The 230,686-nt window shown below is 36.9% G+C and carries 185 protein-coding genes, 4 tRNA genes, 4 pseudogenes and 1 riboswitch (2 of these 194 only partly in view); of the genes and pseudogenes, 120 read left to right on the top strand and 73 right to left on the bottom strand.

The window, feature by feature from the left end; translation table 11 throughout:
- Nucleotides 1–923, bottom strand: the 5' portion of a protein-coding gene (locus ACFX5U_RS20070; protein WP_280571684.1) for a GDP-L-fucose synthase. Its footprint begins 25 nt before the window's first position; only the first 923 of its 948 coding nucleotides appear in the window; the start codon lies at nucleotides 921–923; its stop codon lies off the left edge, out of view.
- Between the two features lie 274 nt (nucleotides 924–1,197).
- Nucleotides 1,198–3,144 carry a nucleoside-diphosphate sugar epimerase/dehydratase gene (locus ACFX5U_RS20065; protein WP_280571685.1) on the bottom strand — a complete coding sequence of 649 codons (1,947 nt, stop codon included), beginning with the start codon at nucleotides 3,142–3,144 and terminating at the stop codon, nucleotides 1,198–1,200.
- A gap of 506 nt (nucleotides 3,145–3,650) precedes the next feature.
- Between ACFX5U_RS20065 and ACFX5U_RS20060 the strand changes: the two genes are divergently transcribed.
- Together ACFX5U_RS20060 and hmpA are read left to right on the top strand one after the other, a co-directional pair.
- Nucleotides 3,651–4,916 carry a chloride channel protein gene (locus tag ACFX5U_RS20060; RefSeq protein WP_400261857.1) on the top strand — a complete coding sequence of 422 codons (1,266 nt, stop codon included), beginning with the start codon at nucleotides 3,651–3,653 and terminating at the stop codon, nucleotides 4,914–4,916.
- Between the two features lie 375 nt (nucleotides 4,917–5,291).
- Nucleotides 5,292–6,497, top strand: a complete 1,206-nt coding sequence (gene hmpA, locus ACFX5U_RS20055) for an NO-inducible flavohemoprotein (protein WP_400261856.1) — start codon at nucleotides 5,292–5,294, stop codon at nucleotides 6,495–6,497.
- A gap of 173 nt (nucleotides 6,498–6,670) precedes the next feature.
- Here the strand turns inward: hmpA and ACFX5U_RS20050 are convergent, their stop codons facing one another.
- Complete coding sequence (locus ACFX5U_RS20050; protein WP_400261855.1) at nucleotides 6,671–7,507, bottom strand: urea transporter; 837 nt, start codon at nucleotides 7,505–7,507, stop codon at nucleotides 6,671–6,673.
- 302 nt (nucleotides 7,508–7,809) lie between these two features.
- Here ACFX5U_RS20050 and ACFX5U_RS20045 point away from each other — a divergent pair, with 302 nt between their 5' ends.
- Entirely contained in the window at nucleotides 7,810–9,057 is a 1,248-nt protein-coding gene (locus ACFX5U_RS20045; RefSeq protein ID WP_400261854.1) for a glycoside hydrolase family 88 protein, read from the top strand.
- Nucleotides 9,058–9,271: 214 nt separating this feature from the next.
- Here the strand turns inward: ACFX5U_RS20045 and ACFX5U_RS20040 are convergent, their stop codons facing one another.
- Complete coding sequence (locus tag ACFX5U_RS20040; RefSeq protein WP_021190047.1) at nucleotides 9,272–9,463, bottom strand: cold-shock protein; 192 nt, start codon at nucleotides 9,461–9,463, stop codon at nucleotides 9,272–9,274.
- A 254-nt stretch (nucleotides 9,464–9,717) separates the two neighbouring features.
- Between ACFX5U_RS20040 and ACFX5U_RS20035 the strand changes: the two genes are divergently transcribed.
- The 26 genes from ACFX5U_RS20035 to ACFX5U_RS19910 all read left to right on the top strand — a co-directional run bounded on the left by ACFX5U_RS20035 (nucleotide 9,718) and on the right by ACFX5U_RS19910 (nucleotide 48,833).
- On the top strand, nucleotides 9,718–12,036 hold the full coding sequence (locus ACFX5U_RS20035; RefSeq protein ID WP_280571697.1) for a GH92 family glycosyl hydrolase: 2,319 nt from the start codon (nucleotides 9,718–9,720) through the stop codon (nucleotides 12,034–12,036).
- Between the two features lie 205 nt (nucleotides 12,037–12,241).
- Nucleotides 12,242–12,964 carry a basic secretory protein-like protein gene (locus tag ACFX5U_RS20030; protein WP_400261853.1) on the top strand — a complete coding sequence of 241 codons (723 nt, stop codon included), beginning with the start codon at nucleotides 12,242–12,244 and terminating at the stop codon, nucleotides 12,962–12,964.
- 4 nt (nucleotides 12,965–12,968) lie between these two features.
- Nucleotides 12,969–15,263 carry a GH92 family glycosyl hydrolase gene (locus tag ACFX5U_RS20025; RefSeq protein ID WP_400261852.1) on the top strand — a complete coding sequence of 765 codons (2,295 nt, stop codon included), beginning with the start codon at nucleotides 12,969–12,971 and terminating at the stop codon, nucleotides 15,261–15,263.
- A gap of 19 nt (nucleotides 15,264–15,282) precedes the next feature.
- Entirely contained in the window at nucleotides 15,283–17,568 is a 2,286-nt protein-coding gene (locus ACFX5U_RS20020; RefSeq protein ID WP_400263620.1) for a GH92 family glycosyl hydrolase, read from the top strand.
- Nucleotides 17,569–17,889: 321 nt separating this feature from the next.
- Nucleotides 17,890–19,515 carry a DUF6377 domain-containing protein gene (locus ACFX5U_RS20015; RefSeq protein ID WP_400261851.1) on the top strand — a complete coding sequence of 542 codons (1,626 nt, stop codon included), beginning with the start codon at nucleotides 17,890–17,892 and terminating at the stop codon, nucleotides 19,513–19,515.
- 213 nt (nucleotides 19,516–19,728) lie between these two features.
- The gene (locus ACFX5U_RS20010; RefSeq protein ID WP_400261850.1) at nucleotides 19,729–22,707 is read left to right on the top strand and encodes a SusC/RagA family TonB-linked outer membrane protein; all 2,979 of its coding nucleotides are present in this window, start codon (nucleotides 19,729–19,731) and stop codon (nucleotides 22,705–22,707) included.
- A 10-nt stretch (nucleotides 22,708–22,717) separates the two neighbouring features.
- Nucleotides 22,718–24,076 carry a RagB/SusD family nutrient uptake outer membrane protein gene (locus ACFX5U_RS20005; protein WP_400261849.1) on the top strand — a complete coding sequence of 453 codons (1,359 nt, stop codon included), beginning with the start codon at nucleotides 22,718–22,720 and terminating at the stop codon, nucleotides 24,074–24,076.
- A 31-nt stretch (nucleotides 24,077–24,107) separates the two neighbouring features.
- A complete protein-coding gene (locus ACFX5U_RS20000) occupies nucleotides 24,108–24,242 on the top strand; it encodes a RagB/SusD family nutrient uptake outer membrane protein (RefSeq protein WP_400261848.1) in 135 nt (44 codons plus the stop codon).
- Between the two features lie 35 nt (nucleotides 24,243–24,277).
- Entirely contained in the window at nucleotides 24,278–25,750 is a 1,473-nt protein-coding gene (locus tag ACFX5U_RS19995) for a glycoside hydrolase family 30 beta sandwich domain-containing protein (RefSeq protein ID WP_400261847.1), read from the top strand.
- A 10-nt stretch (nucleotides 25,751–25,760) separates the two neighbouring features.
- On the top strand, nucleotides 25,761–27,098 hold the full coding sequence (locus ACFX5U_RS19990; protein ID WP_400261846.1) for a DUF5125 domain-containing protein: 1,338 nt from the start codon (nucleotides 25,761–25,763) through the stop codon (nucleotides 27,096–27,098).
- A 657-nt stretch (nucleotides 27,099–27,755) separates the two neighbouring features.
- The gene (locus ACFX5U_RS19985) at nucleotides 27,756–28,097 is read left to right on the top strand and encodes a hypothetical protein (RefSeq protein ID WP_400261845.1); all 342 of its coding nucleotides are present in this window, start codon (nucleotides 27,756–27,758) and stop codon (nucleotides 28,095–28,097) included.
- Nucleotides 28,054–30,696 (top strand): SusC/RagA family TonB-linked outer membrane protein, encoded by a 2,643-nt coding sequence (locus tag ACFX5U_RS19980; RefSeq protein ID WP_400261844.1) that lies wholly within the window; start codon nucleotides 28,054–28,056, stop codon nucleotides 30,694–30,696. The genes ACFX5U_RS19985 and ACFX5U_RS19980 overlap by 44 nt, the downstream gene beginning before the upstream one ends.
- An 11-nt stretch (nucleotides 30,697–30,707) precedes the next feature.
- Complete coding sequence (locus tag ACFX5U_RS19975; RefSeq protein ID WP_400261843.1) at nucleotides 30,708–32,222, top strand: RagB/SusD family nutrient uptake outer membrane protein; 1,515 nt, start codon at nucleotides 30,708–30,710, stop codon at nucleotides 32,220–32,222.
- A 12-nt stretch (nucleotides 32,223–32,234) separates the two neighbouring features.
- Entirely contained in the window at nucleotides 32,235–32,531 is a 297-nt protein-coding gene (locus ACFX5U_RS19970) for a hypothetical protein (RefSeq protein WP_400261842.1), read from the top strand.
- Nucleotides 32,491–33,342 carry an ATP/GTP-binding protein gene (locus ACFX5U_RS19965; RefSeq protein WP_400261841.1) on the top strand — a complete coding sequence of 284 codons (852 nt, stop codon included), beginning with the start codon at nucleotides 32,491–32,493 and terminating at the stop codon, nucleotides 33,340–33,342. The genes ACFX5U_RS19970 and ACFX5U_RS19965 overlap by 41 nt, the downstream gene beginning before the upstream one ends.
- A 21-nt stretch (nucleotides 33,343–33,363) precedes the next feature.
- Complete coding sequence (locus ACFX5U_RS19960) at nucleotides 33,364–34,473, top strand: DUF5007 domain-containing protein (protein ID WP_400261840.1); 1,110 nt, start codon at nucleotides 33,364–33,366, stop codon at nucleotides 34,471–34,473.
- 12 nt (nucleotides 34,474–34,485) lie between these two features.
- Nucleotides 34,486–37,632 (top strand): SusC/RagA family TonB-linked outer membrane protein, encoded by a 3,147-nt coding sequence (locus ACFX5U_RS19955; RefSeq protein WP_400261839.1) that lies wholly within the window; start codon nucleotides 34,486–34,488, stop codon nucleotides 37,630–37,632.
- A gap of 12 nt (nucleotides 37,633–37,644) precedes the next feature.
- Complete coding sequence (locus ACFX5U_RS19950) at nucleotides 37,645–39,189, top strand: RagB/SusD family nutrient uptake outer membrane protein (RefSeq protein ID WP_400263619.1); 1,545 nt, start codon at nucleotides 37,645–37,647, stop codon at nucleotides 39,187–39,189.
- 10 nt (nucleotides 39,190–39,199) lie between these two features.
- A complete protein-coding gene (locus ACFX5U_RS19945; protein WP_280565031.1) occupies nucleotides 39,200–39,949 on the top strand; it encodes a fasciclin domain-containing protein in 750 nt (249 codons plus the stop codon).
- Nucleotides 39,950–39,972: 23 nt separating this feature from the next.
- The gene (locus tag ACFX5U_RS19940; protein ID WP_038703105.1) at nucleotides 39,973–41,589 is read left to right on the top strand and encodes a DUF5008 domain-containing protein; all 1,617 of its coding nucleotides are present in this window, start codon (nucleotides 39,973–39,975) and stop codon (nucleotides 41,587–41,589) included.
- A 27-nt stretch (nucleotides 41,590–41,616) separates the two neighbouring features.
- Nucleotides 41,617–43,356 (top strand): alkaline phosphatase family protein, encoded by a 1,740-nt coding sequence (locus ACFX5U_RS19935; RefSeq protein WP_280565038.1) that lies wholly within the window; start codon nucleotides 41,617–41,619, stop codon nucleotides 43,354–43,356.
- 12 nt (nucleotides 43,357–43,368) lie between these two features.
- Entirely contained in the window at nucleotides 43,369–43,788 is a 420-nt protein-coding gene (locus tag ACFX5U_RS19930; protein WP_400261838.1) for a hypothetical protein, read from the top strand.
- Entirely contained in the window at nucleotides 43,727–44,740 is a 1,014-nt protein-coding gene (locus ACFX5U_RS19925; protein WP_400261837.1) for a hypothetical protein, read from the top strand. The genes ACFX5U_RS19930 and ACFX5U_RS19925 overlap by 62 nt, the downstream gene beginning before the upstream one ends.
- A gap of 46 nt (nucleotides 44,741–44,786) precedes the next feature.
- Nucleotides 44,787–45,812: a PKD domain-containing protein gene (locus ACFX5U_RS19920; protein WP_280565043.1), complete on the top strand. Its 1,026-nt coding sequence runs from the start codon at nucleotides 44,787–44,789 to the stop codon at nucleotides 45,810–45,812.
- Between the two features lie 490 nt (nucleotides 45,813–46,302).
- Complete coding sequence (gene truA, locus ACFX5U_RS19915) at nucleotides 46,303–47,064, top strand: tRNA pseudouridine(38-40) synthase TruA (RefSeq protein ID WP_280565045.1); 762 nt, start codon at nucleotides 46,303–46,305, stop codon at nucleotides 47,062–47,064.
- 5 nt (nucleotides 47,065–47,069) lie between these two features.
- Nucleotides 47,070–48,833 carry an ABC transporter ATP-binding protein gene (locus ACFX5U_RS19910; RefSeq protein ID WP_280565048.1) on the top strand — a complete coding sequence of 588 codons (1,764 nt, stop codon included), beginning with the start codon at nucleotides 47,070–47,072 and terminating at the stop codon, nucleotides 48,831–48,833.
- Between the two features lie 76 nt (nucleotides 48,834–48,909).
- On the opposite strand, the gene ACFX5U_RS19905 is transcribed toward ACFX5U_RS19910, so the two are convergent.
- Nucleotides 48,910–49,446 (bottom strand): hypothetical protein, encoded by a 537-nt coding sequence (locus ACFX5U_RS19905; protein WP_280565051.1) that lies wholly within the window; start codon nucleotides 49,444–49,446, stop codon nucleotides 48,910–48,912.
- 126 nt (nucleotides 49,447–49,572) lie between these two features.
- Here ACFX5U_RS19905 and ACFX5U_RS19900 point away from each other — a divergent pair, with 126 nt between their 5' ends.
- Complete coding sequence (locus tag ACFX5U_RS19900) at nucleotides 49,573–50,052, top strand: DUF4293 domain-containing protein (protein ID WP_038701305.1); 480 nt, start codon at nucleotides 49,573–49,575, stop codon at nucleotides 50,050–50,052.
- A gap of 65 nt (nucleotides 50,053–50,117) precedes the next feature.
- A complete protein-coding gene (locus tag ACFX5U_RS19895; RefSeq protein ID WP_280565058.1) occupies nucleotides 50,118–50,585 on the top strand; it encodes a hypothetical protein in 468 nt (155 codons plus the stop codon).
- A gap of 37 nt (nucleotides 50,586–50,622) precedes the next feature.
- Here ACFX5U_RS19895 and ACFX5U_RS19890 read toward each other — a convergent pair whose 3' ends face one another.
- On the bottom strand, nucleotides 50,623–51,162 hold the full coding sequence (locus ACFX5U_RS19890; protein WP_021192435.1) for a lipopolysaccharide assembly protein LapB: 540 nt from the start codon (nucleotides 51,160–51,162) through the stop codon (nucleotides 50,623–50,625).
- Between the two features lie 210 nt (nucleotides 51,163–51,372).
- On the opposite strand from ACFX5U_RS19890, the gene ung reads away from it, so the two are divergent.
- Nucleotides 51,373–52,047, top strand: a complete 675-nt coding sequence (gene ung, locus ACFX5U_RS19885; RefSeq protein ID WP_280565066.1) for a uracil-DNA glycosylase — start codon at nucleotides 51,373–51,375, stop codon at nucleotides 52,045–52,047.
- On the opposite strand, the gene ACFX5U_RS19880 is transcribed toward ung, so the two are convergent.
- Both ACFX5U_RS19880 and ACFX5U_RS19875 read right to left on the bottom strand, forming a co-directional pair.
- Nucleotides 52,044–53,123 carry a DUF6695 family protein gene (locus ACFX5U_RS19880; protein ID WP_038701297.1) on the bottom strand — a complete coding sequence of 360 codons (1,080 nt, stop codon included), beginning with the start codon at nucleotides 53,121–53,123 and terminating at the stop codon, nucleotides 52,044–52,046. The genes ung and ACFX5U_RS19880 overlap by 4 nt on opposite strands.
- Before the next feature lie 495 nt (nucleotides 53,124–53,618).
- Nucleotides 53,619–54,089: an Lrp/AsnC family transcriptional regulator gene (locus tag ACFX5U_RS19875; RefSeq protein ID WP_038701295.1), complete on the bottom strand. Its 471-nt coding sequence runs from the start codon at nucleotides 54,087–54,089 to the stop codon at nucleotides 53,619–53,621.
- Between the two features lie 342 nt (nucleotides 54,090–54,431).
- Between ACFX5U_RS19875 and sufB the strand changes: the two genes are divergently transcribed.
- The 9 genes from sufB (at nucleotide 54,432) to ACFX5U_RS19830 (ending at nucleotide 67,908) form a co-directional block, all read left to right on the top strand.
- Nucleotides 54,432–55,883, top strand: coding sequence for a Fe-S cluster assembly protein SufB (gene sufB / locus ACFX5U_RS19870; RefSeq protein WP_038701293.1), 1,452 nt, complete (start codon nucleotides 54,432–54,434; stop codon nucleotides 55,881–55,883).
- A 68-nt stretch (nucleotides 55,884–55,951) separates the two neighbouring features.
- Complete coding sequence (gene sufC, locus ACFX5U_RS19865) at nucleotides 55,952–56,710, top strand: Fe-S cluster assembly ATPase SufC (protein WP_038703097.1); 759 nt, start codon at nucleotides 55,952–55,954, stop codon at nucleotides 56,708–56,710.
- A 54-nt stretch (nucleotides 56,711–56,764) separates the two neighbouring features.
- The gene (sufD, locus tag ACFX5U_RS19860) at nucleotides 56,765–58,066 is read left to right on the top strand and encodes a Fe-S cluster assembly protein SufD (RefSeq protein ID WP_280565074.1); all 1,302 of its coding nucleotides are present in this window, start codon (nucleotides 56,765–56,767) and stop codon (nucleotides 58,064–58,066) included.
- A gap of 86 nt (nucleotides 58,067–58,152) precedes the next feature.
- Nucleotides 58,153–59,208, top strand: a complete 1,056-nt coding sequence (locus ACFX5U_RS19855) for a hypothetical protein (protein WP_400261836.1) — start codon at nucleotides 58,153–58,155, stop codon at nucleotides 59,206–59,208.
- A complete protein-coding gene (locus tag ACFX5U_RS19850) occupies nucleotides 59,189–59,635 on the top strand; it encodes a hypothetical protein (protein ID WP_400261835.1) in 447 nt (148 codons plus the stop codon). The genes ACFX5U_RS19855 and ACFX5U_RS19850 overlap by 20 nt, the downstream gene beginning before the upstream one ends.
- 158 nt (nucleotides 59,636–59,793) lie before the next feature.
- Nucleotides 59,794–62,409 carry a zinc-dependent metalloprotease gene (locus ACFX5U_RS19845; RefSeq protein WP_400261834.1) on the top strand — a complete coding sequence of 872 codons (2,616 nt, stop codon included), beginning with the start codon at nucleotides 59,794–59,796 and terminating at the stop codon, nucleotides 62,407–62,409.
- A gap of 24 nt (nucleotides 62,410–62,433) precedes the next feature.
- Nucleotides 62,434–65,778, top strand: a complete 3,345-nt coding sequence (locus tag ACFX5U_RS19840) for a SusC/RagA family TonB-linked outer membrane protein (protein WP_400261833.1) — start codon at nucleotides 62,434–62,436, stop codon at nucleotides 65,776–65,778.
- Nucleotides 65,779–65,789: 11 nt separating this feature from the next.
- Complete coding sequence (locus ACFX5U_RS19835; protein ID WP_400261832.1) at nucleotides 65,790–67,112, top strand: RagB/SusD family nutrient uptake outer membrane protein; 1,323 nt, start codon at nucleotides 65,790–65,792, stop codon at nucleotides 67,110–67,112.
- Between the two features lie 70 nt (nucleotides 67,113–67,182).
- Complete coding sequence (locus ACFX5U_RS19830; protein WP_280565084.1) at nucleotides 67,183–67,908, top strand: LytTR family DNA-binding domain-containing protein; 726 nt, start codon at nucleotides 67,183–67,185, stop codon at nucleotides 67,906–67,908.
- Here ACFX5U_RS19830 and ACFX5U_RS19825 read toward each other — a convergent pair whose 3' ends face one another.
- Complete coding sequence (locus ACFX5U_RS19825; RefSeq protein ID WP_280565086.1) at nucleotides 67,909–68,343, bottom strand: PH domain-containing protein; 435 nt, start codon at nucleotides 68,341–68,343, stop codon at nucleotides 67,909–67,911.
- 205 nt (nucleotides 68,344–68,548) lie between these two features.
- Here ACFX5U_RS19825 and ACFX5U_RS19820 point away from each other — a divergent pair, with 205 nt between their 5' ends.
- The gene (locus tag ACFX5U_RS19820; RefSeq protein WP_400261831.1) at nucleotides 68,549–69,763 is read left to right on the top strand and encodes an MFS transporter; all 1,215 of its coding nucleotides are present in this window, start codon (nucleotides 68,549–68,551) and stop codon (nucleotides 69,761–69,763) included.
- 56 nt (nucleotides 69,764–69,819) lie between these two features.
- Here ACFX5U_RS19820 and ACFX5U_RS19815 read toward each other — a convergent pair.
- From ACFX5U_RS19815 to ACFX5U_RS19805, 3 genes are all read right to left on the bottom strand, one after another.
- Nucleotides 69,820–69,892: transfer RNA gene (locus ACFX5U_RS19815), tRNA-Gly, on the bottom strand.
- A 64-nt stretch (nucleotides 69,893–69,956) separates the two neighbouring features.
- Entirely contained in the window at nucleotides 69,957–70,766 is an 810-nt protein-coding gene (locus ACFX5U_RS19810) for an NAD(P)/FAD-dependent oxidoreductase (protein WP_400261830.1), read from the bottom strand.
- Nucleotides 70,741–71,496: an NAD(P)/FAD-dependent oxidoreductase gene (locus tag ACFX5U_RS19805; RefSeq protein ID WP_400261829.1), complete on the bottom strand. Its 756-nt coding sequence runs from the start codon at nucleotides 71,494–71,496 to the stop codon at nucleotides 70,741–70,743. The genes ACFX5U_RS19810 and ACFX5U_RS19805 overlap by 26 nt, the downstream gene beginning before the upstream one ends.
- Nucleotides 71,497–71,673: 177 nt before the next feature.
- On the opposite strand from ACFX5U_RS19805, the gene ACFX5U_RS19800 reads away from it, so the two are divergent.
- The 5 genes from ACFX5U_RS19800 (at nucleotide 71,674) to ACFX5U_RS19780 (ending at nucleotide 75,288) form a co-directional block, all read left to right on the top strand.
- Complete coding sequence (locus tag ACFX5U_RS19800; RefSeq protein WP_038703091.1) at nucleotides 71,674–72,252, top strand: LemA family protein; 579 nt, start codon at nucleotides 71,674–71,676, stop codon at nucleotides 72,250–72,252.
- Nucleotides 72,253–72,341: 89 nt separating this feature from the next.
- Entirely contained in the window at nucleotides 72,342–72,773 is a 432-nt protein-coding gene (locus tag ACFX5U_RS19795) for a TPM domain-containing protein (RefSeq protein WP_280565099.1), read from the top strand.
- 2 nt (nucleotides 72,774–72,775) lie between these two features.
- Complete coding sequence (locus ACFX5U_RS19790) at nucleotides 72,776–73,540, top strand: TPM domain-containing protein (RefSeq protein ID WP_400261828.1); 765 nt, start codon at nucleotides 72,776–72,778, stop codon at nucleotides 73,538–73,540.
- 101 nt (nucleotides 73,541–73,641) lie between these two features.
- The gene (locus ACFX5U_RS19785) at nucleotides 73,642–74,772 is read left to right on the top strand and encodes a TlpA disulfide reductase family protein (RefSeq protein WP_038701273.1); all 1,131 of its coding nucleotides are present in this window, start codon (nucleotides 73,642–73,644) and stop codon (nucleotides 74,770–74,772) included.
- Nucleotides 74,773–74,844: 72 nt separating this feature from the next.
- The gene (locus ACFX5U_RS19780; protein ID WP_280565103.1) at nucleotides 74,845–75,288 is read left to right on the top strand and encodes a hypothetical protein; all 444 of its coding nucleotides are present in this window, start codon (nucleotides 74,845–74,847) and stop codon (nucleotides 75,286–75,288) included.
- Between the two features lie 63 nt (nucleotides 75,289–75,351).
- Here the strand turns inward: ACFX5U_RS19780 and ACFX5U_RS19775 are convergent, their stop codons facing one another.
- On the bottom strand, nucleotides 75,352–76,929 hold the full coding sequence (locus ACFX5U_RS19775; protein ID WP_400261827.1) for a glycoside hydrolase family 10 protein: 1,578 nt from the start codon (nucleotides 76,927–76,929) through the stop codon (nucleotides 75,352–75,354).
- 152 nt (nucleotides 76,930–77,081) lie between these two features.
- Here ACFX5U_RS19775 and ACFX5U_RS19770 point away from each other — a divergent pair, with 152 nt between their 5' ends.
- From ACFX5U_RS19770 to ACFX5U_RS19760, 3 genes are all read left to right on the top strand, one after another.
- On the top strand, nucleotides 77,082–78,509 hold the full coding sequence (locus tag ACFX5U_RS19770) for an L-serine ammonia-lyase (RefSeq protein WP_280565108.1): 1,428 nt from the start codon (nucleotides 77,082–77,084) through the stop codon (nucleotides 78,507–78,509).
- A gap of 155 nt (nucleotides 78,510–78,664) precedes the next feature.
- Nucleotides 78,665–79,459 (top strand): MBL fold metallo-hydrolase, encoded by a 795-nt coding sequence (locus ACFX5U_RS19765; protein ID WP_400261826.1) that lies wholly within the window; start codon nucleotides 78,665–78,667, stop codon nucleotides 79,457–79,459.
- A gap of 479 nt (nucleotides 79,460–79,938) precedes the next feature.
- Complete coding sequence (locus ACFX5U_RS19760; protein WP_400261825.1) at nucleotides 79,939–80,697, top strand: hypothetical protein; 759 nt, start codon at nucleotides 79,939–79,941, stop codon at nucleotides 80,695–80,697.
- Between the two features lie 218 nt (nucleotides 80,698–80,915).
- On the opposite strand, the gene ACFX5U_RS19755 is transcribed toward ACFX5U_RS19760, so the two are convergent.
- On the bottom strand, nucleotides 80,916–81,542 hold the full coding sequence (locus ACFX5U_RS19755; RefSeq protein WP_400261824.1) for a hypothetical protein: 627 nt from the start codon (nucleotides 81,540–81,542) through the stop codon (nucleotides 80,916–80,918).
- 100 nt (nucleotides 81,543–81,642) lie between these two features.
- Here ACFX5U_RS19755 and ACFX5U_RS19750 point away from each other — a divergent pair, with 100 nt between their 5' ends.
- The 3 genes from ACFX5U_RS19750 to ACFX5U_RS19740 all read left to right on the top strand — a co-directional run bounded on the left by ACFX5U_RS19750 (nucleotide 81,643) and on the right by ACFX5U_RS19740 (nucleotide 84,168).
- Complete coding sequence (locus ACFX5U_RS19750) at nucleotides 81,643–82,059, top strand: hypothetical protein (RefSeq protein ID WP_400261823.1); 417 nt, start codon at nucleotides 81,643–81,645, stop codon at nucleotides 82,057–82,059.
- Nucleotides 82,060–82,249: 190 nt separating this feature from the next.
- Nucleotides 82,250–82,642: a hypothetical protein gene (locus tag ACFX5U_RS19745; protein ID WP_038701261.1), complete on the top strand. Its 393-nt coding sequence runs from the start codon at nucleotides 82,250–82,252 to the stop codon at nucleotides 82,640–82,642.
- A gap of 305 nt (nucleotides 82,643–82,947) precedes the next feature.
- A complete protein-coding gene (locus ACFX5U_RS19740; RefSeq protein WP_400261822.1) occupies nucleotides 82,948–84,168 on the top strand; it encodes a hypothetical protein in 1,221 nt (406 codons plus the stop codon).
- A gap of 96 nt (nucleotides 84,169–84,264) precedes the next feature.
- Here the strand turns inward: ACFX5U_RS19740 and lipB are convergent, their stop codons facing one another.
- From lipB to ACFX5U_RS19695, 9 genes are all read right to left on the bottom strand, one after another.
- Nucleotides 84,265–84,981: a lipoyl(octanoyl) transferase LipB gene (lipB, locus tag ACFX5U_RS19735; RefSeq protein WP_400263618.1), complete on the bottom strand. Its 717-nt coding sequence runs from the start codon at nucleotides 84,979–84,981 to the stop codon at nucleotides 84,265–84,267.
- A 92-nt stretch (nucleotides 84,982–85,073) separates the two neighbouring features.
- A complete protein-coding gene (gene hflX / locus ACFX5U_RS19730; protein ID WP_038701255.1) occupies nucleotides 85,074–86,261 on the bottom strand; it encodes a GTPase HflX in 1,188 nt (395 codons plus the stop codon).
- Nucleotides 86,262–86,489: 228 nt separating this feature from the next.
- Nucleotides 86,490–88,595: an ATP-dependent DNA helicase RecG gene (gene recG, locus ACFX5U_RS19725; RefSeq protein WP_400261821.1), complete on the bottom strand. Its 2,106-nt coding sequence runs from the start codon at nucleotides 88,593–88,595 to the stop codon at nucleotides 86,490–86,492.
- Between the two features lie 195 nt (nucleotides 88,596–88,790).
- The gene (locus ACFX5U_RS19720; RefSeq protein WP_400261820.1) at nucleotides 88,791–90,461 is read right to left on the bottom strand and encodes a SusD/RagB family nutrient-binding outer membrane lipoprotein; all 1,671 of its coding nucleotides are present in this window, start codon (nucleotides 90,459–90,461) and stop codon (nucleotides 88,791–88,793) included.
- 10 nt (nucleotides 90,462–90,471) lie between these two features.
- Complete coding sequence (locus tag ACFX5U_RS19715) at nucleotides 90,472–93,531, bottom strand: SusC/RagA family TonB-linked outer membrane protein (RefSeq protein WP_400261819.1); 3,060 nt, start codon at nucleotides 93,529–93,531, stop codon at nucleotides 90,472–90,474.
- A gap of 499 nt (nucleotides 93,532–94,030) precedes the next feature.
- On the bottom strand, nucleotides 94,031–94,753 hold the full coding sequence (locus ACFX5U_RS19710) for a hypothetical protein (RefSeq protein ID WP_400261818.1): 723 nt from the start codon (nucleotides 94,751–94,753) through the stop codon (nucleotides 94,031–94,033).
- Nucleotides 94,754–94,829: 76 nt separating this feature from the next.
- Complete coding sequence (locus ACFX5U_RS19705) at nucleotides 94,830–95,744, bottom strand: EamA family transporter (protein ID WP_400261817.1); 915 nt, start codon at nucleotides 95,742–95,744, stop codon at nucleotides 94,830–94,832.
- Complete coding sequence (locus ACFX5U_RS19700; RefSeq protein WP_038701245.1) at nucleotides 95,744–96,130, bottom strand: RidA family protein; 387 nt, start codon at nucleotides 96,128–96,130, stop codon at nucleotides 95,744–95,746. The genes ACFX5U_RS19705 and ACFX5U_RS19700 overlap by 1 nt, the downstream gene beginning before the upstream one ends.
- Nucleotides 96,131–96,140: 10 nt before the next feature.
- Entirely contained in the window at nucleotides 96,141–96,272 is a 132-nt protein-coding gene (locus ACFX5U_RS19695; protein ID WP_349775108.1) for a DUF6728 family protein, read from the bottom strand.
- Between the two features lie 68 nt (nucleotides 96,273–96,340).
- Here ACFX5U_RS19695 and nagA point away from each other — a divergent pair, with 68 nt between their 5' ends.
- The 22 genes from nagA (at nucleotide 96,341) to ACFX5U_RS19585 (ending at nucleotide 126,070) form a co-directional block, all read left to right on the top strand.
- Nucleotides 96,341–97,450 (top strand): N-acetylglucosamine-6-phosphate deacetylase, encoded by a 1,110-nt coding sequence (gene nagA, locus ACFX5U_RS19690; RefSeq protein ID WP_400261816.1) that lies wholly within the window; start codon nucleotides 96,341–96,343, stop codon nucleotides 97,448–97,450.
- 172 nt (nucleotides 97,451–97,622) lie between these two features.
- Entirely contained in the window at nucleotides 97,623–98,801 is a 1,179-nt protein-coding gene (locus ACFX5U_RS19685) for a glycoside hydrolase family 10 protein (protein WP_400261815.1), read from the top strand.
- On the top strand, nucleotides 98,770–99,234 hold the full coding sequence (locus tag ACFX5U_RS19680; protein ID WP_400261814.1) for a hypothetical protein: 465 nt from the start codon (nucleotides 98,770–98,772) through the stop codon (nucleotides 99,232–99,234). The genes ACFX5U_RS19685 and ACFX5U_RS19680 overlap by 32 nt, the downstream gene beginning before the upstream one ends.
- 131 nt (nucleotides 99,235–99,365) lie before the next feature.
- Nucleotides 99,366–99,953, top strand: coding sequence for an acyl-CoA thioesterase (locus ACFX5U_RS19675; RefSeq protein ID WP_400261813.1), 588 nt, complete (start codon nucleotides 99,366–99,368; stop codon nucleotides 99,951–99,953).
- Between the two features lie 251 nt (nucleotides 99,954–100,204).
- Entirely contained in the window at nucleotides 100,205–103,366 is a 3,162-nt protein-coding gene (locus tag ACFX5U_RS19670; protein ID WP_280565144.1) for a SusC/RagA family TonB-linked outer membrane protein, read from the top strand.
- Between the two features lie 11 nt (nucleotides 103,367–103,377).
- Nucleotides 103,378–105,108 carry a SusD/RagB family nutrient-binding outer membrane lipoprotein gene (locus tag ACFX5U_RS19665; RefSeq protein ID WP_400261812.1) on the top strand — a complete coding sequence of 577 codons (1,731 nt, stop codon included), beginning with the start codon at nucleotides 103,378–103,380 and terminating at the stop codon, nucleotides 105,106–105,108.
- 110 nt (nucleotides 105,109–105,218) lie between these two features.
- Nucleotides 105,219–105,863: an N-acetylmuramoyl-L-alanine amidase gene (locus ACFX5U_RS19660; RefSeq protein ID WP_400261811.1), complete on the top strand. Its 645-nt coding sequence runs from the start codon at nucleotides 105,219–105,221 to the stop codon at nucleotides 105,861–105,863.
- Nucleotides 105,864–106,345: 482 nt separating this feature from the next.
- Entirely contained in the window at nucleotides 106,346–107,578 is a 1,233-nt protein-coding gene (locus tag ACFX5U_RS19655; protein ID WP_400261810.1) for an exo-beta-N-acetylmuramidase NamZ domain-containing protein, read from the top strand.
- A gap of 42 nt (nucleotides 107,579–107,620) precedes the next feature.
- Nucleotides 107,621–110,923: a SusC/RagA family TonB-linked outer membrane protein gene (locus ACFX5U_RS19650; protein ID WP_400261809.1), complete on the top strand. Its 3,303-nt coding sequence runs from the start codon at nucleotides 107,621–107,623 to the stop codon at nucleotides 110,921–110,923.
- A 4-nt stretch (nucleotides 110,924–110,927) separates the two neighbouring features.
- Nucleotides 110,928–112,667: a RagB/SusD family nutrient uptake outer membrane protein gene (locus tag ACFX5U_RS19645; RefSeq protein ID WP_038701229.1), complete on the top strand. Its 1,740-nt coding sequence runs from the start codon at nucleotides 110,928–110,930 to the stop codon at nucleotides 112,665–112,667.
- Between the two features lie 122 nt (nucleotides 112,668–112,789).
- Nucleotides 112,790–114,643: a PQQ-binding-like beta-propeller repeat protein gene (locus tag ACFX5U_RS19640; protein WP_280565157.1), complete on the top strand. Its 1,854-nt coding sequence runs from the start codon at nucleotides 112,790–112,792 to the stop codon at nucleotides 114,641–114,643.
- 20 nt (nucleotides 114,644–114,663) lie between these two features.
- Nucleotides 114,664–116,490 (top strand): glycoside hydrolase family 9 protein, encoded by a 1,827-nt coding sequence (locus tag ACFX5U_RS19635; protein WP_280565159.1) that lies wholly within the window; start codon nucleotides 114,664–114,666, stop codon nucleotides 116,488–116,490.
- 38 nt (nucleotides 116,491–116,528) lie between these two features.
- Entirely contained in the window at nucleotides 116,529–117,191 is a 663-nt protein-coding gene (locus tag ACFX5U_RS19630; protein WP_280565161.1) for a polysaccharide deacetylase family protein, read from the top strand.
- A 19-nt stretch (nucleotides 117,192–117,210) separates the two neighbouring features.
- Nucleotides 117,211–118,023 carry an N-acetylmuramic acid 6-phosphate etherase gene (gene murQ / locus ACFX5U_RS19625; RefSeq protein WP_038703079.1) on the top strand — a complete coding sequence of 271 codons (813 nt, stop codon included), beginning with the start codon at nucleotides 117,211–117,213 and terminating at the stop codon, nucleotides 118,021–118,023.
- A gap of 26 nt (nucleotides 118,024–118,049) precedes the next feature.
- Nucleotides 118,050–119,540 (top strand): sodium:solute symporter, encoded by a 1,491-nt coding sequence (locus ACFX5U_RS19620; protein WP_280565165.1) that lies wholly within the window; start codon nucleotides 118,050–118,052, stop codon nucleotides 119,538–119,540.
- Nucleotides 119,541–119,609: 69 nt separating this feature from the next.
- Nucleotides 119,610–120,425: a purine-nucleoside phosphorylase gene (locus ACFX5U_RS19615; RefSeq protein ID WP_280565168.1), complete on the top strand. Its 816-nt coding sequence runs from the start codon at nucleotides 119,610–119,612 to the stop codon at nucleotides 120,423–120,425.
- 28 nt (nucleotides 120,426–120,453) lie between these two features.
- Nucleotides 120,454–121,137, top strand: coding sequence for a putative porin (locus ACFX5U_RS19610; protein ID WP_400261808.1), 684 nt, complete (start codon nucleotides 120,454–120,456; stop codon nucleotides 121,135–121,137).
- Complete coding sequence (locus tag ACFX5U_RS19605) at nucleotides 121,103–122,443, top strand: putative porin (RefSeq protein ID WP_400261807.1); 1,341 nt, start codon at nucleotides 121,103–121,105, stop codon at nucleotides 122,441–122,443. The genes ACFX5U_RS19610 and ACFX5U_RS19605 overlap by 35 nt, the downstream gene beginning before the upstream one ends.
- 148 nt (nucleotides 122,444–122,591) lie before the next feature.
- A tRNA-Val gene (locus ACFX5U_RS19600) sits at nucleotides 122,592–122,666 on the top strand.
- A 33-nt stretch (nucleotides 122,667–122,699) separates the two neighbouring features.
- Nucleotides 122,700–122,774 (top strand) — tRNA-Val (locus tag ACFX5U_RS19595).
- Nucleotides 122,775–122,808: 34 nt separating this feature from the next.
- A tRNA-Val gene (locus ACFX5U_RS19590) sits at nucleotides 122,809–122,883 on the top strand.
- Nucleotides 122,884–123,136: 253 nt separating this feature from the next.
- Nucleotides 123,137–126,070 (top strand): insulinase family protein, encoded by a 2,934-nt coding sequence (locus tag ACFX5U_RS19585; protein WP_400261806.1) that lies wholly within the window; start codon nucleotides 123,137–123,139, stop codon nucleotides 126,068–126,070.
- Between the two features lie 42 nt (nucleotides 126,071–126,112).
- On the opposite strand, the gene ACFX5U_RS19580 is transcribed toward ACFX5U_RS19585, so the two are convergent.
- Both ACFX5U_RS19580 and ACFX5U_RS19575 read right to left on the bottom strand, forming a co-directional pair.
- Nucleotides 126,113–126,835: a DUF1080 domain-containing protein gene (locus ACFX5U_RS19580; protein ID WP_038701219.1), complete on the bottom strand. Its 723-nt coding sequence runs from the start codon at nucleotides 126,833–126,835 to the stop codon at nucleotides 126,113–126,115.
- Nucleotides 126,836–126,927: 92 nt separating this feature from the next.
- A complete protein-coding gene (locus tag ACFX5U_RS19575; protein WP_038701217.1) occupies nucleotides 126,928–127,449 on the bottom strand; it encodes an NADPH-dependent FMN reductase in 522 nt (173 codons plus the stop codon).
- Between the two features lie 227 nt (nucleotides 127,450–127,676).
- Here ACFX5U_RS19575 and ACFX5U_RS19570 point away from each other — a divergent pair, with 227 nt between their 5' ends.
- The 5 genes from ACFX5U_RS19570 (at nucleotide 127,677) to lepB (ending at nucleotide 132,479) form a co-directional block, all read left to right on the top strand.
- Entirely contained in the window at nucleotides 127,677–128,474 is a 798-nt protein-coding gene (locus ACFX5U_RS19570; RefSeq protein WP_038701215.1) for a ParA family protein, read from the top strand.
- A gap of 1 nt (nucleotide 128,475) precedes the next feature.
- Nucleotides 128,476–129,402, top strand: a complete 927-nt coding sequence (locus ACFX5U_RS19565) for a ParB/RepB/Spo0J family partition protein (protein ID WP_038701213.1) — start codon at nucleotides 128,476–128,478, stop codon at nucleotides 129,400–129,402.
- 1 nt (nucleotide 129,403) lies between these two features.
- Complete coding sequence (locus ACFX5U_RS19560; RefSeq protein WP_280565189.1) at nucleotides 129,404–130,126, top strand: DUF5683 domain-containing protein; 723 nt, start codon at nucleotides 129,404–129,406, stop codon at nucleotides 130,124–130,126.
- Between the two features lie 83 nt (nucleotides 130,127–130,209).
- Nucleotides 130,210–130,956: a 4-hydroxy-tetrahydrodipicolinate reductase gene (gene dapB, locus ACFX5U_RS19555; protein ID WP_038701211.1), complete on the top strand. Its 747-nt coding sequence runs from the start codon at nucleotides 130,210–130,212 to the stop codon at nucleotides 130,954–130,956.
- A gap of 98 nt (nucleotides 130,957–131,054) precedes the next feature.
- Complete coding sequence (lepB, locus tag ACFX5U_RS19550) at nucleotides 131,055–132,479, top strand: signal peptidase I (protein WP_038701209.1); 1,425 nt, start codon at nucleotides 131,055–131,057, stop codon at nucleotides 132,477–132,479.
- A gap of 49 nt (nucleotides 132,480–132,528) precedes the next feature.
- Here lepB and ACFX5U_RS19545 read toward each other — a convergent pair whose 3' ends face one another.
- Nucleotides 132,529–133,245, bottom strand: a complete 717-nt coding sequence (locus ACFX5U_RS19545; protein WP_038701207.1) for a pyridoxine 5'-phosphate synthase — start codon at nucleotides 133,243–133,245, stop codon at nucleotides 132,529–132,531.
- A gap of 117 nt (nucleotides 133,246–133,362) precedes the next feature.
- On the opposite strand from ACFX5U_RS19545, the gene cdaA reads away from it, so the two are divergent.
- A complete protein-coding gene (cdaA, locus tag ACFX5U_RS19540) occupies nucleotides 133,363–134,157 on the top strand; it encodes a diadenylate cyclase CdaA (RefSeq protein ID WP_038703075.1) in 795 nt (264 codons plus the stop codon).
- 48 nt (nucleotides 134,158–134,205) lie between these two features.
- Here cdaA and ACFX5U_RS19535 read toward each other — a convergent pair whose 3' ends face one another.
- From ACFX5U_RS19535 to ACFX5U_RS19505, 7 genes are all read right to left on the bottom strand, one after another.
- Entirely contained in the window at nucleotides 134,206–135,054 is an 849-nt protein-coding gene (locus tag ACFX5U_RS19535; RefSeq protein ID WP_038701205.1) for a DUF2911 domain-containing protein, read from the bottom strand.
- Nucleotides 135,055–135,166: 112 nt separating this feature from the next.
- Nucleotides 135,167–136,162: a DUF4091 domain-containing protein gene (locus tag ACFX5U_RS19530; protein ID WP_400261805.1), complete on the bottom strand. Its 996-nt coding sequence runs from the start codon at nucleotides 136,160–136,162 to the stop codon at nucleotides 135,167–135,169.
- Nucleotides 136,146–136,895 carry a glycoside hydrolase domain-containing protein gene (locus tag ACFX5U_RS19525; RefSeq protein ID WP_400261804.1) on the bottom strand — a complete coding sequence of 250 codons (750 nt, stop codon included), beginning with the start codon at nucleotides 136,893–136,895 and terminating at the stop codon, nucleotides 136,146–136,148. Before ACFX5U_RS19525 ends, ACFX5U_RS19530 begins: the two co-directional genes overlap by 17 nt.
- A gap of 68 nt (nucleotides 136,896–136,963) precedes the next feature.
- The gene (locus ACFX5U_RS19520; RefSeq protein ID WP_038701201.1) at nucleotides 136,964–138,238 is read right to left on the bottom strand and encodes a sugar MFS transporter; all 1,275 of its coding nucleotides are present in this window, start codon (nucleotides 138,236–138,238) and stop codon (nucleotides 136,964–136,966) included.
- Between the two features lie 236 nt (nucleotides 138,239–138,474).
- Nucleotides 138,475–138,894, bottom strand: coding sequence for a hotdog fold thioesterase (locus ACFX5U_RS19515; protein ID WP_400261803.1), 420 nt, complete (start codon nucleotides 138,892–138,894; stop codon nucleotides 138,475–138,477).
- Nucleotides 138,866–139,414 carry a DinB family protein gene (locus ACFX5U_RS19510; RefSeq protein ID WP_038701197.1) on the bottom strand — a complete coding sequence of 183 codons (549 nt, stop codon included), beginning with the start codon at nucleotides 139,412–139,414 and terminating at the stop codon, nucleotides 138,866–138,868. The genes ACFX5U_RS19515 and ACFX5U_RS19510 overlap by 29 nt, the downstream gene beginning before the upstream one ends.
- On the bottom strand, nucleotides 139,395–140,621 hold the full coding sequence (locus ACFX5U_RS19505) for a HAMP domain-containing sensor histidine kinase (RefSeq protein WP_038701195.1): 1,227 nt from the start codon (nucleotides 140,619–140,621) through the stop codon (nucleotides 139,395–139,397). The genes ACFX5U_RS19510 and ACFX5U_RS19505 overlap by 20 nt, the downstream gene beginning before the upstream one ends.
- A 162-nt stretch (nucleotides 140,622–140,783) precedes the next feature.
- Between ACFX5U_RS19505 and gltX the strand changes: the two genes are divergently transcribed.
- On the top strand, nucleotides 140,784–142,310 hold the full coding sequence (gene gltX / locus ACFX5U_RS19500; RefSeq protein ID WP_400261802.1) for a glutamate--tRNA ligase: 1,527 nt from the start codon (nucleotides 140,784–140,786) through the stop codon (nucleotides 142,308–142,310).
- Nucleotides 142,311–142,377: 67 nt separating this feature from the next.
- Here the strand turns inward: gltX and ACFX5U_RS19495 are convergent, their stop codons facing one another.
- The 3 genes from ACFX5U_RS19495 to dapF all read right to left on the bottom strand — a co-directional run bounded on the left by ACFX5U_RS19495 (nucleotide 142,378) and on the right by dapF (nucleotide 146,205).
- Nucleotides 142,378–143,391, bottom strand: a complete 1,014-nt coding sequence (locus ACFX5U_RS19495; RefSeq protein ID WP_400261801.1) for a DEAD/DEAH box helicase — start codon at nucleotides 143,389–143,391, stop codon at nucleotides 142,378–142,380.
- On the bottom strand, nucleotides 143,318–145,264 hold the full coding sequence (locus ACFX5U_RS19490; RefSeq protein WP_400261800.1) for a DEAD/DEAH box helicase: 1,947 nt from the start codon (nucleotides 145,262–145,264) through the stop codon (nucleotides 143,318–143,320). Before ACFX5U_RS19490 ends, ACFX5U_RS19495 begins: the two co-directional genes overlap by 74 nt.
- Nucleotides 145,265–145,422: 158 nt before the next feature.
- On the bottom strand, nucleotides 145,423–146,205 hold the full coding sequence (gene dapF, locus ACFX5U_RS19485) for a diaminopimelate epimerase (protein WP_280565220.1): 783 nt from the start codon (nucleotides 146,203–146,205) through the stop codon (nucleotides 145,423–145,425).
- 241 nt (nucleotides 146,206–146,446) lie between these two features.
- Here dapF and ACFX5U_RS19480 point away from each other — a divergent pair.
- The 6 genes and pseudogenes from ACFX5U_RS19480 (at nucleotide 146,447) to ACFX5U_RS19455 (ending at nucleotide 150,602) form a co-directional block, all read left to right on the top strand.
- Nucleotides 146,447–147,995: pseudogene (locus ACFX5U_RS19480) on the top strand (Do family serine endopeptidase).
- A 100-nt stretch (nucleotides 147,996–148,095) separates the two neighbouring features.
- The gene (locus tag ACFX5U_RS19475) at nucleotides 148,096–148,530 is read left to right on the top strand and encodes a low molecular weight protein-tyrosine-phosphatase (RefSeq protein ID WP_400261799.1); all 435 of its coding nucleotides are present in this window, start codon (nucleotides 148,096–148,098) and stop codon (nucleotides 148,528–148,530) included.
- 175 nt (nucleotides 148,531–148,705) lie between these two features.
- Nucleotides 148,706–149,053, top strand: a complete 348-nt coding sequence (locus tag ACFX5U_RS19470) for a hypothetical protein (RefSeq protein ID WP_038701185.1) — start codon at nucleotides 148,706–148,708, stop codon at nucleotides 149,051–149,053.
- Between the two features lie 9 nt (nucleotides 149,054–149,062).
- Nucleotides 149,063–149,593 carry a peptidylprolyl isomerase gene (locus tag ACFX5U_RS19465; protein WP_400261798.1) on the top strand — a complete coding sequence of 177 codons (531 nt, stop codon included), beginning with the start codon at nucleotides 149,063–149,065 and terminating at the stop codon, nucleotides 149,591–149,593.
- 7 nt (nucleotides 149,594–149,600) lie between these two features.
- Nucleotides 149,601–149,816: a hypothetical protein gene (locus tag ACFX5U_RS19460; protein ID WP_400261797.1), complete on the top strand. Its 216-nt coding sequence runs from the start codon at nucleotides 149,601–149,603 to the stop codon at nucleotides 149,814–149,816.
- A gap of 21 nt (nucleotides 149,817–149,837) precedes the next feature.
- Nucleotides 149,838–150,602 (top strand): exodeoxyribonuclease III, encoded by a 765-nt coding sequence (locus ACFX5U_RS19455; protein WP_400261796.1) that lies wholly within the window; start codon nucleotides 149,838–149,840, stop codon nucleotides 150,600–150,602.
- A 69-nt stretch (nucleotides 150,603–150,671) separates the two neighbouring features.
- Here ACFX5U_RS19455 and ACFX5U_RS19450 read toward each other — a convergent pair whose 3' ends face one another.
- Nucleotides 150,672–151,736, bottom strand: a complete 1,065-nt coding sequence (locus tag ACFX5U_RS19450) for an Mrp/NBP35 family ATP-binding protein (RefSeq protein WP_038701179.1) — start codon at nucleotides 151,734–151,736, stop codon at nucleotides 150,672–150,674.
- A gap of 144 nt (nucleotides 151,737–151,880) precedes the next feature.
- Here ACFX5U_RS19450 and ACFX5U_RS19445 point away from each other — a divergent pair, with 144 nt between their 5' ends.
- The gene (locus tag ACFX5U_RS19445; RefSeq protein WP_400261795.1) at nucleotides 151,881–153,959 is read left to right on the top strand and encodes a transglycosylase domain-containing protein; all 2,079 of its coding nucleotides are present in this window, start codon (nucleotides 151,881–151,883) and stop codon (nucleotides 153,957–153,959) included.
- Entirely contained in the window at nucleotides 153,959–154,498 is a 540-nt protein-coding gene (gene hpt, locus ACFX5U_RS19440) for a hypoxanthine phosphoribosyltransferase (RefSeq protein WP_038701175.1), read from the top strand. The genes ACFX5U_RS19445 and hpt overlap by 1 nt, the downstream gene beginning before the upstream one ends.
- On the opposite strand, the gene ACFX5U_RS19435 is transcribed toward hpt, so the two are convergent.
- Nucleotides 154,495–155,055, bottom strand: a complete 561-nt coding sequence (locus tag ACFX5U_RS19435) for a DNA-3-methyladenine glycosylase I (RefSeq protein ID WP_280565243.1) — start codon at nucleotides 155,053–155,055, stop codon at nucleotides 154,495–154,497. The two genes, hpt and ACFX5U_RS19435, sit on opposite strands and share 4 nt — an antisense overlap.
- Before the next feature lie 109 nt (nucleotides 155,056–155,164).
- On the opposite strand from ACFX5U_RS19435, the gene ACFX5U_RS19430 reads away from it, so the two are divergent.
- From ACFX5U_RS19430 to ACFX5U_RS19420, 3 genes are all read left to right on the top strand, one after another.
- Nucleotides 155,165–156,118, top strand: a complete 954-nt coding sequence (locus ACFX5U_RS19430) for a DUF4271 domain-containing protein (RefSeq protein ID WP_400261794.1) — start codon at nucleotides 155,165–155,167, stop codon at nucleotides 156,116–156,118.
- A 12-nt stretch (nucleotides 156,119–156,130) separates the two neighbouring features.
- Nucleotides 156,131–156,901 carry a uroporphyrinogen-III synthase gene (locus ACFX5U_RS19425; protein WP_038701171.1) on the top strand — a complete coding sequence of 257 codons (771 nt, stop codon included), beginning with the start codon at nucleotides 156,131–156,133 and terminating at the stop codon, nucleotides 156,899–156,901.
- A gap of 359 nt (nucleotides 156,902–157,260) precedes the next feature.
- Nucleotides 157,261–158,127, top strand: coding sequence for a cupin-like domain-containing protein (locus ACFX5U_RS19420; RefSeq protein WP_400261793.1), 867 nt, complete (start codon nucleotides 157,261–157,263; stop codon nucleotides 158,125–158,127).
- Between the two features lie 63 nt (nucleotides 158,128–158,190).
- Here the strand turns inward: ACFX5U_RS19420 and ACFX5U_RS19415 are convergent, their stop codons facing one another.
- Both ACFX5U_RS19415 and ACFX5U_RS19410 read right to left on the bottom strand, forming a co-directional pair.
- Complete coding sequence (locus ACFX5U_RS19415) at nucleotides 158,191–161,067, bottom strand: PD-(D/E)XK nuclease family protein (RefSeq protein ID WP_400261792.1); 2,877 nt, start codon at nucleotides 161,065–161,067, stop codon at nucleotides 158,191–158,193.
- A 3-nt stretch (nucleotides 161,068–161,070) separates the two neighbouring features.
- Nucleotides 161,071–164,442 (bottom strand): UvrD-helicase domain-containing protein, encoded by a 3,372-nt coding sequence (locus tag ACFX5U_RS19410; protein WP_400261791.1) that lies wholly within the window; start codon nucleotides 164,440–164,442, stop codon nucleotides 161,071–161,073.
- Nucleotides 164,443–164,759: 317 nt separating this feature from the next.
- Between ACFX5U_RS19410 and ACFX5U_RS19405 the strand changes: the two genes are divergently transcribed.
- The 5 genes from ACFX5U_RS19405 to ACFX5U_RS19385 all read left to right on the top strand — a co-directional run bounded on the left by ACFX5U_RS19405 (nucleotide 164,760) and on the right by ACFX5U_RS19385 (nucleotide 170,421).
- On the top strand, nucleotides 164,760–165,281 hold the full coding sequence (locus ACFX5U_RS19405) for a 30S ribosomal protein S16 (RefSeq protein WP_038701165.1): 522 nt from the start codon (nucleotides 164,760–164,762) through the stop codon (nucleotides 165,279–165,281).
- 134 nt (nucleotides 165,282–165,415) lie between these two features.
- Nucleotides 165,416–165,943: a ribosome maturation factor RimM gene (rimM, locus tag ACFX5U_RS19400; protein WP_038701163.1), complete on the top strand. Its 528-nt coding sequence runs from the start codon at nucleotides 165,416–165,418 to the stop codon at nucleotides 165,941–165,943.
- Between the two features lie 158 nt (nucleotides 165,944–166,101).
- Nucleotides 166,102–166,207: riboswitch (SAM riboswitch) on the top strand.
- A gap of 60 nt (nucleotides 166,208–166,267) precedes the next feature.
- Complete coding sequence (gene metF, locus ACFX5U_RS19395; RefSeq protein ID WP_038701161.1) at nucleotides 166,268–167,224, top strand: methylenetetrahydrofolate reductase [NAD(P)H]; 957 nt, start codon at nucleotides 166,268–166,270, stop codon at nucleotides 167,222–167,224.
- Nucleotides 167,225–167,405: 181 nt separating this feature from the next.
- A complete protein-coding gene (locus ACFX5U_RS19390; RefSeq protein ID WP_400261790.1) occupies nucleotides 167,406–168,458 on the top strand; it encodes a protein O-mannosyl-transferase family in 1,053 nt (350 codons plus the stop codon).
- Complete coding sequence (locus tag ACFX5U_RS19385; protein ID WP_400261789.1) at nucleotides 168,421–170,421, top strand: hypothetical protein; 2,001 nt, start codon at nucleotides 168,421–168,423, stop codon at nucleotides 170,419–170,421. The genes ACFX5U_RS19390 and ACFX5U_RS19385 overlap by 38 nt, the downstream gene beginning before the upstream one ends.
- Before the next feature lie 39 nt (nucleotides 170,422–170,460).
- Here the strand turns inward: ACFX5U_RS19385 and ACFX5U_RS19380 are convergent.
- The 4 genes and pseudogenes from ACFX5U_RS19380 to ACFX5U_RS19365 all read right to left on the bottom strand — a co-directional run bounded on the left by ACFX5U_RS19380 (nucleotide 170,461) and on the right by ACFX5U_RS19365 (nucleotide 174,949).
- Nucleotides 170,461–172,132: pseudogene (locus ACFX5U_RS19380) on the bottom strand (glutamine--tRNA ligase/YqeY domain fusion protein).
- A 173-nt stretch (nucleotides 172,133–172,305) separates the two neighbouring features.
- The gene (locus tag ACFX5U_RS19375) at nucleotides 172,306–172,950 is read right to left on the bottom strand and encodes a carbonic anhydrase (protein WP_038703063.1); all 645 of its coding nucleotides are present in this window, start codon (nucleotides 172,948–172,950) and stop codon (nucleotides 172,306–172,308) included.
- A 94-nt stretch (nucleotides 172,951–173,044) separates the two neighbouring features.
- Nucleotides 173,045–174,584, bottom strand: a pseudogene (locus tag ACFX5U_RS19370) (SulP family inorganic anion transporter).
- Nucleotides 174,585–174,679: 95 nt separating this feature from the next.
- The gene (locus tag ACFX5U_RS19365; RefSeq protein WP_038703061.1) at nucleotides 174,680–174,949 is read right to left on the bottom strand and encodes a hypothetical protein; all 270 of its coding nucleotides are present in this window, start codon (nucleotides 174,947–174,949) and stop codon (nucleotides 174,680–174,682) included.
- A 286-nt stretch (nucleotides 174,950–175,235) separates the two neighbouring features.
- Here ACFX5U_RS19365 and ACFX5U_RS19360 point away from each other — a divergent pair, with 286 nt between their 5' ends.
- The 3 genes from ACFX5U_RS19360 (at nucleotide 175,236) to ACFX5U_RS19350 (ending at nucleotide 178,529) form a co-directional block, all read left to right on the top strand.
- Nucleotides 175,236–176,777 (top strand): helicase HerA-like domain-containing protein, encoded by a 1,542-nt coding sequence (locus tag ACFX5U_RS19360; RefSeq protein ID WP_400261788.1) that lies wholly within the window; start codon nucleotides 175,236–175,238, stop codon nucleotides 176,775–176,777.
- A 55-nt stretch (nucleotides 176,778–176,832) separates the two neighbouring features.
- Nucleotides 176,833–177,744 carry a sugar phosphate nucleotidyltransferase gene (locus ACFX5U_RS19355; protein ID WP_038701153.1) on the top strand — a complete coding sequence of 304 codons (912 nt, stop codon included), beginning with the start codon at nucleotides 176,833–176,835 and terminating at the stop codon, nucleotides 177,742–177,744.
- A 104-nt stretch (nucleotides 177,745–177,848) separates the two neighbouring features.
- Nucleotides 177,849–178,529, top strand: coding sequence for a TIGR02117 family protein (locus ACFX5U_RS19350; protein WP_400261787.1), 681 nt, complete (start codon nucleotides 177,849–177,851; stop codon nucleotides 178,527–178,529).
- Nucleotides 178,530–178,708: 179 nt separating this feature from the next.
- Here the strand turns inward: ACFX5U_RS19350 and dnaK are convergent.
- A pseudogene (gene dnaK, locus ACFX5U_RS19345) lies at nucleotides 178,709–180,617 on the bottom strand (molecular chaperone DnaK).
- Nucleotides 180,618–180,840: 223 nt separating this feature from the next.
- On the opposite strand from dnaK, the gene ACFX5U_RS19340 reads away from it, so the two are divergent.
- A complete protein-coding gene (locus ACFX5U_RS19340) occupies nucleotides 180,841–181,395 on the top strand; it encodes a thioredoxin family protein (RefSeq protein ID WP_280565274.1) in 555 nt (184 codons plus the stop codon).
- Between the two features lie 17 nt (nucleotides 181,396–181,412).
- Here the strand turns inward: ACFX5U_RS19340 and ACFX5U_RS19335 are convergent, their stop codons facing one another.
- From ACFX5U_RS19335 to ACFX5U_RS19325, 3 genes are read right to left on the bottom strand one after another with little or no spacing between them, the layout of a single operon-like run.
- Nucleotides 181,413–182,291 carry a GLPGLI family protein gene (locus ACFX5U_RS19335; protein WP_400261786.1) on the bottom strand — a complete coding sequence of 293 codons (879 nt, stop codon included), beginning with the start codon at nucleotides 182,289–182,291 and terminating at the stop codon, nucleotides 181,413–181,415.
- On the bottom strand, nucleotides 182,284–184,503 hold the full coding sequence (locus tag ACFX5U_RS19330) for an outer membrane beta-barrel protein (protein WP_400261785.1): 2,220 nt from the start codon (nucleotides 184,501–184,503) through the stop codon (nucleotides 182,284–182,286). The genes ACFX5U_RS19335 and ACFX5U_RS19330 overlap by 8 nt, the downstream gene beginning before the upstream one ends.
- Nucleotides 184,478–184,972: a carboxypeptidase regulatory-like domain-containing protein gene (locus tag ACFX5U_RS19325; RefSeq protein WP_400261784.1), complete on the bottom strand. Its 495-nt coding sequence runs from the start codon at nucleotides 184,970–184,972 to the stop codon at nucleotides 184,478–184,480. The genes ACFX5U_RS19330 and ACFX5U_RS19325 overlap by 26 nt, the downstream gene beginning before the upstream one ends.
- 192 nt (nucleotides 184,973–185,164) lie before the next feature.
- Between ACFX5U_RS19325 and ACFX5U_RS19320 the strand changes: the two genes are divergently transcribed.
- From ACFX5U_RS19320 to ACFX5U_RS19305, 4 genes are all read left to right on the top strand, one after another.
- The gene (locus tag ACFX5U_RS19320; RefSeq protein WP_400261783.1) at nucleotides 185,165–185,518 is read left to right on the top strand and encodes an MmcQ/YjbR family DNA-binding protein; all 354 of its coding nucleotides are present in this window, start codon (nucleotides 185,165–185,167) and stop codon (nucleotides 185,516–185,518) included.
- 161 nt (nucleotides 185,519–185,679) lie between these two features.
- Nucleotides 185,680–186,393, top strand: a complete 714-nt coding sequence (locus ACFX5U_RS19315; protein ID WP_400261782.1) for a hypothetical protein — start codon at nucleotides 185,680–185,682, stop codon at nucleotides 186,391–186,393.
- Complete coding sequence (locus ACFX5U_RS19310) at nucleotides 186,344–186,880, top strand: PCMD domain-containing protein (protein WP_400261781.1); 537 nt, start codon at nucleotides 186,344–186,346, stop codon at nucleotides 186,878–186,880. Before ACFX5U_RS19315 ends, ACFX5U_RS19310 begins: the two co-directional genes overlap by 50 nt.
- A gap of 5 nt (nucleotides 186,881–186,885) precedes the next feature.
- Nucleotides 186,886–187,644, top strand: a complete 759-nt coding sequence (locus tag ACFX5U_RS19305; RefSeq protein WP_400261780.1) for a porin family protein — start codon at nucleotides 186,886–186,888, stop codon at nucleotides 187,642–187,644.
- A 104-nt stretch (nucleotides 187,645–187,748) separates the two neighbouring features.
- Here ACFX5U_RS19305 and ACFX5U_RS19300 read toward each other — a convergent pair whose 3' ends face one another.
- A complete protein-coding gene (locus tag ACFX5U_RS19300; RefSeq protein WP_038701138.1) occupies nucleotides 187,749–188,711 on the bottom strand; it encodes an isopenicillin N synthase family oxygenase in 963 nt (320 codons plus the stop codon).
- Nucleotides 188,712–189,001: 290 nt separating this feature from the next.
- Here ACFX5U_RS19300 and ACFX5U_RS19295 point away from each other — a divergent pair, with 290 nt between their 5' ends.
- From ACFX5U_RS19295 to ACFX5U_RS19265, 7 genes are all read left to right on the top strand, one after another.
- Nucleotides 189,002–189,451, top strand: coding sequence for a MarR family winged helix-turn-helix transcriptional regulator (locus ACFX5U_RS19295; RefSeq protein WP_038701136.1), 450 nt, complete (start codon nucleotides 189,002–189,004; stop codon nucleotides 189,449–189,451).
- 39 nt (nucleotides 189,452–189,490) lie between these two features.
- Nucleotides 189,491–191,917: a 3-hydroxyacyl-CoA dehydrogenase NAD-binding domain-containing protein gene (locus tag ACFX5U_RS19290; protein ID WP_400261779.1), complete on the top strand. Its 2,427-nt coding sequence runs from the start codon at nucleotides 189,491–189,493 to the stop codon at nucleotides 191,915–191,917.
- Nucleotides 191,918–191,979: 62 nt separating this feature from the next.
- The gene (locus ACFX5U_RS19285) at nucleotides 191,980–192,090 is read left to right on the top strand and encodes a four helix bundle protein (RefSeq protein ID WP_400263617.1); all 111 of its coding nucleotides are present in this window, start codon (nucleotides 191,980–191,982) and stop codon (nucleotides 192,088–192,090) included.
- A gap of 114 nt (nucleotides 192,091–192,204) precedes the next feature.
- The gene (locus ACFX5U_RS19280) at nucleotides 192,205–193,380 is read left to right on the top strand and encodes an acetyl-CoA C-acyltransferase (RefSeq protein WP_038701132.1); all 1,176 of its coding nucleotides are present in this window, start codon (nucleotides 192,205–192,207) and stop codon (nucleotides 193,378–193,380) included.
- A gap of 275 nt (nucleotides 193,381–193,655) precedes the next feature.
- Nucleotides 193,656–195,434, top strand: a complete 1,779-nt coding sequence (locus ACFX5U_RS19275; RefSeq protein WP_400261778.1) for an acyl-CoA dehydrogenase family protein — start codon at nucleotides 193,656–193,658, stop codon at nucleotides 195,432–195,434.
- Between the two features lie 138 nt (nucleotides 195,435–195,572).
- A complete protein-coding gene (locus tag ACFX5U_RS19270; RefSeq protein WP_400261777.1) occupies nucleotides 195,573–196,400 on the top strand; it encodes a YeiH family protein in 828 nt (275 codons plus the stop codon).
- A 1-nt stretch (nucleotide 196,401) separates the two neighbouring features.
- Nucleotides 196,402–196,830 carry a putative sulfate exporter family transporter gene (locus tag ACFX5U_RS19265; RefSeq protein ID WP_400261776.1) on the top strand — a complete coding sequence of 143 codons (429 nt, stop codon included), beginning with the start codon at nucleotides 196,402–196,404 and terminating at the stop codon, nucleotides 196,828–196,830.
- A gap of 152 nt (nucleotides 196,831–196,982) precedes the next feature.
- Here the strand turns inward: ACFX5U_RS19265 and putP are convergent, their stop codons facing one another.
- Complete coding sequence (gene putP, locus ACFX5U_RS19260; RefSeq protein ID WP_400261775.1) at nucleotides 196,983–198,479, bottom strand: sodium/proline symporter PutP; 1,497 nt, start codon at nucleotides 198,477–198,479, stop codon at nucleotides 196,983–196,985.
- 467 nt (nucleotides 198,480–198,946) lie between these two features.
- Between putP and ACFX5U_RS19255 the strand changes: the two genes are divergently transcribed.
- Together ACFX5U_RS19255 and ACFX5U_RS19250 are read left to right on the top strand one after the other, a co-directional pair.
- Nucleotides 198,947–199,483: a sigma-70 family RNA polymerase sigma factor gene (locus tag ACFX5U_RS19255; protein WP_280571717.1), complete on the top strand. Its 537-nt coding sequence runs from the start codon at nucleotides 198,947–198,949 to the stop codon at nucleotides 199,481–199,483.
- Between the two features lie 52 nt (nucleotides 199,484–199,535).
- The gene (locus tag ACFX5U_RS19250; protein ID WP_400261774.1) at nucleotides 199,536–200,180 is read left to right on the top strand and encodes a hypothetical protein; all 645 of its coding nucleotides are present in this window, start codon (nucleotides 199,536–199,538) and stop codon (nucleotides 200,178–200,180) included.
- 68 nt (nucleotides 200,181–200,248) lie between these two features.
- Here ACFX5U_RS19250 and ACFX5U_RS19245 read toward each other — a convergent pair whose 3' ends face one another.
- The 8 genes from ACFX5U_RS19245 to ACFX5U_RS19210 form a co-directional block, all read right to left on the bottom strand.
- On the bottom strand, nucleotides 200,249–200,815 hold the full coding sequence (locus ACFX5U_RS19245; protein WP_038701126.1) for a nitroreductase: 567 nt from the start codon (nucleotides 200,813–200,815) through the stop codon (nucleotides 200,249–200,251).
- A gap of 45 nt (nucleotides 200,816–200,860) precedes the next feature.
- Nucleotides 200,861–202,120, bottom strand: a complete 1,260-nt coding sequence (gene pepT / locus ACFX5U_RS19240) for a peptidase T (RefSeq protein ID WP_400261773.1) — start codon at nucleotides 202,118–202,120, stop codon at nucleotides 200,861–200,863.
- Between the two features lie 553 nt (nucleotides 202,121–202,673).
- Complete coding sequence (locus ACFX5U_RS19235; RefSeq protein WP_400261772.1) at nucleotides 202,674–203,096, bottom strand: DUF4197 domain-containing protein; 423 nt, start codon at nucleotides 203,094–203,096, stop codon at nucleotides 202,674–202,676.
- A gap of 16 nt (nucleotides 203,097–203,112) precedes the next feature.
- Complete coding sequence (locus ACFX5U_RS19230) at nucleotides 203,113–203,481, bottom strand: DUF4197 family protein (protein WP_400261771.1); 369 nt, start codon at nucleotides 203,479–203,481, stop codon at nucleotides 203,113–203,115.
- Nucleotides 203,482–203,655: 174 nt separating this feature from the next.
- On the bottom strand, nucleotides 203,656–204,492 hold the full coding sequence (locus ACFX5U_RS19225) for an endonuclease/exonuclease/phosphatase family protein (RefSeq protein ID WP_280565317.1): 837 nt from the start codon (nucleotides 204,490–204,492) through the stop codon (nucleotides 203,656–203,658).
- A gap of 148 nt (nucleotides 204,493–204,640) precedes the next feature.
- Nucleotides 204,641–205,405: a glycerophosphodiester phosphodiesterase family protein gene (locus tag ACFX5U_RS19220; protein WP_280565319.1), complete on the bottom strand. Its 765-nt coding sequence runs from the start codon at nucleotides 205,403–205,405 to the stop codon at nucleotides 204,641–204,643.
- A gap of 278 nt (nucleotides 205,406–205,683) precedes the next feature.
- The gene (locus ACFX5U_RS19215; RefSeq protein WP_280565322.1) at nucleotides 205,684–206,331 is read right to left on the bottom strand and encodes an HD domain-containing protein; all 648 of its coding nucleotides are present in this window, start codon (nucleotides 206,329–206,331) and stop codon (nucleotides 205,684–205,686) included.
- Nucleotides 206,324–207,505 carry a class I SAM-dependent RNA methyltransferase gene (locus ACFX5U_RS19210; RefSeq protein ID WP_038701114.1) on the bottom strand — a complete coding sequence of 394 codons (1,182 nt, stop codon included), beginning with the start codon at nucleotides 207,503–207,505 and terminating at the stop codon, nucleotides 206,324–206,326. Before ACFX5U_RS19210 ends, ACFX5U_RS19215 begins: the two co-directional genes overlap by 8 nt.
- 70 nt (nucleotides 207,506–207,575) lie before the next feature.
- Between ACFX5U_RS19210 and ACFX5U_RS19205 the strand changes: the two genes are divergently transcribed.
- Nucleotides 207,576–207,950: a DUF3127 domain-containing protein gene (locus ACFX5U_RS19205; protein ID WP_038701112.1), complete on the top strand. Its 375-nt coding sequence runs from the start codon at nucleotides 207,576–207,578 to the stop codon at nucleotides 207,948–207,950.
- Nucleotides 207,951–208,052: 102 nt separating this feature from the next.
- On the opposite strand, the gene ACFX5U_RS19200 is transcribed toward ACFX5U_RS19205, so the two are convergent.
- The 4 genes from ACFX5U_RS19200 to ACFX5U_RS19185 form a co-directional block, all read right to left on the bottom strand.
- The gene (locus ACFX5U_RS19200; RefSeq protein ID WP_038703047.1) at nucleotides 208,053–209,222 is read right to left on the bottom strand and encodes an MFS transporter; all 1,170 of its coding nucleotides are present in this window, start codon (nucleotides 209,220–209,222) and stop codon (nucleotides 208,053–208,055) included.
- Between the two features lie 85 nt (nucleotides 209,223–209,307).
- Nucleotides 209,308–209,838 (bottom strand): fumarate hydratase, encoded by a 531-nt coding sequence (locus ACFX5U_RS19195; RefSeq protein ID WP_400261770.1) that lies wholly within the window; start codon nucleotides 209,836–209,838, stop codon nucleotides 209,308–209,310.
- Between the two features lie 4 nt (nucleotides 209,839–209,842).
- Nucleotides 209,843–211,240 (bottom strand): class II fumarate hydratase, encoded by a 1,398-nt coding sequence (fumC, locus tag ACFX5U_RS19190; RefSeq protein ID WP_038701109.1) that lies wholly within the window; start codon nucleotides 211,238–211,240, stop codon nucleotides 209,843–209,845.
- 108 nt (nucleotides 211,241–211,348) lie between these two features.
- Complete coding sequence (locus ACFX5U_RS19185) at nucleotides 211,349–211,918, bottom strand: hypothetical protein (protein ID WP_280565331.1); 570 nt, start codon at nucleotides 211,916–211,918, stop codon at nucleotides 211,349–211,351.
- A gap of 152 nt (nucleotides 211,919–212,070) precedes the next feature.
- On the opposite strand from ACFX5U_RS19185, the gene ACFX5U_RS19180 reads away from it, so the two are divergent.
- Complete coding sequence (locus ACFX5U_RS19180) at nucleotides 212,071–213,672, top strand: S41 family peptidase (RefSeq protein ID WP_400261769.1); 1,602 nt, start codon at nucleotides 212,071–212,073, stop codon at nucleotides 213,670–213,672.
- Here ACFX5U_RS19180 and ACFX5U_RS19175 read toward each other — a convergent pair.
- The 5 genes from ACFX5U_RS19175 to uvrA form a co-directional block, all read right to left on the bottom strand.
- Nucleotides 213,669–214,787: an endonuclease/exonuclease/phosphatase family protein gene (locus ACFX5U_RS19175; RefSeq protein ID WP_400261768.1), complete on the bottom strand. Its 1,119-nt coding sequence runs from the start codon at nucleotides 214,785–214,787 to the stop codon at nucleotides 213,669–213,671. The genes ACFX5U_RS19180 and ACFX5U_RS19175 overlap by 4 nt on opposite strands.
- Nucleotides 214,780–215,565, bottom strand: a complete 786-nt coding sequence (locus ACFX5U_RS19170) for a rhomboid family intramembrane serine protease (RefSeq protein ID WP_400261767.1) — start codon at nucleotides 215,563–215,565, stop codon at nucleotides 214,780–214,782. Before ACFX5U_RS19170 ends, ACFX5U_RS19175 begins: the two co-directional genes overlap by 8 nt.
- A 110-nt stretch (nucleotides 215,566–215,675) precedes the next feature.
- Nucleotides 215,676–216,398, bottom strand: a complete 723-nt coding sequence (locus tag ACFX5U_RS19165; protein ID WP_280565339.1) for a rhomboid family intramembrane serine protease — start codon at nucleotides 216,396–216,398, stop codon at nucleotides 215,676–215,678.
- 9 nt (nucleotides 216,399–216,407) lie between these two features.
- Nucleotides 216,408–218,285 carry a DNA mismatch repair endonuclease MutL gene (gene mutL, locus ACFX5U_RS19160; protein ID WP_038701098.1) on the bottom strand — a complete coding sequence of 626 codons (1,878 nt, stop codon included), beginning with the start codon at nucleotides 218,283–218,285 and terminating at the stop codon, nucleotides 216,408–216,410.
- A gap of 134 nt (nucleotides 218,286–218,419) precedes the next feature.
- Nucleotides 218,420–221,260, bottom strand: a complete 2,841-nt coding sequence (gene uvrA / locus ACFX5U_RS19155; protein ID WP_280571719.1) for an excinuclease ABC subunit UvrA — start codon at nucleotides 221,258–221,260, stop codon at nucleotides 218,420–218,422.
- Nucleotides 221,261–221,424: 164 nt separating this feature from the next.
- On the opposite strand from uvrA, the gene ACFX5U_RS19150 reads away from it, so the two are divergent.
- A complete protein-coding gene (locus ACFX5U_RS19150) occupies nucleotides 221,425–222,480 on the top strand; it encodes a DUF2157 domain-containing protein (RefSeq protein ID WP_400261766.1) in 1,056 nt (351 codons plus the stop codon).
- Between the two features lie 89 nt (nucleotides 222,481–222,569).
- Here the strand turns inward: ACFX5U_RS19150 and ACFX5U_RS19145 are convergent, their stop codons facing one another.
- The 4 genes from ACFX5U_RS19145 to ACFX5U_RS19130 form a co-directional block, all read right to left on the bottom strand.
- A complete protein-coding gene (locus tag ACFX5U_RS19145) occupies nucleotides 222,570–222,986 on the bottom strand; it encodes an OsmC family protein (protein ID WP_280565345.1) in 417 nt (138 codons plus the stop codon).
- Between the two features lie 277 nt (nucleotides 222,987–223,263).
- Entirely contained in the window at nucleotides 223,264–224,124 is an 861-nt protein-coding gene (locus ACFX5U_RS19140; RefSeq protein WP_400261765.1) for a hypothetical protein, read from the bottom strand.
- A gap of 67 nt (nucleotides 224,125–224,191) precedes the next feature.
- Nucleotides 224,192–224,557, bottom strand: coding sequence for a hypothetical protein (locus ACFX5U_RS19135; RefSeq protein WP_400261764.1), 366 nt, complete (start codon nucleotides 224,555–224,557; stop codon nucleotides 224,192–224,194).
- 25 nt (nucleotides 224,558–224,582) lie between these two features.
- Nucleotides 224,583–225,800, bottom strand: a complete 1,218-nt coding sequence (locus tag ACFX5U_RS19130; RefSeq protein ID WP_038701090.1) for an OmpP1/FadL family transporter — start codon at nucleotides 225,798–225,800, stop codon at nucleotides 224,583–224,585.
- 185 nt (nucleotides 225,801–225,985) lie between these two features.
- Here ACFX5U_RS19130 and tpx point away from each other — a divergent pair, with 185 nt between their 5' ends.
- Nucleotides 225,986–226,486, top strand: coding sequence for a thiol peroxidase (gene tpx, locus ACFX5U_RS19125; protein WP_400261763.1), 501 nt, complete (start codon nucleotides 225,986–225,988; stop codon nucleotides 226,484–226,486).
- A 48-nt stretch (nucleotides 226,487–226,534) separates the two neighbouring features.
- Here tpx and ACFX5U_RS19120 read toward each other — a convergent pair whose 3' ends face one another.
- Complete coding sequence (locus tag ACFX5U_RS19120) at nucleotides 226,535–227,707, bottom strand: trans-sulfuration enzyme family protein (protein WP_400261762.1); 1,173 nt, start codon at nucleotides 227,705–227,707, stop codon at nucleotides 226,535–226,537.
- A gap of 250 nt (nucleotides 227,708–227,957) precedes the next feature.
- Nucleotides 227,958–229,457, bottom strand: coding sequence for a catalase (locus tag ACFX5U_RS19115; RefSeq protein WP_038701086.1), 1,500 nt, complete (start codon nucleotides 229,455–229,457; stop codon nucleotides 227,958–227,960).
- A gap of 223 nt (nucleotides 229,458–229,680) precedes the next feature.
- Here ACFX5U_RS19115 and ACFX5U_RS19110 point away from each other — a divergent pair, with 223 nt between their 5' ends.
- A protein-coding gene (locus tag ACFX5U_RS19110; protein WP_400261761.1) for an alpha-L-fucosidase crosses the window boundary here: on the top strand, nucleotides 229,681–230,686 show its 5' portion. It continues 890 nt past the right edge of the window; the window shows 1,006 of its 1,896 coding nt (coding positions 1–1,006); the start codon lies at nucleotides 229,681–229,683; its stop codon lies off the right edge, out of view.

Below are 230,686 nucleotides of genomic sequence, written 5' to 3'. Positions count from 1 at the left end.
TCTTGGTTTTCTAAAAACCATTGATATGTACGTTTGATTCCTTCTTCTAGTTGAACGAGATGCTTCCAACCTAATTGGTGCATTTTGCTTACATCCATTAATTTTCGCGGTGTACCATCGGGTTTGCTGCTATCCCAAATGATTTCGCCTTGATGGCCGACTACAGATTGAATCAGATTGGCTAAATCTTTAATGCTTAAATCTGTACCTGTGCCCACATTATATAGGTAATCGGGCAGTTTATTCTCTAAAGTAAAGGATACGGCAGCAGCTAGATCATCTACAAACAAAAACTCGCGTAATGGACTCCCCGTTCCCCATAGTGTCACAGCTGTGTTCCCTAGCAACTTAGCATCGTGAAATTTGCGTATCATCGCAGGTAAAACATGTGAACTTGTCAAGTCAAAATTGTCATGAGTACCATACAGATTGGTTGGCATTAAACTGACATAATCCTTTCCAAACTGATTGCGGATAGCTTGACATAATTTTACCCCTGTGATTTTAGCTAAAGCATACCATTCATTAGTGGGCTCGAGACTATCCGTTAATAAACTGGATTCTTGTAATGGTTGTGGTGCAAATTTAGGGTAAATACAGGAAGAACCTAAAAAGATAAATTTTTCTACATCATGTTGTAGGGATTCATGAATCAGATTGTTCTGGATCTGCATATTATCCATTAAAAATTGATAGGGGTAGTTATTATTGGCTAATATACCGCCTACTTTGGCGGCAGCATCAATCACAATGTCCGGTTTTTCTTGTTTGAAAAACTTTTGTACTTGAGACTGATTGCGGAGGTCCAATTCACTGGAAGTGCGTAAAATGAAATTTTGATAGCCTAAATCTTCCAATTTTCTTTTTACTGCAGAACCTACCATACCGCGGTGACCGGCTATGTAAATTTTCTTATTTTTCATATTTCTTGTTTTTCCGCCTTCCCGACCTAAAATACCTATCGTGATTTCTTTTAAACTGAAATGCAAATTACGAAAGAATTTCTGGTATTTTAAGTTAATTAATGCTGTAAAATGAACTGACTTGGCTTTTTGATCATCGATAAATTTATTCTATGGTAGAATAAAGAATAGAAATGATAAATATTGAAATTGTGCTGGTTTATAAAAGGACATAAAAAAGCCCGATATTGTTAAGTTATCGGGCTTTTATGCGCTTAGCTGTGTTTTTTAAAAACTACGCTTCAGCACTATTTTTTTCTGCTAGATGTTCGTCTAAATCTTGGAAAATAGAATTTTGTGATTTGAATTCGGGAACAATCCTTTTGAGTTGTAAAACCAACTGCATATCGTTGATTTCCTCTTTATCTATGGACGTGATATCACGACTGAGTTGTTCGATCAATTGACATTTTTCTTCGATATCTTCGCGATTGACTTGAGCAATCATAATTTTTGGATGATGGGTTTTTTGTGTATTCTCATCATTGGCCAAAAGCTCTTCAAATATTTTTTCTCCAGGTCTTAAGCCTACAATCTTAATGTCGATATCTTCAGGGTAGCGGTATCCTTTTAGTTTGATCATGCGCTTGGCAAGATCGATTATTTTGACTGATTTACCCATATCGAACACGAATATTTCGCCCCCATGGCCCATGACTCCCGCTTCTTGTACTAATAAACAAGCTTCTGGAATGGTCATGAAGTAGCGCGTTATATCTTCATGTGTGAGTGTCAATGGTCCACCTTGTTCCATTTGTTTCTCAAATAATGGTATAACAGATCCGTTAGAACCCAGCACATTTCCAAAACGGGTTACGATGAAATTTGTTTTCCCCAGCGAGCTACAACTGTTCACATAGATTTCTGCAGCGCGCTTGGTGGCGCCCATGACGTTTGTAGGGTTGACGGCTTTGTCGGTCGATACCATGACAAACTTTTGAATCCCATAAGCAACGGATAGATCAGCCATATTTTTACTACCTATCAGATTGGTCCAGATAGCTTCGTATGGATTTTGTTCCATAAGTGGGACATGTTTGTATGCAGCAGCATGGAAAATCATTTGTGGTCTGTAACGCTTAAATATCCGTTCTAAAAATAGTTTATCACGTACATCCCCGACTATACATTTGACTCGGTCTGGATGGGTTGCCTTTAATGATTGCTGTAAATCATAAAGGGGAGACTCTGCTTGGTCTAATAAGATGAGGTGACGATAATTGCGTTGCGAAATCTGACGGGCTAATTCCCCGCCGATAGACCCTGCTGCTCCCGTAATTAGGATAACCTTATTGTCTAGTTCACCATCAATGGCTGGGTTTTCAATCTTGATGGCTTTGCGGCCTAATAAATCTTCAATTTTTAAAGGACGTATCTCTCGTTTGGCTCCTGAATTTAACATAACACGAGAATTCGGCATGATTTTTAATTCAAGATCTAACTGATGAAAGTGATCGGTAACTTGAACTAAGCGCTCTGGATCATTGTTCTCGACAGCGATAATAACCTCTGAGATGTTGAATTGGTCAATGTAAGCCTGATCGATTTTTTCTAAATACAGAATACGTAGACCTGTGATGCGTTTTCCAACACGGGAAACTTTATCTTCGACAAAAGCAACCACGTTGTTTTTTACTCGACGATCTTCACGCAGTAAAGAGTAGGCTACTAACCCTGGTCGTGAAGCTCCAAAAATCAATATGTTTCGATTTTTACGATTTGGCAAAAAGAGCATTTCATAAATGCTTCTATAAGTTACACGAGCTGCAACTAACATAACCATCGTGAAGAAACTATGCATGAATAGGATGATATAGGAGAGTCTTAAAAAATCTCCACTGACACTTCCTTTAGGGATATAATAACGTATGGCAATGGTTGGAATGGCCAAAATCATGAAGGCTAACCATACAGTTTTGAATATTTTAGTAGCATCGTTAATCCCTGTTTGACGAATGATGCCTTTATAGGTACGCATTATTGCAAACGCAATACTATAAGCAAAAATAACGAGAAGACTTTTCTTGAGCATCATAGCTGTTGAATACTCTTCATGTATACTATTGAAAATAAAATTGGAAATTGCATAGCATGCAAAAACGATAAACAAATCAATCATGAGTATAACCCATCTTGGATTATCTTTTCGAAATTTTCGCTTTAACAATGTCAAATTAATCATGAATAGTATTTCAAACAGTGTGTGATTATTAAAATTAATGTCAATTAACAGATGACCCTGATCAGATATTCTCTTGATTGAAAATTATTTGCTTTTTCAATAGAAATGATGACCTAAATGTGCACCTTAAAGTAATAACCGTGCCAAGATGCTGGTAGTAGGTATTATTTGGCATAAGATAAATATACATTATTGTGGATTTAGTAAGAATTTTCTGTGCGAAAGTTCGAAGGTTGGACCATGATATGTACGCTTAGCATATTTAAATATTTTCCTTTCATCAATTGTTTTTTCACAATTGATTAGTTTTTCTAATAGTGGTTCTGTAACGGCAAATTTACGTTTTTTTATTTATTAGCGATAATCTTTTTAATGATTTAGTTGGCTTTTTTATTAGACTACTGATTTAGTAGTAATTGTGCCGTTGAAATCGGATTAATTCCTGAACATACTTGGCTAACTGCTGATTTTTATTGTACATTTGCGACAGAAATAGGAAATCAATCATGAAAGATAAAATACAGCTGTACAGTTATTTTAAGCTCATGATAGGCAGTATTATTGTCGCTGTACTATCCGGGTTATTGGCATATTCTTTAAAGCATTTAACGACTTTTTATCAGGAATACCTCTTCGAAAAGGTTGAATCAACTACTCCTTATTTTTTTATTATCTTTCCTTCTATTGGTATAACCATCATCTACTTTCTTCGAAAATATGCATTCAAGAATAGAAAGAATAAAGGAATTCGAGAGATTTATCGTTCGTTAGATACACGGCAAGATCATTTACCTGCTTATAAAATACCTTCACATTATCTCAATGGTTTTTTGACTGTTATTTTTGGCGGCTCGACAGGTATTGAAGTGTCTACTGTAGTGGCTACCGCAACTGTAGGTAACCAAATGAGCAAAAGAGGCTGGGCTCCGATGAAATTTAAACAGGAATTGATATGTGCCGGAGTGACCGCTGGCGTTGCAGTATTGTTTGGTACGGTATTGGGTGGTTGGTTCTTTGCTATTGAAGTGATTGCAAGAGGTTGGAAAAGGTCGGTGTTAATAAGTTGTACGATTGCTGGTGCGGTAGCGTTTGTAGGTATACATTATTTTGATAACGCCCCTCTACTAACATTTCCAGTAATAGATTGGTACTGGTATGGATTGCCTTTTATGCTTTTTCTGGCTGCTTTGTCTGCAGTATTAGCGATTTACTTTATGAAATTGGTATTGACAAGTAAACAGTTATTTGCTAGAATAAACAATAATTTTTTAAGGGTAAATAGTGGTGCGATAACAATCGGATGTCTTATTTTGCTTTTTCCAGCTTTATACGGAGATAGTTACCACGGTCTTCAAGAAATGCTTTCTCATGTCATTAGCTCTGGCACAATGATGATGGTTCCGATTTCTTTACTCTTGCTTATTGTATTGAAGCCATTCGTAGCGGCGCTAACTTTGGGTGCTGGTGGTGACGGTGGAGTGTTTGCGCCGAGTATAGTAGCGGGAGCTTTTTTAGGAATCGCTGTTGCACTTTTCTTTAATAGCATATTTGGTTTGGAATTATTGGTTTTAAACTTTGCCTTGATCGGTGCTGCCTCAACATTAGGGGCGGCTATCCATGGAAGATGGACCGCGATTTTTTTAATATGTAGTATGGCGCCTAATGCGTATACGTTGTTCATACCTGTTACGTTATCTGTTTGGATTGCCTATGCAATTGCTAAAAAAATCAGTCCTTATAATGTATACACGTACCCTGATATAGCGAAGTAAGTTTGGTGCCAATCAAGTTGCATTCATTTCCTAAGATTTTTTAAGGCTGTGAATTGAAAAATCTTAAGGAATCATCTATTATGCTGTTTGTAGCACATCATATCAACCTTTAGCGTTTATTTCTTTTGTTGATTTATTGTCATTTGTGTTCTTTGTACACATTATTCCTTAATAGAAGATGTAAAAGTCTTTTATTGTTTTTATATTTGTCTGTCTTCAATGGAGAGATTGTATAATGGCTACAGGCTGGTATGAAAATAAGAATGGGTAGTAGAAGGATGTATGCTGATCATAATCTGAACATAGTATAGATGAAACGTTTTTTTAACTAAATAAGAGATATAGATATCTTTTATTTTCAATAAGTATATGATAATGACAACAGATCAAAAACAATTAGTGAAGGCTACTGTGCCTATTTTAAGAGAGCATGGTGTGTTATTGACAACGCATTTCTACAAACGTATGTTTGAGCATAATCCCGAGTTGAAGCATGTGTTCAATATGGGCAATCAACAGAATAGTAAGCAACAAACTGCGTTAGCGATGGCGGTTTTGGCTTATGCAGAGCATATTGAAAATCCTGGTGTATTGATGCCTGTAGTGAATGGTATCGGTCATAAACATACGAGTTTGTCTATCCGACCTGAACATTATGTAATTGTTGGTAATCATCTAATTGCTTCTATTGGAGAGGTATTGGGAGATGGTGCTACTCCTGAACTATTAGAGGCATGGACAGTGGCGTACAACCAACTTGCCTCGTTGATGTCTGGACACGAACAAACAATCTATGATAAACAAACGGCAAAAGTAGGTGGTTGGTCGGGTTGGAGACCATTTGTAGTGAAGCAAAAGGTGAAAGAGTCGGAAGAAATTACCTCTTTTTACTTGTACGCGAGTGATGGCGGCCAAGTGGCTGATTTCTTACCTGGACAATACATCAGTCTACGTCTATTTTTACCAGAACTTAACTTATTACAACCCCGTCAATATAGTATATCGTGCGCACCTAATGGTCAATATTACCGTATCTCAGTTAAAAGAGAAGCTGGGACTAAACATCCTGATGGAATGATCAGTAATCGTTTGCATGATTTTATTGATGTGGATGATATGGTAGAGCTTTCTGCTCCTGCAGGTACATTTGTCCTTGATACGGCGAATGAAAAGCAAAAAGTATTCATCAGTGGAGGTGTAGGACAAACGCCATTGATGTCCATGTTGGAGGAATTGGTGAAAGGTAAATCGGAACGCAATATCCCAATTACTTGGGTGCATGGTTGTCGTAATGAATCGGTACATGCTTTTAAAGATAGACTTGCAGAAATTGCAGCAGCAAATCAAGTCGATCATCATATTTTTTACGATGATGTAGTCGAAACGGGGACTTCCGGATATAATGGTTGGGTAGAATTAGAACGCATAAAAGATGATGTGATTCATGCTGAAGCAGAATATTTCATTTGTGGTCCTGCTCCTTTCATTTCGAAACACTATCACTTTTTGTTGGAAAATGGGGTGGCAAAATCTGCTATTCATTTTGAAGAATTCGGCCCTGCATCGTTACAGTTGAACTAACCCAAAAGTTCATATGAAAAACACCTAACTGAGGACGCTGATAACATGTTGATTAAATAGAGCGTTATCGTACAGTGCTATAAAATATAGAAGCCCAGATTTGAACGAGTCTGGGCTTCATGTTATATTGAATTTCTTTTAATTACCAAAAGCTATTAAAATGTTGTATCTATTTATATTTTGACTTTTTTCATGAAGAATTTCTCTACCCAAGTCGTGATGACAAAAGAAGCTGTCAAAGGAATCACTCCCAGTAAACCAATGAATTCGAAAATGAATAAGCTTAAAAATACGGAAAGTATAATCCAAAGGGTCGCCATACGTTTACTATCTGAAAATGCGATAGCACATAGGATCGCGTTATAGCCAATTAGGCCAGTATAGATCTGTGAATCGGGAAGACTGACCAGTTTTGAAATAACGGTACTGAGCAGTACACTGACCAACGCGTACAATGCTGCCTTGGGTGAATTAATCAGGATTCCGATGAATATCAGGGTACCTGATATCCAATTTTCTTGTAAAAATACCTGTCCGAAACTATTGCCGATGGTCAAGAGTATAGGGGAAGTGTCGCCAGCTATTGAATTTATACTTACTAAAGGTTGTTTAAATAGGTAGTGTACAATAAATAAGAGTATCCATGTAACCAATATAAAAGGTGCTGTATAGGGGTTGATGATTCTTTTAATCTGAAATTGAAGGATGCTAGATAATGAAGATCCTACCACCAAGAGTGCAGTACTGAGGATGTTGAATCCAAAGAAATAATAAATAGCGATAGCCGTAAGAGCGCCATTGAATCCATATATCCCTTTTTCGATATCTTTTATATCGAATTTTAAAACATAGGCGGTCGCTGTACTGATGATACATCCCGCTATGGCTGCTAATGCTAAGAGCCATGAATTGTATAAAATACCTGCCAAAAATAATAATCCTGTATAGGGATTATTCTGTAGCATGATTTGTCCAAAGCCGCGGAGGATAAGGTTGGTTAGTTTGATCATCCGCCAAAGATAGAGAAATGTAGGGATAATCAAAATCTTGTTCCTAGCTAGGTTGGATGTACTTTTTTTTGGGTATTGGAACAGAGAATTCTGTAGAGAAGCCTCTGTTTTTTATTTTTTAGGAATTTATGACTCGAAATCGATTGCGATGATTTCAGCCTTTTGAATTTTAAAATACCTTAACTTCGTTATAATCTATTAAGATGCTGGAAAGATAGTAGGACTGTTGAGTTGTAATGATATATGCTAATGCTTTCTTGAGAGACTATGATGTGTTTACTAATTATATTATGAAGATTCTAATGAAAAGAAAAATGTTAATTCCTCTATTGGGATTGACGATAGCGGGATTAGCCCTAAGCTTTACACCAATTAAATTGCCTTTTATCAAGAAAAGCTTTGAAGCTTCAGAAAAGCAGTATGCTTACTTAGCAAAAGAAGCTGATAAATTGAACAACTTTCCACGTACGATCAATAAAAAAGGAGCGTTAGTGGTAACGAGTGAATGGGACTGGACTGGTGGATTTTTCCCTGGGTCCCTTTGGTATATCTACCATCAAACAGGCGATGAGGCAACAAAGAATGAGGCGATAAAATGGACAGAGGCCTTGGAAAAAGCTAAAAATCTGGATCAACATCATGATATCGGTTTTGTGATGTACTGTTCTTATGGAAATGCAATTAAATATTTAAAAGATTCAAAAAAGGTTGAAGCTTATAAAGAGATTATTATTCATTCGGCAAATACGGCCCTGAAAAGATATGACCCTAAAGTAGGTTTGATAAAGTCTTGGAATCAGAAAAAATCATGGGATGGCAAAACAACTTGGCAGTATCCTGTAATTATTGATAATATGCTGAATTTAGAGATGTTGTGTTATGTATCGGATATCACAGGGGATCCCAAATTTAGAGATGTTGCAATCAGTCATGCTACGAAAACCATGGAAAATCATTTCCGTCCGGATCACAGTACCTACCATGTGGTGGATTATGATGAAAATGGAAAGGCTATCCACAGACAAACGAATCAGGGCTATGCCGATAATTCCACTTGGGCCAGAGGCCAAGCCTGGGCAATCTATGGCTTTACGATGATGTACAAGGAAACCAAGAAAATAGAGTTTTTAGAAACAGCTAAAGCTGCTGCAAATTTTTATATCAATCATAAAAACCTGCCAAAGGATAAAATTCCATATTGGGATTTTAATGCGCTACAGGAAGGTTATCGCTCAGATCTTGACTTTGCATACTTGAAGCTTGATTATATACCGCGAGATGCCTCTGCTGCTGCGGTCGTTGCATCGGCATTAGTAGACCTGTCTACTTTTACGAAGGGAAAAGAGAGTAAAGCTTATTTGGATTTTGCGAAGACTACCTTGAAAACGTTATCTGGACCGGCTTATTTTGCTGATTATAGTACGAATGGTGGATTTTTATTGAAGCATAGCGTGGGAAGTATACCTCATAATTCAGAGATTGATGTGCCGTTGGTTTATGCAGACTATTATTATTTAGAAGGTATGACGCGATTGGCGGCTTTGAAATAAGAAAGATTTATCGTAGTATTTTCTGTTTTAACCCATTTTATTAAAATGTGCTCAAGGATTTAAGTATTCTTGAGCATGTTTTGTTAAGAAAGTATACAGCAATAAGTTTTATTAGGATGTTAGCCTATCATTTTTAATGGCATACCTGCTATTGGTAACAAAAAAAAAGCAGCTTCCGATGAGGAAGCTGCTTTGCAAGAAAATATAATAGTAATTAGTTTATTCTTACATTAACAGCATTTAAGCCTTTTTTTCCGTTTTCAATTTCGTAGCTAACGCTATCGCCTTCTCTAACTTGGTCTTTTAAGCCTGAAATGTGTACAAATACATCGTCTCCGCCATTTTCAGGGGTAATAAAACCAAATCCTTTAGTTTCATTGAAAAACTTTACAGTTCCTTTATTCATTTTATTTTAAAATTATATTAATGCAAGGATAGGGTAAATATGTTAATAATTTCCCAGCTGAAACTAAAAAAGACTTTCATATGACAATTCTTTTAGCCTATACTCCCTTTGTAATAAAGAAGATACGGAGGATTCTTAGTGAAAGTTTTATTTTCATTTATTGCTAAAAGGTTTTATCTTTATTCTCGTTAAATCAATTATTTCTTCTTTTTTTTGTAGGAATACCTAGTTTATGTCAATTTAATGTATCATATATGATTTTTAAAACCCTAAAATGGGGGATAGCATGTAGTTTGAGCCTATCCTTATTTTGTACGAGTATCGTATCTGCCCAGAAATTAAATGGGAAACACGTTGATCCGGTTGATTTGGTTAATCCTTTGATGGGTACTGATTCTAAACCATCATTATCCAATGGAAATACATATCCCGCTATTGGTTTGCCTTGGGGAATGAATATGTGGACACCCCAAACCGGTAAAAATGGAGATGGTTGGCAATATACTTATGCCGCTGATAAAATAAGAGGATTGAAGCAAACGCATCAACCTTCGCCTTGGATGAATGATTATGGTCAGTTCTCCTTGATGCCTGTTACAGGAAAGGCAGCTTTTGACCAAGAGGAAAGAGCAAGTTGGTTTTCTCATAAAGCGGAGAAGGCAACGCCTTATTATTATTCGGTTTATCTCGCAGATCATGACGTGACAGCAGAACTGACACCTACTGAGCGCGCAGCATTCTTTAAATTTTCTTTTAATAAAACCGATTCGGCATTTATCGTGTTGGATGCATTTGATAAAGGATCCGAAGTACAAATTATTCCAGAAAAAAATATGGTAATCGGTTATTCTACGCGTTATTCGCGTGGTAATTTGACCAATTTCAAGAATTATTTTGTATTGGTTTTTGATCAGCCCTTTGATAATTACTCTACATGGGAAGGTAAGGAACGCTTTAAAGGAAAATTGAAATCTACTGCTGATCAAACAGGAGCAATTTTGGGCTTTAAAGTGAAGGATAAAAATAAACCGGTTCAGGTTCGTGTGGCTTCTTCATTTATCAGTGCGGAGCAAGCTGAGCTTAATTTAAAGGAATTGGGAACGCGTAGCTTTGATGAGGTAAAAGCAGATGGTCGCAAGATCTGGAATGAAACCTTGGGACGCTTAGCGGTAGAAGGTGATAATGTCGATCAAATGAGAACTTTTTATTCGACGCTATACCGTACGCTATTCTTTCCGAATAAATTATATGAAATCAATGCTGCTGGCGAAAAGGTTCATTACAGCCCCTATAACGGAAAAATATTACCAGGCCATTTATTTGGTGGGACTGGTTTCTGGGATACTTTCAGAGCGCTATATCCATTCTTGAACTTAGTATATCCATCTATTAATGTTGAAATGCAGGAAGGGTTGAAAAATGCTTATCTAGAAGGTGGCTTTTTACCTGAATGGAGTAGCCCTGGTTTTGCTGATATCATGGTTGGAAATAATTCGGCTTCCGTGGTAGCTGATGCGTATATTAAGGGATTAAGAGGTTATGATATCAATACGCTTTATGAGGCATTGAAACATGGTGCCAACAATGAAGGTCCGATGACGGCGGTTGGTCGTAAGGGTGTTAACTATTATAATGATTTAGGCTATGTCCCTTACGATGTGGGTATTAATGAAAATGCGGCGCGTACGTTGGAATATGCTTATGATGATTTTACCATCTATCAGTTAGCTAAAGCATTGAATAAACCGCAAGCAGATATTGATCTGTATGCAAAAAGAGCACAAAATTATCGTCATCTTTTTGATCCTTCGACTAATTTGATGCGTGGTAAAAATAAGGATGGTAAATTTCAAAGTCCATTCAACCCATTGAAATGGGGTGATGCATTCACCGAAGGTAATAGCTGGCATTACTCCTGGAGTGTATTCCACGATGTGGAAGGTTTGATTGGTTTGATGGGCGGAGATCAGCAATTCAACTTGATGTTAGATAGCGTATTTGTGCAGCCTCCTGCTTTTGATGATAGTTATTATGGAGGTACGATACACGAAATTCGTGAAATGCAAATTGCTAATATGGGGCAATATGCTCATGGCAACCAACCTATCCAACATATGATTTATTTGTATAATTACAGTGAGCAACCTTGGAAAACGCAATATTGGGTACGTCAGGTCTTAGATCGTATGTATCAGGCGACTCCTGATGGTTACTGTGGGGACGAAGATAATGGTCAGACCTCGGCTTGGTATGTTTTCTCTTCTCTGGGTTTCTATCCAGTATGCCCTGCTACGGACGAATATGTATTAGGTGCTCCTCTTTTTTCTAAGGCAACATTGAAGTTGGAAAATGGTAAATCGTTGGAAATTATCGGTAATAAAGCAAGTGCAGAGAACTTTTATGTCAATGACCTGAAGGTAAATGGCAAATCGTACGCTAAAAACTGGTTGAGCCACAAAGAGTTGTTAAAAGGTGGAACCTTAACTTTTGATATGTCGGATAAACCAAACTATAAACGCGGTGCATCTAAAGCTGCAGCACCTTATTCTATGACAACGGAATTGAAGAAATAGTGAATAGGGTTAGTTAGTTAGTTAGTTAGTTAGTTAGTTAGTTAGTTAGTTAGTTAGTTAGTTAGTTAGTTAGTTAGTTAGTTAGTGGGAAGGGTTGGATGTTTATGATTCAACCCTTTTTGTTTTTTTAAGCATGTTTAATTTAAAAAGAAATTGTGTGTAGTATGCTCAAGTGTATCTTTTAATTCATATAATAAAAACTAGAATGATGAATTTTACTAAAATAGTCGGATGTGTATTAGGTTTGATTACTTGTCAAATAACCTTTGCACAAGATAATTGGCAACATACAGACCTTGACCGTAAGCTGGCTGTTGATACGGATAGTATGACAAGAAAAGGTTATACGCTGATCTGGATCAATAAGGATGAGAATTTTAACCCAGAACTGAAAGAGAGGTTAGTAAATACCTTCTTTGTAAATTATCCTAAATTGGCAAAAACATATAATAAAAACACCATGAAGAAAGTGTCTTTTGTTATCGATCCAGATTATAAAGGTGTTGCAGCTACTGCTGGAGGAATCGTGCGCTACAGTCCTGAGTGGTTTGCCAAAAATCCAGGTGACATTGATGTGGTCACACATGAAGTGATGCATATTGTGCAGGGCTATCCTAATGAATCGGGCCCGTGGTGGATTACGGAAGGAATTGCCGACTATGTTCGATTTGTCAATGGCATCGATAACGAAGGTGCTAATTGGAAATTGCCAGAATGGAATGATAACCAAAATTACACGGACTCTTACCGTGTCACTGCTCGCTTCTTTTTTTGGATTGAAAAAAACAATAAAAAGGGATTTGTTAAAAATCTAGATGCAGCAATGCGAAATAAAACTTATTCTGATGTATTTTGGAAAAATCAAACGGGTAAGACACTCGAAGAATTATGGGCTGATTATAGCCAACATCCGTCGCTTAAAATCTAAAGACATGTTCAGAAAACGACTTCTATATTTGGGATTATTACTTATCCCCGCTCTACTACAGGCGCAACAGTCCAATTTAATTCAATATGTGAAACCTTTGATTGGTACTGCCCGTATGGGACATACTTTTCCTGGTGCAACAGTCCCTTTTGGGGCAGTGCAATTGAGCCCGGATACGGATACCATTTCTTATGCTGTGAATGGTCAATATAATGGTGATGTTTATAAATATTGTGCCGGATATCAATATGATGACCCAACAATTGTTGGATTCAGTCATACACATTTTAGTGGCACAGGACATGCAGACCTTGGTGATATCTTGGTGATGCCTACGCAAGGGAAATTACAGTTGAATCCAGGTACTGCCAATCGGCCACAAGATGGATATCGATCTCCCTATTCACATACCAATGAGGTTGCTGAAGCAAACTACTACAGTGTAATGCTGGATAAGCATCAGATTAAAGCAGAAATGACAACCACTACCCGGGTGGGGATACATCGTTATACTTTTCCTAAGTCCGATGCCTCACATTTGATACTGGATCTGACAGCGGGAATCTATAACTACGAAGGAAAAAATGTATGGACCGTAGTGCGGGTATTGAATGATTCTACTCTAGTCGGCTATCGCCAAACAAATGGTTGGGCTCGTACACGTACAGTTTACTTCGCAATAAAAACGTCGAAGGCATTTAAAAATTATGGCGCTAAATATGAAGATGGAAAACAGGTCTACGGAGGCTTTTGGCGTAAGTTTGATCAAAAAGACAATTTCCCAGATCTAGCAGCACATCAAATTAAACTAAATCTAGATTTTGACACCAAGGAAGGCGAAGAGGTTATGATGAAAGTTGCTTTGAGTCCGGTTAGCATGAAAAATGCTCTTTTGAATATGGAGGAAGAAGCCAATGACTGGGATTTTGAAAAGTATGTGAAGGCAGGGCAACAATCTTGGGAAAAAGAGCTTAGTAAAATTCAGGTTGATATGTTGAACAAAGAAGATATGGTTAATTTTTACACTGCGATGTACCATGCCAGTCTGATGCCAACAGTATATATGGATGTGAATGGAGAATATAAGGGCTTAGATCAAGAAATACATCAGGCAAAAGGGTTTACAAACTATACCTCTTTTTCTCTTTGGGATACCTTTCGCGCTTTTCACCCACTTATGAATCTAATCGATCCTGCCCGTAATGCCGATATGGTCGCCTCGATGATGGCGCACTATGATCAAAGCGTGTTGCAAATGTTGCCAATATGGTCACATTATGCCAATGATAATTGGTGCATGAGCGGCTATCACTCCGTATCGGTAGTGGCAGATGCTATTTTGAAAGGAGTCTATAAAGGTGATGCGGAAGCCGCATTGGCTGCTTGTGTTCAAACGGCAAATACACGTCGCTATGAAGGTATCGGAGCATATATCGATATGGGCTATGTACCGGAAGGGATTTCTGGAACTTCGGTTTCGAATACGCTTGAGTATGCTTATGATGATTGGTGTATCGCACAGTTGGCTAAAAAATTAGGAAAAGAGGATATTTACCGAACCTTTATAAAAAGAGCAGAAAATTGGAAGAATGTCTATGATCCATCGATAGGCTTTATGCGTCCTAAAGATGAAAATGGAATATTTAGAGCAAAGTTTGATGTTTTGGAGACACATGGTCAGGGATTTATCGAAGGCAATACCTGGAATTATAGCTTATATGTGCCCCATCAGCCTCTGGAAATGATGAATATGATGGGAGGGATGAAGAAATTGGAAAATTATCTCGATTCTTTATTTACAATGGAACTACCTGATAAATATTTTGAGCATACCGAAGATATAACGCGAGATGGTATCATTGGTAATTATGTACATGGCAATGAACCATCGCACCATGTTGCCTACCTTTATAATTTGACAAAAAGCCCTTGGAAGGCTCAGGCTCGAGTTCGTCAGATCATCCGCAATCAATACCACAACGGACATGCTGGATTAGGTGGTAATGATGACTGCGGTCAGATGTCTGCTTGGTACTTGTTTACAGCTTTGGGTTTTTATCCAGTTGCACCGGGGGATGATGCCTATTGGATAGGGAGTCCATTGGTTAAATCGGCTAGGATTAACCTAGAAAATGGAAAAACAATTTCAATAGAAGTGAAGAATCAGTCAGAAAAGAATGTCTATGTTAAAAAAGTAAGTTTAAATGGTCAGTCTTTATCCGATTTGAAAATTTCTTATGAGGCGATTAAGAATGGTGCTGAACTGGTTTTTGAGATGTCAAATAAACCTGGTAAGTAGCTAAATAAATATTAAAATGATGAATTTTAAAAAAGTGATGGGGGGAATTGCTTTATTCTTTGTCTTACAAGGAGTCGAAGCACAACCCTTTAGTCCAGTGGATTATGTGAATCCACTGATTGGTACGCAATCTAAGTATGAGTTATCCAATGGCAATACATATCCTGCTATTGCAATGCCGTGGGGAATGAACTTTTGGACTCCTCAGACAGGAAATATGGGGGATGGTTGGGTATATACCTACACCGCTGATAAAATCAAAGGATTTAAACAGACTCACCAACCAAGCCCATGGAATAATGATTATGGTCAATTTTCCATTATGCCCACTACGGGTGAACCGGTATTTGATCAGGAGAAACGTGCCAGTTGGTTTTCGCATAAGGCAGAAATCGTGAAACCGTATTTTTATAGTGTTTATCTAGCTGACTATGATGTGACGACTGAGCTTACACCTACAGAGCGAGGAGCTGCCTTTCGTTTTACATTCCCTAGGACCGAGCAGGCAAATATTGTTATTGATGCTTTTGATAAAGGATCGTATATAAAAGTAATTCCAGGAGAAAATAAGATTATCGGTTACAATACACGAAATAGTGGTGGAGTGCCAGATAACTTTAAAAACTATTTTGTCATTGTTTTTGACCGTGCTTTTGATTTTAAATCTGCAGTAAAAAGTGGAGCGATAAACAGTAATCTACTTGAACTGGAGGATGATCATGCTGGGGCAATAGTGGGGTTTAAAAACTTAAAACGTGGTGAAGAAGTAATCGCGCGAGTGGCATCCTCTTTTATTAGTTTTGAGCAGGCAGAACTTAATCTTAAGGAAGTAAAAGGAAAAACGTTTGATGAGATTGCAGAGGCAGGGAAAGCAAAATGGAATGAGGTGCTAGGGCGTGTCGAGGTGAAAGATTCAGATGCCGATCGATTAAAGACCTTTTATTCGTGCTTATACCGATCTACGTTATTCCCACGTGACTTTTCAGAAATCGATGCACAGGGAAATCGTATACATTACAGCCCTTATAATGGAAAAGTACTTCCTGGCGAGATGTTTACCGATACGGGATTTTGGGATACATTTAGAAGCTTATTTCCTATGTTAAATTTGCTTTACCCAGAGATGAATGACCGTATGCAAGCAGGATTGGTAAATGCTTACAAAGAAAGCGGTTTTTTACCAGAATGGGCATCCCCAGGCCATCGTGAATCGATGATTGGCAATAACTCTGCAGCTGTTGTTGCTGATGCATTTATTACAGGTAGAAAGGGGTATGATGCGAATTTATTATGGGAGGCGGTACAGCATGGAGCGAACCAATCTCATCCGAAAATATCAGCTACGGGACGTTTTGGTTATAAGGTTTATAATCAATTGGGATATATACCTACAGATCAGAATATCAATCAAAATGTAGCACGAACTTTAGAATATAGTTACAATGATTGGAGTATCTATCAATTTGGAAAAGCGCTGGGTAGACCGGCGTCAGAAATTGAGGTGTATGCAAAGCGAGCTGTGAATTATAAACATCTATTTGATGCAGAAACAAAGTTGATGCGGGGTAAAAAATCGGATGGAACTTTTATTACTCCTTTTGCCCCAAGTGCGTGGTCGAAAGAATATACAGAAGGTAATGCTTGGCATTGGAGTTTCTGTGTCTTTCATGATCCACAGGGATTGATAGACCTCATGGGGGGAAAGCAGGCTTTTAACGCGATGCTGGATACTGTATTTGTGATTCCTAGCTACGAAGGGATGAAGAGTAGGAGCATGATCCATGAGATGCGTGAAATGCAAGTCATGAATATGGGACAATATGCACATGGTAATCAACCCATTCAGCATATGCCTTACTTGTATAATTATGCTGCTGAACCCTGGAAATCGCAATATTGGGTTCGTAAAATAATGGATAATCTATATTTACCAACACCTGATGGTTATTGTGGTGACGAAGATAATGGTCAAACTTCTGCATGGTATGTATTCTCAGCATTGGGTTTCTATCCTGTGGCCCCAGGTTCGGGAGAGTATGTACTGGGATCGCCTCAATTTGAGTCTGTCAAATTGAATCTGCAGAATGGTAATGTGGTGGAGATTGACGCGAAAAACCAATATAAAAATAATGTTTATGTCAATCAGGTGAAAGTAGATGGAAAAATCTATACGAAGAACTTTTTTCGATATAAAGACCTTATGAAAGGTGCGAAAATACAGTTTGATATGTCTGAGAAACCTAATAAAAATAGAGGAATTAAGGATGACGATGCGCCTTACTCATTCAGTAAGATGAAATTGTAATTTTAAGGTCCTATGCTATGAGGGGTCTATGTGATTCAATTTTATGCTGGATTATGTTGGGAAGTTAGTAGACTAGGATGTTATGGCGGCATGAAATTTTTCATTTATGTTAGCTATTTAATGAATGATATATGTTAATTAATAAGAGCGTGCGGCAATAGTTATTGTCCACGCTCTTTTGTTAGATTATCAGGGTACCAGCTATTTACTTCCCCTGTCCTCAATTACTAAAGATACCTACTATTTTTATCAACGTAATTGTATTGTGTATCTAAGTAAATTTATCTAAGTTTATCCTGGACTGTGGGAAAACCCTAAAGAATGATGAAACGCTTACCTATTCTATTTTTATTCTATTTTTTTATTTTAAGTGTGTCTGCTCAAGATTTGAGTGACAGTACGAGTGTATATAAAAAACTCGATTATGTCATGGAAAATCAAGGGCTCTATATTAAGAAAAGAGAAAATGATATTGCGAGGCTAAAGCAGGAGGCATTAACACTTCAAAATGATAAGGGTGCTTATCTAGAGAAGAGTTACGAAATATTCAATAGTTATAAAAAGTTTCAGTCAGATTCGGCACTACATTATATCATGCTTTGTAAGCAGTTGGCATTGCATGCTCCAGACTCTGTAGTTGTTTCGATTGACTTGGATATGGCGTGGATCTTTTCGACAATAGGTCGTTATATTGAAGCTGAAGACATATTGAAGCAATTGAATCCCGATAAACTATCTAAGACCATACTGCCAAAGTACTATGATAGTTATAGTGCTTTCTACAGCCACTATGGCCAAAGTAACAACCATGCAGCATATTATCAAGCGAGTGAGCGTTACCGAGATTCTTTATTGATGGTGCTTGACCCCAAATCTGCACTTTATAAAAGTACCATTGCAATTAAGACCTTGTTTCAGGGACAGCGCAAAAAGGCGAAAGGCTTATTCGAAGCGATGTGGATGGAGCATCAGGATAATTCCGAACAAAGGGCGTTCATTGCATATTTCATAGGTTTAATTTATAAGCAGGAAAAGAATATTACATATCAACGGTATTATTTTGCACTTTCAGCAATAGCTGATATTGAGATTGCGAATCGAGATAATGCATCCTTGCAAGATCTGGCATTGACATATTATGAACTGAGAGCGTTTGATCATGCCTTTAAATTTATAGAAAAGGCAATTGATGACGCTATGGAATGTAATGTTCGTTATCGTATTGTAGAAGGAACTTCTTTTTATCCAATTATTAACGCTGCGTATCAAAAAAAGATCAATACCCAAAATAAACAATTGCAAATGATGTTGGTAATTATCAGTTTCTTATCACTGATCTTAATCATGGGATTGGTTATTATTTTCAGACAGGTACAACGGTTGCGCAAAATCCGGGAGGAGCTTTCCGCAACAAATACTAATCTAAGGCAGCTGAATGATGATATCAACGATAAGAATACACAATTAGCAGAGTCCAATCATATAAAGGAAGAGTACATTGCTCAATTTTTTGACCTTTGTTCCAATTATATTGACAAGATGGAAGAAATTCGGAAAGCTCTTCTTAAGAAAGCAAGCAATCAACAATGGGATGCCATCAGAGATCAATTGAAATCGACCCAGATGGTAGAACGTGAAGTGCAACAATTATATGTTAATTTTGATCGTATTTTTTTAAACCTTTACCCAAATTTTGTTTCAGATTTTAATAATTTGATAACTCCAGATGAACAAATTTTACCAAAAAAAGGTGAGCTGTTGAATACCGAACTTCGTATTTTTGCACTGATTCGATTAGGAATTTCGGATAGTGTGAAGATTGCGAGTTTCTTGCGGTACTCCCTACGGACGGTCTATAATTACCGAACCAAAGTACGGAATAAAGCCATCGGAAATCGAGAGGATTTTGAAGATCGCGTGCGTCAAATTGCTGTTATTGATCGATAATAGTTGTTGATTCGGTACTTTTTAGACCTGATATATATTGTTAATTACCTGTAAATTAGTTATTTGTGTTTAATTTGTGGTACTTTTTAGTTTTCCCCCCTTTTATTCTATGTGGGCTTCCAGTAGCTTTGTTTCAGTAAGGGAGCGGGGGAACTCCTATACTATTTTGAGTAGTTCTCAAACTAAATTATAAAAACCATTTTATAAATACTTATGATTTTCTTTACTAAGAAAGCAACTCCTTTTATTTGGATATTTTTTTTCTTGGCGATAATCGGTTCGACATTCGCTCAAGAGAAAATACAGGTCAATGGGCGCGTACTGAACGCTCAAGATCAGAAGCCAATTGGAGGAGTTACAATTGTTCAAAAAGGAACAACTAATGGCGTATCATCTCAGGAGGATGGACGCTTTCAAATATCGGTTCCAACAGGCAGTACACTGTTACTGTCTTATGTTGGTTATGATAGAAAAGAAGTACCGGTTGTGCAAAATAACTTAACGGTTCTTTTAGACGCTTCAGAAAATGTATTGGATGATGTTGTGGTGATCGGTTATGGTACCGTTAAGCGGAAAGATGTAACTACTGCAATCTCATCGGTATCCACTAAAGATTTAGAAAAAAGACCTATTGTCAATGTTGGTCAGGCAATTCAAGGTAAAGCTGCAGGTGTTGCGGTCATTCAACCGAATGGTGCTCCCGGTGCTGAAATGAATATCCGTGTGCGAGGAACAACCTCTTTTAATGGTAGCAATGATCCATTGTATGTCGTAGATGGAGTACCAGTAGACAATATTAAATTTTTATCGCCCAATGATGTAACCGATATCCAAATTCTAAAAGATGCATCTTCTGCTGCAATTTATGGTTCTAGAGCTGCTAATGGAGTAGTCTTGATAACAACAAAAACGGGAAAAGTAGGAGAAGGGAAAATTACATTTGGAGCACAATTAACTTCCAATTTCGTAAACAATACGATAGATGTACTCAATACCGAACAATATCGTGAACTCCAAAATGAAATTGGGATGATAAGTTTGCCTGTCGGCTTGACAGATCAAACAGATTGGTTTAAGGAGACCTATAAAACGGGTATCCAACAAAATTATCAATTAACCATTTCCGATGGAACCGAAAAGTTAAGGTATTATTTATCGGGGGGCTACACAGATGATAAAGGGACATTAAAAGGCTCGTTTTTTAAACGGTATAATTTTAAGGCCAATATTGATAATCAGGTTCGAAAATGGTTAAAGGTGAATGCCAATATAACCTATTCGGATTATAATGATAACGGCATTACTGCGGGTTTAGGGTCCAATAGAGGAGGGGTAGTGACTTCAGTGATTACTACGCCAACATATGCGCCAATATGGGACAGTACCTTTCCTGATCGTTATTATAATAACTTCTACGGAATCAGTAATATTACTAGTCCTATTGAAAATCTGGCACGAACAAAGTATAATAATAATCGTGAAAATAGAATATTGGCATCAGGTAGTGCTTTGATTACTTTTATGCCCGATCTGAATTTTAAATCTTCTTTTACCTTGGATAGAAGAAATGGCCTAGCGACTACATTTTTAGACCCATTGACAACGACTTGGGGACGAAATCAATATGGAGAAGCGTCGGATAATCGAAATATGAACACGGTGTTGACTTGGGATAATGTACTTACTTATAATAAAAGTTTTGGTAAACATACACTTGAAGCGATGGCAGGTTCCTCTTGGACGGATTCTAAATATTCCAATAGCTATATCAATGGTTCTCATTATGCAAACGGTCTAATACAAACGTTGAACGCTGCTAATATGATTGCTTGGAATGGTACAGGCTCTGGTGCATCCAACTGGGGAATTATGTCCTATTTCGCACGTGCTATGTACAATTATGATGGTAAATATCTTTTGACTGCAAACATGCGCGGAGATGGCTCTTCGAAATTAAATCCAAATGATCGTTGGGGTTATTTTCCCTCAATCTCTGCAGCATGGAGGCTTTCGTCAGAAGATTTTTTAAAGGATGTGGAGTGGATCAATGACTTGAAGGTAAGAGGAGGATGGGGACAAACAGGTAACCAATCGGGCCTTGGAGATTACTCTTATTTAGCCTTTAATGGTATCGGAAGAATAGAATGGTTTAAAGTTGGACAGGAAAACGCTGTGCCAAATATTACGCAAGCTAATACATTGCGAACAAGAGATTTAACTTGGGAAACTACAACGCAATCAAATATAGGGGTCGATGTTGCGACTTTTCAAAATAGGTTGACATTAACGTTGGACTATTACTATAAAAAAACCACTAATATGTTGATGGAGGTTTCTTTACCTGCGGGTTCAGCAGCAGCTAGTGTAATTAAGCGGAATGAGGGAGAAATGACAAATAAGGGCCTTGAGATTGCACTTGGTTCAAAAAATCTAATCGGACAATTCACGTGGAACACCGATTTTAATATTTCATTTAATAAGAATCGCCTTGATAAGTTAGTGCTGAAAAAAATATATAACGATGCCATGACCAATGATAACGTACACGATTATGCGGTTAGAAATGAACCTGGACGTGCATTGGGTGGATTCTTTGGTTATATCAGTGACGGTGTCAATCCGGAGACAGGGGAGCTAATCTATCGTGATTTGAATGGTGATGATAAAATTTCATCATCTGATCGTACCTACATTGGAGATCCAAATCCCAAATTCACTTATGGGATGACCAATAGCTTTTCATGGAAAAATTTCGATTTAAGTATTTTCATTCAGGGAACCTATGGAAATGATGTCTTTAATGCGAGTCGTATGGAAACGGAGGGTATGTATGATGGTCGCAATCAGACCTCGGTTGTTTTAGATCGTTGGAGAGTCCCTGGTCAGATCACCGATGTGCCTAAAGCTGGATTTGATATGAAAAACTCTACTTATTTTATTGAGGATGGTAGTTATTTGAGATTGAAAAATATCTCACTCGGTTATGCTATTGCTCCTGAAAGGTTAAAACGTATTGGGATACAAAAAATACAACCATACTTATCTGCTAGTAATCTGCTGACATGGACGAAATATTCGGGTATGGACCCTGAGGTCAATCAGTATGGAAACTCTGGCCGGATACAGGGCATAGATTGGGGAACTTATCCACAAAGTAGATCGTTTGTAATTGGGGTAAATGTAGAATTTTAATTGAATTGTGATGAATAATATATATAGAAATCCATTCATGTTCTTATTGTCAATAGGAATATTAGTCTCTTCATGTTCTTTAAATCGTGACCCGCTTGATGGTTATTCGGATGAATCGCAAGGTAAAACCGAAACAGGATCTCAGATTGTTTTTAAGAATAAGAGTGAAGTTGATAACTTCTTAACGGGTATTTATCAACAAATGCGGGATCGACAAGAACATTGGTATATGGACTTGTTGCTCATCTCCGAGTCGCATGCAGATAACGCCTATGCAGGAACAACGGGGGCAGAGGTATTGCCTTTTGAAAATAACTCGATTGAGGGCTCAAATTCAGTTATAGATCGTGATTGGGCTAGATATTTAGAGGATATCGCTCGAGCCAATCGATTGATCATCAATATTGATAGTGTGGCGGATAAGTCGGTCAGTGATTCGCAGATCAAGTCGTATAAGGCACAAGCCAAAATATTCCGAGCTTTAGCGATGTTTGACATGGTTCGTCTTTTTGGGTCTATTCCTGTCATCACCACGCAGGCTGGTGATATTACATCAGAAAATATTGAAGAGGTTTACCCACAATATTTTCCTTTTCAAAATACAGAAGAGGAAGCATATCTGCAGATCGAAAAGGATTTATTGGAAGCATCGGTAGATGCTCCTAGTAATTCAGCATCCGATAAAACGAGATTTACAAAGTCAGTTGCCAAGGCGATGTTGGCGAAAATATATGCTGAAAAACCGATTCGTGACTATGCTAAAGTTATCCAGTATGTTGATGCTCTTGCTGCTGATGGGTTTGATCTTAATGCTGAATATTCGGACCTATATGCACTTAATGCCGCAAATTCAGATCTGGAACAGCGTAATACAAAAGAGTCAATCTTAGAAGTGCAATTTATGCCTGGGTCAGGTAACTGGGCCACTTGGATGTTTGGTCGTGACCTATCAAATTATGATAATAGTTTTACCTGGGCTAAATGGGTGACTCCCTCGCGCGACCTAATACAAACGTATCAAAATGAAGGTGATCAAATCCGAATGGATCAGTCCATCGTCTACTATGTGGCTACTTGGAGTAATTACTATCCCGCATCTCACTACCCATTTATGTTTAAGCTGCGCTCAGGAATGAGCAGTATTGTTAAGCTGCGCTATGCCGATCTATTATTGTTGAAAGCAGAGGCGCTGATTATGCAAGCAAGTCCCAATTTAATGGAAGCGGCAAGCATTATCGATCGTGTACGTAATCGCGTAAAACTTCCTGCACTGGACAATGCCACTCGTGTAAGCAAGGAACGCATGTTGGATGCTTTGTTAAAAGAACGTCGGTTGGAAACTGGCTTTCGAAGGCCAACGTTGGTTTGATCTAGTACGATTGGATAAAGTTGAATCTGTTATGAATGCTGTATTTGCAAAAGATAAAGGGCGCAAAGCACAGGTTTACCCTTTTAATCAATATTCTTATAGATTACCAGTGCCGCAAGCTAAAATTGACGAGAATCCCAACTTAGTGCAAAATCTAGGATATTAATTTGAAACTTTATGAAACTTATATATAACAGTACTATGATATATTCACTCTTGTTGTCTTGTTTAATCACCACAACATCATGTAACCACGATAGCTATACTCCTTCTTCAAATGAATCGATAAAAGATAAGGGGGATGTGACGATTTATACAACCACAAATACCCGTTCTCAGGATTTTAATAAAGGCTTTGTGGATTTCAGTACAAAGTTTAACATGTCTCCCAATACCATAACGATAGATCCGAAACAGAAATTCCAGACAATGGATGGTTTTGGTGCTGCGGTAACGGGATCTACTTGCTATAATCTGATGAAGATGAAACAAGAAGATCGTACAAAATTCTTGACAGAAACTTTCTCTGATCAAAATGGTATGGGTATGAACTATATACGAATTGCCATTGGTTGTTCGGATTTTTCATTAAGTGAGTATACCTGCTGGGATACGGAAGGTAAAGAAAATTTTGCTTTACAATCGGAAGAAAAGCAGTACATCCTACCAGTGCTAAAAGAAATATTAGCCATCAATCCATCGATTAAGATCATGGGATCTCCATGGACACCACCTAAATGGATGAAAGTAAATAATTTGACCGATCTAAAACCTTTTGACTCATGGACTAGTGGCCAGTTGAATCCTAAGTATTATCAAGATTATGGTTGGTATTTTGTACAATGGCTACAGGCAATGGAAAAGGAAGGAATCAATATTTCTTCCATAACGGTTCAAAATGAACCCTTAAATAGGGGGAATTCAGCTTCTTTATATATGACATGGGAAGAGCAACAAGCTTTTATCAAACAAGCATTGGGACCGCAATTGAAAGCATCTGATTTAAACACAAAGATTTATGCATTTGATCATAATTACAATTATGATAACATCGCTGATCAAAATGATTATCCTGTAAAAATCTATAATGATGCTGCCGCAGCAGCTTTTATAACTGGAGCAGCATTTCACAATTATGGTGGAGATAAAGCCGAATTGTTGGATATTCATAGTCAACGTCCTGATAAGGAACTTGTTTTTACAGAAACATCCATCGGTGAATGGAATGACGGTCGTAATCTCGAAAAAAGATTAATGGAAGATATGCGTGAGGTAGCGCTTGGGACGGTTAATAACTGGAGTAAAGCGGTTATTGTATGGAACTTAATGTTAGATACAGATAAAGGACCAAATCGCGATGGAGGCTGCCAGACTTGTTATGGTGCTGTGGATGTCAGTACATCTAATTTTAAATCCATCACACGTAATTCACATTACTACATTGTTGGTCATCTTTCATCGGTAGTGAAATCGGGGGCAGTACGTATTGGAGCAAGTGGTTATACCGCAGAGGGATTGGTCTACACCGCTTTCCAAAATCAGGATGGCTCTTATGCAATCGTGCTGCTGAATGATGCTGATGAGAATAGAAATATTACGATTAACGATGCCAAGAATCACTTTAGCTATGAAGTACCTGCTAAATCTGTGGTTTCTTATCGATGGGCCAATTAACACTAGAATTATGAAAAGACTTATTTTAAATATTCTCCTTGGTGCTGCAGCCATTTCGGTATTATATTCTTGTAAAAAGGATGAGAAATATTCCTATCAAGTCGGTCATCCGCAGCTCGAAGTGAAGTCAGCTGTTTCATCAGCTCACTTTGGAGACAGTTTATCCTTTCAGCTTCACGCTAAAGATCAAGAAATCGCTTTATCTACTGTAAAAGTCCAATTGTTCTATACAGATGACCAGGTTTCTGAAACGGTCATCCGTACAAAAAATAATGGGGATTATAGTGGAAAAATATTCATTCCATTTTATAAAAATATCCCAAATGGGAAAGCGACATTAAAATTTATCCTACAGAATATCAGTCAAAAAGTGACTGAACAATCTTTTGAGATTGATTTGAGTAGACCTGATTTTCCTTATTTGGATTTGGTGACAGAATCAAGATCTTACCGTATGGAAAAAATCGGTCCAAATGAATATGCTGCGACAGAAAACTTTCCAAATGCTGTAAAGGCATATATTCAAGCACCAAAGGTAGGCACGGAAGGTAATGTTATAAATTTTGGATGGGTTAATAATAGCGTAGATGAAGGTTCTACTGCAGAAATACCTTTTACAAATTTAACTTCTGGAGTCTATAGTATACAATTCAATACCCTTACGTATGCAGCTGCGCCATTTATCAATATCTATATGAATGGAATTTTATTCAGTCGTGTGGACGATGAGTACTTCAAAGGAGAATTGGAGTTGAAAAATGGGACAGCTGTTGAGATAGATGGGATCGAAGATTTAACGGACTGGTGGATCGATTCAGATTACTTCACTAAAAAAGCTGATGGAGCGATGAGTTTTAATGGTATAAATGGTAAGTATCGGGTGACAGCAGATTTTAAATTAAAATACTTCATTGTAGAAGCAATGGATGGCAATAATTTAGCAAAACTGAAGGATGATGGTACAGGGGCTATTTGGATCATTGGCGATGGAGTTGGCAAACCAAACGTGACAAACAATCAGGTAGGTTGGAATCCAGGTAAGGCTTTATGTATGCTGCCTATCGGAGGTCAGAAATATCAAATAACGGTCAAAGCGGGAGAGTCAATCCATACCGATAATATCAATTTTAAATTTTTTCATCAAAAAGATTGGGGAGGTGAGTTCGGCGCTGAAAATATCAGTACGGATAGTGATTTATTTTTTATAGGTAATGGGTCAAATGGCCGTGATAATGGTAATCTTGGGATTGTTGTAGGAAAAACACTTACGTTAAATGATACGTATATCTTGACCGTAGATTTAAGTCAAGGAAATAGTAAAGCAATTTTAAAGGTCGTAAAAAAATAGACTTAACAATATGACAGCATATAGAAGCCTTTACTCGAGAATCGAGTAAAGGCTTTTTTAATGATAATGGAATGATACCAAAAAAGTTATGGTATAAATTGTTATTTATTCTTAGCATTTTTTTAAAATTTTAGTGTGTATCGCACTTTTCTATAATTTTAATCGATTAAATTATCCCCCAAATGTGAATATTTTTACACGTTATCTTTTTACGTAATATATGCTAAATAGCAGTTAATTCCATTTTTTTCTCGAAAAGTGATTGTATAACTGCTGTTTTAAAGTAGGTAAACCAGTTTAGCATTTGAAAAATTATAAAAAAAAATGATCGATAATATTTTTTTTTATATATATTTACATATACTATTTTTTAAGGTAGTATAAACCAATTGTATAACTAACAACCAAATAACAGTTTTTGAAGATTTTGAGAAGGTCTTTCCTTGTTGCAATCTGCTAAAACGTTTTATAAACTAATGTATTAATTATGAAAATTCAAGTATTTAATTCGGTGTAGGCTACATTTTCTTTATTTTTGAAAGATTAATTAATGTTATGTTATATTATTTTTAATATGATGTAATATTCTTTCGGAATTGTTGTGACCATATACCATTGAAGTATCAATTACCTAAATTAACTAACATCAATATGTACATGATTTTAAGAAAGGATTTGAAGAAAATCATTTTTTTAGGATGGAATTGCATTTTTGGCTGCCTACATGTTGTGGCTCAAAATCAAGAAAATCAGCAAGTTGTGGACTCTTTGGGGGCGAGTTTGGCAGAAGTAAAGCTAGATTCAGTGTTTGGCATCCCAAGGTCAGAAATAAACGCTGTAAGCATATCTTCCGTATCCACATTACCGTTAACCTCATTGCAGCAATTCCTGAAGGCTAACAATACAGGATTGTTCATTAATGAATCTTCTGGCGAGCCAGGAAACCAAGCAACCGATGTTCTTCCGAGGAATTTCAAGACCATTGTTGTCCGAGTCTGATGTGTTTCAAAATCAGCCTCTTGTCGTTATAGATGGGGTGCCCATGATTGGTGAACATCCTTTTGCTTATGCGGTCCAGTCTTATGATCTCGAAAGGATCGGTCCAGCGACAAATTTATTGACCAATATCAATATTGATTTAATTGAGTCTATAGAAGTACTGAAAGATGTGGCCGCTACAGCACTCTATGGTCCTAATGCTGCGCATGGAGTGATTGTTGTCAAAACGAAAGCGTATAAGGCGGATAAAACGAATAGAATTGCGGTGAATATGTATACCGGTTTTGCACAAAAACCACAGGTAACAACTATTAATGGTGATTTTGAAAATAAATTCAGACAGCAATTTTATGATCTGTATAGCTCTAATGGTCAGTACGATGAAGGCGATTCTTACCCTTTGTATCTAAGTGATTCGTTGAACATAAATTATTTTGGTAAATCTGATTGGACAGATTCTTATTATAGTAACGCGCTTTTACATAATATCAATGCGAATCTTTCTGGAGGTGGTCCCCGGGCTAACTTTCAGTTTATGGCGGGTTCATCCCAAGATAAAGGGGTAGCTGATCATACAAAACTAAATAAGTATTACGCCTTATTTGGATTGAATATGAAACCATTAAAATGGATGACATTCACTACGCAAGCTAATATTAACCGTACAGACCGTAATCGAAACCGTAACCTTAGGGATCGATTTGCTCAAATGGCTTATTTTCCAGATTTATCGGCGCCACTGGCACCTAATAAATTAATCTATGATGATTATTTATCCTTATATAACAAAGGATTTGATAATAATAAAATAAATCTTGCTCAAGCCTTTGCTAATTTGCAATTAGACTTTGGAAATCTTCATTTTTTATCAACAGGAATGGTTGATTATAATGAAGGGTATCGAGATCAATTTTTTCACAGTAAATTGATGGAAAACAATAGTTTTGCTTCAAATTATAATGGATTTAATCAACGTGCTTTATTTGAAAATAAGATTTATTACGATTGGAAAATAAATGAAAAAAACAATTTAAACCTCCTAGTCGGAAATACGTTACAGTGGGATACCTATCGCTATAATTACGCTTATGCTTATAAAGGAGTTAATGATTTTATTAAAGTAAATCTATTGGAAGATGATTCAAATCTTGAAAATTATTTGAATCCCATAGCTTTTCCGAGGGAATTGGTGTTCAAGTTTATCGATCGTACGCGGCATAATATGGTGTCATTTTATGGAAAGGCGACTTACGACTATGATCAAAAACTGGAGACCTCTTTAGTGTTGCGAACAGATGGCTCTTCAAATGCGCAACCAGATTCTCGCTGGTTATTTACACCTTCATTGTCTTCGAAATGGAATCTGAAAAACAGCTATTTCCAATCTAGTGATCGCGTGAAAAATATGGCTGCTCGCTTGAGTCTAGGAAGAATAGGGTTACCGAATACCTTTGATGATGTTGCCCAAGGACCAAATTATGTTTCTCAAATAGGGTATACGGGTAATCAAATAGTGGCTGGGTATAATGGTATGGCGGCACTAGTACGACCATATGAATCAGGCTGGGTCGGGTATAATCTGCCTTGGGCATATACCGATCAAGGTAATCTAGGTTTTGATTTTGCAACCTACAAGAATAGTTTTTTTGTTTCGGTGGATTTTTATTTGAAACAAACGAAAAATCAGATGATAGGGATTCCCGCTTTTAGTGAATATGGCTATAAGTCGAACAATCAACCCGGAATGGATGTTCAAAATGCAGGGATTGATTTCACAATAGGTATTGATCCTGTGAAACGCGATAATTTTACCTGGTCGACAGTACTTAATATTTCGCACAATCAAAATAAGTTAAAAGCTCTGCCGAATGGATTGGATCAATTAATTCTTGGAAATAGCTTGCTCCAAGTCGGTAAGCCACTCGATCAATACTGGTTGCTGAACAATGAAGGTTTATATCAGTCAGATGCTGAAGTACCCTTAGGTATGACTTACAATGGTATTGCTATTAAAGCAGGTGACCCGATGTGGAAGGATCAGAATGGAGATAATCGCATCGATGATTTGGACCGTACACTTCAAGGACATAAACTACCCACTGTTTTTGGAAATTTAAGCAATCGATTGATTTATGGAAATTGGGACCTCAATTTTAATCTTTATTTTAATCTTGGTAGAAAAGTCATCAATCAAGAGATGGCCAATCGATTTGATTTTATTAATAATGAGGGTAGTCGAAACTTGGATGCAATCAAAGAGATTACTTTTTGGGAGAAAAGAGGAGACTACAGTAAATATCCTTTGTATAACCCATGGAGTACAGTTATGCCTTACCAACTTGATCAGGATTTATTTTTGGAGAACGCTTCTTTTATTAAACTTCGCTCCGTAACACTAGGCTATAATTTCACCGAATTGTTGAATGGAAATAAGGATAGGATAAAAAATGTATATGCTTACGTTTCGGCTAATAACCTGTTGACCCTGACGTCGTACTCTGGAGTTGATCCTGAAATCATTGATTATACAGGCTATGATAATGGAGCGACAATGCGAATCCCTCGCATGTATACGCTGGGTGTAAAATTTGACTTCTAAGATTATAAAATATGAAAAGATACCTTAGTTTTTATTGCTTCTTGTTGACCTTCTTGCTGCTTTTTTCGGGCTGTAAGAAAATGCTTGATGTAGATTCCACGCGATCAGTTAAAGAAGAGAATATGTGGAATTCGCTCGAAGATACTAGAGCCGCACTAATAGGCGTATATGGCTTAACAAAAGCTGCATTGAATGATCATAATGCCTATTGGCTTTATGGTGAGGTCCGGTCTGGAGATTATGAAAGTCCAAATCGACAAGATCTGAAAGCCATCATGAATCATGATCTTAAGGCTAATTATGAGTCGTTAAATGCATTGTCTAATTGGAGAAGATGGTTTGCCATTGTCAATGCAGCTAACTTGTTTTTAGAGCGTGCTCCTGACGTAAGGGAAAAAGATAAACGCTATACCGAAAATAATTTGGTTGTAGACATTGCACAAATTAGATTCCTGAGAGCTTATGCTTACTATAATATGGTTTTAATATGGGGAGATGTTCCTTTGATAACTTCATCGCATGATGGTAGCTTCGAAAATCAAGAAAAAGAAGATAAGTTGAAATTATATGCTTGGATAGAAAAAGAAATGTTTGAAGCAGCTCAAGATTTACCTTACTCCTACAGTACAGGAGATGAGCAACAGATCGGAAATTACTACAATGAAGGATCGGGTCGTTGGCAAGGGGCTTTAGCGAGAAAACTATCGGCTTATGCTTTGTTGACCCATCTTGCAGCATGGCAGGGAAATTATGCCGATGCTGCAGCGTATTCTCAATTTGTCATGACGAATTATAATAAAGCTGGATCATTCTATATATCAACATCTGCGTTGACAGATGGAAATGGATTTTTCTTTGAGAAAAGACCTGAACATATCTTTGGTTTCAGTTATATATGGTCTCATGTGGAAGCATCCTTTACCGGGCATATTGAAGAATTGACATTAGCAGCACCTGTTGTGAATAAAACGACGCCAGATCTGTATATGACTAAAGAAAATATCTTAAAAACTTTTATAGAAAAAAAAGATCAACGATTCAGTATTGATACTTTGGGTAATCCAAATACAGAGGTGTATTTCCGAAACTTTAATGGTAAATATCCCATTTTCAGTAAAATCAAATGTATTCAAGGAGGAAGCTCTGACCCGAGTTTTAGAATATTTACCAGCGCGACAGTCTTGACTCGTTTGGAAGATATCGCTTTATTGCGCGCAGAAGCATTGGCAGTTTTAGGAGAAACGAACAATGCGATCGATCTATTAAATGAAATTAGAGGCCGCCGGGGATTGAAAAATTATAGCGAAACAGCAAATGGTGATTTAGTTGATGCCATCTTCCTAGAACGTAAAAGGGAGCTGATGGGAGAAGGTCACCGTTGGTATGATATGATTCGTCGTGAAAAAATTAAACACGACAATCCAAAGCTAGCTCAACTCATTGAAAATGATGGTATATATTGGCCTATAGCCAAAGATGTGCTGGATCAGAATAAACTTATTACACAGAATGTTTACTGGAAATAAAAGAACTAACGTATGAAAAATAACAAATTGGAATATTGGTTTTTAATTTTGATTTCAGGAATCTTCTTTTTTTCCTGCTCAAAGGATAAGGGCTATTATGCTAAAACTCCAAATGAACCGATCTATAAGGGTAATATGTATGATTATCTTAAAAGCAAACCTGGAGTTTATGATTCGTTGATAAAAGTAATCGATCGTATAGAATTACAAGGGCTAATGCGCGATAGTTTCTGTTACACTATTTGCATTGACCAATGCGAATTTTCAGATGGCGTTACAAAACTTAAACAACACGTTAAGTTTATCTGATAAATCGCCACAATACCTAAATTCAGTCAAATTAACAGTACTGGACTCCCTATTGTGCCAATATATCTTGCGCGGTAGTATACCGAGTGATTCGATTACAAATCAAGATGGTAAAGAAGCATACGGTGTGCGCTATGGATACCCTATGCATATTGATTTAGCTAAACAAACCTCTTCAGGTTTTATTGATGGCGGACCTATGACGATGAATTTTTCTGATACGCGTAAATCTGTTTTTAAAAGAAATTGGATAACGACCGAAACAAGCTCCCTGAATGTAAAAACCGATAATGGTATTGTGCACGTACTTGCTGCAGATCATGTATTTGGTTTTAATAAGTTCGTTAGCCAAGTGATTTATGTACCACCACCAGAAAACTTATTTAAAACCATTGGCGGAACACCTAACGCATCCAAAGAAACAAGCGGTGGACCAAATGCGGTGGAAGCTTCTAAACATGTATTTGATGGCGACCCAGAAACTAAATTCTTCTTATCAAGTCCTGGACAGTTTTATATTGAATGGGAGTTCCCTGAGTTAGTGGCAGCAAATAGCTATACGTTGACCTCCGCCAATGATCTTGCAGATCGTGATCCTACGGATTGGACGTTGCAGGGCTGGAATGAAGAGTCTGAGAAATGGGATCTATTGGACAAACTGAGCGATCAAGAGTTTGAAGAAAGATTTCAGTTGAAAGTATTCTCATTCAAAAATACGAAAGGATATAAAACATATCGTTTGAATATCGCACGTATGTATAATGGAAATGATTTTCAATTGGCTGACTGGACTATGAATAGAAGCAAGTAAGCTTTATAAACGATAAAATGTATGAAAAGAATTAATGCCCATAAAATCATAAAGGGGCCAACTTGTCTAGCGGTAATACTTATGCTCTGTTTTGCTGCAACAAGTTGTAAAAAACTATATAATTTACCGGAGGAAAAGGAGTTTTTGAGTCCTAATATTAATTATGAAACAAAGTCCTTTTATCCAGTATTGGGTAGAACAACACGTTTTGGCTCGATTAACAATGACCATTCAACAACTCCTTTGCATTTTGAAATCGTTAATCCAAGGTATGGTGATGGGAAACCATATACGGATCTTTTTCAAGTGAAACCTACTTTTATTTGGAAAGTATTGTATGATGGAAAGGAAAGATCTCTTGAAGAAATAGAAGCTAAACGTGAATTGGTGATGAAACCTTTGATGGAAGTCGATTCTACTGGTCTATTTGTTTTATGGAATACGTCAACAGATGATCTGGTCACACCTCGTTCAGCAGATAGTATTGATTTGGTTCAAGATATCCGATATTTTGATGTTAAAATTTCCAATACTGGAGGAAGTACCATCATTAAGGATTTTCAAATTATTCCGTGGCGGGTTCGCGATTACGAACCTTCAACCGATATAAATCCTTACAATGGCCTTGAGGCCCCAGATCCAAGTGACCCTAAAAATCCTAAGAAAAGAGATTATATCAGGCCCTCTTTTATGGATAATATCGTAGGAGCAGGTTCTGATGAACAGTTGAAGACAGATGATGTGAATAAGGACCTAGTGGTTTATATCAGACGTTTTGAAGGTGGGAATGGACATAATTTACGCTTTGTTTTTTTGGATAAAGATAATAAACCCATTAACCCCGATAATTTTAATGAAACAAAATGGGATGAATTAGTACATGGATTTAATCGTGTCAGAACGAGTGAGTATGTGCAATATGACGTAGCATATCCGATCCCGTTGACAAATTATCCCACTCCTTATACAAGTTCTGATAATGCTAAGGTTGAATTTGGCTATTCTAGAATAGGCTTTGGTGGGTTTTTGTCGACTTCAAGATTTGGGTTAAACTTTAAAATTTTAACCCAAGGAGATTGGGAAGTGGTTTTCCACTTCAAGAGAGAGAATCCAAAATTTGATAACGAATAAATGAATATGGTTATGCGTTTAGAACGACTTTATAAATTAATACCATTTTTGATCTGTATGTTGCTGACGATTCAATTGTTTGCACAAACAGTAACAATAGATGGAAAGGTAGTGGATACCAGTGGTAAGCCAATAGCCGGTGTGACCATTCGGTACGGACAAAAAGTGACTTCCTCGAATGCGAGTGGTATCTTTAGTTTGACTGCCGCAACAGGGACCAATATTTCCTTTAGGATGATGGGATATGATAATGTGACAGTAACTATCCGAAATGATAAGAATTTGACTGTTAAACTAAAAGATCTTAATAATCAAATGGACGAGGTTGTTGTGCGGGGTTATGTGGCTAGAGCGCGTGAAACAGCTACTGGTGCATCCACAAAGATTAGTGGTAAAGATCTTCAAGATGTGCCGGCGGCAAATATCGAAAATTTATTGCAAGGCAAAGTACCAGGCTTAAATATCCAAGTCAACACTGGAGCGCCTGGTTTTAGAGGTTCCACACAGATTAGGGGCTTGTCGACCTTAAGTGTTTCGGGATCTGGAGACCAATCATTTTTATCGCCAACTTCACCACTATATGTCATTGATGGTGTACCGATGGATGCCGATCGTGCGAGCGAATTGGGGCTATCGCAACAGGGACCGGGTATCAGTCCGCTATCTTTGATTCCACCAGAGGATGTTGAAAGTATTGAGGTATTAAAAGATGCGCAAGCAACCTCTTTATATGGGTCTTTGGCGGCATATGGGGTTATCATTATAACAACTAAAAGAGGGAATTCGGAAGTGCCACGGGTTCGCTATACCGGGAACTTTACTTTAAAGACGCCTCCAAAGTTAAGAGAAACTTTAGGTGGGAATTTAGAGCGTAGACTTAAATTGCAACAAATCTATGGAAATGCGATGAGCCAATTCGACATCGATCGTATCTCGCAAACTTATTTTCTGTCGGACAGTTTAAATGCTTATTATAACAATTCAACCAATTGGCAAGACCTCTATTATGCATCGACTTATAATCAGACGCATAACGTTGCTATTGATGGAGGAAATCAAAAACTCAACTATAAAGCCAATTTAAATTATCTGACAGAGAATGGAATTATTAAGAATACAGGATTTGATCGGTATTTGGCCAACATGCGTTTTGAATATCATCCAAACGACCGATTCAAATTTATTGCCCAAATAAATGGTTCCTTAGGTACTAAAAGTAAAGGTGATGGACTTGGGATTTTGCAAACCGGTGTAGCGGATGGAGGGATGACTTCGACCTTATTACCTGGACCTTCTTTTTACCTAGCGTCTTCTAGTTTCAATTCAGCCTTAAACACGCGGAATAGTAACGCATCAAAATCTATTAAGCCATTTATTGAGGCCTCTTATGAGTTTCTTGCCGGATTGAGAGCGACAACTAGTTTTAGTTACGAGTCAACTACTGATAATGAAGATACCTTTACGCCTGCGGCGGCTAATAACCAATTTGCACAGGTGTATTCTTTCAATGGTCAATACAATAGCTTGTACAATCGGAATTCGATTACCTATAGTCATTCATTTAAAGAAAAACATAATATTTTCTTCAACTTATTCAATGAGATACGTACGCTAGAAAAACAATCTGGTGCCACTAGACAGGCTAGGACTCCCAATGATCAGTTTGAAGGGCCATTAGGTTTTGATGGATATTTCTCTAGAGGTGGTGGCATATTAAAACGCGGTTTTGGTAGAGAAAAAGCGATATCTTTTGCCCTATCAGGATCTTATGATTACATGAAAAAGTATGTAATCGATTTATCCTACCGGATGGATGGTTCCTCGCAAAATGGATTTGGCAATTTATTTACAAAAAATCCTGCAGTGGGTTTGCGTTGGAATGCCTTTCATGAAGAGTTTATTAAGGATATCGATTGGATCAACCTCTTGTCGATTAGGACGAGTTGGGGTATTAATGTCATGCCCAATAGCACGTTGGAACGGGTGTATGGTAAATATGATATCACAGGTCGCTATAATGACCAAATCGGAATTGGAATTAACTACGAACAAATTCCCAATCCCAACTTAAAGCCGACGACAACCTCACAGTATAACGTAGGATTGGATTTAGGCTTTTTCAAAAATAAACTTGAAGTGACATATGATACTTACTATAAAAAAGTGGATAATCTTCTGTTTGAAGAGAAACTCTCTACTTCGTTGGGATTTGATAAAATAAACAGTAATACCGCTGCAATTGCCAATTATGGTCATGAGCTATCTGTGATGGTTAGGCCCCTAACGCAGGGGCCATTGACGATGTCTGTGGGTTTTAATGGTGCCTATAATCAAGATGTTTTGTTGAAGCTACCGAATCATTATGGAGGGCAGTTCGTACGATGGGAGCCGTCTGGTAGGTATTTGCAAATGATGGTTTATCGTGTGGGAACGCCAACGATGTCAAATTATATGCTATTAAATAGAGGAGTCTATAGTACGGATGCTGATGTACCTGTTGATCCAGTGACGGGGCGCCGTTACCGTATGGGTAATGGGACCGAATTTCAGGCAGGCGATCCAATCTTTGCCGATCTGGATGGTAATTATATCTTAAATGATAATGATTTCGCTAGAACGGGTAACTCACAACCACTATTTACAGGAGGGATGCAGTTTAACCTGAATTATGCACATGAAACTATTGGAACTTTTGGATTTAATATGTATGGATCTTATACAGCTAAAAGAACAATCTTGAATAATGCTCTGGCAGAACGTTTAGGATTGATGGGAGATCCGTTTGGAACAAAAGCAACAGTTCCATTGGAAGATATCGATATGTGGAGAAAACCTGGTGATGTAGCGAAATATCCTTATGCTTTTGACTATGGAAGATTTGGAAATATTCGTCCTTTCCGATTTGATCAGGATCTATGGGCAGAGGATGGTAGCTACTTTAAAATCAATAATATTGCTGTGTCCTATATGGTTACCAAAAAAGTAGCACAACGCATGGGATTGGAAAGGTTAAGAGTTCACTTCTCAGCCAATAATATCATGACTTTTTCTAAATATAGTGGACCCAATCCAGAAAATGTGACTTCTGTGGGGCGTGATGCATCCGCTGGTTACCCTGTTCCGAGAGAATATACTGTGGGGGTGAATATTGATTTTTAATTGACTAATGTGATGAGACTAAAAAATAAAATGATTAAAATCGCTTTGTTAGTGGTTTTAATATCAAGCGTCAGTAGTTGTAAGAAATTTTTGACGGTTGAACCTATCGATCGTTTAACAGGTAATAATTTCTATCAATCGAAATCAGATGTAGAAGCAAATGTTGCAAGAATTTATAGCCAATTTTTTGAGAAAATAAATGAGTCATGGGTGATGGGTGGAGTGGGAGAAGCACGCTCTGGTGAGATTTTTCCCGCATTAACATCAGGTACAGATAGGCAGATACTCGCAGAATTGGGAAAGAATAACATGTTAAATGTCGTGAATTTTTCAAGAAGTGGCCCATATTCTGGTTATGCCATGTATAAAGTGACTGAATGGAATAACTATTATAAAGTTATCCAAAGTTGTAATATTTTAATTTCCAAATTAGAAGAGGGTATCCCAGGTGTGGAAGGAACTGATAAAAGCAGATATATAGCGGAAGCGACGTTTATGCGCAATTTTACCTATTTCTGGATGGTAAGACTATATGGAGATGTGGTGTATTATACAGAACCTTATTTTGCTGAAGAAATTCCTCGGGAAGATATGGTTTCCGTTATTACCAAATGTATTGCCGATCTAGAATCGGTTAAAGATTTGATGCCTTGGTCATTTGGAGATCCTGCACAAAGAGGCGCTCGCGCAAGTAAAGGGAGTATTATTGGTTTATTGATGCACATGAAAATGTGGAATGCCAACTTTGATAGGGCTAATTCAGCGCAGTATTATGAAGGTGTTGCTACATTGGGAAATGAGCTGAGAAAAAGTAATGTACATAGACTGTATCCGCTAAACCCTGAAAGTTGGGCGATGGTCACTAAAGGACGTACCGAAGAATCACTTTTTGAATTTTACAGATCAATTAACTATACGGATCAAAATAATGCTTATGCACCATTGTGGGATCATTTTTTGCGCTGGCCATATAAGTTTCCTCGATTTAATGCCCAATTTAGTATTGCCTATTACTCTTCTATATTTATGAATAGGATCTACCCTGTAAATGGAGGAGGAGATAAAAGAAAAGAACTTTGGTTCGAAGATATGTATGCCGATGATGGCCGTTTTGTTTTGAAAAAATATGCAGCAAACGTTTTCGCCTCTGGGAATGAAGATTCTAATCCAGATAATACGTTTATGATTTTCCGTTATGCCGATGCGCTGTTATTAGAGGCGGAGGCTTTAGCAGAATTGGGACCTGCGAGAGAATCTGAAGCTATTTCTGTGTTAAATTTAGTTAGAAATAGAGCTGAAGCGGCTATATATTCGGGGGCTGGAGGTCAAGAGCTTAAGAATTTTATTTTTGAAGAGCGATGCCGTGAATTGATAGGTGAAGGCATTCGTTATTTTGATTTAATTCGTACACGACGCATATTGAGTTCGCAGTGGACAATGAATCCCATGACTCTGGATCAGTATAATCGTAGGGCATGGACTTGGCCTCTTGATGCATCTGCAAAAAACTATAACCCAAAGATTGTTTTAAATGAATATTGGACAAGTATTAATTAATCGCTTTGTTATGAGAAATTTTTCTAAATATAAATTAGTACTGCCGGCACTTTTCTTTATGATTTTTGTAGGGTCTTGTAAACAAGATGATTACTATGTGGATGGTGGATTGGCAAATGCCAATTTCGAAGGGTCGATAATGGACTACTTAGATGCTAAACCCCGAGAATTTGATTCTATTGCCACCATAATTCGTTTGGCTGGTTTGGAAGAAGAGTTTAAAAATAAGGAATTTACATTTTTTGCCCCTCGAGACGAAAATATAAAAAAACTAATTGGATTGGCTCGTAAAGATATGAATTCCGATCCCTCAGGTGTGAATGAAGTATTGTACTTCTTAGGCCGTGATACCATATCGACTTTAGCAGATGTGGATAGCGTGATTTGGAGAAAATACCTGCAACGTTATATGTTCAATGACAAACGTAAATTGGCAGATTATCCGCAAATCGATTTCGACCTGTTAAACATATACAAAGGCCAGAATTATACATCCTTAGGAAATGCAGTCTGTAACATCGGAGTTAAATTTCACGATGCTGTCGATGGCGAGACGATATTAAAGTATATGGGTTATAGACAATTGTATATATCGTATATCAGAGATGTGTCTCAACCTAATAATTGGTTCTCGATACCCATTGCGTCTTCAGATATCCAACCTACAAATGGTGTCGTGCATGTCTTAGATTATACACGAGCACAGTTCGGCTATAGGCAAGATGAAATAATGAATGACATTTTAGAGAGTAAACGTTAAGAATCATTTTATTTATGTTAATTATGATGAAATACATAAGAAATTGCGGATTGTTTTTCTTTTTTATATGCTTGATAAGCGCTTGTAATAAAGATGATAAAGACTTCTCCGCACCGTATGAAGAAGGAATGCCTCCGTTAGATATTGAATTAAATCCAACTGATAAAATGAAACCCGAATTTGGTAAACCAGGTTCTGAGGCGACCATGAGAATTATTGGATTGGACCAATATAAAGATAAAGCCATTATTAAGTTCAATGGTGAAGTGGCCGAAATATTGGAAATGACAGCGGAGCATGTCAAGCTCAAAGTACCTCCATATGCAAGTACGGGAGTGGTATCGATCACCATTGATGACGTGGTATTCTTTGGTCCCAAATTTAGTGTCTTAGGAACTGTTAGTATAGATCCAACATTTCAAGTAGGAACTGGTGCAAATGGTACTGTCAGTGATATGCTGTTTTTAGAAGATGGGAAAATGATCTATATAGGTGGATTTACGGACTATAATAGAAAAGGTATTATTCGACCTATAAATCGTTTGGTTAGAACGTTTCCTGATGGCACTTATGATGCTAGTTTCCGGATTGGGACTGGAGCCAATAATTTTTTAAGTAGTATTATTCGCCTTGATAATTTTTACTATTTAGCAGGTTCATTTTCTGGATATGATCAGCGGAAAGAAAATATTAGTAATCTAACAAGAATCAATTTAACAGGCACGATTGATACGATGGGAATTAAGCCATTCCGCAGGCCAGATCAATTGGATACGACTAAATATTATCCAACTTTTAATGGTGGATTTGATGGCTTTGTGAGTAATATTTATGAGTCTGAAGATAAAGTACTAGCGACAGGTAACTTTAAATTCTACGTTCGAAGAACCTATGATAAGCCAAATAAATTGGAAACACGTGATACGGTTATTTTAGATAGTACCGAAATAAGGCATGTAGCCCGGTTAAATAAAAATGGAGAATTAGATAAAAGTTTTAGATTTAAGGCTGATGGTAAACCGTTTTCTGGGGCTAATGGTTCAGTAGGTTCACTATTTCATAAGACTGGCCCTTTAAAAGGTAAATTACTTGTCTATGGTTCTTTTTCAAAATTTGATGATCAAAGTAAGGGATATATCACGAGGTTAAATGCAGATGGAACTATTGATCCTACTTTTAATGCGTCGGGCGTTGGTGCAGATTATAACGTTATCTCAGTTACTTTTAATGAACAATTGAATAAATACCTAATTGTTGGTGCCTTTAAGAAATATAATGGCAAAGATGCGGTGCAGGTAGCGATGTTGAAGGCTGATGGTACATTAGATGATAGCTTTAAAGTAAAAACTTTTGAGGGGGGCAACCCTTACTTTGCAGCACAATTGAATGATGGCCTTATTGTGGTTTCGGGTGATTTCGTTAAATATGACCAGGTCACGCGCAGTGGTTTTATGATTTTGAACCCCGATGGTGCCCTCAATCCAGATTACAACACAACAGGATTATTCTATGGAGCTCTTAATAAGATCGTGGAAACAAAAACAGAAGATGGCAAACGAGCTTTGCTTCTCATGGGAAGTTTTGATCGCTTTAATAATGAAGAAGTAAAAAACCTGATTCGCATTAAACTTGAACAATAAACCTATTATAACCTAAATATAACCAATATGGAAAACCAATATAGAAAAAGAAAGAAAGGGTGGTGGGTATTGCTCCTACTGTGTATGATCACAATTTTTTCTTGTCAGGATGAATTTAATAGATTGATTCCAGAGTCTTCGGGAGTAACAGATTCGGTAGACTTAGTGTATGGTCAACCGAAAGTACTGCTCTTGATAGCTGACGGAGCTAGGGGAGAATCTGTTCGGACTGCTGAAATTCCGAATATGAACGCATTATTAGACCGTTCCATTTATTCATGGTCTTCTCTCAGTCAGGAACACGATGAATCTACCAGTACTGGTGCAGATTTAGCCGATATCATAACAGGAGTTAATCAGCAGAAGCATCTTGTCTCGGGAAATAATTTTAATGGGAATAATTTTAAAACTTTTCCACTCGTGTATAATAGAATTACCGAATTGAAGAAAGATGCGGTCATTAAAATATATGGAAGTTCCTCGCTATTTATAGAGAACCTAGCTCCTGAAAGTGATGCGAAGTTGGAGGTTAATGATGAAGGAGTCGTTAAAGGAGTGCTCGAAGGTTTAACGCAACCCGACATAACCATGGTAACGGGACATTTTACGGAAGTGGATAAAGCAGGGATGACTGGGGGATATGATAATAGTAATGTAAATTATAAAAATGCCATACAAACCTTTGACAAACAAGTTGGTGAAATGGTGCAGGCATTGGAAAAAAGACCTACATATAAGAAAGAAAACTGGTTAATAATTATCACCTCAAGTAAAGGTGGTGCTTTTGAAATACCTGATAATGAAAATGATAATACCGTTTTCAGTAATCCCAATGTCAATACATTTACCATATTTTATTCGCCGAAGTATTCTTCACGTTATGTCAATAAGCCATATTTGGGAAGCCGCTTTAATGGTAGCTTTGCCAGATTTAAAGATGGACTCGCTGCTGAAATTGCAGAAGGGGATAATCATCTATTTAATTTAGGTGATAAGGATGCTGAATTTACAATAGAATTAAAAGTAAAGAAAAACAAAGGCCCTCAGAATACATACAAATTCCCTGATTATCCATCATTTATTGGAAAGCGTGATGTCTGGGAGTCAGGGTCACCTGGCAATGGATGGGTCATGTTTTTCAAAGATGATTATTGGACGTTCAATGCAAAAGGTCCCAATGGAAGTGGGGAAGTAAATGGTTCGAAACTTAATAATGCAACTTGGAATAACATTACAGTTGTTGGTTATATTAATAACGATGGAAACAGAATGGTTAAGACCTATACGAATGGGATTCCGGGTAATGAGATGGATGTTACTTCTTGGGGTGCACTGGACAATCTTGCTAAATTTCGGTTGGGACTATTAAACGGAGGAAATAATTGGAACAGAGGTGATTTTTATATAGCCGATGTTCGCTTTTGGAAAACGGCTCTACCACAATCAGTTCTTACCCAATATAACTGTCAGATTGGGGTAGGTGAAGATCACCCTTATTTTTATTATATGGCTGCTAATTGGCCTGTGGAAGGAAGTGTCAACGATAATATGATTTACGATGTTGGCTTATTTGGGAACAACTTAAAATTAAGTAATACCAATTTTGAGATATCTAAATTAAATGACTTTCTGTGTGCTCCATCTGTAGAAATATTAGGAAGCTTGGTGCCGAAGAATACCGATATAACAGCTCAGATTTTTAGTTGGTTACAGATACCAAGACAAGAAAGTTGGCAGTTGGATGGTCGTGTTTGGGTGGATAAATAAAATTTAAAAAAAATGAAAAAGATACATTTATTTTTTATAATGATTTTGAGTAGTTTCTGTTTTTTGAAATGCTCAAAAGATAATCTTGATGTTTTCAAGCTTGTTGAAAACCGGGATGTTGAGGTTAATGCCGAAGGAGCAGGCACTGACCTTGTTAAAACCAATGATTACGTTAGAGTTCCGATGCGCGTGAAATTAAGTGCACCTGCCTCTAAAACGTTTGATGTAGAGATTCAGTTGAATACCGATACGGTTAATAGTTTAATTAAGGCGGGGGTACTAAAGGATGTTGTTGCTTTGCCGAATAATGCATTTACGTTTCCGAATGTGGTGAAGTTTCCAGTACGGGACAGATACAGCATCCTTCGAATTGACGATATCACGTACAGAAATAGAGCGCATATATGGGAAATCATTTGCACTCTCTTATAAATTGACAAATCCAGGAAAGGGAAATAATATTGGACCGAATAATAGTGTCATTGTAACATTAGATTCAAAAGATTTGTTGGACGATACAGATATTCATTACTTAAGTATTGTCAATACACCCGCTGATATAATTTTGGCTAGTAACCATGAAAACTATGACGCGAGTCCTTCCGGTATTGACATTCCTTTGGGTGTTACATTGGCCTCTTTTCCAAGTCGCGCTTTTGATGTTGAAATCCGGTCTACGACAGATTCAATTGCTAAATGGATACAAAATGGGAAATTACCCAAAAATACAATCGGACTAACGAGCTCTGAATTCTCATTAGGATCGCGAATTAGAGTATTGAGTAATAAGTCTACGGCTGATTTTGGTATTTCTATTCCATGGGATGTGATCTTAAAGCATAAAGATAAATATCTTGCTTTAACAATTTATTTAAAAGATCCAACTTTACATGTTATTAATTCTCAAAAGTCTTATACAACAATCTTGATCGATTGTCAGCGTGTTGCTGAGTTTGATGTCACCGGGGAAGCCATACTTACTGTTAATAAGGATAATAATGGTGGTCCAAGTGCGGGTGAGGGAAGTTTGAAATTTGTGGATGATGATGTGAGTACAAAATTTCTAGTGGGTAGTTTTGCTGGTGATTTACAATGTCAATTAACATTCCCTAGAGATGTGAAAATTGGATCTTATACGATAACATCTGGCAATGACGCTATTGAACGTGATCCTAAAAGTTGGGACTTACAAGCTTCTGTCGATGGTGAAAATTGGGTAACAATCGATTCGAGATCTGAGGAAAGTTTTCCAACACGTATTTTGACCCGAAGATTTAATATTCAGAAGGTCGGAATATACAAATATTACCGACTTGACATTACTGAAAATGTAGGAAGTGACTTGTTCCAGTGTTCAGAATGGCGTATGATAGAGTTTTTGTAAAAGAAAATATGAAAGTTGGATTTTATTATCTTAATAAAACAAAGAGATGAAAATAATAAATTTATTAATAGGCTGTGCTTTTTTATTAGGCATGTATGCTTGTAGTAAGGATGATGTAGTGGTAGAAGAAGTGATTCAATTGCCAAATCCACAAGCGTCTTTTAGTTTTAAGCAAGTGTCAGCAGATGATCCTTTTACATTTCAGTTTACCAATGAAGGTTTGGATTTTACTGAGACGAGATGGAGTTTTGGGGATGATAGTACTTCCGCGAATAACACGCCAGTACATACTTTTTTAAATACTGGAGCATTTACTATCAAGTTAATGGTATTGAATAAGAATGGCGATTGGGCACAACGAGAAGAAGTAATTAAAATTGAACCCGAAAAACTGCTGGAATTTGATGCAGTTTCAAGAGGAAACGGAAATCTTAATTTGAGTTTTAAAACTAAAGTGGCCATTGATAGCGTAAGATGGATAAAAGGTAAAATAGATGGAAGCCTCGTCTCAAAGGATAAATCTACTAATATTAATATTCCTATAGGTACATTTGCCGATTATACCCTATATGCGTATACGCCAAAAGGATCAAAAATGGTAGTTTATAAAATGCTTACGGATTTAGGAATCGTAAAGGATTGGACTAATATTGATAATACTTTCACCGTATCGCAGGATAATAGTTCGGGCGCAGATGCAAATGAAGGATCAAAAAAATTAATCGATAATGATGTATTAACTAAAATTTTTGTCGGTGAAGTAAGGATGCCTTATTTTGCGCAATTCGTGTTTTACCAACCTCGAATCATTAATGCTTATACACTAACATCTGGAAATGATGCAGACACCAGAGATCCTAAAAACTGGGAAATCCAAGGTTCTGATGATGGAGAAAAGTGGATTACTTTAGACTCGCAAGAAGATCAGTTATTTGATGCAAGAAACTTGTCCGTAACATATACCTTTAATAATGTAAGGGAATTTGTATACTATAGGTATTTGATAACATCTGTTAGAGATGGTGGTAACTACCAAATGTCGGAGTTGCGATTTTTAGAACTTCCGAGATAAATATAAAATAACAATTAAGCTTCTGTTCATCAATGGGAGCTTAATTGTTTTGACCTTTGGACAAAATGCTCAATTAGAAAATTGATTTTTTACAACATATTTAAAACAGCTGTTTATTAGGGTTTTAAATGTGTTGTTTATCCTTAGTATTGTTTTAAACCTGAGACTTTCACTATCTCCTCCAAAAAACATTCTTTTCATACCTTTGTAGACATTTTCTGTACAATTATAGCTAAAATTTCAAATATAGTTTTAGTAATTGAAGATGAAAAGGAACGGCAACATATTTGGGAGTAGTATGATTTCTGTACATAATAAAAACTTTAAAATTTCATATAAATTATTTTATTTTTTATTAAAGTGCTGATATTTAGCTAATAAATTGTTTTGTGAAATATATGCCCACTGTCATTTTATGAGTTTATTACGACAGTTATATACCTTCAGTATTCTTGTATCTTATTGCTAATTCATACCTTTGTCCTTGAAAATGGAGAAATGTAGATTTTTTATAGAGGTAGCTTATTTTGGGAAAAATTACCATGGTTGGCAGGTTCAAAATAATGCAATTTCTGTTCAAGAGCGATTGAATGATGCTCTAGCAATTCTATTGCGTGTACCGACTGAAACCATCGGGGCTGGAAGAACAGATGCGGGTGTACATGCTAAGCAATTGTTCGTTCATTTTGATGCGGATCCAACTGGGATTCTGGCTACACCTGAACGTTTTCTGTATGCTTTGAATGGTTTATTACCCTTCGATATAGCAGTGAAGTCCGTAATGGACGTACATGCGGATGCGCATGCACGTTTCGATGCAGTATGTCGCTCCTATGAATATCATCTTCATTTTGATAAAGATCCTTTTACATATGCTTATTCTTCATTTTTAAGGGATATACCTGATGTTGAAAAAATGAATAAGGCGGCAGCGTTCTTGTTAGGAACACAGGATTTTAGTTGTTTTAGTAAATCGAATACGCAAGTTTTTACCAATATTTGTACGATAACAAAGGCTGAATGGGTCTGGGAAGACACAGGTAAGCTCGTCTTTCACATCACAGCTGACCGATTCTTACGTAATATGGTCCGTGCTATCGTGGGGACATTATTAGAAATCGGAATAAAAGGTAAACCTATTTCATTTATGGAAGAAGTCATTGCGAGTCAAAATCGCTCTATGGCCGGGACATCAGTTCCTGCTCATGGTTTATATTTGACGGAAGTGGCCTATCCTTACCCTGTAAACTAAAAAAAGTGAGTCAAGAGAAAATAGTAGGAAAAACATATGATGTGAATTTGTTGCGTCGGATGGTCAAGTATATGAAGCCCTATGGGCGAATATTTTGGATATCCGTTGTATTGACCATCTTACTGGCGGCCGTAGCGCCAGCATTGCCTATATTAATCCAATATACTTTGGATAAATATATTTTACAATTCAATACATCAGGACTGAGTTATATGTTTATCCTGATGATTGTGTTGCTTATTGTACAGACCTCCGTACGATACTACCATACTTTAATGACGAATACGCTGGGACAATCGGTCATCCGCGATATTCGTATAGAGGTTTTTAATCACATCACACGCTTACGATTAAAGTACTTTGACCAGACTCCCTTAGGAAAATTGATTACACGGACCATTTCTGACTTGGAGACGATATCCAATATCTTTTCAGAAGGCTTGATTCAAATTATAGGCGATCTATTACAGTTGGTCGTTATCCTGGCAGTGATGTTTTATACCGATTGGAGATTGACTTTAATAGTCTTAATTCCAATGCCACTTATGGTCGCTGCAACTTATATCTTTAAGGAAGCTATGAAATCTGCCTTTCAAGATGTGCGTAAATGGGTTTCTAATTTGAATACCTTCCTTCAAGAACATATCTCTGGTATGGGGATTATCAAATACTTTGCCCGTGAAGAGCAGGAAATGGAAAAATTTAAAGAAATCAATGGGCACCATCGGAATGCACATATTCGTGCCAATTGGTATTTTTCTATCTTTTTCCCAGTGTTGGAAATCATCATGGCCATTTCATTAGGTTTATTGGTGTGGTATGGGTCTAAGCAGATTTTGGGAGATGTCATCTCACCAGGTGTGGTAGTGGCCTTTATCATGTATATCAATATGATTTTTCGACCAATTCGAGAACTGATTGATAAGTTCAATACGTTGCAGATGGGGATGGTGAGTGCAGAACGTATTTTTGAGGTACTAGATACCGATGAGCACACACCAGATGCTGGCACATTACAGCCTCATCATATTCGCGGTGAGATTGAATTTAAAAACGTTTGGTTTGCTTATAATGAGGAAAGCTGGGTATTACGTAATGTGAGCTTTAAAGTTGCTCCAGGAGAAACATTAGCCCTAGTAGGGGCTACTGGTGCGGGGAAATCTTCAACGATTAACATCTTGAGTCGCTTTTATGAAATCAATAAGGGACAAATCTTGTTAGACGGTATCGATATTCGAGAATATGATCTAAACTATCTTCGGAAAACAATAGCAACGGTGCTCCAAGATGTGTTTCTGTTCTCAGACTCTATCTTGCATAATATTGATCTTCATGATGAGCAGATTACTCGAGAATCCATTGTTGCTGCAGCTAAGCAAGTTGGTGCACACGATTTTATCATGCGATTACCAGGTGGATACGATTATCAGGTGCAGGAGCGAGGAGCTACTTTATCTTCAGGTCAGGCACAACTGATTTCATTTATACGTGCGTTAGTACACGATCCTCGTATTTTGGTTTTGGACGAAGCTACGTCTTCTGTTGATACTGAAACAGAAGAGCTTATACAGCATGCTATTGACAATTTGATGGTAGGCAGAACAGCCATCGTAATTGCTCATAGGCTATCGACTATTCAAAAAGCCAACAAGATCATTGTATTAGAAAAGGGAGAGATCATGGAGATAGGAACACATCATGAATTGCTCAATATCGATGGGTACTATAAAAAACTGTATGATTTGCAGTTTCACTCTGCCGGAATATAATAATAAATATAAGTTTGATTCATATCCTTAACAGCCATCTCTTATTAAAGGAGATGGCTGTTGTGATTATAGGATTTTATAAGGTAAAAGTTGCTTCGATAAAGCTATCTTTCATAATAGTTTCTTCCGCAGGTATGCAGATGTTCCCACTTATTTCAGAGCCTTTCCCGATCAACACATGACTTCCAATACTACTATTGGGCCCTATCGTGACGAAATCTTCAATGATTGTATTACTGGCAATAACAGCATTGCTGCTGATGATGCAGTGATTGCCAATCTGTACGTCTGGAGCTATTGAGGCACCGGGTAAGATAATGGTACCATGACCTATCTCTGCTCTTTTAGAAACATAGGCGTTTGGATGTATGAGCGAAATGTAATCCCAACTTTGATTATCCGACACGATGCGTTGACGTAAACCTGAATCGTGCACCGCAATAAAAAAAACTTCATTTTCATCTTTTGACTCATGATGAAGTGTAACCGGATAATCAAAAACGTCGGCGATTAGTAAGGATTTATCTATAAGTCCTGCAATCTCGATTTGAAGTTCTTCTGCAGTTTCGACAGCAACTTTAGCGTGTGCTGTAGCGCCATAAATATATAACATGTTGCAAAAGTAAAAATTCGGCAATCAAATGTTGGAATTAATTGTTAATTTGAGGAAAGCTTTAGGTAATCGTCAATTTGTCGGTTCTAAAATAATAGTATATTTGTAACTATCAATTTATAAAAAATGATTCAACGTATTCAAACTATTTATTTGCTCGTGGCCGGACTTGTTTTGTTTGGTTTGTTTTTATTCCCATATGTGCATTATAATGATTTAGTCGGTCTTGGAAAAGATGTTAAGGTAACCGGTGTTTATGGCACTTCAGCAGGCTTACCTACACATGAGACTGGTATTTCATACATTTTACAGATAATAGCAACGGTGGTTATTGGCTTATTGCCAATTTTTACAATTTTTAAGTTTAAGAATCGTAAGACTCAAATTAAATTGATTTTACTCAATGTTGTATTGATCATATTATTTGCGGTATGGTTATATTCAAGTGCTAGTGGTCACTTAGTGACAGTGAATCAGTTTTTAGGAGCAGCGACTATAGGTGTAGGCTTCTTCTTACTGCCTATTTCCATTATCTTTTTATCGTTAGCTTTAGGTGCTATTCGTAAAGATGAGAAATTAATAAAATCTGCCGATCGATTACGTTAATTAAAATAGATAATTTTATTTAAAAAGCTATGCCTATAGGACATAGCTTTTTTTAATTTTAAAAAATGAAAACTCTTATAAAATACTTCACCACAATTTGCATGTTGCTGTTCTTGGGACAATTTTCGTATGCACAGTCCGATAAAATAGAAAAGGAACCCTTAATTGTTGATGATATTCAAATTGATGTTAAAAGTGTGCAAGTCGATGCTAAAAAGAAAACAATTTCAATCGAATTATTTTTAACCTCTTATACAAAAGGTGGACGTGAATTGAAAATGAATACATACGGGATACAGGCTGTTGACACCAAGGGAGAAAAGCATTTTTTTGGAACAATAGGATTGGGAAATGTTTTGGTGAAATTGGAAGATAAACAAAATTACATGAATTACTTCATGAAAATGGATGAACCCGTTCTTATGAAGGTTGTTGTTTTTAATTGGGTAAAAGGAAAGCCAAAAGAATTGCTTGTTGTATTTGAAGATAGTGAAGAGGAAGGACATTATATAGAAACGGCTGTTCAATTGTAATTGAACAGCCGTTTAATACGCGTTACCAGTATGGTTATTATCTGCTATAACGAATCTGTTGACGATCCATCATGCCCATTTGATCTTTCATCATTTTGATTTGATCAGCCAACAATTTACTCTTATCTGCTTTTTTAGCTTCCTGCAAATATTTCTCTGCTTCTCGTTTGTTACGTTTTGCCATAGCGATACCCGCTAAGCTTAGTTTAGCTAGAGCGATGTTGTGGTCCATATGTAAACCTAAAGTTAACGCTTTTTTGAAATATTTTTCAGCCTGCATTGGAGCACGTTGCGATTCGATCAATCCAATCAGCATGTTGTAGTAACCATATTGTGCTGGAATCAATTGTTTTTCATAGTTAGTGATTTTATTTAACCATTTCTCTGCCTTTGGCATATCTTGCTTGCGCAGAAACCATTGTGCCAATAGCATATATTCATGGAAGAATACGGTGACAAATCCGATTATTGTCAAGAATATCCCTAAAATACCCCATCCCCATTGGCCAATCCAAAATAAGGCGACAGTTCCGATCAATAGCACACTGCTAATAATAATTCTTACAAGATTTGACATAAGTCTATATTTAATGTAAATGTATACCGAGTTTAATTTTGCAAATATCCGTTAAATTGTGCGCTAAAGCAACTTGTTTAGTTGTTATTTTGTAAAATTGTATATTTCCTCTAAAAATCATTTCTTGTTGCGAGAGGAGAGATAGAGAAATCTGTTTAATTATGGAACAAATAGAATTGTTAATAAAACAACTTTGTCTAAGTTTAAGATATGGAAAAACGTTTTGATAAATCTTGGGAGCCTATTTTGGAACCGCTTTTAGATCAGCCTGATATGGTTGAGCTTACTTTTTTTGTGCAGCAAGCAAGGGACAATGGACTTGTGTTTCCTCCTAAAGAAGATGTATTCAATGCTTTTAAATTCACCACCTTTGGCGCTTTGAAAGTAGTGATATTAGGCCAAGATCCCTATCATAATGACGGACAAGCGCATGGTTTATCATTTTCAGTTCCTAAAGGAATCCCCTTACCACCGTCGTTGAAAAATATATTCAAAGAATTGGAAACAGATATTCCAGATTTTAAGATACCGCCATCTGGCGATTTATCTTATTGGGCCAAGCAAGGCGTACTCTTGTTAAACGCGACCTTAACCGTTAATGCCCATTTGGCAGGCTCTCATCAGAAAAAAGGATGGGAGAAGTTTACCGATCAGGTTATTCAAAAGATTTCAGATGAAAAAGAAGCGCTTGTATTTATGTTGTGGGGAGCTTATGCGCAGAAAAAAGCAAACTTAATCGATTCCAATAAGCATCTAATTTTAAAGGCCGTACATCCTTCACCACTATCTGTTTATCGTGGTTTCTTTGGATCAAGACACTTTTCACAGGCTAATTATTTTTTAGAAAAACATGGAGAGAAGCCAATAGATTGGAAATTGGTTTAGGCAATCAGTTCTTCTTTGAGTAATGATTCTAATTCGGGCATAGAAATGTGTTGTAGATGTCTAATTTTTATCTTCTTTTCATTTTGTAAGATATGGGTGACTAAAAGGTGACTGTCGTAAGTGATTTTTATGTTTGCTGTAGACATTAACTTTTCTTCAGCTTCACCAATAATAGCATATTCAAGAATCCCGGTAATTGTAAATCTTTGAATCAATAGCTGATTGCTTTTAAGGAGGGTAAAGTCAAACCATGCACCTTCACCCACACCTCCCAAGTATTGTGCGCTTTCAGGTATATCGATTGGTTTATGCTTATGAAGCATACCGCCTATACTAATGTCTTCTGGTAGTAAAGCAGCTTGTTTGCTGTAGACATTCTCGCTTAGCTTTTTAATCAGAAATAGCAGAGACTGTACACGTGACATCCGGAATTTTTGTAAACCGTATTGCGACGAGTAGCTGTAAATCATCTTGTTTTCTGCCGAGTTGACAATGTTACTAATAGGACTCGCCTTTATCGTTTCGGGGAAATTAATCGGGTGCGACCAGTGAAACTCTTTAGAAGCAGCAAAAAGTAATCGTGTAATGAAACGCGAACAGTTATTGTTGCCTTTCGCAACTGCGCCATAGGGATATGATCCGATTTCGACCCACTTGTCGGCAAATGTTTTTGCTTGTGTGAAATTAAGTCCCTTTACAATAGAAAAGTACAGCTCCCCACTTCCTTGCATAGCCATCTTCATAGTTTCAAAATGAGACGCAATTGCTGCTACATTTGAAATGTTATCGCCATTGAAGGTCGCTTTTATCTGAATATTCAACAGTGGGTCTGATTCCTTTGATCTGGTTCTGCCGTATCCTCGAGGTGAAATGTATCGACCAAAATCATAATATAATAATTCTCCTGTCTGAGCAGAGACAAGGACAATTCCGGTATGTCCAACTTTGAAATTCAGATTTTTAACAATCCCTATTTTTTTGAAAAACATCATCCATTTCTCATCTCCCCTTATCGTGGCATCAGGCCAAGAGAGGATGAAAGCAAAATCATGATATGATACGGTATTATTTGTCATAATGGGTTGGTAAAGATAATAAAATTTAATTTATTGACTTTTTTACCATATCCAACTCCCAAGGTGCAGTTATATACTGCAGGTTATGATGTCATTTAATGAATTGATTATTTTATCGTTTGGTTGGACGCAATATTTAATATTGGATCATGTGAGGAGGAAAAGTAAAAATTAGGGTTTTAGTAGTGGTTATTAAGGAGAATTGAGACCGGTTAATTTTAAATAAAGCCTCATGTATGAATGATGGATGTGCATGAGGATTAACAAGATGAGTAATAGCTATCTCATCTTGTTTTATATTGAAGGCCTTAAAACCTTTAAACGTGGTAATTTTACTGCTAGATATAATTTCGAAATATCGGATATTGATTTATTGTCGCTGATTAAGCTGCAAGATAATCTTGAAAATATAGAACACAATTGAACTTGCACCAAATAAATGACAATATGACCCGATATAACGAGTATGAAAAAAAATCTTGGTATTAGATTTTCTTAATATTCCAATGGAATAATAGGCTCCTTCTTACTCGTAGACATGATCATCATGGTCTGAAAAGTTTTTACGAAAGGAATTTTAGCGATTTTTTCCATAATCACAGTCTCGTATGCTTTAATGTCTTTGACATAGACCTTCAGCATAAAATCGCAACTCCCAGTAACGTGATGACATTCTGTAACTTCTGGAATCATCTTGACAGCAGCTACAAATTCAGGAATAGCATTGTGTGTATGGAAATCCAAGGAGATTTGGATGAATGATTTAATACCCAATCCCAATTTTTCTTCATCAACAAAGGCATGATAGCTTTTGATAAATCCCGAGTTTTCAAGTTTTCTAACACGTTCCAATGTTGGAGCAGGAGAGAGCCCTATGCTAGATGCTAATTGCAAGTTTGTGATTCGGCCATTCTCTTGTAATAGCTTTAAGATTTTTAAATCTGTTTTATCTGGTAAAAAAGGCATATTTATAAGATTGATTTGGTGATATCCTGTAAATATACGGAATTGTTCCAAATTTAATTTGGTGTTGTAGTGTGATTTTGATTTTTAATTTTACATATAGTATTAATTGATATATATCATTTGATAATATAGATTTTTACTATGTCGAATCATTTGTTTGTAAAAAAAGAGCAGTAGGTAAAGCCTAGAGTGCCTAGAAAGTGACTTTTGTCACTTTTTTCATCAAAATGAGCGTTGTAACTGCTAAAAGTAACGATTTATTGGCTTGTAAATCGTAACTTTGTAGCTCAGAAGATTGTGGGTTTTACCTATGTGCAATTTTTTAAACCGTGAGAGCGAACTATGAGTACTAAAGACGACGATTTACTAAAAGAGCTGGAGCTCGAGGAATATAAATACGGGTTCACAACAGACATCGAAATGGAATTTGCGCCGATTGGTCTTACAGAAGACACCGTGCGTTTTATTTCAGCTAAGAAGAACGAACCTGAATGGTTATTGGAGTGGAGATTGAAAGCATTCCGTCATTTTCAGACCCTAAAAATGCCTAAATGGCAAAATTTTGAAACACCTGAAGTTGATTTTCAAGGCATTTCATATTATGCGGCGCCGAAGGCAAAGCCGCAATTAAATAGTTTGGACGAGGTAGACCCTGAATTGTTGTCTACTTTTGCGAAACTAGGAATTCCTTTGGATGAACAGAAAATTTTAGCAGGAGTTGTAGCCGTAGATGCTGTATTTGATTCAGTGTCTGTGAAAACAACTTTCCGTGAAAAATTGAAAGAACAGGGTGTGATTTTTTGTTCTTTTGGGGAGGCTGTTCAAGAGTATCCCGAATTAATAAAAAAATATCTGGGAACAGTAGTTCCTCAAACCGATAATATTTATGCCGCATTAAATTCGGCTGTGTTTTCAGATGGATCTTTTGTTTACATACCAAAAGGCGTTCGTTGCCCAATGGAACTGTCAACATATTTCCGTATCAATGCGCAAAATACAGGTCAATTTGAGCGTACATTAATTGTAGCTGAAGAAGGTGCTTACGTTTCCTATTTGGAAGGTTGTACTGCCCCAATGCGTGATGAAAATCAATTACACGCAGCTGTAGTTGAATTAATCGCTGAGAAAGACGCTGAAATAAAATATTCTACGGTACAAAATTGGTATCCTGGTGATAAAGATGGTAAAGGTGGTATTTTCAACTTCGTAACGAAGCGTGGAATCTGTAAAGGGGATAATAGTAAAATCTCATGGACACAGGTAGAGACGGGATCTGCAATTACATGGAAATATCCAGGCGTAATCTTAAAAGGTGACAACTCAGTAGGTGAGTTTTATTCAGTAGCGATGACGCGTAATATGCAAGTAGCAGATACGGGTACGAAGATGATTCACATCGGAAAGAATACCAAATCAAAAATTATTTCTAAAGGAATTTCTGCAGGTAGAAGCCATAATAGCTATAGAGGTTTGGTGAAAATCGGTCCTAATGCCGATAATGCAAGAAACTTTACACAATGTGACTCGCTATTGATTGGAGACCGTTGTGGTGCGCATACATTCCCTTACATCGAGAATCGTAATAATACAGCAACTTTGGAGCATGAGGCTACCACTTCGAAAATCGGAGAGGATCAAGTCTTTTATCTAAATCAACGTGGTATCGATTCGGAAAAGGCGGTAGGTCTTATTGTCAATGGTTACGCAAAAGAAGTGTTAAACCAATTGCCAATGGAGTTTGCAGTAGAAGCACAGAAATTGTTAGCGATTTCATTAGAAGGTTCAGTAGGATAGATATAGGAAATTTTGCGGATAGGAGCTAGATGATGGCGCTATATGCAATACACAATACTAATAAAGAAATGTTAAGTATAAAAAATTTACACGCGTCTGTAGACGGCAAACAAATTTTAAAGGGTTTAAATCTGGAAGTAAAAGCAGGTGAGATTCATGCAATCATGGGTCCAAACGGTGCTGGAAAAAGTACTTTAGGAAATGTTTTAGCCGGTCGTGATGTGTACGAAGTGACAGAAGGTGAAGCTTTGTTGGAGAATGTTGATTTATTGGAGTTATCTCCAGAAGATCGCGCTCGTGAGGGCTTGTTTTTAGCTTTTCAGTACCCAATCGAAATACCAGGAGTATCGAATATTAACTTTTTGAAGACAGCTGTCAACGATATTCGCGCATATAAAGGTTTGCCTCCAATGGAAGCAAAAGAATTCTTGAAAATGGTGAAAGAAAAGCAACAATTAGTAGAGTTTTCTGCTAATTTGGCTAATCGTTCATTGAATGAAGGCTTCTCAGGTGGTGAGAAAAAGCGTAATGAAATCTTCCAATTGGCGATGTTGAACCCAAAATTAGCAATTTTGGATGAAACAGATTCAGGTCTAGATATTGATGCATTACGTATTGTAGCAAATGGTGTAAATCAATTGCGTTCAGAAGGAAATGCTTTTGTTGTCATCACACACTACCAACGTCTTTTAGATTATATCGTGCCTGATGTGGTTCACGTATTGTACAACGGACGTATTGTGAAGTCCGGTCCTAAAGAATTAGCTTTAGAATTGGAAGAAAAAGGTTACGATTGGTTAAAAGAATTAGACGCACAAAACGCATAGTGACTCCAATCTTTTTAAGGAATAGGGTTTTTAGCGATTTGATTAAAATATAAAATGAATACATTAGTTTCAGAATCATTACTTCAACAAGTGTTGAGCAGTTTTCAAGAGCAAGGGACAGAGCCTACATTTTTGTCGGCAATACGTCAACAAGCTTTTGATCGCTTTTCTGCAGTTGGCTTTCCTACCGTGAAAGATGAAGAGTGGAAATACACCAATATTCATAAGCTTATCGATCAATCATATGTATTGAATTCGGATGTGGATATTGAAGGGTTAGATTTTAGTGCTGGTGAAATTCCGAATTTGGATGCACACCGCATCGTATTAGTTAACGGTCAATACATGCTTTCATTCTCTTCGTTGGAAGAGGAGAACGGTCTTATCGTTAAAACTATGGAAGATGCTGTGGAAGAACCGGCTTTTAAAGCGCATTTTGCACAGTATGCAGACAAAACAGCGAATCCATTCGTAGCATTGAATACTGCAGGGTATACAAACGGTGTTTTTGTAGCATTAGCGAAAAACACAATCTTGTCAAAACCAATCCATATTATTCACGTTGCGACAGGTCAAGAAGATTTCTTTTCGCAAACGCGTAATTTGATTGTTGTAGAGGCAAATGCTGAAGTAGAGATTATCGAGTCTTATATGACCGCAGATGGTGCTGCTAAAAACATTCAGAATAAAGTTTCTGAGATTGTTGTGAAAGAGAATGCTAAAATGCAACATTATTATTTGCAAGTAGCAGCCTCAGTAAGCCACTACTTCAATCATACCGAAATCTATCAAGAGAAGTACAGTTTATATAACAACTATAACTGTAATTTCCCAGGTGCATCATTTATTAGAAATAATATCAATGTACGTCTTGATGCTGAAAATGTGGAGAGTCACCTATATGGTATCAACTTGACAGATGATAAGCAATTGGTAGATAACCATACAGAAGTGGATCATATGAAACCACACTGTGAATCATACGAATGGTATAAAAACATAACACAGGGCGAATCGACAGCTGTTTTTAACGGAAAGATTTTCGTTCGTGAAGATGCACAAAAAACGAACGCATTTCAACAAAATAATAACTTGTTGATTTCTGATAAATCAGCGGTTTATACAAAACCTCAATTGGAAATTTTTGCTGATGATGTGAAGTGTTCGCACGGTTGTACCATTGGTCAGTTTGACAACGATGCCCTTTTCTACCTAAGAGCAAGAGGTATCGGTGAAGAAGCCGCACGTATCTTATTGGTACATGCTTTCGCATTTGATGTTACAAGCAGATTCTCGAATCAGGTTGTTCGTCAATATGTAGAAGAGCTGGTTGAAGAAAGCTTAACAAGCAAATAGTTTCAAACTATTTCGATATATAAAAACGTTTGAATTTTAATTCAAACGTTTTTTTTTTCCGCAGGCAGAGCGGTTAATCTTAAAATATGCAACAATCTTTATTTTCTCTTAAACGCAATCGCTTTCTAATCTTTGGTTTAGCGATTATTTGTACTCTAGTTGTCTATTTGCTCATGTTTCGAGTGATTGACCAACGATTGGGGGAATTTAATACGCGATTCTTGAAGGAGATATCACTTGAAAAGGCACAGCTTGTTCAGAAGGAATTTGATGACTTTGAGCGTACCTTTCAGTTGATGGGGATTGCGGCAGATGAGAATCAACAAGGCTTTATCAATAAATTGATAGAACAAGGTGATGTAAGTCAATTTATTCTATCCTACTCCTTCTGGAAGAGTAGTGGTGCATATTTTTCGAAAGAATTTGAATGGTATGAGAATCCAAATGTGAGCGTTCCTACCCAAGTTGCAAGTGAAATTTCAAACGGTTTTAAATCTGTCAAATTTATTCAAGTTCAAAGCGATAAGTACTTGGAGGTTTTCATAAAAACGAGGACCGGAGTACTTCAATTGATTTTAGATCTGAATCGATTGAATACCTATGTTGCCAATCAGAAAATAGGTATGCGTGCATATTTCGAATTATACGATCAAGATGGGATATGTTTGATGCATCCTGATCTAGCTAGAGTAGGGGAAAAGAAAAAAAAGAATTTTGTGAGCTATCCAGTAAAAGATAGCACTATTTTATCTGAATATCTGATTCTTGATGTAATTGTGAACGAGTATAAGCTTAAAGGGATATTTTCGGAAAATAAGTTTTTTGTCAATGTACTTTTGCTCACAACTCAAGACGATGTGCATAGTATAAGTAGGGTGAGTTTTCTCCTTGGGGCAATTGGTATAGGGATAATGCTTTTCTGTATGTTTTTGATGGATCTGCAAAATAGAAAGGCCAAACGCTTAAGTCTTAGAAATCTGGAATATCAAAAAGAAGATGCATTATTACGTTTTGAGAATCTGAAGCGTAAAGTTGACCCCCACTTCCTCTTCAACGCCCTCGGTTTCATTGCAGCAGTTGATTGGGAAAGATCCAGTGCAAGCAAAAGTTTTTGTTGGAAAAATGGCGAAAGTATACCGTAAATTTTTAAGCGGTGATGATTCAGGCTTAGCGACCATACGGGAAGAGGTGGTACTTGCTGAAGAATACTTTTTTTTGCAAAAAATCCGCTTCGTCGATACGCTCAATCCCTTGGAGATCTCCATTTCTCCAGAAGCGCTAGCTTTAAGTATTCCAAGGTTCAGTTTGCAGATTTTGATTGAAAATGCGATCAAGCATAATGAACTCAGCAAGATGCATCCATTGACGATTGTTATCACTGAAATGGATGGTCGAATTGTTGTGAAAAATAGTGTTTTGTTAAAAAATTCAGATATGGATTCTGCAGGTTATGGTACGCATATGATTGCACATGTGTATGATTTTTATCATGTTCAAGGCTTTGAGATACAGCAGACTGAATCTCACTTTACGGTTTATTTACCTCCTATACCAATTGATAGTCAATAAATATAAGACAAAAGTTTAATAGTCTTGGGTTAATTCTTCCATCAATAATGCGGACTCACTCCTGAAATTTACGTCTTCACTCGGAATTGCTTTTTGGATTGATAATATATTGGCATCTTCACCGCCCTGTATCTATTAGTCCTATAATATAATTACAAATGAATAATCTGCATTTCAAAAGAAGTTCAGCATTTGCATGCTTAAGTTTCTTTTCTATTTTCATTCTCAATTCTTGTCAGCTGCTCAGTCCTTTAGGCTTAGGTAAAAAGAAAGTTGTTACTGCTGATTCCACAAAAAAGGATTCCGTATTAGTTTATGACAAGTTTTTAAAAAATGCCAAAATTGATAGTGGTGTTTTTAATGTTATTAATAAGGAGAAGGATTTCTTCTTTGAAATTCCGCTAGAAAAATTAGAGCAAGACTTTTTATTGATCAATAAAATTTCTTCTGTGCCTTTAGCTTTGAATGAAGCAGGTTTAAATAAGGGAATGAATTATGAAAATAAAGTTATTCGTTTCTCCTTAAAGAAAGCGCGTAAAGAAATTTGGGCAAGTGAGATTAAACCACAAGTCGAAGTACCCAAAGAAGATGCTATTGCACGTTCTGTGGCAGATAATTTTACCCCTTCTTTCATCGAATCATTCAAGATCGAAGGTTATAATAAAGACTCATCTTCCGTCATCATTAAAGTAAACAAGATCTTTGATGGTACTGAAAAGAGTTTCAATGATGTATTTACCAATATTGGATTAGGAACCTCACCAAAGACGGCACTATCCATTATCGATCAAATGAAATCCTTTGATAATAATGTCGTAATCCGTTCGATATTATCGACACGCGTAACGGAAGGAAACGAATCTATTCCAATCAGTTTGACGGTGACAAGTAATATCTTGGAATTGCCAAAAGAAGCAATGAAACCACGTTTCTCAGATCCAAGAGTGGGTTACTTTACCACACCCCGTTGGTATTTTTCTGATAAACAACAAGAACTTGAAAAAAGAGAATTAGTAACGCGCTGGCGCTTAGAGCCTCGCGAAGAAGACGTGGCACGTTATATAGCAGGAGAATTGGTTGTTCCTAAAAAACAAATCGTATTCTATATCGATCCAGCGACACCACAGCAATGGCGTAAACAAATTATTGAAGGTGTGCACGATTGGCAAACAGCATTTGAAGAAGCTGGTTTTAAAGATGCTATTATTGCAAAAGAAGTCCCTGCTGGAATGGACTTTGATATTGACGATGCCAACACCTCTGCTATTACCTATGCAGCTTCTCCACAAGCCAACGCAATGGGGCCTTCAGTAGTTGACCCCCGTACAGGTGAAATTTTGGAAGCTGATGTCATCTGGTGGCATAATGTGATGACGGCGTTAAATACTTGGATGCGTGTGCAGACTGGTGTTATCGATACATCCGTTCGTGGTAATGTATTTTCAGATGAGAAGATGGCACACGCTATCCGCTTTGTATCATCACATGAGATTGGACATACCTTAGGATTGAAGCATAATATGGGTTCTTCGTATAGTTTCCCGGTAGATTCACTACGATCAGCTTCTTTCACAGAAAAGATGGGTGGTACGGCGACATCTATCATGGATTATGCTCGCTTTAACTATGTGGCGCAACCCGAAGATCAAGTAAAAGCCATTACCCCAATTATTGGTTTATACGATAAATATGCAATTGCTTGGGCATACCGTTGGTATCCGAATAAAACGGCTTGGGAAGAACTTCCTTTGCTTAAGAAAGAGATAGAATCGAAACAAGATAATCCATACTATTGGTATGGAGAACAACAGGATCATAAGAATACAGTGGACCCAAGATCGCAATCCGAGGATCTTGGCGATAATGCGATGCTGGCGGGTGCTTATGGTTTAAAAAATTTGAAACGCATTATGCCCCAAATTATTAATTGGACAACTATTGCTGGTCAGGACTACTATAAAGCAGGCAAATTATACATGGCTGTTATCGGACAATGGTATGCTTATGCGGATCATGTTTCGAATAATATTGGTGGTATTTATTTAAATAATCCAGTTCTAGGAGACGGTAAAGATGCTTACGCACCAGTCCCTCGTCAGACCCAAATAGAAGCATTAGCGTATTTGAAGGAGCATGTTTTCACCTTGCCCGAATGGTTGTTCCGCAAGGAGTTGATGACGAAAACATTTCCTTTGAAAGATAGCCCAGTAGGATCATTTGAATATGCACCCTATACATTAAAGAGAGAATTCCAATATAGTTTGTTATACAACTTGCTTCAGGATCAACGGCTATTGCGTATGACGGAAATGGAATTACTTTTCGGACGTGATCAAGCTTGGAGTATTGAGGAATTCTTGAAAACATTGCGTCAGGATATTTTTGCAAAAACGATTGCAAAGCAAAATTTAGATATCGATGCACGCATGTTACAACAAAACTATATTGATATTTTGTTGGTAACGAACAATAAAAGTATGGATAAGCTAAATACAAAAAAATTATCTTTTGTAGACCAATTCATGCAAGCGGCAAAACCTGTTTTCTGTCCTGTACATGGTGTAGCTCATGGAATTGCTGAAGAGAACAATTTACGTAATGTTCATGTTTCTGGTATGAGTAGAACAGCAGAAATGTTAACAGTAAAACGTGCTGAATTGATTCAAATTCAAAAATTAATTAAAGCAGCACAATCTTCGGGCGATTTCACTACTCAGGCTCATTATCAAGACTTATTGATGCGTATCAATAGTTCTTTAAATACAAGTAATTAACAAAATTTATATATAATAAAACACATGAATAAATTTATCCTCTTGATCGTGTTTTCTTGCGTGCAGCTCATTTCTTATGCACAAGAAACCGTCACCCTAAAGGGAAAAGTGTTGGATAGCAAAAAACAGACACCGATTTTAGGTGCTACGATTTTTGTAGATGGCACAGCAGTTGGAGAGTCTACAGGTGTGACTGGACAAATCCAACAATCTGCACTGGGAGCAGTGACAGACAACTTGGGGAATTTTACCCTGACTATCCCTACGGATGTCAAGTATTTTACAGTTTCCTTTGTCGGTTATGAAAATAAGCAGGTACAGGTAGGTAAGGTATACAATACGATTTTCTTGGAAGAAGTTGCAAATGCTTTGGAAGAAGTCATTGTCACTGGATATAACAATATCAGTAAAGTAAAGAATACCACTGCTTACAATAAGTTGAAATTAGACGAAATCAAGCAAACTGGTGTTTCGAGTGTCGATCAGTTATTGGAAGGTCAAGTAGCCGGTTTACAATTGAGTAATCTCAATGGTGGACCAAACAGTGCTCCAAAAATACGTATCCGTGGTACGGTATCTTTAAATGGTACCCAAGACCCATTATGGGTTATCGATGGTTTACCAATTGAAGGAACAGCATTGCCCAATACGTTTGATAAAGATAATTTAAACAATCTTTCTAATTTACCGATTGCGGGTATTAACCCTGATGATATTGCGGACATCACAGTATTGAAGGATGCTGCTGCGACGTCCATTTATGGAGCTCGTGCAGCAAATGGTGTGATTGTAATTACAACCAAAAAAGGTAAAAAAGGACCTACTCAAGTTTCGGTATCGGCTAACAGTTTTGTGACTCAAAAACCCGATTTCAGTAAACTGAATCTGATGAACGCATCGGAGAAGGTAGATTTTGAATTGGGAATGGCCAATCGTACAGATTTGACTTACCGAACCAGTCAAGGTGCTATCGCACGTTTATTGAATGCGAACAATGAATTGGATACCTATCGTCAATTTGGTTTGACGGGGCTTTCTACGGCAACACAAGACGCCATCAGTCAATTGCGCAACCAGAATCATAACTGGGGCGATGAATTGTACCGTACAGCATTAAATCAACAATATACAGCATCAATTTCAGGTGGATCAGACGGACATGATTTTTATTTGTCTGGTGGATTTTATGATGAACAAGCTGCCACTAAAGGTGTGGGTATGCGTCGTTATTCATTGACTTTAAACAACAACTTTAAAATCAGTAATAAACTGAAAGCGGGGATTAATTTATTAGGTTCTTCTACCGATCGGAATAACTTTATTCAAGATCGTGATGCTTTTACCAATCCCAATACTTATGCACGTACCGTTAACCCATATTTGACGCCGAGAGATGCACAGGGTAATTATGTATACGATGCAGATATCATGGGTTACGAAGTTGATACCTACATCCCATTTAATGCACTTGAGGAGCGCGCAAATACCAGCTATAACTTGAACAATAAGAGTCTAAAAGCAATTGCTAATTTGACGTATCAAGTATTACCATCTTTATCTTTACGTACTGAATTGGGCTTACAGTTTGAAGAGTCAGGTACGGAGCGTTTCGCTGAAAAGGAAAGTTATAATACAAGAAAGTTTAGGGCACAAACCCGTTATTACGATAGTGCATCGAAAACAAATAAGTATTTCTTACCTGATGGTGGGCAAATCCAGAATGATAAGAACAGTATTTTTCAATACAACTGGAAATCTTTTGCTCAATACAACTTGAATTTCAATGATCACCATGAAATCGAAATCATGGCAGGTACTGAGTTACGAAGGTCAAAAAATACGGGTATAATGACACGTGGTTTTGGTTTCAATCCAAAGACATTGACTACTCAACCTATATTATTCCCGAATAGTAATTATGCTAATGATAAAAAATATCAGCAATATGCTAAAACGATAGGTGAAACTTCTTACGCATCATTTTATGCGAATGCTTCCTATAGTTATGATCGTAAATACAACGTATACGGAAGTATTCGTTACGATGGCTCGAACATGTTTGGTGTAGATCCGAAATATCGATTCCTACCGATCTGGTCACTATCCGGATCATGGAATGCAAAAGAAGAGGATTTTTTGAAAGATCAAGAGTGGATATCGAATCTGAAGTTCCGTGGATCTTATGGTATACAAGGGAATATCGACCGTAATTCTTATCCATTTATTATTGGAGAGTATAGCACAGGGTCAATGCTACCTGGGAATAATGAAGAAAGTATTGTAGTGGGTATGCCTGCTAATGATAAATTACGTTGGGAACGTACGCAGTCTTGGAATGCAGGTTTTGATTTTGGAATCTTAAGAAATAGGGTACAGTTCACGGTTGATTATTACAACCGATTATCGACAGATTTAATTGGAACAAGTCAATTACCATTAGAAAATGGCTTCCCGAATGTATCCCGTAACTGGGCATCCGTAAGTAATGATGGTATTGAATTATCGATTAGCGGTCAAAACATCGTGCGCGACCGTTTCTCATGGTCGACCGATTTTAATATCGCACATAATCGTAATAAGTTGAAACGTGTGATGGCTAATCCGATGGCATACAATGTTGATGCGCGAGAAGGTAAACCTATCAGCTCTTTGTATGAGATTGAAACGGCTGGTTTAGACGCTGATGGTTTGCCTCAGTTTTATAATGATCAGCGTGATGTGATATCTTATGAAGATTACTTTCAATTGTTTGATCCCTACGCGGATATGGCACCAGGTATTTTTGTGAATTCGACGATGAAAAACAATGATTATCAAGATAAATTCAAATACAAAGGGAGTATGGACCCTAAATTTGTTGGCGGTATGACCAATAGGTTCCGCTATGCTAATTTTGATTTGGCGGTATCTGTTGTATTCAATATCGATCAGTGGATGCGTCGTAGTCCAACCTACAATCCAGCTATTGTAGACCGCGGTTCGAATTACACGAAAGATGTATTACAAGCGCTTACTCCAGGTTCGAAAGAATTTATTGCCATAGGTTCAACAAGCGCTGAAGCGAATGATCGTTGGATGGCCTACACTTGGATGTATGGTAATGATCCATCAGATGCTTTTAATTATTTAGATATCTGGTCTAAGAAGATGAGTTATTTTCGTGTCAACAGTATACGTTTAGGGTATACGTTGCCTAAATCGCTTGCAAGTAAAGTACAGGCTTCAAACATTCGTTTTAATATTGAAGGACGTAATTTATTTGTATTTGGCAATAATTATGATGGATATTTTGACCCTGAAACGTATGGTAATAATTATGCTCAACCAATCTCTAAATCGTTTGCTTTTGGTTTAACGGCATCATTTTAATTAAGATATCTATGAAAAAGAATTTAATATATATCGGATTGTTAGTTGGTGGACTATTAACCACTTCTTGCAATAAATATTTAGATATACAACCGGTAGGGACCGTCGTTCCTATTACTGAAGCTGATTTTAGAGCTTTGATGTTTAGTGGTTATAAAGTTTATCCAGAACATAAATCATATTTAAACTTACGTACAGATGAGTTGTTGTTGGATGAATTTTCTACCGATCTCGGAACATTGAAAGATCTTTATCTTTGGAATGATCAAAACCCTGATCGCAACACACAGCCAATGGCTTGGGAAACGCTCTATAAAAGTATCTTTTATGCCAATCACATCATTGCTGAGGCTAAGGACAAAGCAGGAGATACAGATGGTGTAAAACAAATCCGTGCGGAAGCGTATTTATTACGTGCTTATGCGCATTTTGAATTATTGAATACTTATGCTGATAATTACAATCCAGCTACAGCAGCTACAGATCGTGGCGTACCACTTTCGATTAAAGTGGATTTGGAGCAGTTGTTTACTCCAGCAACGGTAGAAAAAGTATATGAACAAATTTTGACGGATATGAAAGAAGCGTCAGATTTACTTCAGATTATTGATCAAGCCACTGCTGTAAAATACAGATTCAGCCGTCGTGCTTATGAGGCTTTTGAAGCACGTTTAAGATTATATCGTGGTGAATGGGAACTTGCAGTGAAAGCGGCAGACCGTGGTTTAGCTATCAATGCCGATTTGGAAGATTTAAAGGACGCATCCTCAAAATTGCCCAACGATTTTGAATCTAAAGAAATGATTCAAGCCTGGGAAGAAGTAGGAAAGCCGAATGTATCTGGTTCAACCTTCATCAGTCCAGTATTGTTGGCAAAATACGAGGAAGGCGATTTACGCTTTGCACGTTATTTTGAGAAAAGATGGGATGATAATATTGTGTCTAAAAAAGGTGGGAATAACCGTTTGAACGTAACCTTTAGGAATGCAGAATTATATTTGATTAAAGCAGAAGCCGCAGCTCGTTTAGGAAAACCTACTCAAGCGATACAAGAATTGACTACACTATTGAAAAATAGATTGACCGCTGCAGCCTTTGCAGCGGCTCAAACAAAGTTATCAACAATTACTGATAAAGACTTGATTTCGTTTATTATCGAGGAACGTGCAAAGGAGTTTGCTTTAGAAGGACTACGTTGGTACGATCTGAAGCGTACAACTCGTCCAGAAATTGTACATCGTTACCAGTCTAAAGATTATTTCTTAAATCAAAATGATCCACGTTATGTGATTCGTTATCCAAAAGAAGCGATATCGAATAACCCAGAATTGTAATCTATCATCAATTTCATAAAATTCGATCCTCATTCTGAAAAGAATGGGGATTTTTTTATAAATTCAACACATGTTTAAAAATATATTAATCGTAGAAGATGAAAACTGGGCTTCAGAGAGCTTATTGGAGAAATTGAGCCAATTGATTTCTGCAAAGTTTGATTATACGGTTAAGACTACGGTAAGAGAGGCTACAGATTGGCTACTGAAACATGACGTCGACTTGATTTTTATGGATGTACAGCTTGGGGATGGATTAAGTTTCGATATTTTTGATCAGGTTAAAATCCAAGTTCCAGTAATCTTCACAACTGCTTTCGAAGATTATGCGTTAAAGGCCTTTCAGAACCAAGGTTATGCTTATCTTTTGAAACCGTATGATGAAGATGAGTTGCAAGAAGCATTAAATAAAGTAGCCCACCTTTTTGAAGATAAAAATAGTAATCTACAATATAAAAGTCGGTTTTTAGTACGTTATGGTATGCGTTTAAAATCGATTCCGACCACCGAAATTGCTTACTTTATGGCTGAAGATAAATTGTTGTATGGCTACACAAATGAGGGGAGTCAGTTTATCGTTGAAGATACCATTACCGGACTCGCATCAAAATTGGACCCTCAATTCTTCTTTCAGGTCAATCGCAAATTCATCATACATATCGAATCGATTGTCGATATGTTGAAAGTGGGTCGTAATCGTATCCGATTACAAGTGCAACCCGCGTTACCTGCAGAGGTTGAAATAATCGTGAGTGAAGACAAATCTTCTGATTTTCAAATGTGGTTGGATCGCTAGTTATACAGTCCTTATAAGATGAATATTTGGATTATATTGTAACAGTTCATTTATGAAATTTTCATTGCTATCGGGGCTGATGTAAATTTCGTCGTATTTATTATAATGGACAATCAAACCCTTACGAGCAGTTGCTGGTTTAAAGCCAACCCATAATGTCTTTCCAACTTCAATTTTACGGATATTCTCTATGGCAATCTTCCCATTAATTAGACCAACTTTATAATAAAAGTATGAATTGTCAATCGAATATTTTGGACGCGGGAATAGCAATATCGCCGTTAAGACTGTAGGAAGCCCTATAACGGTCATCAACTGAACTAAAGTTGCTTCATCATTCATAAGTTCGATAAACATCATGATAAATACGAACATTAGGGGAACAATAGTTATAGCATTTATCAAGTGGTCTTGTCTACTTTTGAAAATTTTCATGGCTTATAGGATGGTACTAATCTTAAAGTTAACGTAATTTTAGATGAAAATTCCCTATTTTTTCTATTTTTGTAACATTATGCATATCGTTTTTTATACAACATTTTATTTTAAACCTTGGTAGACTGCGTTTGTCAAGGTAATTGTTCATTGATGTAAATGATATTTCAAATCATTTACAGTTGTATTTTACACTGTTTTTTTTATGGAAAATAAAAATTGGTTTCAAACCTACATGTATATTTGGATTGGACAATTTGTGTCATTATTGACCAGCTCTGCTGTCAATTTTGCCGTAATTGTTTGGCTGAGTTTAACACACAAATCTGCGGAGGTATTGGCTTTAGCAGGTATTGCCGGATTATTGCCACAAGCACTTATTGGTCCTTTTGTAGGCGTTTTTATAGATCGTTGGGATCGTAAAAAAGTGATGATTTTTGCAGATGCATTTATCGCATTGTGTACATTGCTCATGACTTTTGTACTCCAAGGAGCCGCCGTAAGTTTATCGATCATCTATTTATTATTGGCATGTCGTTCTGTTGGTTCGGCATTCCATGCACCAGCTATGCAAGCGATAGCACCATTAATGGTGCCAGAAGATAAGCTTTTACGTGTATCAGGAATTAATCAGATGCTACAGTCTGTAAGTAGTATTGCAGGACCAGCATTGGGGACTTTGGCGATTACATATTTTTCAATCGCACAAGTGCTCTATTTGGACGTTATCGGTGCGGCAGTAGCGATTGTCTCCCTGCTTTTTGTTACCATTCCACATTTAACTGTGGATTCTAAATTATCGTTTGGGCAAGTATGGGATGATCTGAAAAAAGGGATGCAAGCTATTTATCACAATCGAGGATTGAGCTTGTTATTCGTTTACGCTATGGTTGCCACTTTTTGTGTCATGCCAATAGCCATCATGTTTCCCTTACTGACCATCGGACATTTTAACGGAGGAAAGTGGGAGATGAGTGTGATTGAAATTATTTGGGGAGTGGGAATGTTGGTTGGAGGCGGTTTATTGAGCGCGTTTAAAGTTAAATTTTCTAAAATAATCATGATTAATGCAATGCATATTGTCTTAGGACTGACTTTCGCATTTTCAGGATGGTTTCCTTCGACCTGGTTTATTCCATTTGTGATAGTGACTGGAATTGGGGGGATATCGATGTCCTTATTTTCAGCATCCTTTATGACCACGATTCAGGAAGAGGTAGCTCCACAGATGTTGGGCCGCGTATTCTCGCTTTATTTTAGTATTGCTATTCTGCCTAGTGTCGTTGGTCTGCTCTTTACGGGTTTTATAGCTGATGTTATCGGGGTAGCCAATGCTTTTGTGATAGCGGGTATGTTGATGGTCGTTGTTGGGATACTGTCTTTCTTTACACCGGCAGTTATGCGCTTAGGTAAAAAATAGTAAAAAAGCATATAAAAGAGAAAAGCTTCCAAATTATGGAAGCTTTTCTCTTTTTGAGCGAAAGACGAGATTCGAACTCGCGACCCCAACCTTGGCAAGGTTGTGCTCTACCAACTGAGCTACTTTCGCGTTGGTGCTACAAAAATACAGCTTTATTTGATTCTTTGCAAGACCAATTTGATATTTTATCAATTTAGTTTATCGCATCTGCACAATTCATCCCATCAATTGCGGCTGAAATAATTCCTCCAGCATAACCCGCACCTTCAGCGCAAGGGTAAAGCCCTTTGATTTCAGGATGTTGTAAAGTTGCTTTATCACGCGGGATACGTATTGGGGATGAAGTGCGAGATTCTACAGCAACCAAGATAGCTTCATTAGTATAATAACCTTTCATTTTTTTTCCAAAAATAGGTAAAGCCCCGCGTAGGGCCTCGTAGACAAATTTGGGAAGTACCTGCGTAAGGTCTGCTGATATTGTACCTGGTTTATACGAGTTCTCCGGAAGATCTTTGGATATACGACCTTCGACAAAATCAATCATACGTTGAGCAGGAGCAACCATTTTTCCACCACCTACTTCAAATGCACGCTTTTCTATCTCATGCTGAAAGTCCAACATCGCAAATGGGTTACTGTCCGAACCAGGAACATCTTCGAGGTTGATCTGAATAACCGTGCCCGAGTTGGCGTGTGGATTATTTCGTTTAGAGGGCGACCAACCGTTGACGACAATTTCATTATCTGCTGTTGAACAAGGGGCAATGACACCGCCAGGACACATACAGAATGAAAATACACCACGCCCATTTACTTGTTCCACTAAACTATAATAGGCTGGTGGTAGGTGTTCACTGCGGATTTCACAGTGGTATTGTGCCTGATCGATGATTTCTTGTGGATGTTCGATGCGGACACCTAAAGCAAAAGCTTTTGCTTCAAGTAACCAGTTTTTTATACGGAATAGTTCAAAAATATCACGTGCCGAGTGTCCTGTTGCCACAATGACATGTTTGGCTTTTAATGCAGTTTCCGCTAGCAAGCGTAACACCTGTCACCTGATTGTCTTCAGTGGTGATATCCACAACACGTTGTTCAAAAATAACTTCACCGCCGTGTTCGATAATAGTTTCTCGAATGGCTTGGATGATATGTGGTAATTTGTTGGTACCAATATGCGGACGTGCGTTGACTAAGATATCCTCAGTAGCACCATGCGCTACAAATAGTTTTAATACTTTATCAATATCCCCACGCTTATCAGACCTAGTATAGAGCTTACCATCCGAATAAGTGCCTGCACCGCCCTCGCCAAAACAATAGTTTGAATCTTCGTCAACGATTCCCTCACGGTTTAGCTTCGCTAAATCACGACGGCGCTCTTGAACGTCTTTCCCCCGTTCAACAATGATTGGTTTTAATCCCTTTTCTAGACATTGAAGTGCTGCAAATAAACCGGCAGGACCAGCGCCAATAATTAATACCGGCTTTGCATCCTGTACAGCATGAAAATTTGTCTTAAAAACTTCGGTAGTAGGTTTTTCGTCGATAAAAAAAATAATACGTGCTCTGAAAATAATATTTCGGCTACGTGCATCAATAGAGCGTTTACGGATTTTAAAACCCTTGATTCGTTCAGAATTTATTTTTAAAGCTATAGAACCCTGATTTAGAATGTAATCATGATCTTCGATTCTTTCTGGAGCAATCGCTAATTCAATTTCTTTTTGCATATCAATCTTGCTGGGTTTTTATCCCAAAACAGCGTAAAGTTAAGGATATCTGCTGTATTTTTTTAGTTATAAATACTTATGCGCTTAAAATTATTCTTATATTCGTGGGAGTGGTATGGCCTTTGTAGTAAGCTTTCCATTAAAATTATTTTGAAAAATATTAATTCAACGAAAAAAATGAAAAGATTATTAGTCGCATTCTTTGGTTTAATGGTCGCGTTATCTTTCAGTTCATGTGGATACAATACCATGGTATCGCAAGATGAAAATGTGAAAGGAAAATGGGCACAGGTTGAAAATGCATATCAGAGACGTGCAGATTTAGTTCCAAATTTGGTGAATACTGTTAAAGGGGCGGCAAAGCACGAAGAAGGTACGTTGACAGCAGTAGTTGAAGCACGTGCGAAAGCAACTTCTATTACGGTAGATCCTACCAACTTGAATGAAGAAACAATTGCACAATATCAAAAAGTTCAAGATCAATTTTCAGGTTCATTGAGTAAATTGATGGCTACAGTGGAAGCTTATCCAGATTTGAAAGCAAATCAAAGCTTTTTAGAACTACAAGCACAATTGGAAGGTACCGAAAATAGAATTTCGACTGAACGCAGAGCATATAATGAAGCTGTACAGCAATTCAATACAACGGTACGTAGCTTCCCTAACAATTTAATGGCGGGTATGTTTGGTTTCAAAGCTAAAGGAACTTTTACAGCACAAGAAGGTGCAGATAAAGCGCCGACAGTATCATTCTAAGTATACCGTATTAGTTTACTAGAAAAGATGAATGATGGGCTTATCTTGTGCACACATTCATCTTTTTTTATTTAAAAACAATTTTATTAATGGGAGCATTTTCATCAGAAGAACAAGAAAAAGTAGTGCATGCAATCAGTTTGGCGGAGAATAGAACATCGGGCGAAATTCGTGTGGTTGTTGAAAAGCATTGCCCTGGGGAAGTTTTTGACCGTGCGAAGCATTATTTTGAGAAATTGGCCATGCATAAAACGGCCTTAAGAAATGGTGTTTTAATTTATTTAGCACATGAAGATCATAAATTTTCTATTATTGGAGATGCCGGTATCCATACAAAAGTAACAGCCGATTTTTGGGAGTCAACAAAGGAAATTATGGTTCAAGAATTTCGAAAGGCAGCTTTTGTAGAAGGGTTGATCCGAGGAGTTCAGAATGCTGGTGCAGAATTGGCGAAATTTTACCCGAGACAGGATGACGATATTAATGAATTACCGAATGATATTGTTTTTGGCGATAAATAGAAATGAATAAACTAACAGCATATAGGTCCATGACCGAGTCTACATTTTCATACATCCATATCTTCGTATTGACGACGATAATGATGCTTTTAAGTGTAACACATTTATTTGCGCAGGATTTTCCTGCTACCCCAAACCGCTTGGTTAATGATTATACAAAGACCTTGACAGCGAGTCAATTGGATCAGTTGGAGCGGAAGCTATTGGCTTTTGAAGATTCGACCTCTGTTCAGATTGCTGTTGTTTTGATGAATTCAACAGGTTCTTACGACATCAGTGATTATGCAGTGAGACTTGCACAACAATGGGGGGTCGGAAATAAGAAATACAATAGTGGAATATTATTATTGGCAGCAATTGGCGACCGAGCTGTTACTATACAGACAGGTTATGGTATAGAAGGTGCGGTACCTGACGCAATTGCACATCGCATCATAGAAAATGAGATTAAGCCTGCCTTTCGAGCACAAGATTATTATACAGGAGTCAATAATGCAACAGATGCATTGATATCCTATACCAAAGGTGAATATAAAGCGGATCCTAAACAACCAAATGGAAGTGGCGGTACCTCGAAGATGCTGATTCTTATTGTTGTCGTTATGATTGTCATTGCCTTGATTTCTAAAAAAGGTGGAAACGGTGGTAATGGTGGTGGTAAAATGATGAACGGCAGAGGAAGTTCAGATTTACTTTGGTGGACACTTTTAAATACTCTAGGACGAGGAGGTTTCAGGAGGCGGTGGCTTTGGCGGCGGCGGCGATAGTGGTGGCTTCGGCGGTTTCGGAGGCGGCGGCTTCGGTGGCGGTGGAGCTAGTGGTAGATGGTAGTGATTAAGAATGAGATAAAAAATAAAATTAGAATAGAATGAAAAAAGGAATATTATTGGGATTAAGTTTTATCCCAGCTTTTATTTTTGCACAAGAGAGTTTTACCGTTACTGGTAAAATTAAAGGGGCTTCTGATAAAGCGAAAGTTTTTATGCAGTATGCTGAAAATAATGCACGTAAGATTGATTCAACGACAGTGTCTGGTGGGCAGTTTAAATTCAATGGCTCTGTTGCAGGTCCGGTTAAAGCATATTTGATTCTTTCTGCAGATGGTACTTCGATTCAAGAAATTAGAAACCCTGATTTGACACAAGTTTATTTGTCAAATGGTGTAATCAAAGTGGAGTCTAATGATGAGATGAAAAATGCAGTTATTTCAGGTAATGCACTCAATAATGATTTTGCAAAATACCAATCAGCGGTTAAACCTTACTCAGATGCATTTCAAGCGCTAAACAAACGTTATGCTGATGCGACTGACGAACAAAGAAACGATCAAACTTTTATTGCAGGCCTACAAAAAGAAGCTGGTGAAATTAATGAACAACAAGAGAAAGCAGATGAGCAATTCATTAAAGATAACAAATCTAGCTTTATTACATTAGATTTATTGTCGGACAAATTGGATGCAGAGAATGTCAATACATTGATTATCCCTAGTTTTCAGGCTTTGTCTGCAGATTTGAAAAACAGTAAAAAAGGACAAGCATTAGCGAGTAGAATTGAGAAATTGAAAGCAGTTGCTGTTGGATCAATGGCACCTGATTTCTCATTACCCGATACAGCAGGAAATGAGATTGCACTCTCTTCGTTAAGAGGAAAATATGTGTTATTGGATTTTTGGGCTAGCTGGTGTGGACCATGCCGTCAAGAAAACCCAAATGTGGTAGCGGCATTTAATAAATTTAAGGATAAAAACTTTACCGTATTCGGAGTCTCTTTGGATAATCCCGGTAAAAAAGATGCTTGGATGAAAGCTATTGCTACTGATGAATTGGGACAATGGCAACATGTATCCGATTTACAAGGGTGGAAATCTGCCCCTGTTGGTTTATACGAAGTGCGTGGTATTCCGCAAAACTTCCTGATAGACCCAACTGGTAAAATTGTAGCTTCAAACTTACGTGGTGAAGAATTACATTCAAAATTGGAAGAATTGCTAAAGTAATAGCAGTGTAAGGAAATTACAAAAAGGGCTTTTCGATTCGTTGAAAAGCCCTTTTTATTTTTACTATTGCATATGCGTACTTTATTATCCCTGATATTGGCAATGGTATTATTTATCGGTTGTCAGAACAAACAAGAAGCGGGAGTACCGGTTCTTAATCTAGCTGCTTTAGCCGCTATACCTTTAGATAAACCTATTGACAGTTTAGCTAAGGGAAATACTTTTATCGATGTTACATTGCCTGCAGGAGCGCGAATAGAGGAACTATCGATAGCTGATTTAGCTTTATTGAAAGCCGCTGCTTATCGTTTTTTTGGACAAGTGAAATTGGTGGATAATCAGTATGTCGTCAATATTAAAGAGGGTAAAGAAATCCAGGTTTCAGATGAATTAGTTTCATCTTATCTTAAAGCAATAAGCAGTACCAACGCTTTTGCAGACTCCTTAAAAAACGAAGGACAAGAAATTCTATTGCCAGCGATTACGGACGAGTACCGTGATGCACTGTTGAAATAAATTGAAAAGGTCAATTTCATTTTAAAAATTGACCTTTTCTACTGACATTATTTAATGATGTATTTATTGCATCGTATAGGCATGATTGTAGTCAAGAGTTTTCTGGGTACTTCTGATATTGGAAGGCTCACTTTCATTTTTCATACGGTCGAGCGCCGTCACGAAATAGTAGTATTGTTTATTCTTACCCAAGTCGTTATCCTCGTATTGTAAATCATCTTCATTATAAGTGATATGAATGATTTTTCTTGTATCATTTAAATCTGTTTTCTCTCCTTCTTCGAATCTATAAACGATATATCCATAAGCAGATTGATCATCAGCTGCACGATCCGGTTTTTGCCAGACCAAGTGATTGTTCATGCCGTTCTCTGAAGCATGGAGCTGTAGGCCAAATGGTGCATTTGGAGCTATGCTATCTATCCAAGGCATCGTTGGAGGTAACGAGCAAGCTTGGTACAAGTTATATGTCAAGGAGTCTTGCAGGCCCGCTAAATTATCTGTCAATGATTTAGAACTAAAGAATATGCTACCTTGTACATTGGGCTGCTCACGTAGGTAACGGATCTGTCGGGGAATCTGACTGCGGTCAGTCCAGCCCGGCTTCTGCTCATTGACACGGTAAGCACCATGTCCAATGTAAAAATGACGACCATAGGTGTGATGTTGCCACCATTCGACCAATATTTCATATGCGGCGGCACGGTTGTGAAAAGGGAAATAGATCTGCGGATTGATATAATCGATCCATCCTTCCTGAACCCATTTCACACCGTCAGCGAATAGGGTACGATAACCACTTAAACCGCGCGTATCGGAACCGCCGTTAGCACCATTTTTATTATCCCAAATACCAAAAGGGCTGACACCATATTTTACATAAGGTTTCTTTGCTTTGATTGCAATCCCTAAATCACGAATCAATACATCCACATTGTTTCTTCGCCAATCTTCGATGTTAGCGATGTTATTGGGATATTGACCATAGGTGACTCGATCAGGAATCGCTGTATTTCGGCTATCGGGATAAGGGTAGAAGTAGTCATCAAAATGAACTCCATCGATATCATAGTTGTTGACGACATCCATGATAACATCGATGATGTACTGTCGTACTTCTGGAATGCCAGGATTGAATAATTTCTTACCCGCATAAGTAAAAAACCAGTCAGGTTTCTTTTTTGTGATGTGATCTTCCGAAAAATGATTAGGATTCAGGGTAGTCGATGCACGATAAGGATTGATCCAAGCGTGTAGTTCCATTCCTCTTTTATGACATTCTTCGATGATAAAATCCAATGGGTCATAGAATGGTTCTGGGGCCTTCCCTTGTTTACCGGTTAAGTAGCGGCTCCATGCTTCACGACCTCTTCCATAGAATGCATCAGCAGCAGGACGAATTTGAAAAAGAATGGTATTCATGCCCGATCTTTTATGTTCATCCAAGATATGTACAAGTTCTTTTTTTTGTTTATCAACATTCGTTCCAGTTGCTAAAGTTGGCCAATCAATGTTACCAACCGTAGCAATCCAAACCCCTCGAACTTCTCTTTTGGGACTAGGTTGAGCGTGTAGAACTTGTGCGGTTATTGCGATTAAAAAAAATACTCCAAGTAAGTGCAGAACGTGTTTAAATCTCATTTGTTTAATGATAAGTTAACAAAGATAATTAAGCTTTATTGATAAAGTATTAAATCTTTGTAAGAACTTTGTTGTTGTTTTATATTCTGTAAATTGCAATGTTTTTGGACTGTCCTAAAAACACCATTTTAATAGCGCTTTATAAATAAAGAATGAGCAAAGAGCAAATTTCCGTTTTTGATATGTTTAAAATTGGTATTGGACCATCGAGTTCACATACCTTAGGTCCTTGGCGTGCTGCACAGCAATTTACGAAAGTATTGCAGGATAAAGCTGTGCTTGATATCGTGGAGTCCGTCAAGATTTTATTGTATGGTTCCTTGGCTAAAACAGGCACAGGACACGGAACGGATATCGCTGTGCTATTGGGACTGAGTGGAGATGATCCTGTGACTTTTGATGTTAATCAGGTAACACCAAAAGTAGAACATATAAAATCAGTAGAGGAATTGCAATTGGCGGGTACTCATACCGTTCCTTTCACCTATAAAGAAGACTTACTGTTTCTATATAGTGAAAGTCTTCCTTTTCATCCCAATGCGGTTACTTTTCAAGCTTTTTTAAAAGATGGAAAAGCAGTGAGTGAAACCTATTATTCCATCGGTGGTGGATTTGTTGTTCAGGAAAATGATGAAAGCGGACCTTTATCGGAGGTAGATTTACCATTTCCAGTAGAAACAGCTCAGGATTTATTGCATTGGTGCCGGACCACCGGATTAAAAATATCGGATCTTGTATTGGAAAATGAACATGCTTGGCGCGAAGAAGAAGAAACGTGTGCTGGGGTGCTCAATATCTATAAAACAATATCTGAGTGTATATACCGTGGTTGCCATACCTCAGGTATTCTGCCAGGAGGATTAAATGTAGAACGAAGAGCAGCTAAGCTGAATCATCGATTGCTCAAAGACCGCACGTACCATGACTATGAAAGTTGGGTTGCAGCCATAAAAGCCGGGGGTGAAAATTTTCAATACATCTTAGACTGGGTGAGTTGCTTTGCGTTAGCGGTGAATGAAGAAAACGCATCATTTGGGAGAGTCGTTACGGCACCTACTAATGGTGCGTCGGGAGTTATTCCTGCGGTCTTGCAGTATTTCATTACTTTCCATAATGGGGGGGCGGACGATAAAATCATTCAATTTATCTTAACAGCTTCGGAGATTGGTTCCATCTTTAAAAAAGGTGCTACCATTTCAGCCGCAATGGGTGGTTGTCAAGCGGAAATTGGTGTGTCATCAGCGATGGCTGCAGGAGCCTTGACCGAATGTCTTGGTGGGTCTCAAAGACAGGTTTTGATGGCAGCGGAGATTGCGATGGAACATCACTTAGGCTTAACCTGTGATCCAATAGGTGGTCTGGTTCAGATTCCTTGTATCGAACGTAATACCATGGGAGCTATTAAAGCCATTACAGCAGCCCAATTAGCATTGCAGTCAAATCCTGATAAAGCTAAAGTAAGTCTGGATGCGGTGGTTAAAACCATGTGGGAAACAGCATTGGATATGAATGTCAAGTATAAAGAAACTGCGGATGGTGGATTGGCTGTCCAAATTCCTTTAAGCTTACCTGAATGTTAATTAAATTGTAGGTGCTGTCACGAAATATCCATATAGACAGGTGGCACAAACAAAAGACCACGAAGTAGTATGGAGGCCATTGAAAATAGAAATTAAAGATGAATAATTTGGTTTTGATTTTCCATATGGCCTTTAAAAGAACAAATTAATTACAGATGAAATATTGTGCTATTGCTTCGGGCAGTAATGGAAATTGTTATTATATCGCAAAGGGCGAGACTGCAATTTTGGTAGATGCTGGGATTAACAACAAGCATATCCATTTGCGTATGTTCAATTTAGGGATTGACCCGACAAAGATTAAAGCAGTTTTTATCACGCATGAACATACCGACCATATTCGAGGGTTATCTGTTTTTGTGAAAAAATACGATATTCCGGTTTATATCACTGAAGGAAGTTATGAAGGAACAAGATTGCATCTACCTGCTCATTTAGTCCATTATATCGATGCAGATACAGTTACGACGGTCGGAGAAATGAAAATTTATGGAATACCCAAGTATCATGATGCAAAAGAGCCTTGTAGTTTTTTGATTTCTGATGGAACGTATAATATTGGTGTTTTGACCGATATTGGGCGCCCCTGTAAAAATGTGCAACATGTCATCAAACATTCGGATGTCTTATTATTGGAGTCCAATTTTGATGAAGACATGCTTAAAAATGGACGCTATTCATATTTTTTGAAAAATAGAATCAGTAGCGGTTGGGGACACCTTTCCAATACTGTTGCCCTTGATTTATTCATAAATCACCGTTCACCACGTCTAAAACACCTCATGTTGACCCACCTTTCTGGAGAAAATAACACCGTTGAAATTGTTCATGACACATTTAGACCACACTGTGCAGATATTTTCCTTTCTGTAGCAACTCGGTTTGAAGAAACAGAAATATTTGATATTCATTCTATATCAGTACAGGCTGAATGTGAAGTTGTACGTTAATCTCTATATCACGTTTATTAGGTCTAATATAGCTTCTTTAAATCCTATTTAATTAATCACAAGCTTCACTCTGATGGTGCATAGTTTTTTGCATGCTGTTCGCTATATGTTGGATATGGAGGCCTCAACTTTGTATTTTGGATTATTCGGGTATGGTTTGGAAATTGTTTGAATATGTTTCGTGATTACCTCGATACTGGTTTCGCTTAAGCGTGCGGTTTATTTGACTGTTGTTTGCCTCGGTTTCGAAGCGTTGCCGAACAATGGTCGAAGCAAAGTCGAATCAGACCCGAAGATGATGCGCAGTTGTTACCCATCATTTCCGAACCGACCTCGGACAATGTTGGCACTTATATGGAGTTTTAAGGAGTTTGATGGACTTTAGTGGACTTTTCTACTGTTAATTAATGAATTGTTATAGAGGTTGTTATTGTCTGATAAATAACCTAATTTTAATGATAACCAGTGTATAACAGTCTATGTTCAATTTTGAAAGACCTAAAAATCCATATAGAAAGAAGGGGAAAGATTATAATTTGAGTGATAATAGCAAATTAACGTCTATTGATTTCAGCTACAGCAGAAAATTGGTGAGTAGGATTTACAGCATATTGAAGACTTTGGAAAATGAGCCACGTCAAACAGATACTTTCTCACGTTTTGCTAATCAAGTTTACCAAGCGGTACGTAATGATCAGGTACATGAATTAGGACAGTTACAATTGGGTTACGGGAGCGTGGAATCGTTAAGAAATTTTCGATTTTCAAAGAAGAACAGTTGGCAAAGTTTCTTTAGAAATTATCCAACAGCAGATTTTCAATCTGACAAAGGGGAAGTCTGCCTCACGATGCCACCTACCTACGCGCGGGAGTTTCATTTGTTTCCAGAAAGAGCATCCAAAGTTATTGTTAGAATGCACTGTATCCAAATATCGATAGATAATGAAAATAGGTTGGAGCACTGTTCAAGTAAGGAGTTAATCATTACTAATGATGAGGATAGGGACTCACGTTCGATTCGATTTTCCATAAAGGATAAACCCAATGTATTACTATTATGTCTCGCTTCTGTTCGTGTTTGGTTAGTTTCTGCTCAAGGAGAGGATGAGTTTCTGTCCAACAATAAGGTGTATATGACTGCCGAGATATTTGACGCTTTATTGATTCGGGATGGGCAATTATGTCATTTTGTTGAACAAAAACTTCCTGACTCGGATGATGAGCTGGACTGGGAATAGTCTTTAACTAGTTTTTTCTTTTTCATAATCGTAATTAACGGGTAATTTATTGAGGGGAATTGTAGATAGGGCGTCTATATGGTCTTCGTCAAGTTGGGTATTGATCTTATTTTTTGCTACACTTTTTAAGTGTGGGGTATCTTGATATAGCTATTCGTGTAGTAGATATGAAGATGGAAGTGTAGCATTGTTTTAGACGCCTTATTATTTGTTTTAGATTATTCTTTCAGACTTTTAGCTGTTTCTGCTGACTCAGTTTTGACATAAGAAGGTACAGGTAAGATAAGGCCCTGGTCTTCGTAGATATAGTATAGCGCATATGCAAGTCGAATAAGGAGCTCACGAATGGCCACTATTTTATCTCCAAACTGATCATGATCGTTTGCTTTTTTCAGGGTCAGTTGCTGCATCAGTTCATCCATCGTTTCATACCATTTTCTTAAAGTCTGGAAGGAAAAAAATTTGCTGATTAATTCATGCGGATTTCTTTTGCCATGACTGGTGAATTCAAAGTCATGCGTGTAGTTGTAATAATCTTCTCGTTTATCAAATAATTGTAACGGATTACGGTGTTTTGGTAGACCACATTGTTTGAAAATGACATAAGCGACTTCTATCTGTTGTATCATTTTTTTGCAATGGAAACCATTTTCGGTATCATCACCATTAGACATCGTTGGATAAGCTCCGCACGTAACAAAGAGATTGATGTCGTTTTGCCAATAGAATATATTGGTGTGATTCCAGAAATATTCACGGAGGTATATCATCGGATTTTTGATGATATCTTTACTTAAATAGCGAAAATGTTTCGCTTTTAGTTTCTTTTGTGTATTTTTCATCATAAATTTTTGGTTAAATTGGTTATTAATAATTGTCTTCGTTAAAACTAATATAAGAACTATTTTTAATCAAAACAAGTTAATTTGAATAAAATTTGCATTTATGAGCTCTATTTTGAAGAGAATTAAACTAGTTGCTGACCATGAGGGGATGAGCGTATCGGCTTTCGAAGCCACTATTGGAGCTAGTAAGGGTGTTTTTACCCGTGCATTGACTAATGGTACGGATATTCAATCCAAGTGGTTAATTAGTTTAATGGAAAATTATCCAGACTATTCTGCGGAATGGTTGTTACGGGGTGAAGGGGAAATGTTGAAACCTAAACCTATTGTTGTTGAGGGTAGTGAAACTTATCTGAATGCAGAGTTGGATGGGGTTAGTAATGCAGTAATCCATGCTTTGCAGCAAGTTGTTTCGACACAAAATGTTACAATTAAATCGCAAGAAAAGATAATTTTCTTCATGGAAAGACAATTGTCGGTATATGAATCTGAACTTGATACTTTAAAAAAGAAATAATTTGAGTATTCAAGAACAGAATGTCTATAAGCATATTGATGGCATTGCATGTCTAAAGGAAATGATTTGGTTTCGATCTACCTTTGATGTATTGCTATGATTGTTATTGGGATTAGGTTTTTATTTTATGATTTTATGCTGATGCTTACTGTTCTGGTGGGGATTTTAGGTAAAATAATTAAGGGAATTTATGGCTGGTGTTAAAGAACGGGTCTTATTAATTTCGGAAAGTAAGGGAATCAATAAGGCGGTTTTCTTTGAAGGTTTGGGACTTTCTTATGCAAATTTTAAGGGGGTACAAAAGTATTCTGCTTTGAGTTCTGATGCGATGATTCTTATTTTGAATAAATACGATGACGTGAGTCCGACCTGGTTGTTAATGGGGGTAGGAGATATGTATAAGGATTCGGCAGGTATGGAGAGAATACCTGTTATATACCATACTCCTGCAGCGGATGAGAGATCGGACTTGATGGTGGATGCGCTAAATAAAGTGATCAATGCTTTAGAACAAACGGTTCGTACGCAAGAGAAAATAATACTTGCTCTCGAAAAGCAAATCTCTTTTCTCGAGCGGGAGTAAGTATCGTCTTGGCTGTTATGTAACCATAGCTATTCAATTTACCATTTTTAAGTTCTGTCGTATCGTGATGGTAATAAAAGCTGAATCTTCCATTCATGAAGATTCAGCTTTTGTTGTTTTATATGGGTTTGTTTTTAGCTACGGAGCAGTAGGTCTGATTTTACTTTTCCGAGATGAAAAAAATCCCTGATTCAAGTGATTTCATTTGACGTGGTTTTGTTTTAGTTTTGTGTTTTAATAGATGTTTTTTCTTTAAAAATATTGCAAGTATTGAATGGTTGCAATTATTTTATAAATGTTTCTTTATGTTACGAACAGGATATATTTTATTTTTTGTGCTATTTACTTGTTTGCCTATTGTAGGTATGGCTCAACCTGCGGGAGACCGTCCTGTCTATACTTCAAAATGGGGACATCTTTACCGTATTGAAAATAATCAGATGGATTTGTTGGGGATATTTTCTACTGAAGCTCCTGTGTATGTGTTGGATTCTTCTCAAACACAGTATCAGGTACAAGTAAGTAACGGCGATATAGGTTTTATCAATAAACAGCCTCTTCAAAGGGCTATGTATGGTAAGCGTTCGGCTGGTGAACCAGCGCAATATTTCTATCGGGGAACGCAGGGGAGCCAGTGTCCTCATTTTTTTGTGCAAGTGTCGGAATTGCGTGTACGCAATGCACCAAGTGTTTCAAGTACGCCTATAAGGCGAGCGCGACTGAATGAAATGGTTTGTATCGATTATATACCGCTTTACACGGATGGTTGGGTATATGTTGGTGATCATTTTCATGAAAGTCCAGAATTTATTCAAGCAAAATTTTTAGGATCGGAATTGACGTATGATAAGGTATTAAAGGAATATCTCAAGGTAAGAAATAAAGATCAAAAGCAGGAAATGGTATTGGTGGGTAGGCTACGTGAAATTGCATGGGGTAATGATGAAAAATTAAAGCAGGCATTGATATACTGGCAAGAGACCTATCAAAATGCGGGATTTCAAGATCCAAAGGTGGATATTGATTTTGAATTGTTTCTCGCAGATCGGTTTCAAAATCGACCAACATTTGATCTATTGATGAAAGAGGTGGAAGAAATGCGTATGCACTTCGATTGGAAGGGAATGCTTCTTTATGATGGCAAGATAACTGATAATCAGATGAAGCAACTTCAGATGAAAAGAATGGAGGATATACCTGATATGCCTGAATGTGGCTGGGAACCTTTGTATTATTATAAATCTGATAATAATATCGTGGCATTTGAAGAAAATGTAAACGGGAAAGTAGTTGGTTCTGTGTATCAGGTTTCTTTCAGTAATGATATTGCATTACGGATGGGGCAGGAGCGGATCGATATGAATTACGAAGAAAAGGAATTTGTGAAGCACTTTGGACATCTGATTTCGACCGACTGGATAGGTGCTCCGCATGTCTATAGGATTTCAAATGGTGATGCGGGTATGTTCATTATCACTTTTGAAAATGGGAAGGCAGTTCGATATGTAAGTATGTTTTATTGTTAGTTAGTTAGTTAGTTAGTTAGTTAGTTAGTTAGTTAGTTAGTTAGTTAGTTAAATTTAAAATAAGAGAGGACTCACAACTGTCAGTCCTCTCTTATTTTAAATCAATTCCATTGCGAATAAATGAGCAATATGCCCTTTTAAATTATCTTTTACTTCATTTATGTCGGGTTTGTAGCCCAGCTCTCTTTCCATGGAGGTGACGTCTTTGTCGTCGATACCACAGGGTACAATATGACCGAAATAGCTGAGGTCTGCATTCACATTGAATGCAAATCCATGCATGGTGACCCAACGGCTTGCTCTGACGCCCATAGCGCATATTTTACGTGCTTTTTCATTATCCCCATCTATCCATACGCCTGTGAAACTAGGGTATCGTCCTGCTTGGATACCGTAATCGTTTAATGTGAGGATAATAGCTTCTTCTAATGTGCGTAGATACAGGTGGATATCGGTAAAGAAGTTGTCTAAATCCATTATTGGGTAGCCTACTATTTGCCCAGGGCCATGATAGGTGATATCACCACCGCGATTGATTTTGTAATAGGTTGCTTCTTTTTCGGCTAATGCTTTTTCATCCAATAAAAGGTGTTCTGGTTTACCCGATTTACCTAATGTGTAGACATGTGGATGCTCGTTGAAAATTAAAAAGTTTTCTGTTGGTACCGTTGTCTCATTCACACGATTATCATGTTTTACGGCTAAGGTTTTATTGAAAATTTCTTCTTGTCTATTCCAGGCTTCTTGGTAATCAACCAACCCCCAATCGATAAACGTTACTTTTTTATTTTGCATAGTGATATGGTTATTTATCTTTTAGCCTTTTGTAAATAATTAGGCTAGGATCGCAGTTACATCGTATAGGTGGTATGCTACAATCTTAGCTTAATTTGTTATCAATCGAATTAATAAAGCAAGTTATTGTACGGGTAGCGAGCATTGTGCATCTCTACAATGATTTCGTACAGCTTTTGCTTGAATTCCTCCAAGTTTGTTTTGTTGGTTGCTGAAATAAAGATGGCAGGATCTGCATTTTTTGCCATCCAGCTATTTTCAAAGTCCGCCAAAGTTACTATTTTCTCTCCTTCTTCACCTTCTTCTTTAGTCGGTATAAAAGCATCGATTTTATTGAACACCGTAATCACGGGTTTGTCCTGTGCGCCAATTTCTTTCAAGGTTTCATTAACAGCGTGAATATGATCTTCAAAGTTAGGGTGTGAAATATCCACAACATGAATCAATACATCTGCCTCGCGCACCTCATCTAAAGTAGATTTGAAACACTCCACTAGATGGTGTGGTAATTTGCGGATAAACCCAACGGTATCGGACAGTAAGAATGGAAGATTGTCAATGACAACCTTACGTACGGTCGTATCTAAAGTGGCAAATAATTTGTTTTCAATCAACACGTCGGATTTTGAAACCATGTTCATGATGGTTGATTTACCTACGTTGGTATAGCCGACCAAAGCAACACGAATCATATCGCCTCGGTTTTTACGTTGTGTTTCATTTTGTTTGTCGATAGATTCTAAACGGTCTTTAAATACCGTGATTTTGTTTAGAATAATCCTTCTATCCGTTTCAATCTGGCTCTCACCGGGGCCGCGCATACCAATACCACCTCGTTGACGTTCTAAGTGAGTCCACATGCGGGTCAATCGGGGCAAAAGGTATTGTAACTGCGCCAATTCTACTTGTGTTTTTGCTTGTGCACTTTTCGCATGACTGGCAAAAATATCCAAGATGAGGTTGGAACGGTCTAATATCTTAACTTTTAGTTCTTTCTCAACATTACGAAGTTGAGAAGGTGTCAATTCATCATCAAACACCACCATATCAATTTCTTCGGCGATGATAAAAGCTTTAATTTCTTCCAGTTTTCCACTTCCAACAAATGTTGCTCGGTCTGGATAGGTTAATTTTTGTGTGAAGATTCCTTTTGTAATCCCCCCAGCAGTTTGCACCAGAAATTCTAATTCTTCCAAATATTCTTGTGCTTTTGTTTCGGTAACTCCCTGTGGAATAACGCTTACAAGAATCGCTGTTTCGGGTTTTACTTCTGTATCGTATATTTTGATTTTTGCCATTGTTTTCTATTCTAGTTTGATATTGTCTATTAAGATTCTGCAATGCAGGTTACTGTTTTGCAAAAGGAAGGTGAAATGATGCGGATTGCATATCACGATGACTCAATAACAATAATACAAAGATAATCGTTTTTAGTTTAATTGTTTTATTCGCATTGCTTATCCTGTTATTTTATTCTAGGTGTCTATTGCACTCTTGGATAAAGGGATAGGGTTTATTTTTGTTGATTATGAAATTTTATCCCAAGCGATACCGTCGGTTTTTTGAGCCAGATATTGTCTAAGCAAAGCATGTCGTTCTTCTAACATTTCGGGATCTTCTTTGAAGATGTCAATAACAGCATTCCGCGCTTCAGAAAGTAATTGTTGGTCAGTAGCGAGGTTGGCCAACTTCAATTCCAATACACCGGATTGTTGTGTGCCCGAGATATCGCCTGGACCACGTAATTCTAGATCTACCTCTGCGATTTCGAATCCATCATTGGTACGTACCATGGTATCTAGCCTTAATCTACCTTCCTTACTTAATTTATTACCCGACATCAAGATGCAGAAAGATTGCTCTGCGCCACGTCCTACTCGTCCTCTTAATTGGTGCAATTGCGATAGACCAAAGCGTTCGGAGTTTTCAATAATCATGACGGATGCATTAGGTACATTGACGCCGACTTCGATAACGGTGGTCGCTACCATAATCTGTGTTTCATGCTTTACAAAACGTTGCATCTCAAAATCCTTGTCTTTAACAGGCATCTTTCCGTGTACGATACTTATTTTATAGTCTGGGAGTGGAAATTCGCGTTGAATATTTTCCAAGCCTGCTTCCAGATAAAGTAAATCAAGCTTTTCACTTTCTTTGATCAGCGGGAAAACAACATAGACCTGCCTTCCTTTAGCAACTTCTTCGCGGATAAGACCAAACATACGTAGTCGAGAGCTTTCGAAGAAATGGACTGTCTTGATGGGTTTTCTTCCTGCAGGAAGCTCGTCAATAACGGAGATGTCCAAATCACCGTACATGGTCATGGCCAAGGTACGAGGAATAGGTGTAGCAGTCATCACGAGCATATGGGGTGGAATACTATTTTTACGCCATAGCTTAGCGCGTTGTTCTACCCCAAAACGGTGTTGCTCATCAATAACAACAAAACCCAAATTCTGGAACTTTACCTTGTCCTCAATCAGCGCATGTGTTCCTATTAGGATATCTAACGTACCATTTTCCAATTCCTCGTGAATGATGCGACGTTGTTTTATGGAAGTTGAACCCGTCAGTAACTTGATATTGCAAATGTCTTCACCAAGCAATTCTTTAAGTCCTGTATAGTGTTGGGTTGCTAATATCTCGGTAGGAGCCATCATACAGGCTTGAAAACCATTGTCTATGGCCAAGAGCATCGTTAAGAGTGCGACGACTGTTTTTCCTGAACCTACATCTCCTTGTACCAAACGATTCATCTGTGCGCCAGTGACGGTATCTTGTCTAATTTCTTTGACAACGCGTTTTTGTGCATTGGTCAATGGAAAAGGGATTCGTTCTTTGAAAAACGTATTGAATTTGTCACCTACTTTGGAGAAAATCTGACCTTTAAATTTCTTGGTGTTAAGCTGTTTGTTCTTTAGTAATTTGAGTTGTATATAAAATAACTCATCAAATTTGATACGTTTTATCGCATGCGTAAGTTCTTCTTGGCTTTGAGGAAAATGAATGGCTACTGTGGCTCTTGCTTGAGCCATGAGTTGATGTTTTTCCAGTAAATATGTTGGCATCTGCTCAGGGAGCTGACGGAATACGGTTTCTAGAGCCGTTTGTTGTAGTTTTTGGATTCCTTTACTGTCTAAGTTGAACTTTTTAAGCTTTTCTGTGGAGGAATAGACAGGTTGTAGCGTCATGTTCCCTAAGTTTTTAGCTTGGGTTTGATAAGGTTCCATTTCAGGGTGGGTGATGGATATCTGCCCGTTAAATACAGATGGTTTACCGTACATAACATAGACAGCACCTACTTTTAGGGAATTTTGTAGCCAAGTGATGGATTGGAACCACACCAATTCAATGCTTCCAGTCTCATCTTTAAACTGTCCGACCAGACGTTTAGCTCTTTTTTCGCCAACTTCTTTGAGTCCAATGAGTCTCCCCAAGACTTGAGCTGAGTACATATCTGCATCAAGCTGTCTTATTTTATGGAAGACCGTACGGTCAATATAGCGAAAGGGGTAGTAGCTGAGCAGATCACCAATGGTGAAAATCTGCAATTCTTTTTTAATTACATCAGCTTTCTGAGGTCCTACGCCTTTCAGATATTCTATTGGGGTTATTAATGATAAATCAGCCATTCTTCTACTTTGCTAATTTAAGGAATTTACTTAAAATTTTAGCAATATACGGTTTCTCTTTAATCGATTTGCTGGTTTTGATGCTAAAAAGAGGATACTTTAAGTGGAGAAAAAAATATTCTTACTTGTTCGATTATTAAAAAAGGCGATCTCTATTAAAATAAAGACCGCCTTTTGTATGAGGTGTAATTTTTACTAGAAATTGCCTTTATTCACATCCCACCATAAACGTGTGCCTCCATTATCAGGACCATCTAATAAGGAAATGGCATTTTGTACTTCTACTGCATTGGTATTGTACTCGTTTTGTGGAAATGGTAAACGACGAATTTGAATCTTACTGTCGATAAGTCCACCACTATTATTGACTACTACTGGGAATAAACGAGGATATCCTGTTCTACGGAATTCACTCCAAGCTTCTTGGCCCTCAGGGAATATTGCTAACCATTTTTGGGTAATGATACGCTCCAATTTCTCTTCATTAGTAGCTCCGTCATTCCATTTAATAGTTAAGCTACTTGGTGATTCGGCATTGTTTTTTGCGTTGAATGGATCTACATAAGCAGAAGCTTTTCTCGTGTTGTCATTTAAATAAGTGCTTAAACCAGCTGTGACGCCCCACTGCGAAAAGGAGGTTTCGACACCTTTTTCATAAAGCGATTGTGCGGTTCCTCCTGTGTGTGCCCAACCTCTCAAAGCGGCCTCACTACGTAAGAAATAGACTTCTGCAGCAGTCATTAAAATAGGAGCTGTACTAGCGATAAATGTAGGCGTAGTTCCCTCCGTGTTTAATGCTGAGAGTTTTTGATAATTATCTTTTTCAATTCCTTCAGCTCCGGTACGTATGCCAATATATTTACCTGCAAAAGTAGTTGTAATGGGGTCTTTTGCGACGGGAGACATGTATTTCGAAGTTCGAGGGTCATCGTAACCTACAAGATAAGATGCTAATGAAGCATTAATACGTGTATCTGCCCAATTTTTGGAAATAAACCAAAGGGGATTGCTATAGGTCCCATCAGTTGGTACTGTGATTTTGAAATTCTCACTATTAGTTTCGATGATACCTCCATTAGCAGGGTCTAAAGCTTTCTCTGCTTGAGTTTTTGCGAGTTGAGGATCAATTTTCACCAAACGGATGGCCAGTCTTAATCTTAGCGAATTGGCTATTTTGAGCCAATTTTTGAATCGGATTTGATTATCTGTATTCGGAAAAACCAAATCAATTTGATCAATTTTTGCAGCCATGGGACTATCTGCTTTGTATGAGTTTAGGTACTCCGCGGCTTTATCAAGTTCTTCGAAGAAGCTGTTATACAAATCAGATTGCTTGTCGTAAGGAATGGTATTGGAGGTCCCTACTTGACTGTAAGGGATGGGGCCATAAATATCTGTAACACGACTTGCTGCGGCAACTTTAATGACGATTGCAGAACCCCATAATGCAGGGTAAGTTTCTGCAAGATCATTTTTTTGCAATTTGTCTATGGACTTGATGACATCAAGATAGAGTACTTTGAAAGCCTCGCCATTCCAGCCGTTTACCATGGCGTAATTGAGGTTGTTTTGACCACTGTTGAATGGTGTGGGCGACATAAAATACCCGCCATATACATCAGCATTGAGGTTTTGCTGTGTTTGATAAGAATTTGGATCCCCTGCTCCTGAAAAATTATAGATAGCCATTTGGGCGTTTCTGAAATAAAGGACAAGATCTTGGCCATCAGCTTTTAAATCTTCATCGGTTAACCCTGTGTTATCTTTATTGTAATCCTCAAAATCCTTTGTACAGCTACTCAGTGTTCCTCCGATAAGTACAAGCGCAAGTGAGAACTTGGATATATTTTTTATGTTGAGTTTCATTGTTTTTCTTTTAGAAAGTTGCATTTAATGTTAGACCATAGTTTCTAGTTGCAGGCATCATGAAGATATCTACACCGCTTAATGAATTTCCGGTTGACATGGTTACTTCTGGATCAAAAGGAGCTTTTTTCGTGATGTAGAATAAGTTTCTTCCGACTGCATTAACGCGAAGTTTTTTAAAGAAGCTATCTTTGATATTGAAGTCGTAACCTAATGTTAATTCACGTAATCTTACAACCGTTCCATCATAGATATATTGGCTGCTTACAGGTCCCATGCCGGCAGTTGAAGTATACCATTGTTCAGCATCTACCGTAGTTACTGCAGCTCCTCCTGGTGTGATTCCATTAATTGGAACTCCTCCATTTGTACGGGCATCACCACTCGCTTGCGATACACCATATCCGTCTAACAAGGCCTGAGTAACAGACATCACTTCATAATCAAATTTACCATCGATCAAGAAGCTTAGGTTGAAGTTTTTGTAATTAAAACTATTGTTCCACCCCATTTGCCAAAGTGGATTGGAGTTTCCAAGTTTGGTAAATGCATTGTTTTTTTGTGGGATACCATCTTCAGAAATGAGGATTTGGCCCTGATCATTGCGTACGAAATCTTGACCATAAATATCTCCAAATGAACCTCCGACTTCCAATTTGGATGCGAAATTATTACGACTTTCACCTGTTAATGTAAATTCTTTGATGTTGTCATCTAGTTTTACAATCTTATTTTTGTTGTAAGTAAAGTTTAGGCTTGTAGTCCAAGTAAAATTATCATTCTTGATCGCATCTAATGAAACTAAGGCTTCTACCCCTTGATTTTGAATATCTCCGGCATTGATGGCATATTGCTCGTTGAGCGATGCGTGACTTGCTGCGATTTTAAAGAATTGATTGGTTGTATTGGTTTTATAATAAGTCAAATCGACGTTCAATCGATTATTCCACATCCGCCATTCTGTACCAATCTCCAGTGATGTAGTTTTCTCTGGTTTTAGTGTCTTTAAAAATGCAATGTCATTGACTGTCAATACTGCATAAGGATCTAACCTATTTGTGAGCAAGGTTGTGTATGGAGGTAAGTCATTTCCAACGCTTGCGTATGAACCTCTTATTTTTGCCATATTGATAAACTCAGGCATATTCAGTTTCTCATTTAGCACAATACCTAATCCTGCTGAAGGGTATGTAAATGAGTAGGAGTTCGTGAAAGCCAAGGTGCTAGCCCAGTCATTACGGGCTGTCAGATCTAAATAGATCCAATTGTCATAGGCTAAATTGGCCGATGCAAACACCGATTGTAATTGTCTTCTGTTTGCAGATAATGTTTTGGTTACCGGTGTCGTGGTGTTTTGGATAAAAAATTGGTTGGGTATTTTTAATCCTTCTTTACCGCTGTTGAAATCCGTTCCTTCAGTTTTCCAGTCTGTGATACTGGTTCCGACCAATCCTGTTATCTGTAATTTCTCGCCAATATTAAAATTCATGTTGGCTACTAAATCACCATATTGCTGTGTAATGGTTGTATTGGTGTAGCTGTAAGCACCATTTTCTCGAGCTAATATATGTTGGGTACCTGCATATGCTTTTCTATCCCATACTTCACTTGTACGATCTACGCTTCCTCTTGCTTGGATGCTTATCCATGGTGCGATTTTATATTTTGCGCTACCATTTAAGAGAAGTCGGTTTCTTGTCGATTTTGTTGAATTGCGATTGGTGATCCACCAAGGGTTTTGTTGTGTGGTCTCATCATCAGTGAGCGTATACCAGTTCTGCTCATTGAGATTACGATTGGGATTGAATGTTTCGTAATTTCTATATTTTTGGATATCGATACTTCTGGGTAATAAATAAAGGCCCACCAAGGGGTTGTAATAAAAACCTGCAGTAGGAGCATTATCCAATTTTTGAGTAATATAATTAGCGCTTCCCTCTACAGTAAGTTTATCATCAAAGAATTTGGCGCTTTCTTTCAGGTTGAAGTTGTGCCGTGTCATATCATTATTCGGCGTAATTCCTTTTGCAAGGGTGTTTGCATAAGAAAAGTAGGTTTGGTTTTTCTCATTTCCGCCAGATAAGGTTAACGAATTAGTGATATTACTGCCTGTTCGGAAAAAATGATCAACATTATTGTAATTACTTTCGTTCGTTTTATCGCCCCAACTAAATACACTGGTATTACTATTTTTACCTTTAGAACCTTGACCATATTGATGTTGGAATTCAGGTAAAGAAGTCGCTTGTTCTATCTGTGCACTTGAAGAAAAATTAACTGTTGTACGGCCGTCTTTGCCTGATTTTGTTGTAATTAAAATAACGCCATTAGCCGCTTGACTACCATATAGTGCAGCAGCTGAAGCTCCTTTTAGGACAGATATATTTTCAATATCTTCTGGATTGATCATGGCAATTGGATCTCCTGGATCACGCTGCCCCCCAAAAACATCGTCTGGCTGTGTGCCTAATGTTTGGTTGTTTATTGGTACACCATCTACGACATATAATACTTGATTATTTCCCGATGCTGATTTATTACCACGTAATACCACTTTTGCAGATCCACCTGGCCCAGATGAACTGGAAGCAATGTTTACTCCTGCAACTTTACCATTCAGATTATTGGCTAAGTTGGTGCTTTTGACGCGATTCAGTTCATCACCGCTAACTTGTTGAGTAGAGTAAGTCAAGGATTTTTGAGTACGACTGATCCCTAATGCAGTAACGACCACACTTTCCAGTTGCTGGGTCTGTTGCACAAGACTCACGGTTACGGTTGTCTCGTTGGGAGCTAGTGTAATGGTTTTGGTTTCATATCCAACAACACTGATACTCAAAATACGATTTTTATCGTCAACGTTAATTTGAAAAATACCACTGGCATCCGATGAACGCGCAGTTGATGTTCCCAAAACTTTAATAGTAGCTCCTGCTATTGGGGATTTTGATTGATTATCTACAATAGTACCCTTCACTTGATTGTTTTGGGCATGGAGTAAAGATACTGAAAAGAGCATTGTCGGAACGATACTCAATATCTTTAGAGTTGTTTGTAATTTATGATTCATTCAGTATAATATGTGTTATGATCAAATTATGTCTTTTACACATTTCATAAGAATAGATTTTATGAGCAATGGCTAATTCAATTTAGCTCATTGGTTAGTGGATGTCTTATATTGAGTAATGGAAGGGCGCGTATCTCGTAAACGTAATAAAAATCAATATAAGAGTGAACGAGACTCTTTATCTCGTAAAATGAAATCTAAAATACTATTGTTTTGTAAATTTTGAAAATGTTTATAACAAATTTGATACAGTAAGATTTTCCTATGCAGTTATTGCTCTTAAAATCAATCTGTTGTGATTTGTCATTTTTTTTGAATAATTCTTTTTGTATCATTTCTCGGTTTGAATCCTAGAAGTAATATAGTTGAATAAATATTTTACTGGTCGTCAAGTTATATATGCTGCAAATATATATTGTCGTAGCCTTTTAGGGCTCATTCAATCAATCAGCCATTAGTTAGGAATGGCTGATTGATTTAAAATTTTGATGTACCTTCATTATTCGGAGAGTTCAACTACTGGTTTGTTGTCTATGCAAGACATTCCTATTGGATATCCTTTTGTTATGGCGTGACATGGTCTTGGCGTCTGACTTATGATGTTTAGCATTAATGAATTGTAAAGTGCGATATCTTTCTTGATTTCGGTTACATCAGTTGTTCTTAGATAGGGGAGGTAATCATACCCACAATCTTTTAACAATATGGTCGTTGTCCAGTTGTCTATACCATTACAGGTTAGGTTGGCCAAATAAGTATCAATCTTGATTTTTACTGGTATTATTTGTGCTTTGCTTTCCTCGAGGCTTAGATCTGCGATATATAAGAGTTTTGCTTTTCCGTTTTCACAGATCAGCTGTGTGGGTTCGGTCTGGTGCAAAATGTTCTCTTCACATAGTTCGTAGATAATACCTTCTTTAACACCTGCTTTCTCTGCTTTGGATTGCAGGTCGATATATTCATTCCAAAGTTTGTCAAACTTTGCCTTGATGTTTTTATGTATAGGAAAATAGGAATGTCCACACCAATAGTTTGCTACTTTTTCAATGTTCCATTTACTGATGTCTGTACAGGGCTCCGTAGCTATGAGCTGCGCAATGGCCTCCCTTTTCTTATTCGCCAAATCTTCCCATTGCTGTGAAGTGGTATCATCTTTTTTGCATGCGCTAAAAAGGAAAATAAAGAGCGTGAAATAGCTAAGCTGTGCTAGAATTTTTGTCATAAGTGGTTGGTTTATAAAATGAATGATTTCATTATATTCCTATAACGTGAATTCAATTTCTTTTGCTACAATGTATTTATCTTTTTAGGCGAGCAAATACTTTGTCATAGTTAAAAACCAATATAGCTATTAAGATAAAACCGTATGCCCAATATTTATAAGAGTCTAATTGTTCCTCAAAATATGTGACTGCAAGTGTGAAAGCAATGATGGGGTTAATATACAGCATGATACCGAGCGTGGAAGAAGATATTTTCTTTAGAGCGTACATACTGGAGAATAATGGGAGGATGGTAAATAATAATGCCATAGCTAAAGTAACCTTCCAAAACGTGCTGTCTTGAGGTATTGGACTTTGGTCTGTTAACATTTGTGGTATGATAAAAAGCGTACATATAGCGAGTTGTATGGCCAACATGTTGAGTTTATCAAAGCCCTGTATGACACGCTGTAAAACGAGGTAAAAGGCATATAATGCACCAATAGTTATCGACCATAATACTTCTGTGAGGGATCCTGTTGCTAGCATGACCACCCCTACACCGGCAATAAGTAAAGATAGTTTTTGTGTGGTACTTAAGTTTTCTTTTAGAATAAAATACCCAGTAGCTGTAGTAATCAATGGACATAGGATATAAGCAAATGCACCAGCTTGGACACTAATACTATTGATACAATAGATATAGGTATACCAGTTTGCAAATAAAAATATGGCTGAAAAAAGCGTGAGATAGCTGATCCTAATTCTTTTATTTTTGGGTAATTGTTGAAAATGATGGTAATCAACTTTGAGTTCTGCTTTTCTAAAAATCAGGTTGAACAGCCATAGGAGTAAAACCGCTAATAGGATACGATAATGGAGTATATCCTCTGCTGACCAATTTTTTAATAGGCGTATAGGAACAGCCATAAACCCCCAAATAAGTGGTGCTAAAAAAGCCGCTAAGAAATACTTTCCGCGGCTTTCAGTATCTTGTTTTATGTTTTCCATTAATCTTTCCAGGCAATCACGGAGATTTCGACATTTACATTTTTGGGAAGTGTCTTGACAGCAACGCACTCACGTGCAGGTTGTGCAGAAGTGAAATACTGCGCATATACTTCATTGACTGTTGAAAAATCATCCATGCTGCTTAAGAAAATCGATGCTTTTACAACGTCTTCAAAGGTATAACCGGCATTTTTCAGGATGGCATCAACGTTCTTCAATACTTGGTGTGCTTCATCTGCAACGCCAGTTGTGATCAATTCCATCGTTTCAGGAACTAATGGGATTTGTCCGGATACATATAAAGTTTTATCGGCTTTTATCGCTTGATTGTAAGGTCCAATTGCAGCCGGAGCTTTTTCCGTATTTAAAATAATTTTTTGAGACATATGTTGGTATTTAGGATGCTATGAAAATTTTATAAATCAGCGCTAGAATGAATACGATGATTGCTATAGCATTGATAATGTGCATAGCTTTTAGATTGCCGTTCGTGGGGCGATTGGGGTCTTTTTTTCTAAAAAAGTACATGGAACTAAGTTACGCTTGTATTTTGATAATCGCAATGATTATCTTTAAAGAATCAAAAATAAAAGACAATGAATAAACTTGCTTTAGTGGGCGGAAGGATTTTTTCAGATTATGACCTGTTTGAAAATAGAGCACTTATTGTGGAAGATGGTAAAGTTATAGCGATGGTCGATCCTGCAGAAATTCCTGATGATTGCCAACAGATAGATGTGCATGGAGCCAATATCTGTGCGGGTTTAATTGACCTACAGTTATATGGTGATGGAGACGATCTTTTTTCTGCTCAATTGACCTCTGAATCATTACAGCGAATTTCGGACCGATTGGTGAGCAAAGGTACCACTTCATATATGATGACTTTGGCAACGAATACTTTTTCAGTTTTTAAAGAAGCTATTCGGGTTGCGAGTCATTTTCACCATGATGCGCTGTTGGGTTTACATCTTGAAGGTCCTTTTCTGAATGTGAAGAAGCGTGGTGCGCATCCTGCAGAATTGATTGTGAAAGCTACGAAAGAAAACATTAAAGAGTTGCTTGGTGAGCACAATATGGTAGTGAAAATGATGACCATTGCTCCGGAGTGTATGGATGATGATGTGCTAGAATACCTACAATCTTATGAACTATTATTAAGTGCTGGACATAGCGATGCTACATCTATAGAAGGGATAAAAGGTTTTGATTTAGGTATACCAACAAGTACGCATTTGTTCAATGCCATGTCTCCGTTGCATCATCGAGAAATAGGTATGGTAGGGGCTATCTTCAATCATCCGACAGCCTGTTCGAGTATCATAGTGGACGGGCACCATGTCAATTTTGAAGCAGTGAAAATTGCGAAAAAACAGATGGGTGAGCGTTTGTTTTTGATTACGGACGCTGTTGCTGCATGTTCGGAGGGGATTTATCAACATGTACTCAACGATGGTTATTATTCACTTCCTGATGGTACGATTTCAGGAGCCGCAGTTTCCTTGTTTGAGTCTGTTAAGAATGCTGTACTTCGGGTTGATATTCCCTTGGAGGAAGCGATTCGTATGGCTACAACCTATCCAGCGCGACTACTTAAAAGATCAGATATTGGTAACTTGAACTGCGGTAGTATCGCCAATTTGTTGATATTCTCTTCAGATTTTGAACTTCAAAACGTGATGGTTAAAGGAGAGTTGATATCGTAATAATTAGACTGATACAGAAATTTAAACCATACATTTTTGTATAAAAAAAATCTTTACAATTAAGAATAAATCGGTATAATTTGTTTCATATACAATTTTAATTGCATTGTATATGAAACAAATTTATCTAAGTTTGTAGCTTAATTCTGAAACATCACATTAACATTTTTAGATGAAACATCACTTATTAATATTGACTTTTGCGCTGTTCTTATTTTCCTGTTCTTCAAAAAAGAATAGAAAACAAGAGGAAGTAAAGGGCACTCCCGCAGTTGTTGTGCAACAGCATCCCGATAAAAAGGATAAACCTCAACGTGAAAAAGTAAAAACTACTATTCAAGAGAAAAAGGTTGAAACACCTAAAGAAGTTGTTGTTGAGCTTCCTGAGGTACAACGTGAATTTCGTGCTGCCTGGATTGCTTCAGTCGCAAATATCAACTGGCCAAGTAAGAATTTTTTGTCTACGGCTGAACAAAAGCAAGAAGTAATCCAGATTTTGGATTTTTTGAAAGCAAATAACTTTAATGCAGCTATTTTTCAGGTACGTCCTTCTTCCGATGCTTTGTATAAAAGTGATTTAGAACCTTGGTCTTATTTTTTAACCGGAGAGCAGGGGAAAGCACCCTTTCCATATTATGATCCATTGGAATATTGGGTCGAAGAGGCACATAAAAGAGGTATTGAATTACATGTTTGGTTAAATCCATATCGTGCGCATCATACCTCTGGTGGAAAAGTGACGGAATCGTCCATGGCTAAAAAAATGCCAAATTCAGTCGTTCGTCTAAAACAAGGATGGTATTGGTTTGATCCATCGAAAAAATCGACACAGGATCATGCTGTTCGTGTCGTGATGGACATTGTTAAGCGTTATGATATTGATGGCGTTCATTTTGATGATTATTTCTATCCGTATGCCGAATACAACGGTGGACAGGATTTTCCAGATAATGACAGCTGGAATGACTATAAAAAAAGCGGTGGGACATTGGCGCGTGCAGATTGGCGTAGAAATAGTGTCAATACATTTGTTGAACGTATCTATAAAGAAATTAAAGCAGAGAAGAATTTTGTAAAATTTGGAATTAGTCCATTTGGAATATGGAAGCCGGGTTATCCTGCAGGTATTCAAGGCTCCAGTCAGTATGATCAATTGTATGCAGATGCAAAACTTTGGTTGAACAAGGGATGGATTGATTATTACACTCCACAATTGTACTGGCCTATTCAACCTGCTAAACAAAGCTTTACGACCTTATTGAAATGGTGGGAAAGTGAAAATACGATGCATAGACATTTGTGGCCAGGTATCAATACTGTTGGGAAGCGTACGGCAGAAACACCCAACTGAAATTGTAAATCAAATTGCCGCAATGCGCAATATCGTGCCGAATAGTAAAGGTATTGTTCATTGGAGTTTAGCTGGTTTGATTAAAAATCCAGCGATGACAAAGGCGGTTTTTGAAGGTCCTTACCAGAATAAAGTGTTGATCCCAAGAACACCTTGGTTGAATGCGAATCCGATGCTGAAGCCATCATTGTTGTTGACACCAGAGAAGGAGTTTGTATTTGCGAAGTGGCAACATAAACAAGTGGATCAAGTTTTTCATTGGGTGCTTTATACCAATTATGGTGGCGAGTGGTCGTATGAGATTTTAGATCCTTCAGTGACGGCTAAGGAACTTATGAAAAGTAAGAATGGCAAAAAATTGCAATATGTTGCGGTTAAAGCAGTGGACCGATTGAGTAATGAAAGTCCCTATATAGCAGAAGAGATAAAATAGTGATCAAGAATTTATTGAAAGGGGGTATCCAAGGCGGATATCCCCTTTTTTTGTTTCGATGAAATAGTTTCATAAGCTATTTAATAGGTTTTGATAGATTTTTTTTGCGCTATTGATTGAAATGTGACGATTTGGAATTAGAATTTTTCCAAGCTATATTTAGTTCTATGGAAGAAGTTTATAAAAAAGCCGGTGAATCTGTTATACGGATGTCGCAATTGATGTTGCCTTCGAATGCCAATTTTGGAGGTAAGATACATGGTGGCTATGTACTATCGTTGATGGATCAGATCGCATTTGCAGTAGCCTCTAAGTTTTCCGGGCATTACTGTGTGACGGCATCCGTAGGGAAAGTTAATTTTTTAAAACCTATTGAAGTTGGTGAATTGGTGACGCTTATCGCATCAGTCAATTTTGTAGGCAATAGTTCGATGGAGGTTGGTATTCGTGTTGAATCGATGAATATACAATCCGGTGAAACTAAACATTGCAACTCATCTTATTTTACGATGGTGGCAAAGGATGCTAATGGGAAATCTGTTCGTGTGCCACGTTTAATATTAGGGAGTGAAAAAGAGGTCTTTCGATTTTATAACAGTATTGTTAAGATTGAAATTGAAAGAGAGCGGGAACGGGCAATCTTGGATATAGAATTTGATTCTGAAGAACAGCTTAATTATATCAGACAGCATTATGATGTGAAAATAGCATTGGGTTGATTTATGTAATTGAGTTAGTGTAGTGAGTTTTCGTGCTTTATTTTGCGTTTTATTTTTCTTAATCATGCAATTTCAATCGATTGTGTTACATATTAAACGCTTCAATGTGTGTTTTTAGGCTTATTTGAAAAATAATTGCGCATAATATTGCAAAACTTAGAACCTTTTTATACTATTGTAGTATAATTATTATAAACCTGTCGGGATAGAACCATCCGATATGAACAATTGCTACTATCTAACTTATTATTATGAATAGAAAATTACTCTTATTCTGTTCGGGAGTGATGTTATCTACCAGTTTATGGGCACAAACGAAAACTATTTCGGGAAAAGTGACCAATGCATCTGATGGAACATCCATGTCGAATGTTACAGTAAGCATAAAAGGCAAAGCTGTAAGTACGCAAACCAATCCAGATGGAAGTTTTACAATCAAAGCCGAATCTGGAGATGTGCTTATTTTTAGTACCATTGGTTCCAAGCCAATGCGAGAGACCGTGGGTTCAAGCTCTACCGTAAATATTTCGCTTTCGAGCAGTGAAGAGGCTCTGAGCGAGGTTATTGTGACGGCCATGGGAATAAAGAAGGAGAAAAAGGCTTTGGGATATGCTGTTCAGGATATCAAATCGGACGAGCTGATGAAGAATAAAACGGCAAATGTAATTAACTCTTTAGCAGGTAAAATTGCTGGTGTCAATGTCACGCAATCATCGGGAGCAGCAGGAGCAGGAGCACAAATTATTTTGAGAGGAGGTACTTCTTTAGAACGTGATAATCAGCCACTATTTGTAGTTGATGGTGTTATTTATGATAATTCAACAGTTATTGGAGGTAACAGTGCTTTCGACGGCGCTCAAGCAACTTCAACTTCAAATAGTAATCGGGTAATGGATGTCAACCCAGAAGATATTGATAATGTTTCTGTTTTGAAAGGTCCTGCAGCAGCAGCTTTATATGGGTCAAGAGCCGCAGCCGGTGCCATTATTATCACAACTAAGAAGGGAAAAGATGGTCGGACTGAAATTGGATTTTCAAGTCGTGTTTCCAATAACTGGGTCAATCGATTACCTGAACAGCAAAGTAAATACAAAAGGGGTATATATAATAGTCAAGGGTTATTAGATAGCTATACTACACAATCTTGGGGAGAAAAATTTGGTGCTGATGATGTGATGTATAATAATATTGAAGACTTTTTTCAAAACTCAACAATCTTTGATAATTCAGTGAATTTATCGGGAGGTAATCAAAATGGTTCATTCTATTTATCTGGTTCCCGCTTTGACCAAAAAGGTATCATTCCGAATACAAGCTTCGATAAAACCACATTTCGATTTAATGGTGATCAAAAATTTGGTAAGTTAATCGTTGGTGCAAATGTTGCCTACTCGCTATCAAATACAGATAAGACATTGACTTCGGCAGGCTTATGGGGTTCGGGAGGTTCTGGAGCTTTGGAATCACTCTATGGTTGGTCTAGGAGTGAGAATATGAAGAAGTATCTCAATGATGATGGCACAAAGTATCGACTTTTTGAAGGCTTACAACCGTTGCAGGATGATATTGAAAATCCTTATTGGACAATCAATAAGAATAAACTTGGTGATAATACCGAACGTTTTACAGGTAGCCTTAATGCGACCATGCCAATTTTTGATTGGTGGAATGTCACTTACCGTGTAGGTACAGATAGTTATTTGACTAAAAATTCTACAAAATTAGCTTCCGGTGGTGCTGTAAAACCATTGTGGCAAGAAGGGATGATGTCTGAAAGCGATTTTAAATTTAATTATTGGTCTTCTAATTTGATGTCAGATTTCAATAAAAAAGTAGGTGATTTCGAGTTGGGTGCTTTAGTAGGTTTCTTTTCAGAGCAAACAAAGACGACTAACAATCAAAAAATGGGTTATCGTTTGCAAGTTGAAGATTTTTATAGTTTTGAAAATATCGAACCTGCAAATAAGCAATTTCGGGTAACAAATGCTATGAAACGCTTATTTGGTGCATATGGTGAGTTGCGTGCTTCTTACAAGAATATGTTGTATTTAAATGTAACAGGAAGGAACGATTGGACTTCCACATTACCAATGGAGAATCAGTCCTATTTTTACCCATCAGTTGGTGGAAGTTTTGTTTTTACAGAGTTGCTAAAGGATAAAGGGTTAGATTGGTTGAACTTTGGTAAGTTACGTGCTTCTTATGCGCGAGTAGGTAAGGATGCAAACCCTTACGTTACCAATACCTATCTCTGGAGACCAATCTCTCATCTGGGAGAAATTGTTGGAGTTGGTAATAATTGGCAAAAAGGCAATCCATATTTGAAACCAGAAACAACAGGCTCTTTTGAGATTGGTGCTGAATTGCGTTTCTTTAATGGTCGATTGGGTATAGATTATGCTTATTATACCAATAATTCCTATAACCAAATCCTCTCTCCACGTTTAGGTCAATCTACTGGTTATATCTTTATCTCTGTTAATGGTGGCGATATTTATAATAAAGGAATGGAGTTGTCATTAACAGGTAAACCGATTGTTACAAAGGATTTTGTATGGGAATCTACCTTAAATATGTCTAGAAATAAAGGTACTGTTGATAATTTATTGGCTGGGGTTGATATTTTGTATGTGACGGATGTTCAAGTGGGTAATGCGAAGGCAGCTTCATTTAATGGTGGTAATTTTATGGGAATATCGGGATCCCGATGGACACGTACAGCTAATGGTCAAGTTGTTTTAGATGCAAATACCGGCATGCCTGTCAGTGATAATCTGTTGACCTATGATATAGGTAATCGCGAACCAAAATTAACCGGAGGTTTCAATAACAGCTTAACCTATAAAAACTTCAATTTATCATTTTTGTTGGATTTTAGAATAGGAGGAGATGTTTATAATGGAACCGATTATGCGATGACATTAAATGGTATGAGTAAACGTTCGGAAGATCGAGATGAATTGATTTTAAGTGGAGCCGTACGCAATGGAGGGACAGATTTGGATCCAATTTATATGGATAAAACATTTACGTTTTTAGCCGATCAGTTTTATGATGTTAAAGGTGTACAGACTAGTGGGAAAAGTATAATTCAAGATTATTGGAGAGATTTTTATGCTCGTGAAAGTGCAAATTTTATGACCAAAACAAATTGGTTAAGGTTGAGAAGTGTTTCTATGTCTTATAACTTTTCAAATGGGGTTCTTAAAAATGCAGGTATTTCGAATGTTGTAAAAGGCTTAACGGCAACCCTGACAGGAACCAATCTATGGCTATGGACAAATTATAAGGGATTGGACCCTGAAACTTCTGCTGCAGGTTCTGGAGTCGTGGGGTCAAGTTCCGTAGGTATTGATTTTAACGGTGTACCAAATACAGCGGGGGTGATGTTTGGATTAAACTTTAAATTTTAAGATTGAAACTCATGAATAAGTATAGAAAAATATTAACATTACTACTTGTTGTAACCCTATTTTCTTCTTGTAGTAAAAATTGGTTAGATATTAATGTCGACCCCAATACACCGTCTAGTACAGTTGCTTCAGTAAAGAGTCGATTGGCCTGGATTCAACACTATTATTTGTATGCGCAAGGTACTGCTGGAACGAGAGCAAATTTTATAACACAACAATTGACTTTTGTCAATAGTTCAGGGCAACAAAGTATGACTGCTGGTTGGAATCCAATCGCGGGCATGTCAACGACCCCATATCAATTCTTTTTTGTAGGTGCTGGTTCTAATTTCCAGGATATGGAAGCTAAGGCTACTGCCGAAAGTGCTTATCATTATTTAGGTGCTACTAAAGCCATTCGTGCAATGGGCTTTATGTTGATGGTAGATTGGTATGGTGAAATGCCTTACACAGAGGCATTAGGTGAAGCGATCACACCTAAATTTGATGACGGTAAAACGATATTCGAAGGTTGTCTATCAGATATTGATCAAGCGATTGAGTATTTTAAAATGCAACAACCAAGTACGGCCACTCCACTATCTGAAGGCGATAGTTGGAATGGTGGTGATGTAAATAAATGGTTGAAAATGTGTTATGGATTAAAAGCAAGATGGTTAAATAACTTATCTAAGAAGTCAAGTCTGTACAAGCCAGATGCTATATTATTAGCTCTTGAAAATGCGCCCTTGTCCATTGGGGAAGGAACTACTGTGTCGCATATTGATGATCAAGCAGATAATATCGGTGATATTTTATTTGCCGATCCTGTGAAAACTTCTATTGTATTTGATAATGCAGGGATGAATACGAGCACGCTTATTACAAAATGGTATGAAGATATCTTGACTAACTTTGATCAAAAAGGTATTGAAGATCCAAGAGCTGATAAACTTCTTCCATGGGCAGAGTATGGTATTCCTAAGAAATTCGTTCGGAGTAAAGGTGTGGATATGCAATCAACAATTCGTATGAATGCAGGACCATTGACATCTGCATATAATGAAAGCGATGTACCAATTAATAATAATGGTCGTACAATAGCTCCCCATACTTGGTATGTTAATTCTGCGAATAATGCACGTTGGGGAGATACTGTTTATGTATCAATAAAAAGTAGCTCCAAGGGCTACGACAATGATGCTTCAGATATATATAAATGGAAAGATGGTGTAGTCGCTGCTTCGGGAACATTTTACTCTCGACCTGATGCGCCAACACATTTGTTAGGCTATCCTGAGATGTGTTTTATAAAAGCAGAGGTATTGTTTAATAAAGGGGATAAGGCAGGTGCATTTGAAGCTTACAAATCCGGTATTAAGGGACATATTGATTTGATGAATATGAAATTAAGTACCTATGGTAATATAAACCCGAGTAAGTCTCCAATGACAGATGTTAAGATAGATAATTTCTTGAGTAATGGTATTGGTACGGCGGGCAATATTACTTTAGCTAAAATTATGATTCAAAAATCAATTGCCTTATCCTTTTCACAACAAAATTGGAACGATATGCGGAGATATGATTTTAGCAACCTTGTTTATCCCGGATGGAAAGTGCCTTATGAATATACGGTTACGGCAGCTGCCCAAACAAAGATACCGCAAGGAAAACAGTTTAGAAGAGTGCGTCAGGTATCACATGAAATAAATTATAATGCTGAGAAACTTGCGAGCGTCACATCCAAATGCTCTGAATGATGATATTTGGTCATTCCCAGTTTGGTGGGATATCAAAGAATAATTTATATTTGAAAGCCGCAATAAAATGCGGCTTTCTTTTTTATCGTTTTACTAATTATTTCATTAATATGAAAAATCTTTTGCGATTAATTTTTACCCTATTTCCTGTTTTAGTTTTTGCCCAAACTCCAACTATCATTCAAAAGCCGATTACTTGGAATGCGGAGCGTGTACAGCTATCATTAGAGTATCTTAAAAATCGACATGGTATATTGCAGGAAAATGCTTATATCCATCCTACGATAGTTGTGGTTCATTGGACCGCAAATAACAGTGTTCAGGCTACTTTTAATACTTTTAACCCCGTATTATTACCCGGTAGGCCGGAATTAACGAAGGCTAGTACATTGAACGTATCCTCACAGTATGTCATCGATAGAGATGGCACTATTTATCAATTTTTACCCGATACCGTGTTTGCAAGACACACAATTGGTTTAAATTATTGTGCAATAGGTATTGAAAATATTGGCGGGGATAAGTATCCACTTACCGCTGCACAGTTAAAGGCCAATGAAGCACTTATACGACAATTGAAAAGTAAATATCCGATAGACTTTGTGATTGGACATCACGAGTACAAAACCTTTCGTAATACTACTTATTGGAAAGAAACAGATCCTAATTATATCACGTCAAAGTCTGATCCTGGTGAGGTTTTCATGGTTAAATTGCGAAAAAAATTGGCTGATTTGAAATTATCCTCCCTATAGAGCTGCTGAAAATTAATGTGTAAATATATGGAGTCCTTATGGACTCCTTTTTTGTATTCGCATTTTTTCCTTTGATTGTTTGAAATTTAATCGATTTTATAAATGTATTTATATCCAGTGTGATGTTTTTGGATTGAATTTTTAATAAATCCTTAATTGCTGTTTTATGCTACACTTTGCTTTAGTATCATAAATGTTACATACTAGTGTATATGGTACACTAATATAGCTTTTGTAAACGTTAAAAATTGTTAATAAGTATCTATTTTTCAGTGTTTTATGATTTTCTATCTATTTTTTATGTTAAAAACTGTTAAAAAGTTATATGTGTATTTTGTTTGAAATAAAAGTGACTACTTACTTTGTTTTGCGTTTTTGTAAGTGGTTTAGTTAAAAAAACGAAAACATCTACTTACATTTATTCTCGAATTATTAACTATTTGGCAGTATGATAGACAGGCTATCATCAATTTTAATTAAATATGAAAAGACTATTTGCATTCCTTGCATTGACGAGTTTTCTTACTTTCACTTCGTGTGCAAGTAAATTAGCAGTTGTAAATCAGGCTTCTTTTACTTCTATCAATAATAACACTCAAATCTTAACTGGAGCAGATCAGTTAGCTATTTATCTACCGATGTTAAAAGGTAAGAAGGTAGGTGTTATGGGGAACCAAACTTCTATAGTTGGGCAATCAAAAACACATTTAGTTGATGTGCTATTTCACGAACAAATAGATCTGAAATTTGCTTTTGCACCTGAGCACGGATTTAGGGGTGATGTGGAGAGAGGTGAGAAATTTGATAATGACGTTGATTCAAAAACTGGATTGCCATTATATACTTTATATGGGGGTAACCAGAAACAAGATTCTATTGTAAAGTCAATTGATGTCATGATATTTGATCTACAGGATGTTGGTGCTCGTTTTTACACCTATATCACGTCGTTACATCGTGTGATGGAATTATGTGCCAAGCATAATAAGAAATTAATAATATTAGATCGACCTAATCCCAATGGAGATCAAGTTGATGGACCTGTGAGACACGATGATAAATTCAAATCTGATGTTTCTTGGCATAAAATAGCTATGATCCATGGCTTGACTATAGGTGAATTGGCGCAGATGATAAATGGCGAAAAGTGGTTGGAAGATGGCAGACAATGTGATGTCACTATTATTCCGGTGCAAGGTTATGACCACACGATGATGTATGACCTGCCTGTAGTCCCTTCCCCAAGTCTACCTAATGCATTGTCAGTACGGCTATACCTATCATTATGTCTTTTTGAGGGCACGGATATTTCTGTAGGTCGTGGAACGGACTGGCCATTCCAAATTATTGGCTATAACAATCCTGTATATGGATCATTTACTTTCACTCCTGGTGAACGCCATGGTATGACAAAACATGTTGAGGGAAAGGGCGCTGTTAATTATGGTCTTGACCTTAGAAATATTATTCCTTCTGAACATAAGTTTACGTTAAAATTCCTTTTGGATTTTTATAATAAAACTCCTGACAAATCGACTTTTTTCGCTCGGCCTGCTTTTTTTGATAAGCTAGCTGGTACAGATCAATTACGGTTGCAAATTCTTGCTGGGAAATCAGAGCAAGATATTAGAGCTTCATGGGCATCTGACTTAGAGGTCTATAAATTGATGCGTAAAAAGTATTTATTATATCCTGATTTTGAACAAACAAACTAATTTACAATATAAAAATCTATTATTTTAAAACGCTACAATACAATGAGAAAATTTATACTATTTTCTGTTGCAGTGGGATTGAGTGCGCCTTCCAAGTCTTTCAGTAATGTAAGCAAAGAGAGTGTTCTGAATAATCCTAAAGTAACACAGTCACTTCTAGCTTCATCCAAATCTGCACTTCAAAATGCAGTTCAAGGAGTAGTGACAGGACCAGATGGGCCAATGTCGGAGGTGAGTGTAGTAGTTATTGGAGGAACTGCCGCTACTAAAACTGATGCTCAAGGTCAATTCAAAATTACGGCTACTGTTGGTAGCAAACTGAGATTTTCTTCTATTGGTTACGTTTCGCAAGATGTGGTAGTTTCTTCAAATACGATTAATATCATACTTCAGGAAGATAATCTGGCTTTAGACGAGGTTGTTGTTGTTGGTTATGGTAGTCAGAAGAGATCAAATGTTACAGGATCTGTTACAACTGTAGATGCAGCTAAAACTTTTGAAACGCGTCCGATTACCGATGCTGGTAGAGCGTTGCAAGGTGCGGTTTCTGGTTTGACAATTTCAAGCCCCAGTGGTGATTTAGGTGGTGATCCACAAATCAGATTGCGTGGTGTGAGTGGTTCTTTACAAACAAGTGGTGGTGCTTCTCCTTTAATCTTGGTAGATGGTGTCGAGGTACCGAGCTTGTCGATGATAAACCCTACAGATATTGAGTCTATGTCTGTTATTAAAGATGCTTCAGCTGCGATTTACGGTTCAAGAGCAGCTTGGGGTGTCGTATTAATTAAGACAAAATCCGGCAAACGCAATACAAAGACAAGTATCAATTATTCTAATAATTTTGCTTGGCAGAAACCTACAACTACGCCAAAATTGGCGTCAGCTCCAGAAGGTGTTCGTGCGGGTCTCTTGGCTATGCAAAGAACGAACCCTGCGCTAGCGGGCTATTCAAATCTTGGTATTCGTTATGATGATTATGCCATTGATAAGATGAGAGAATGGAATCAGTTGTATGAAGGTCAGGATCTTGGTAGTGATATGTTGGAAGGACGCGATTATGAAGTAAAGGACGGAAATCTATATGTTCATCGATCATGGGATGCAGAAGATCTTTTTATGAAAGATTTTACTCCACAACAAAATCACAATTTAAGCATTGCAGGTGGATCTGAAAAAGTGAATTACAATGCAGGATTTGGATTAGTGAGTCAGTCTGGTGTTTTGAAAGTCAACTCTGATAAATATAATCGTTATAATTTTAACTTAGGGGTTAATGCGGATATTACCAGCTGGTTGACAGGGTATGCTAAAGTATTGTACTCAGCTTCGGATGTAACTAAACCATTTATCTTTAATACTTCTGAAACTTATGACCCGTGGTTTTATTTATATAGATGGCAAAGAAACTACCCTTATGGAACAATTGATGGCGTAGGTACTCGTAACGCGATTACTGAAACGGAGCAAGCTAATATGAATCTGACAAAGGATAATATGGCCCGTTTTACTTTTGGAGCAAAAGCTACGATTCTACCGGGTTTGGTTATAGATGGAGATTATTCATACACCTCGTTTACAAATAAATACAATGAAAATGGTGGTTCTGTTTCTGGGTATGATTTTTGGAATTTAGGTGGTTTCAAACAATCAACATGGACTTCGGAGCAATTTAATAGGGTCAAGATTCAACGTGGTTTTAATGATCGTCATGTCGGAAACTTATATGCTACTTTCAGTAAAAGTCTAAATCAACATAATTTTAAGGTTATGGCTGGTGCAAATGCTGAACTGTATAATGCAGATATGGTATATTCTCAGAGATTGGGTTTATTAGATCCTGCATTTCCTCAAATAGGCTTGGCTGACGGAACGATAACTGCTGGTTCTGAAGCATCACATTGGTCTACTTTGGGCTTTTTTGGTCGTATAAACTATGATTTTGCAGATAAATATTTAGTAGAGGTCCTTGCTCGTAAAGATGGTTCGTCTCGTTTTAATAAAGCAAATACTTGGGGGTTTTTCCCTGCAGCATCTTTGGGGTATGTTGTTTCGAAAGAAGATTATATGGATTGGTCCAAGTCATTTTTGGATTTCTTCAAGATACGAGCTTCTATTGGTAGTGTTGGTAATCAGACTGTTCCTAATTCATTATACCTATCTACTTTAAGAACGGATGTTTCGGATTGGGTAATTAATGGGGAGAATAAAGTGACGATGACGACTCCTTCTGTTGTATCGGAAGATCTTACTTGGGAGACGGTGACGACTAAAGAAATCGGTTTTGATGCGGTGTTCTTCAAAAACAAGTTGAATGTAACGTTCAATAAATATAGACGTACTGTTTCAGATTTAATCACAGGGGGAGTAATGCAACCTGCTAGTTTTGGAGCACCGTCTCCATTGCGGAATTTTGGTGAAATGCAAACCAACGGTTGGGAATTGGAGTTAGCGTATAACCACCAATTTTCAAATGGTTTAGGCATGCGATTGTCAGGTCAGTTATCTGATTACACAGAGAAAATCTCTAAATACGATGGTTCTGCACTTGTATATGCATCAGGTTTGTCTTCAAATTATGCGGGTAAGATGATTGGAGAAATCTGGGGTTATGAAACCGATCGATTGTTTCAAGAAGGTGATTTTACAAAAGATAATTCAGGTCAATACATCTTAAATGGTGGTATTCCTTCTCAATCATATTATGAGACAGCAACCTTGAAATATGGGCCTGGAGATGTAAAGTACAAGGATCTGAATGGCGACGGTGTGATTGGTGTGGGTGATGGAACGGTGGAAAATCCAGGGGATCGTAAAATTCTTGGAAATACAACACCTAGATACCAATATGGTTTCCGTGCAGATTTTAATTATAAAGGCTTTGACTTAGGGGTCTTTGTACAAGGTGTAGGTGAGCGTAGTGTATGGGCAGGTGGAGCATTAGCTATCCCAGGCTGGCGTCCAGGTGAAGCATGGTACGATTATCAAATGGATTATTGGACACCGGAAAATACCGATGCTTATTATTACCGTCCGACAGATCAATTGCAGAGCAATGAAATATTCAATGCAATGCCACAGAGTAGATATTTGATGAATATGTCTTACGTTCGTCTAAAGAACTTAACCTTTGGTTATTCTTTACCTGAAGAGGTTGTTAAAAGAGCGAAATTTCAGAAAGCTCGTATTTTCTTCTCTGGTGAGAATCTATTTGAAATAACAAATTTGGATGTTCCAATTGATCCAGAGACTGATTATACAGTAAAAGGTAAAAATGATAAAAACTCATTTGGTCGTTCGTATCCATATCGTAGAACTTTTTCTTTTGGAGTTCAATTAACATTTTAGTAACATGAAATATTTAAAATATATAGCTATTGTAAGTCTTTTGGGGTTCAGTTCGTGTTCCAAAGATTTCTTGGGCAATGATTTTTTGGTAAAGGAACCTCTGGATCAATTGTCAGACCCTGCATTTTGGTCTTCTGAAAATAATGTAAGAACTTATACTTACGGTTTTTATAATTCTTATTTTAAGGGTTATGGAAAAAATAACACTTGGGGAATTTATTTTTCAGGTCAAAGTTTGAATGATGATTTTGCCCCAACTTCACCGGCAGAATTTACCTTAAATGTCCCTACTTCTGGTGGTGGATGGTCACCAGCTTTACCGACATCGCAAACGGTGGCGGGAACAAAATCTTATTATTCAAGGATTAGAAAAGCGAACCAGTTTATTGAGAGTGTACCAATCGCTCCCATATCGGAAGAAGCTAAAAATCATTGGTCTGGAATAGGTCGTTTTTTTCGTGCTCTTGAGTATGCTAATTTTGTCAACAGTTTTGGGGATGTGCCGTATATCGATCACGTAATGACCGAAAATGATGCAGATCTCTATCGTAACAAAGATTCGAGAACTTTTGTGATGGATAAAGTGTTGGCAGATTTTAAATTTGCAGCTGAAAATGTTCGTGCTGCGGACGGTGCAGATAAACAGGCTGTCAATAAGTATGTGGTATTGGCATATATGTCTCGGGTTTTCTTATTTGAGGGGACTTGGTTGAAATATCATGATATTGATAAAGAAAAGGCCAAGGCTTATCTAGAGGCTTCGAAATGGGCATCTGAAGAAATTATTAAATCAGGTAAATTTTCTTTGGGTTCGGACTATCGTGCTTTATTCTCTTCGGAATCTTTAGTTGGTCATTCGGAGATGATTTTGTTTAAAGAATATGTGAATGGTGTTTTGCAACATGCATTGATGTCTTATAATAATAAAGAGGCACAGTCAGGTATTTCTAAGGATGCCATTGATAATTACTTAGCAAAGGATGGTTTACCGATTGGTAAGTCAAAAGTATATAAGGGTGATCTTTCTGTAGGTGATGTTCTTGCTAATCGTGATGGACGTCTATCTGCAATTGTTGTTCCTGAATTAAGATTAATGAGTGTCGTAGCTAATTATTCAAGTTCGGGTTACTCGACTAGAAAATTCTTGAATGATAAGTTGAAAGATGATGTATTGGGTTCCAGTTATTTAAATATTACTGATGCTCCAATTTTACGTTATGGAGAGGTGTTGGTTAATTATGCAGAAGCTGCAGCAGAGTTGGGTATTTTAACGCAACAAGATTTGGATATCTCTATTAACAAATTGCGTTCTCGTAATGGTGTTGATCTTCCAGCTTTGCAAATAATAGGTGATAATCCTGCTGTTGAAGGTGTTATTTATGATGACCCTAAACGTGATGCAGATGTGTCAAGTATAATTTGGGAAGTACGTAGAGAAAGACGATCTGAACTTATTTTTGAAGGACTGCGATTAGATGATTTACGTCGATGGAAAAAATTAACATACGCAGATACAGATAAACACCCCTCTATTAATCGTGGAGCATATTTAGATCTTTCAAAATATCCGAATGGTTTAAAAGGTGTATTCGTTGATGGAGATGGTATTAAAGGTTATATCATTCCATCTTTTGTCAATAAACGTGTGGTTTTGGATAAGTATTATTTGAATCCGATTCCAATAGATCAGATTGCATTGTACGCAGATCATGGTGTTACCTTAAATCAAAATCCAGGTTGGTAATCGATTCATAGCATAAAAAGGGCCATCTATTTTAGATGACCCTTTTTTTATGCCAATTTTATTATAAATATCGCATAAACACGCATAGTTTCGTATATTTACCTTAATAACTAATTCTTAATATGATGAAGAGAACCTATAGTATTATTTGTACGTTGATTTTTGCCTTTAATTTCTTGAATGCGCAAACTTTCAAATTTGCGCATGTTACAGATACACATGTTGGTGGTGCTACAGGAGAAGAGGATTTACGCCGTACGGTAAAGGATCTTAATACGTTAAAAGATATTGACTTTGTTATTCTATCGGGTGATATTACCGAATTTGGAGCAGATGATGAGTTGGAGTTGGCAAAGCGAATTTTAGATAGTCTTGTATTGCCGTGGTATGTGATTCCTGGTAACCATGATGGTAATTGGTCTGAAAATGGAGCTAATAGTTTCCGACGTGTTTTTGGAGGAGAAACGTTTTTTTTTAAACACAAAGGTTTTATGTTTTTGGGGACGAACTCAGGACCGAATATGCGGATGAGCCCAGGTCAGATTCCGCGAGAGAATCTGGTTTGGATGGACTCTATTTTTAATGCGAATCCTGATCGTAATACTCCCTTAATTTATATCAATCATTATCCACAAGATTCTTCTTTGAATAATTGGTTTGAAGCTTTGGATCGGGTGAAGTCTAGAAATGTACAGTTGGCTTTTTGTGGACATGGGCATACGAATAAAGTATATGATTGGGAAGGAATCCCGGGTGTAATGGGTAGGTCGAACTTGCGAGCAAAAAGCGAATTTGGGGGTTATAATATTGTGACAATAGACCAGGGTAAGGCTACTTATCAAGAACGTACAGTTGAGGGGATATATTTGGATCCTTGGGCAGTGATTGCATTAAAGAACCATCACTTTGAATTGGATAAAACAAAATATCCTCGACCAAATTACACTGTCAATGATAAATATGCAGCGCAAGTTGCTGTAGATTGGGAATTTCAAGATGCAAGTGATATTGGAGCTGGAATGTCTCTTTATAAGAACTTGCTTATAACAGCAAATACTTCAGGTGAAATTTTTGCTTTAGATAGTAAGACAGGGGAAAAGAAGTGGTCATTCAAAACTGGGGGTAAAGTTTATGCTACACCTGCTACATGGAAAGGCGTTACAGTGGTTGGTTCTTCTGATCATCATATCTATGGATTGGATGCGGAGACTGGCTTGTTGAAATGGAAAGTCAAAACAGAAAAGGCGGTGTTGGGGTCGCCTTTGATTCATCATGGTACAGCATATATTGGTGGATCAGATGGGGTTTTCAGAGCGCTGGAGGTCATGACTGGAAAGCAGAAATGGAACTTCAATGGCGTAAAAGGTTATGTGTCTACACTTCCGACCTACTATAAAGGTTTAATTATTTTTGGTTCATGGGGTAATGGTTTTTATGCTTTAAATGCTAAGTCAGGAGCTTTGGAATGGGAATGGAACAATGGTCATGCTAATCGTATGTTTTCAGCAGCAGCTTGTTATCCTGTCGCAGTGAATAATACCATTTTTGTAGTCGCTCCAGATCGCTTTATGACCGCATTAAATGCGAGAGATGGAAAGGTGATATGGAGAGAGAAGAAAGATCCTATCCGGGTGAGAGAGTCTATGGGGCTTTCTGCTAATCATAAATATGTTTATGTGAAAACGATGGACGGTGATTTGCTTGGTGTTTCAACAAAAGGACGTGAAATGCAAGTGTCATGGAAATCAAGTTTAAAACTTCCTTACGAATTGACCCCATCAGCTGTAGCTACAAATGGAAAAATTGTTTTTGTACCGAGTCATTCAGGATTGTTGTCAGCTGTTGATGCTAAATCGGGTGCTGTTTTATGGCAGTATAAAATTTCGAATGGCATGGTCAATCCAATGCTTGTTTTGGGTAATAAAGAGATCGTCTGCAGTACAATGGATGGTAAAATTGTTAAACTAAAGTTTTAACTTTATAAAAGTTCTAAATTATGAAATTAAGTACACAAAACTTATTACATTTACAACGAGTTTTTATGCTTGTTTTTGCATGTTTTGTTTTTAACTTTGCGAAAGCGCAAGAACAGGCATGGATTAGAGTAAACCAATTAGGGTATACACCTTCAGGAATAAAGGTTGCTGTATTTGGGGGAAAGGAAAAGGGGAACTACATACAGTTTGAGTTGATTGATGTGAAAACGCAGAAACGCGTATTTTCTAATACTATAGGTAAAGATTTTGGTTCGTATGGCCCATTTGTACAGAGTTTTAGGTTTGATTTCTCAGCTTATCGCGATACAGGGTCTTACTATTTAAAGGTTGGAGATGTGAAATCTCCTGTTTTTAAGATTGGAAAAGATGTTTACAAAGGAGCTGCGGATTTTGCTCTCCGTTATATGCGTCAGCAAAGAACACTTTTTAATCCATACCTACAAGATAGTTGCCATACACATGATGGGTTTGTTTTGCATGCAAACAAAGTGGGGATCGCTGATAGTACGCAAATTGATGCAGGTGGAGGTTGGCATGATGCTTCTGATTACTTGCAGTACTCGACCACCTCAGCAAATGCAACTTATCATCTGTTGGCTGCCTACCGTGATTTTCCAAATGTGTTTGGCGATCAGAAGCAAGCAAATGGGTTAGATGGGGAAAATGGGCGTGCTGATGTCCTGGACGAGGCAAAATGGGGGTTGGATTGGTTGATTAAAATGCATCCTGCGCCAAACTTAATGTTTAATCAGATTGCAGATGATCGGGACCACACGAATATGAGGATGCCTGGAGAAGACCCTTTCTATGGAAGGGGATACGAACGGCCTGTTTATTTTATTGATGGTGAACCACAGCAACGTGGGAAATTTATGAATAATACGACAGGTACAAGCTCTACAGCAGCAAAATTTTCGAGTGCATTTCATCTTGGTAGTTCATTATTTGGGGGCGATGATAAAAAGTATGCGAAAACCCTGGCTAAAAAAGCGAAGACGGCCTATAGTTTTGCATTAATAAAACCAGGGGTAACACAAACGGTATCAGTAAAATCTCCATATATCTATGCTGAGGATAATTGGGTGGATGATATGGAGTTGGCAGGAGCAATGTTTTATGGAGCGACTAACAATAAGAAGTTTTTAAAAGAATCGATGGGATATGCGAGACAAGAAAAAATTACTCCTTGGATGACGACTGATACAGCTGCGCATTATCAATGGTATCCATTTATTAATCTAGGTCACTATGAACTGGGTAAACAGTTAAAAGGCAATGATCGCGAGGAAATTGTCTCATATTATAAATCAGGAATAGAGCAGGTTTTTGCTAGAGCGGAAAAAAATGCATTTTATAGAGGGGTACCTTTTATTTGGTGCAGTAATAATTTGACGGTATCCTTTGCTATTCAATGTTTATGGTATAAAGAGTTGACAAGTGATGTGCAGTATGATGAATTGGCACAAGCAAATATCGATTGGTTGTTTGGGACAAACCCTTGGGGTACAAGTATGGTTTATGGCTTACCTTCTTGGGGAGATACGCCAGTTAATCCACATTCTGCTTTTACCCATTTGAAGAATTTTCCGATTGATGGCGGGTTGGTTGATGGGCCTATTATGACATCGACTTATCGTAATTTGATTGGTATAAAGTTATTGAATGAGGATTTATATGCTCCATTTCAAAGTGATTTAGTTGTTTATCACGATGACTACGGAGATTATAGTACAAATGAACCGACAATGGATGGGACTGCATCTTTAATATATTTGTTGGCATCTCAAGAGCAAAAGGCAATCGAGGAGCCTCAAGTAAAAAAGTAGTAACGGACGCCTACGGAGCAATCGTGAGGGGGGATAGTTTGCAAAAGCAGATTGCTCTTGTCTTTACAGGACATGATTTAGCTGAGGGTGGATTAAGTGTACTCAATACATTAAAGAGTAGATCAATAAAAGGGTCGTTTTTTTTGACAGGAGATTTTTTGAGAACAACAAAATTTCGATCTGTTGTGAATGAAATTAAAAAAAATAAGCATTATATTTCAGCTCATTCTGATAAACATTTATTGTTTAGTGAATGGGGAAATAGGATTGATTTATTAGTAACAAAAGATTCATTTGTCCATGATTTGGATATGAATTTTAAGGAATTGGAAAAAATGGGTTTTGGTACCGATAATAAATATTTTATTCCTTCTTATGAATGGTATAATCAAGAGATTGTGAAATGGAGTAGAGAGATGGGGTTTATTCCTATTAACTATACACCTGGATTACGAACTGCTGCAGATTATAGTTATCCTGAAATGGGAGCGCGGTATTTATCATCTGAGGATATCGAAGCGGGTTTGTGGAAAGAGAATAAAAAACCTAACGGTTTAAATGGATTTATCGTGCTCATACATATGGGTACGGACTCACGTAGAAAGGATAAATTCTATGATCGTTTGGGTGAAATGATAGATCAATTAAAGAGAGAGGGATATCAATTTGTTGATATTCGTGCGTTATTACAATACAATTAAAGAAAATTTACAAAAAAGAATGATAAATACAACCGAAAAAGAATCGAATTACCAGGATTTAGAAAAAATGACTGTTTTGGAGTTGTTAACGAATATTAATAACGAAGATAAAACGGTTCCTGCTGCTGTTGAAAAAGCTATTCCTCAAATTGAGGCATTAGTTAGTGAGTGTGTTACTAAGATGAAAAATGGAGGTCGTGTTTTTTATATTGGTGCTGGTACGAGTGGAAGATTAGGTGTTTTGGATGCATCGGAATGCCCTCCGACATATGGCGTGCCATTTGATTGGATTATCGGAATGATCGCAGGCGGCGATACAGCTATTCGTAAAGCAGTAGAGTTTGCAGAAGATGATACAGAGCAGGCATGGAAAGATTTAACAGAGTATAGCATCAATAAAACGGATGTTGTCATTGGTATCGCAGCATCAGGAACTACACCTTATGTAGTAGGTGGTTTGAAAGCGGCAAATGCTGCGGGGTTAGCAACAGGCTGTATTGTTTGTAATGGCGGATCTCCAATAGCTGCTGAGGCGCAACTACCTGTCGAGGTTGTTGTTGGGCCGGAGTTTGTTACGGGTTCCACACGTATGAAAGCCGGGACTGCCCAGAAATTAGTTTTAAATATGTTGAGTACTTCTATCATGATTCAATTGGGACGAATCCAAGGAAATAAAATGGTAGATATGCAGTTGTCAAATCATAAACTTGTTGCACGCGGTGTCCGTATTATCATGGATGAGACGAATGCTACGGAAGATGAGGCAACAGCTTTATTAGATAAATTTGGTCATGTCCGCCAAGCGATAGAAGCATACCAAGAAACTCATTAAACACAAATCAATTATAAACCAAACTTATGTCACCAATAATTTTATTATCTTTTTTGGTTATCTACTTTGCTGTTTTACTTGTCGTCGCGCATTTTACATCAAAGGGGTCATCGGACAACTCCACTTTTTTTGTGGCTAACCGTAATTCTAAATGGTACATGGTTGCCTTTGGTATGATCGGTACTGCCTTATCTGGTGTAACGTTTATTTCAGTTCCGGGTGCAGTAGGTGCTTCAGAATTTAGCTACTTTCAATTTGTACTGGGAAATGCAGTTGGCTTTATTATTATTGCCTATGTTTTACTTCCGTTATATTATAGGATGAATCTAACTTCTATTTATACCTATTTAGAAGAGCGTTTTGGACATACAACATATAAAACGGGAGCTGCTATTTTTCTTATTTCGCGAACGATTGGTTCTGCATTTCGACTTTATTTGGTTGCTATCGTTTTGCAGCATTTTATTTTTGATGCTTGGAAAATACCATTTGCAATCACAGTAGTAATTTGCTTGTTGCTCATTTGGCTTTATACTAATAAAGGTGGATTAAAGACAATTATCGTGACTGATACCTTGCAAACTACATTTTTGATTACTGCTGTAATTTTATCAATCTATTTTATGGCTAAGGGACTCGATTTTGGTATTGTCGATACTTTTGAAGCGGTGAAAGAAAGTAGCTATTCTAAAATATTCTTCTGGGATGATTTCGTAGGGAGTAAAACGAATTTTTGGAAACAATTTTTGGGTGGTATTTTCGTCACGATTGCTATGACAGGGTTAGATCAAGATTTGATGCAGAAGAATCTTTCTATGGGTACGATTAAAGAGGCTCAAAAGAATATGATTACGTTTACGAGTGTATTTGTAGTCATCAATATTTTCTTTCTGGCAGTAGGGGCTTTATTATATATTTATGCGGAGCGAAATGGTATTGATATTAGTCAATTGGCCACGCGAGATTACCTATATCCTGAAATTGCATTGAATCATTTAGCAATTCTTCCTGCAATTATTTTTATGATGGGATTGACAGCAGCAACTTTTGCGACTACAGATTCGGCACTGACGGCCTTGACTACTTCATACTGTATTGATTTTTTAAATTTTAATAAGAAAGAGAATCCAAATGATCCAGCGTTGGTCAAGCAACGAAATTATGTGCATTTCGGATTTTCAATTGTGATGTTGTTGGTTATTTTAGTATTTAAATTAATCAATAATGATTCTGTCGTCAATGCAATTTTTACTGCGGCAAGCTATACTTATGGTCCATTGCTTGGTTTATTTGTACTGGGTATTTCAACTAAATATGCTGTTAAAGATAAATTGGTGCCGTATATCTGTGTGATATCACCTGTTATATTGTATCTGCTGAAAACTTATGTGATTGAAGTGTATACTCCTTACGTTATCGGATTGGACTTGATCATTATTAATGGGTTTATTACATTCTTACTATTAGTGCTTACCTCTCCTGGTAAAGCTTCTGATAGAGAGCTTTCGCATAATTAAAATAAGTTAAGTGTGTTGTACGTGCAAAAAAATTAAGTTAAGTTTGATTAAATTAGTTTTTTTGTACGTATGTATCATTTGATAGAAGAAACAGCTGGATTTATCCGCAAGAAAATAGGTGATTTTCAACCTGATTTTGGAATAATATTGGGTACTGGCTTAGGTAAATTGGTCGATGAGATTCAGGTGGAATACGCTTTGATGTATTCTAATATCCCCAACTTTCCCATTTCGACTGTAGAATTTCACACTGGTAAATTGATCTTTGGTACCCTGAATGGTCGCAAGGTTGTAGCCATGCAAGGTAGGCTTCATTATTATGAAGGATATAATATGCAAGAGATTACATTTCCGATTCGTATCATGAAAGTTCTAGGAATCCAGAAGCTTTTTGTTTCGAATGCATCGGGCTCATTAAATCCGGACATCCTCAAAGGTGATTTGGGTATTATCTCAGATCATATTAATCTATTGCCTGATAATCCTTTGCGAGGTTCTAATCTCTCGGCATTTGGTCCTCGATTTCCTGATATGAGTCAGCCCTATAATCGAGAGATGATTAAACAAGGTCTTGCTATTGCTGCTGCAAAAGAAGTTCGTGCACATGAAGTGGTCTACGTCTCTGCCCCTGGACCTAATTTGGAAACAAAAGCGGAATATCGTTACATGAGATTGATCGGTGGTGATATTGTCGGAATGAGTACTGTTCCCGAAGTTATTATTGCCAATCACATGAATTTGCCTGTTTTTGCCATATCTGTAATTACAGATGAAGGTTTTCATGAGGATTTGAAACCAGTTTCTTTGGAAGATATTGTCGACATCGCTGCAAAAGCTGAACCAAAAATGACATTAATTTTGAAAGAATTAATAGCTTTGCAATAGTTTTTCAACAATGTTAGTTCAAATATAAATGATGGTGACCCTGCGCTTATTAGCGATTTTTTGTTGTTTTCTTGGTTTTGTAAATCAAGTTCAAGCACAAAGTAATGATGAATGGAGTAGTGCTTTAGATTCCGCTAGGGCAAAAGAGGATGCGAAACAAGATTCTGTGATTTTGTCGGCTAAATATATTCGATATACGACATTGGATATGATGAAAAAGGGCACTTCTACTGTTCAGATAGATACTTCACATCAAAACTTTCAATATTATAATAAACAGAATTTGCCGTGGAACCCAAGTATTAATTTGGGCTCTTACGGTTTAGCAACTCGCGATTTATTATTTCAACCTACTAAAACCATTGGATTTCAAAGCGGCTTTCATAGCTTGGAGCGTACTTTATATCGGCCAGATTCTATACAGTATTTTAGAGCGCGCGCAAGGTTTTCAGAACTCTATACGGTTGGCTTTTTCTTTGATGATCAGGTTTTTCGTGCACGTTTGGCGCAGAATATTCATCCAAGGCTTAACATTGGTGGAGAGTTTCATGCTACAAAAACAGCGGGTTACTATTCGAATCAGACTTATTCTGATATTAAATCCGCTTTATTTGCTTGGTACGAATCTGAGAACCATCGTTACAACTTGTTGACTAATGTGGTCTTTAATAAATTGGATGCTACAGAGAATGGTTTCTGTCTTAGCAAATAATATTTTTAAAGATACCTTAGGTCAGTCTTCTGATCGGTATCCGGTACGCTTAAATGGATTGGGAGACAATAGACCTCGAAATGAATGGCGTGATAATTCGTTTTTTCTTAGACAATCTATGTTTATTGGTCGTTTGGATACGGTTGATGCTGGTAAGCCTACGATGCAGATATTTCCAACAAATAGTGTGGCCCATAATAGTTCGGTAAGGATTCAAAAATACAATTTTTTTAAAAATGAAACGGATGGCAATGGTGCTTTTCCATATGGGTCATCCACACTAACACAAGATACTACTTCAATTACTTCAATATCCAATGAATTTGAATATAGCTTTTTTCTAAGAGGAAAATCTATTTTTAAGAATGAAGTAAAGTTGAATGTAGCTTTTCAACATGATATGTATTGGTATTCGGATAGTGGTATCAATAATAGGTTCTATCAAAATGGCATGCTGAAGGGAGAATTAGGCTATAAGTTTTCCGATCGCGTTAATGTAACTGGTAATGTGAACCAAATTGTATTGGGGCATAATTTTGGAGACTACTTATATGAAGCAAAAGCAGACATGTTATTGAGTTCTAATGTGGGTAAAATAACTATTTCTGCTTATTCGCAGAATAAATCTCCTGAAATGGTATTTAGTCGTATGAATTATACGTATCATCGATGGGAGCGCGACCTTGAGAAAACTAAAACACAGAATTTAGCATTCCAATACAGCAATCCTAAAATTGGTTTCAAGGGTAAGGTTGAATACTTCCTAATGGACAATTACCTTTATTTTAAGGAAATCGATAATCCAGGAGGTGATGCTCGACTTTCTAAATTAATCGAACCTGCTCAATTGGGTTCTGCAAACCTATTAAAGGTGTCCGTAGGGCAAAAGTTTAAGTTCAGGAGATTTACATTGGATAACTTGGTTGTGTATCAGAAAACCGATCAACAGAAGGTTCTAGCTACTCCTGAGATCTATACCTGGCATAGTTTGTACTATAATAATGTCTTATATAAGGTTGTTGATTTTAATATCGGTGTTGATGCTCGTTTTAATACGCCATTTACAACACCATCTTATTCGATTAATACAGGTCAGTTCTATAATGATAATGCCGCACTTCAGTTTTCGACTTATCCAATATTTGATGTGTGGACTACAGCGAACATTCAACGTGTGACCCTTTTCTTGAGTTGCAATTTTGTTAATCAATATCTGGGTATGCCGAAGGGCTATTATACTGTTCGTCGTTATCCGATGAATGATGCTAATATTAGATTTGGGGTTTCTTGGAAATTTTATGATTAAGAATTGTGAAAATTATATGCGTGGCTTCTAGTGTATTGCGTTTTTCACTATAAAAAACTTGTCAAATAATTTTGAGAGTCGAAATTTTGGAGTATATTTGCACACGCAATTAGGGAAAGGTATTACCGATATCAGGAACTAAAAGAAAGGAGAATTAGCTCAGCTGGTTCAGAGCATCTGCCTTACAAGCAGAGGGTCACTGGTTCGAACCCAGTATTCTCCACAAAAACAGAAGTGTTTCAAAACCCTTAAGAAAGGAGAATTAGCTCAGCTGGTTCAGAGCATCTGCCTTACAAGCAGAGGGTCACTGGTTCGAACCCAGTATTCTCCACAAAAACAGAAGTGTTTCAAAACCCTTAAAGAAAGGAGAATTAGCTCAGCTGGTTCAGAGCATCTGCCTTACAAGCAGAGGGTCACTGGTTCGAACCCAGTATTCTCCACGAAAAAGCATCGATAATTCGATGCTTTTTTTGTTTAAGCCTATCTATGTGTATTTCCTACATAATTTATATTCATTAGTGTGTGATCATGTACCAAGTGGAGTGCTTTTGGTTATTAGCTAAATCGTATTAATTTAGCTAATCTGTCTGAAAAGATCAATTATTTACTTGTAGTTGTGAAAGATGTTTCAATAGTACCTGAATTTTTCTTTAAACATTCATATATTTGATTGTATTTTTAAACATATTAGAAATGAATTTAAAATCTATTTCGATAATGGCTTTTGTTTTTTTATCAAGTATCACAACTTTTGCGCAGATGAAAAAGTATGATTGGAAAGAAACAAATGAAGGTGGTTATACGTATCGCTATGTAACTAACGATCCTACAAATTCACGTTTTTACACCTTAAAAAACGGTCTTACAGTAATCTTGAGCCCGTCTAAAAAGGTGCCTCGTATTCAGGCGTATATTGCTACAAAAGCAGGTAGCAAAACGGATCCTGCTGATCATACTGGTCTAGCACATTACCTTGAGCATATGCTTTTTAAGGGTACAGATAAATTTGGGTCAAAAGATTGGGCAAAGGAAAAACCATTGCTTGATCAGATTGATGGATTATATGAACAATATAATTCAACTACAGATGAGGCCAAACGTAAAGAAATTTACAAACAAATTGACCAGGTTTCCGGTGAGGCAGCTAAATATGCCATAGCTAATGAGTACGATAAGTTGATGAGTGAGATGGGGGCTGAAGGAACAAATGCTTTTACCTCATTTGAACAGACCGTTTATACAGAGGATATTCCAAATAATGTTATTGACAAATTTCTTGCTGTTCAAGCAGAGCGCTTTCGTTATCCCGTGTTAAGGTTGTTTCATACCGAATTAGAGGCTGTTTATGAGGAAAAGAATAGGGGATTGGATAATGATGGTCGTAAATCTGTAGAGGCTATGTTTGAGGCCATGTTTCCTAATAACAATTATGGGAAACAAACAACGATTGGAACGGTTGAACATTTGAAGAATCCTTCTTTAAAAGCTATTCGTGAATATTTTAATACTTACTATGTCCCCAATAATATGGGGGTGATTATGTCTGGTGATTTTGATCCAAATGAGGTCGTTAAAAAAATCGATCAGGCATTCAGTTATATGAAACCGAAGGATATTCCTGTTTATACGTTTGATGCTGAGAAAGATATCAAACAACCGGTGGTAAGAGAAGTGAAGGGGCCAGAATCTGAGTTTTTATTTTTAGGATTTCGTTTCCCAGGTGCATCTACTAAAGATGCTCAAATGTTGAATTTACTTGGTAATATGCTTACCAATGGTTCCGCAGGTTTGATTGATTTGGATTTGGTGAAATCCCAAAAATTATTGGGCGCTGGAGCATTTCCATATGTATTGAAAGATTATTCAATGTTGATCATGCAGGCTAATCCAAGCCAAGGTCAATCGTTGGACGATGTAAAATCCTTGATTCTAGCAGAGTTGGATAAGTTGCGTAGAGGAGAATTTTCTGACGATCTGATTACTTCAATTGTGAATAATGAGAAGAAATCGGAAATTTCACGAAATGAGAGTTATAGTCATCGTGCTGAGGAGCTTATGGATGCTTTTACTTCGGGTGTGGATTGGTCAACAGAATTGAGTTATTCGGATAACTTGACAAAAATAACGAAGCAGGATATTATGGATTTTGCCTCTAAATATCTGAATGATAATAATTATGTTGTGGTTTATAAACGTAAAGGTGTCGATGATAGTGTTGTCAAAGTAGAGAAGCCTCCTATTACGCCAGTAGTTGTCAATCGTGATGATCAATCGCTTTTCGTTAAGACTATTGCTGAAATGCCAGAAAGTAAAATTACCCCAGTTTGGATAGATTATGCTAAAGATGTCCAGAAGGCAACTTTAAAAGGTATTGATGTAGTCGCTGTTCAGAATAATGATAATGCATTATTCAGTTTGACCTATCGTTATGATATGGGGAAATGGAATAATAAGTTATTGGGTATTGCAGCAGATTATCTGGAGTTTTTAGGAACTAAAGATAAATCAAGTGAGGATTTCAGCAAAGCATTCTATAAGTTGGCTTCTGATTTCTCGGTGATTTCAGGAAATGAAGAGACCCGCATTAATATTTCAGGATTGAATGAGAACTTTGAGCAAACGGTAGCATTAATTCAAGATCTCTTGAAAAATAGTATAGGGAATCAGGGAGCATTAGAAGCATATATTGGTCGTTTAAAAAAATCAAGAACGAATGCTAAAGAAAATAAAGCCTTGATTATGGAAGGGTTAAGGTCATATGCAAAATATGGTGCTAAAAATCCTTTTAACAATGTTTTGACAGATGAAGAGTTAAATTCCATTAAAGCATCTGATCTGGTTGATATTTTGCATGAACTGGCGAATACGAAACATCAGATATTGTATTATGGACCTAAAACTACGAGTCAACTAGTTGCTGTATTGAAACCCCTGAATACGAATACAAATTTTGCAACTATTAGCAAGGCAAGTAACTTTGCAGAATTGCCTACCCCGAAAAATCAAGTGTTATTTGCGGATTTCGATATGAAGCAAGCAGAGGTATTTTGGTTTAGAAATTCGGATCAATATAATCCGAAATATAGCCCTACTGTGGCGCTGTTTAATATGTATTTCGGAGGAGGCATGGGGAGTATCGTTTTTCAGACTATTAGAGAGTCTAAAGCTCTAGCCTATTCTACTTATGCACATTTTGCTTCTCCAATCAAAAAAGAGAATCATTACTCGGTGGGTGCTTATGTAGGTACTCAAGCGGATAAATTTAATGAAGCAGTTGTCGGTATGAATGAATTGTTAGATGATTTGCCTGATGCTCCAAAAGCTTTGGAAATTGCTAAAGTAAGTTTAGTCAAATCGTTGGCTAGTGACCGTATCACAAATGCAAACATTTTATCAAATTATTTGAGTGCGCAGCGATTAGGTCTTTCTTCAGATATCCGTAAGGAAATTTATGAGCAGGCACCAAAATTAACTTTTGGAGATTTGAAAACTTTCCACAATAAAGAAATGAGTCGCAAACCTTATATTTATTGTGTTGTTGCCAAAGATGAGAACTTGAAAATCGAAGATTTAGCAAAACTTGGTGAAGTTAAGAAATTGACTTTAGAAGAGTTGTTTGGATATTAATTTTGATATAAAAAAGAGAGCAGGATTTCCTACTCTCTTTTTTTATAATGTTTTTATTTTGATATTTCGAAAATAGACTTCATCTGTATGATTTTGAAGCGCAATTTTTCCTTTTTGGAACTTACCGAAATCGGGGTAATTTTTCATGTTTGTATGGGCAATTAAATCCTTCCATTCTTGATTATTGGTGACATTTTCAAATGTCAATTGACCGTTTAACCAAAAACTCACCTTCCCTTTGTTTTGTACGATACGCGATTCATTCCACTCGTTGAAGGGGTTGGGTTTTGAATTTGAACCGATGCTTTTTATGGCATAAAGAGATCCTGCCCAATGTGTCGAATCCGTTTGATGACGGGATTCTGCGTTAGCATTATCTAATAGTTGCATCTCAAGACCAGTAACAAATGTAGCATCGTATTTAGGATCTTCTTGAACATCGATGAAGACACCACTATTGCCCCCTTTGGCAACTTTCCAGTCAAATTTCAAATCGAAATCTTGATAGGTTTCATTTGAAACTAAATCTCCGAATATCCCTGTTTTTACGGTTGGGTCGCATAGAATGGCATCGTCTTTTACCACCCATTTAGATGCTTGATCTCCTTGGTTGTAAATATGCCAGTTATGGATGTCTTTTCCGTTAAAAAGTAATTGCCAACCTTCTTTCTTTTCATCTGCACTTAGGGTATTATGCTGAGGAGTTTGCTTACAGGCGGATAGTAATCCAAGGGAAAATATAAGGTATGTTATTTTAAGGTTCATATGATTGGGTTTTGAACAAAATACGAAAATTTGCCATATTATTATATTTACAAATAAGTGCTGGTATGATTAAGCGTGGGCTCTAATATTTTCTAGAAGTTGATAAGTTCATCAATTTGCTCTTGAATGGCATTTATTGTTTCTTCATGAATAAAGGTGTTCTCTTCATTTATTTCGTTTTGAATATGCGGTAAGAATATCTTTAAGGGCAATACATGCATGCGCAAATAATTGCAAATTCCTGTTAAATGATCTATACCTCTTAAATTGCCATATCGTCCGGACGAGATGCCAACAAGTGCAGCTTTTTTATGATAAAAGCTGATCGGAAAAGTGCAGGCATCGATGAAGATTTTGAGTACACCTGGAATGCTTCCGTTATATTCAGGTGTAACAAAAATAAACTTATCTGCATCCGAAACGAGTTGTTGTATATTTTTAAATCGATCACTTCTTTGACCATATAAATCCGATATGATAATATCTGCAGGTAGATCGGTTAAAGGAAGTATTTGACAGCTTTCACCTTTTTTCTGTAACTGCTCTTGGTAGTATTGTGCGACTTTTAACGTCTTACTTTTGGGACGATTCGTTCCCGAAATTATTAAAATCATTGTCTAGTTGTAACTTATAAAAACCCACCGAACAAAGTGGATGTATATCCTGATTTTTTGTATCTTAGCATCTTGAGGATCTATTCCTTTAGATACTTTCAAAAGTAAGAAATATGCATCATTTAAGTGTTTTTTTACCAGGAAGAATTTATGAATGAGCAGAATAATCCTTTTTTGTGACCTTAGGGGAACAAAATGACATTTTATAAAGAAAGAATTTCATTCGAATGGGTAAAATTATATCAATTGCAAATCAAAAGGGTGGTGTTGGTAAGACGACAACATCAATCAATTTGGCAGCTAGTTTAGCTGTTTTAGAATATAAAACCTTATTGGTTGACGCTGATCCGCAAGCAAACTCTACTTCTGGAATTGGATTTGATCCAAGAACCATCAAAGAAAGTATATACGAATGCTTGGTAAATGATTTGGATCCTCGTGATGCTATTCAGGCCACAGAAACGCCAAATTTGGATTTACTCCCTGCTCATATTGACCTGGTTGGTGCAGAAATTGAAATGATCAATATGCATGAACGTGAATATAAGATGAAAAAAATCTTAGATCAAGTTAAGGATGATTATGATTTTATCATTATTGACTGCTCTCCTTCATTAGGGTTAATCACCATCAATGCATTATCAGCATCTAATTCAGTTGTTATTCCAGTGCAATGCGAATATTTTGCACTAGAGGGCTTGGGTAAGTTGTTAAATACAATTAAAATTGTACAAACACGTTTAAATACTAGTCTGGAAATTGAGGGTATTTTATTGACAATGTATGATGTTCGTTTACGCTTATCAAATCAGGTAGTTGAAGAAGTAAAGACACATTTTACGGATTTGGTGTTTGAGACGATTATTCAGCGAAATACACGTTTGAGTGAGGCTCCGAGTTTTGGTATCTCTGTCATTATGCACGATGCATCGTGCAAAGGAGCTATCAACTATTTAAATTTGGCTCGAGAAATTTTACATAAAAATGGACATCTAAAAGAATTAGATTCATCAGTTACAATATAATATGGCAGCACAACAGCGAAAAACAGGTCTAGGAAGAGGATTAGGTGCCTTATTAAATGATAGTACCGATATCCCTGAAAGAAACTCTGACCTGGAGACATCCCGAGTAGATACTCCTGTGAAATCCAAAGAAACGGGTAGTATCAGTACGGTTAATGTGGATGAGATTGAAATGAATCCATTTCAACCTCGTACGGACTTTGACCCACAAGCATTACAGGAACTTTCTGAATCGATTTTATTACAAGGGCTAATTCAACCCATTACTGTTCGGAAAATTGGTGAAAATGCGTATCAATTAATTTCTGGAGAGCGTCGTTATCGTGCTTCAAAGTTGGCGGGTATTACCGAAATTCCAGCCTATATTCGTACTGCTAATGACCAGCAGATGCTGGAAATGGCTTTAATTGAAAATATTCAGCGTGAAAATTTGAATGCCATTGAAGTGGCTTTGAGTTTTCAACGTATGATAGAAGAGTGTAATCTTAAGCAAGAGGAATTAGGGGAGCGCGTGAGCAAAAATCGTTCTACCGTGACCAATTATCTGCGCCTATTAAAGTTACCCCCTGTGATTCAGGCTGCTATACGTGATGGTGAGTTAACTATGGGACATGCTCGTGCACTTATTAATGTTGGAGAAGTAGATAAGCAATTGTACATTTTTAAGTTAATTGTTGATTTGGGTTTGTCTGTTCGTAAAGCAGAAGAATTGGTTCGTGAGATTCAGAACGGTAATAAAAAGAAAGCACAAAAAGATAAAAATGCACCTAAATCTTTTCAATTTCAAAAAATTGAAGATGATTTGGCATCTAAGTTTTCTTCTCGTGTCAAATTGAATTTGAAAAGTGCCAAAGGAAAGGGAGCTATTGAGATTCCTTTTGAATCTGAAGATGACCTGAGTCGTATTTTGGAATTATTAGACTGGTAAGATGCATAAAGTAATCGGTTTATTGTGTGCTATCTTTATATTTTTTGTTGCACAAGGGCAACAAGTTGATCCCAAAGGGAAAGTAGCGTTAAAAACTACTTCTGCATTAGATTCAACTAAGAAAGTAACGACTGTGCAGGATACAACAAAAAAAGAGAGTCGGAGGGAAAGAAAAAGAAGAGAGAAGGCTGAAGAAGAAGCGAAGATTCCTAAGATTTTTAAAGATTCTACACGACTTGCAATAGAAGCAAAAACAGTTACTGCATGGAAACGTTCTTTGATACTTCCTGGGTGGGGGCAATATACAAATAAGGGATTGTGGTGGATTAAGGTACCTGCTATTTATGGAGGACTGGTATCAACTGCACTGGTATTTGAATTTAATCATCGTTATTATAAGGAATTCATTAAAGAATTGGACTATCGTTTTAAGCATAATGAGAAGGATAATCCAGATTATTTTGGCTGGTCGGATCAAGGGCTTATTAGAGCTAAGGATGCGGCAAGACGTGATCGAGATTTGATGGTACTTTTGACTGTTGGGGTGTATGGATTGAATGTAGTCGAAGCTTATGTAGATTCGATGCTCAAAAATCGTTGGAGCGTAAGTTCAGAAAAAGTTGCATTAAAAATTAGACCAACTATCTTATTGGGACCATCAAATAGTTTTGCATACAGTGCTGCTCCCAATTTTGGATTTAAATTATCCATGACACTTAAATAAAAATTATAAAGCTTAAATTCGTATTCATGCTATAGAGCATAAAACTTATTTGGTCTTCTTATTAAATATGATCTGAAATAGATATGAAAATTGTATTATTCGGCTACGGCAAAATGGGCAAAATTATTGAGAAATTTGCGCAAAAAAGAGGGCATGAGATTCATTTGATTGTCAATAGCGAGAACCGTAGCTCAATTACCAAAGCTGATCTGGTAGGTGCGGATGTTGCAATAGACTTTGGTGTTCCAAATGCAGCTCTTTCTAATATGGAATTATGCTTGGAAGCAAAGTTGCCAATTGTCATGGGGACTACAGGTTGGTATGAAGACCTTGATCTTGTAAAGGAAAAATGTTTAGCTGTTGATGGTTCTATCTTGTACGGTTCGAACTTCTCCATAGGTGTCAATATCTTTTTTCATATCAATAAAATGTTGGCGAAGGCCATTCAACCTTATAAAGCTTATGATGTACAAGTAGAAGAAATACATCATATTCATAAATTGGACGCACCAAGTGGGACAGCAATTACTATAGCTGAAGGAATCTTAAACAACAGTGATGTTAAAACATCTTGGGTCAATTCATTGGTAGGGGATGGAGATGTAGAGATTATACCTAAAGCAACGGAATTGTTAATAGAAAGTCACCGTATCGAAGAGGTCCCTGGTACACATACAGTCGTATATAGTTCGGAAGTTGATCAAATTGAATTTAAACATACAGCGCATAGTCGTGACGGGTTTGCATTAGGCTCCGTTATCGCTGCAGAGTGGCTGTTTGGAAAAGAAGGATTCTTTCAAGTGACCGAAATGTTTGATTTCAATAAGTAATCGATTTTTATAAAAAATTGCGAAGTCTGTAACGAATGCATAATCTTTTATACTAATTGACATATTAGATTATTAAAAAATAAAATTTAAAGAAACTTATGTGGTATATTATTTTTGCGGTCTTAACAGTAATTGCTCATTATGGGCTTTGGAAATTATTTGTTAAAGCAGGCAGATCAGGATGGGAAGCGCTAGTTCCCTTTTATCGGGAATATGTAATGGCCGAATTAACGGGTCGCGCAAAGTGGGTTGTTATCCTATTATTGGTGCCAATCGTGAATATCTTTGTTTTCTATGGTCTATATTTAGATTTGATAAAGGCATTTGGGAAAAGAAGATTTTGGGAAAATGCAGCTGCGGTGTTAATTCCTTTTATCGTATTACCCATGTGGGGCAATGACGCTTTGGTAAAGTATTTGGGTAACCCAAACTCGGAAGAATTTAAAAAGAAATATCCTTATAAAAAATCTATGGCTCGTGAATGGGCTGATGCAATCGTTTTTGCAACCGTTGCAGCATCATTAATTCGTGGGTTTTTAATAGAGGCATATATGATTCCAACAGGTTCTATGGAACGGACTTTATTGGTTGGTGATTTCTTATTTGTAAGTAAGGTTAATTATGGACCGCGTGTTCCTATGACACCTATTGCATTTCCCTTTGCGCATCATACAATGCCCTTAATTGGAGGTAATGCATACTCAGAGTTAATTGAACTGCCTTATAAGCGCCTGCCTGGATTCCAGGACATCAAAAGAAATGATGTTGTCGTTTTCAACTATCCAATGGAAGCTGATGCGCCGTACAACCGTCCAGTTGATAAACGTGAGAACTACATCAAACGTTGTGTAGGTATGCCGGGCGATGAAGTCTCTATGTCCAATGCTGTGTTCTTTGTAAATGGTAAACCTGGTTTTAATCCACCAGAAGGACAATTGGATTATATAGTAGAAACCGACCAAACTGGTTTGGACATGCGTGTTATGAATGATAAACGATTAGAAACATTCCCTACAGGTCAACCCGATGTTTATCAAGTTTTTATGACGGCTGATGAGGCTGCTATGGTTAAAGGATGGATGAATGTGAAGGCTGTTATTCCAAATATTCGTAAAGCAGGCGAACATGAAGAAGGAACCTTCCCAAATGTTGCTTCTTTGAATTGGAATTTTGATAATTTCGGTCCGATTAAAATTCCGAGTAAAGGTTGGACTGTTCAATTGGACAGTGCTACTGTGCCACTTTATGAGCGTGCAATTACTATTTATGAAGGTAATACAATGGAAAATAAAGCAGATGGTACCTATATTAATGGTGTTAAAGCTAATTCATATACCTTTAAGATGGATTATTATTGGATGATGGGTGATAATAGACATAATTCTTTAGATTCTCGTGGATGGGGCTTCGTACCAGAAGACCATATTGTTGGTAAAGCATTATTTACCTGGCTGAGTCTTGATAAGGACGGTTCGGGATTATCAAAAATACGCTGGAACAGAATATTCAAGGGTATTGAATAAATATAAAATAAAAAAGAAGGGCTTTACAAATTTGTAAAGCCCTTCTTTTTTATTTTAATGCATTTAAATATCTTTTTATTGTTTCTTCTAATCCTAAATAAAGTGCATCTGCGATAAGCGCGTGGCCAATACTCACTTCTAACAATCCTGGGATATGCTGGTTAAAGTATGTCAAGTTATTTAAGTCCAAATCATGGCCTGCATTGATGCCTAAACCAACTTCTCTTGCTTTTAAAGCCGCCTGAAAATAGGGTTTGATTGCGGCATCTCTCTCCTCCAAGAAAGCTTGCGCATATGACTCAGTATACAATTCGATGCGGTCGGTCCCTGTTTCCGCAGCGGCTTCAACCATATCTGTATCTGGATCAACAAAAATAGACACTCGAATACCTTGGTCTTTGAAAAGCTTACAGATATCGGTTAGGTATGCCTTGTTTTTAATCGTATCCCAACCATGGTTTGATGTAATTTGTCCTTCTGCATCCGGTACTAGGGTGACTTGAGCAGGTTTGTTTGCTAGAACAAGATCGATAAATTTTTGTTCTTGACAATTTCCCTCAATGTTTAGCTCTGTTTGAATATTAGCTTTCAAATCAAAAACGTCTGCATAGCGAATATGACGTTCGTCTGGTCTCGGGTGTACAGTAATACCATTAGCACCAAAGCGTTCGCAAGCTAAGGCTGCGGCCAATACATTGGGATTGTTTCCTCCTCGAGAATTACGAAGAGTGGCTATTTTATTGATGTTTACAGATAATGCAGTCATATTTATTCCAATCTTTTAAGTAAAAATACAAAACAATTCTAACGCTTGCTCATTTTAGCGATAATTTGCACGACAAAGAGCTCATTGTTTAGGTGATTTTTTTTAACTTGCATGTATATGGAAGGATTTGATTACAGCCTCTTTAGGGGTTTCCGTTTATTGGATGTTATCGATATTATTTTAGTAGCGATTATTATTTACTATGTATATAGTTTAATACGTGGTACGATTGCTGTTAATATCTTAATTGGCGTTGCCCTATTTTATGGTATTTATATTATTGTAAAACAAATGCATATGCGTTTGTTGACCGAAATATTTGGGGGGTTCATTTCAGTGGGTTCCATTGCCTTGATTGTGGTCTTTCAGCAGGAGATTCGGCGTTTTTTGTTACATATAGGGAAGAATATTTCTATGAAGCGAAAGAAGATCCTATGGTCGTTTCTAGTTAGTAAGAAGACTGTAGCCAAAGATAATTCTGAACATTTAAAACCTATTATAGAGGCTTGCCGTAGTATGTCAAAGACACGCACTGGTGCCCTGTTGGTTTTTTCTAAGTATTTTGATGAAGAATATTATCAAAGTAGTGGCGAGTTTATTGATGCACATATCTCAAAACGTCTGATAGAAAGTATTTTTAATAAGAATAGCCCTTTGCATGATGGTGCTGTTGTAGTTGTGGATTTTAAAATCATGTCCGCGTCTTGTATTCTACCTTTATCGGAAAGTGAAGATTTGCCTTTACAGTTCGGTTTACGCCATCGTGCGGCAATTGGAGTGACAGAGGTGTCTGATGCAGTTGCTGTCGTGGTATCGGAGGAAACAGGTGAAATATCCTTTGCTAAAGATGGTAATGTGAATATGAATATCACACATGAGGAACTCGCGGAGTTACTAAAAGAAGAATTATAAAAAAAACGCCACTTTCAAAAAGTGGCGTTTTTTCATAATGGTATATTATTATTTACCGGCTTCTTTAATGACTTGGTTATTTAATTTAACATATTCAGCATTGTTTCCTTTTTGCGCAATTTCCACTCCTTTTTGTGCTGTTGCTATTGCTCCCTTTTTATCACCTGCTTTCAGTTGTATTTTTGCTTTCCAGTAGCGAATATAAGGCGCTTCTGGATTTTCTTTTTCAGCTTCGTCTACCCATACCAATGCTTTTTTGATATCGAGGTTGTTGTTTAGGTAAAATTGTGCTGCTTGGAGATAAGGTTTTTTATCACCCTTCATTGCTTCCTCAATATTAGCTAATATCTCTTGTGTTTGATCAACTTTTATTGAAAACTGAGTGGAGCTGTTTTCCCAAGATAGGGATAATACAGCTGAATTTGTTGTTACATTTTCGAACTGCATGGTAAAGGTTTCTACTTTATTTGAAAGCTTAGTCGACTTTACATTGAAACGTATGAGGTCGTCTTTTTTATCGTAGGTATATGCACCCCATTGATTGCTGTTTTTCGTTAATATAATTGTCCAATCGCCCTTTGTTGGGATGGTCAAGATGCCATACGTTCCAGCAGGAACTTTATTTCCTTCTATTGTAACTTCTTCTTCAAATTTAATAACAGGTATATTGTTTGCGCCAGTTCTCCAGACCTCATTGTAGGGAATTAAATTACCGAAAATAACACGACCGTTTATGTTTGGTCTCTGGTATGAAAGTGCTATGTTTTTAATCCCTAATCCTTGGGTGATGGATGTGGTGCTACTTGCTTGTGGTAATTTTACTTGAGCAACTGAAGTAGTTGAGAGACTAAATGTGAGTACCGTAGCGGCGCATAGTGTTAAAATAGATTTCTTCATTTTGGAAATGTTTAATTTCCACTAATTTACTTGTAAATTATCAAAATAAAGAATTTTGGTTTTTTAAATTAAAGGCCAACAAAGGATTGATATTGGCCCTTAATGTGAGTTTTTACAAACTGTTCAACACTTTTTGCGCTTCTTTAATCTGGTTTGGAATTGCTTTTTGATTGATGTTTTTATTTGTAAATCCATCAATTATTTCATTTAATTTTTGCAATTGTGGAGCATTTAATTCCTTTCTTAAAATCCTTATTTTCTCAGCATCTTGTACACCTTCAATTAATTTTTCGAAACGAATAGAGGTCATGTTGTCTGGATATACAAAATACGTGTCCCCACCTAACCATGATCCGTAACGGGTATCTTGATTGGGATTGGCATTCCAACAGTCATATGCCCATCTTAGATAACCATCGAAACCCCTCTGTACACTATGCCAAGCTAACCAAGTTGCTTCTTGGTAGCCAGAATTGGTAAATGTATTAGGGAAAATCTCAGTGCAGCATGTATAAACTGTTGTTTTATAGCCTTTTTCTTGACGTGCTTTTAATACCTCTGGTGCCATTTCTTCTCCTAGGGTGATACTGTAATCAGCAAACTCATTAGAAATTTCTGGATGATATGCACCTGCAAGTGATGACCTGAACTGTGGGTCTGCTTCTTTAATAATTGCAATTGCACGTTTCATATCTTCTTGAGGTCTTTCATCCATAGCAATGGTTGTCCATTCAAAATAACCTTTTTGTTTAAGATGCCTTGCAAAGTCTTTTAATAGAGGTAACCAATGTTCTCTGTATTTTGGATCATCAGTTTTAACTTTTAAGATTTCATATTTACCTGTATTTTCATCAAAGTATTGAAAATTCATGTTCCAAGGAATCATACTGTAGCAATTGATATATTTAGAAATACCAATCTCTCGCATAAATCCTACCCATTTATCAAAAATGCTATAATCATAAGACCAAGTGCCATCCTTCTTTTTAGTCCATTTAATCATGGCCTGGTATTTATCATATGTTTGACCATTCCAGGGATCATTAATGATACTTACGGTAATATTTTTTTGGCCAGCATCACGTAACCGTTCATAGTGTGGTTTCATGATGTTGAAATGTTCTGGCGACCATAGTTTCTACTTGAAATTGTCGGGCAATAGAGTAAGGGTTTTGCCATAAGTCTAAATGATATTCCCAATCTTTTGTCTCTGGTAATACATGAGCAAGTACTTCTATACTATAAGGTATAGTCGTTTTGTAATTGTCGGCTTTTATTGTAAGCGAACCTTTGTATATTCCTACTGCAGCATCACGAGGTACTTGAATGCTTAACCAAAGCGGTCTTGTCGTGTTTTTTTCGTATTCAAAACTTGATTGATCTGTGATACGATCAGCTACCAAAGCTGAGTCCAATCCTTGACTGATACCACAACCTTGTTTTAAATCTCCTGATAGATCTGTCATGACGTAGGTGATGTATCCTAAAGTAATATCTTTAGTTGCTATTTGTTGTGCTTGACTATTTTTTAAAGATGAGGATGTCACTTCAACTTTTCCATGGTCTCTATTGCTCCAAAATACCAGCTGTGTGTGTACTTTTTCACCTTTCCAAGCCTTTGTATTCCATGATTTTGTCAATGTTTCTAAGGTTGGGGGGATGGTTTGGGAGTAGCTATAATCTGCTATGCTAAAAGAAAAGTTGTTTTTTTCTTTTAGATTGTCCCATTTTTCAGTGGTGCTAGATGCCCTTGGGTCTGCTAGTTCATTTATTTTCTGCGAATAACCCTGCTGTGTGCAAATAAATAAACCGACTAATAAACAATAAAAGGATTTTTTCATATTTAGGTGTTTAAGAAAAAAGCGATTATTTTGTAAAAATAACCGCTTTTTTATTTATAATAGTTTTTTTATTTTTTCCCTACCTTATGTCCTGAGATGGCATAATACAATATGAAAAGATAACATGGAATTGCAATCCAGTATGCCTGATGAGAGCCAACGTGATCCGCTAATGCGCCATAGCTTAACGGAATAACAGCACCACCAGCGATACCCATAACTAGTAATGAAGATGCTGCATTGGTAAATTTACCAACACCTTTAAGCGCTAATGGCCAAATGGCCGGCCAAATTAATGAGTTTGATAATCCTAACAACGCAACAAATGCGACAGAGGTATAACCGCTTGTGAAGATAATTCCTAACGTGAAGATTATACCTGAAATTGCACAAGCTTTCATCGCTACGTCTTGTTTAATATATTTTGGAATTGCGATAATACCGATGATATATCCTACTACCATTGAAATCATTGTTCCAGTGGTAAAATACTTAGCTGTATTTAGGGCTATACCTTGCGATTTTCCATAAGCAATTATACTATCACCTGCTAAAACTTCAACTCCGACATACAAGAATAGGGCAACAAACCCTAAAACTACATGTGGAAATTGGAATATAGAAGATTTTTCAGAGGAAATAGTACCATGATGGTCAGCCGTTTCTTCTTCATCACCTTTTACTTCAGGTAGATTTGCTCTTGAAATCCAAAAAGCTAAAATTAATAAAGCAACAACAATACCAATATAAGGGTTTACAACTTGTAAAGCCATCTCATCTAAAGCTGCAGAATGTGCGGCAGCAGTCATGTTATCTACTTCGTTATGTAGTTTATCGGCATCTTCTAATTTTAAGAACAACCCTAAAATAATCGGCGCCAGAGCTCCTGCAAATTTATTGCAGATTCCCATAATCGAAATCCTTTTGGCTGCTGTTTCAACAGGTCCTAGAATAGTGATATAGGGATTAGAAGCTGTTTGTAAGATGGCTAAACCACCTCCAAGTACAAATAGACCAATTAAAAATAAAATATAAGTTCTTGAAATAGCGGCAGGTATAAAGATTAATGCACCAACAGCCATAATCAATAGGGATATGGACATCCCATTTTTAAATCCAAATCGGTCTAATACACGAGTCGATATTGGCCCCATTACTAAATAGGCAATGTAAAAAGCGAAAGTAACAAAGTAGGATTGAAACTCAGTTAATTCACATGCGATTTTTAAGTAGGGTATTAATAATGAATTTAACCAAGTTACAAATCCAAAGATAAAAAATAGTGAACCTATGATAATCATTGGACCCAGCGTTGATTGCGCAGAATGATTTTTTGATTGCATGATTTGGTTGATAAATTTTGATTTTATTTATATAATATGCAAGACTAATTAATTTTATTAAGAAAATGAAATAAAATGGCATGGATTTGGCGATTAATTGGTAATATTTTGAATAGAAAAAGGGAGTAACATACCTAGTATGCTACTCCCTTTTTGTAAAACCGTATTTGTAAACCAATTCAGTTGGCTTAGTTTATATTCAAGACAAGTGGTGAAGAGAAATGTTTGAAATATTTTTATTTTGGTATAATGGCAACAGTTAGCCTTGAAATACAATTGAGATTACCTAAATCATCAGAAATACGGATATCCCAAATATGCGTTTGTTTTCCAATATGTATAGCGGAACAAACCGCAGTTACCAATCCTTTAGCGACCGGGCGTAGATGATTTGCATTGATTTCTAAGCCTACACCTTTATGCGTGTCTGGATTGAGGATTAGATTTGACGCAATACTCCCAATTGATTCTGCTAATACTACGGATGCTCCACCGTGTAGTATTCCGAATGGCTGTCTTGTTTTATCATTCACAGACATTGTAGCTGTAATCGATTGACGGTCGATAGCTGTTGCTTTTATTTCAAGTAAGCCCGTCATATATTGAGCAAGTATGCCATTAACTTGCTCAATGCTGTAATTCTGAAACCAAATCATTGACATTGTTTGAATTGAAATATCGTTCTTGTATAATGATGCGGTGATGATTTAAGTGTCCCGCAACTACATATAGTAAAGCTTTTACACTTGTTAGCCTTTCGGAAGCCATCCCTTTTCTTTCTAATTCTGCATTACTAAAGTTTTCAAAAAGAAACATATTTGCTTTGCGCAAGTGTATGAATTCTTTACTAAGAGAAGCTAAAGTTCGTTCGGGATATCTGGAGTTTTGTATAAAATATTCCTGATCATAGCCTAAAAGCTCTTTCATATCATTACGTGAAAACCTTAGAGCTCGGTAAGCCATAATGCGCTCATTGTCTAAAATATGTCCTATCACCTCTTTGATTGACCATTTATCTTCTGCATAGCGAAAGTCACCTTTTTCTTCAGGTATTGTATCGAGAAATGCTGGAAAGGATAAAATTTGCTCTTCCAACACATCCATGACATCGCCGACTACAGTCTCTATGTACGTGGAATACACCGCTGGGTATTCATCAGATTTTAGTGGGTTCATAAGTTAGATTACTTTTTAATATTATTCTAAATGTAGTTCCTTTTCCAATTTCAGAATCTTTCACAAAAATATGGCCTTGATGATAATGTACCATTCTTTTGGTTAGACTTAATCCCAATCCCCATCCCCGTTTGCGGGTAGTAAAACCTGGTTGAAAGACGGCTTCAAAATTTGATCTTGAAATCCCCTTTCCTGTATCACTAATGTCAATAAAAATTTCTTCTTTCGCAATGTTTTCTGATATTTTAACAGTTATTTTTCCTTCCGATGTAATAGCGTTCACTGCATTTTTTAATAAATTTTCAATTATCCAATCAAATAATGGGATATTTAACTTTGCTTCTACATGTTTATCTCCAATGAGTTCAAATATTATTTTGTCACTTGTTCGTACTTTAAAGTAGCGGATGTATGAAGCTATTACTTCGTAAACATTGGCATTGTGAAGCACGGGAGTGGATCCGATTTTGGAGAATCGGTCGGCTACGATTTCTAGCCGTTTGATGTCATTTTCCATTTCATTTAACGTTTCATCATCCTCTGCATCAAATTTTAATTTAATGAGTTCTAGCCATCCCATCAAGGAAGAAATGGGAGTACCCAACTGGTGGGCGGCTTCCTTGGTAAGGCCCACCCATACCAGATTCTGTTCGGATTTTCGAATGGAATTGAATACGGTGTATGCTATAATTAAAAATACCGCAATTAATGAAAGTTGAATATAGGGAAATACTCTAAGTTGCTGTAGGAACCATGAATCCTTATAATAAACCATCCATTTGGCGCCCGTATCTAATTCTAAAGTGATAGGAGGATGGCTTTTTTTCATAAAATTGAGTTGTTTCTCAAAATAATAGGGATCATAATCTATATGACTTGTACTATCTTTGGTCGTCGTTTTGATGTTGGTTTTGGTAGAGTCTAAATCCCTCCAGAAAACAATATTGTTGTTTTCATCTGTAATGATTGCTGGAACTGCTAGACTATCTCTTACGGAGTAGACAAACGTAATAAATTCGTCATCAACATCGGGCATAGTCATGATGCTCTTTGTGCTCATTGCCCATACTTCTGCCTTTGTTCTCTCCACTTTAGAAAGATTGCGGACGAGGTAGTTGGTATACAGAAGGGAGGCCGCTGCGATAATAGCTGCGAATATAAGCAAGAAAAATTTCCAACGTTGTTGATTGTATTGATATGGATTCATATTAGCCAAAGGGGAATCTTGTTGCTGCAAATTAAGGAATTAAATGAAATTAATCTTTATCAGCGACATATATCTAACGATAAAGTCTTGTTTTTGTTATTTTATTGTGGTTATCAATGCTATAGTTTCATTGAAATGAAAATTTTGTGGTAATTTTGTTTCATGAGTTCTGAAAGAAAAGTAAGGGTGCGTTTTGCACCAAGTCCGACAGGTGGGTTGCACCTTGGAGGAGTTCGTACAGCTTTATTTAATTATTTGTACGCGCGTAAACATCAAGGTGATTTTATTTTGCGTGTTGAAGATACAGACCAAACACGGTTTGTCGCTGGTGCAGAAGAATATATAAATGAGTGTTTAGCTTGGTGTGGTTTGGTACCAGATGAAAGTCCAATTAAAGGTGGTGCTTTTGGTCCATATCGCCAAAGTGAACGTAAACCTTCTTATCGTCAATTTGCAGAGCAATTGATTGAAAATGGACGCGCTTATTATGCCTTTGATACAGCAGAAGAGTTGGACGAGCAGCGAAAAGAACAACCAAACTTTCGTTATAGCCATGAAAATAGATTAAAGTTAAGAAATTCTTTAAGCCTTTCTAAAGAGGATACCCAAGTATTGTTATCGAAAGGTACTCCACATACTATTCGTATAAAAGTACCGACTGATGAGACCGTTTCTTTTACGGATATGATCCGTGGTCAAGTAAGTTTTGAAACCAATCTAATCGATGATAAGGTTTTGTTAAAGGCCGATGGAATGCCTACTTATCACTTAGCTGTAGTAGTGGATGATAAAGCGATGGAAATCTCACATGTTTTCCGAGGAGAAGAATGGTTGCCATCTGCTCCCGTACATATTTTGTTATGGGAATATTTGGGATGGAATGAGCAAATGCCACAATGGGCACATTTGCCATTAATTTTGAAACCCGATGGTAATGGTAAGTTGAGTAAACGCGATGGTGATCGATTAGGTTTTCCTGTATATGCAATGAATTGGAAAGATGCTCAAGCAGAAAAAGAAACAATTGGATTCCGTGAAATGGGGTTTTTACCAGAAGCCTTTGTCAACATGTTGGGTGTACTGGGATGGAATGATGGTACTGAGCAGGAGCTATTCTCATTACAAGAATTGATTGAAAAATTCTCGGTTGAGCGTATCAGTAAGGCGGGTGCTAAATTCGACTTTGAAAAAGCAAAATGGTTCAATCATGAGTGGATTAAGAAGACATCAAATGAAGCATTATTACCGCAGATAAGAGAGGTGTTAACATCGCATCAAGTGACAAATGTAGCGGATGATTATATTGTACAAGTTTTGGGCGCAGTGAAAGAGCGTCTGACATTTGTTTCTGATTTCTGGGAACAAGCGTCATTTTTCTTTGTTCGTCCAGAAAACTATGATTTAGGAGCTGTCAAACCAAAATGGTCAGCTGAGAAAACGACTTTCTTTAATCATGTTAATCTTGAATTCGGTAAGTTTGATTCTTGGGATGCCGTAGCTTTAGAATCTTTCTTTAAGGGTGCAATTCAAGAATCTGGAATGAAAATGGGTGAACTCATGATGCCTTTCCGTATTATGTTAGTTGGAGGTAAATTTGGTCCTGATGTGTTCCAAATCGTTTCTTTATTAGGAAAAGAAGAAGTTGTTGCTCGGGTTAATAAGGCGCTTATTGCTTTTACTGCTGAGTAGTTGATTTATAAAATTCGAAAAAAAACCCCATGCGCATTTAAGAACATGGGGTTTTCTTTTTGTGACCCTATCTCAGTAATTCTTGAATGTCTTCCGAAGATAGTGATTTAATGAAACTCTCTTCAGTGGTTATTAAACTCTGAGCAATAGAACGTTTTCTATTTTGCATGGCGAGTATCTTCTCTTCTACAGTATCCTTAGAGATGAATTTATAAATAAAGACATTCTTGGTCTGTCCGATACGGTGGGATCTGTCTACAGCCTGTTGTTCAACTGCGGGATTCCACCAGGGGTCTAGAATGAATACATAGTCGGCTTCAATAAGATTCAGACCTACACCACCAGCTTTGATGGATATCAAAAATAATTTAGTATCCTCATTTTCTCTAAACTGACTAACGGCCTCATCTCTGTTTTTTGTGCTCCCATCGAGGTATGCATAGTTGATATCTTTCTTGTCAAAATAACTTCTAAAAATATTCAAATGTTTGACAAATTGAGAAAATATTAAAACTTTATTCCCCCTTTGCAACACTTTTTCTAAGGTCTCGATGACTGTTTCAAATTTCCCTGAACTATCTGAATATTCTGGGTCTACCATTTTAGGATGGTTGGCAAGCTGTCTTAATTTAATCAATCCCTGAAGTAGCGCAATCTGATTTGATTTTGCTTTTCCTGCAAGTTGATTGTCTAAAATTGCATTGCGATATTCCGATTTTACTTTTTCGTACAGTTCATGCTGGTTTTCTGTCATTTCGCAATACAGTACTTGTTCCGTTTTTGGAGGTAATTCCGTTGCTACTTGATCTTTTGTTCTTCGTAGAATAAAGGGTTTGACAATTGCTTGTAGTTTTTTTGCTTTTTCTTCATCTTTTTTCTTTTCAATAGGTTGAACAAATTCTTTTTGAAAATAAGTATAACTACCTAAAAGCCCCGGATTTGTAAAGTGCATTTGCGTCCATAAATCAGAAACAGAATTTTCAACTGGCGTTCCGCTTAATGCAAGTTTATTTTGGCTTTTTAAGCCTTTGATGGCCTTGAAAGACTTGGACGTTGGGTTTCTTGATATTCTGACTCTCATCTAGGATGATGTAATTGAAATAGAATTGACTTAAAAATTCTTCATCAATCCGTGTAATTCCATACGTAGTGATTACTAAATCAAAAGAGAATAGTAATTCAGGGTCTTTTAAACGGTTATTTCCTGCATGGATGTAAATTTGGAGATCAGGGGCGAACTTACGCGCTTCATTTTGCCAATTGTAAATTAATGAGGTCGGTAGTATAAGCAGAGAGGTCTTAACGGCATGACTGTCGGTCAATATCTCTTTTTGATGCTGAAGTAACGCTAGTGTTTGAATCGTTTTACCAAGGCCCATGTCATCCGCTAGGCATCCACCAAATTTATACTGTTGCAGGAAATTGAACCAATTATATCCTGCTTGTTGGTATGGCCTCAGTTGTCCATGAAAGTTTTTGGGTAAAGGTGCATCAGCGATTTCTTCAAACTCGGCTAGTTTTTTTAATTTCCGACTGAAGGTAAGTTCAGTATGTTCACTAATTTCATACAATAATCCCAAATGAATTTTATTTAATTTTAATTCATTCTTATCCTTAGAAAATTGAAAAAGGTGATTGTATTGTGCAAACCACTCTTCAGGTATCATGGCTATCTCTCCATTTGGCAAAGTAAATTCTTTGATGTTATGTAGGATATGATGACGCAATTGAATGAATGGAATTTCAAAGGACCCAAACTTGGCTATCGCTTTGATGTCAAACCAATCGTTGTCCTCGTTAATAGAAATATCAATAGAGGTATGACCGATGAAAAATCTTTTTTCAGCCACATCCTGTATAATTTCAAACCCAACTTCTTTTAAAATAGCATCATTTTGACTTATCCAATCGAAGATAGAAGGTCGCTTACCGTTGATTTCTTTAGGTAATAAATCATGCGATTTTTGGTTGATTTTCTCCAATCCAAGTTCCCCTATAATTTTCGCTTGTTTCTCCTCCCAGATAATGGAGCGTTTTATCCGGTGAAAAATGTAAAGGTCCTGTTCTTCTAGATATTCCATTCGAACATTGACTTTGTTGTCTTTGCCGGATGAAAATATATAAGGGCCGTATTGAAATTGCAATTGTACCGGAGAATCACCTTCTTCATGGTAGATTAATTTCAGTATTGGGTTGGCGTTATGTTGATGGGTTTTGATTTCAAAACCTTCCGCATATACATTGTATTTTTCGATTAAGTTACAAACGAAAGTCTCGAAATATTTTTTCTCGGTAATCCTTGATACAGATATAAATCTTTTATTAAGAAAGGGACTTAGTTTTTTACCTTCTAGTTGTTGGTCGAAGTGGAATAAGGTATTGTTAAGCAGTAACCAAGCTTGTTCATTGACAATTACTTGCGCATTCTTAAACATGAATTCCATCCGGTGGTCTTCATATTTTATGGTCGGGAAATAGCGTGTTTCTTCTTCATTACGTCTAAAATGAAACAGTATGGATGCAGCCTGTGGAGCGATTTGAATTTTCTGATCGGCAGGGTAACCATCTTTACTCATTAAGAATATGGGTTTATCCGCTACGATGGAAAAAAACTGAATGAGTACTTCATCAATTTTTGTTCTCAGGATTTCAAATAGACTTTTATCAAATACTTTGGAAAAAAAGTCAACGGGCCTAATGGCTTTTTTGTGGTATTTTTTTATTAGGCTAGTTGGCTCAATTTGGTCAAGCAAGCGGATGAGTTTGTAATCTAATTCATCAACTGCTTGTGCGTATTCATTTACGGTATTGCTAAATACACGCTTATATCGAAGTGAATATGTTCCATTTGGATTTAACTTGACCACATGTGGCTCAATTAAATAACCCAAGTAGGGATGTTCGCAGATGGAATAAACAATTCGGTGTGATGAAGTTAACTTTGTTTGTTGCATTAAATATATTCGTACCTCTGAAAAGGTTTCTAATATACAGATTAATCTATATGATGTGGCTAATATTTGTTAATAATTTCATACTGAATGGGCACAAACAATGATTTTGTTTATGCCCATTCAGTATTGTTGTGTTAAGGTCGGTTGGCGTTTGAAAGCTATATTGTTCCTTCAAAAACAAAAGTAGCTGGGCCTTTAAGGTAAACTTCTGAAAATGAAGAACCCTCTTTTAAAAAAGATATATAGAGTTGTCCACCTAGCACGCGTATCGGAATGGTCATTTTCCCATTTCTATTTTCATGAAGTGCTATTGTCATGGCAGCAGCGGTTGCTCCGGTACCACAAGCGAAGGTTTCGTCTTCGACACCGCGTTCAAATGTCCGTAAGAAATATCCCGAATTACCTTCCTTCTCTATAAAGTTAACATTAATACCTTTTGTTTTGTAGGTTTCATTATTTCGGATTAAATAACCGGCGTTGAAAACATCTAATTCGGTTAAGTTGTTTTTAAAAGTAATATAATGAGGAGAGCCGGTATTTATAACATATGCATCATTATCGCGATCTATTTGATTCACATCAATCATTTGGAGGTCAATTAAATGATCTTCAAGATTGGCATGGTGAATACCATCAACTGCCAAAAAGTCAGTTTTATCAGATATTAAGTTAAGGTCCTTGGCAAAAGCTACAATACAGCGTCCTCCGTTACCACACATGGTACCCTCTCGTCCATCTGCATTGAAATAAATCATTTCGAAATCAAAGTTTTCTTTTTCTTGCAATAACATTAAACCATCGGCTCCTATACCAAATCTGCGATCGCAAAGCTTTTTTATTAAAACCTCATTTTTGCCGTCGAAATGAAGATTTCTGTTGTCAATGAGGATGAAGTCGTTGCCAGCACCTTGATATTTTGAAAACTTAATTTTTGATTCCATCTGCGTGAATGTATATAGCAAAATTAACTTTTCTGTTACATATAACATAGGGAAAGTTAAGTTTTGTTAAATCAGTAGTTTTTAGGTTGTAATTAACATTTTTTAACGTGCCTAATTAGCAGGTAAACTCGAAATGGTATTACATTTGATCAATAAATGGTATATTTATATAGAATAACTTTCCGATATAAATATCAATTTTAGATATACAATATTAATAAAAATTTAGAAGTAATAGTTTATGAACAAAGTAAGTTTAACTTTATTAACAGCTGTCTTCGGTGGAGCCATAGCCCTTGGGGGATATAAGCTTTTTGAAAATAAAAAGTTTGAAGGAATGTCTATCGAAGACAAACAAAAAGTATATTTTGCGAACAATCCAACTGGAGTGATTTCCTCAACCGGAAATCCAGATTTTACACAAGCAGCTGCTATTGTGTCTCCAGGGGTAGTTCATATTAAAACAACTTATACAAGAAAGGCATCTCAAGGTGGGGGGGGAGGTTTCTCCATTTGATATGTTCGAAGAGTTTTTTGGCATGCCTCAAGGTCGTGGAGGGCAACAAAGACAGGCTCAACCACTTCAGGCTTCGGGTTCTGGAGTGATTATTTCCGAGGATGGTTACATCGTAACCAATAATCACGTCGTGGAAGATGCAGATAAGATTGATGTCGTATTGACTGATAAACGTTCTTTTGAAGCTAAAGTAATTGGACGTGACCCTAATACTGATTTAGCGCTTCTAAAAGTAACAGCTAAGGGATTACCTATTGTGAAATTGGGAAACTCTGATAATGTTAATATTGGAGAATGGGTATTAGCAGTAGGATATCCATTAGGTCTGCAGTCTACAGTGACAGCAGGTATTGTAAGTGCTAAGGGTCGTCAGATTGGAATTTTGGGCGAAAGCCAACAACAGCCTCGTGGTTATGGCGGTCAGGAACAGCCTATTGCAAATTCGTCGATTGAATCTTTTATTCAAACGGATGCAGTTATCAATAAAGGAAATAGTGGTGGAGCTCTTGTCAATGCACAAGGAGAATTGATCGGGATCAATGCGGCTATTGCTTCGCCTACAGGAGTCTATGCTGGATATGGTTTTGCTATTCCGGTCAACTTGGTTAAAAAGATTGTTGATGATTTTGTTGAGTTTGGAAATGTGAAACGTGGTTTTATCGGAATAACTTTTACAGAAATTACGCCAGAATTAGCGAAAGAAAAAGGCTTAACTGACCTCAATGGTTTATTTGTTCAAGATATCGTAAAAGGTGGTGCTGCTGAGGCTGCTGGAATTCAGAAATCTGATTTAATTACCAAGATCAATGGAAGGGTAATTACTTCATCACCGATTTTGCAAGAAACTATTGGTCGATTACGTCCGGGGGATAAAGTAAAATTGACATTCAAACGTGATGGAAAAGAAAAAGAAGTGAATGTGACTCTGAAAGGAGAAGAAATCAATAAAGTTGCAGATGGAGGAAAGTCTAGTAAAAGCGCTACCGAAATCTACAATAAATTAGGAGCTAGTTTCCTACCTGCTTCTGCAGAGAAGAAAAAAGAATTGGGTATCAATTCAGGTGTAGTGGTAACCCAAGTTAATAAAGGTGGAGTTTTCGAATATTTTGGTGTGGAAAGAGGATTGGTGATAACCGAAGTGAATGGTGTACCTGTTAATAATGTAGACGATATTGAGGCTGCTTTAGCTAGAACAAAACGTAACATTGTGAGTTTAAAAGGTGTTCCAGAACGCGGAAGTACAGTTATTCTTAATGTTCCTATTGAATATTAATAACATTTAGGTTGATTATGAAAGGTGGTTTCGAATTCGGGATCACCTTTTTTGTTTTTATATTAAACTTGTACTTTCAATATTATCGTTATTTTAGAGCATGAAAATTTTAATGGTTTGTTTAGGTAACATTTGTCGGTCTCCATTAGCACATGGTATTTTAGACCATTTAGCTAAAAAAGAAGGTTTAGATTGGACTATTGAGTCGGCAGGAACAGGAGATTGGCATATTGGACAGAGTCCAGATCAGCGATCAATTGCTGTTGCTAAAAAATATGAAGTGGATATATCACAGCAAAAGGCAAAGCATTTTGACTCGAGTTTATTTGCTATTTATGATCATATTTTAGTAATGGATCACCAGAATTATAAGGATGTTTTGAAACAGGCATCTACAGAAGATGAAAAGGCGAAGGTAGCTTTGTTTTTAGTTGATGATGTTGTGCCAGATCCTTATTTTGATGAACGTTTATTTGAACCTGTGTATAAGATGATCGAAAGTCGATGTCAAGAGCTGATTCAAGCTTGGAGATAGCGGTTTATATTAATTACACCATTACTTGATCAAGTTGTTTTTAGACTTGGTGTAGGGCAATATCTAGGTTGTAAGTGTAGGTTTCTATTTGTAAAGATAATTTGAATATAATGTTTTTATATTCAACTTAGATATATTAGTATATAAAATACAATTTATCTAAGTTTGTGTTTATATGAATGCATCAGAAGTAAATAAAAAATGGGTGGTTTTGCAGCATGAGATTGCACAATCATTTGATATGGATTTGCCAGATTTAAAAGTATTTTTATTTTTGATTGGCGTCCAAGAATTGGGAAAGGGACCTCAGACTTTTTCAAAAAGAGAAAAGGAAGAATTGATGCATATTGCCAATTGTCGTCTTTTCAGTGCGATGGGTTTTTATGAGTTGAAGGGATTGGATGAACAGGGATGGCCGCATTGGGAATTGGTTAAGCCTATTCCTAATTATACCATATTAGAACAGGAGCTCATCATCAAATCATTGATTATTGATTATTTTCAAGAGCTAAACGTAATTTAACAAATCGTTATGAAGAGGATTATTTTAAGCGCATTTTTTTGTGCTTTATCAATTACATTGTTTGCAGCAAAACCTGCTTTTAAGTATGTGCGTATTCAGACAGATAAAGGGACTGTTGTTTTGAAACTCTATAACGAGACTCCAAAGCATCGTGATAATTTTGTCAAATTGGTGAAAGAAAATTATTTTGATAGTTTACTTTTTCATCGCGTTATTAACAATTTTATGATTCAAGGTGGAGATCCTGATTCAAAAAATGCCAAACCAGGTCAGCAACTAGGAGAAGGAGGACCAAACTATACGGTTCCTTCAGAAATCCAGTCGGGATTATTTCATAAAAAAGGTACGCTTGGGGCGGCTCGAGATGATAATCCAGCAAAAGCCTCTTCTGCTTCACAGTTTTACATTGTGCAAGGAAAGAAGTTTACAAATGCGGGCTTAGATAGTTTAGAAACGATGCGTATGAAGGGTGTTAAATTTACAGAAGCGCAACGTACAGCCTATACAACTGTAGGCGGAAACTCCGCATTTAGATGGTAATTATACCGTGTTTGGCGAACTTGTGAATGGTATAGAAGTCGTTGATTCTATTGCGGCTGTGAAAACGGATAAAAATGATCGTCCAATAGTGGATGAGCGAATGTATGTTAAGTTATTGACGAAAAGAGAAGCAATTAATTTGGAACGTGAATTAAAAGGGTTAAAACCGAAAAACGGACTATTTACAAAGATTGCCGATATGTTCTCTTCTCGTAATTATTAAGTTCTAAAATAGGAAAGTGTTTTGAAAATAGTTACATATAACGTGAATGGTTTGCGTGCTGCCATTAAGAAAGATTGGTTAGGCTGGTTAAAAGAAGTCAATGCGGATGTTGTCTGCTTGCAAGAAATAAAAGCTACTCCCGATCAGATTCCTGAAATAGCACTATTAGAACAAATGGGCTATGAACATTATTGGTATCCCGCACAGAAGAAAGGATACAGTGGTACAGCCATTTTTACACGGATAACGCCGAAACATGTTGAGTATGGATGTGGTCATGAGGATTATGATTTTGAAGGGCGAATAATTCGTGCAGATTTTGATGATTTATCTATCATGAGTACTTATTTTCCCTCTGGAACTACAGGTGGTATTCGTCAAGATTTTAAATATCGTTTTTTAGCTGATTTTCAAGATTACTCCAATCAGCTGCTACAAGAAAGACCTAATTTGATTGTATGCGGTGATTATAATATCTGTCATCGGGCTATTGATATCCACAATCCAAAATCAAATGCCAACTCTTCTGGGTTTTTACCTGAAGAAAGAGAATGGATGGAGAATTTCATTAATTCTGGCTTTGTAGATTCTTTTCGTCATTTGAATGCCGATCCACATCATTATAGCTGGTGGAGTTATCGTGCGGGAGCGAGATCTCGGAATTTGGGATGGCGTATTGATTACAATATGGTATCATCAGGATTAGCGAGTAGAATTGATTCCGCAGAGATATTAAGCCAAGCAGTACATTCCGACCACTGTCCGGTTGTACTAAACTTGAAATAGTAGTATGTTTAGATATTTAAAAGGCCTTAATTCAACTGAATTAAGGCCTTTTTAAATATCGAGTAAGTTTTAATTACTTGTAGCTTGTATAATTGATAGTTGCTGTGCCACTTTTTCAGCGATAGCAATAAATGCTTTTGTAGTTGGGTCTTCTGCATCTATAGCAATTGGAAAACCGTTATCTCCTGCGTCTGATATACCTTTTAGTAGGGGAATTTCACCTAAAAATGGCATTTTATATTCTTCTGCTAATCTGCTACCCCCACCTTTACCAAATATATAATATTTATTATCCGGTAACTCAGCAGGTGTGAAATACGCCATATTTTCTATAACACCCAACAGTGGAATATTAATTGAATCCATCAAAAACATCCCGATTCCTTTAATCGCATCTGCTAAGGCAACTTGTTGCGGAGTTGTAACAATAACTGCTCCTGCGATTGGGAAGTTTTGGGCAACAGTAATGTGTATATCACCCGTTCCAGGAGGCATGTCGATGATTAAATAATCTAAATCTCCCCAGTCTGTATCATTCAATAATTGTTTGATTGCAGAAGTGGCCATTGGGCCCCTCCATGGAATAGGTTGGTTTGGATCAGTGAAAAAACCAATTGATAATAACTTTATCCCAAACTTTTCTATCGGTTGTATTTTAACCGTACCATCCTCATGTTGAACTGACTGAGGTTTTTCTCCTTCAAGACCAAACATGATAGGAAGAGAAGGTCCATAGATGTCAGCATCTAAAAGTCCAGTTTTCGCTCCTTTTGCATGTAATGATAAGGCTAAATTAGCGGCAACAGTAGATTTTCCTACACCTCCTTTTCCGGAAGAAACGAGAATGATATTTTTAATTCCTGATAATTGATTTCCTTCTTTGCCTAATACATTTGAGGTCATATGGACCTCGACCGTAATGTTTTTGTCAATGAAATGTGCAATAGCATTGCGACATGCATGTTCAATATGGTCTTTAAGTGGACATGCTGGTGTGGTTAAAACTACTTCGAAGGATAGTTTTTGATCTTCAATCACAATATTTTGGATCATATTGAGCGTCACCAAATCTTTTTTTAGATCTGGTTCTTCGACATATGATAAAGCTTCTAGTACTTGTTCTTTGGTTATCATCTGATATATGGATGCATGAATATTAAATGACAAATTTACTGAATGATAAATTAAAACTTGTCATATAGATGTTTTTAATGATATTAAGATTTAATTTTTACATTTGGGTATTCAAAATCGAGAGTCATACGTTTACATTATAATATGTTCAACAATCTTAGCCCCCTACTTCGCTCTAAGAAAATGCGAATCCTATATATCATATTAGGAGTTGTTCTTATTTTTATGGTTGGAGTTGGAGTATTTGCCTATCAAAAAAGAGATGGTTTGTTGCTGTCTGCTATTGGTCAAGCAAAGGAAAAACTTGCGGCTAAGTACAACTTAGACCTTAAGATACAATACTATGCATTTAAGGGCCTATCTTCGGTGCAATTTCAGAATATTATCTTACAACCCAAGGGAGGTGAGCAACTTGCTCATATTCAGGATTTAACAGTCTCTGTCCGTATACTGCCTTTGTTTTTTGGTGATATTAAATTGGGTCAGGTACTCATGGATAATAGTGCTGTTACATTGATTAAAAAAGACTCAACGAGTAATTACGATTTCCTTTTCAAGAAGAACAACCCCGATAGTACAACGAATAAGAAAGCAGAAACCAATTTTGCAGATTTGGCCGACCGTATGCTGAAAAGTGTCTTTTATAAGATTCCAAAGGATATGGATATGAAAAATTTTGAAATATCCTATCAAGATGATAGCACATCGCAACGTATATTGATTCCTGAAGCAGAAATTTCTGGTGGAGATTTGAAGACTAAATTTTTACTCAATGAGCACGAAGCGGTTTGGAATTTAGAGGGTATTGTCAATCCAGATGATAAAGAACTTTATCTCCGTTTGTTTTCTGATATCAAGGATATTGAACTGCCGTTATTGCGACGAAAATTCGGATTAAAAGCTAGTTTTGACGCGATATCATTTCGTTTAAATAAAGTTGATAGGAAGAATAAAGAATTATTATCGCTGTCTGGCGAATGGGGCTTTGAGAATCTGAAACTTAATCACTGGCGTATTTCAGATAAGGACGTTCTATTCCCTGAGGGATTAATGAGTGGGACGTTAAATATCGGGAAGACCTCTTTTGAAATTGATAAGGAAAGTAAGGTCAAAGTCAAGGATTTTGAATTTAGTCCATATGTGAAATATGTTCATAAGCCAGAACAGCTGCTAGAACTTGCTATTCATACGGATCGTATTGAAGCCCAAAAGTTTTTTGATGCTATTCCGCAGGGGTTATTTCATTCTTTGGAAGGAATACGTGTTTCGGGACATATGCAATATGATTTAAATTTTGCATTGAATTTTAAGAAACCAGACGATATCGTATTTACTTCGAAAATGGAAGATCAAGACTTGAAAGTCGAACAATGGGGGAATGCGAATATAGCGGAATTGAATAAACCATTTACTTATATCGCCTATGAAGATGGAAAACCCATGCGTACAATTGTATTGGGGACTCAAAATAAAGACTTTACCCCATTAGATCAGATTTCAAGATATATGCAGATTTCTTTGATAAACACAGAGGATCCTTTCTTTTTTGCGCATAATGGTTTTCAGGAGGAGGCTTTTCGATTATCCATAGCGACAAATCTAAAGGAGAAGAAGTTTAAGCGTGGAGCAAGCACGATATCAATGCAATTGGTGAAAAATGTGTTTTTGAATCGAAATAAAACTGTGGTTCGAAAAGTAGAAGAGATTATTGTAGTTTGGTTAATGGAGTCTTCTAAGCAAGTAAGTAAGAAGCGACTCTACGAGGTGTATTTGAATGTGATTGAGTGGGGAAAGAATGTGTATGGAATAACTGAGGCTGCGCGATACTATTTTGGGAAAAAGCCAGCAGATTTAAATTTGGGAGAGAGTATTTTTCTATCCAGTATTGTTCCTAGACCTAAAACCGGATTGTACTCTTTTGACTGGACGGGGCATCTCAAACCTAATATGATGCGCTATTTTAATACTTATGGTAGTATTATGGTGAAAACAGGACAGATAGGAGTTGATTCAACTGTATCGAATTACGGTTTTTATCAAGTTGAATTAGTACCTCATCTTCGATCTGCAAGACCAGCATTTGTCGATACAACGAACTCAGATGTATTGGATATAGAAGATAGGGATGATGAGTTTTTAAATATAAATGAAACAACGGAGAACCATAAACGTTCTGTCTTTGATAAATTATTGGGACGAAATAAAGAAGAAGAGGGTAAGTAATGAAACGAGTACAGATTGATAACTTACATTTTGAATTGATGATTGATGAAAATCAGATTCAAAAACGTATACGTTTGATTGGAGTTGATATCAATCATCGTTATGAGAAGAAGAATCCTGTGTTTATTGGGGTTTTAAATGGCTGCTTCATGTTTATGAGCGACCTGTTAAAACAGGTCGTTATTCCGTGTGAGATGTCATTTATAAAGTTGGCCTCCTATCAGGGTACCAACCAGGGAGAGGTAAATGAGCTCATTGGATTGGGTATAGATCTCGAAGGAAGGGATGTTATTATTGTTGAAGACATTGTCGATTCTGGAAAATCGTTAAACTATACAATTGAAGTTATAGAGAAACAGTTACCTGCAAGTGTAGTCGTCTGTACCTTATTATTAAAGCCTGAATGTTTACAATATGATTTTGAAAACATTCAGTATGTTGGTTTTGAAATTGAAAAGGAATTCGTGGTAGGTTATGGTATGGATTATAATGGCCTTGGTAGAAATATTTCGGACATTTATAAAAATGTTCCATTTTAATTCCGGAAGGTACAGCTGTTGAGGTGGTCATTGACCATTCCTACGGCCTGCATATAGGCATAACAAATCGTGGAACCAAAGAATTTTATTCCTCTCTTCTTTAAATCTTTAGCAATTAAATCGGACTCTAAAGATGTTATAGCAGCATCTTTTTGAGTTATGATATTGTTTTCGATTGGCTGTTGATTAGGCATAAAACGATATAGGTATTGGTAGAAGCTGCCAAATTCTTCCTGAATCTGGATGAAAATCTGTGCATTCGTTATAGTAGTCTCAATCTTCCTTCGATGACGAACAACGGTAGTATTTGTTAAGATATGCTCAACGTCTTCTGCAGTGAATTTAGCGACAGCCTGCACATCAAAATCTGCGAAAGCTAACCGGTATTGTTCTCTTCTTTTTAATATGGTAATCCAACTTAATCCAGCTTGTGCGGATTCCAAAATAAGGAATTCAAAAAGAGTTTTATCATCTTTTACCTGTTTACCCCATTCTAAATCATGATATTCCACATATATCGGATCATTCCCACACCATAAGCATCTTGTTGTCAACATCGGCTATTATTTAATTTTTGATAAAGTTAAGAAAAGCATTTGTAATGTTTTTTTCAAAGCCGATTTTTATCCTAACTTTACATTTCTAAAGGTTTTTAAAGTGATGCAGGTGAAGTTAAGCTACATTATTCAATTTGTTTTTTTCTTTTTTATGTCGTTTGCACATCATGCAAGAGGCCAAGATTTGATTGATTCGATAGGCGTCATTTCTAAGGACTCTATTACGGTCTTAGATACTTTAGCACTATCTATGGTCCCCAAAGGTCAAGAGCTGTTACATCCCTCCCTAGCTAAGCCACATCGGATCTTGGATGTCGTAGGAGACGATATTATACTTCATAACTTGAATTCCTATGCGGTCACGCAATATTTTTTAGAGAATGACTTAACAGGGAAGGATAAAGTACATGTTGGTATAGTGAAGTATGAGCGAAAACGGTGGGTGCTATTTACTAGTTTATTTCTTTTCCTCGCATTTGCGATTGTCCGGTTTTTCTTTTCTTCTGACGTAAAATTAATTGTTTCGGCCTATTTCAATGAACGTATTATTGTGCAGGTGAGTAAAGAGGATACCATATTAACGTCTTGGCCATTTATATTCCTCTATTTACTCTTTTCTTTAGCGCTCAGTCTTTTCGTCTGTATATTCTACGCTTATATCTTACAACGCTTTGACTTTTTGTCATTTACCAATTACTTAAAAGTCTCAGCAATAATTGCAATTATATTTGCTTTGAAAATAGGATTTATCCGATTTATTGCATTTGTGTTCGAAATACAGCGATTAGTGAAGGAATATGTTACAATCTTATATTTAATTTACTTTAATTCATTGTTATTTTTACTTCCTATTGTTCTTGTAGTAAGTTTGGTTTCGATAGATTATCTACCTTATATCTTCACTTTTACCGTATTTATAGGTGTATTACTGTTTTCCTATCGATTTCTTAGAACAGCTTTGAATGTTGTTACACAACAGCAGTTTTCAGTTTTTTATTTAATTTTGTATCTTTGCTGCCTAGAAATAGCACCGATTTTAATTTTAGTGCGACTACTAAGCTAATTAAAAGATAATATGCAAACTTCCGACGTAGAAAGAACGAAAAAGGTAAAGAGTATATTGGTAACCTTGCCAAAACCTGAAAATGATAAGTCTCCATATGCTGCATTAGCGCAGAAATATAATTTGAAACTTGATTTTAGAGGTTTCATCCACGTAGAGGGTGTTCCAGCCCGTGATGTTAGAAAAGATAAAGTTAATCTTGCTGATTTTACGGCTGTAATTTTTACAAGCAGAAATGCTGTAGATCATTTCTTTAGAGTTTGTGAAGAAATGCGATTTGAGGTCTCATCTGAAATGAAATATTTTTGTATCTCAGAGACTATTGCTTTATATCTTCAAAAGTATATTCAATATCGTAAGCGAAAAATTTTCTTTGGAAAACAGACGGCTAAAGATTTGGAAGATGTGCTTAAAAAACATAAGGATGAGAATTTTTTGTTTCCTTGTTCAGATGTAGCGAATGAAGAGACTAGTAATTGGTTAAAAGATAATGGTTATAAATTTGCACCTGCAGTTCTATTCAAGACTGTGGTTAGTGATTTGTCAGATCTGAAAGACGTTTTCTATGATATCATTGTTTTCTTTAGCCCTTCTAGCGTTCAGTCTTTATATGAAAATTTCCCTGATTTTAATCAAAATCAAACTCGGATTGCTGCGTTTGGAACAAGTACCCAACAAGCTTTGTTGGAACATGGTTTAGTTTTAGACATTCCTGCGCCTACACCAAAAGCTCCGAGTATGACCATGGCAGTTGAAGAATATATTAAGATAGTCAATAAATAGACTGTTTTATTATCTTTAACCGTCTATTTTCCTGTTTGGAATAGTTGCCTTTTTATACGTAACTTGAGGAGGATAAATAAAGCCAAAAGCATACATGTCGGTTGAACGATTAGAGGGTTTTTGCTAAGAATTCATTAAGGAGTAAAAATCGTTAATAAACTGTTAATAAGGTTTTTACTCTTTGAAAATAAAATAACAAAATAAGGCTAAATGAATTATCTCATTTAGTTATTTAGAATATTTCTACTAACTTATGTGCTAAATTAGTACTTTAGCAGGAGTGATTGTTTTAATCACAGCATAAGTTTAAGTAGAAATATTTTTTTTAAGTTTGTAGTAGTTGTAAAAACAGATAGCTTGTGAAATTAAAACCAGTTGATAGTATCTCAGGAATAGCTCCAAAAGAATTTGTAAAAGATTACTTAAAAAAAGGTCAGCCTGTAATTATTAAAGACTTTATAAGTAAGGATAGTGCATGTTGGCATAAATGGAGTTACGATTATTTTAAGGAAATTGCAGGGCAAGAGCAAGTGGATGTGTATGGGCGTGAAGAAAATTCTCAAAATCATGCAGCAAGTCCTCCTGTTGGGAAAATGACTTTGGCAGAATACTTAGATAAAATAAGTGCAGAACCTACCGAGCTACGGTTGTTCCTTTTTAATCTACTGAAGATTAGACCAGAACTAAAAAAGGATATCATTTATAACGATGTGACCGGTGGTAAAGTGATTCAATGGTTGCCTTATTTATTTTTTGGAGGTGAGGGGTCAGCAACACGAAATCACTTTGATATTGATATGTCGCATGTATTTATATCACAGTTTCAGGGGTCTAAGCGGATTTGGTTATTTCCGAATGATCAATCTGATTTATTGTATAAATTACCCTATAATTTTCACAGCATAGCCAATCCTAAAAATAGTACCGAAGTAGACTACCCTGGGTTGAAGTTTATAGAAGGTTATGAGGCTGTAATAAATCCTGGAGACACTTTATATATGCCTGCAGGTTGGTGGCATTATATTCAATATGATACGGAAGGTTATTCTATTTCAGTTCGTGCACTAGCAAATACGTTCTCTGAAAAACTAATGGGTGCACGTAATCTTTTTATAACGCGTTATTTTGATGATGCTATGCGTAGAATTTTTAAAAAGAAATGGCTCGATTTTAAGATTGAGATGGCGAAAAAAAGAGCGCAAAAAGCAATTAGAAAAAGAAATTAGTTCATATTTATGATAATAAAAAAGCTCCGTCCGATAAGGCGGAGCTTTTTTATTATCATAAATTTACTCTTCGTCGTCTTCGTTTATTGCATTTTTATAAAATAGGATATAAGGATCCGAATCGTATATCTTTGCCTTTGGATCATGTTTAAAAGGAACATCAGGGTTGAATATTTCTTCCAGTGTGGTTTTTAAGAATGTAATAAATTCTTTTTTTACTTCAACCAAGTATTCCGTTTCCAGAATTTCTGATTTTGCATAAAATAAAGTGCCTTCTTCTCGCATTTTTCTAACGACATAGAGATTAGGTTCTATCCCTATTCTACCTGTTACTTGTTCATATACATAGGTGTAAAATAATGTTTGAACTAGGGCTTTGTTTTCCGTGTTTTTGATAAATACCTTATCCAAAGATTTAAAATTAACTTCGTCCGCTCCCGTTTTGTAATCAACAATACGTGTTTTGATTGTCTTATCTTTTAATAGTACTTCATCTATTCGATCAATAATACCATAAATGCTCACATTTTCTTCTTTTCCTTGTATTTCAATCGGGAAGTTGATGACATAATCCTGATCATTTTCCAATTCTATAATTTTGATGCCTATAAAGTGATTGATATCGTGTTGAATTAGTAACCTGATATACTCGGAAGCAATTTTGTGCATGATGCGCTGTAGACTATTTAATGTACTTAGTCCTGTTCCTTCCAGTTGATACAATTCGATAATTTCGGAGATAATCAAGGTATCTACTTTTGCTAATGACTTTTCCAATTCCCGAATCGGTACAAATTGTTCTGCACCCTTGAATGGTAAATATACCTTTTCCATCACGTTGTGGATGACCGTTCCTAAATTATTCATCTCAAACTCTTGGGAGATACTTGGCGGTTCTTTGATCTCTGCCACGTATTTCAAAAAGAATTGTAATGGAGATTGTAAATAGGTTGTAAGTGCTGAAGCTGAAATTTTCTTCTTATTATCGATGTAGTCCAATCGTAATTTATCCCAAACTTTTCCTTTTTTTTCGATTATCAATTCTTCTTGATCGGGCAAAAATGTGATATTCTGTTGTTGGTTGTGTTTTAAAAATTTGAAATTACTTTCAAACTCCAGTTGTTTGATAAAACGGCTTTCTTCACCAGAGGAACTGTCGCTAACGATGCCATTGTAAAGGAGGTGAATTTCTTCACTGTATTGGAAGTGTCGGTAGAATAAGTAGGCTGAAAGGGCATCTTGATTTTCTAGAATTGGAAGTCCATAGGCCTGTCTTAGTGAATTTGGGATGAACGTCGGGGAACTTGATGTTTTGGGTAAAATACCCTCATTTGCACCTAATACATAGACATGGTCAAAATTCAGACAACGACTTTCTAAGAGACCCATAATCTGAAGCCCCTCGAGGGGATTACCCTCGATAGCCGAATTGATATTGGCAATCGCCTTACTGATTAAACCCAGTTGAAATGGTAAACTGAGTGGCTGTAGGGATTCTAAGCCTAAATTAAGTTGATTTAAGGTCTTTCTCACTTCAATCAGCAAGTTGCTGTCAATCTGTTTTATCCTGTCCTCTTGGGCCAGATTTGCCAATAGATTGTCAATGATATGAATCAATAGGACAATGGTCTCCTCTATTCGCGTGATGGGATGAAAGAAGTGCGCTAGACTAGAACTTTTAAAGGAAAGCTCTTTGATATCCACTTCAAAAAGTTGCTTTTCTGTTATTAATTTTTGAATAGCCAGTTTCTCCTCCTTCGAAACGTTGGTCAAGGGATGATTGAAAAATGTTTCAATCAACGTATAAGGAATTTTTGTTTTTTTCTGATGGGTGATGAGGTGCTGCACTTCCATCCACAATTCGATAATACCATAAATGGGTGACTGTGTCAGAGGAAAGCCAGTTGTAATATTAGGTTTTACATTAGGGAGACTTTGTAATAAAGAAACTAATAAAGATTCATCGGCTAGTAGGATAGCAGAAGATTTACCCTCTTTTTCATTATTTTCTAAAATCTCATGTAGAAGTTTTGTTTGTGATACATTGCCTGTCGCAGAGTAGAGGTTCACTTCCGATTCTCGATTCCCGATTACATTTGGACGCTCTCCCAATGCATTTGCTAAAGCCGTTTGAAAGATATTGCGACGAATGAACAGACCTGCCTCCTGCTGTTTATCTTCCAAATAATAGGCGTCAGCATCAAAATAGAAAAGTGCCAAGCCTTGTTCTTGCCATTTTTTAAATAATGTAGCTTCTACTTTGCTCAGAGCGTTAAAACCGACAAAGATGATTTTTTTATACTGTTTGTAGAATTCTTGCTTCTTTGCCTTTCCATCAACGATATCGCGATAGATGGTCGGCATATTTGTCATTTTATTTGCTATTAATTCTTCCTTAAAAGCACGATATAAGAGGGGAAGGCGACGCCATAGTTTTAGAAAGCGTTCTTGTACGGCAGAATGGCCCGCTATAGAAAAAGATTGCCAAAATTGACGGATAAAATCCTGTTGTTCGGACGTGAAATGTTGGAATTGTAAATCAATTTGTGTGTTATCAAACAATTCCATAAAGATTTCGTCTATGTCAACGAGGTCGTAGTCAATCTGTGAGAAATCACTTAATATAGTTTCTGCGATGGGGTAAAATTCTTCTAGCGTTTCTGCTTCGTGCCCTTCCTTTGCCAATAAGTCATTATGTAAATGGTATAGTATGAAAAACTGCGCAATAGGAGTTGCTTCCGATAAATTGGTAGACAGTCGAAAAAATTCTTGAATGGTGAAGAATTGAGGCGACCAAATTGCCTGCCCATACACAGTTGCTAGATGTTGTTTCAGATAGGTTATAGGCCTTTTATTGTTGAATATAATAGCAGTTTCATGTAAATCTTCTCCAAAACGATTTTTTAAATCGATAGCGACGTCTTTTAAAAATGGATTCATTTCTTAATTTTTTGCTTGTATTATAACCTCTACTAAATCATTTGATTTGGCGTAAAATAAAAATCCTTTTACATTTTTATAACCCAATTCTTCCAGTGTTTTGACATATTGTTTCACTTGTTTTTGATGTGAAAAGGCTTCGCTCTGCGTAAACTTAAAGTCGAGCACGATGGTTTCCTTTTCACTAGTAAAAACTTTATCCGGACGTAGTGTTTCACCTTTAGCGGTAATGATGGCCGATTCGCTCCAAATTTTGAAATCACCCGTTAACCACGTATTGATTTGTAGATGTTGCCATATTTGGTTGACTTCATGGAGAATGGCAGATTTTTCTGTTGGCGTGAAAATTCCTTCAGAAATGTATTGATTGATGATGGTCTCAATTTCTTCTTCAGTAGTAATAATGGACATGATTTCATGGGCCATGACGCCATATTGCGAGGCTTTGTCTAATAATAAGATACTATTGATAGTCCGCTGAGAAGATTTATCAAAAGCTTTATCCAGCTCCTTTGAAATTGGATATTGTTGTAACGCTATCTTTCCGACTTCAATTTTATCGCTTTTCTCTCGAGAGATAATATGGTCTAAATGCAATTCGTTATCCATGAGGGCAAAATCACTCTTATTATCACCTAATACTTGGTAGACAATATCACTGATTAAGTCATTTTTTACATCCATTCCCATGATTTCTCCTGTTTTTTTGTCAACAAGTTGTTTGAAAGCAGGTGCTGATATATAAATATGTTGTATCGCTCGGGTGGTGGCTACATAAAATGTATTCAATGCATCCATATAATTGAAGACCATCTCTTCATAATATTTTTGATAAAGAGTCGATTGTCCTAGAGCTGAAGAGTACTTGATAGGAGCTTTGCCAATTGCTTCGAGTGCTGTCCCTGCAGTATCTATCCAAAAATTTCCATTGATCATACCGTCTAATGTCCAACTGCAGAATGGAATCATCACGACATCATAAGCTAATCCTTTCGATTTATGTACTGTGGTCACTTCAATAGCATCTACCTTACCCGAAGACGGGAGTACGGCTTTTATACCGTCTTCATCCCAGAAAGTTAAGAATTGATTGATACCGCGCTCACCATTTACGGAGAAATTAGTAATCATATCCTTGAATGCTAGAATATAAGGTAAGTGTGGATTGTGTAATGAGGTCAATCCATAGACCGCTATAAGTTTTTCAACCAAATGGACTAAGGGAAGTTTCTGCCAGTTTTCCCAGTTTTCAATTAATTCGCTTGGAAGTTCTTCTTGTAAGGTTAGAATATCATTTTCCTTAAATTTAAGCCAAATTTCAGCATCGAAATTTTTGCCATTTTGAATAATATGATAAAGGTGAGTAAGCTTTGCTTTATATAGAATGTGTTTGTCTGTACTGAAAACAAAGGCTTTTAATGTCTCGATTAATAATTGTATTCCTTCATTCGCCTCCAGCGCCAATGCGTCGCCAGAGATGACTTCGAATTGCAATTGTTTTTCATTTCTATAATTCATTAATTCATGAATAATCAAACGAGCATGTTTGTTTGATCGCACAAGGATTCCAATTTGATTGGCTTGATATCTGCCCGATGTTATCCATTCTTCAATTTGCTGACATAGGGAAGCCACGGCCTGATTTTCTACTTGTGAATTTCTTCTCACATTGTTTTCTACTTCTAGATATTTGATCGTGATGGACCCTTTCTGTGCTTGGTCTAGGACTTTTGCTTCTGGAACTTTTTGGGAAGCACCTTCATACGCTTTGATAATCATGTGGTCATATCCCATTTCCTCCCACCATGTTTGCCCTTCATCATCGAGATTATCGGCGATATGCTCATTTAATAACTTTTGGATATGGTTCGGGACAGTCTCAAAAAGGTAATTATTGAAATGTATGATATTCGGAAGGCTTCTGTAGTTCACATCCAATGAACCACTTTCGATTATTTCCTGTAGGTCCTGTTTATTTGTAATATGAAAGGCATTTGCCACTTGTTTCTCCGCCTGTTCCAGTAAAATACGCCAATCGCCGTTTCTCCAACGGTAAATGCTCTGTTTTACATCGCCAACAATTAAATGTTCGGATAGTTCCCCTGAAGCATTTCCAAGCGCGTTGATTAAGAGTGGGCTATAATTTTTCCATTGGATACGAGACGTATCTTGAAACTCGTCGAATAGGAAGTATTGATAGCGATTCCCAATTTTTTCCCAAATGAAGGTAGGATCTCCATGTTGATCTAGACCAAGCTTGTTCAGTTGTATCTGTGCATCCGAAATTAATTGTGCATTGTTTTCTTTTCGCCATTGTGCCAGCAGATCACTCATCTCTTTCAAAAGACGTAGGTAGTAAAAATTCTTTTGGAATGCTTCGTAAGTGATGTAGGTGCTAAATTTATCCTGTAATATTTTAAAGTTTTTTAAAATTGGTAAAATTGCTTGTTGCAGGGAGTAGTTGACTTCTTTTTTACCATCTAAAAATGCATCTTCCTTATCTATCAGGTCAACATATTTAAGGATGAATTTTTGGAGTTCAGTTGTACTTTGTTTGAATACATTGACCGTTGAATTGGAAAGTGAGTATATCGGATTTCTACTTTTTCCTTTCAATTCTGCGACATCGATATTTAAGGATTTAAATGTTGTTGTAAAATTTTTAACTTCTTCACGCAGTGCTTCTAAGAATACTTTAGTGAAGGTTTCTATTTCTTTATTTAATGTATTGAACACTTTATCCGAATCCTGAGATAGGAGGTGTTTGTCAAACTCTTTAAAGTTTTCTGAGAATATTTCATTCGCCAAACTCGTTAATTCACGGCGATAGTTCCAATTTTCATTGTTTGAGATTTTCTTTTCAGCATATTCGATAATCCATTCCAATAGATCAGGTCGTTTATCCAAGAGTTGATTTAACATCACGGTGAGGTCTTGCCTTACCTTACTCGTATTCATCTCTATTTTATATGCTGCATCCAAATTGAGTTCATAAGTAAAGCTTCTAATCACTTTTTGTGAAAAACCATCAATGGTACTGATGGTGAAGTGGCTATAGTCATGCAATATTTTACGGTAGACACGGTAAGCTTTTTCCTGAATCAGATCAGTATTCCAATGAGAAAATTGATTCAAGAGCAAGCGTCTATAATCATCGATCTTTCTGGCCTGATCCCCTTGCGCTAATCCTTTTAGAACAGACAGGATTCTTTCTTTCATCTCGGCTGTCGCCTTGTTTGTGAAAGTGACTGCTAATATTTCGCGATAACTGTTTTCTTTTGAAAGTAATAAAGTTAAATAGTGGACGGTTAAGCTGAATGTTTTGCCTGATCCAGCTGAGGCTTTTAATATTTTTAGTGGCGCTATCGATGACATGAATTCAATTTGATTTGGAAGGATGAAAATACGCTTATTAATTTGAATAGACAAAATTGTCTATGCGTTTGACGCTGTAAGAGATGAAGTAAAATTACGAATAAATTCCTTTTGAAAATTCCTTGATTGCTGTATAGATAAAGATGTTGTCGTGAGGATAGTATTAGATTGCGTTCTTGGCGATTCCATCATCTTTCTTATTTTGTGGGAGTTGCCCTTTCTTTTTGTCTTTTTACTTTCAATAATCCTTTGTATCTTTGCGTCCCCTCTTGCATGTAGCTCGGGGGATATGTTGAATACATAAATAACAAGAAAACATGGCAACTAAAATCAGATTGCAAAGACATGGTAAAAAAGGACGTCCTTTTTACCACTTAGTAGTAGCAGATGCACGCGCACCACGTGATGGTAAATTCATTGAACGTATTGGTTCTTACAACCCAAACACAAACCCAGCGACTATCGTTTTGGATTTTGAAAAAGCTTTGGATTGGATGAATAAAGGTGCTCAACCTACTGACACAGCTCGTACTATCCTTTCGGATAAAGGTGTTTTATACAAAAAACACTTAAATGGTGGTGTTAAAAAAGGTGCATTTGATGAAGCTGCTGCAGATGCTAAATTTGTTGCTTGGACTGAAGCTAATGATGCTAGAATCTCTGGTAAAAAAGATGGTTTAGCAACTACTAAAGCTGAAGCTAAGAAAATTGCATTAGCTGCTGAAGCTAAGAAAAAAGAAGCAATGGCTGCTGCAATTGCTGCTAAAAACGCTCCAGTTGTAGAGGAAACTCCTGCAGAAGAAACTGAAGCTCCAGCTGCAGAAGAAACTGAAGGATAATTTTTCTTTCATACAGTATCAAGAAAGCCGGTTTCACTATGAGCCGGCTTTTTTTTTCAAGAATGTAGTTTCTACTCCTATACATACTGCAATTTTGCAGATATATATTTAAATTTGCCCTTTCAAATAAGAACATGACCATAGAAGAAAGTTTTTACATCGGTTATATTAGTAAAACTCGCGGACTAAAAGGAGAGCTTCAGCTTTTTTTTGAATTTGAAGATTACCAAGATTTGGACTTTGATGTCCTATTTGCCGAAGTCAATAAAAAATTAGTACCTTACTTTGTAGACAATATCAAGTATCAAGCAAATAGTACAGCATACTTGAACTTAGAAGACGTCGATCATATCGATAAGGCACAACCTTTAGTCCGTAAAAAAATATACCTTCCTAATGATAAAATGCCTGAGCGAGATCCTGATGATTTTAGATATACAGACTTAATCGGGTATATAGTCATTGATGAGACGCATGGTGAGCTTGGCAAAATAACACATGTGCAGGAAATGCCTCAGCAATTTATAGCAACAGTCGATTTCAATGGGAAAGAGCTCATGTTTCCATTAAATGATGATTTAATGTTGGGCATTGATTCTGAAGGCCAAGTTTTAGAGGTAGATCTACCTGAAGGATTAGTCGAATTGTATAAAGAGATTTAAGTATTCGGATTAAATAATAAAACAAAAAAGTTATTGCATGAAAATGTAATAACTTTTTTGTTTTATTAGGCATCCGTTGAAATTAGTATTTATTGCCTTATTTAATACAAGCTATTAATATTATTTTGATTATCAATTTCTATTACCGATATTAGCGATGCTTATAGAGAAAGGCAGAGGGAATAGACCCAATGAAGCCTTAGCAACCTGTTATTTTATAAGGTGCTACATTCTACCCCAACTCAGAGATGGGAAAGATAAGTTGAAACAAGTCTACTTGTGCATTTCGATGTAAGCCAACCAAATCACTTTTAAAAAAAATTAATGAAAATCGTTGATCATATCAGTAATGCCAAAGGAAAAACTTTATTTTCTTTTGAATTGTTGCCCCCAGCTAAGGGTCAAGGTATCCAAAGTATTTTTAAAACAATGGACTCACTTATGGAATTCAAGCCTCCCTTTATCGATGTGACTTATCATAGAGAGGACTATATGTATAAGAAGCATGAAAGCGGTTTGCTAGAGCGTGTTGCTTATCGGAAACGTCCAGGGACAGTCGCTATCTGTGCAGCTATTATGAACAAGTATAAAGTGGATGCTGTTCCACATCTTATCTGTGGTGGTTTTACGAAAGAAGAGACAGAGAATGCTTTGATTGATTTGAACTTCTTAGGGATTGATAATGTGTTGGTTTTACGTGGAGATGCCAGAAAAGGTGATGCTGACTTTATTCCTACTGAAGGTGGCCATGCATTTGCTACGGACCTCTTAAAGCAGGTAGATGACATGAACAGAGGTCAATATTTACACGAGGATATTGTAAATTCTGAGAAAACAGATTTCTGTATCGGTGTTGCAGGTTATCCAGAGAAACATTTTGAGGCTCCCAATTTTAATACCGACTTCAAATGGTTGAAAAAGAAGGTCGAGATGGGTGCCGAATTTATCGTTACGCAAATGTTTTTCAATGTAGAAAAATATAAAGAATTTGTCAATAAGTGTAGAGAAAATGATATTCATGTACCTATTATACCAGGGTTAAAGCCTTTGACGACAAAAAAGCAGCTGATTACGTTACCGAAAATTTTTCATTTAGATATTCCAGAAGTATTGAGTGAAGCGGTATCAGGGTGTAAAAATAATGCCGATGTAAGGCAAGTCGGAGAGGAGTGGTTGGTACAACAGTGTAAAGAGTTAATTGACTTCGGAGCCCCAGTTTTGCATTTTTATACCATGAGTAATCCTGGTCCTACTCGGAGTATTGTTGAGAAGTTATTCTAAAGAAAAGTAAATATTAAAAAGAAACCTGCTGCACTTCAGATGTAGTAGGCTCTTTTTTTGTGCGCTGTATTTTTTGTTAAAAAAGGTTAATCCATATCATATGAAATCTCCTTTTATTATATTTAACTCAAAATCAAAGTGCGAATTGATTTATCGCAGGACTAATTAAACCTTTAAACCGATGAACTATACGAAAGTGAACAATATGTTAGGCTGGCTATGTGCTATCATGGCAACAGTAGTTTTTATTTTGACAGCCGAAAGAACAACAAGTTGGTGGGACACAGGCGAATTTATTGCCTCAGCTTATAAACTTCAGATTGTTCATCAGCCAGGTGCACCCTTATTTCTTATGTTGCAGAATATATTTTCAAATTTCGCTTTAGGTAATGTATCTCAGGTTGCTTTTTGGATGAATGTAGGGTCGGCTGTCTGTAGTGGTTTAACAGTGTTGTTCTTATTTTGGACCATTACAGCTTTAGCTAAAAAAATCACATATTCCGATAATCGCCCACTTGATAGAAACCAGCTTATTAAAATAATGGGGGCAGGTGTGGTTGGGTCTTTAGCCTATAGTTTCTCCGATACATTTTGGTACTCAGCAGTAGAATCCGAAGTCTATGCTATGTCTTCCTTATGTACAGCAGCGGTGTTTTGGTCCATTCTGAAGTGGGAGGTAAGAGCCAATAAACCGCAAGCAGATCGTTGGCTTATTGTTATTGCTTACATCATTGGACTTTCAATTGGGGTTCATCTATTGAACTTATTGGTTATTCCAGCTATAGCACTCATTATTTATTTTAAGAAAACCGAAAGGACGACTTTCTGGGGGATTAGTAAAGCGATGTTGATTGGATTCGGAGTTCTAGCTCTTATTCTCTGGGGAGTAATCCAATACCTCATTAAGTTTGCCGCCAAATTCGATTTATTCTTTGTCAACACCCTTGGATTAGGATTTGGTTCGGGGATACTGGTTTTTGTGGTATTGATTATAGGAACATTAATTTATGGTATCCATTACTCCATAAAAAAGGGGAAAGCAGCGTTGAATACAGCAATTCTGGCAACTTGTTTTATTTTATTGGGTTATAGCTCTTTCACCATGGTTTTGATTCGGGCCAATGCCAATCCCTCGTTAAACAATAATGATCCCGAAAATATCTTTTCTTTTTTAGGTTATTTGAGTCGAGAACAGTATGAATCAGAAACCGTTAATAAAGGGCCCATACTTTGATGCTAACCCAACAGGTGTGAATGAACGTATTGATTATAGAAAAGACAGTCATCAATACGCAGCAATAAAAAGATCTTCAAGCTATCAATTTGATCGAGAGACCATTTTTCCAAGGATTTATAGTCAAAAACCATATCATCAATATTTTTATAAAGGATATTTAGGCATTGAAGAAGGAAGACAAGCAAATTTTGCTGATAATTTAAAATTCTTTTTTAATTATCAGATTGGGCATATGTATGCGCGATATTTTCTTTGGAACTTTGTCGGGCGGCAAAATGATCAACAAGGGAACGGATCATTAGCAGAAGGAAACTGGTTGTCGGGTATTCAAGCGATTGATAATTTGTACTTAGGGGGACAATCTAAATTATCGGATGAAATGATTCATAATCCCTCTCGGAATACCTATTTCTTCCTCCCCTTATTAATAGGGATCATGGGAGCCTTATGGCATTTTAAACGGAATATGAAAGATGCAGCTGTCGTTGGTTTGTTATTTGTTTTTACAGGCTTGGCTATTGTTATTTATCTAAATCAATCCCCTTTGCAACCACGTGAACGAGATTATGCCTATGCAGGATCATTTTATGCCTTCACCATATGGATTGGTTTGGGGGTGTTTGCTATTTCGGAATTTCTCAAAAAATATATAAACGAAAGAAATGCAACGCTGATGGCAACATCATTATGTCTTATTGCCGGTCCCTTGATACTTATTAATCAAAATTGGGATGATCATAATCGATCGGAGAAATCATTGGCAAGAGATGTCGCAAAAAATTATTTGGAAACCTGCGCCCCCAATGCTATTCTATTTACTTATGGCGATCATGATACTTTTCCACTATGGTATTTACAGGAAGTAGAAGGTGTACGACGAGATGTGAGAATAGTAGTGATTAGTTATTTGACTTCCGATTGGTATTTCCGCCAAGTGAAAAGTGGAACTTATCAAGCCGCAGGACTACCTATAACCATTCCGAATGAAAAGGTTGCTAAAGGAATTCGTGAATCTTTGCCTTTCCATGACCTGAATTTGGCGGGTTCTACAGATATTAAATTATTGTTGGATTTTTTATTATCCGATAGTAATGAGAATAAACTTCAAATGCGAGATGGGCAATATGAAAACTTCTTGCCAACAAAGCATTTTAAACTTGCTGTCAATAAAGTTGATGTCATTCAAAACCATGTCGTACCCAAAGAATGGGAAAGTGAAATAGCAAATCATCTGGAGTGGACTTTTAATAATGATTACGTGACACGGGCAGACTTAGGCTTAATGTCTGTTCTTGTCAATAATAATTGGCAAAGACCAATTTATTTTTCCGCTATGGTCCCAAGTGAAAATTTGATGGGATTGGATAAATATATGGTAAATGAAGGGTTTGCCAATCGTTTGATGCCCATAGAAGCAAAACTTGCTGAAGGTGAATCCTTAATAAATGTGGATAATCTGTATAAGAATATTGTTGAAAAATATGCTTGGGGAAATATTCATCAAGCTACTTATATCGATACAGACACCTTTCGTTTTGCCGGCATGTATGCAGAGGAAATTTTCGGAAAAGCAGCAAGAACACTACTTGCACAAGGGAAAACGGAAAAAGCTCGACAAGTAGCTATAAAAGCATTTAACCAATTACCGCAACGATTATATAGTATGTCTGATGTGACGAGCTATGCCGATGTTATTGATACACTTTATAAGACAGGAGAGACAAAATTTGCTAATCAGCTAGTTGATCGTAATATGAAGTTTTTAAGCGAGCATATGGACTATTATCAACAGCTGGCCATAGATAAGCCAGATGCGGGTTTGGAAGTTCGCAATATAAAAACAGCTATTGACTCTGTCGATTTATACGAAAGAATACTTGCAGGTACAAGAGAAAAAGAACGTTATACCTATGTGGCTGATCTGGGGCGAAAGTACAAGAAGATGTATCTCGGAGAGTGATAGATAATAAAAAGGGGAAGCATTTGCTTCCCCTTTTTATTACTGTCCTTTTTTTACTTCTTTTGCCCAAGAATCTTTTAATCCAACCGTACGGTTGAAAACTAGATGATCTGGGGTAGATGTCGTATCTAAAGTGAAATATCCTAATCGAATAAATTGATAACCTTTACCTGGTATTGCATTTAATAGATCAGGTTCTATAAAAGCTTTACTGATTTTTAAGCTATCAGGGTTAATTGATTCTTTGAAATTTTCTGCAGCAGTAGGGTTTTCATCGTTAAATAAACGATCATATAATCTAATTTCTGTTTCTTTAGCGTGAGGTACAGAAACCCAATGAATCGTTCCTTTCACCTTCATTCCTGACGTATCTTCGCCAGATTTTGAATTTGATATATACGTACAATGTATTTCTGTAACTTGACCATTTTCATCTTTAACAAAGTCATGGCATGTAACGATATACGCATTTTTTAAACGAACTGAAAGACCTGGGCCTAAACGGAAAAATTTCTTAGGAGCATCTTCCATAAAGTCATCACGCTCGATCCATAACTCGTTTGAAAAAGGAATCACGCGCGAACCTTCACCACCTTCTACCTCTGGATTGTTTTCACCATGTAGATCTTCGGTATAGTCTGATGGAAGATTGGTGATCACCAATTTAATAGGATCTAATACTGCCATTCTTCTCCATGCCGTTTTATTCAAGTCCTCACGAATACAGAATTCTAAAAGACTGACGTCAATCATGTTTTCGCGTTTAGCGACACCAATTTTATCACAGAATGTACGGATACTCGCTGGCGTGTAACCTCTTCGACGTAAACCTGAAATAGTAGGCATACGTGGGTCATCCCAGCTTTCTACAAATTTATCATTTACGAGTTGTAGAAGCTTACGCTTACTCATAACTGTGTAGGTCATGTTTAAACGAGCAAATTCATATTGTTTAGATGGAAAAATTTCTAACTTCTCAATACACCAATCATATAAAGCACGATGTGGAATAAACTCTAAAGTACAAATGGAATGTGTAATTTTCTCAATAGAATCCGATTGTCCATGTGCAAAATCATACATGGGGTAGATACACCATTTGTCACCTGTGCGATGGTGGTGCGCATGTTTGATGCGGTACAATAACGGATCTCTTAAATGCATATTTGGATTTGCAAGGTCTATTTTGGCACGCAATACTTTCTCACCATCTTGGTATTTACCATCTTTCATTTCTTGGAAGAGAACCAAGTTCTCCTCAATACTACGACTGCGGTTAGGTGTTGGCACTCCAGGTTTCAGTTGGTGTACCTTTAGCTGCAGCAATTTCTTCTGCTGTGCTATCATCAACATAAGCTAAATCTTTTTTGATTAAATCAACTGCATATTGATATAGCGTGTCAAAGTAGTCGGAAGTATATAATTCCTGAGCCCATGAAAAACCAAGCCATTGAATGTCTTTTTTGATGCTGTCAACGTACTCTGTATCTTCTGTAACAGGGTTTGTATCGTCGAAACGTAAGTTTGTCTGGCCATTATATTTTTGTCCTAAACCAAAGTTTAAGCAAATTGATTTGGCATGACCAATGTGAAGATAGCCATTTGGCTCGGGAGGGAAACGCGTTAATACACGTCCATCATGTGTCCCGTTACGAAGATCCTCTTCGATAATTTCTTCAATAAAATTTAATGATTTCTCCTCGTTTATCATAATACAAAGTTAAGTATTACTTCGAATTATCCGTAGTAGTAATTACATTTTAAAGCAACATCCCTTAAAGTAAGAGTTAGTTTATACATTATGCAGAGTTAGAAGCAGCAATAGTAATGTAGGAGAGGGATTTGGGTTGGCGAAAAGGGTCGGTTAGCCGACCCTTTTGTTTGCTATTTATAGGCAAATACCTGACCTAATGCTTCATTATTAGTGAAGGTTGTATCCAAATCTTCCAGTTGTCCAGTAGCAATGTTAATGACCATACCATGGATAGCCAAAGGCTGTCCCGACTTCCATGCATTTTGCACGATTGAAGTTGTACAAAGGTTGAATACTTGTTCAATAACATTAAGTTCAACCAAGCGGTCTTCTTTTTGTTCTTTGTCTTCAATGGCATCAATTTCTGCAGCATGCAAACGGTAAACATCTTTAATATGGCACAACCAGTTATCAATTACACCATATTGGTTACGACTCAAGGAAGCTGCCACCCCACCACAACCATAGTGACCTGCAACAATGACATGTTTTACTTTTAATACAGATACTGCATAATCCAGAACACTTAACATATTCATATCGGAGTGCACACAGACATTCGCTATATTACGATGTACAAAAACTTCTCCAGGTTTAGTACCTGTTATTTCGTTTGCAGGAACACGGCTGTCTGCACAACCAATCCATAAGATTTCTGGATTCTGCCCTTTTGATAATTGTTGAAAGCGACCCGATTCATCTTGTTTAACAAAGTCCATCCATTCCCGATTTCCTTGCAAAATTCTTTCAAATCCTAATTCTAAATCTTTTTCCATTTTTATATCTTTTGGCACAGCTCATTCTTGATTGAGCTGTATATTGTATCCTTAATAGAGATACAAATCTCGTTAATTAATTGTTTTAATTTTATTATTTTTTCTTGTATTCAACATCCATTAATTCAATGCGTTTTCCTTTTGTCAAGGCATTTTGTTCGAAATCTTTAATGACTTCAATGACATCCTTGTCAATGAATTTACTTCCTGTACCATTAATAACAATAAGGCCAACAGATTTTGGAAGACTATAAAGCTTTTGTTGTATCGGAGCTTTATTTAAGAAAGAAACCTCTTCTGCTAATGTAATGACTGCTTTATCATAATCGTTATGCTTAACGATATCAAATTTGAAAGCATTTTGCATATTGGCCTTTAGGATATAAAAAGTAGCAACAACAATACCGATTCCAACACCCATTAATAAGTCTGTAAATACAATTGCTGTAATCGTTGCAATGAATGGAATGAATTGGTCAAGACCTTTTTTATACATACTAGTAAATAACACTGGTTTTGCTAATTTGTATCCTGTTTGCAGTAAAATTGCAGCTAAGCATGATAGGGGAATAAAATTTAAGACAGTAGGGATAACCAATATGGCCAACAATAGCCAAACACCATGAAGTAAGGCAGATTGTCTAGTTTCTGCCACCTGCATTAACATTGGCAGAAGAGCGTACAATAACAGAAGTCATAGGTAAGCCACCTAACAGACCACTTGTTATATTACCCACGCCTTGTGCAATAAGTTCCCGGTTGGTAGGAGTATTTCTTTTGAAAGGATCAATCTTATCAACCGCTTCTATACTAAGCAATGTTTCTAAACTCGCAATTATTGCGATAGTGAAAGCGATAATCCATACCTCTTTATTGATAATCTGCGAAAAATCTGGATGTGTAAAGAGCCCAGTAAACTCAGCAAATGAATTGACGATAGGTATTAAAACAAATTGGGACTCTGCTAATTGAAAGCGCGTTCCATTAAATACATAAGCTAAGCCTATTCCTAAAGCAACAACTATTAAAGGAGCGGGTATGCTTTTTAGCTTAGGTATTTTTGGCCAATATATTAATACGGCTAATGATAACATGCAGATGATAAATGCCCCTAACCCAATTGAAGACACTAAGGTGTCTGTAAATGCACCTACTCCATGTCCATTATCAAATTCAAATGCATGAGCCTCTATCATGCCAAGTGCTAAAGGAATTTGCTTTAATATAATGGTGATACCAATTGCAGCAAGCATACCTACAATTACAGATGAAGGGAAATAGTTTCCTATTATTCCAGCCTTTACTATACCCAGAACCAATTGGATAACACCAGCCAGAAGTACGGCAAGTAAAAACGTTTCATAAGCTCCTAGGCTCTGAATAGCACCTAAAACAATCACTGTCAGTCCAGCTGCAGGTCCGCTGACACTTAAAGGCGATTTACTGATAGAAGAGACGACTATTCCGCCAATCACTCCTGTTAACAATCCTGCAAACAATGGCGCACCAGAGGCCATTGCAATACCTAAACATAGTGGCAATGCTACCAAGAACACCACAACACTAGCAGGTACATCATATTTTAAGTCTCTTTTCGATAGTTTTAGAAAAGCAGACATACGAGTTCCAAACATTAGTTTTTGTCTAAAATTTTATCTGAATATTTTCAATATTTTACTTTAATCAGACCTGAGTAAAGTTGAAGCCGTGCGAAGGCACAGAAGGGAAACTAGCAGTTAGGAGGCGGCGTAGGAACAGAAGGGTGGAAAGCGCGAATACTTTTTTCGTTTTTTAAGTAATGCTTTTGTTTTCCATGATTGTCAGTAATGATCGCCCAGAAATAAGTGTCTTCAACTTTTGAATTAAAGAATTTTGAACCGGTTTCACTATGATCACTATGCGCGCCATTGTTGTTTTCAATTTCTAATTGGAGCACAATTTGAAGAATGGTATGTTGATCTATCAAAGAAGAAAATAGGGGTGTAATCGATATGCTCATCTTTATGAAAAAGATTAAAGCACATAATATCGCCGCTATATTTCTAAGTTTTTTATTAAACATCTTTTTTCAAACTGTTTCTGTTCCCTTTTTTAGAGTATGTAAAAATACATTTTTCATGTTAAAAAATTATAAACTAATCTAAAAATAATCTCTTGCTGACAAAAAAATTACAAAGACTCAATATTTCGTTCTATCTTTAATCTAAGAAATATAACCTGTAAAAGGTGATGATAGTAAAGTAAGTAAAGGTTGTTTTCAGTTTTTAAAATTAGCATTTAATGTAATGGAAGATAAAGCACAATTTATTGAAAAGGTGAAAACATCCTATAGTCCCAAAGGCGCTTATATTTATTTGGGTGCAGGCATCTTGGATGGAAATATTCTATCAGAAGCTAAAGTTAATTTGGCCTTAAAGATGATGAATCGTCATGGTTTGATTGCAGGAGCAACAGGTACAGGAAAAACGCGTACATTACAATTAATTGCAGAGCAACTATCAGATGCAGGTGTGCCTGTCTTTATGTTGGATGTAAAAGGTGATCTATCTGGACTGGCAGTAGAGGGACAGACCAATCAAGCGTTAATTGATCGTGGAAATGCTGTTGGTGTTCCCTTTCAACCGGCAAGTTTTCCTATTGAATTGTTTTCCTTAACAGGGAAAAGAGGAACCACTATGCGGATAAAAGTGTCTGATGTTGGTCCAATTTTATTAGCCCGTATTTTGGAACTAAATGATACACAGACCGGTGTATTAGCTGCAATCTTTAAATATGCACAAGATCATGATATGCCTTTAGTCGACCTGAATGATGTCAAAAAATTATTAAGCTACCTTGCTGATGGTCCAGGGAGTGATGAAATTAAAGATGATTATGGTAAAATTAGTACAGCAAGTTCAGGAACAATCTTACGCAAAATTGTAGCCATAGAGCAACAAGGGGTAGCACATATATTCGGTGAGAAAGAATTTGATATACAAGATTTATTTCGAAAGGTGGACGGCAAAGGAGTAATAAGTTTATTGAACATTTCAGATGTTCAGGATCAACCCGTTCTGTTTTCAACCTTTTTGTTAAGTATTTTAGCACAATTGTTTAAAAATCTTCCTGAAGTAGGCGATTTAGATAAACCAAAATTGGTCTTTTTCTTTGATGAGGCCCATTTGCTGTTTAAAGATGCTTCAAAAGCATTTATGACGCAAGTAGAACAAATTGTAAGATTGATACGGTCAAAAGGTATAGGCGTCTTCTTTTGTACCCAATCACCGACAGATATTCCAGAATCTGTATTAGCACAATTGGGAAATCGTGTTCAACATGCATTACGTGCTTTTACGCCTAATGATGCTGAGAATTTAAGAAAGACCGTAAAAACTTATCCAAAGTCCGACTTTTATGCCATTGATCAAGTGCTAACATCATTAGGGACAGGGCAAGCATTGATTACTGTACTGAATGATAAAGGAATTCCTACTGAAGTTGTGGCTACACATCTTGTACCAGCTCGTGCAGTGATGGGGCCAGCGGATGCCAGCACATTTGATCAGCTTGTGTTGCAATCTGATCTGCACGCTAAATACCAAGAACGAGAAGAGAATCGTTCAGCGGCTGAGATTGTAGATGAGAAAATGAAGGATGCAGCTACGGAACAGGAACAACTAAATCGAACAAAAGAGGATGCTAAAGCTTCTAAGCGTGTTTCTACCAGGCAAACGCCACTTGAAGCTGCTCAAAAGACCGCTACAACAACCTTGGCAAGAGAGGGTGTAAAATTGTTAAGTAAACTAGCAAGTGGTTTGTTAACAGCTTTCTTTAAGAAAAAGTAATCTAATATTTATATATTTGCATAAATTTAAACTAGAAACGACCTAGAAATTGAATATGAGTAAACCAACTTTATTAATTTTGGCAGCAGGGATGGCTAGCCGTTACGGATCATTGAAACAGATTGATGCTTTTGGGCCTCACGGCGAAACTATTATCGATTATTCTATCTATGATGCTATTAATGCTGGATTTGGCAAGGTAGTATTTATTATTCGTGAAGAATTTTTAGATAAAATGAAAGAAGTTTTTGATGAAAAGTTGAAAGGGAAAATTGAGGTAGATTATGCATTCCAAGATTTTGATTTGAAGAAATTTGGTATTGACCGTGAAATAGAACGTGCAAAACCTTGGGGTACTGCTCATGCAGTTATGAGTGCAAAGAACCAAATTGATGGACCTTTTTGTGTTATTAACGCTGATGATTTCTATGGTACAGATTCTTACCAAAAGATGGCTCAATTTTTAACTACTGAGGTGTCAGATCAGCAAATGGCATTGATGGGATTCCAAGTTGGAAATACATTATCAGATTATGGATATGTATCAAGAGGTGTTTGTGAAGTAAGCGCATCTGGACATATGAATAGCGTTACGGAGCGTACAAAAATCTATTATAAAGAAATTGAAGGCGAGAAGAAAATTGTCTTCGAAGAGGGAGATGTTATTACTGAATTAGATCCGCTTAGTCGTGTTTCTATGAACTTCTGGGGTTTTACACCAAAAGTATTTGATGTAGCTGAAGAAATGTTCAAGGATTTCGTCGAAAATAATGCTGAAGATCCTAAATCTGAATTTTTTATACCATCTGTAGCCGATCATATCGTACAAACAAAACAAGCAGAATTTAAGGTTATTCCAACATCATCAAAATGGTTTGGTGTTACCTATAAAGAAGATAAAGAAATAGTCAAGGCTTCTATCTTAAAGCTTATCGCTGAAGGTGCGTATCCTGAGAAGTTATATTAATACATAATGGTATTATTTTTTAAACCCGTAACAAATGTTACGGGTTTTTTTTATGTTTGAATATTAGAACGTTATTTTGTTCTAAATCCAAGTCCATTATAAATATGAAAAAAGCATTTCAAGTGGTGTTATATATTATTATCGCAATAATTGCAACCATTTTTATTTATTGGTTGTCAGAGCATGTCTTATCAAGAATAAGCGCACATCGAGACGAGTCTGCCTTGTCAAAAGACATTACCGTGTATATCATGTCCAATGGTGTGCATACAGATCTGGTGCTTCCAGTGAAAAATGATCAGATGGATTGGTCTATTTTATTTCCATTAAGTAATAATAAGGGAACAGATACAACATATAGTTATATAGGAATTGGGTGGGGAGATAAGGGTTTTTATCTAAACACACCAGAATGGAAAGATTTAAAGGCTTCTACTGCATTTGTAGCTGCTACAGGGATTGGAGAGACGGCGCTTCATATTACCTATCATAAATCTGTCGTGGAGAGTGAACTGTGTTATAAGTATATGATTGATACTGTGCAATATCAAAGCCTCATTGATTTTGTGAAATCGTCCGTAGAATATGATGCTCAAAATAAGCCAATTGTAATCAATACAAATGCTCAGTATAGTGATTCAGATGCTTTTTATGAAGCTAAAGGGTCATATAGTATGTTTTACTCCTGTAATACATGGACAAACACAGCCTTAAAAAAAGCGAATATGCCGGCAGGTATTTGGGCGACCTTAGATAAGGGGATATTGAGTCATTATAAGAAGTAATAAAGATTGGAGGGGCGATATACTTGTATGCGTTAGGGTAGATAAATGCTACTATAAAGGATTTATATCAATCTTGATAAGCCAATGTGCTGAATATTTCAATGACCTCCATCCTGAGATTAATAAAAAAAAGCTCGAAGATTAATCTTCGAGCTTTTTATATTCTTAGGAAGTATAAGTTATTTAACTTCTTCGTATTCTACGTCAGTTACGTCATCACCACCTTGGTTTTCACCATTGTTTGGTTGTTGACCAGCGTCACCTTGTGGTTGTGAAACCACCTTGAGAAGCAGCGTACATTTCTTCAGAAGCAGCATTCCAAGCATTGTTCAATTCTGCAGAAGCAGTATCGATATCTGCAAAGTTTCTAGCTTCGTAAGCAGCTTTCAATTTTACTAAACCAGCTTCGATTGGAGCTTTCTTATCTGCAGAGATTTTGTCTCCGTATTCTTTCAATTGTTTTTCAGTTGTGAATACTAAAGCATCAGCAGCATTGATTTTGTCAGCTTCTTCTTTCATTTTTTGATCTGCTTCAGCATTTGCTTCCGCTTCTTCTTTCATTTTTTTGATTTCTTCGTCAGATAAACCAGATGAAGCTTCAATACGAATATTTTGCTCTTTACCAGTTGCTTTATCTTTAGCAGAAACTTTAATGATACCATTTGCATCGATGTCAAATGTTACTTCAATTTGAGGAACACCACGAGGAGCAGAAGGGATATCATTTAAATGGAAACGACCAATTGTGCGGTTTTGAGCAGCCATTGGACGCTCTCCTTGTAAACAGTGGATTTCTACTGATGGTTGATTATCTGAAGCAGTTGAGAACGTTTCCGACTTTTTAGTAGGAATAGTTGTATTTGCTTCAATTAATTTAGTCATCACACCACCCATTGTTTCGATACCTAATGATAAAGGAGTAACGTCTAATAATAATACGTCTTTCACTTCACCAGTTAATACACCACCTTGGATAGCAGCACCTAATGCTACAACTTCATCAGGGTTAACACCTTTTGAAGGCTCTTTTCCGAAGAATGCTTTTACAGCATCAACGATTGCAGGGATACGAGTTGAACCACCTACTAAAATAACTTCGTCAATATCAGCAGTACTGAATCCAGCATTTTTCAATGCCGAACGACAAGGGTCAATTGTACGTTTGATTAAATCAGCAGCTAAGCTCTCAAATTTAGCACGAGATAATGGACGTACTAAGTGTTTAGGGCCAGTAGCATCAGCAGTGATGTATGGTAAGTTGATCTCAGTAGAAGTTGTGCTTGATAACTCAATTTTAGCTTTCTCAGCAGCTTCTTTCAAACGTTGCAATGCCATTGGATCTTTTTTCAAGTCAAAGCCATTGTTTTCATTTTTAAACTCATCATTCAACCAGTTGATGATTACGTTATCAAAGTCATCACCACCTAAGTGAGTATCACCGTCAGTAGATTTTACTTCAAATACACCATCACCCAATTCTAATACAGAAACGTCATGAGTACCACCACCACAGTCAAAAACAGCAATTTTCATGTCTTTGTGTGCTTTATCCAAACCGTAAGCTAACGCTGCAGCTGTTGGCTCATTGATGATACGCTTAACTGTTAAACCAGCGATTTCACCAGCTTCTTTAGTTGCTTGACGTTGTGCATCATTAAAGTATGCAGGAACTGTAATAACAGCTTCCGTTACTTCTTGACCTAAAAAATCCTCTGCTGTTTTCTTCATTTTTTGAAGAATCATTGCTGAAATTTCTTGAGGAGTATATTTACGGTCGTCAATTTCTACACGTGGTGTATTGTTGTCGCCCTTTACTATATTATAAGGTACATGTTGCGCTTCATTCACAGACTCATCATATGATAAACCCATGAAGCGTTTAATAGAATAAATAGTTTTAGTTGGGTTTGTGATAGCTTGACGCTTCGCAGGATCACCCACCTTACGTTCTCCACCTTCAACAAAAGCAACGATAGAAGGGGTTGTACGTTTACCCTCATTGTTAGCAATAACTACCGGCTCGTTACCTTCCATTACAGCAACACATGAATTGGTCGTACCTAAGTCGATTCCTATTATTTTAGACATATTATATATATTTATTTTTTACTAATCTATTTTTACTAATCTAATTGTATAGCTATCTAATCAACCCTTGTGCCAATCATTTTGTTTGCATGAAAATGAATTAAATTAGCAATATCGCGTCATAATTGGTGACAAACTGTCATTTTTATGTTTCTTTGTTGTGTCTGAATTGCATGAATGGCAAAATTTTGTCATATTGCATCCTGCAAAAAAAAACCATAATATGAATTTCAAAACATATTTATCCTATTTTCAAGCCGTTTTAGAAAACCCTACTCAATATGAAGGTTATCAAGATGAGGAAATTTTGATGTATACCAAATTGAATTGGTCAAGAATGAATCGTTGGCTGAAAAAGTTTGAACCTAATCCTGAAACAAGCACTGTTATATCCACGATAGCAACAAAGCAACATTGGATATTGATAACAGAACCTTGGTGTGGTGATGCGGCTCATGCTGTACCCATGATCTACCAAATGGTGAAAAACAATCCTTTTATTGAATTGGATATTCAATTGCGTGATTCCGAACCATTTACAATTGATGGGTATATGACAAATGGAGGAAAATCCATTCCGAAGTTAATCATCCGTAATGAGCAAGAAGAAGATATAGCAGTCTGGGGCCCCCGCCCACAAGGGTGTACAGATTTGTTTATCAATATGAAAGAAAAGGGAGCCGAATTCAACGATATAAAAGAAGAAATTCAAAAATGGTATAACCAGGATAAGGGAATTGCTATACAACAAGAGTTGGTTATTGCTTTAACCAAGTAAATATTAGAACAGGTTATTTAATAAATAACCTGTTCTAATATTTGTCTTCTCTGCAGCGACTCATTGTTCCCTCTTCCTCTAAACATGGTGTTGGAAAGTAATTTGAAAAAATCATTGGCAGTCATTTCTTTTGCCTTTTTATCTTTCCACGAATTGGATAGCGCATCATTTGTAAATTCCACTTCTGTCGCCCAATAATTGATATGCATTTCAGGTATGACAAGCCCTAAGATCATCCCAGGTAATCCTCCAGTTAGAACGGGCCCTCCAGACACTGGGATTTCCTCCGTATAAAATGCAATGAGATATAAAGAATCTTTAGTAGCACCATTTACACGCCTACACTCATACCCTGCAATTGTTCTAAATTCATCTGTAAAGCGCCAGGTGACATCTTGAAGGCTATCCTTGATAATTATTTTTTCGTCTATTTGAAGCTGTATCTCAGAGGTCTTAGACTTGATATTTTGAAAATAAGTTTTATCTCCCATCTTACCATTACCCCTCATGAATCGGCTATTGGCATTGTTACCTCTATTTCTTTGTGCCGACGCCATATTTCCACGCGTACCTCCGGAGCTACGTCCGTTAGTTGTTACAACCTTAGTTGCCCCCGATTTACTCGGGGTATCTTCGGCTTCAGGTTGCATCAGTGTTTGATTTTGATCAAACTTTAAGACAAAATTTGAGGTTGAACTTTCAGGCATTTCGTCGATATTCCCCATGTACATCATCCCTCTATTGCCATTATGTTTTGCCATGAGTTCGCGCATCCGCGCTTTCGTATAGACCACTTTTTCAAAATGGATAGTTCCCTTTGTAGCAAAGTAGGCGTTTTGGGCAAATGAATCGGTGCCCAATACGATAAGAACAAAACAAATTAGTAATCTAGTCATTTTTCTTTCCTAAGTTTTTGTTAAAATCCCATTTCAATCCAAGCATAAAATATTGTGTCATCAGTTGCTGTTGCGATTCAGAAAAATTACTGCTATTAAAGGATCTATTTACAGTATTGAAAGTTTTAAAAATATCAAAAGCTTTTAAGCTCAATTGCAGATTATTACTCATCAATTTTTTATTGAGCTCCAGATTCATATAAAACTGATGGATCGCTTTTGTGAAAACTTTGTTTTTACCCGTAAAGCCATAGTTGATAACTTGTACTAAATCAAATTTGAAAGGTAAAAAATATTTAATATCCGTATTCATGTTAGTCCTGAGACTATTGTTATTTAATTCCGGTTTCAAGAGCGTCTCCTGGCGATCCACACCGATGCTACTGAAGAAGTTGAAATCAACAACTTTAGAATTTTGTTTATTCAATCCAAAGCCTATACTTGCATTGTAATTTTTCGAATTGTTGAGCTCCCCATTGATAAAATCATAACTATTCCCATAGTTTAGATTAGCATTCGGATTGAACTGAAGTAAATTATTGAAGAGGGGTTTGCTGTATCCTGAATAGACTCTGGCAGACCAGTTAATCTTATCTTTTATGTTCTCGTAGTTACTAGTGGTTACCCCGGTCGTATCAAGAACCCTCTTGTTTGAAATCGGGTTATGCGTCGTTGTAATTCCGGCATTTATATTGAAACTCGAACTTTTTAAAATACTAAAGCTATTGAAGTTAAAGTTATAGGCATTTTCGGTAGATTTCTTTAGATCAGGATTTCCTAATTGTATAAACAAAGGGTTTGTTAACGGTTGTAATGATTGTAATTGCCCAAAAGTCGGAATCCTGTTTGATGTATTGTAGCTGACCATCAGGTTCTTATTTAATGTCAATTTGTAATTGACATTCATGTTGAGGTTATTGTCCCAAAAGTTGCGGTTTAAATTAATATCACGGTAGCTATCTATTAATTTTTGGTTTTTATAGCTTATTGTATTAGAGAAGTTGATGTTTAACTTATCCTGTATGTTGTAATTCAATTGAATGTTTGCTCCTTGATTTAGATTTCTGTTTTCTTCATTTTTAGAATATAATGAATCTAGTATCGTATACTCCCGATCAATATCCGCATTGAAGGAGTTGTTAAGACTTTTAGAAATAGCGGTATTCATGGTATAACCTAAGGTTAAGTACAAGTCTTGAAATAGTTTTTCATGGAAATTTAAAGAAGTTCCGATTCGATTGTTGGTGCTTGAGTTAATGCGTTGTTGATCCAGAAGTTCTACTTTATCCAGAATGACGCTATCAAGTAATCCTATTTTATAAAAATTGGTTGTAGAGTTTACTTGAGCGATAGATTTATTTTGCGATAACTGGGTGTTAAACTGCACATTGAACGATCGTCCATTATTATTCAGTCTTCTCCTATAATTAATACGGAATTCTGCATTATCATTATTTCCATTTGAAGTGTTATTTTCTTTAAATGTATTGGTTAAGGTAGTATCGTTATTGGTAATGCGCCTCTCTGAAGTATTATTGTTCTGAGAGTTGGATGTTCCGGCGTTGAATTGCACGTCAAGGTTCTGGATAGAATCAATCTTGAAGTGCACTCGAGTTCGAAAATTATTATTTTTACTATCTGATTCCGAGGTGTTACTTTCGGTTGTTTCACGTGTTTTATCTGGAAAAACTTCTTTACTATAAGACTCTCTTTCATTTGAATTACTATTATTATTGAAATTGTAACTCGAATTTAGAGACAATCTTTTATTGAGAAACACATTGTCATAATTGACACCGATGTTTTTATATTCAGGCTTACCTTGAATACTTGAATTTGAACGAATACGAGAATCATTTCCAGCACCCATATTATTCCAATTTCCAGTTAGTCCAATGCGTTCCGTCCGATTGAATTTGGCAGCAAAGAGCCCAATGTCAAATAATCCCTTAGTCCCAATAGCTGCATTCGCATTTCCAAAAATACCTTTTCTGGCCTCTTCTTTTAGAACAACATTAACAGTTTTGATACGTACACCATCATCTACTCCTGTTAATTCTGCCTCATCAGATTTTTTTTCATAGACCTGCACTTTATCAACTGCATCTGCGCGTACATTTCGGATGGCTATTTTCGGGTCGTAACCAAAAAACTCCTCTCCATCTATTAAAACTTTTGATACTGTTTTACCTTGTGCAGTGATGGTTTCCATCTGAAGAGATGGTCATCCCAGGCAATCTTCTAAGGAGGTCCTCCAATTTGGAGTTTTTTTCAGTTTCAAAACTAGAAGCATTGTATTCGATAGTATCACCTTTTATTTTTATCGGAAGCTTGTGCGTTATAACGACCTCCTCAAGAATATTTGCTCTAGAACTCAATTTAATATCATTTAAATCCACTTTGCCTTCATCAATAACTATGACGTCACTAAATAGTTCAAATTTTGGGTAAGTTATAAGTATCCGATATGAACCCTTTTCAAGTTGCTGTATTGAAAAATTTCCAACGTCATTTGTGCGTGTAAATGTCTTTAAAATAGAATCTTGAGCAGTAAGTAATATTATAGAAGCATTTACGAGTGGTTTATTTTCACCTTTGTCCATGACTTTACCCTTAATAGAAGATTGGCCAAAACTTAATGATGTACAAAAACATAAAAGGAGAAAAAGTATCCTGCGCATAACGTAATTTAGGTGAAGTTATCTCGCAAATATAGAATATTAAGCGAATCTTAATAATTCTGTAATCACAATGTTATAAAAAGCATGGATTATTTACAATAATTAACAAATGATGAATCAATTTATGTTCATAGTTACTTCTTAAGTAGTGAGTAATAAATTTTTTCTTAGCTTTATGAAAAAAATGCACATATGAATATAGAGGATTTACGCGAATTTTGTATTGCAAAAAGGGCCGTTACAGAAGAATTACCTTTCGGGCCCGACAACTTAGTATTTAAAGTCGTGGGAAAAGTCTTCCTACTAGTGGGGCTAGACCAAATTGACGCATTATCCTTTAATGTGAAATGCGATCCTGAATATGCGGTGATATTGCGGCAAGAGTTTACACAGACCGTTTTTCCTGGTTATCACATGAATAAAAAACACTGGAATACTGTCCATGCGAATCGCGAATTAGCGGACCAGAAGTTACTGGAGTTGATTGATCATAGTTATGATCTTGTATTCGCTTCATTACCTAGAAAGGTGAAAGATAATCTCTAATAACTGTTGATTTTCCTTTAATTGTCAAGTTTTAGAGACAATAGCTTTTTTTCTCCACGAAATTTAAGTTGTCAGTCCAACAATCTTACCTTTGCGAATTCTAGTTGGAATGCCTTAGCAAGACATTCCTATTTATATATTCTCTCCAAATTAAATATTTGATGAAAAAAATAACTGTTTTATTCACCATGCTGTCTACTCTTTTGTTTGCCAGCTGTGTGAAAGATGAGGCTTTAAATATGGAAGCCGACATTACTGGGATTCATCTAAGTGATAATAAATTATTAAATGACGAAATCCTGCTGTTAGAACCATTAATTTCTAATAATGCTATAGTTTTATATGTGAGACCAGGTATTGATCTTGCGGATTTAAAGATTGATTTTGATGTAACACCAGGAGCAACAGTTTCACTAATTACGGATTCATTACAGAAAGATCCGGAAGAAAGTGATGCAAATAAGGCTATGTTGAAGCAATATTTTGATAAAGGTGTATATTATAAAACGACTTCACAAGATGGTCAATTTTCAAAAAACTACCTCGTGAAGATGCGTCGTACTGAAGGAGGGTTGGTTCCTTTGAATTTTGGATTTGAACAGAGTGAAATAGACAAGGATAATAAGTATGTTACTTTTTATGATGTAATTGATGGTGTGCCTTTTTATAATTGGGCATCTGGAAATGCTAGTTTTTCACTAACGTTAATGATTTCGCAAATTCCACCTACTCCCGAGGCATATCCAACTAAAACTACTAAAGTCAGCCACTCAGGAGAGCAAGCAGTTTCTATTAGAAACAAAAACGACGGGTTCGTTTGGAGCAATGTTTGGCAAACCTATAGCTGCAGGCAATTTATTTATAGGTTCATTTGATACGGGTCCTGTTTTAACGGATCCATTGTCTGCAACGCGTTTTGGTATGCCTTTTAATAAAATTCCTTTGTCGTTAGAGGGGTATTTTAAATATACAGCTGGAGCAGTTGTAACAGATGAAAAAATGAATGTCTTGAACATGACGGATTCATGTGATATTTATGCTGTATTGTACAATAGAAAGGAACTGGTAGAATCACAAAAAGCGATAAAAAAACCATTAGATTATTTGACTGGTCACAATATCCTTAAAGATCCAAGTGTTGTCGCAATTGCTAAACTTCAAAATGGTGCACCAACAGCGGGAAATGATTTCGCAAAATTCAGTATTCCTTTCATTTATTCTACAACAGTAGATGACGTAGCTATCGCTAGCTTGGATTATAATATTGCTATTGTGATGTCTTCAAGTAAATATGGCGATCGTTTTATAGGTGCAGTTGGAAGTAAGTTAATCATTGATGATCTAAAAGTAATTACAAAATAATGAATATGAAATATTATATAATCGCTTTAGTGGTTTCTACATTTAATATGATAGCACAAGCGGATGAAAAAGTCAAGCAGGATACTGTCGGAAATAATTTTAGTATTGATATCATAGCGGGTGGTAAAATCGGAGGAGCTGCTCCTTTATCATTACCAAAGGAAATTCGAAAAATTAATAAATATACCCCTGCAGTGCCATTTCTTTTGGGAGTTAGAGCAAATTACCAAATTGATCAAAAATGGGGAGTAATCTTAGGTTTAACATTTGAAGGTAAGGGCATGAATGCTGATGCTACCGTTAAAGGATATAAAACAACTTTTAATGCGAATGATGATCCTAATGAAAATATGCGAGGTTATTATACAGGTGATATTACAACAAAAGTGCACAACCTTTATCTTTCAGTTCCAGTTTTAGCTACTTATAAATTATCTGAGAAGTGGAATGTTCAAGCAGGTCCTTACATTGCTTTTGCTGTCAAAAGAAAATTCTTTGGAGAGGCTACAAATGGCTATATGCGAAGTGAGGTTCCAACAGGAGAGAAGCTAATTGTCGATGAGGCAGCATATGATTTTTCAAAAAGTGTCCGGAACATTGATGTAGGAGCGAGTTTAGGGACTTCTTATAATATCAATAAGAAATTGTTCGCTTTAGCACAGTTTGATTATGGCTTTAATAACATTATGAAAACTGGTTTTGAAAGTATTAGTTTTGGTATGCACAACATTTTTATGAATGTCGGTATTGGATATAAATTGTGAATATTCTGAGTATTGACAATTGATTATAGTTTTACCATAACAAAATAAGGCGCTACAGATTAGTCTGTAGCGCCTTATTTTGTTATAAAACACGGTCTTTATTATTACATCTTCAAACCGATCTCTCTCAAGCGTTCGTCCAAGTATTCTCCTGCTGTATAATCAGGGTACGCCTTTGGATAATCTTCGCTGATACAAGAATCGAGACAAGCTAAACTCATCGATGACTTAGGGTGCAAAAAGAAAGGAATGGAGAAACGAGAAGTTCCCATTAATTCGCGAGGAGGATTTACCACACGGTGTGTCGTTGATTTTAATTTGTTATTGGTTAAGCGTTGTAACATGTCGCCCACATTAATCACAATATCTTCACCTTTTGCTTTAATAGGGAACCATTTGCCATCTTTTGTCATTACTTCCAGACCATCCGCACTAGCCCCAATCAATAAAGTAATTAAGTTGATGTCTTCATGTGCTCCTGCACGAACAGCATCAGCAGCTAATTCTTCTGGATTTTTAATCGGAAAGTAATGGATTGCTCTTAAAATTGAGTTACCATTGATGACAAATTTTTCGAAGTAGTCTTCTTCTAAATCTAAATAAGTTGCGATAGCTTTTAATAATTCGCGACCAGTATCTTCTAGCTTTTTATATACTTCGCCGGTGATCTCACTGAATCGAGGTAATTCGGCAACTTCCGGATTATCAGGGAAATCAGTTTTACTATATTCTTCACCAACAATCGTCTGTCCTCTTTGCCAAAATTCCTTTAAATCTGGAGTGGTGGAGTCTTTAGCTTTTTCACGGCCTTTTGTCGTGTAGCCCCTTTGTCCTGCAAGTTCGGGAAACTCATACTTTAATTTGGTCGCTGTCGGCAACGAGAAAAATGCCGGAACGATTTGATACAATTCGTCTATTAATTCTTTTGAAAGACCATGATTTGCAATAGTAACGAAACCAGTTTCGTTAAAAGCTTTTCCAATGTCTTGGATAAATTGATTGCGTTGATCTGAATTTCCCTCAGTGAAATTTAGCAAGTCAAGTCTCGGAATATTAACTAAAGCCATACGTTTATGTTTGTTTGTACAAAGGTAACCGATTTAATTTTGAAAATAAAAGCATTAATGTGAGTAACTATAGTGTTGTTTTGCTTAACTTGTTGTTTTGTAGTGTTTAAAAGTTTTCCACATTCTGAAAATATTGCTTTTCTGTAAGTCTATGAGTGAGTTTTGGCAGTTTGGAACAGTGCTACTCATTTCTGACAAGTATTTATTAAAAAATAAAAAAATACTATTTGAATTCTAAGAAAAATAAATTAGATTTGTTATGCTTGCATAGCAATATAATAATATAAATTATGAACCAGAATAAAACTATCGATTATTTTTTAAAAACAGGTTGGCAGACTATAGCTAATAAGTATAACCAAATTGCAGCGCAATATGGTTTTACACAAGCTGCTGGCTATATTTTAATTAATATCCATAAAGAAGGTACTCCAGTATCGCAAATCGCAAATCTTACCGGAGTAAAAACAACTAGTTTGTCTCGTGTGTTAAATAATTTAGAAAAATTGGGATTTATCTATAGGGAAGCAAGTGCATCGGACAAACGATCAGTAAGGGTTTATTTAACCGAATTAGGGAAAGAAAAAAGGGAAATAGCAAAGAATGTCGTTCGTAACTTTAATCACTATTTGGAATTAAATTTATCGGAAAAGGAACGGGCACAACTGATGAAATCTTTGGCTAAATTGAATGAATTAGCCACCGCCTATCAAGAAGAAAACAGTACCATCGATCAATGATTAGGTTAACCTAATTATTGATAATAAACAATTAAATAAATGAGCAGAAACATTAGAAAAGTAGCAGTATTAGGTTCTGGGGTAATGGGCTCTAGGATCGCATGCCATTTTGCTAACATTGGTGCGGAAGTATTACTCTTGGATATTGTTCCAAAAGAACTGTTACCCACTGAAACAGCAAAAGGACTTACTTTGGAAAGTAAGGTCGTGCGCAATCGCATTGTCAATCAGTCTTTAGAAACGGCTGTCAAATCTAATCCATCTCCTATTTATAGCAAATCCTTTGTTAAAAGGATTTCGACAGGAAACTTTGATGATAATATGGCAGATATCGCGTCCTGCGATTGGATAATTGAGGTTGTGGTCGAAAGATTGGATATTAAGAAATCTGTGTTTGAACAAGTAGAAAAATACCGTACACCCGGAACTTTAATCACTTCAAATACATCAGGTATTCCCATTCATTTAATGACAGAAGGTAGGTCAGAAGATTTTAAAGATCATTTCTGTGGAACACACTTCTTCAATCCGCCCCGTTATTTACAATTGTTAGAAATTATCCCTACGCCACACACGAAAGATGAGGTGGTCGATTTCTTGTTGGAATTTGGAGATAAATTTTTAGGTAAAACGGTTGTATTGTGTAAAGATACACCTGCTTTTATTGGAAATAGGATAGGTGTTTATTCCATGCTTGCTTTGACACATTTAGTTGAGCCATTAGGTTTGACTGTGGAAGAAGTAGATAAATATACAGGACCTGCAATGGGACATCCTAAATCTGCAACTTTCCGTACAGCTGATGTCGTGGGCTTAGATACATTGGTCAATGTGGCTAATGGACTCGCACAAAATGCACCCGATGATGAAGCCAAAGGAGTATTTCAATTGCCATCTTTCATAACCAAAATGGTAGAGAATAAGTGGTTGGGTGAGAAAACGAAAAAAGGATTCTATCAAAAGATAAAAGATGCAGAAGGGAATTCTGAAATTCAGGCTTTAAACCTTCAAACACTAGTGTTTGAATCACAAGGTAAAGTTAAATCAACGACCTTGGAAGAGACTAAGCAGGTGGAGGATATTCGTCAGCGAATGAAAGTGTATGAAGAAGGAAAAGATAAAGCAGGGGAATTATTCCGTGCGATGCATTATCCTTTATTTGAATATGTATCTAATCGTGTTCCGGAGATTACGGATGATTTTTTCCGTATCGATGATGCAATGCGTGCAGGCTTTGGATGGGAGATAGGACCTTTCGAAGTGTGGGATGCCCTAGGTGTTCGTCAGACAATAGAAAAAATCAAAACAGAAGAAAAACGTCTTCCAGGTCAACGTGGTGAAGTGGCGCCATGGGTACATGCTATGTTGGATGCAGGTTGTGAATCTTTTTATAAAATTGAAAATGGTGTACGTTATTATTATGACATCACTTCCAAATCATACAAACCGATTCCCGGTACTGAGGACTTAATTGTTTTGGATCATATTCGTGATAGCAAGACAATCTGGAAAAATTCAGGAGTTTCAATCATTGACTTAGGAGATGGTATCATCAATTGTGAATTCCATACAAAGATGAATACGATAGGTGGAGATGTCATTCAAGGAGTAAATAAAGCGATTGATTTGGCAGAGAAAGAGTATCGTGGATTGGTGATTTCCAATGAAGGGAAAAATTTCTCCGCAGGTGCAAATATAGGCATGATATTCATGATGGCAGCGGAGCAAGATTATGATGAATTAAACATGGCAGTTCGTGCTTTCCAAAATACTTCTATGCGTATCCGCTATTCATCGATACCCGTGATAGTCGCTCCTTTTCAAATGACACTGGGTGGCGGCTGTGAATTTTCTATGCATGCAGATTTTGTGCAGGCACATGCTGAAACATATATGGGGTTAGTCGAATTTGGTGTTGGCGTTATCCCTGGAGGAGGAGGCACGAAAGAATTTGCTTTACGTGCTTCAGATGAATACAAAGATGATCAAATTGTTCAAAATACGTTAAAGGACCGTTTCTTGACTATAGGTACTGCAAAAGTATCCACTTCGGCAGTAGAGGCTTTTGAATTAGGTTATTTACAGCAAGGTAAATATGCTATTACCATGAATAAGGCAAGACTCATTGCCGATGCTAAAGAAAAAGCTTTGGAATTGGCAAATGCTGGATACCTGCAACCTGTGCAACGAACAGATATTAAGGTATTAGGAAAACAAGGTCTTGGTATAGTATATGTTGGAGCAAGCTCAATGCGGGCGGGAAATTATATCTCGGATCATGATAAAAAGATTTCAGAAAAACTAGGAACAGTTTTATGTGGTGGCGAATTGTCTGCACCAACAGAAGTCTCAGAGCAATATTTATTGGATTTAGAGCGAAAAGCTTTTCTTGAGTTATGTGCGGAAAGGAAAACATTGGAGCGGATTCAATTTATGTTAACAAAAGGAAAACCGTTAAGAAATTAGTATTTAGATATGCATCAATAACAAGGAATTGAAAATTTGGCAAAAAGCAATAACTTTTATTTCTGATATATAAAAGGTTACATCGATTTTTCCAGATAAGGAGAAATTTAATCAGTCAGATTAATCGTGCCGCGGTTTCAATTCCTTCGAACATCGCAGAGGGAGCAGCATGAAATTCAAGCAAAGAATTAATTCAGTTTCTTTCCATAGTACATGGATCTAATTAGGAAGTCGAGACACAGTTAATTATATCAAAAAACTCAGGTTATATAACTACTCATATTATTATGGAAGCATATATTGTAGCAGGATATCGTACGGCAGTAGGGAAAGCACCTCGTGGTGGATTTCGTTTTATGCGTGCAGATGATTTGGCCGCGGATGTTATCAAGCACTTGGTAGCATCAGTTCCAAATTTAAATAAAGAAGAAATTGACGATGTAATCGTTGGAAATGCAATGCCAGAAGCAGAACAAGGATTGAATGTAGGACGTTTAATATCGCTTATGGGCTTAGAGACGGATAAGGTCCCAGGAGTCACTGTGAATCGTTACTGTGCCTCTGGACTGGAAACAATAGCCACAGCTGTAGCGAAAATAAAAGCAGGCATGGCCGATTGTATTATTGCTGGAGGTGTTGAAGTGATGTCGGGTATGCCTTTTGGAGGATGGAAAATTGTTCCAAATCCTGAAGTAGCCAAGAAAAACCCAGATTGGTATTGGGGGATGGGGCTTACCGCCGAAGCCGTTGCAAAAGAATATCATATATCTCGCGAAGATCAAGATGCATTTTCTTTAAAATCACACCAGAAAGCTATTGAAGCCATTAAGAATGGACACTTGAAAGATGGTGTTGTGCCTATAACAGTGAAAGAGAATTATCTAAAGGATGGAAAAAAAATAGAGACACGAGAGTATGTCGTGGACACTGATGAAGGACCACGTGCGGACTCCTCTCTTGAGGTATTAGCAAAGTTACGACCTGTTTTTGCCGCCGATGGTGTGGTGACAGCCGGAAATTCTTCTCAAACCTCAGATGGAGCAGCTTTTGTTTTAGTGCTTTCAGAGAAAAAAATGAATGAATTAAATCTGAAACCAATAGCGCGTCTTGTGAGCTATGCAGTGGCAGGTGTACCACCTCGTATTATGGGGATTGGTCCCATTGTAGCGATACCCAAAGCTTTGAAAATGGCAGGATTGAAGAAAGAGGATATCGATTTGTTTGAGTTGAATGAAGCTTTTGCTTCACAATCTTTAGCCGTTATCCGTGAGTTGGGTTTGGATGAAGAAAAAGTCAATGTTAATGGAGGTGCTATTGCTTTAGGACACCCACTGGGGTGTACCGGCGCTAAATTGACAGTTCAAATATTGAATGAATTAAAGCGTAGAAATAAAAAATATGGTATGGTCACCATGTGTGTTGGAACTGGACAGGGAGCAGCAGGTATTTTTGAGTTGTTATAGTTGTACCATTTTTTAGCACTTCCTAGCGCGATAAAAGCTTTTTAAGTTCATAGAATAAGGACGTGATACATGATGTGAAAATTATAGGAAGACATGGTTTCTAAATTGAAATCAAATGGATTTCTGCAGATTGATTTGAATATATTCATCAGCCTAAGTAAATGATTGAAGCTGTATGGGCAATTCAAAAAAAAAGTAACAATATTTTTTTAAAACAATAGAAGCAAAGAAATAGGGCATCGTCTTTATCCTTTGCACTTTAATCAGAAAAAATTATGAGTAACACAATTAAAGGCGGAGAATTTGTAATCAAAGAAACCTCTTATACAGATATTTTTATTCCTGAAGAATTTGACGAAGAAGCAAGGATGATTCGTCAAACGTGTATTGATTTTTTAGAAACAGAAGTTTTAAATAAATTAGATCGCATCGATGCCCAAGAAGAAGGACTGATGCCGAGTTTAATGGATAAAGCTGGTGAGTTGGGTATGTTAAGTGTATCTATACCAGAAGAATATGGTGGTTTTGGTAAAAATTTCAATACCTCCATGTTAGTGGCCGATGCCGTAGGAGGCGGATTTTCCTTTGCTGTTGCTTTATCTGCACATACAGGGATAGGTACTTTGCCTATTTTATATTACGGTAATGCTGCTCAAAAGGCAAAATATATTCCAAAATTAGCGTCAGGTGAATGGAAGGCTTCCTATTGTTTGACAGAACCTAATTCGGGTTCCGATGCCAATTCTGGCCGTACAGCAGCAAAATTAAATCCCGCAGGTACACACTATGTCATCAATGGCCAAAAGATGTGGATTACAAATGGAGGTTTTGCCGATATTTTTATTGTTTTTGCTAAAATTGATGATGATAAGAATTTGACTGCTTTTATTGTCGAAAAAGATTTCGGGGGAATTAGTATGAACCCTGAAGAACATAAATTAGGAATCAAAGGCTCTTCCACACGTCAGGTTTTTTTCAATGATTGTGAAGTTCCTATTGAAAACATGCTTTCCGAAAGGGAGAATGGTTTTAAAATAGCCGTTAATATCTTAAATATCGGCCGTATAAAATTAGGGGCTGCAACCATTGGTTCATCGCGAATGGTCATTACACAGGCTGTTAAATATGCAAATGAACGTGTGCAATTTAATTTGCCTATTTCCAAATTTGGAGCTATTCGTTACAAATTGGCCGAGATGGCGACACGCTTGTTTGCAACAGAATCAGCGGCATATCGTGCTGGTCAGAATATTGATGATGCACATGAGTCCCTAGTTGCGGGTGGCATGGAGGAAGCGAAAGCAAAATTGAAATCGGTAGAACAATTTGCCATTGAGTGTGCTATTATTAAAGTCTGGTGCTCCGAAATGTTGGATTATGTAGTAGATGAAGGCGTGCAGATTTATGGCGGTATGGGCTATTCGGCAGAAGCACCAATGGAACGTGCCTATCGTGATTCTCGTATCAACCGTATTTTTGAAGGTACAAATGAGGTAAATCGTTTATTGGTCGTAGATATGTTATTGAAACGAGCTATGAAAGGTGAGATTGATTTAATGGGGCCGGCATCAGCAGTTGCAGCAGAACTGTTGGCTATTCCTGATTTTGGTGAAGAGGATGCGACTCCATTTGCAGCAGAGAAGAAAATTATTGCTAACCTGAAAAAAGCAGGATTGCTAATAGCAGGAGCTGCGGTTCAAAAACTGATGATGTCGCTATCTAAAGAACAGGAGATTTTGATGAATATCGCCGATGTGATTGGTTATATCTACATCGCTGAATCTGCGCTATTGCGTGCAGAGAAGTTGTATCATACAAAAGGGCCTGAAGAAAGTGCAGACGCAACAGATATGGCTAAAATCTACCTGTACTCCACAGTCGATAAAGTTAATGTTGCAGGAAAAGAAGCGTTGAATTCATTTGCTGAAGGAGATGAACTTAAAATGATGTTAGTTGGACTGCGACGTTTTACAAAGTCAGAACCATTTAATGTAAAAGAAGCACGTCAGCGAATTGCGAAGAAATTGATTGATGCAAATAAATATTGTTTTTAGGTTTTAAAAGGTTATTATAAATAAAAAAAGCCATGGTGTAAAGACCACGGCTTTTTTATTTGGTAACTTTTTCGTTTAGGAGTTGCCCACAAGGATAATATTTCTAAATTTGGGGTTTCAAAATTAAAACCTTTATACATGTCATCTTCGAAATCATTCTCAATAGCTGAGGATTGGGTAGTTGTTATCTTAGGCTTAGGAATTGTATTCTTGGCTATTTTTGGCGTTATTGTACCTCAACCCATTTTCCACTGGCAAAACTTCTCCGAACTTGAGGAACTCGTGTTTGCAACAGACAATCTAGTGGCTATTGCCACGCAATTTGGACTTGTCCTAATGGCGGCTATTTTAGGTGCTTTTCTACTTGGGAAATCAGTTAAAAATTTACTGATTGTATTCCCTACAGTGTATATATTGACCATGTTAGCCTTGATTTTGGCTGGAAATGCTTTCGTGAAAGATTATAACCTAGAAGCCGTTATCTTTAGTTTGGCCATCGGGTTGGTCATCAGTAATTTCTTTAAACTTCCAGACTGGTTTAAGGCCGCATTAAGTACAGAATTATATGTGAAGATTGGGTTGATTCTTTTAGGGACTACCGTGATTTTTGGAGATATACTGAAAGCGGGATCTTTGGGACTTATTCAAGCGTTAGTGGTGGTCATATCGGTGTGGTACTTTGCTTTTTGGGTCTGTAAAAAACTGAAGATTGATAAAGAAATGTCACTCATGTTGTCAAGTGCCGTGTCCATTTGTGGTGTGTCGGCTGCTATTGCGACATCCGGAGCTATTAAGGGCGACAGTAAAAAACTTTCTTATGTCATTTCACTTGTATTGATTACGGCTATCCCCATGATGATTTTTATGCCCTATTTAGCAGATAAGATGGGGCTGTCGCAAGAAGTTACAGGAGCATGGTTAGGAGGTTTCTATCGATACTTCGGGTGCTGTAGCTGCCTCTGGTAGTTTGGTTGGAGAAGAAGCCTTAAAAATCAGTACAATTGTTAAGTTCTCACAAAATGTTTTATTAGGAATTGCGGCATTTGCAATTAGTATCTATTGGAGCTATGCGAAATCCGTGGATGATGAGACCAAGAAAGAAAAACCCACATTGAAAATTATCTGGGAGCGATTTCCGAAATTTGTTCTAGGTTTTATTTTTGCGTCATTACTTTTTTCATTTTTCATTTCACCAGAAACAAATGCAGAGATTAAAGGCAGTTTAAAATTTATTCAAGGACTGTGGTTTACATTGGCGTTTACTTCGATCGGTTTAGAAACTAATTTTAAGGATCTTTTTCAGCAGGATAATAAAAAACCGCTATATGCCTTCCTGATTGCACAGACCTTTAATATAATCGTTACTTTGATCATTGCACTATTGCTATTTCAATAAATGTTGAATAGCATAATTGAAGGAGCATAACGTGATATATTGCTACGATTGCAGTAATCTGTTTGGTGTTATCTTCATGTGTTACAGTACACATAATCGTATATAAAAAAAGGATAATCCTATTGGGGTTATCCTTTTTTTATAATTTTATTTTAGGATTTTAGTATCTCCTTCACCTGGTCAAATTCATTCTGAATTTCAGAATCGACAGGTTTACTAAGGAGAGAAACAACAACCGTAGTAATAAAACTTAAAATGAAACCAGGTATGATTTCATAAACGTATTTATAATCATGAGGGATATATACCCATAAAAGTACGGTTGCTCCACCCACTAACATGCCCAGTAATCCTGCAGTAGCTGTTGTCCTTTTCCATAGGAGAGATAAAATGATAAGCGGACCAAAGGCTGCTCCAAAACCCGCCCAGGCATTTCCTACTAAATTCAAGATGCTATCCTTTGGATTTAAAGATAATAACAAAGCTACTATCGCAACAACAAGCACAGATATACGACTAACCAACAACATGCGTTTAGCAGAAGCATTTTTATTAAAGAAAGCTTTATAAATATCCTCTGTCATCGAACTCGAAGTGACTAATAATTGGGACGATATCGTACTCATAACAGCTGCCAAAATTGCCGATAATAGAAATCCTCCAATTAATGGATGAAATAAGGTTCTCGAAAGATGTATGAAAATTGTTTCTGACACTTCCTTCGATTGGTCGAACTGTAACATGGTCGCTGGATCAAATTTATATAGATAAGCGATGCCAAACAGGCCTAATAGCAGTGCTCCACCAACGGTAAGAATCATCCAACTAATCCCTATCTTTTTAGCCTTAGGAATATCCTTAACATCACCGATAGCCATAAAACGAACCAAAATATGCGGTTGTCCAAAATAGCCTAATCCCCAAGCAAGTAATGATACGATGGAAATCGTCGTAGTACCTTTAAAAAGATCTAAATAGTTACTACCCTTACTTGCTATGATATCTAAAGTAGTACCTAGGCCTCCGATTTGAATCACCAATACCACAGGGATGATGACAAGAGCTGTAACCATAATAGTTCCTTGCACAAAATCGGTGAGGCTTACGGCTAAAAAACCACCCAGAAAAGTATAGAGTACAACAACAAAAGTTGTTGCAAATAGTCCGGTATAATAATCCATTCCAAATGCCGACTCAAACAGTCGTCCCCCAGATACCATACCGGCAGAAGTATATAAGGTAAAGAAAACCAGGATGAATATTGAAGACACAATTTTCAATAATTGCGTCTTATCTTTAAATCGATTTTCAAAAAATACGGGAAGGGTAATGGCATTTTGAGCGACCTCAGTATAAACCCTAAGCCGAGGAGCTACAAGGACATAGTTTAAGTATGCACCAATGGTCAATCCTATTGCAATCCAAGCGCTAGATAATCCGGAAAGATACATTGCGCCAGGAAGTCCCATTAACAACCAGCCACTCATATCTGCAGCACCTGCCGACAAAGCGGTGACAGCAGCTCCCATTTTTCGGCCTCCAATTAAAAAATCGTCTGAATTGCTGTTGGATTTTCTCCAAGAGTAGATTCCGATTCCAATCATTAAAGCCATATACAAGCCAATAGCTATTAATTCATATCCATTCATAAGCATATTATTCCTTTATTTACTGTCAAAAAAACATAAAAAAATTATGCTATTTTAACCGTACGAATATAACATTATCAATTTAAAGCTTTATGATCACTATGAATCAATCTGTTGTTTTTTGCTTACCAATATTCATTAAAAGAAGTTAAAAACAATGTTTTTCATGAAGTTTAGCCATAACTTTTACGAATTTTATAAGAGATTGCGTCCAAGTAATATAATTTAGAAAAAATGGAATGACTTAATTAAAAAATGAAATTGCTCGTTTTTTAAGTCCTTTTGAATCATGAGCAGGCCTAATTGCAGTCGCCGGACAAACGGTCTTAAATTAAAATATGACTGGAGACAGAATACTGTATTCCTTTATAGTATGGCAGATTGAACCCAGTATACATAATATATCCCTGAACTATTATGGAATTTCGTACCTTAAAGCATCTATTAATCATAATAACATTCATCGTATGACTGAAAAGGAATTATTAATACAGTATCGCGTTACAGGAGATTTGGATCTTTTGGGGAAATTGTATGCTCCTTATATGTCATTATTGTATGGAGTCTGTTTCAAGTATTTACAAGATCAGGATAAAAGTCAAGATGCTGTTATGTACATTTTTGAAGAATTGATTCGGAAATTACGTATTCATGAGGTCGATAACTTTAAAAGTTGGTTATACACTTTTTCGAGAAATTTTTGTTTGATGCAATTACGTAAAGAAAAAGGAGTGCAGCATGTGGACATTGATGAGCAGGTCGCTATTGGTGTTGACTATTTGGACGATACTAACCCTAAAGAATGGAGTGAAAGTCAATTTGAAAAATTAGAAAGCTGTATGTTGACACTAAAACCAGAACAGGAGCGCTGTATTCGATTGTTTTATTTGGAACAAAAATGTTATAAAGATATCGTCGTTATGACGGGGCTTGATATGAATAAAGTGAAAAGCTATATTCAAAACGGAAAGCGTAATCTGAAAATTTGTATGGAGAATAAGTAAAATGGAAAATAATTATCAATTATCCAGAATTCATAACTACATCAGTGGTTTGATGAATAAAGAGGAAATGTTTCAGTTGGAAAAAGAGGCACTGGAAGACCCTTTTTTGCAAGATGCCATTGAAGGTTATCGCATGCAGAAAGGTATTGATGTGCGGCAATTAAGTTTATTGCAACAACGATTAAACCGCCGCGTTGAACAAACGATATCTACACGTAATGCGCAGTTTTATACTTGGCAAAGACTAGCAATTGGATCTGCAGCAGGGGTGATTTTTGTTGTGCTGATTGCATTTATTTATTTCAAGAATTTTACGCCAAATACGAGTCGTACTACGGAGGTTGAGCTGAGCTATCCTGAGAATAGGATAGTTATCGAACCGATTTTAGCAGGAGGAGATGCCTCACCAATAGGAGGGTGGAATGCCTTTGAGCAGTATCTGCAAGAGAATACACGTCTGAAAGATAGCGGTGGTAAGCTTATTATTGCTTTTACAGTTGATAAAAACGGAAAGCTTTCAAATATGAATGTTGAGGAGGTTCAAAATGAAACCCTGAAGACAGAAGCAATGAGGTTATTAGCAGGAGGACCTAAATGGCAAGGAGAAAAGGGGAAATTAATCATCAGTTTTCCAGTAGAAAGTCAGACACGAGGTAGTAAGCCAACTCATTGCTTTGGAATTGAAGAAAAAAAGTAGATAATAGAAAAAAATCAGAAAAGGTCGACTAGTTATTTAGCCGACCTTTTTAATAACTGTAAAACCTTTTATTCTTCCCAACGAATTTTGTCAGCGATAGGGCCTCTCACAGGTTCCCTAGCTTCCATTTCGTGATGTCCTAGATAAAATAAACCGATACATTTTTGATTTTCCTCTAAATGTAAGAAGCTTCCTAAATGATGGATTAATCCAGGAGTAGCCCAGTAGCCACCTAATCCTAAAGAATGTGCTGCTAACCACATATTCTCAACGGCACAGGCTGTAGCAGCCAATTCTTCCCACTCTGGAAGATCGCCCGTGTAATTCACAATTAATGCGATAGCAACTTTTGACTGGGTTGCTTTTTCACCCATGGTGATTTCTGTCTTTTCAAGGTATTTCTCAGTAGGAGTGACTGTTTTATAAATACGTGAAAGCTCAGTGCCCAATCGTACCAATCCTTCACCTTTGAAAATAGTGAAACGCCAAGGTTGCGTTCTTTTATGAGTAGGAGCAGCATTTGCGGCCTCTAAAATGCTTAAAATATCTTCTTTAGAAACTTCTTTATCAGTAAAATTAGCTTGAAAAACTGATCTTCGGTTTTGTATCGCCTTTAAAACTTCGTTTGCTTGCATATATTTTATTTTCTTAAACTCGTTCAATGGATATGAAGTTACCTATTATTTTTCTTCCCAAAGAGTCGCTACATGTAAAATTGTTAAAACAGCTTTTTGCATATCTTGTTCAGACACCCATTCCTGCTTTCCATGGAAGGCGTGCCCACCAGCAAAAATATTGGGACATGGCAAACCCATAAATGATAAGCGGGAACCATCCGTACCACCACGTATACTTCTACGTTCAGCTTTCATGCCCGCTCTTGTAATTGCTTCTATTCCGATTTCCATGATTTGAGGGAACTGATCCAAGATCTCTTTCATGTTGCGGTATTGTTCCTTTACTTCGAAAGTATAACTGCAGTTTGGATATTTCGCTAGGATTGATTTAGCAATAGATTCCAATTCCGACTCATGTTTTGCCAAATTCGCAGTATTGTGATCCCGGATGATGAAATGAATTTCTGCTTTCTCAACCGTACCTGAGATATTGGTGGGATGCACAAATCCATCCTTTTTATTGGTACTTTCTGGAGATAGACGATCCTGAGGTAATGCCTCAATAATAGCACTTGCAATTTTTATTGCGCTTTGCATTTTACCTTTAGCAAATCCTGGGTGAACCGAAACACCGTGGATGGTCAATATTGCGCCATCAGCCGAAAAAGTCTCATCCTCAATAGTACCTGCCTTTTCTCCATCCATTGTATACGCAAAATCTGCACCTACGCGTTTTAAATCAGCTTTGTCCACACCTCTCCCAATCTCTTCATCAGGTGTGAATAATATTTTGATATCACCATGCTTGATTTCCGGGTGTTGCATCAGGAGACGTGCTGCATCCATAATTTCTGCGATCCCTGCTTTATCGTCAGCTCCCAACAAAGTAGTACCACTAGCTGTGATGATATTATTTCCGATTTGATTGGCTAAATCAGGATGTTCTGTATACTTGATAATGATATTATTATCATCTGGTAATACCAAATCTTGGCCCTGATAATTACGATGAACCAAAGGTTTAACATCTTTCCCTGAAGAATCAGGAGAAGTATCCATATGTGAACAAAAGCAAATCGTTGGTACGCTTTTCTCCGTATTGGAAGGTATGGTTGCATATACATAACCATTATCATCTATAGCAGCATCAGATATACCAAATGCTAACAATTCTTCGACTAGAAGTTTACCTAGATTTTTTTGTTTATCTGTTGAAGGACAGGTGGGTGAATTTGAATCGGATTGTGTATCTATTTGTACATAACGTTGGAATCTTTCAGATACTGAAAAATCATTTATGTTGTTGATCTCGAAGTTACTCATATACTTTTATATCATTAATGTGATCATGCTATACAAAATTACAAAAAATGTAAGCATTAGCGAATTTTGCCTATTATAATTGACTATTTGTTAATCAGTGGATTTTTTCATAAATTTATGAAACCTAAAATTTGATTTTCAGTATGTTGCATTTGTTAAGAGCAATGTTTTTCCTCCTCCTTTTAGCGCAATTATTTTTACTATTTAGTATAGATGACTCCTATAGACAGTTGGTGTATATGAGCCAATTGATTTACCTAGTATTACCTTTTTGGGGGCTTATAGCAACGAAAAAATACCGAAATCTAAAATATTATTTTCAAATTTATATCATTCTATGTGGTCTATATTACATTTTTTTCGCCTTGGTTTTACTCGCTAAACATGTGCAGATAACACCATACTTTGGTGCAAATCTATTTGTGAAAGCTATTTTACTCATGGTTGGATTAGTTAGTATATACCAATACAAAAATTGGTCGACACTATTTTTCAGGTATATCAACAGAAGAAGAATAAAGGTATGAGCAGGACTATTGTCCTGCTCATACCTTTATTTTTGAGTATCAGCCCAACCAAATACTTTGGACAGTAAATCTGTATTTCGAGATCCACCTATATTTTCTCTGATTTGTAATTCTTGATCTGCTACTTTGACAAATAAGCCATCAATTGCTTTTTGCGTAACGTAGTTCGTTAAATTGGTTTCTACTTTATTAGAAAATGGTAGATTGTTATATGCCGTAGTTAATTGATTCCAATATCCTGAGACATTATTTTCACCCATTGCTTTATCAATGACTGGTGAAAATTTTGAGGTAAGCTCTTTCGACGTATTGGTTTTGAAGAATGTTGTTGCAGCATTTTGGTTTCCACTTAGAAGAATGTTGTAAGCATCTGTAATGGTCATTTTTGATAATGAATTAACAAAAACGGTACCTGCTTCACTGACTGCGGTTTCCGCTGCTCTATTCATACTGCTAATGAACTGGTCACATAAAGAAACCCATCCCTACAGCACGAAGCGCCTTTTCTACCTTTTGTGCTTCAGAAGGCATCAGGATTTTGACAGCTGCATCGCCTAAAAAACCATCTTTTACAGACAAGATGTTAACACTATTTGTAAGTCCCTTACTTAAGGCTTCTTTTATACCTAAAGTAGCCTCTTTTTTTGAAATATTCGTTACAACAGGGTCGATATTGTTTGTGGTGACTTTTACGCTATCTGCAGTTGTTTTATTTTGATTGGCAGTAGAAGATAGGATACTTTTTAACTTAGAAAGTCCTTTTGATTGTGCTTGCGTATTTGTTGCAAATAATAAACCTGATGCAACTAAGGCATATGTTAAAATATTTTTCATGTCTAATTTTTTGTAAAACTACAAATTAGAATGCGAAAGGAGCTGAATGTTTAACGAAGGAGATAATTTTATTTTAACGATAGAAAGGTAACATGACCAAAGCATTTTGGAAGGAATCGTTGAAAACTAAGTATCATCTTGTGCCAGTCTTGGAACTGACACAAGATGAGTTTCTTACAGAGATATGTCTACCATAACAGGAAAGTGGTCCGACGGGAATTTCCCCTCATAAGTATCCGTTAAGATTGCATAGTTAGTAACTTTTATTTGTGGAACTACAAAGATATGATCGATTCTTCCTTTTGATTTGATGCTTTTACCCCAACCATTAAAAGAAGAGCTAGGCTCATAGATGCGCGGGCTTACTTCATAACTATCAACAACCGTTTTGCTATTTGCTAAAGTAAAATAGGCTTCATCATGCTCATCAACATTGAAATCTCCAGTTAAGATTAAGGGTAATTTTCCTGCTAATTCCTTTGCTTTTTCTAAGATTAATTTTGCACTCTCTTTTCTTGCCACTACTCCCACATGATCAAAATGGGTATTCATAAAAATAAAAGATTTTCCACTTTTTTTATCCTTTAAGATTGCCCATGTACAGATACGAGGTAAGGCTGCATCCCATCCTTTGTTGGGTTGTTTAGTGTCTGTCGCTGACAACCAAAAAGTACCACTTTTTGTCGCTTCAAAACGGTTTTTGTTATAGAAAATGGAAGAATGTTCCCCTTCTTCAGCACCATCATCTCGACCAACACCAACTGTTTTAAAGTCAGGAAGTCGCTCTTGAAGATCTTTCACCTGGTCAATAAATGCTTCTTGAACACCGAAAATTTCGAAGTTATGGAACTTAATGAGGTTAGCAACAGCATCTTTCCTTTCATTCCACATGTTGCCTGTGTCATGGTTATTTTTTTGTCTTATATTATAAGTAGCTATACGCATTTGCTGCGCCATACTATAGGATAGCCCTGAGCAAATTAGAAAGATAGCAAGAATAAATTTTTTCATCGAATATAATTATTTTGTGAGCTTGCAAGCTCGGTTAATATTTTACAGTCTACTTATTTCGTATACAAGCATATTACAGTTAATAAACGATCTCGTAAGATTGTTTTTCTATTAAAGACAAGGATATTGCCTTTAATGTTATCTTGAACTAGTTAAGTAAGGTTTTTAATAATTCAGGTTCGTTAGTTGTGATATAATCAATCTTCTGGTCAATTAAAGATTTCATATCTGCTTCTTTATTGACAGTCCAAGCATTCGTTTCTAATTTTAACGACTTTGCCTCTTGCAACCAATTTGGATGCTTCGTATAAACACTAAGATGATAGTCAATTCCTGTCAAGCCATCTTTTTTGATTTGAACGGGAGCAATATCTCCATTTAAGTAGGACACTTTAGCTTTTGAATCCAGTTCATGAATCTTTTTGCACGCATCATAACTGAAGGCGATATATTCCGTTACTTGCTCTGCTTTTAATTCTTTTACTAAAGCGACAGCTTTTTCAGTAGCTTCCAACGTACGCTCCAAGCCCAGTTTATTTGTCTTTAATTCTAAGATGAGCATAAGTCCATCAAGTTTCAAACCCGTTTTGATAAATTCTTCTAACGTAGGAATGTTTTCACCATTCGGATGTTTTTTCGCCAATAACTCTTGGTAAGTTGCAGTAGCGATATCAATTCCATAGAAATCATTGTCATGGTTGACGACGAGTACATTATCCTTCGTGAGATGTACATCATATTCAGACCCCCAAAGATTTAGATCTTTAGCTGCTTTCAGAGAAGCGATGGAGTTCTCTGGAAGTTTTGTGTTTTTAAATGCCCCACGGTGAGCAATAATTTTGGTTTGGGCTTTTAATTCCGAAATTCCCATAATGGCCATTGTGGCTAGGATTACTAAAACTGTTTTTTTCATCAGATATAATTACTTCGTGAGCTCGATAGCTCGATTTGTTTCCTTAATTATGAATAATTGAGGCTATTGATTCTAATAATAGGTAGTGCGTTGTTCATTAACTCTTTTTTAACTTATTCTGTTTTTTAGTTGAAATGACGTAAATCATAATTAAAATCGCTTAATAGGATTATTCGTCAACTAAATTTAAACAAAAAAAATGGTACCTCGATAATTATCAACTAATTATCAAAAGTACCATTTTAGTGTAACCTCCTGATTAAGGAAATATTATTTTTTTATCTTTTACCTTCCCACTCAGCGTAAAACTCATCTAAAAAAGTAAGCATAAATGCATGTCTTTTTTCAGCGATAGCTTGGGCGGCTTTTGTATTCATTTTATCCTTTAGTAATAAAAGTTTTTCATGAAAATGATTGATAGTTGGTGCTTCAGAATGCTTGTAACTTTCCTTATCCTGATATTCTTGAACGGGAATACTGGGATTGTACATCTCTCTGTTTTTGTGGCCTCCATAATTGAATGCTCTGGCAACACCAATCGCACCGATTGCATCTAAACGATCCGCATCTTGTACGATTTCAAGTTCCTTTGAATGAAAAGCAATTTCTCCTAAACTTGCTTTGAAAGACATGTTTAAAATAATTTTTTCAACATGTTCAATCACCTCTTTATCTACACCCAGGGATGTTAAAAATTCACCAGCAACACGAGGTCCTATGGTTTCATCTCCATCATGAAATTTGCTATCAGCAATATCATGTAATAAAGCAGCGAGTTCGCAAGTTTGGTAATCTGCTTCTTCAGTTTGAAGAATTAATTTTGTGTTGTTCCATACACGTTGGATATGTGACCAGTCATGACCAGATTCAGCAAATTTTAATCTGTCCTGTACAAATGCAACCGTACTTTCAATAATCTTATTCATAAATTACTTTTGGTTTTTCGCGAGTTCCCTCGTATAATTCGTATTCTAATAGACGACAATCTAATTTACCATTATAAAATTCAACTTTTCTGGAAGCACGCAATCCTATTTTCTTAGCAAGATCCGGATTTCCAGTAAAAATATAACCTCTATAACCCTTACAGTTTTGTTTTAGAAAGTCTCCTACACGTTTATATGTTAATTCCAATTGACTATGATTACCAAGGCGTTCACCATATTCCGGGTTAAATATAGCAATTCCTTTCTCTTCTTGAGGTACAGTTGTCTCTTCAAAATCACAAACTTGAAAATCAATAAGCTGATCGACTCCTGCTGTCTTCGCATTCATGATCGAGATATCGATTGCTTGCTGCGAAATATCCGAAGCAATAATTTTCGGATTTGCTTTCTTATTGACTTGCTCCTTTAAATTTCTTCTCTCTTGAAAAAACACTTCTTCATCATATCCAATAAAATGCATAAATGAATAATTCATGCGGTATAAACCAGGACGACGATTAGTAGCAATCAAAGCAGCTTCGATGGCCAATGTTCCTGATCCACACATCGGGTTGACAAACGAAGTCTTCCCATCCCATTTAGAAGCAAAGATAGTACCAGCAGCAAGAGCTTCAAGCATTGGTGCTTTTCCTGGATGCTTACGGTAACCGTGTTTTGCTAATGTTTCACCAGACGAGTCGATGAAAATCTCTGCACGGTCGTCTTTCCAATACAGGTGTACCACAGCCTTATGCGAGTCAGAACCTGAATTAGGGCGAATGTCTTTCTTTTCTTTAATACGATCTACAATTGCATCTTTAACTTTCAAATTTGCAAATAGAGGTGTCGTTATCGTTTCATTATCGACATTAGAAGTCACAGAAAAGTATCCATCAAACGCAATCAACTCTTCCCATGCGATGTCTTTCAATTCATCGTATAGCTCTTGAGGGTTTGATGCTTTAAATTCTTTGATCGAATATAAAATCTGCGAAGCTGTGCGCAAGTTTAAATTTAATTTAATTGTTTCATTCAAGGTGTTAAATAATTCTACACCAGTAGAGAATGAACGCTTGATCTCGAAGCCAAGTTCTTCGACTTCTTGTTGCAAATAAGGAGAAAGTCTCTTATTGCAAGTGATGATGATTTTATTGGGGGTGTTGAAAACTTCCATAATATTTGTACAAAGTTAGTTAATCTCTTACTCAAAAAATGCTTATTTTTACGGTTTAATATTTTTGATTATGGAAATTAGAGGAAAAGTACACGAAATAGGTGCTACGCAACAAGTAACAGAGTCTTTTAAAAAGCGTGATGTAATCGTGGCTTACGCTGAGAATCCGCAGTTTGTTGAATATATTCGCTTTGAAGCTACTCAAGATAGAACGTCAATTTTTGATGGTTTGACTGTAGGTGAAGAAATTGAAGTTTCTTTCAATTTACGTGGTCGCCCTTGGACAAATAAGGAAGGTGTAACAACATACTTCAATTCTTTGGTCGCTTGGAGAGTGACAAAATTGGCTAATACTGCTGCTTCAGCTCCTGCTCCAGGCTATGCTGAAATGCCAGCTCCAGTTGATTTGTCAGGATCAAACGATGATGATGATTTACCATTCTAGTCTTACGAGAATCTAAAATATAAAAAAGCTTCAATTCATAATTGAAGCTTTTTTATTAAAGAGAAATATGCTTTCAGAACAGCAATTTGGTCCCGCTACAGCTTAATCAGCAACTGGAATACGATTCTTTTGTACATATTGTACTAGGAACAGTAAAGCAAGTAATGCACCAATAGTAGCCATTCCGACACCCACAAGAGATGGCGTATTATAGGCTAGACCGTATATAATCGGTATTCCCCCTAAATAGGCTCCAAATGTATTGCCTAAATTGAATGCAGCCTGTCCGCCCGCAGCAGCCAATGTTTCGGCACCTTTGGCCGTACGAATCAACATCATTTGTATTGGCGGACCAATTGTAAATGAAATTAATCCCGTGATAAAGGCCATGATGTATGCCGACCATTGAAATGGCGAAACAAAATATAGAACAACCAAGCATATGGCCATGGAACTAAAGGCAGCAATAGCGGCTTTGGTAGGAGAGATGGTATCAGCCATTTTTCCACCTAATAGATTCCCGAAAAACATACCGATACCGATCAGGACCATGATAATAGGTACCCGATTAGGGTCGAGTCCCGATACGTTGGTAACCAATGGGGCTATATAGCTTATCCAAGCAAATAGACCACCGGTTCCGATAGAAATGATGGCCATCAGCAACCATGCTTCTTTCTTTTTGAAGAAATTGAGCTGTCCAATGATATCATTGTGTTTCGACGATTCAATTTTTGGTAACCAGATATAGATCATCAAAAATGTCAATATGCCTAAAGCACTAATGACACCGTAAGTTATGCGCCAAGAGTAATGATGACCAATGTATGTTCCTAAAGGTACACCAGCCAAGTTTGCGATAGTCATACCGGTAAACATAATGGAGATAGCCTGTGCTTCTTTTCCTTTTGGAGCCAACCTGGCGGCAACAACAGAGCCTACACCAAAGAACGCACCATGAGGTAGACCCGACATAAACCGGGATAGTTGGATCGTAAAGTGTGTGGGCGATATCGCAAATAATCCATTAAAGATGAAAAATAAGACCATTAAAAAAAGTAATACATTTTTTGGTGGATATTTTCCTGATAAGAGGACTAAAGTTGGTGCGCCCACGACAACTCCAATAGCATACAACGCGATGAGATGCGCTGCCTTTGGAATGTCGATATTTAAATCTTTGGCGATATCGGGTAAGATTCCCATCATAGTGAATTCTGTCATTCCTATAGCGAGCCCCCCGAAGGCCAATGCAATAATTCCTTTATTCATATTTTTTGCTCCGAATAGTGACGAGCGAGTCATTAATAATAAAAAAAGCCATTTTCAGATAAAATGGCATGAAGTTGTGTGTAATTTATTGCCAGCGCTTCTTTGGGACACAAATTACGTCTTTTGTCTTACGTAAGATGATAGGACGCTGATCAAATTTATTCTCTAATACGAGAGAGTCTTTTGAATGATAGGCAACTTTAAATCTCGGAAGGTACTGCCCTTGACGGTAACAGCCAGATAACTTTTGTTTTCCATTTTCTTTGATATATATACCATCCACGATGACACTGTCACCACGCACTACATAAAGTCCTTTAGCATGTTCAATCCAAGAGCCGTTATTGTAACAACTATCAGCTATTTGTTTTGTTTTTGCGTGAACATACATGCGTGCATAGATGGAATCACAAGTAAAGCGAAATTCAGTGAGCGTAAACTGCAACATTTGGTCTTGATTTTGGATACTATCTTGTTTCCATTCACCTTGCAGATAGCTTGCACCTTCTGTTTGCATTTCAGAATTAAACTTGCAGCTTCCAAATAGCAAAAGCATACCTATTGTTAATAATAGGTATGCTTTTGTGTTTTTATGTTTATTTTGATACGGAATCATAGCCCTATTTTAAGCTACCTACCATTTCTTCAGGTTTTACCCACTCATCAAATTCAGCAGCAGTCACATATCCCAATGCAATAGCCGTTTCTTTTAATGTTGAATTGTTTTTATGAGCTGTTTGTGCAATTTCTGCAGACTTGTAGTAACCAATTTTAGTATTCAAAGCCGTTACTAACATCAAAGAGTTGTCTACCAATTCTTTGATACGTGCATAGTTGGGCTCGATGCCACTTGCACAGTGCTCCTCAAATGACACACAAGCATCACCAATCAATTGAGCTGATTGCAAGAAGTTAGCCGCCATCAATGGCTTGAATACGTTCAACTCATAGTGACCTTGAGTACCGCCTATTGTAATCGCAACATCGTTACCCATTACTTGACATGCAACCATGGTTAAAGCTTCACATTGCGTAGGATTTACTTTTCCAGGCATGATAGAAGAACCAGGTTCATTCTCAGGGATGATGATTTCGCCAATACCAGAACGAGGACCAGAAGCCAACATACGGATATCGTTTGCAATTTTGTTTAAAGAAACTGCTAATTGTTTTAATGCACCGTGCGATTCAACAATGGCATCATGCGCAGCTAAAGCTTCAAATTTATTCTCAGCAGTAATAAAAGGAAGACCCGTAAATTCTGCAATATATTTTGCTACCAGTACGTCATATCCAGTAGGAGTATTTAAACCAGTACCAACCGCTGTACCACCAAGTGCCAATTCAGATAAATGTGCCAACGTGTTTTTTACGGCTTTTACACCATAGTTCAACTGTGCAACATAACCAGATAGCTCTTGACCTAATGTCAAAGGAGTAGCATCCATCAAGTGTGTACGACCGATTTTAACCACTTTCATAAACTCCGCAGATTTCTTAGCTAAAGTATCACGAAGTTTCTCAACACCAGGAATCGTCACTTCAACAACAGCTTTATAAGCTGCAATGTGCATACCTGTCGGGTAAGTATCATTAGAAGATTGTGATTTGTTCACATCATCATTCGCTTTCAATACAGGTTCGCCCTCTCCAATTTTGAAACCTGCTAATACTTGAGCACGGTTCGCAATTACCTCATTCAGGTTCATGTTAGATTGCGTACCTGAGCCTGTTTGCCAAATTACCAATGGAAATTGATCGGCTAATTTACCGGCTAAGATCTCATCACAAACAGCAGCAATAGCATCACGTTTTTCAACCGGCAACACACCCAATTCAGCATTAGCATAAGCTGCAGCTTTTTTCAAGTAAGCAAAACCTGCGATGATTTCATGCGGCATAGATGCAGCAGGACCAATTTTGAAGTTATTGCGTGAACGTTCGGTTTGGGCACCCCAGTATTTATCTGCGGGAACTTGAACTTCACCCATGGTATCTTTTTCTATTCTAAATGACATAGCGTTTGATTTTTTTTAATACAACAAAGTTAAGTAAAAATATAGAGAACAGCCATTCAAAGACCTCATCTTGGCCGAATTTGAATGTCATAATTGTTTCAAATAGTGTTAACCATTCAGTCGTTTCGTTAATTGTTCGTTGATATGGTGGAAAAGCTGAATAGGTTTTAACGTTCGCCATGAAAGATTATTGAGGTCTCCACCAAAATTGATGTAATAGTCAATATTGTTTTGCATAAATTCTGCTGTCACATGGGGAAGGAAATTCACAGCAGCGATCCAACCATCCTCGATATCCTGAAACCATTCCTCATAGTAAGTGTCGTCAGAAGCGTGAAAATTAAGGATGTTTTCACCAATTAATATAAAATGATGAATACCCTCAGCAATCATTAAATCTATTAATTCCCGTTTCAGTATCATGATGTCATTGTCGATAGCATCATTCCATTCTCCTATGAGCTCGATGATCCCATATTGTTTATCATAGTCTACAAATAGCACTTTCAGGTATAGCGTATGTGAACCAAAATCATCCCATTGTGGGTGTAAAAGGAAATTGTAAATTTGTTTATCGTATTCAAATTCATTGTATACGGTTCCATAGAATGGAGATTGCTCATCTTCCGAGGCTATATAATCATGTCTCCAATTGTAAAAAGGTTCAATTTCGTGCATTTTGGCAGATTATTTGATTGTAACAAAAGGCAAAGTTGAGAAAACTTTCACATATTAACCACTTTTACGGACTTTTGTTTTACGAATAAAAATCACTTATCTTATTGTGGTTTTAATGGATAAAACTTACTATTTTTGAAGCATCTTTTCATATGCAAAAAAGTATAAAACGGAATATTTTTGTGGCTGCAACATACGCAGGAGTTCTACTCCTGGGCTTATTGCTTGGGCAAAGGTATGCCGACGAACAAGGAAACAAGCAATCCATCTCGATTTTAACTGGTGGACTGACTGGAAATTCTGAAAAAGTGCAGTACATGGTAAACCTGATCGCAGATAATTATGTGGATAAAGTCAATCTAGATACTATTCAGGATGAAGCTATCCAGCATATCATTACTCGCTTGGACCCTTTTTCAACTTATTTAAAGCCGAATGAACGCTTAGCACAATCAGAAGCTCTTGAAGGAACTTTTGATGGTATAGGGGTCGAGTACTTTAACCTGAATGATACACTTCTTGTCGTTGGTATGATTGCCGGAGGACCTGCTGAAAAGTCAGGAATGAAAATTGGCGACCGTTTAGTTAAAATTGCGAATCGTAATATAGCTGGTGTTCGGGTAACCGAAAATGTCGTTGATAAGTTGATCCGCGGTAAAAAAGGCTCTATAGTCGACATCATTATCAAGCGTAATAACGAGATTCTAACCACAGCTTTAAAAGTGGTGCGCGATCAAGTATCGGTCAGCACATTAGATGCTTCCTATATGATAGCCCCTAAAGTTGCCTATGTGAAAATTCGACGCTTTGGCCATCACACTGCCGATGATTTCAAAATTAAATTGCGAGACTTAAAGAAAAGTGGCGCCGAAGATTTGATTTTGGATTTAAGAGGTAATGGAGGCGGATACGTACACACAGCTATTGAAATGGCCAGTATGTTTTTCAAAGATAAGCGATTACTGATGTATACAGAGGGTGCTAATGAATTGCGGAGAGATTACTTTTCCAAAGAACCCGGAGGCTTTGCTGATGGTCGTATTATGGTATTGATTAACGAAGAAACAGCTTCAGCCAGTGAAATCGTTACCGGTGCTCTACAAGATCTAGATAGAGGTACAGTTGTTGGTCGTCGATCTTATGGTAAAGGTTTGGTGCAAGAACAATTTGATTTTGCCGACGGATCTGCCGTAAACTTAACAGTAGCTCGGTATTATACACCTCTTGGCAGATGTATTCAGCGGAAGTATACACGAGCAAATTATGACCAATCGAACTATATGACCACATTCGATCTTTGGACGATGGAAACGGAATTTAGCCCACATGACATGTATACCACGAGTAAAGGGAAAATGTTATTTGGAGGTGGTGGTATCCAACCCGATATCTTGATACCCATTGACTCTAATGAAATTAGTTCCAAGTATAGAGAAATATACCATTCAAATAGTATTCAAGAATTTGTTTACGATCGTTTTACTAAAAAACTTCCAGCTTATTCCATTGAGAATTTTTTAAGCGGATATAACCTGCCTGATGCAGAGTTTAATGATTTTATTACGTTTTTACAGACAAAGGCAATTGCTGTCAATAAGCTCGAAGCAGATCGACTCCATCAAATCATTCAATCGGATATTGAAGCTTTGGTAGGGCGTTATTACTTTGGTAGAGAAGCTTATTATAAAATAAAAAATAGAAAAGATTTTTTTATTGTGGGAGCTCTGGACGCATTAGGAATACAAAGGCATTAAAGGTTTCTTAATCTTAGATCACTCCAGATGGGGTAGTGGTCTGATAATTTCTTTTTAACCACATGGTAATTGTCGATATCAAAGTTTGGACTTGTAAAGATATAGTCAATCTGGAAGAAGGGTAACAATTCGTAGTGTGTTACTCCCCAGCCCGAACCTTTCTCTTTAAAGGCGTTTTTAAGACCTTTGCTGACTAAATTAACAGAATAGCTCATTGGAGTGTCGTTGAAATCCCCCATCACGATGTAGGGCATGCTACAGGTTTCCATGTGCTTTTTTAAAGAATTAGCCTGATCACTTCTAAATTCGAACGCATTTTTAAGTTTTTTACCTAGTCGACGGGTTGCTTGTTTATCCGTTTCATTTTTCAATGCGGGATTTTGCAAGAATTCTTTTTCATCGTTTTGAAGGGCAAATGATCTTAAATGAACATTATAGATACGAATTGTACTATCGTTTTTCTTAACATCGGCATAAGAGATACGATTAATACCATAGTCGTTGTCTAGGATATTTCCGGAATTTATAATTGGGTACTTCGAGAATATGGTCATTCCATAAGCTTCATAGTCGTTTTTGGAACTTTCAGCAAAATAATGATAATCATATCCCAGTTTGCGTTTAAATTCATTGGAAATAACATACTTACCCTTTATCTTACTATAGTATTCTTGGAAGCAGATAATATCCGGTTTGATACTATCCAACATTTCTAAAGCATCATTTTTAAAGTTTTTTTTCTCGTCATGTATATCTTTAAAAAGATGGGCATTGAAACTTAAAACACGTATTTGATCAGGTGATTTTGCTGTAATAGGAGATGATGAGCGTAGATTCCAATGTTTTGTCAATAACGGCCAACCAATTAGAATAGTCAACAATGAAAAAATGATCATTTTTGGTTTTCGTATTAACCAATATGCTATAAATCCGATGTTGATGATTAGAATAGGCAGATAGCCCAATCCAAAAAAAGCGATTGGCCAAAATGTTTTAGGATTAATGAAAGAGGCAGAATAACTAATCAATAAGGCAATTATGGCAAGAAGGTTAAAAATAAAAACCGCCTTACTCAAATAACCCAATCTTTTTTTTACCAACACACGCCTAGCCATCTATCTTATTGTTATTGCTTGCTTTGAAGAGCGTCTCTTTCTCCTGAGTACTCAAACTATCGTAGCCGGATAAGGATATTTTATCTAAGATTTGATCAATTTGGTCCTGATTAGGCAAATCATAGCGATGTGAGCGCGATTGCTGAGTGCCCTGACCTACGACAACTTTCATTTTGGTAGGTCTTTGTTTATTCCTTTTGAATATTTTAGACCAATCCATACCGGATTGCAATGCATACACATAACCCATGCCGAACAAAACGGTACAAAAGTAGCTGATTGCTGCAGGTTTATTTGTTAATAAAAAGAAGAAAAATTGAATCGCGAAATAGATAATAGCGATGGTTTTTAACTTTACATTTCCAAATAACAATAGCCTCAGTTCAAATTTAGGAACTAAAGTGGCAGTCGCCGCTAAAACAGCAGCTAACGTAAATGCTCCTGTGTTCAATGGAGGATTGGAGGCATGTGAAAAAAGAGCTAAATGCGAAAAAACCAAAAATATGATTCCTGAAAGAACTCCAGATACGATGTAAATGAATAGAAATTGCCTTTTACTTAGAAAATTAAAGAAAATAGTTCCTAGCCAATATAACCACAAACAATCAAAAGCAACGTTGAAAAGGCCTGTGTACAGAAAGTTGTACGTGAATAGCGACCAAGGTTGTTGGATGAATGTCTGAAAATTTGTTGGTAAGCTCAACTTTTCAATACTCAATTGAAAAAGAGAGATAGGGATTATTTTTAATTCAAAAAGAAGGTCAAATAGGTAAATCAAGATAAATAGGGCAACCTGTCCACAGATAATAAATGGAATCGGTGACCCTGAAACCGAAGGTTGTCCTGATAAAGCTTTTGAACGAATTTTCCCTCATCTGATAAAGATAATTAATATATTCCTTTTTTAATACCCCAAGCTTTCAATAATAGGAAACCAAATAAAGCACCACCAACATGGGCTAAATGCGCTATGGAACCTCCTGAATTTGAAAAACCTAAATATATTTCAATCAAGATCATGATTGGAATAAAGAATTTAGCCTTTATCGGAACAGGTATAAATATAAGTGCAAGTTTTAGATTCGGAAATAAATAAGCAAATGCTAATAGCACGCCAAAGATAGCACCAGAGGCACCCACTAAAGGGGTGTTGTAAATGGATACTAAGGTTCCTAAGCCTGCTTGAGATACAAGGGGATTGTCTGTGTAAACCATACCCGAAATCATATCAAACTTCAAACTGCTACCCGGGTTTATTGATCCCGCGATTTGATATACTTCAAAAGCTTGTACTCCAAATTGAAGGATTAAAGCTCCAATTCCAGTAAGTAGATAAAAATTAAGAAAGCGCTTAGCACCTAAAACCTGTTCAATGATAGGACCAAACATGAACAAAGAAAACATATTGAAAAATATGTGTGTCAGGCTACCGTGCATAAACATGTAGGTGATGATTTGCCAAACTTTGAAAAAGGGAGAATCGGGGTAGAATACTCCGAAAAACCGTGTGGAATTTTCAAATATCATGGAACCAATAAAACAGACCACATTGATGATGAGTAAGTTTTTGGTAACTGTTGGTAAATTTGACAGTGGATTAGCGCTATTCATAGATTTAAATTAGTTTTTACTAAACTTTTCTAATAGTTCTTGTAGGGTAATGGTGATAACAATTGGTTTTCCAAAAATAGAAATATTGGGCGATTCGCATGCAAAGAGCTGATCAATAAGCTCTGATATGGCATTGTTATCCAGGAATGTACCTGGTTTTATTGCCGCATTACGCGCAAGGCTTTTTGCTAAATTTTCACGTTTTTCAATTTTAAAATCACTTTGATTATTTTTATAATCCTCTAAAATCTGCTCAATAATCTTACGTTCATCAATTCCAGTCCCTAGATCTGCAGGAATACCATCGATGATATAACTGTTTTTACCAAATGAGCGGATTTGAAAACCTAAATTTTGAAAATCTTCTAAAAGATCTTGCATCAATTCATTGTCCGAGGGATTTAAATCTATGCTTTGTGGAAACAAACTTTGTTGACTCAACCCTTTATGTTGATCGAGCTGAGATTTAAATTGTTCAAATAAAATACGTTCATGGGCAGCTTGTTGATCAATCAACATGATGCCAGAGTGTATTTGCGAGACGATAAATCTGTTATGAATTTGAAAAAACTGCTTTGTTGTCGCCTTGTTATTTACACTTTGTATTTGTTGCGCAGGGGAATCTTGTTGCTCATGCTCAATGGGCAATTGCATGGATTCGTCCTGTTGGGTAATTTGATATAAGGTACCCCAATTTTGAGGGATTGCCGATTTTTTTTCAAAACCTGCCATGTAATTATCCGCACGTGAGAATGTAGATTTTGTTACTTGATCCGGTTCAAATGGATTGAAGTCAGGATTGAAACTTACGGTCGGCACTATGATTTCATCTAACGGTTTAGGTGTAATCATATTCGAAAAACCTGTCTCTTGTTCAAAATCTAAAGAAGGTGCGATATTATAACGTCCCAAAGACCTTTTTACAGCAGATCTGATGATGGCATAAATTGCTTTCTCATCTTCATACTTAATTTCTGTTTTCGTCGGATGTACATTGATATCAATCTTTGAAGGGTCGATGTCAATGAATAATACGTACAGAGGGAATGTCTCTGCAGGAAGAATTTCCTCGAAGGCATTCATAACAGCGTGGTTCAAATAATGATCTCTGATAAAACGCTTATTCACAAAGAAGAATTGTTCGCCCCTTGTTTTCTTCGCAAATTGTGGTTTCCCTACAAAACCATTGACCTTGATGATAGTTGTGTCTTCTTCCACAGGTACCAATCGTTGGTTGTAGGTATTTCCGAAAAGGTGAACAATACGTTGTTTTAAAGTCTCTGCAGGTAAATGAAACATTTCATTTCCATCGCTATGTAAGGTCAAAAAGATTTCAGGATTAGCCAAAGAAATCCGTTGAAATTCCTCTATGATATGGCGCATTTCTACCGAATTACTTTTTAAAAAGTTACGGCGTGCGGGTATATTGTAAAAAAGATTTTTTATGGCAATATTGGTGCCTGCCGCTACTGCTTCTGGTGCTTGACTGATGATTTTAGAACCCTCTATCTCTACGACAGTACCCAATTCATCTTCAAAACGACGTGTTTTTAACGTCACATGTGCAATGGCTGCAATGGAAGCCATGGCTTCACCGCGGAATCCCATTGTACGAATGGCAAACAAGTCCTCTGCTTTACGAATTTTGGAAGTAGCATGTCGTTCAAAACAAAGACGTGCATCCGTCACGCTCATTCCACAACCATTATCAATTACTTGAATTAATGATTTTCCAGCATCTTTGATGATCAATTGTATCTTGTCAGCACCAGCATCTATAGCATTTTCAATCAATTCTTTAATAGCAGCGGCAGGTCTTTGTACGACTTCACCTGCTGCAATTTGATTGGCAACATTATCTGGTAATAATTGAATAATATCCGACATATGATGCGAAGTTACGAAATTAATGAAGAATGACTTTAATTCCCTTTGAAAGTTGTCGTTTAAATTACATAACACAGAAACTTTCAGGAATTAAGGTTGATTAATAGCCTTAGCCTATCAAATTTAAAGCTTCATTATTGCATTTCAAGTTTAAGAAATCGAGCAGTTTCGCTCTTTTTATTTTTGATCAATTCTTCAGGGGTGCCCGAAAATAACACTTTACCACCTTCTTTACCACCTTCAGGACCGATATCAATGACCCAATCTGCACATTTGATAACATCCAGATTATGCTCTATAATTAAAATGGTATTACCGCGGTCCACCAAACGATTGATGACTCCCATGAGTACATTGACATCTTCGAAGTGTAAACCAGTTGTTGGTTCATCTAAGATATAAAACGTATTTCCAGTATCCTTTTTTGAAAGTTCAGTAGCCAATTTAATGCGTTGCGCTTCGCCTCCAGAAAGTGTTGTTGATGATTGTCCCAATGTGATATAACCCAAGCCAACATCCTGTAAAGTTTTTATTTTACGATAGATGGAAGGGATATTCTCGAAGAAGACAACAGCCTCATCCACACTCATGTCCAAGACATCGGATATGGATTTACTTCTAAAACGGACCTCCAAAGTTTCTCTGTTATAACGTTTTCCATGACATGTTTCACAAGGAACTTGTACGTCCGGAAGAAAGTTCATCTCTACTACTTTCATGCCTCCGCCTTGACAGGTTTCGCAACGTCCACCCTTCACATTAAACGAGAATCGTCCAGGTTTATAGCCTCTTATTTTTGCCTCAGGTAGTTGGACAAAGAGGGTTCTGATGTCAGAAAAGACCCCTGTGTAAGTCGACGGATTCGAACGCGGAGTCCGACCGATTGGGCTTTGGTCTATTTCGATTACTTTATCAACATGCTCCAAACCATCGATACTTTTGTAAGGAAGTGGAATGCCCTTAGCTCGGAAAAAATATTTATTTAAAATTGGATATAGCGTTCCGGTAATGAGACTTGATTTTCCAGAGCCTGAAACTCCAGAAACTAATATTAATTTGCCTAAAGGAAAATCTACGGAGACATTTTTCAGGTTATTCCCTGTAGCACCATTTAAAGATAATGTTTTTCCGTTTCCAGCTCTTCTTTCTGATGGGATTGCAACTTCTTTTTTTCCATTTAAGTATGCTGCGGTTAACGAATCAGATTTTAAAATATCATTTGGTCTTCCTTCAGCGACGACCTGTCCACCGTTAACACCAGCAGCTGGACCCATATCGATGACATAGTCGGCGTTTAAAATCATGTCTTTATCATGTTCAACAACCAAAACAGAGTTACCGATGTCACGTAAATTCTTTAAAGAATTGATTAGGCGTTCATTGTCCCTTTGATGGAGACCAATGCTCGGCTCATCTAGGATATACAATACATTCACCAGTTGTGAACCTATCTGTGTCGCCAGACGAATACGTTGCGCTTCACCACCCGAAAGTGATTTTGAAGAGCGGTCGATTGTCAGGTAGTTTAAGCCTACATCCAAAAGGAATCCCAAACGAGATTGTATTTCTTTTAATATTTCAGTTGCTATGATACGTTGACGTTCGTCCAGAGAGGCATTTACGTTTGAAAACCATTCGTACAGGGATTTTATGTCCATATGCGAAAGTTCATAGATATTCTTGCCAGCAAATTTAAAATGCAACGATTCCTTTTTCAGACGAGCCCCTTTACAGCTCGGACATACGATCTTCGAACGGAAATCGTCTAAAGAAGTCATATCGTCGCTCGACTTACCCGATTGTTCTTCCAACATCTTGAATATACCTGAAAATTCAATACGGTAATCGCGAACGTCATAACTGCCGTAAGAAACAGCCACGGAAATGGGTTCCTCAGAGCCAAAAAGCAACATGTCGATTTGTTCTTCCGTCAGTTTTTCTAAAGGTGTACTTAAAGAAAAATCAAGCTTTTTAGCAACAGCTTTTAACACTTGAAAATTCCATGTTTCCTTTGCGGGACCTAATGGCGCTAAACCACCTTTTTGAATGCTTAATTTACGATCAGGGATAACTGTGTTTTTGTCAATTTCAAATATATAGCCTAGACCATCACATTTTGGACAGGCACCGTAAGGTGAGTTAAAAGAGAAAGTATTAGGTTGTGGCTCGTCATATGAAATTCCCGATTCGGCATCCATTAAATAACGACTGAAGAATTGCTCATCATTTTCTTGATTAGCAACTTTAATAATCCCCTTCGCTGTTTTCATGGCTTGCATGACAGAAGTCTGTAGGCGATTTTTATCTTCTTCAGAAACTTTAAGTCTATCTACTACAATCTCAATATCGTGGATTTTATAGCGGTCCACTTGCATCTTAGGTGTTAGGTCTATGATTTCACCATCTACACGAACTTTAACATAACCTTGTTTACGGATCTGTTCGAATAACTCACGGTAGTGTCCTTTACGACCTTTGATCACTGGCGCTAGTATATTCAGCGCTTGTCCATCAAAATCATTTAAGATGCGGTCCACGATTTGTTCATCCGACATGCGCTGCATACGGTTTCCCGTGACGTAAGAAAAAGCTTCACTGGCACGAGCGAATAGCAAGCGCATAAAGTCATAGACTTCGGTAATGGTACCAACGGTAGAACGTGGATTTTTACTTGTAGTTTTTTGTTCAATTGAAATAACAGGGCTCAATCCAGAAATTTTATCAACATCAGGGCGCTCCATGCCACCCAAAAATTGACGGCTATATGCACTAAATGTTTCCATATAACGTCTTTGCCCTTCAGCATAGATGGTGTCAAAAGCTAATGACGATTTACCGCTACCACTTAATCCTGTGATAACAACCAATTCGTTTCTAGGAAATGAAATGTCTATATTTTTAAGATTATGTACACGTGCTCCAAATACTTGAACTTCACTTTGTTCACCTAAGTCAGGTGTGATTTTCTTTGTCATGTAACCGCTGTTTTCTTCCAAACGCAGATGAATTTCTGCAAACATGCAAAATTACTCATTTTTAATGAACTTTAAGAAGACCACATCTTTATTATTGTCACGGCATTGCAAATCTATACCGGATATAAAAGGTATAATTTGTACTTTGCCTCTACAATAGTTATATGAAGAAGTTAGACGTTACCAAACAAGAAAAAGAATCCTTAGAAGAAGCGATACAATTTTGGCAAAAGGAGCAAATAATAGATGAGCCAACTGCAGTAGCGATGGTGGAAAGCATTGATGTGAAAAGCTTTGATTGGAAGCGCTTGGCACGTTATGCCTTTTGGGTAGCACTTGCTTCCTTGGTGTTTGCTGTTTTTTCTTTAATGACGGATACTGCTTTTCTCAAATTTGTGGATACGCTTTACGAAGCACCGAACATTTTATTTTGTGTGTTTTTTGCAGCTTTAGCCATTTTATTTTATACCCTAGGTCTTCGTTACAAAACAAAATATCCCAACAAAAATCTTTCTATTGAAACGATGATGCTGATTGGGGTTTTCTCGACAGCAGCATGTATCGGTTTTTTAGGAAAGGTATTGGACAAGAATAGCATGCACTATTCTTTATTATTTTTACTATCTGTACTTATCTATGGATACCTCGCTAATCGCTTAAAATCAAAGCTCATCTGGGTTTTTATGCTTATCGCTTTGGGTGTCTGGTTTGCTACCGAAACGGCCTATCATAGCGATTGGGGATTTAAGTTTTGGGGAATGAACTATCCACTACGGTTTACTATTTTCGGTTTGATTCTGACATTGATGGCCGTTTACGTACAACCGCGCTTTAAGAAATTGCAGGAATTTCAATCCCTGAGTTATCTCATCGGTTTATTATACCTGATGATTTCATTATGGTCCCTTTCCATTTTCGGCAATTACTCGGATTTCTATGAGTGGACATTGGTGAGACAATACCATATTTTCTATTGGGGATTGTTATCAACTGCAGTATCCGCTGGATTGGTGATTTATGGGTTAAAGATGAAAGATAATACCACACGTGAAATTGGGTTTGTGTTTTTTGTGTTGAATGTGTACACACGCTATGTTGAGTATCTTTGGGATAATATCAATCGCGCGATTTTCTTTCTCATTTTGGCAGTATCTTTCTGGTTTGTCGGACGATGGGCTGAAAAGTTGTGGCAAAAAAGAGAAGATGGGATAACAGAATAGGCCATTTTTCTAAGATAGTGTTTCAGACATAAAAAAAGAGCAGTTGATCAACTGCTCTTTTTTTATGTCTGAAATTTGATTTTGGTGACTTAATTTATTTTAAGAGAGTACGTGATGTTAATACCTCCAGCTGCAAGCATATCGTGTACAGAGCAATATTTCTTTACCGCTAATTCTGCTGCTTTTTGCGCTTTTATCTCATCGATGTTACCTTTTAAATAAAAGCTAATATGGATATCAGTAAAGATATTTGGGATTTCCTCACGGCGTTTTCCTTCTACTTCGACTTGGATATCTTCAATCTCTTGGCGTTGTTTGGTCAAGATAGAAGAAAGGTCAAATACACTACATGAGCCTAAAGCCATTAAGACTAACTCCATTGGACGGACGCCTTTGCCTTCCCCCCCTATAGCTTCTGAACCATCAATATTAACTTTAATGTTGGATAATTCACTTGATGCTTCAAAGTGAACTGCTTTGTTTTGGCGATTTAGTATTACTTTCATGATTGTATCTCCTTGTATACACAAACTTAGCTAAATTTGCTTTGAATACCAATATAATTGCGCTGATATAACGAAGGGTACACTGAATCGATTCTCAAGCTTTCTATGCTTTATATCATCATAATTCCTTGTTAATGGATTATAGAGGATGCTATACTTTAGTTGCCGCTCTTATTAGTTTTAACCCAAATTTTATAACAGGAGTATAAAGAATAGCCCTAAATAAAAAGGATAGCTAAAAGCGCTATCCCTTTTTCAACTCATTGTATTATAATGATTAAGGAAGTTTCACACCCCTAAAATCAGAAATATTTAATCTTGGAACTTGAGCTCCATAAGTTTTGTTGATGGCTTCGATAAACACATTGGCCATTAGCGCATTTCCAATAGGAGTTAAATGTATACCATCTAATGAGAAACCATTTCCAGTGATGTATTTTGCACTAACAGCTAAGCCGTCGATACGAATTCCATTTTTAACAGCAGTTAAAAATGCATTGACATCTGCTACAGCCAGCTGATTGGAAGCTGCTACTGATTTAATTATCTTATTGAATTCATTTACACGAGCAACCACCTCTTTGGCCTCCGTAACATCCAAAACATATTTATCTTCAACGGGGTTGAGCGGGTGTAAACCGTAAGGTATTTTGTTTCCATTTGGTAAGCCCAACAGACCAGCAGCGGAAAATGGTAACACAAAGTAGTCCTGATCAGTTGCTGCTCGAGGACCAGATTTAGTTGCGATATAAATATCAGTCACCTTTGTCGTGCTTGCAGCATTGACACCCGCTAAAAGGAGCTCACGTGTCACTGTTGTGAAATAAGGAACCGAAGTCACATCAGGAATTGTTGCTAATACTCCCTTTTGTTTTTTTACTGTTAAGGTTGTTACGTAATTATTTAATAACGAATTGAATAATGCCGTTGAGGTTAATGTTGTGGTTGGGCCATCATTGACTGCTCCATTCGTCGCATATCCCAATACGTCATTATTCCCTAAAGAAAACGTAAAGAACGTATGATTTTGTGAAGTAGAGTAGGTGAAGTAGTTCATCGTTGGTAGAGTGCCTTCTGGCAATAGACGTTCGAAGTACATATTCCCAGCTGCAGTACCAATATATGGGGCAAAAGCCATATCCATACGCATTCCCGGTACCCCTAAATTATTGATCGGATCAGTAAATTTCGTTAATAATTTTGGACTAGCTGAGCGGTAAGCTAATTTGTCTGTAACCTGTTTCTGTTACGGGTTGCCCATTCACCAACGCTTTTAATCGAAGATAGCCCGAGCCATTCGATTGCTCCTCACTAAAAAACGGAGATTTAAACTCTCCTCCGCCAACTTTTTGCAGTTGTTCCGCAATTAGTAAAGGAAAAGCGACCTTTTGGCCTTCCAAGTATAAGCCACCATCGGCATAACCTGCAGAAAGTGAATTTCCAATGGCGATGTATTTGCTAAAGTCAGCTTTTGTACCTGCTGTAGGTGTATATTCATCTAGAGTTGGCTTACATGCCGTAATACTCAGTATAGCCAGTGCAACTCCTATATATAAATTTCTTCTTTTCATGGTGATCACAATTTAGTATGCATCCTTAAAATTTGTAAGTCAAACCAATTCCTGGTGCGTAAATATTTGTCATATATGTTCCAGATAAATGGCTATCTACGTTGTTTGCCTCACGAGGTAAAACCCTTTGATACGCAAAAGATCCTGTTAAATCGAATTTTGGAGACATTTTATAGGTGAAACCACCCGATAAGAGTACGCGATTGTTGTCTGGCGTTTCAGGATAAACATAATCTTTACTTACCGGAGTAGCGATAAATCCTCCACCTACACGAAGTTGAAGTTTCTCAGAAGGCAGGTATTCAATACCGGCTTTTATAGAGCCAGCTTTTGTATAGTTTTTCGGAGAATGTGTATCTGGAGTATTGGGGTCGCTGTAATCAAAATTCAATTCTTTATAGATATCGTAATTAATGACCGTTCCATCGACTGCCATTTTTACTTTATCGCTAATTGGGAAAGTGACACCAACAGCAAATGTAGAAGGTAGTGGTAATTCTGCGCTAAATTTACTTCCTGGAGGGAAAGTTCCTTGAGCAGCTTCAGGCACGTTGAATTTAGCATCGCCATCTTTTAATTTGGTCACCACCTTAGAGCGGTAACTCATGGAAATTGCAAATTCGTCGTTTAGGTTGTAATGAACCCCAACATTATATCCAGTCCCTGTACCGGTTCCTTTTAATTCTGCTAATCCCGATGACCCATCTTGGAAGTATACTGGAATGGCACTTTGAAGATCTACTGACCCAATATTATAGACAAATCCCCCACCAATACTGAAGTTGTCCGTTAACTTGATACTTAATGTTGGTTGTATATAGATCGCACGTAAAGATAAGCTCACTAAACTGTACTTACCCGTCCATTCTGTCCCCCAATCTACCGCACCACCGTAAGGTGTGTAAACACCTATTCCAGCTTTCCACCAAGAGTTTTTAGGTCCTACAGTAGCAAATACAGAAAATGGAGGCGTTACTTGATTCCGCGTATAATCGACAACATTACTTCCCGAAGCTTGAAAAGCGGATTTGAACATAACACCATTTCCTGCAATAGAAACGGAATTATGATCCATTTTAGCGAGTGCTCCAGGACTATAAAAGATCGAAGACTCATCAATAAAGTAGGCAGAACCTGCACCACCCATACCGACAGATTTTGGACTCTGAACATTAACTTGAGACCCCTGTGCCAATAGTAATGAAGGTGATGCACAAAGCAGCGTAATTAGTAACTTCTTCATATACATCAAATTTGGTTTATTATTTGTGTTTGAATTTATAATGCTAACATAGTAAATTTTTGTGGTTTTTTGATACTTTTTTGGCAAAAAATGATAAATAATTATTTTGTAATTACGGCGATTAATAAATATGATTTTTGTGGTAAGATTAAATTGAAATCGTTAAATTGCTGAAAAATTTAATTATGGCAACAGTAACATTCAAAGGTGGAGCAGTAAATACGGTAGGTAACTTACCTAAAGTGGGTAGTCAAGCTCCAGATTTTAAATTAACAGCAGGAGATTTATCAGATAAATCATTAGCTGATTATAAGGGTAAAAAAGTAGTGTTAAATATCTTTCCAAGTATTGATACAGGTACTTGTGCTGCATCGGTACGTGCTTTCAATAAAGCAGCAGTGGAATTGGAAAATACGGTGGTTTTATGTATCTCTAAAGATTTACCTTTTGCTCAAGGACGTTTCTGTGCAGCAGAAGGCTTGAATAATGTGGTGGCATTATCAGAATATAAGGATGCTAATTTTTCTGACGCTTATCAATTACGCTTTTCAGACGGTCCTTTGGCAGGCTTATTAAGCCGTGTAGTCATTACTTTGGATGAAAATGGTCAAGTGCTTTATGAAGAGCAAGTAGCAGAAGTAACAGAAGAGCCGAATTATGAAGCGGCTTTAGCTTCTTTGAAATAATTAGGTAACAAAATAACAATAAAGCCATCTCTAGAGATGGCTTTATTGTTATTTTGTTTTTTCCAATGCCTGTAAGATATCTTGAATAATATCTTCCTGATCTTCCAAGCCAACCGATAGGCGAACACTTCCGGGCTGAATACCTAGGTTTAAGCGCTCTTCTTCTGATAGCTTCGAATGTGTAGTCGAGGCTGGATGAGTTGCAATTGAACGGGCATCTCCCAAATTGGAAGTATACAAGATCATATCCAGTTCGTCCAAGAATCGAAATGCTCGTTCTTGTCCACCTTTGACGACGAAAGTGACAATACCACCACCAGCTTTCATTTGTTTTTTTGCGAGTTCATACTGTGGATGCGAAGGCAGAAAAGGGTATTTAACATCTTTGATATCATCGTGCTTTTCAAGCACTTCTGCAAGTGCCAATGCATTGCTACAATGTCTATCCATGCGTAAACCCAAGGTATCTAAACTCTTGGAGATGATCCAAGCATTAAATGGAGATAGGGAAGGGCCTGTGTGGCGGATAAAGAACATCAACTTATCAATCAATTCCTTTTTACCGACAACCAAACCACCCAATACGCGCCCCTGTCCATCCATATATTTTGTAGCAGAATGGATGGATAAATCAAAACCATATTTTAAAGGTTTTTGTAGATAAGGTGTTGCGAAGCAATTATCGATAGCTAAAATGATGTTAGGATGTTTCTGTTTTAAAGAACCTAACCATTCTAGATCAACCAGTTCCAAACCTGGGTTAGAAGGTGATTCCAAAAATATTATTCTCGTATTCGGTTGAATGGCTTTTTCCCAGTCTTCCGGATTGACTGCATCAACATACGTCGTAGTTACCCCCCAACGTGGAAATAATTGTGTAAATAGTTGATGTGTCGAACCAAAAATGGCACGTGAAGAAACAATATGGTCACCACTTTCAACAATACCTGCAAAAGCAGCAAACACAGCCGCCATACCCGAAGAGAAGGACAGCCCAGCTTCTGCTCCCTCTAGGATACATACTTTATTGATTAATTCAGAAGTATTCGGATTGGCATAACGGGAGTATACCATTCCCTGCTCTTCATCAGCAAAAATAGCTCTACCTTGTTCCGCACTATCAAAAATAAAACTTGAAGTGAGGTATAAAGGCACCGAGTGTTCTCGTGTTGCAGAGCGATCTGCCTGTTCGCGAATGAGTTTAGATTGATCTTTGTTCATGATAAGGTAAAGGTACAAGTTGTAAATTTTATTTATTCGATTTAATCGAATAAATTTTATGGATTTACGATTTTTAAGAAAAAGATGACGGGCTCACTTTCTGTAAATACTTACTGGACTAACAAGATTTATAAGGTGGATGCATCGGGAGAGAGAAATTTAACTGAAGTGCGTAATTGGAGTCCCAATATTTTTAAATAGAAAAAGGGAATGTATACATTCCCTTTTTCTATTTAAATGGTTGTAACTACTATTTCTGAGGCATATGTTTTGCCATTTCATCCATAGAGAAGCCTAATCCTTTAGCAACTCCAAGTCCTAAATTCATGTCTGCTCTAAACCAGTGGCACAATTGACGCATCACGATTTCATCTCTTTTTGGACCTTCAATACCTGACATCGCACCAACAATGTTTTCAATAAGGTGTTCTTTTTGTACAGGATCCAATAAACGGTACAAATCCCCAGGCTGTGTATAATGATCATCTTCACCAGGTGCGTTGCGGTCATAATTGTCCGCCACTAAGCTGTCTAATTGTAATGCAGGCTCTTTATAAGATTGATCTTGATAATTACCGTCAAAACTATTTGGAAAATAATTTGGAGCTGATCCTTGGTTACCGTTTACCGTCATTTTACCATCACGTTGGTAATTGTTGGTCATAAAAGGACATTGGTTTACTGGAATCTGCTCATAGTTACCTCCTAATCTGTAACGTTGCGCATCAGGGTAAGATAGGATACGTCCCTGTAACATTTTATCTGGAGAAAAGCCAATTCCATCGACCACATGTGCTGGAGCGAAAGCTACCTGCTCCACATGGGCAAAGTAATTATTCGGATTTTCATTCAGTTCCATCACACCGACCTCGATCAATGGGTATTCTTTTTGTGACCATACTTTCGTTAAGTCAAATGGATTCCAACGGAAGGTCTTAGTTTCCGATTCTGTCATGACCTGAATATAGAGTTTCCATTTTGGGAAATCACCATTATTAATAGCCGTATGCAAATCGCGTTGTGCATAATCCATATCCTTAGCGCGCATTTCATCTGCTTCTGAAGCCGTCAGATTCTTGATTCCTTGCTGTGTTCTAAAGTGATATTTGATATATACACGTTCATTATTGGCATTGATCATGGAGTAAGTATGACTACCATAACCGTGCATGTGTCTGAAACCAAATGGGGTACCACGATCGGACATTAATGTCGTTACCTGGTGTAGTGATTCTGGATTTAGCGACCAGAAGTCCCATACCATAGTTGCAGATTTACAATTTGTATAAGGATCTCTTTTTTGAGTATGGATAAAGTCAGGAAACTTTTTAGCGTCCTTGATAAAGAAAACTGGCGTATTATTTCCAACTAAATCGTAATTGCCATCTTCAGTATAGAACTTAACTGCGAAACCACGTGGGTCACGTTCCGAATCTGCCGACCCGCGTTCGCCACCTACTGTAGAAAAGCGAATGAATAATTTTGTTTGTTTACCAATCCCATTAAAAAGCTTGGCCTTAGTATATTTAGAGATATCATTTGTAACCGTAAAGGTACCATAGGCTCCGGAGCCCTTAGCATGGACAATACGTTCTGGGATACGCTCTCTATTAAAGTGTGCTAATTTTTCATGAAGAAAATAATCTTGCAATAATACGGGACCTCTCGGACCAACTGTCATGGTGTCTTCGTAGTTTACAACTGGAGCTCCTGAAGCCGTTGTAATTTTCTTGTTTTCGTTATTTTCCATTATTGATTTATTTATTAGTTTTTTCTTTTTGTTCTACAACAAATTTAAATGAAATACATGAGTTTGTTTTATTGATAATCTCGATGCCCTATCAATGTTAATGATCAATGCTTTTATTGTTATAAATATAATCAATCGATTGATTAAAGAAAATGATTTTTCCAAATTTTTATTACTCTAAAATAAAACTATATTTAAGATCTTAAACCTTTTATTATAAGATATGCTCACACTCCTTCTCTCCAGTTTACTCTTTATGAATGGTCAAGTTTTGCCATCCGAACCTGTAAACCCACCAAAACCATATGGGGCGATTCCCAGTGAACGACAACTGAAATGGCATGAAATGGATGCCTATTGTTTAATTCACTATACACCAACAACATTTCAAAATAAGGAATGGGGTTACGGCGATGCATCGCCTAAGGTTTTTAATCCGACTAATTTTGATGCCAATCAAATTGCTAACGCTGCAGCATCTGCAGGATTCAAGGGATTGATTAGCGTTGCTAAGCATCATGACGGTTTTTGTCTTTGGCCAACAGCAACCACAACTTATAGTGTCGCATCGTCTCCATGGGAACAAGGTAAGGGAGATATGGTTAAAGATTTTATGACGGCAACACATGCCAATAAGATGAAATTTGGAGTTTACCTTTCTGCATGGGACCGTAATGACACCCGATACGGAACAGCAGCTTATGCTGAAGCCTATAGAGCACAGTTGACAGAATTGATGTCCAATTACGGCGAATTATTCACATCATGGCATGATGGTGCTAATGGTGGAGATGGCTACTATGGAGGTTTAAATGAAAAAAGAACAATCGATCGTAACACTTATTATGCTTGGGAGGAAAAAACCTGGCCAATTGTTCGGAAATTACAGCCAATGGCCATGATATTCAGTGATGTAGGCCCTGATATGCGCTGGGTTGGAAATGAAAAAGGTTTTGCTGGGGAAACTTCATGGGCTACATTCACGCCAGAAGGCTTAGAAGGGAAAAAAGCTGTACCCGGGTCGGTGAATGAAAAAACACTTACATCTGGCGTTAGAAATGGTGCATATTGGATACCTGCTGAATGTGATGTTCCGCAAAGACCCGGTTGGTTTTATCATGCAGAGCAAGATGCACAGGTGAAAACTCCAGATCAATTATTTGAGATTTACCTCAAGTCCGTAGGACGTGGTGCCAATATGAACTTAGGATTAGCACCCATGCCCTCTG

The organism is Sphingobacterium sp. SG20118 (assembly GCF_044740685.1).
GTDB lineage: Bacteria > Bacteroidota > Bacteroidia > Sphingobacteriales > Sphingobacteriaceae > Sphingobacterium.
This window is presented reverse-complemented; position numbering and strand designations above follow the sequence as displayed.

What these genes read in the sequence shown, in the direction of transcription:
- ACFX5U_RS19390 (WP_400261790.1), top strand. Translation starts at nt 167,406, where the DNA reads ATGAACTATACGAAAGTGAACAATATGTTAGGCTGGCTATGTGCTATC.
- sufC (WP_038703097.1), top strand. Translation starts at nt 55,952, where the DNA reads ATGTTAAGTATAAAAAATTTACACGCGTCTGTAGACGGCAAACAAATT.
- ACFX5U_RS19425 (WP_038701171.1), top strand. Translation starts at nt 156,131, where the DNA reads ATGCAAACTTCCGACGTAGAAAGAACGAAAAAGGTAAAGAGTATATTG.
- ACFX5U_RS20040 (WP_021190047.1), bottom strand. Translation starts at nt 9,463, where the DNA reads ATGAATAAAGGAACTGTAAAGTTTTTCAATGAAACTAAAGGATTTGGT.
- ACFX5U_RS19335 (WP_400261786.1), bottom strand. Translation starts at nt 182,291, where the DNA reads ATGACTAGATTACTAATTTGTTTTGTTCTTATCGTATTGGGCACCGAT.
- ACFX5U_RS19520 (WP_038701201.1), bottom strand. Translation starts at nt 138,238, where the DNA reads ATGCAATCAAAAAATCATTCTGCGCAATCAACGCTGGGTCCAATGATT.
- ACFX5U_RS19275 (WP_400261778.1), top strand. Translation starts at nt 193,656, where the DNA reads ATGAGTAACACAATTAAAGGCGGAGAATTTGTAATCAAAGAAACCTCT.
- ACFX5U_RS19580 (WP_038701219.1), bottom strand. Translation starts at nt 126,835, where the DNA reads ATGAACCTTAAAATAACATACCTTATATTTTCCCTTGGATTACTATCC.
- ACFX5U_RS19955 (WP_400261839.1), top strand. Translation starts at nt 34,486, where the DNA reads ATGCGTTTAGAACGACTTTATAAATTAATACCATTTTTGATCTGTATG.
- metF (WP_038701161.1), top strand. Translation starts at nt 166,268, where the DNA reads ATGAAAATCGTTGATCATATCAGTAATGCCAAAGGAAAAACTTTATTT.
- ACFX5U_RS19365 (WP_038703061.1), bottom strand. Translation starts at nt 174,949, where the DNA reads ATGAGCATATCGATTACACCCCTATTTTCTTCTTTGATAGATCAACAT.
- ACFX5U_RS19705 (WP_400261817.1), bottom strand. Translation starts at nt 95,744, where the DNA reads ATGGAAAACATAAAACAAGATACTGAAAGCCGCGGAAAGTATTTCTTA.
- ACFX5U_RS19655 (WP_400261810.1), top strand. Translation starts at nt 106,346, where the DNA reads ATGAAAAGACTATTTGCATTCCTTGCATTGACGAGTTTTCTTACTTTC.
- ACFX5U_RS19180 (WP_400261769.1), top strand. Translation starts at nt 212,071, where the DNA reads ATGCAAAAAAGTATAAAACGGAATATTTTTGTGGCTGCAACATACGCA.
- ACFX5U_RS19515 (WP_400261803.1), bottom strand. Translation starts at nt 138,894, where the DNA reads ATGATTTGGTTTCAGAATTACAGCATTGAGCAAGTTAATGGCATACTT.
- ACFX5U_RS19980 (WP_400261844.1), top strand. Translation starts at nt 28,054, where the DNA reads ATGTTCTTCCGAGGAATTTCAAGACCATTGTTGTCCGAGTCTGATGTG.
- sufB (WP_038701293.1), top strand. Translation starts at nt 54,432, where the DNA reads ATGAGTACTAAAGACGACGATTTACTAAAAGAGCTGGAGCTCGAGGAA.
- hmpA (WP_400261856.1), top strand. Translation starts at nt 5,292, where the DNA reads ATGACAACAGATCAAAAACAATTAGTGAAGGCTACTGTGCCTATTTTA.
- ACFX5U_RS19895 (WP_280565058.1), top strand. Translation starts at nt 50,118, where the DNA reads ATGAAAACTCTTATAAAATACTTCACCACAATTTGCATGTTGCTGTTC.
- ACFX5U_RS19490 (WP_400261800.1), bottom strand. Translation starts at nt 145,264, where the DNA reads ATGCAACAAACAAAGTTAACTTCATCACACCGAATTGTTTATTCCATC.
- ung (WP_280565066.1), top strand. Translation starts at nt 51,373, where the DNA reads ATGGAAAAACGTTTTGATAAATCTTGGGAGCCTATTTTGGAACCGCTT.
- ACFX5U_RS19760 (WP_400261825.1), top strand. Translation starts at nt 79,939, where the DNA reads ATGTTCAATTTTGAAAGACCTAAAAATCCATATAGAAAGAAGGGGAAA.
- ACFX5U_RS19780 (WP_280565103.1), top strand. Translation starts at nt 74,845, where the DNA reads ATGCGTACTTTATTATCCCTGATATTGGCAATGGTATTATTTATCGGT.
- ACFX5U_RS19740 (WP_400261822.1), top strand. Translation starts at nt 82,948, where the DNA reads ATGTTACGAACAGGATATATTTTATTTTTTGTGCTATTTACTTGTTTG.
- ACFX5U_RS19235 (WP_400261772.1), bottom strand. Translation starts at nt 203,096, where the DNA reads ATGAATAGAGCAGCGGAAACCGCAGTCAGTGAAGCAGGTACCGTTTTT.
- ACFX5U_RS19350 (WP_400261787.1), top strand. Translation starts at nt 177,849, where the DNA reads ATGAAAAAAGCATTTCAAGTGGTGTTATATATTATTATCGCAATAATT.
- ACFX5U_RS19300 (WP_038701138.1), bottom strand. Translation starts at nt 188,711, where the DNA reads ATGGCTTTAGTTAATATTCCGAGACTTGACTTGCTAAATTTCACTGAG.
- ACFX5U_RS19340 (WP_280565274.1), top strand. Translation starts at nt 180,841, where the DNA reads ATGAATTTCAAAACATATTTATCCTATTTTCAAGCCGTTTTAGAAAAC.
- ACFX5U_RS19135 (WP_400261764.1), bottom strand. Translation starts at nt 224,557, where the DNA reads ATGAAAAGAAGAAATTTATATATAGGAGTTGCACTGGCTATACTGAGT.
- hflX (WP_038701255.1), bottom strand. Translation starts at nt 86,261, where the DNA reads ATGGCAAAAATCAAAATATACGATACAGAAGTAAAACCCGAAACAGCG.
- ACFX5U_RS19405 (WP_038701165.1), top strand. Translation starts at nt 164,760, where the DNA reads ATGGCAACTAAAATCAGATTGCAAAGACATGGTAAAAAAGGACGTCCT.
- ACFX5U_RS19850 (WP_400261835.1), top strand. Translation starts at nt 59,189, where the DNA reads ATGGCGAAAGTATACCGTAAATTTTTAAGCGGTGATGATTCAGGCTTA.
- ACFX5U_RS19795 (WP_280565099.1), top strand. Translation starts at nt 72,342, where the DNA reads ATGGGAGCATTTTCATCAGAAGAACAAGAAAAAGTAGTGCATGCAATC.
- ACFX5U_RS19130 (WP_038701090.1), bottom strand. Translation starts at nt 225,800, where the DNA reads ATGAAGAAGTTACTAATTACGCTGCTTTGTGCATCACCTTCATTACTA.
- rimM (WP_038701163.1), top strand. Translation starts at nt 165,416, where the DNA reads ATGACCATAGAAGAAAGTTTTTACATCGGTTATATTAGTAAAACTCGC.
- ACFX5U_RS19165 (WP_280565339.1), bottom strand. Translation starts at nt 216,398, where the DNA reads ATGAATAGCGCTAATCCACTGTCAAATTTACCAACAGTTACCAAAAAC.
- ACFX5U_RS19245 (WP_038701126.1), bottom strand. Translation starts at nt 200,815, where the DNA reads ATGCAAGCAAACGAAGTTTTAAAGGCGATACAAAACCGAAGATCAGTT.
- ACFX5U_RS19295 (WP_038701136.1), top strand. Translation starts at nt 189,002, where the DNA reads ATGAACCAGAATAAAACTATCGATTATTTTTTAAAAACAGGTTGGCAG.
- ACFX5U_RS19665 (WP_400261812.1), top strand. Translation starts at nt 103,378, where the DNA reads ATGAATAAGTATAGAAAAATATTAACATTACTACTTGTTGTAACCCTA.
- ACFX5U_RS19615 (WP_280565168.1), top strand. Translation starts at nt 119,610, where the DNA reads ATGTATCATTTGATAGAAGAAACAGCTGGATTTATCCGCAAGAAAATA.
- tpx (WP_400261763.1), top strand. Translation starts at nt 225,986, where the DNA reads ATGGCAACAGTAACATTCAAAGGTGGAGCAGTAAATACGGTAGGTAAC.
- ACFX5U_RS19995 (WP_400261847.1), top strand. Translation starts at nt 24,278, where the DNA reads ATGATATATTCACTCTTGTTGTCTTGTTTAATCACCACAACATCATGT.
- ACFX5U_RS19645 (WP_038701229.1), top strand. Translation starts at nt 110,928, where the DNA reads ATGAAATATTTAAAATATATAGCTATTGTAAGTCTTTTGGGGTTCAGT.
- ACFX5U_RS19650 (WP_400261809.1), top strand. Translation starts at nt 107,621, where the DNA reads ATGAGAAAATTTATACTATTTTCTGTTGCAGTGGGATTGAGTGCGCCT.
- ACFX5U_RS19710 (WP_400261818.1), bottom strand. Translation starts at nt 94,753, where the DNA reads ATGACAAAAATTCTAGCACAGCTTAGCTATTTCACGCTCTTTATTTTC.
- ACFX5U_RS19215 (WP_280565322.1), bottom strand. Translation starts at nt 206,331, where the DNA reads ATGAATAAGATTATTGAAAGTACGGTTGCATTTGTACAGGACAGATTA.
- mutL (WP_038701098.1), bottom strand. Translation starts at nt 218,285, where the DNA reads ATGTCGGATATTATTCAATTATTACCAGATAATGTTGCCAATCAAATT.
- ACFX5U_RS19825 (WP_280565086.1), bottom strand. Translation starts at nt 68,343, where the DNA reads ATGAAAATTTTCAAAAGTAGACAAGACCACTTGATAAATGCTATAACT.
- ACFX5U_RS19465 (WP_400261798.1), top strand. Translation starts at nt 149,063, where the DNA reads ATGAAGAGGATTATTTTAAGCGCATTTTTTTGTGCTTTATCAATTACA.
- uvrA (WP_280571719.1), bottom strand. Translation starts at nt 221,260, where the DNA reads ATGACAAAGAAAATCACACCTGACTTAGGTGAACAAAGTGAAGTTCAA.
- ACFX5U_RS19785 (WP_038701273.1), top strand. Translation starts at nt 73,642, where the DNA reads ATGAAAAAAGGAATATTATTGGGATTAAGTTTTATCCCAGCTTTTATT.
- ACFX5U_RS19945 (WP_280565031.1), top strand. Translation starts at nt 39,200, where the DNA reads ATGAGAAATTTTTCTAAATATAAATTAGTACTGCCGGCACTTTTCTTT.
- ACFX5U_RS19505 (WP_038701195.1), bottom strand. Translation starts at nt 140,621, where the DNA reads ATGAATCCATATCAATACAATCAACAACGTTGGAAATTTTTCTTGCTT.
- ACFX5U_RS19450 (WP_038701179.1), bottom strand. Translation starts at nt 151,736, where the DNA reads ATGATAACCAAAGAACAAGTACTAGAAGCTTTATCATATGTCGAAGAA.
- ACFX5U_RS19435 (WP_280565243.1), bottom strand. Translation starts at nt 155,055, where the DNA reads ATGTTGACAACAAGATGCTTATGGTGTGGGAATGATCCGATATATGTG.
- ACFX5U_RS19845 (WP_400261834.1), top strand. Translation starts at nt 59,794, where the DNA reads ATGAATAATCTGCATTTCAAAAGAAGTTCAGCATTTGCATGCTTAAGT.
- nagA (WP_400261816.1), top strand. Translation starts at nt 96,341, where the DNA reads ATGAATAAACTTGCTTTAGTGGGCGGAAGGATTTTTTCAGATTATGAC.
- ACFX5U_RS20020 (WP_400263620.1), top strand. Translation starts at nt 15,283, where the DNA reads ATGAATTTTAAAAAAGTGATGGGGGGAATTGCTTTATTCTTTGTCTTA.
- dapB (WP_038701211.1), top strand. Translation starts at nt 130,210, where the DNA reads ATGAAAATTGTATTATTCGGCTACGGCAAAATGGGCAAAATTATTGAG.
- gltX (WP_400261802.1), top strand. Translation starts at nt 140,784, where the DNA reads ATGAGTTCTGAAAGAAAAGTAAGGGTGCGTTTTGCACCAAGTCCGACA.
- ACFX5U_RS19495 (WP_400261801.1), bottom strand. Translation starts at nt 143,391, where the DNA reads ATGAGAGTCAGAATATCAAGAAACCCAACGTCCAAGTCTTTCAAGGCC.
- ACFX5U_RS19940 (WP_038703105.1), top strand. Translation starts at nt 39,973, where the DNA reads ATGATGAAATACATAAGAAATTGCGGATTGTTTTTCTTTTTTATATGC.
- ACFX5U_RS19220 (WP_280565319.1), bottom strand. Translation starts at nt 205,405, where the DNA reads ATGAAAAAAACAGTTTTAGTAATCCTAGCCACAATGGCCATTATGGGA.
- ACFX5U_RS19905 (WP_280565051.1), bottom strand. Translation starts at nt 49,446, where the DNA reads ATGTTATATATTTATGGCGCTACAGCACACGCTAAAGTTGCTGTCGAA.
- ACFX5U_RS19585 (WP_400261806.1), top strand. Translation starts at nt 123,137, where the DNA reads ATGAATTTAAAATCTATTTCGATAATGGCTTTTGTTTTTTTATCAAGT.
- ACFX5U_RS19605 (WP_400261807.1), top strand. Translation starts at nt 121,103, where the DNA reads ATGCTACAGAGAATGGTTTCTGTCTTAGCAAATAATATTTTTAAAGAT.
- ACFX5U_RS19840 (WP_400261833.1), top strand. Translation starts at nt 62,434, where the DNA reads ATGAATAAATTTATCCTCTTGATCGTGTTTTCTTGCGTGCAGCTCATT.
- ACFX5U_RS19475 (WP_400261799.1), top strand. Translation starts at nt 148,096, where the DNA reads ATGAAAATTTTAATGGTTTGTTTAGGTAACATTTGTCGGTCTCCATTA.
- ACFX5U_RS19360 (WP_400261788.1), top strand. Translation starts at nt 175,236, where the DNA reads ATGGAAGATAAAGCACAATTTATTGAAAAGGTGAAAACATCCTATAGT.
- ACFX5U_RS19920 (WP_280565043.1), top strand. Translation starts at nt 44,787, where the DNA reads ATGAAAATAATAAATTTATTAATAGGCTGTGCTTTTTTATTAGGCATG.
- ACFX5U_RS19745 (WP_038701261.1), top strand. Translation starts at nt 82,250, where the DNA reads ATGGCTGGTGTTAAAGAACGGGTCTTATTAATTTCGGAAAGTAAGGGA.
- ACFX5U_RS20005 (WP_400261849.1), top strand. Translation starts at nt 22,718, where the DNA reads ATGAATAATATATATAGAAATCCATTCATGTTCTTATTGTCAATAGGA.
- ACFX5U_RS20015 (WP_400261851.1), top strand. Translation starts at nt 17,890, where the DNA reads ATGATGAAACGCTTACCTATTCTATTTTTATTCTATTTTTTTATTTTA.
- ACFX5U_RS19290 (WP_400261779.1), top strand. Translation starts at nt 189,491, where the DNA reads ATGAGCAGAAACATTAGAAAAGTAGCAGTATTAGGTTCTGGGGTAATG.
- ACFX5U_RS19685 (WP_400261815.1), top strand. Translation starts at nt 97,623, where the DNA reads ATGAAACATCACTTATTAATATTGACTTTTGCGCTGTTCTTATTTTCC.
- ACFX5U_RS19805 (WP_400261829.1), bottom strand. Translation starts at nt 71,496, where the DNA reads ATGCAAAAAGAAATTGAATTAGCGATTGCTCCAGAAAGAATCGAAGAT.
- ACFX5U_RS19330 (WP_400261785.1), bottom strand. Translation starts at nt 184,503, where the DNA reads ATGGAAACCATCACTGCACAAGGTAAAACAGTATCAAAAGTTTTAATA.
- ACFX5U_RS19575 (WP_038701217.1), bottom strand. Translation starts at nt 127,449, where the DNA reads ATGATTTTAATAATTTCGGGAACGAATCGTCCCAAAAGTAAGACGTTA.
- ACFX5U_RS19195 (WP_400261770.1), bottom strand. Translation starts at nt 209,838, where the DNA reads ATGATTCCGTATCAAAATAAACATAAAAACACAAAAGCATACCTATTA.
- ACFX5U_RS19970 (WP_400261842.1), top strand. Translation starts at nt 32,235, where the DNA reads ATGAAAAATAACAAATTGGAATATTGGTTTTTAATTTTGATTTCAGGA.
- ACFX5U_RS19640 (WP_280565157.1), top strand. Translation starts at nt 112,790, where the DNA reads ATGATGAAGAGAACCTATAGTATTATTTGTACGTTGATTTTTGCCTTT.
- ACFX5U_RS19225 (WP_280565317.1), bottom strand. Translation starts at nt 204,492, where the DNA reads ATGAAAAAATTTATTCTTGCTATCTTTCTAATTTGCTCAGGGCTATCC.
- ACFX5U_RS19525 (WP_400261804.1), bottom strand. Translation starts at nt 136,895, where the DNA reads ATGAAAAAATCCTTTTATTGTTTATTAGTCGGTTTATTTATTTGCACA.
- ACFX5U_RS19410 (WP_400261791.1), bottom strand. Translation starts at nt 164,442, where the DNA reads ATGTCATCGATAGCGCCACTAAAAATATTAAAAGCCTCAGCTGGATCA.
- ACFX5U_RS20050 (WP_400261855.1), bottom strand. Translation starts at nt 7,507, where the DNA reads ATGATCAAACTAACCAACCTTATCCTCCGCGGCTTTGGACAAATCATG.
- ACFX5U_RS19510 (WP_038701197.1), bottom strand. Translation starts at nt 139,414, where the DNA reads ATGAACCCACTAAAATCTGATGAATACCCAGCGGTGTATTCCACGTAC.
- ACFX5U_RS19145 (WP_280565345.1), bottom strand. Translation starts at nt 222,986, where the DNA reads ATGAAAGTAATACTAAATCGCCAAAACAAAGCAGTTCACTTTGAAGCA.
- ACFX5U_RS19960 (WP_400261840.1), top strand. Translation starts at nt 33,364, where the DNA reads ATGAAAAGAATTAATGCCCATAAAATCATAAAGGGGCCAACTTGTCTA.
- ACFX5U_RS19565 (WP_038701213.1), top strand. Translation starts at nt 128,476, where the DNA reads ATGGCAGCACAACAGCGAAAAACAGGTCTAGGAAGAGGATTAGGTGCC.
- ACFX5U_RS20035 (WP_280571697.1), top strand. Translation starts at nt 9,718, where the DNA reads ATGATTTTTAAAACCCTAAAATGGGGGATAGCATGTAGTTTGAGCCTA.
- ACFX5U_RS19115 (WP_038701086.1), bottom strand. Translation starts at nt 229,457, where the DNA reads ATGGAAAATAACGAAAACAAGAAAATTACAACGGCTTCAGGAGCTCCA.
- fumC (WP_038701109.1), bottom strand. Translation starts at nt 211,240, where the DNA reads ATGTCATTTAGAATAGAAAAAGATACCATGGGTGAAGTTCAAGTTCCC.
- ACFX5U_RS19270 (WP_400261777.1), top strand. Translation starts at nt 195,573, where the DNA reads ATGTCATCTTCGAAATCATTCTCAATAGCTGAGGATTGGGTAGTTGTT.
- ACFX5U_RS19305 (WP_400261780.1), top strand. Translation starts at nt 186,886, where the DNA reads ATGAAATATTATATAATCGCTTTAGTGGTTTCTACATTTAATATGATA.
- ACFX5U_RS20065 (WP_280571685.1), bottom strand. Translation starts at nt 3,144, where the DNA reads ATGATTAATTTGACATTGTTAAAGCGAAAATTTCGAAAAGATAATCCA.
- ACFX5U_RS20060 (WP_400261857.1), top strand. Translation starts at nt 3,651, where the DNA reads ATGAAAGATAAAATACAGCTGTACAGTTATTTTAAGCTCATGATAGGC.
- ACFX5U_RS19990 (WP_400261846.1), top strand. Translation starts at nt 25,761, where the DNA reads ATGAAAAGACTTATTTTAAATATTCTCCTTGGTGCTGCAGCCATTTCG.
- ACFX5U_RS19965 (WP_400261841.1), top strand. Translation starts at nt 32,491, where the DNA reads ATGGCGTTACAAAACTTAAACAACACGTTAAGTTTATCTGATAAATCG.
- ACFX5U_RS19635 (WP_280565159.1), top strand. Translation starts at nt 114,664, where the DNA reads ATGAAATTAAGTACACAAAACTTATTACATTTACAACGAGTTTTTATG.
- ACFX5U_RS19930 (WP_400261838.1), top strand. Translation starts at nt 43,369, where the DNA reads ATGAAAAAGATACATTTATTTTTTATAATGATTTTGAGTAGTTTCTGT.
- ACFX5U_RS19765 (WP_400261826.1), top strand. Translation starts at nt 78,665, where the DNA reads ATGAAATATTGTGCTATTGCTTCGGGCAGTAATGGAAATTGTTATTAT.
- ACFX5U_RS19530 (WP_400261805.1), bottom strand. Translation starts at nt 136,162, where the DNA reads ATGAAACCACACTATGAACGGTTACGTGATGCTGGCCAAAAAAATATT.
- ACFX5U_RS19750 (WP_400261823.1), top strand. Translation starts at nt 81,643, where the DNA reads ATGAGCTCTATTTTGAAGAGAATTAAACTAGTTGCTGACCATGAGGGG.
- ACFX5U_RS19875 (WP_038701295.1), bottom strand. Translation starts at nt 54,089, where the DNA reads ATGCCTTTTTTACCAGATAAAACAGATTTAAAAATCTTAAAGCTATTA.
- ACFX5U_RS19320 (WP_400261783.1), top strand. Translation starts at nt 185,165, where the DNA reads ATGAATATAGAGGATTTACGCGAATTTTGTATTGCAAAAAGGGCCGTT.
- ACFX5U_RS19855 (WP_400261836.1), top strand. Translation starts at nt 58,153, where the DNA reads ATGCAACAATCTTTATTTTCTCTTAAACGCAATCGCTTTCTAATCTTT.
- ACFX5U_RS19205 (WP_038701112.1), top strand. Translation starts at nt 207,576, where the DNA reads ATGGAAATTAGAGGAAAAGTACACGAAATAGGTGCTACGCAACAAGTA.
- dapF (WP_280565220.1), bottom strand. Translation starts at nt 146,205, where the DNA reads ATGGAATCAAAAATTAAGTTTTCAAAATATCAAGGTGCTGGCAACGAC.
- ACFX5U_RS19890 (WP_021192435.1), bottom strand. Translation starts at nt 51,162, where the DNA reads ATGTCAAATCTTGTAAGAATTATTATTAGCAGTGTGCTATTGATCGGA.
- ACFX5U_RS19620 (WP_280565165.1), top strand. Translation starts at nt 118,050, where the DNA reads ATGTCACCAATAATTTTATTATCTTTTTTGGTTATCTACTTTGCTGTT.
- ACFX5U_RS19150 (WP_400261766.1), top strand. Translation starts at nt 221,425, where the DNA reads ATGAAGAAGTTAGACGTTACCAAACAAGAAAAAGAATCCTTAGAAGAA.
- ACFX5U_RS19800 (WP_038703091.1), top strand. Translation starts at nt 71,674, where the DNA reads ATGAAAAGATTATTAGTCGCATTCTTTGGTTTAATGGTCGCGTTATCT.
- ACFX5U_RS19310 (WP_400261781.1), top strand. Translation starts at nt 186,344, where the DNA reads ATGTTTGGCAAACCTATAGCTGCAGGCAATTTATTTATAGGTTCATTT.
- ACFX5U_RS19385 (WP_400261789.1), top strand. Translation starts at nt 168,421, where the DNA reads ATGAATCAGAAACCGTTAATAAAGGGCCCATACTTTGATGCTAACCCA.
- ACFX5U_RS19200 (WP_038703047.1), bottom strand. Translation starts at nt 209,222, where the DNA reads ATGAATAAAGGAATTATTGCATTGGCCTTCGGGGGGCTCGCTATAGGA.
- pepT (WP_400261773.1), bottom strand. Translation starts at nt 202,120, where the DNA reads ATGAGTAACTTCGAGATCAACAACATAAATGATTTTTCAGTATCTGAA.
- ACFX5U_RS19445 (WP_400261795.1), top strand. Translation starts at nt 151,881, where the DNA reads ATGTTCAACAATCTTAGCCCCCTACTTCGCTCTAAGAAAATGCGAATC.
- ACFX5U_RS19775 (WP_400261827.1), bottom strand. Translation starts at nt 76,929, where the DNA reads ATGAGATTTAAACACGTTCTGCACTTACTTGGAGTATTTTTTTTAATC.
- ACFX5U_RS19900 (WP_038701305.1), top strand. Translation starts at nt 49,573, where the DNA reads ATGATTCAACGTATTCAAACTATTTATTTGCTCGTGGCCGGACTTGTT.
- recG (WP_400261821.1), bottom strand. Translation starts at nt 88,595, where the DNA reads ATGGCTGATTTATCATTAATAACCCCAATAGAATATCTGAAAGGCGTA.
- ACFX5U_RS19230 (WP_400261771.1), bottom strand. Translation starts at nt 203,481, where the DNA reads ATGAAAAATATTTTAACATATGCCTTAGTTGCATCAGGTTTATTATTT.
- truA (WP_280565045.1), top strand. Translation starts at nt 46,303, where the DNA reads ATGGAGAAATGTAGATTTTTTATAGAGGTAGCTTATTTTGGGAAAAAT.
- ACFX5U_RS19280 (WP_038701132.1), top strand. Translation starts at nt 192,205, where the DNA reads ATGGAAGCATATATTGTAGCAGGATATCGTACGGCAGTAGGGAAAGCA.
- ACFX5U_RS19660 (WP_400261811.1), top strand. Translation starts at nt 105,219, where the DNA reads ATGAAAAATCTTTTGCGATTAATTTTTACCCTATTTCCTGTTTTAGTT.
- ACFX5U_RS19880 (WP_038701297.1), bottom strand. Translation starts at nt 53,123, where the DNA reads ATGACAAATAATACCGTATCATATCATGATTTTGCTTTCATCCTCTCT.
- ACFX5U_RS19120 (WP_400261762.1), bottom strand. Translation starts at nt 227,707, where the DNA reads ATGAACAAAGATCAATCTAAACTCATTCGCGAACAGGCAGATCGCTCT.
- lepB (WP_038701209.1), top strand. Translation starts at nt 131,055, where the DNA reads ATGTGGTATATTATTTTTGCGGTCTTAACAGTAATTGCTCATTATGGG.
- ACFX5U_RS19835 (WP_400261832.1), top strand. Translation starts at nt 65,790, where the DNA reads ATGAAAAAGAATTTAATATATATCGGATTGTTAGTTGGTGGACTATTA.
- hpt (WP_038701175.1), top strand. Translation starts at nt 153,959, where the DNA reads ATGAAACGAGTACAGATTGATAACTTACATTTTGAATTGATGATTGAT.
- ACFX5U_RS19255 (WP_280571717.1), top strand. Translation starts at nt 198,947, where the DNA reads ATGACTGAAAAGGAATTATTAATACAGTATCGCGTTACAGGAGATTTG.
- ACFX5U_RS19250 (WP_400261774.1), top strand. Translation starts at nt 199,536, where the DNA reads ATGAATAAAGAGGAAATGTTTCAGTTGGAAAAAGAGGCACTGGAAGAC.
- ACFX5U_RS19560 (WP_280565189.1), top strand. Translation starts at nt 129,404, where the DNA reads ATGCATAAAGTAATCGGTTTATTGTGTGCTATCTTTATATTTTTTGTT.
- ACFX5U_RS20000 (WP_400261848.1), top strand. Translation starts at nt 24,108, where the DNA reads ATGAATGCTGTATTTGCAAAAGATAAAGGGCGCAAAGCACAGGTTTAC.
- ACFX5U_RS19700 (WP_038701245.1), bottom strand. Translation starts at nt 96,130, where the DNA reads ATGTCTCAAAAAATTATTTTAAATACGGAAAAAGCTCCGGCTGCAATT.
- ACFX5U_RS19830 (WP_280565084.1), top strand. Translation starts at nt 67,183, where the DNA reads ATGTTTAAAAATATATTAATCGTAGAAGATGAAAACTGGGCTTCAGAG.
- ACFX5U_RS19415 (WP_400261792.1), bottom strand. Translation starts at nt 161,067, where the DNA reads ATGAATCCATTTTTAAAAGACGTCGCTATCGATTTAAAAAATCGTTTT.
- ACFX5U_RS20045 (WP_400261854.1), top strand. Translation starts at nt 7,810, where the DNA reads ATGAAAAGAAAAATGTTAATTCCTCTATTGGGATTGACGATAGCGGGA.
- ACFX5U_RS19670 (WP_280565144.1), top strand. Translation starts at nt 100,205, where the DNA reads ATGAATAGAAAATTACTCTTATTCTGTTCGGGAGTGATGTTATCTACC.
- putP (WP_400261775.1), bottom strand. Translation starts at nt 198,479, where the DNA reads ATGAATGGATATGAATTAATAGCTATTGGCTTGTATATGGCTTTAATG.
- ACFX5U_RS19755 (WP_400261824.1), bottom strand. Translation starts at nt 81,542, where the DNA reads ATGATGAAAAATACACAAAAGAAACTAAAAGCGAAACATTTTCGCTAT.
- ACFX5U_RS19315 (WP_400261782.1), top strand. Translation starts at nt 185,680, where the DNA reads ATGAAAAAAATAACTGTTTTATTCACCATGCTGTCTACTCTTTTGTTT.
- ACFX5U_RS19535 (WP_038701205.1), bottom strand. Translation starts at nt 135,054, where the DNA reads ATGAAGAAATCTATTTTAACACTATGCGCCGCTACGGTACTCACATTT.
- ACFX5U_RS19820 (WP_400261831.1), top strand. Translation starts at nt 68,549, where the DNA reads ATGGAAAATAAAAATTGGTTTCAAACCTACATGTATATTTGGATTGGA.
- ACFX5U_RS19570 (WP_038701215.1), top strand. Translation starts at nt 127,677, where the DNA reads ATGGGTAAAATTATATCAATTGCAAATCAAAAGGGTGGTGTTGGTAAG.
- ACFX5U_RS19695 (WP_349775108.1), bottom strand. Translation starts at nt 96,272, where the DNA reads ATGTACTTTTTTAGAAAAAAAGACCCCAATCGCCCCACGAACGGCAAT.
- ACFX5U_RS19985 (WP_400261845.1), top strand. Translation starts at nt 27,756, where the DNA reads ATGATTTTAAGAAAGGATTTGAAGAAAATCATTTTTTTAGGATGGAAT.
- ACFX5U_RS19175 (WP_400261768.1), bottom strand. Translation starts at nt 214,787, where the DNA reads ATGGCTAGGCGTGTGTTGGTAAAAAAAAGATTGGGTTATTTGAGTAAG.
- ACFX5U_RS19545 (WP_038701207.1), bottom strand. Translation starts at nt 133,245, where the DNA reads ATGACTGCATTATCTGTAAACATCAATAAAATAGCCACTCTTCGTAAT.
- ACFX5U_RS19715 (WP_400261819.1), bottom strand. Translation starts at nt 93,531, where the DNA reads ATGAATCATAAATTACAAACAACTCTAAAGATATTGAGTATCGTTCCG.
- murQ (WP_038703079.1), top strand. Translation starts at nt 117,211, where the DNA reads ATGATAAATACAACCGAAAAAGAATCGAATTACCAGGATTTAGAAAAA.
- ACFX5U_RS19375 (WP_038703063.1), bottom strand. Translation starts at nt 172,950, where the DNA reads ATGGAAAAAGATTTAGAATTAGGATTTGAAAGAATTTTGCAAGGAAAT.
- ACFX5U_RS19470 (WP_038701185.1), top strand. Translation starts at nt 148,706, where the DNA reads ATGAATGCATCAGAAGTAAATAAAAAATGGGTGGTTTTGCAGCATGAG.
- ACFX5U_RS19935 (WP_280565038.1), top strand. Translation starts at nt 41,617, where the DNA reads ATGGAAAACCAATATAGAAAAAGAAAGAAAGGGTGGTGGGTATTGCTC.
- ACFX5U_RS19325 (WP_400261784.1), bottom strand. Translation starts at nt 184,972, where the DNA reads ATGCGCAGGATACTTTTTCTCCTTTTATGTTTTTGTACATCATTAAGT.
- ACFX5U_RS19185 (WP_280565331.1), bottom strand. Translation starts at nt 211,918, where the DNA reads ATGCACGAAATTGAACCTTTTTACAATTGGAGACATGATTATATAGCC.
- ACFX5U_RS19210 (WP_038701114.1), bottom strand. Translation starts at nt 207,505, where the DNA reads ATGGAAGTTTTCAACACCCCCAATAAAATCATCATCACTTGCAATAAG.
- ACFX5U_RS19975 (WP_400261843.1), top strand. Translation starts at nt 30,708, where the DNA reads ATGAAAAGATACCTTAGTTTTTATTGCTTCTTGTTGACCTTCTTGCTG.
- ACFX5U_RS19790 (WP_400261828.1), top strand. Translation starts at nt 72,776, where the DNA reads ATGAATAAACTAACAGCATATAGGTCCATGACCGAGTCTACATTTTCA.
- ACFX5U_RS19950 (WP_400263619.1), top strand. Translation starts at nt 37,645, where the DNA reads ATGAGACTAAAAAATAAAATGATTAAAATCGCTTTGTTAGTGGTTTTA.
- ACFX5U_RS19720 (WP_400261820.1), bottom strand. Translation starts at nt 90,461, where the DNA reads ATGAAACTCAACATAAAAAATATATCCAAGTTCTCACTTGCGCTTGTA.
- ACFX5U_RS19140 (WP_400261765.1), bottom strand. Translation starts at nt 224,124, where the DNA reads ATGGCTTTTGCCCCATATATTGGTACTGCAGCTGGGAATATGTACTTC.
- ACFX5U_RS19355 (WP_038701153.1), top strand. Translation starts at nt 176,833, where the DNA reads ATGAGTAAACCAACTTTATTAATTTTGGCAGCAGGGATGGCTAGCCGT.
- ACFX5U_RS19770 (WP_280565108.1), top strand. Translation starts at nt 77,082, where the DNA reads ATGAGCAAAGAGCAAATTTCCGTTTTTGATATGTTTAAAATTGGTATT.
- ACFX5U_RS20030 (WP_400261853.1), top strand. Translation starts at nt 12,242, where the DNA reads ATGATGAATTTTACTAAAATAGTCGGATGTGTATTAGGTTTGATTACT.
- ACFX5U_RS20025 (WP_400261852.1), top strand. Translation starts at nt 12,969, where the DNA reads ATGTTCAGAAAACGACTTCTATATTTGGGATTATTACTTATCCCCGCT.
- ACFX5U_RS20010 (WP_400261850.1), top strand. Translation starts at nt 19,729, where the DNA reads ATGATTTTCTTTACTAAGAAAGCAACTCCTTTTATTTGGATATTTTTT.
- sufD (WP_280565074.1), top strand. Translation starts at nt 56,765, where the DNA reads ATGAATACATTAGTTTCAGAATCATTACTTCAACAAGTGTTGAGCAGT.
- cdaA (WP_038703075.1), top strand. Translation starts at nt 133,363, where the DNA reads ATGGAAGGATTTGATTACAGCCTCTTTAGGGGTTTCCGTTTATTGGAT.
- ACFX5U_RS19610 (WP_400261808.1), top strand. Translation starts at nt 120,454, where the DNA reads ATGATGGTGACCCTGCGCTTATTAGCGATTTTTTGTTGTTTTCTTGGT.